The sequence below is a fragment of the Pseudomonas sp. P1_F7 genome (genome assembly GCF_056405655.1).
In genome coordinates, this window is sequence record NZ_JBFUBR010000010.1 from 113,664 (window position 1) to 344,349 (window position 230,686).

General features: G+C 59.9%; 200 protein-coding genes, 1 tRNA gene and 4 pseudogenes (1 of these 205 running past the window's edge). 124 read left to right on the forward strand and 81 right to left on the reverse strand.

Translation table 11 applies throughout. The features are described from left to right. Positions 1–5: 5 nt before the first annotated feature. The gene (locus AC1D1M_RS15945; RefSeq protein ID WP_477776389.1) at positions 6–908 is read left to right on the forward strand and encodes a DMT family transporter; all 903 of its coding nucleotides are present in this window, start codon (positions 6–8) and stop codon (positions 906–908) included. Between the two features lie 20 nt (positions 909–928). Here AC1D1M_RS15945 and AC1D1M_RS15950 read toward each other — a convergent pair whose 3' ends face one another. Next, positions 929–1,438 carry a DUF2165 family protein gene (locus AC1D1M_RS15950; RefSeq protein ID WP_477776390.1) on the reverse strand — a complete coding sequence of 170 codons (510 nt, stop codon included), beginning with the start codon at positions 1,436–1,438 and terminating at the stop codon, positions 929–931. A 181-nt stretch (positions 1,439–1,619) separates the two neighbouring features. Further along, positions 1,620–2,594, reverse strand: coding sequence for a 2-hydroxyacid dehydrogenase (locus AC1D1M_RS15955; RefSeq protein ID WP_477776391.1), 975 nt, complete (start codon positions 2,592–2,594; stop codon positions 1,620–1,622). Positions 2,595–2,788: 194 nt separating this feature from the next. On the opposite strand from AC1D1M_RS15955, the gene AC1D1M_RS15960 reads away from it, so the two are divergent. Further along, on the forward strand, positions 2,789–3,046 hold the full coding sequence (locus AC1D1M_RS15960; RefSeq protein WP_477776392.1) for a hypothetical protein: 258 nt from the start codon (positions 2,789–2,791) through the stop codon (positions 3,044–3,046). 152 nt (positions 3,047–3,198) lie between these two features. On the opposite strand, the gene AC1D1M_RS15965 is transcribed toward AC1D1M_RS15960, so the two are convergent. The 5 genes from AC1D1M_RS15965 to norR all read right to left on the reverse strand — a co-directional run bounded on the left by AC1D1M_RS15965 (position 3,199) and on the right by norR (position 7,613). After that, a complete protein-coding gene (locus tag AC1D1M_RS15965; protein WP_477776393.1) occupies positions 3,199–3,948 on the reverse strand; it encodes a YkgJ family cysteine cluster protein in 750 nt (249 codons plus the stop codon). An 83-nt stretch (positions 3,949–4,031) separates the two neighbouring features. After that, entirely contained in the window at positions 4,032–4,358 is a 327-nt protein-coding gene (locus AC1D1M_RS15970; RefSeq protein ID WP_477776394.1) for a hypothetical protein, read from the reverse strand. A 102-nt stretch (positions 4,359–4,460) separates the two neighbouring features. After that, positions 4,461–4,919: a GNAT family N-acetyltransferase gene (locus AC1D1M_RS15975; RefSeq protein ID WP_477776548.1), complete on the reverse strand. Its 459-nt coding sequence runs from the start codon at positions 4,917–4,919 to the stop codon at positions 4,461–4,463. A gap of 27 nt (positions 4,920–4,946) precedes the next feature. After that, positions 4,947–5,849, reverse strand: coding sequence for a chemotaxis protein CheV (locus AC1D1M_RS15980; RefSeq protein WP_008046758.1), 903 nt, complete (start codon positions 5,847–5,849; stop codon positions 4,947–4,949). Between the two features lie 213 nt (positions 5,850–6,062). Further along, a complete protein-coding gene (gene norR, locus AC1D1M_RS15985; RefSeq protein ID WP_477776395.1) occupies positions 6,063–7,613 on the reverse strand; it encodes a nitric oxide reductase transcriptional regulator NorR in 1,551 nt (516 codons plus the stop codon). Positions 7,614–7,769: 156 nt separating this feature from the next. Here norR and hmpA point away from each other — a divergent pair, with 156 nt between their 5' ends. Then, complete coding sequence (hmpA, locus tag AC1D1M_RS15990) at positions 7,770–8,951, forward strand: NO-inducible flavohemoprotein (RefSeq protein ID WP_477776396.1); 1,182 nt, start codon at positions 7,770–7,772, stop codon at positions 8,949–8,951. A 266-nt stretch (positions 8,952–9,217) separates the two neighbouring features. Continuing rightward, positions 9,218–9,727, forward strand: coding sequence for a disulfide bond formation protein B (locus AC1D1M_RS15995; RefSeq protein ID WP_477776397.1), 510 nt, complete (start codon positions 9,218–9,220; stop codon positions 9,725–9,727). Positions 9,728–10,278: 551 nt separating this feature from the next. Here the strand turns inward: AC1D1M_RS15995 and AC1D1M_RS16000 are convergent. After that, positions 10,279–10,539, reverse strand: a complete 261-nt coding sequence (locus AC1D1M_RS16000; RefSeq protein WP_007970369.1) for a hypothetical protein — start codon at positions 10,537–10,539, stop codon at positions 10,279–10,281. Positions 10,540–10,566: 27 nt separating this feature from the next. Between AC1D1M_RS16000 and cyoA the strand changes: the two genes are divergently transcribed. The 6 genes from cyoA (at position 10,567) to AC1D1M_RS16030 (ending at position 16,021) form a co-directional block, all read left to right on the forward strand. After that, positions 10,567–11,511 (forward strand): ubiquinol oxidase subunit II, encoded by a 945-nt coding sequence (gene cyoA, locus AC1D1M_RS16005; protein WP_477776398.1) that lies wholly within the window; start codon positions 10,567–10,569, stop codon positions 11,509–11,511. Positions 11,512–11,514: 3 nt separating this feature from the next. Then, positions 11,515–13,545 carry a cytochrome o ubiquinol oxidase subunit I gene (gene cyoB / locus AC1D1M_RS16010; protein WP_110660131.1) on the forward strand — a complete coding sequence of 677 codons (2,031 nt, stop codon included), beginning with the start codon at positions 11,515–11,517 and terminating at the stop codon, positions 13,543–13,545. A 3-nt stretch (positions 13,546–13,548) separates the two neighbouring features. Continuing rightward, positions 13,549–14,175, forward strand: a complete 627-nt coding sequence (locus tag AC1D1M_RS16015) for a cytochrome o ubiquinol oxidase subunit III (RefSeq protein WP_056728483.1) — start codon at positions 13,549–13,551, stop codon at positions 14,173–14,175. After that, complete coding sequence (gene cyoD / locus AC1D1M_RS16020) at positions 14,176–14,511, forward strand: cytochrome o ubiquinol oxidase subunit IV (RefSeq protein ID WP_008046747.1); 336 nt, start codon at positions 14,176–14,178, stop codon at positions 14,509–14,511. Between the two features lie 11 nt (positions 14,512–14,522). Then, the gene (gene cyoE / locus AC1D1M_RS16025; RefSeq protein ID WP_007986830.1) at positions 14,523–15,410 is read left to right on the forward strand and encodes a heme o synthase; all 888 of its coding nucleotides are present in this window, start codon (positions 14,523–14,525) and stop codon (positions 15,408–15,410) included. Positions 15,411–15,706: 296 nt separating this feature from the next. Beyond that, on the forward strand, positions 15,707–16,021 hold the full coding sequence (locus tag AC1D1M_RS16030; protein ID WP_007970375.1) for a helix-turn-helix domain-containing protein: 315 nt from the start codon (positions 15,707–15,709) through the stop codon (positions 16,019–16,021). Positions 16,022–16,080: 59 nt separating this feature from the next. Here AC1D1M_RS16030 and AC1D1M_RS16035 read toward each other — a convergent pair whose 3' ends face one another. Continuing rightward, positions 16,081–16,359 carry a DUF3077 domain-containing protein gene (locus tag AC1D1M_RS16035; RefSeq protein WP_477776399.1) on the reverse strand — a complete coding sequence of 93 codons (279 nt, stop codon included), beginning with the start codon at positions 16,357–16,359 and terminating at the stop codon, positions 16,081–16,083. 633 nt (positions 16,360–16,992) lie between these two features. Then, positions 16,993–18,411: an aminotransferase-like domain-containing protein gene (locus AC1D1M_RS16040; protein WP_477776400.1), complete on the reverse strand. Its 1,419-nt coding sequence runs from the start codon at positions 18,409–18,411 to the stop codon at positions 16,993–16,995. A 148-nt stretch (positions 18,412–18,559) separates the two neighbouring features. Between AC1D1M_RS16040 and AC1D1M_RS16045 the strand changes: the two genes are divergently transcribed. The 10 genes from AC1D1M_RS16045 to AC1D1M_RS16090 all read left to right on the forward strand — a co-directional run bounded on the left by AC1D1M_RS16045 (position 18,560) and on the right by AC1D1M_RS16090 (position 27,882). Next, positions 18,560–19,660 carry a hypothetical protein gene (locus AC1D1M_RS16045; protein WP_477776401.1) on the forward strand — a complete coding sequence of 367 codons (1,101 nt, stop codon included), beginning with the start codon at positions 18,560–18,562 and terminating at the stop codon, positions 19,658–19,660. Positions 19,661–19,703: 43 nt separating this feature from the next. After that, positions 19,704–20,984 carry an ATP-grasp domain-containing protein gene (locus AC1D1M_RS16050; protein WP_477776402.1) on the forward strand — a complete coding sequence of 427 codons (1,281 nt, stop codon included), beginning with the start codon at positions 19,704–19,706 and terminating at the stop codon, positions 20,982–20,984. A gap of 48 nt (positions 20,985–21,032) precedes the next feature. Then, on the forward strand, positions 21,033–21,527 hold the full coding sequence (locus tag AC1D1M_RS16055; RefSeq protein WP_102701083.1) for a RidA family protein: 495 nt from the start codon (positions 21,033–21,035) through the stop codon (positions 21,525–21,527). Positions 21,528–21,610: 83 nt separating this feature from the next. Beyond that, the gene (locus AC1D1M_RS16060) at positions 21,611–22,096 is read left to right on the forward strand and encodes a cupin domain-containing protein (protein WP_477776403.1); all 486 of its coding nucleotides are present in this window, start codon (positions 21,611–21,613) and stop codon (positions 22,094–22,096) included. Between the two features lie 242 nt (positions 22,097–22,338). Further along, positions 22,339–22,983: a glutathione transferase gene (gene yfcF / locus AC1D1M_RS16065; RefSeq protein ID WP_477776404.1), complete on the forward strand. Its 645-nt coding sequence runs from the start codon at positions 22,339–22,341 to the stop codon at positions 22,981–22,983. A gap of 32 nt (positions 22,984–23,015) precedes the next feature. Beyond that, the gene (locus AC1D1M_RS16070; protein ID WP_477776405.1) at positions 23,016–24,356 is read left to right on the forward strand and encodes a KamA family radical SAM protein; all 1,341 of its coding nucleotides are present in this window, start codon (positions 23,016–23,018) and stop codon (positions 24,354–24,356) included. Between the two features lie 31 nt (positions 24,357–24,387). Continuing rightward, positions 24,388–25,263, forward strand: coding sequence for a branched-chain amino acid aminotransferase (locus AC1D1M_RS16075; protein ID WP_477776406.1), 876 nt, complete (start codon positions 24,388–24,390; stop codon positions 25,261–25,263). Between the two features lie 18 nt (positions 25,264–25,281). Continuing rightward, positions 25,282–26,040 carry a TauD/TfdA family dioxygenase gene (locus AC1D1M_RS16080; RefSeq protein ID WP_477776407.1) on the forward strand — a complete coding sequence of 253 codons (759 nt, stop codon included), beginning with the start codon at positions 25,282–25,284 and terminating at the stop codon, positions 26,038–26,040. 67 nt (positions 26,041–26,107) lie between these two features. Then, complete coding sequence (locus AC1D1M_RS16085; protein WP_477776408.1) at positions 26,108–27,067, forward strand: diiron oxygenase; 960 nt, start codon at positions 26,108–26,110, stop codon at positions 27,065–27,067. A 14-nt stretch (positions 27,068–27,081) separates the two neighbouring features. Then, entirely contained in the window at positions 27,082–27,882 is an 801-nt protein-coding gene (locus tag AC1D1M_RS16090; protein WP_477776409.1) for an N-acyl homoserine lactonase family protein, read from the forward strand. Positions 27,883–27,901: 19 nt separating this feature from the next. On the opposite strand, the gene AC1D1M_RS16095 is transcribed toward AC1D1M_RS16090, so the two are convergent. From AC1D1M_RS16095 to AC1D1M_RS16110, 4 genes are all read right to left on the reverse strand, one after another. Then, positions 27,902–29,332 carry an aminotransferase-like domain-containing protein gene (locus tag AC1D1M_RS16095; RefSeq protein WP_477776410.1) on the reverse strand — a complete coding sequence of 477 codons (1,431 nt, stop codon included), beginning with the start codon at positions 29,330–29,332 and terminating at the stop codon, positions 27,902–27,904. A 217-nt stretch (positions 29,333–29,549) separates the two neighbouring features. Next, the gene (locus AC1D1M_RS16100) at positions 29,550–30,254 is read right to left on the reverse strand and encodes a hypothetical protein (RefSeq protein WP_477776411.1); all 705 of its coding nucleotides are present in this window, start codon (positions 30,252–30,254) and stop codon (positions 29,550–29,552) included. Positions 30,255–30,540: 286 nt separating this feature from the next. Further along, positions 30,541–32,061 (reverse strand): sensor histidine kinase, encoded by a 1,521-nt coding sequence (locus AC1D1M_RS16105; protein ID WP_477776412.1) that lies wholly within the window; start codon positions 32,059–32,061, stop codon positions 30,541–30,543. Next, positions 32,058–32,777, reverse strand: coding sequence for a response regulator transcription factor (locus AC1D1M_RS16110; RefSeq protein WP_008000098.1), 720 nt, complete (start codon positions 32,775–32,777; stop codon positions 32,058–32,060). Before AC1D1M_RS16110 ends, AC1D1M_RS16105 begins: the two co-directional genes overlap by 4 nt. Positions 32,778–32,928: 151 nt before the next feature. Between AC1D1M_RS16110 and msrB the strand changes: the two genes are divergently transcribed. The 3 genes from msrB to msrA are packed head-to-tail and all read left to right on the forward strand — an operon-like array spanning position 32,929 to position 35,994. Next, complete coding sequence (gene msrB, locus AC1D1M_RS16115; RefSeq protein ID WP_477776413.1) at positions 32,929–33,447, forward strand: peptide-methionine (R)-S-oxide reductase MsrB; 519 nt, start codon at positions 32,929–32,931, stop codon at positions 33,445–33,447. Between the two features lie 33 nt (positions 33,448–33,480). Further along, positions 33,481–35,256, forward strand: a complete 1,776-nt coding sequence (locus tag AC1D1M_RS16120; RefSeq protein ID WP_477776414.1) for a cytochrome c biogenesis protein DipZ — start codon at positions 33,481–33,483, stop codon at positions 35,254–35,256. A 30-nt stretch (positions 35,257–35,286) separates the two neighbouring features. Further along, a complete protein-coding gene (gene msrA, locus AC1D1M_RS16125; RefSeq protein ID WP_477776415.1) occupies positions 35,287–35,994 on the forward strand; it encodes a peptide-methionine (S)-S-oxide reductase MsrA in 708 nt (235 codons plus the stop codon). A gap of 35 nt (positions 35,995–36,029) precedes the next feature. Here the strand turns inward: msrA and AC1D1M_RS16130 are convergent, their stop codons facing one another. Beyond that, the gene (locus AC1D1M_RS16130; protein WP_477776416.1) at positions 36,030–36,935 is read right to left on the reverse strand and encodes a LysR family transcriptional regulator; all 906 of its coding nucleotides are present in this window, start codon (positions 36,933–36,935) and stop codon (positions 36,030–36,032) included. A gap of 102 nt (positions 36,936–37,037) precedes the next feature. Between AC1D1M_RS16130 and AC1D1M_RS16135 the strand changes: the two genes are divergently transcribed. Then, positions 37,038–38,213, forward strand: coding sequence for an acetylornithine/succinylornithine family transaminase (locus AC1D1M_RS16135; protein WP_477776417.1), 1,176 nt, complete (start codon positions 37,038–37,040; stop codon positions 38,211–38,213). Between the two features lie 8 nt (positions 38,214–38,221). Here the strand turns inward: AC1D1M_RS16135 and AC1D1M_RS16140 are convergent, their stop codons facing one another. The 4 genes from AC1D1M_RS16140 to AC1D1M_RS16155 all read right to left on the reverse strand — a co-directional run bounded on the left by AC1D1M_RS16140 (position 38,222) and on the right by AC1D1M_RS16155 (position 41,507). Further along, the gene (locus AC1D1M_RS16140; protein WP_015093589.1) at positions 38,222–38,476 is read right to left on the reverse strand and encodes a Txe/YoeB family addiction module toxin; all 255 of its coding nucleotides are present in this window, start codon (positions 38,474–38,476) and stop codon (positions 38,222–38,224) included. After that, positions 38,473–38,727, reverse strand: a complete 255-nt coding sequence (locus tag AC1D1M_RS16145) for a type II toxin-antitoxin system prevent-host-death family antitoxin (protein WP_056728535.1) — start codon at positions 38,725–38,727, stop codon at positions 38,473–38,475. Before AC1D1M_RS16145 ends, AC1D1M_RS16140 begins: the two co-directional genes overlap by 4 nt. A 206-nt stretch (positions 38,728–38,933) precedes the next feature. After that, positions 38,934–39,425: a P-loop NTPase family protein gene (locus AC1D1M_RS16150; protein WP_477776418.1), complete on the reverse strand. Its 492-nt coding sequence runs from the start codon at positions 39,423–39,425 to the stop codon at positions 38,934–38,936. A 159-nt stretch (positions 39,426–39,584) separates the two neighbouring features. Next, positions 39,585–41,507, reverse strand: a complete 1,923-nt coding sequence (locus AC1D1M_RS16155; protein ID WP_477776419.1) for an alkaline phosphatase D family protein — start codon at positions 41,505–41,507, stop codon at positions 39,585–39,587. 205 nt (positions 41,508–41,712) lie between these two features. On the opposite strand from AC1D1M_RS16155, the gene AC1D1M_RS16160 reads away from it, so the two are divergent. The 9 genes and pseudogenes from AC1D1M_RS16160 to AC1D1M_RS16200 all read left to right on the forward strand — a co-directional run. Then, the gene (locus AC1D1M_RS16160) at positions 41,713–42,693 is read left to right on the forward strand and encodes a quinone oxidoreductase family protein (RefSeq protein ID WP_223448320.1); all 981 of its coding nucleotides are present in this window, start codon (positions 41,713–41,715) and stop codon (positions 42,691–42,693) included. A 13-nt stretch (positions 42,694–42,706) separates the two neighbouring features. Beyond that, positions 42,707–43,555, forward strand: a complete 849-nt coding sequence (locus AC1D1M_RS16165) for a TauD/TfdA dioxygenase family protein (RefSeq protein ID WP_007979208.1) — start codon at positions 42,707–42,709, stop codon at positions 43,553–43,555. Positions 43,556–43,658: 103 nt separating this feature from the next. Next, positions 43,659–44,711: a beta-keto acid cleavage family enzyme gene (locus tag AC1D1M_RS16170; protein ID WP_477776420.1), complete on the forward strand. Its 1,053-nt coding sequence runs from the start codon at positions 43,659–43,661 to the stop codon at positions 44,709–44,711. Positions 44,712–44,803: 92 nt separating this feature from the next. After that, the gene (locus AC1D1M_RS16175; protein ID WP_477776421.1) at positions 44,804–46,135 is read left to right on the forward strand and encodes an MFS transporter; all 1,332 of its coding nucleotides are present in this window, start codon (positions 44,804–44,806) and stop codon (positions 46,133–46,135) included. Continuing rightward, positions 46,132–46,794 carry a DsbA family oxidoreductase gene (locus tag AC1D1M_RS16180; RefSeq protein ID WP_477776422.1) on the forward strand — a complete coding sequence of 221 codons (663 nt, stop codon included), beginning with the start codon at positions 46,132–46,134 and terminating at the stop codon, positions 46,792–46,794. The genes AC1D1M_RS16175 and AC1D1M_RS16180 overlap by 4 nt, the downstream gene beginning before the upstream one ends. Beyond that, complete coding sequence (locus AC1D1M_RS16185) at positions 46,791–47,117, forward strand: Rieske (2Fe-2S) protein (RefSeq protein ID WP_477776423.1); 327 nt, start codon at positions 46,791–46,793, stop codon at positions 47,115–47,117. Before AC1D1M_RS16180 ends, AC1D1M_RS16185 begins: the two co-directional genes overlap by 4 nt. Next, complete coding sequence (locus AC1D1M_RS16190) at positions 47,114–48,124, forward strand: putative sulfate exporter family transporter (protein WP_115948042.1); 1,011 nt, start codon at positions 47,114–47,116, stop codon at positions 48,122–48,124. Before AC1D1M_RS16185 ends, AC1D1M_RS16190 begins: the two co-directional genes overlap by 4 nt. Positions 48,125–48,171: 47 nt before the next feature. Further along, positions 48,172–48,297, forward strand: a pseudogene (locus tag AC1D1M_RS16195) (putative sulfate exporter family transporter); the annotation flags it as partial. 137 nt (positions 48,298–48,434) lie between these two features. After that, positions 48,435–48,557 (forward strand): annotated as a pseudogene (locus tag AC1D1M_RS16200) (putative sulfate exporter family transporter); the annotation flags it as partial. 139 nt (positions 48,558–48,696) lie between these two features. Here the strand turns inward: AC1D1M_RS16200 and AC1D1M_RS16205 are convergent. After that, positions 48,697–49,731, reverse strand: a complete 1,035-nt coding sequence (locus tag AC1D1M_RS16205) for an AraC family transcriptional regulator (protein ID WP_477776424.1) — start codon at positions 49,729–49,731, stop codon at positions 48,697–48,699. Between the two features lie 354 nt (positions 49,732–50,085). On the opposite strand from AC1D1M_RS16205, the gene AC1D1M_RS16210 reads away from it, so the two are divergent. The 8 genes from AC1D1M_RS16210 to AC1D1M_RS16245 all read left to right on the forward strand — a co-directional run bounded on the left by AC1D1M_RS16210 (position 50,086) and on the right by AC1D1M_RS16245 (position 62,049). Next, the gene (locus AC1D1M_RS16210) at positions 50,086–50,652 is read left to right on the forward strand and encodes an RBBP9/YdeN family alpha/beta hydrolase (RefSeq protein WP_477776425.1); all 567 of its coding nucleotides are present in this window, start codon (positions 50,086–50,088) and stop codon (positions 50,650–50,652) included. A gap of 124 nt (positions 50,653–50,776) precedes the next feature. After that, a complete protein-coding gene (locus tag AC1D1M_RS16215) occupies positions 50,777–52,780 on the forward strand; it encodes a DUF1302 domain-containing protein (RefSeq protein WP_477776426.1) in 2,004 nt (667 codons plus the stop codon). A 41-nt stretch (positions 52,781–52,821) separates the two neighbouring features. Beyond that, positions 52,822–54,180: a DUF1329 domain-containing protein gene (locus tag AC1D1M_RS16220; protein ID WP_477776427.1), complete on the forward strand. Its 1,359-nt coding sequence runs from the start codon at positions 52,822–52,824 to the stop codon at positions 54,178–54,180. A 125-nt stretch (positions 54,181–54,305) separates the two neighbouring features. Further along, on the forward strand, positions 54,306–55,397 hold the full coding sequence (locus AC1D1M_RS16225; protein WP_477776428.1) for a WD40/YVTN/BNR-like repeat-containing protein: 1,092 nt from the start codon (positions 54,306–54,308) through the stop codon (positions 55,395–55,397). Between the two features lie 16 nt (positions 55,398–55,413). Then, positions 55,414–57,933 (forward strand): efflux RND transporter permease subunit, encoded by a 2,520-nt coding sequence (locus AC1D1M_RS16230; protein ID WP_477776429.1) that lies wholly within the window; start codon positions 55,414–55,416, stop codon positions 57,931–57,933. A 6-nt stretch (positions 57,934–57,939) separates the two neighbouring features. Continuing rightward, positions 57,940–59,718 carry an acyl-CoA dehydrogenase C-terminal domain-containing protein gene (locus tag AC1D1M_RS16235; protein ID WP_477776430.1) on the forward strand — a complete coding sequence of 593 codons (1,779 nt, stop codon included), beginning with the start codon at positions 57,940–57,942 and terminating at the stop codon, positions 59,716–59,718. A gap of 24 nt (positions 59,719–59,742) precedes the next feature. Continuing rightward, positions 59,743–61,386, forward strand: a complete 1,644-nt coding sequence (locus AC1D1M_RS16240) for a fatty acid--CoA ligase (RefSeq protein ID WP_477776431.1) — start codon at positions 59,743–59,745, stop codon at positions 61,384–61,386. A 318-nt stretch (positions 61,387–61,704) separates the two neighbouring features. After that, complete coding sequence (locus AC1D1M_RS16245) at positions 61,705–62,049, forward strand: potassium channel family protein (protein ID WP_477776432.1); 345 nt, start codon at positions 61,705–61,707, stop codon at positions 62,047–62,049. Between the two features lie 243 nt (positions 62,050–62,292). Here AC1D1M_RS16245 and AC1D1M_RS16250 read toward each other — a convergent pair whose 3' ends face one another. From AC1D1M_RS16250 to AC1D1M_RS16310, 13 genes are all read right to left on the reverse strand, one after another. Further along, complete coding sequence (locus AC1D1M_RS16250; RefSeq protein WP_046040259.1) at positions 62,293–62,514, reverse strand: formate dehydrogenase subunit delta; 222 nt, start codon at positions 62,512–62,514, stop codon at positions 62,293–62,295. Then, positions 62,511–65,393 carry a formate dehydrogenase subunit alpha gene (gene fdhF, locus AC1D1M_RS16255; protein WP_477776433.1) on the reverse strand — a complete coding sequence of 961 codons (2,883 nt, stop codon included), beginning with the start codon at positions 65,391–65,393 and terminating at the stop codon, positions 62,511–62,513. The genes AC1D1M_RS16250 and fdhF overlap by 4 nt, the downstream gene beginning before the upstream one ends. After that, positions 65,390–66,949 (reverse strand): formate dehydrogenase beta subunit, encoded by a 1,560-nt coding sequence (locus AC1D1M_RS16260; protein WP_477776434.1) that lies wholly within the window; start codon positions 66,947–66,949, stop codon positions 65,390–65,392. The genes fdhF and AC1D1M_RS16260 overlap by 4 nt, the downstream gene beginning before the upstream one ends. After that, on the reverse strand, positions 66,949–67,425 hold the full coding sequence (locus AC1D1M_RS16265; RefSeq protein ID WP_046040265.1) for a formate dehydrogenase subunit gamma: 477 nt from the start codon (positions 67,423–67,425) through the stop codon (positions 66,949–66,951). The genes AC1D1M_RS16260 and AC1D1M_RS16265 overlap by 1 nt, the downstream gene beginning before the upstream one ends. A gap of 672 nt (positions 67,426–68,097) precedes the next feature. After that, a complete protein-coding gene (locus AC1D1M_RS16270; protein ID WP_277534841.1) occupies positions 68,098–68,538 on the reverse strand; it encodes a hypothetical protein in 441 nt (146 codons plus the stop codon). A gap of 262 nt (positions 68,539–68,800) precedes the next feature. Continuing rightward, on the reverse strand, positions 68,801–69,115 hold the full coding sequence (locus AC1D1M_RS16275) for a DUF3077 domain-containing protein (protein ID WP_477776435.1): 315 nt from the start codon (positions 69,113–69,115) through the stop codon (positions 68,801–68,803). Positions 69,116–69,460: 345 nt separating this feature from the next. Then, complete coding sequence (locus tag AC1D1M_RS16280; RefSeq protein ID WP_477776436.1) at positions 69,461–69,961, reverse strand: DUF4411 family protein; 501 nt, start codon at positions 69,959–69,961, stop codon at positions 69,461–69,463. Further along, positions 69,958–71,094: an ImmA/IrrE family metallo-endopeptidase gene (locus AC1D1M_RS16285; RefSeq protein ID WP_477776437.1), complete on the reverse strand. Its 1,137-nt coding sequence runs from the start codon at positions 71,092–71,094 to the stop codon at positions 69,958–69,960. Before AC1D1M_RS16285 ends, AC1D1M_RS16280 begins: the two co-directional genes overlap by 4 nt. A gap of 171 nt (positions 71,095–71,265) precedes the next feature. Further along, positions 71,266–71,577 carry a DUF3077 domain-containing protein gene (locus AC1D1M_RS16290; RefSeq protein WP_477776438.1) on the reverse strand — a complete coding sequence of 104 codons (312 nt, stop codon included), beginning with the start codon at positions 71,575–71,577 and terminating at the stop codon, positions 71,266–71,268. A gap of 472 nt (positions 71,578–72,049) precedes the next feature. After that, complete coding sequence (locus tag AC1D1M_RS16295; protein ID WP_477776439.1) at positions 72,050–73,111, reverse strand: DUF4062 domain-containing protein; 1,062 nt, start codon at positions 73,109–73,111, stop codon at positions 72,050–72,052. Between the two features lie 519 nt (positions 73,112–73,630). After that, on the reverse strand, positions 73,631–74,632 hold the full coding sequence (locus tag AC1D1M_RS16300) for a hypothetical protein (protein WP_477776440.1): 1,002 nt from the start codon (positions 74,630–74,632) through the stop codon (positions 73,631–73,633). Between the two features lie 663 nt (positions 74,633–75,295). Beyond that, positions 75,296–75,625, reverse strand: coding sequence for a hypothetical protein (locus AC1D1M_RS16305; protein WP_477776441.1), 330 nt, complete (start codon positions 75,623–75,625; stop codon positions 75,296–75,298). Positions 75,626–75,819: 194 nt separating this feature from the next. Beyond that, positions 75,820–75,904 (reverse strand) — tRNA-Leu (locus tag AC1D1M_RS16310). Between the two features lie 108 nt (positions 75,905–76,012). Between AC1D1M_RS16310 and queA the strand changes: the two genes are divergently transcribed. From queA to AC1D1M_RS16340, 6 genes are all read left to right on the forward strand, one after another. Continuing rightward, positions 76,013–77,077, forward strand: coding sequence for a tRNA preQ1(34) S-adenosylmethionine ribosyltransferase-isomerase QueA (gene queA / locus AC1D1M_RS16315; protein ID WP_477776442.1), 1,065 nt, complete (start codon positions 76,013–76,015; stop codon positions 77,075–77,077). 14 nt (positions 77,078–77,091) lie between these two features. Then, entirely contained in the window at positions 77,092–78,207 is a 1,116-nt protein-coding gene (gene tgt, locus AC1D1M_RS16320) for a tRNA guanosine(34) transglycosylase Tgt (RefSeq protein WP_477776549.1), read from the forward strand. A gap of 43 nt (positions 78,208–78,250) precedes the next feature. Further along, complete coding sequence (yajC, locus tag AC1D1M_RS16325) at positions 78,251–78,586, forward strand: preprotein translocase subunit YajC (protein WP_007982729.1); 336 nt, start codon at positions 78,251–78,253, stop codon at positions 78,584–78,586. Positions 78,587–78,650: 64 nt separating this feature from the next. Beyond that, a complete protein-coding gene (gene secD, locus AC1D1M_RS16330) occupies positions 78,651–80,519 on the forward strand; it encodes a protein translocase subunit SecD (RefSeq protein ID WP_477776443.1) in 1,869 nt (622 codons plus the stop codon). A 9-nt stretch (positions 80,520–80,528) separates the two neighbouring features. After that, a complete protein-coding gene (gene secF / locus AC1D1M_RS16335) occupies positions 80,529–81,443 on the forward strand; it encodes a protein translocase subunit SecF (RefSeq protein ID WP_477776444.1) in 915 nt (304 codons plus the stop codon). Positions 81,444–81,563: 120 nt separating this feature from the next. After that, entirely contained in the window at positions 81,564–82,112 is a 549-nt protein-coding gene (locus tag AC1D1M_RS16340) for a glycine zipper 2TM domain-containing protein (protein WP_150728289.1), read from the forward strand. A 251-nt stretch (positions 82,113–82,363) separates the two neighbouring features. Here the strand turns inward: AC1D1M_RS16340 and suhB are convergent, their stop codons facing one another. Beyond that, positions 82,364–83,182 carry a type III secretion system regulator SuhB gene (gene suhB / locus AC1D1M_RS16345; RefSeq protein WP_007982736.1) on the reverse strand — a complete coding sequence of 273 codons (819 nt, stop codon included), beginning with the start codon at positions 83,180–83,182 and terminating at the stop codon, positions 82,364–82,366. A gap of 146 nt (positions 83,183–83,328) precedes the next feature. Here suhB and trmJ point away from each other — a divergent pair, with 146 nt between their 5' ends. The 21 genes from trmJ (at position 83,329) to AC1D1M_RS16450 (ending at position 102,071) form a co-directional block, all read left to right on the forward strand. Continuing rightward, complete coding sequence (trmJ, locus tag AC1D1M_RS16350) at positions 83,329–84,099, forward strand: tRNA (cytosine(32)/uridine(32)-2'-O)-methyltransferase TrmJ (protein ID WP_477776445.1); 771 nt, start codon at positions 83,329–83,331, stop codon at positions 84,097–84,099. A 2-nt stretch (positions 84,100–84,101) separates the two neighbouring features. Then, complete coding sequence (gene cysE / locus AC1D1M_RS16355; RefSeq protein WP_477776550.1) at positions 84,102–84,878, forward strand: serine O-acetyltransferase; 777 nt, start codon at positions 84,102–84,104, stop codon at positions 84,876–84,878. Positions 84,879–85,075: 197 nt separating this feature from the next. After that, positions 85,076–85,567, forward strand: coding sequence for a Fe-S cluster assembly transcriptional regulator IscR (gene iscR, locus AC1D1M_RS16360; protein ID WP_003227911.1), 492 nt, complete (start codon positions 85,076–85,078; stop codon positions 85,565–85,567). A gap of 50 nt (positions 85,568–85,617) precedes the next feature. Then, entirely contained in the window at positions 85,618–86,832 is a 1,215-nt protein-coding gene (locus AC1D1M_RS16365) for an IscS subfamily cysteine desulfurase (protein WP_477776446.1), read from the forward strand. A 101-nt stretch (positions 86,833–86,933) separates the two neighbouring features. Then, a complete protein-coding gene (gene iscU, locus AC1D1M_RS16370; RefSeq protein ID WP_007982746.1) occupies positions 86,934–87,320 on the forward strand; it encodes a Fe-S cluster assembly scaffold IscU in 387 nt (128 codons plus the stop codon). A gap of 34 nt (positions 87,321–87,354) precedes the next feature. After that, positions 87,355–87,678: an iron-sulfur cluster assembly protein IscA gene (gene iscA, locus AC1D1M_RS16375; protein ID WP_003227904.1), complete on the forward strand. Its 324-nt coding sequence runs from the start codon at positions 87,355–87,357 to the stop codon at positions 87,676–87,678. Positions 87,679–87,686: 8 nt separating this feature from the next. Beyond that, positions 87,687–88,208: a co-chaperone HscB gene (gene hscB / locus AC1D1M_RS16380; protein ID WP_007982749.1), complete on the forward strand. Its 522-nt coding sequence runs from the start codon at positions 87,687–87,689 to the stop codon at positions 88,206–88,208. 51 nt (positions 88,209–88,259) lie between these two features. Beyond that, positions 88,260–90,122, forward strand: a complete 1,863-nt coding sequence (hscA, locus tag AC1D1M_RS16385; protein ID WP_477776447.1) for a Fe-S protein assembly chaperone HscA — start codon at positions 88,260–88,262, stop codon at positions 90,120–90,122. Between the two features lie 2 nt (positions 90,123–90,124). After that, the gene (fdx, locus tag AC1D1M_RS16390) at positions 90,125–90,466 is read left to right on the forward strand and encodes an ISC system 2Fe-2S type ferredoxin (protein WP_007982752.1); all 342 of its coding nucleotides are present in this window, start codon (positions 90,125–90,127) and stop codon (positions 90,464–90,466) included. Positions 90,467–90,480: 14 nt separating this feature from the next. After that, positions 90,481–90,681, forward strand: a complete 201-nt coding sequence (iscX, locus tag AC1D1M_RS16395) for a Fe-S cluster assembly protein IscX (protein ID WP_007973999.1) — start codon at positions 90,481–90,483, stop codon at positions 90,679–90,681. 88 nt (positions 90,682–90,769) lie between these two features. After that, positions 90,770–91,195: a nucleoside-diphosphate kinase gene (gene ndk, locus AC1D1M_RS16400; RefSeq protein WP_007903599.1), complete on the forward strand. Its 426-nt coding sequence runs from the start codon at positions 90,770–90,772 to the stop codon at positions 91,193–91,195. A gap of 28 nt (positions 91,196–91,223) precedes the next feature. Continuing rightward, positions 91,224–92,366, forward strand: a complete 1,143-nt coding sequence (gene rlmN, locus AC1D1M_RS16405; protein WP_477776448.1) for a dual-specificity RNA methyltransferase RlmN — start codon at positions 91,224–91,226, stop codon at positions 92,364–92,366. 16 nt (positions 92,367–92,382) lie between these two features. Continuing rightward, positions 92,383–93,141 carry a type IV pilus biogenesis/stability protein PilW gene (gene pilW, locus AC1D1M_RS16410; RefSeq protein ID WP_477776449.1) on the forward strand — a complete coding sequence of 253 codons (759 nt, stop codon included), beginning with the start codon at positions 92,383–92,385 and terminating at the stop codon, positions 93,139–93,141. Next, positions 93,141–94,148, forward strand: coding sequence for a RodZ domain-containing protein (locus tag AC1D1M_RS16415; RefSeq protein WP_477776450.1), 1,008 nt, complete (start codon positions 93,141–93,143; stop codon positions 94,146–94,148). Before pilW ends, AC1D1M_RS16415 begins: the two co-directional genes overlap by 1 nt. A 3-nt stretch (positions 94,149–94,151) precedes the next feature. After that, the gene (gene ispG / locus AC1D1M_RS16420; RefSeq protein ID WP_007944259.1) at positions 94,152–95,261 is read left to right on the forward strand and encodes a flavodoxin-dependent (E)-4-hydroxy-3-methylbut-2-enyl-diphosphate synthase; all 1,110 of its coding nucleotides are present in this window, start codon (positions 94,152–94,154) and stop codon (positions 95,259–95,261) included. A 38-nt stretch (positions 95,262–95,299) separates the two neighbouring features. Beyond that, a complete protein-coding gene (hisS, locus tag AC1D1M_RS16425) occupies positions 95,300–96,589 on the forward strand; it encodes a histidine--tRNA ligase (RefSeq protein WP_477776451.1) in 1,290 nt (429 codons plus the stop codon). A gap of 41 nt (positions 96,590–96,630) precedes the next feature. After that, entirely contained in the window at positions 96,631–97,272 is a 642-nt protein-coding gene (locus AC1D1M_RS16430) for a tetratricopeptide repeat protein (protein ID WP_477776452.1), read from the forward strand. Next, complete coding sequence (gene bamB / locus AC1D1M_RS16435; protein WP_477776453.1) at positions 97,265–98,416, forward strand: outer membrane protein assembly factor BamB; 1,152 nt, start codon at positions 97,265–97,267, stop codon at positions 98,414–98,416. The genes AC1D1M_RS16430 and bamB overlap by 8 nt, the downstream gene beginning before the upstream one ends. 135 nt (positions 98,417–98,551) lie before the next feature. Continuing rightward, a complete protein-coding gene (gene der / locus AC1D1M_RS16440; protein ID WP_046040936.1) occupies positions 98,552–100,021 on the forward strand; it encodes a ribosome biogenesis GTPase Der in 1,470 nt (489 codons plus the stop codon). 122 nt (positions 100,022–100,143) lie between these two features. Continuing rightward, positions 100,144–101,292 (forward strand): pyridoxal phosphate-dependent aminotransferase, encoded by a 1,149-nt coding sequence (locus AC1D1M_RS16445; RefSeq protein WP_477776454.1) that lies wholly within the window; start codon positions 100,144–100,146, stop codon positions 101,290–101,292. Further along, positions 101,280–102,071 carry an amidohydrolase gene (locus AC1D1M_RS16450; protein WP_477776455.1) on the forward strand — a complete coding sequence of 264 codons (792 nt, stop codon included), beginning with the start codon at positions 101,280–101,282 and terminating at the stop codon, positions 102,069–102,071. Before AC1D1M_RS16445 ends, AC1D1M_RS16450 begins: the two co-directional genes overlap by 13 nt. A 91-nt stretch (positions 102,072–102,162) precedes the next feature. On the opposite strand, the gene leuA is transcribed toward AC1D1M_RS16450, so the two are convergent. From leuA to xseA, 3 genes and pseudogenes are all read right to left on the reverse strand, one after another. Then, positions 102,163–103,842, reverse strand: a complete 1,680-nt coding sequence (leuA, locus tag AC1D1M_RS16455) for a 2-isopropylmalate synthase (RefSeq protein ID WP_477776456.1) — start codon at positions 103,840–103,842, stop codon at positions 102,163–102,165. Positions 103,843–104,251: 409 nt separating this feature from the next. Further along, a pseudogene (locus AC1D1M_RS16460) lies at positions 104,252–105,004 on the reverse strand (peptidoglycan DD-metalloendopeptidase family protein); the annotation flags it as partial. A 3-nt stretch (positions 105,005–105,007) separates the two neighbouring features. Then, complete coding sequence (gene xseA, locus AC1D1M_RS16465) at positions 105,008–106,387, reverse strand: exodeoxyribonuclease VII large subunit (protein ID WP_477776457.1); 1,380 nt, start codon at positions 106,385–106,387, stop codon at positions 105,008–105,010. A gap of 170 nt (positions 106,388–106,557) precedes the next feature. Between xseA and AC1D1M_RS16470 the strand changes: the two genes are divergently transcribed. Then, a complete protein-coding gene (locus AC1D1M_RS16470) occupies positions 106,558–107,325 on the forward strand; it encodes a sulfite exporter TauE/SafE family protein (protein ID WP_477776551.1) in 768 nt (255 codons plus the stop codon). 78 nt (positions 107,326–107,403) lie between these two features. On the opposite strand, the gene AC1D1M_RS16475 is transcribed toward AC1D1M_RS16470, so the two are convergent. From AC1D1M_RS16475 to AC1D1M_RS16485, 3 genes are read right to left on the reverse strand one after another with little or no spacing between them, the layout of a single operon-like run. Next, on the reverse strand, positions 107,404–107,811 hold the full coding sequence (locus AC1D1M_RS16475) for a DNA polymerase III subunit chi (protein ID WP_477776458.1): 408 nt from the start codon (positions 107,809–107,811) through the stop codon (positions 107,404–107,406). Between the two features lie 8 nt (positions 107,812–107,819). Next, positions 107,820–108,248, reverse strand: coding sequence for a DNA polymerase III subunit chi (locus AC1D1M_RS16480; RefSeq protein ID WP_458370717.1), 429 nt, complete (start codon positions 108,246–108,248; stop codon positions 107,820–107,822). A 57-nt stretch (positions 108,249–108,305) separates the two neighbouring features. Continuing rightward, a complete protein-coding gene (locus AC1D1M_RS16485; RefSeq protein WP_477776552.1) occupies positions 108,306–109,796 on the reverse strand; it encodes a leucyl aminopeptidase in 1,491 nt (496 codons plus the stop codon). Positions 109,797–110,204: 408 nt separating this feature from the next. Between AC1D1M_RS16485 and lptF the strand changes: the two genes are divergently transcribed. From lptF to pdxJ, 8 genes are all read left to right on the forward strand, one after another. Next, positions 110,205–111,323, forward strand: coding sequence for an LPS export ABC transporter permease LptF (gene lptF, locus AC1D1M_RS16490; RefSeq protein WP_477776459.1), 1,119 nt, complete (start codon positions 110,205–110,207; stop codon positions 111,321–111,323). Next, a complete protein-coding gene (gene lptG / locus AC1D1M_RS16495; protein ID WP_477776460.1) occupies positions 111,316–112,377 on the forward strand; it encodes an LPS export ABC transporter permease LptG in 1,062 nt (353 codons plus the stop codon). The genes lptF and lptG overlap by 8 nt, the downstream gene beginning before the upstream one ends. 171 nt (positions 112,378–112,548) lie before the next feature. Then, the gene (gene lepA / locus AC1D1M_RS16500; RefSeq protein ID WP_223458623.1) at positions 112,549–114,348 is read left to right on the forward strand and encodes a translation elongation factor 4; all 1,800 of its coding nucleotides are present in this window, start codon (positions 112,549–112,551) and stop codon (positions 114,346–114,348) included. A 5-nt stretch (positions 114,349–114,353) separates the two neighbouring features. Continuing rightward, the gene (lepB, locus tag AC1D1M_RS16505) at positions 114,354–115,208 is read left to right on the forward strand and encodes a signal peptidase I (protein ID WP_477776461.1); all 855 of its coding nucleotides are present in this window, start codon (positions 114,354–114,356) and stop codon (positions 115,206–115,208) included. A gap of 185 nt (positions 115,209–115,393) precedes the next feature. After that, positions 115,394–116,083: a ribonuclease III gene (gene rnc, locus AC1D1M_RS16510; RefSeq protein ID WP_008053221.1), complete on the forward strand. Its 690-nt coding sequence runs from the start codon at positions 115,394–115,396 to the stop codon at positions 116,081–116,083. Next, the gene (era, locus tag AC1D1M_RS16515; protein ID WP_053162286.1) at positions 116,076–116,978 is read left to right on the forward strand and encodes a GTPase Era; all 903 of its coding nucleotides are present in this window, start codon (positions 116,076–116,078) and stop codon (positions 116,976–116,978) included. Before rnc ends, era begins: the two co-directional genes overlap by 8 nt. Before the next feature lie 172 nt (positions 116,979–117,150). Further along, positions 117,151–117,834: a DNA repair protein RecO gene (gene recO / locus AC1D1M_RS16520; protein ID WP_477776462.1), complete on the forward strand. Its 684-nt coding sequence runs from the start codon at positions 117,151–117,153 to the stop codon at positions 117,832–117,834. Positions 117,835–117,884: 50 nt separating this feature from the next. Further along, on the forward strand, positions 117,885–118,631 hold the full coding sequence (gene pdxJ / locus AC1D1M_RS16525; protein WP_477776463.1) for a pyridoxine 5'-phosphate synthase: 747 nt from the start codon (positions 117,885–117,887) through the stop codon (positions 118,629–118,631). Positions 118,632–118,755: 124 nt separating this feature from the next. Here pdxJ and mltF read toward each other — a convergent pair whose 3' ends face one another. Continuing rightward, complete coding sequence (gene mltF / locus AC1D1M_RS16530; protein WP_477776464.1) at positions 118,756–120,216, reverse strand: membrane-bound lytic murein transglycosylase MltF; 1,461 nt, start codon at positions 120,214–120,216, stop codon at positions 118,756–118,758. Positions 120,217–120,501: 285 nt separating this feature from the next. Here mltF and purL point away from each other — a divergent pair, with 285 nt between their 5' ends. Together purL and AC1D1M_RS16540 are read left to right on the forward strand one after the other, a co-directional pair. Then, positions 120,502–124,398 (forward strand): phosphoribosylformylglycinamidine synthase, encoded by a 3,897-nt coding sequence (gene purL / locus AC1D1M_RS16535; RefSeq protein ID WP_477776465.1) that lies wholly within the window; start codon positions 120,502–120,504, stop codon positions 124,396–124,398. Positions 124,399–124,418: 20 nt separating this feature from the next. Further along, positions 124,419–124,730 carry an NGG1p interacting factor NIF3 gene (locus AC1D1M_RS16540; RefSeq protein ID WP_477776466.1) on the forward strand — a complete coding sequence of 104 codons (312 nt, stop codon included), beginning with the start codon at positions 124,419–124,421 and terminating at the stop codon, positions 124,728–124,730. Between the two features lie 186 nt (positions 124,731–124,916). On the opposite strand, the gene nagE is transcribed toward AC1D1M_RS16540, so the two are convergent. The 7 genes from nagE to AC1D1M_RS16575 form a co-directional block, all read right to left on the reverse strand. Beyond that, entirely contained in the window at positions 124,917–126,632 is a 1,716-nt protein-coding gene (nagE, locus tag AC1D1M_RS16545) for an N-acetylglucosamine-specific PTS transporter subunit IIBC (RefSeq protein ID WP_477776467.1), read from the reverse strand. A 41-nt stretch (positions 126,633–126,673) separates the two neighbouring features. Then, positions 126,674–129,190 (reverse strand): phosphoenolpyruvate--protein phosphotransferase, encoded by a 2,517-nt coding sequence (gene ptsP, locus AC1D1M_RS16550; RefSeq protein WP_477776468.1) that lies wholly within the window; start codon positions 129,188–129,190, stop codon positions 126,674–126,676. Positions 129,191–129,328: 138 nt separating this feature from the next. Next, positions 129,329–130,351 (reverse strand): SIS domain-containing protein, encoded by a 1,023-nt coding sequence (locus tag AC1D1M_RS16555; protein ID WP_477776469.1) that lies wholly within the window; start codon positions 130,349–130,351, stop codon positions 129,329–129,331. Beyond that, on the reverse strand, positions 130,332–131,438 hold the full coding sequence (gene nagA / locus AC1D1M_RS16560) for an N-acetylglucosamine-6-phosphate deacetylase (protein WP_477776470.1): 1,107 nt from the start codon (positions 131,436–131,438) through the stop codon (positions 130,332–130,334). The genes AC1D1M_RS16555 and nagA overlap by 20 nt, the downstream gene beginning before the upstream one ends. A 33-nt stretch (positions 131,439–131,471) precedes the next feature. Further along, positions 131,472–132,203, reverse strand: a complete 732-nt coding sequence (locus AC1D1M_RS16565; protein WP_007993280.1) for a GntR family transcriptional regulator — start codon at positions 132,201–132,203, stop codon at positions 131,472–131,474. A gap of 295 nt (positions 132,204–132,498) precedes the next feature. Next, a complete protein-coding gene (locus AC1D1M_RS16570) occupies positions 132,499–133,002 on the reverse strand; it encodes a L,D-transpeptidase family protein (RefSeq protein WP_477776471.1) in 504 nt (167 codons plus the stop codon). Positions 133,003–133,123: 121 nt separating this feature from the next. Beyond that, positions 133,124–133,675, reverse strand: a complete 552-nt coding sequence (locus AC1D1M_RS16575) for an NUDIX hydrolase (RefSeq protein ID WP_008016748.1) — start codon at positions 133,673–133,675, stop codon at positions 133,124–133,126. A 147-nt stretch (positions 133,676–133,822) separates the two neighbouring features. On the opposite strand from AC1D1M_RS16575, the gene AC1D1M_RS16580 reads away from it, so the two are divergent. From AC1D1M_RS16580 to tadA, 11 genes are all read left to right on the forward strand, one after another. Further along, complete coding sequence (locus tag AC1D1M_RS16580) at positions 133,823–134,422, forward strand: CoA pyrophosphatase (protein WP_477776472.1); 600 nt, start codon at positions 133,823–133,825, stop codon at positions 134,420–134,422. A gap of 72 nt (positions 134,423–134,494) precedes the next feature. Further along, positions 134,495–135,019, forward strand: a complete 525-nt coding sequence (locus tag AC1D1M_RS16585; RefSeq protein ID WP_150754487.1) for a gamma carbonic anhydrase family protein — start codon at positions 134,495–134,497, stop codon at positions 135,017–135,019. Further along, positions 135,016–135,231, forward strand: coding sequence for a DUF1289 domain-containing protein (locus AC1D1M_RS16590; RefSeq protein ID WP_477776473.1), 216 nt, complete (start codon positions 135,016–135,018; stop codon positions 135,229–135,231). Before AC1D1M_RS16585 ends, AC1D1M_RS16590 begins: the two co-directional genes overlap by 4 nt. Positions 135,232–135,367: 136 nt before the next feature. Next, the gene (locus tag AC1D1M_RS16595; protein WP_477776474.1) at positions 135,368–135,835 is read left to right on the forward strand and encodes a preQ0 transporter; all 468 of its coding nucleotides are present in this window, start codon (positions 135,368–135,370) and stop codon (positions 135,833–135,835) included. Between the two features lie 84 nt (positions 135,836–135,919). Continuing rightward, positions 135,920–137,101 (forward strand): formate-dependent phosphoribosylglycinamide formyltransferase, encoded by a 1,182-nt coding sequence (purT, locus tag AC1D1M_RS16600; protein WP_477776475.1) that lies wholly within the window; start codon positions 135,920–135,922, stop codon positions 137,099–137,101. A gap of 140 nt (positions 137,102–137,241) precedes the next feature. Then, on the forward strand, positions 137,242–137,790 hold the full coding sequence (locus AC1D1M_RS16605) for a hypothetical protein (protein WP_046040989.1): 549 nt from the start codon (positions 137,242–137,244) through the stop codon (positions 137,788–137,790). Positions 137,791–137,907: 117 nt separating this feature from the next. Beyond that, on the forward strand, positions 137,908–139,377 hold the full coding sequence (gene guaB, locus AC1D1M_RS16610; protein ID WP_008053208.1) for an IMP dehydrogenase: 1,470 nt from the start codon (positions 137,908–137,910) through the stop codon (positions 139,375–139,377). A 99-nt stretch (positions 139,378–139,476) separates the two neighbouring features. Then, positions 139,477–141,054 (forward strand): glutamine-hydrolyzing GMP synthase, encoded by a 1,578-nt coding sequence (guaA, locus tag AC1D1M_RS16615; protein WP_477776476.1) that lies wholly within the window; start codon positions 139,477–139,479, stop codon positions 141,052–141,054. Between the two features lie 200 nt (positions 141,055–141,254). Continuing rightward, positions 141,255–143,957, forward strand: a complete 2,703-nt coding sequence (locus AC1D1M_RS16620; RefSeq protein WP_477776477.1) for an AAA domain-containing protein — start codon at positions 141,255–141,257, stop codon at positions 143,955–143,957. A gap of 166 nt (positions 143,958–144,123) precedes the next feature. Continuing rightward, positions 144,124–145,500: a multicopper oxidase family protein gene (locus AC1D1M_RS16625; RefSeq protein WP_477776478.1), complete on the forward strand. Its 1,377-nt coding sequence runs from the start codon at positions 144,124–144,126 to the stop codon at positions 145,498–145,500. Next, complete coding sequence (tadA, locus tag AC1D1M_RS16630) at positions 145,500–145,997, forward strand: tRNA adenosine(34) deaminase TadA (RefSeq protein ID WP_477776479.1); 498 nt, start codon at positions 145,500–145,502, stop codon at positions 145,995–145,997. The genes AC1D1M_RS16625 and tadA overlap by 1 nt, the downstream gene beginning before the upstream one ends. 129 nt (positions 145,998–146,126) lie before the next feature. Here tadA and cmoB read toward each other — a convergent pair whose 3' ends face one another. From cmoB to AC1D1M_RS16665, 7 genes and pseudogenes are all read right to left on the reverse strand, one after another. Further along, entirely contained in the window at positions 146,127–147,083 is a 957-nt protein-coding gene (gene cmoB / locus AC1D1M_RS16635; protein ID WP_477776480.1) for a tRNA 5-methoxyuridine(34)/uridine 5-oxyacetic acid(34) synthase CmoB, read from the reverse strand. Beyond that, on the reverse strand, positions 147,080–147,859 hold the full coding sequence (gene cmoA / locus AC1D1M_RS16640) for a carboxy-S-adenosyl-L-methionine synthase CmoA (protein WP_191628059.1): 780 nt from the start codon (positions 147,857–147,859) through the stop codon (positions 147,080–147,082). The genes cmoB and cmoA overlap by 4 nt, the downstream gene beginning before the upstream one ends. A 145-nt stretch (positions 147,860–148,004) precedes the next feature. Beyond that, a pseudogene (locus AC1D1M_RS16645) lies at positions 148,005–148,487 on the reverse strand (lysoplasmalogenase); the annotation flags it as partial. A gap of 2 nt (positions 148,488–148,489) precedes the next feature. Then, the gene (locus AC1D1M_RS16650) at positions 148,490–148,882 is read right to left on the reverse strand and encodes a protease inhibitor I42 family protein (protein ID WP_223444108.1); all 393 of its coding nucleotides are present in this window, start codon (positions 148,880–148,882) and stop codon (positions 148,490–148,492) included. A gap of 283 nt (positions 148,883–149,165) precedes the next feature. Then, complete coding sequence (gene lon / locus AC1D1M_RS16655; protein ID WP_477776481.1) at positions 149,166–151,583, reverse strand: endopeptidase La; 2,418 nt, start codon at positions 151,581–151,583, stop codon at positions 149,166–149,168. Positions 151,584–151,809: 226 nt separating this feature from the next. Beyond that, positions 151,810–154,221 (reverse strand): glucose/quinate/shikimate family membrane-bound PQQ-dependent dehydrogenase, encoded by a 2,412-nt coding sequence (locus tag AC1D1M_RS16660; RefSeq protein ID WP_477776482.1) that lies wholly within the window; start codon positions 154,219–154,221, stop codon positions 151,810–151,812. A 92-nt stretch (positions 154,222–154,313) separates the two neighbouring features. Then, on the reverse strand, positions 154,314–155,660 hold the full coding sequence (locus AC1D1M_RS16665; protein ID WP_477776483.1) for a carbohydrate porin: 1,347 nt from the start codon (positions 155,658–155,660) through the stop codon (positions 154,314–154,316). Positions 155,661–155,716: 56 nt separating this feature from the next. Between AC1D1M_RS16665 and AC1D1M_RS16670 the strand changes: the two genes are divergently transcribed. From AC1D1M_RS16670 to AC1D1M_RS16680, 3 genes are read left to right on the forward strand one after another with little or no spacing between them, the layout of a single operon-like run. Then, the gene (locus AC1D1M_RS16670; protein WP_477776484.1) at positions 155,717–155,920 is read left to right on the forward strand and encodes a hypothetical protein; all 204 of its coding nucleotides are present in this window, start codon (positions 155,717–155,719) and stop codon (positions 155,918–155,920) included. Between the two features lie 46 nt (positions 155,921–155,966). Next, entirely contained in the window at positions 155,967–156,197 is a 231-nt protein-coding gene (locus tag AC1D1M_RS16675) for a VF530 family protein (RefSeq protein ID WP_007985772.1), read from the forward strand. Between the two features lie 2 nt (positions 156,198–156,199). Continuing rightward, complete coding sequence (locus AC1D1M_RS16680) at positions 156,200–156,859, forward strand: Pr6Pr family membrane protein (protein WP_477776485.1); 660 nt, start codon at positions 156,200–156,202, stop codon at positions 156,857–156,859. Positions 156,860–156,962: 103 nt separating this feature from the next. Here AC1D1M_RS16680 and AC1D1M_RS16685 read toward each other — a convergent pair whose 3' ends face one another. Further along, complete coding sequence (locus tag AC1D1M_RS16685; RefSeq protein WP_477776486.1) at positions 156,963–157,745, reverse strand: siderophore-interacting protein; 783 nt, start codon at positions 157,743–157,745, stop codon at positions 156,963–156,965. Beyond that, complete coding sequence (locus tag AC1D1M_RS16690) at positions 157,742–158,317, reverse strand: PadR family transcriptional regulator (RefSeq protein ID WP_477776487.1); 576 nt, start codon at positions 158,315–158,317, stop codon at positions 157,742–157,744. The genes AC1D1M_RS16685 and AC1D1M_RS16690 overlap by 4 nt, the downstream gene beginning before the upstream one ends. A gap of 501 nt (positions 158,318–158,818) precedes the next feature. Between AC1D1M_RS16690 and AC1D1M_RS16695 the strand changes: the two genes are divergently transcribed. The 6 genes from AC1D1M_RS16695 (at position 158,819) to AC1D1M_RS16720 (ending at position 165,906) form a co-directional block, all read left to right on the forward strand. Then, entirely contained in the window at positions 158,819–159,307 is a 489-nt protein-coding gene (locus AC1D1M_RS16695) for a CS1 type fimbrial major subunit (protein WP_477776488.1), read from the forward strand. 109 nt (positions 159,308–159,416) lie between these two features. Further along, positions 159,417–161,939, forward strand: coding sequence for a TcfC E-set like domain-containing protein (locus AC1D1M_RS16700; protein ID WP_477776489.1), 2,523 nt, complete (start codon positions 159,417–159,419; stop codon positions 161,937–161,939). Further along, positions 161,939–163,222: a hypothetical protein gene (locus tag AC1D1M_RS16705; protein ID WP_477776490.1), complete on the forward strand. Its 1,284-nt coding sequence runs from the start codon at positions 161,939–161,941 to the stop codon at positions 163,220–163,222. The genes AC1D1M_RS16700 and AC1D1M_RS16705 overlap by 1 nt, the downstream gene beginning before the upstream one ends. Before the next feature lie 59 nt (positions 163,223–163,281). After that, on the forward strand, positions 163,282–164,022 hold the full coding sequence (locus AC1D1M_RS16710) for a molecular chaperone (RefSeq protein ID WP_477776491.1): 741 nt from the start codon (positions 163,282–163,284) through the stop codon (positions 164,020–164,022). A 77-nt stretch (positions 164,023–164,099) separates the two neighbouring features. Then, entirely contained in the window at positions 164,100–164,588 is a 489-nt protein-coding gene (locus tag AC1D1M_RS16715; RefSeq protein ID WP_477776492.1) for a CS1 type fimbrial major subunit, read from the forward strand. Between the two features lie 61 nt (positions 164,589–164,649). After that, the gene (locus AC1D1M_RS16720; protein ID WP_477776493.1) at positions 164,650–165,906 is read left to right on the forward strand and encodes a hypothetical protein; all 1,257 of its coding nucleotides are present in this window, start codon (positions 164,650–164,652) and stop codon (positions 165,904–165,906) included. Between the two features lie 61 nt (positions 165,907–165,967). On the opposite strand, the gene AC1D1M_RS16725 is transcribed toward AC1D1M_RS16720, so the two are convergent. After that, on the reverse strand, positions 165,968–170,623 hold the full coding sequence (locus tag AC1D1M_RS16725) for a dermonecrotic toxin domain-containing protein (protein WP_477776494.1): 4,656 nt from the start codon (positions 170,621–170,623) through the stop codon (positions 165,968–165,970). A 171-nt stretch (positions 170,624–170,794) separates the two neighbouring features. After that, positions 170,795–173,917, reverse strand: a complete 3,123-nt coding sequence (locus tag AC1D1M_RS16730; RefSeq protein ID WP_477776495.1) for a transglycosylase domain-containing protein — start codon at positions 173,915–173,917, stop codon at positions 170,795–170,797. Between the two features lie 634 nt (positions 173,918–174,551). On the opposite strand from AC1D1M_RS16730, the gene AC1D1M_RS16735 reads away from it, so the two are divergent. Then, entirely contained in the window at positions 174,552–175,973 is a 1,422-nt protein-coding gene (locus AC1D1M_RS16735) for an amino acid permease (RefSeq protein WP_477776496.1), read from the forward strand. 89 nt (positions 175,974–176,062) lie between these two features. Here the strand turns inward: AC1D1M_RS16735 and AC1D1M_RS16740 are convergent, their stop codons facing one another. Continuing rightward, positions 176,063–177,223, reverse strand: a complete 1,161-nt coding sequence (locus tag AC1D1M_RS16740) for an OpgC family protein (protein WP_477776497.1) — start codon at positions 177,221–177,223, stop codon at positions 176,063–176,065. A 244-nt stretch (positions 177,224–177,467) separates the two neighbouring features. On the opposite strand from AC1D1M_RS16740, the gene AC1D1M_RS16745 reads away from it, so the two are divergent. Genes AC1D1M_RS16745 through AC1D1M_RS16755 form a run of 3 tightly spaced genes read left to right on the forward strand, consistent with a single transcriptional unit; the run spans position 177,468 to position 180,290 of the window. Beyond that, a complete protein-coding gene (locus AC1D1M_RS16745) occupies positions 177,468–177,842 on the forward strand; it encodes a GtrA family protein (RefSeq protein WP_477776498.1) in 375 nt (124 codons plus the stop codon). After that, positions 177,839–178,780: a glycosyltransferase family 2 protein gene (locus AC1D1M_RS16750; protein ID WP_477776499.1), complete on the forward strand. Its 942-nt coding sequence runs from the start codon at positions 177,839–177,841 to the stop codon at positions 178,778–178,780. The genes AC1D1M_RS16745 and AC1D1M_RS16750 overlap by 4 nt, the downstream gene beginning before the upstream one ends. 1 nt (position 178,781) lies before the next feature. Then, positions 178,782–180,290: a glucosyltransferase domain-containing protein gene (locus AC1D1M_RS16755; RefSeq protein WP_477776500.1), complete on the forward strand. Its 1,509-nt coding sequence runs from the start codon at positions 178,782–178,784 to the stop codon at positions 180,288–180,290. 27 nt (positions 180,291–180,317) lie between these two features. Here AC1D1M_RS16755 and AC1D1M_RS16760 read toward each other — a convergent pair whose 3' ends face one another. Further along, a complete protein-coding gene (locus tag AC1D1M_RS16760) occupies positions 180,318–181,937 on the reverse strand; it encodes an FMN-binding glutamate synthase family protein (RefSeq protein ID WP_477776501.1) in 1,620 nt (539 codons plus the stop codon). Between the two features lie 29 nt (positions 181,938–181,966). After that, complete coding sequence (locus AC1D1M_RS16765) at positions 181,967–182,767, reverse strand: helix-turn-helix transcriptional regulator (RefSeq protein WP_477776502.1); 801 nt, start codon at positions 182,765–182,767, stop codon at positions 181,967–181,969. A gap of 124 nt (positions 182,768–182,891) precedes the next feature. Between AC1D1M_RS16765 and AC1D1M_RS16770 the strand changes: the two genes are divergently transcribed. The 5 genes from AC1D1M_RS16770 to AC1D1M_RS16790 all read left to right on the forward strand — a co-directional run bounded on the left by AC1D1M_RS16770 (position 182,892) and on the right by AC1D1M_RS16790 (position 187,011). Further along, entirely contained in the window at positions 182,892–183,713 is an 822-nt protein-coding gene (locus AC1D1M_RS16770) for a carbon-nitrogen hydrolase family protein (protein WP_477776503.1), read from the forward strand. 233 nt (positions 183,714–183,946) lie between these two features. After that, the gene (locus AC1D1M_RS16775) at positions 183,947–185,272 is read left to right on the forward strand and encodes an APC family permease (protein WP_477776504.1); all 1,326 of its coding nucleotides are present in this window, start codon (positions 183,947–183,949) and stop codon (positions 185,270–185,272) included. A gap of 142 nt (positions 185,273–185,414) precedes the next feature. Beyond that, a complete protein-coding gene (locus AC1D1M_RS16780; protein ID WP_477776505.1) occupies positions 185,415–185,849 on the forward strand; it encodes an NUDIX hydrolase in 435 nt (144 codons plus the stop codon). Between the two features lie 23 nt (positions 185,850–185,872). Then, positions 185,873–186,511 (forward strand): LysE family translocator, encoded by a 639-nt coding sequence (locus AC1D1M_RS16785; RefSeq protein WP_477776506.1) that lies wholly within the window; start codon positions 185,873–185,875, stop codon positions 186,509–186,511. Between the two features lie 2 nt (positions 186,512–186,513). Then, positions 186,514–187,011, forward strand: coding sequence for an N-acetyltransferase family protein (locus AC1D1M_RS16790; protein ID WP_477776507.1), 498 nt, complete (start codon positions 186,514–186,516; stop codon positions 187,009–187,011). Positions 187,012–187,133: 122 nt separating this feature from the next. Here AC1D1M_RS16790 and metR read toward each other — a convergent pair whose 3' ends face one another. The 3 genes from metR to AC1D1M_RS16805 form a co-directional block, all read right to left on the reverse strand. Further along, the gene (gene metR, locus AC1D1M_RS16795) at positions 187,134–188,051 is read right to left on the reverse strand and encodes a transcriptional regulator MetR (protein ID WP_007985733.1); all 918 of its coding nucleotides are present in this window, start codon (positions 188,049–188,051) and stop codon (positions 187,134–187,136) included. 117 nt (positions 188,052–188,168) lie between these two features. Continuing rightward, complete coding sequence (locus AC1D1M_RS16800) at positions 188,169–191,690, reverse strand: dermonecrotic toxin domain-containing protein (RefSeq protein WP_477776553.1); 3,522 nt, start codon at positions 191,688–191,690, stop codon at positions 188,169–188,171. Between the two features lie 37 nt (positions 191,691–191,727). Then, the gene (locus AC1D1M_RS16805; RefSeq protein WP_477776508.1) at positions 191,728–193,401 is read right to left on the reverse strand and encodes a dermonecrotic toxin domain-containing protein; all 1,674 of its coding nucleotides are present in this window, start codon (positions 193,399–193,401) and stop codon (positions 191,728–191,730) included. A 218-nt stretch (positions 193,402–193,619) separates the two neighbouring features. On the opposite strand from AC1D1M_RS16805, the gene AC1D1M_RS16810 reads away from it, so the two are divergent. After that, a complete protein-coding gene (locus AC1D1M_RS16810) occupies positions 193,620–194,654 on the forward strand; it encodes an alpha/beta fold hydrolase (protein ID WP_477776509.1) in 1,035 nt (344 codons plus the stop codon). Between the two features lie 67 nt (positions 194,655–194,721). Here the strand turns inward: AC1D1M_RS16810 and aauR are convergent, their stop codons facing one another. From aauR to AC1D1M_RS16845, 7 genes are all read right to left on the reverse strand, one after another. After that, positions 194,722–196,050: a two-component response regulator AauR gene (aauR, locus tag AC1D1M_RS16815; protein WP_477776510.1), complete on the reverse strand. Its 1,329-nt coding sequence runs from the start codon at positions 196,048–196,050 to the stop codon at positions 194,722–194,724. Further along, on the reverse strand, positions 196,047–197,948 hold the full coding sequence (aauS, locus tag AC1D1M_RS16820; RefSeq protein ID WP_477776511.1) for a two-component sensor histidine kinase AauS: 1,902 nt from the start codon (positions 197,946–197,948) through the stop codon (positions 196,047–196,049). Before aauS ends, aauR begins: the two co-directional genes overlap by 4 nt. A 180-nt stretch (positions 197,949–198,128) precedes the next feature. Beyond that, positions 198,129–198,863 (reverse strand): amino acid ABC transporter ATP-binding protein, encoded by a 735-nt coding sequence (locus AC1D1M_RS16825; protein ID WP_056721096.1) that lies wholly within the window; start codon positions 198,861–198,863, stop codon positions 198,129–198,131. After that, on the reverse strand, positions 198,860–199,531 hold the full coding sequence (locus tag AC1D1M_RS16830; RefSeq protein ID WP_477776554.1) for an amino acid ABC transporter permease: 672 nt from the start codon (positions 199,529–199,531) through the stop codon (positions 198,860–198,862). Before AC1D1M_RS16830 ends, AC1D1M_RS16825 begins: the two co-directional genes overlap by 4 nt. Beyond that, positions 199,531–200,277 (reverse strand): amino acid ABC transporter permease, encoded by a 747-nt coding sequence (locus AC1D1M_RS16835; protein WP_046041041.1) that lies wholly within the window; start codon positions 200,275–200,277, stop codon positions 199,531–199,533. Before AC1D1M_RS16835 ends, AC1D1M_RS16830 begins: the two co-directional genes overlap by 1 nt. Before the next feature lie 194 nt (positions 200,278–200,471). Continuing rightward, positions 200,472–201,386 (reverse strand): glutamate/aspartate ABC transporter substrate-binding protein, encoded by a 915-nt coding sequence (locus AC1D1M_RS16840; protein ID WP_477776512.1) that lies wholly within the window; start codon positions 201,384–201,386, stop codon positions 200,472–200,474. Between the two features lie 277 nt (positions 201,387–201,663). Beyond that, on the reverse strand, positions 201,664–203,292 hold the full coding sequence (locus AC1D1M_RS16845) for a glucan biosynthesis protein D (protein WP_477776513.1): 1,629 nt from the start codon (positions 203,290–203,292) through the stop codon (positions 201,664–201,666). A 416-nt stretch (positions 203,293–203,708) separates the two neighbouring features. On the opposite strand from AC1D1M_RS16845, the gene AC1D1M_RS16850 reads away from it, so the two are divergent. Next, positions 203,709–203,894: a hypothetical protein gene (locus tag AC1D1M_RS16850; RefSeq protein WP_477776514.1), complete on the forward strand. Its 186-nt coding sequence runs from the start codon at positions 203,709–203,711 to the stop codon at positions 203,892–203,894. Between the two features lie 63 nt (positions 203,895–203,957). On the opposite strand, the gene AC1D1M_RS16855 is transcribed toward AC1D1M_RS16850, so the two are convergent. Continuing rightward, positions 203,958–204,470 carry a BRO-N domain-containing protein gene (locus AC1D1M_RS16855; protein ID WP_477776515.1) on the reverse strand — a complete coding sequence of 171 codons (513 nt, stop codon included), beginning with the start codon at positions 204,468–204,470 and terminating at the stop codon, positions 203,958–203,960. 439 nt (positions 204,471–204,909) lie between these two features. On the opposite strand from AC1D1M_RS16855, the gene AC1D1M_RS16860 reads away from it, so the two are divergent. Further along, complete coding sequence (locus AC1D1M_RS16860) at positions 204,910–206,160, forward strand: AAA family ATPase (RefSeq protein ID WP_477776516.1); 1,251 nt, start codon at positions 204,910–204,912, stop codon at positions 206,158–206,160. A gap of 2 nt (positions 206,161–206,162) precedes the next feature. Continuing rightward, a complete protein-coding gene (locus AC1D1M_RS16865) occupies positions 206,163–206,789 on the forward strand; it encodes an RloB family protein (RefSeq protein WP_477776517.1) in 627 nt (208 codons plus the stop codon). Between the two features lie 58 nt (positions 206,790–206,847). Here AC1D1M_RS16865 and AC1D1M_RS16870 read toward each other — a convergent pair whose 3' ends face one another. From AC1D1M_RS16870 to AC1D1M_RS16905, 8 genes are all read right to left on the reverse strand, one after another. Further along, positions 206,848–208,332, reverse strand: coding sequence for an APC family permease (locus tag AC1D1M_RS16870; protein ID WP_477776518.1), 1,485 nt, complete (start codon positions 208,330–208,332; stop codon positions 206,848–206,850). 229 nt (positions 208,333–208,561) lie between these two features. After that, positions 208,562–209,986 (reverse strand): gamma-aminobutyraldehyde dehydrogenase, encoded by a 1,425-nt coding sequence (locus AC1D1M_RS16875; protein ID WP_477776519.1) that lies wholly within the window; start codon positions 209,984–209,986, stop codon positions 208,562–208,564. Between the two features lie 97 nt (positions 209,987–210,083). Further along, on the reverse strand, positions 210,084–210,893 hold the full coding sequence (locus AC1D1M_RS16880) for an ABC transporter permease (RefSeq protein ID WP_477776520.1): 810 nt from the start codon (positions 210,891–210,893) through the stop codon (positions 210,084–210,086). Next, a complete protein-coding gene (locus AC1D1M_RS16885; protein ID WP_477776521.1) occupies positions 210,883–211,830 on the reverse strand; it encodes an ABC transporter permease in 948 nt (315 codons plus the stop codon). The genes AC1D1M_RS16880 and AC1D1M_RS16885 overlap by 11 nt, the downstream gene beginning before the upstream one ends. A 1-nt stretch (position 211,831) precedes the next feature. Further along, entirely contained in the window at positions 211,832–212,869 is a 1,038-nt protein-coding gene (locus AC1D1M_RS16890; protein WP_477776522.1) for an ABC transporter ATP-binding protein, read from the reverse strand. 166 nt (positions 212,870–213,035) lie between these two features. Continuing rightward, positions 213,036–214,187, reverse strand: coding sequence for a putative ABC transporter substrate-binding protein YdcS (gene ydcS / locus AC1D1M_RS16895; protein ID WP_477776523.1), 1,152 nt, complete (start codon positions 214,185–214,187; stop codon positions 213,036–213,038). Positions 214,188–214,271: 84 nt separating this feature from the next. Then, positions 214,272–215,729: a gamma-aminobutyraldehyde dehydrogenase gene (locus AC1D1M_RS16900; protein WP_477776555.1), complete on the reverse strand. Its 1,458-nt coding sequence runs from the start codon at positions 215,727–215,729 to the stop codon at positions 214,272–214,274. Between the two features lie 148 nt (positions 215,730–215,877). Continuing rightward, on the reverse strand, positions 215,878–216,792 hold the full coding sequence (locus tag AC1D1M_RS16905) for a LysR family transcriptional regulator (RefSeq protein WP_007975056.1): 915 nt from the start codon (positions 216,790–216,792) through the stop codon (positions 215,878–215,880). A gap of 194 nt (positions 216,793–216,986) precedes the next feature. On the opposite strand from AC1D1M_RS16905, the gene AC1D1M_RS16910 reads away from it, so the two are divergent. The 12 genes from AC1D1M_RS16910 to AC1D1M_RS16965 form a co-directional block, all read left to right on the forward strand. Beyond that, the gene (locus AC1D1M_RS16910) at positions 216,987–217,679 is read left to right on the forward strand and encodes a tellurite resistance TerB family protein (protein ID WP_477776524.1); all 693 of its coding nucleotides are present in this window, start codon (positions 216,987–216,989) and stop codon (positions 217,677–217,679) included. Positions 217,680–217,984: 305 nt separating this feature from the next. Continuing rightward, entirely contained in the window at positions 217,985–219,607 is a 1,623-nt protein-coding gene (locus AC1D1M_RS16915) for a methyl-accepting chemotaxis protein (RefSeq protein ID WP_477776525.1), read from the forward strand. Continuing rightward, positions 219,607–220,143 carry a chemotaxis protein CheW gene (locus AC1D1M_RS16920; RefSeq protein ID WP_477776526.1) on the forward strand — a complete coding sequence of 179 codons (537 nt, stop codon included), beginning with the start codon at positions 219,607–219,609 and terminating at the stop codon, positions 220,141–220,143. Before AC1D1M_RS16915 ends, AC1D1M_RS16920 begins: the two co-directional genes overlap by 1 nt. After that, entirely contained in the window at positions 220,140–221,411 is a 1,272-nt protein-coding gene (locus tag AC1D1M_RS16925) for a CheR family methyltransferase (RefSeq protein ID WP_477776527.1), read from the forward strand. Before AC1D1M_RS16920 ends, AC1D1M_RS16925 begins: the two co-directional genes overlap by 4 nt. Then, positions 221,408–222,088 carry a chemotaxis protein CheW gene (locus AC1D1M_RS16930; protein ID WP_477776528.1) on the forward strand — a complete coding sequence of 227 codons (681 nt, stop codon included), beginning with the start codon at positions 221,408–221,410 and terminating at the stop codon, positions 222,086–222,088. The genes AC1D1M_RS16925 and AC1D1M_RS16930 overlap by 4 nt, the downstream gene beginning before the upstream one ends. Beyond that, positions 222,085–224,355 carry a response regulator gene (locus AC1D1M_RS16935; protein ID WP_477776529.1) on the forward strand — a complete coding sequence of 757 codons (2,271 nt, stop codon included), beginning with the start codon at positions 222,085–222,087 and terminating at the stop codon, positions 224,353–224,355. Before AC1D1M_RS16930 ends, AC1D1M_RS16935 begins: the two co-directional genes overlap by 4 nt. After that, positions 224,352–225,362 carry a chemotaxis-specific protein-glutamate methyltransferase CheB gene (gene cheB, locus AC1D1M_RS16940; RefSeq protein WP_477776530.1) on the forward strand — a complete coding sequence of 337 codons (1,011 nt, stop codon included), beginning with the start codon at positions 224,352–224,354 and terminating at the stop codon, positions 225,360–225,362. The genes AC1D1M_RS16935 and cheB overlap by 4 nt, the downstream gene beginning before the upstream one ends. A gap of 48 nt (positions 225,363–225,410) precedes the next feature. Continuing rightward, entirely contained in the window at positions 225,411–226,412 is a 1,002-nt protein-coding gene (locus AC1D1M_RS16945) for a diguanylate cyclase domain-containing protein (RefSeq protein ID WP_477776531.1), read from the forward strand. Positions 226,413–226,648: 236 nt separating this feature from the next. After that, a protein-coding gene (gene prfB, locus AC1D1M_RS16950; RefSeq protein WP_223458770.1) for a peptide chain release factor 2 occupies positions 226,649–227,744 on the forward strand; the annotation gives its coding sequence in 2 pieces (ribosomal slippage) (positions 226,649–226,720 and positions 226,722–227,744; 1,095 coding nt in all). A 110-nt stretch (positions 227,745–227,854) separates the two neighbouring features. Next, entirely contained in the window at positions 227,855–229,357 is a 1,503-nt protein-coding gene (gene lysS / locus AC1D1M_RS16955) for a lysine--tRNA ligase (RefSeq protein ID WP_008051377.1), read from the forward strand. Between the two features lie 98 nt (positions 229,358–229,455). Further along, on the forward strand, positions 229,456–230,172 hold the full coding sequence (locus AC1D1M_RS16960; RefSeq protein ID WP_046041074.1) for a TetR/AcrR family transcriptional regulator: 717 nt from the start codon (positions 229,456–229,458) through the stop codon (positions 230,170–230,172). Between the two features lie 158 nt (positions 230,173–230,330). Continuing rightward, positions 230,331–230,686, forward strand: the 5' portion of a protein-coding gene (locus AC1D1M_RS16965) for a hypothetical protein (RefSeq protein WP_477776532.1). The gene runs 199 nt beyond the window's last position; the window shows 356 of its 555 coding nt (coding positions 1–356); it begins with the start codon at positions 230,331–230,333; the stop codon falls past the right edge of the window.

Here is a 230,686-nt window from a genome sequence, read left to right on the forward strand (position 1 = left end):
TTGCCATGAACCTTTCTTTGTATTTGCTGACCGTGCTGATCTGGGGCACCACCTGGATTGCCTTGAAATGGCAACTGGGCGTGGTGGCCATTCCCGTGTCGATTGTCTATCGCTTCGGCCTCGCTGCGCTGGTGCTGTTCGTGATCCTGCTGCTCAGCCGGCGCCTGCAAGTGATGAACCGTCGCGGGCACCTGATTTGCCTCGCTCAGGGCCTGTGCCTGTTCTGTGTCAACTTCATGTGCTTCCTCACTGCGAGCCAGTGGATCCCCAGCGGCCTGGTGGCTGTGGTGTTTTCTACCGCCACCCTGTGGAATGCCCTCAACGCGCGGGTGTTCTTCGGTCGGAGAATCGCCCGCAATGTGCTGATGGGCGGTGCGCTGGGCCTGCTTGGGCTGGGGCTGCTGTTCTGGCCGGAACTGGCCGGGCATACCGCCAGCCCGGAAACTTTGCTGGGCCTCGGTCTGGCTCTGTGTGGCACTTTGTGTTTCTCGGCGGGCAACATGCTTTCGAGCCTGCAACAGAAAGCCGGTCTCAAGCCGTTGACCACCAACGCCTGGGGCATGGCTTACGGCGCGGTAATGCTTTCGGTGTGGTGCCTGGTCAAAGGCATTCCCTTCGATATGGAAATGAGCGCGCGTTACATCGGGTCGTTGCTGTACCTGGTGATTCCGGGGTCGGTGATCGGTTTCACCGCTTACTTGACACTGGTCGGCCGCATGGGGCCTGAGCGGGCTGCGTACTGCACGGTGCTGTTCCCGGTGGTGGCGCTCAACGTGTCAGCGTTCGCCGAGGGTTATCAATGGACGGTGCCGGCACTGTTGGGGCTGGTCTTGGTGATGTCGGGTAACGTACTGGTGTTTCGCAAACCGAAAATGCCGCAGGTGCTGGGCAACGGCAAGCTGGCCTGAGGGGGCGAATGCTGAGTGACTCAGCGCTCGATTTTCATCGCGATGTATATCAAGAGCGGAAAGATGAAATCAATAATATGTCGAGCCCTGTCCTTGTAGTTCCATGTTTTCGACTCATCCATGTTGAACCATTCGGCGCCGATCACTTGAAAGCCAACGTAATAAAGAAAAAGGGCGATCACTAACCCTATTAGTGCAGGTTTTTTAGCTTCGTGAAATTGTTCGCGGCTGGTGTTGATATTTTTGTAAAGGTAATAGGTGCCGAGTAGGCAGCATAGGGTGTAGACCACTTCAAGTGTAATGATCAGCCAGTAAATGCGGTGGTGCAGTATGGTTGAAGTAATAGCCCTGTGGCTGTATTTGTGTTGATCATTGGTGGTGTCCATGCTCAGGATATGAGCAATGTATTCATAATTGGTCGAGTAGTCCGTGAAGTTGTTGTATAGCATCAGCAATCCAAAGAGGCTGATAAATAACATCAGTGTGGCTTTGCTGAGTCGAATGACTTGGCTTGTTGTGAATGGGTTCAAGTTGGTGATCTCCGTTATTGTTCCCGTAGTGCTTGGGTAAGTGCGGAGAGTCTATCGCGTGTCTTTGTTGTTTGGAGGTTGACTGGGTTGCAGTGTGTGTACTCAGAGAGTTGTTTAATAAGTTGAGAGTGGATTTTTTGTATTAAACGGGCAGGCGCTTGTAACACCTGCCCGTTTTGCGTTAACCCTTCCAGACTTGCGGGTTGACCAGGTCCTGCGGTCGCTCGCCCAACAGGGCGCTACGCAAGTTGGCCAGGGCACGGTTGGCCATTGCATCGCGGGTTTCATGGGTGGCCGAGCCGATGTGCGGCAAGGTCACGGCGTTTTTCAGCTGGAACAGTGGCGATTCGGCCAGCGGTTCTTTTTCGTACACGTCCAGCCCGGCACCACGAATGCGATTGTTTTGCAGTGCTTCGATCAGCGCCGGTTCATCCACTACCGGGCCACGGGCGATGTTCACCAGAATGGCGCTCGGCTTCATCAGTGCCAGTTCGCGATGGCTGATGAGGTGTTTGGTCTGCTCGCTGAGCGGCACCACCAGGCAGACGAAATCGGCCTCGGCCAGCAGTTGATCAAGGCTGCGTAACTGCGCGCCGAGCTCCTGTTCCAGCTCGGTCTTGCGACTGTTACCGCTGTAGATGACCGGCATGTTGAACCCCAGGCGACCGCGTCGGGCGATGGCCGCACCGATGTTGCCCATGCCGACAATGCCCAGCGTCTTGCCGTGCACATCGCAACCGAACAGCTGCGCACCGACAGTGGCCTGCCATTGCCCGGCCTTGGTCCAGGCATCCAGTTCAGCAACGCGGCGCGCGCTGCTCATCAACAGGGCAAACGCCAGGTCGGCGGTGCTTTCGGTGAGCACATCTGGCGTGTTGGTCAGCATGATCCCGCGTTCGTTGAAGTAGGCCAGGTCATAGTTGTCGTAGCCCACCGAGACGCTGGAGACCACTTCCAGCCTGGCGGCGTTTTCCAGTTGGGCGCGGCCGAGTTTGCGACCGACGCCGATCAGGCCGTGGGCGTGGGGCAGGGCTTCATTGAATTGGGCGTTGATGTCGCCGTTTTTCGGATTCGGCACGATGACATCGAAATCTTGTTGCAGGCGTTCGACCATTTGCGAGGTGACGCGGCTGAAAGCCAGGACAGTCTTTTTCATGGGAGGCGGGCTCGTCGGGCGATGAAGAATGATGAGCACGCTAACATTCTTCGCGGGATTTGTGCGAGTCGTCAGGCGGTCAATGCAAGCTTGCAGCTTGCGGTGCTCCATCCAGTTATACTGCCGCACTTCTTATACTGTGGCATGCGGCCCACTCACCGGGCCCGACACTTCATGCATCACCCGGAGCTTTCATGACTTCCCCGAAACAACCGCCGGTCGCCGACGCCCAGAGCGACGTGCAGGCAGCACTGCCAGACAGCGTCGACTCCAGCGCTGACAGCGAAACCAAAGCCGAGATCCCTGCATTCAAGTTCCCGTTCAAGCCGGGCGAACTGGCGGCCGCCAAGGGCTCGAACCAGCCGTGGTACAAAAACGGCGCCAAGAACGGCCACACCAAGACGCCGGGCATGGCACCGCCGGGGACTCGTCGGTCGATGGGTAAGCGCTAAATCCGGACTTTGCGATAACAGCGCCGCCGTCATCGCGGGCAAGCCCGCTCCTACAGTAATCATCGTCGTACACAAAATATGTGTTCATTGGTGATCCTTGTGGGAGCGAGCTTGCTCGCGATGGGGCCATTACAGGTGACGAATCCTTCGGATCAAGCCGCCCGCAATGAAATAAACGCATAGTTCGCCGGCGCATCCGCTGCCACTTGCGCACCTGCGGCCAGCACTTGGCTGGCAATATCATCCCCCGACACATGAAACCGCCATTCGCTGGCCCACTCAGGCAGCGTTTGCCCGGTCAGTTCATCGATGATCGTGGCGAACTCCGCCATATCCGGAAGATAAGCGGTAAACCCGTCGCCCTTCAGGGCCGTCGTGCGAATCCCCAGCAACGCACAAATCGCGTCCTTCATCAGAATGTCATTACGATCCGCCTGACGGGAGCGCTGGATCAACTCCGACAATTCCCGGTCGACCAACTCACCACCGACAATCAGGTCCGGTCCTTTTTCCCACGACTCAGGTGGACATTCCTTAACGGCGGTGTTCAGGGGAATGTGCGGATTGATTTCCATCGGATAGATACGGCACACCAACGGCCGGCGTTCGTAGATGCGGCAGAGGTTGTCCTCGTCAAGATTCCGGCAGGGGCCGACATTGTAGGCGGCGAAGGTGATGGCTACGTACACCTCGGATTCGCCGCTGCGCACTGCTGCCGAACGGCGTTCGGCGTGTTCCCGTTGTTGCACCGGCAGACCCAGGCCGTTGCCCAGAAACGCTTCCACCAGGACGATCACCTGACCACCGTCGGCTGCCCACATCCGGGCTTCGCTCAGGGTCAGGGGCACATGGTGGTCGTTGCAGCATTTGCCGCAGCCTACGCAGGAAAACGTCGTATTCATTTAGCGTTCATTCGCATCACAGGGCATGAAACGGCGACAGAATGCCGCCACAAAAGCCGCTATCGAAGCAAATTATGCGCCACTCAGTTCGCCTTGCTGGCCGGGCGGATGGAGTCCCATTCGGTGACGTACGCGGTTTTGCTCTTTTTGTTGTAGAGGCAAAGCTCGGTGCCTTGTGCACCTTTCATGTGCTTTTGCGGGTACTGGCCCTGGAGCAGCAGTGCGGTGTAGCCGACCCGGTCATCGAACTGCGCAGCGTTGCCCACGGGTTTGGCGTCCTTCAGGCCGCTGGCCTTGGTGCATCCGGCGAGTACGGCTTTATCGTAGGTGGCCCAGGCGTCGGGGCTGGAGGCGTGGGCCTGGATGGTAAGGGCGGTGAGGCAGAGGAGGGTGAGGCTGGCAGTCTTCATGGCTTGGGCTTCCTTGGTATCGAGTGGCCAAGGCGTGAGTATGCCTGAAGGTTTTAAGTCGAATATGCGGACCCCATCGCGAGCCTGCTCGCGATGGCGGTATCAGAGCGGAACCGGTTCCCGGCGGACTGCGCGCATCCCGACGCTTTCATACAAGCGCCGCGCCCGAAGGTTGTCTTCACGTACCTTGAGGTCCACGAAGCCTTCACGCCGCTGCTGGAATATCTTGAACGCCTGCAACAACAGTGCACGCCCTAACCCGCGGCCCTGAAACCGCGGATGCACCACCAGGTTCTTGATATAGGCACTGGTCCAGCACTGACACACGCCCACCACGCCTTCGGCATCCAGGGCAATGAAGCACAGGGCCGGGTCATATTCCGGATCGGTTTCCAGCTGCCGTTGCCACATGTCCAGCGCGGCTACACGCCCGCCGCCGTCGAGATAACCGAACTCCATCAACCGGTGCACGGCGGTGGCCAGTTCGGGGTGGTATTCGCTCAGTTGCAGGCCGGCTGGCCAATCGGGGGACGGCACGACGACAGAGAGGTCGCGCCGCATCAGCCAGCAGAATTCTTCGGTCAACACTCAATAACCCTGTTCGGCAACAGCCTTGGCCGCGGTGATCAGGCACTGGGTCAATTCCGGCGAAGAGAATTTGGTCAGCACCGCGTTCGCCCCCGCCAGCCGTGCTTTCTCGGCGTTCATCGCACTGTCCAGCGACGTGTGCAGCAGTACATAAAGATGCGCGAAATCCGGGGTTTCCCGCAGGGTGCGGGTGAAGGCGTAGCCGTCCATTTCCGACATTTCGATGTCCGAGACGATCAGGTTGATCTGCTGCGCGGTGCCTTGCAGGTCCAGCAGGCAGTCGATGGCTTCCTTGGCGCTGCGGGCTGTATGGCATTGCAGGCCAAGGTTACGCAGGGTGTGCACCGATTGCTGCAAGGCGACCTGACTGTCATCGACCACCAGGATGCGCGCGTTGCCGAGCAGTTCGGCGTCTTCCATGCTCAGTTCGGTCGGCGCCATTTCGATTTGTGCCGGGGCGATGCCGTGGATGACTTTTTCGATGTCCAGCACTTGCACCAAGGTGCCATCGACCGACGTCACGCCGGTGATGTAGGCGCGCAAACCACCGGAGCCGAAGGGCGGCGGGCGGATGTCGGTGGTCAGGCAATGGACGATCTTGCTCACGGCCTGCACGTGCAGGCCCTGCTTGGAGCGGCTGACGTCGGTGACGATCAGGCAGCCGCCATTCGGGTCTTCCAGCGGACGCTCGCCAATGGCACGGCTGAGGTCGATCACCGACAGCGAGGCACCACGCAGGGTGGCGATGCCTTTGACGTGGGGGTGCGACTCCGGCAGTTTGGTCAGCGGCGGGCAGGGAATGATTTCGCTGACCTTGAGCAGGTTGATTGCCATCAGCTTGCCGCTGCGCAGGGTAAACAGCAGAAGCGAAAGTGAGTCTGCGCGGGCTTTGGTGGAGGACATAGGAACCTTCTCTGGAAAAAGGTGACGGGCAATCCCGGGATCGCCAATGACTTCGATGCCGGGTTATCGACTTGTTTGGGGCAGGCTTTAGTAATTCAGTGAGTGGTAGAACGCCATCGCGAGCAAGCTCGCTCCCACAGGTGGCCGAGGTGAACACAAATGTTGTGTCCACTGAAATCCACTGTGGGAGCGAGCTTGCTCGCGATGGGGCCATCACTTCATGCCGAGCCTTTTGGCCATCCGCCCCAGGTTCGCCCGATCCAGGCCTAGCTCACGGGCCGCGCTTGCCCAGTTGTTGTCGTGCCGTTCCAGGCAAGCACCGATCAATTGACGCTGATAACGCTCGGTGGCCTCGCGCAAATCGCCGGTCACCGCTTGCGTGACGCTGGCGACGGGTTGTTCGGTAGCGGCTTCAACGCTGACGTTGGGCAAGTCCAGGTCGGCGGCACTCAAGCTGAGAATCCTTGGCCGTTCCTTGCAGTTACCCAAGGCCTTCAAGGCGCTGCGGCCGATCAAATGCTCAAGTTCGCGCACATTGCCGGGCCAGTCGTAGGCCAATAGCGCGGCCTGGGCGTCGCTGTTCAGGCGCAGGCTGTTGAGGCCCATGCGCGAGCGATTTTGCTCCAGGAAGTAACCGCTGAGCAGCAGCACATCGCGCCCGCGATCGCGCAGGGCCGGCACTAGCAGCGGATAAACGCTGAGGCGATGGTAGAAGTCGGCGCGGTAACGGCCGCTGCGTACTTCTTCGGCGAGGTCGCGGTTGGTCGCCGCGATCAGGCGCACGTCGACCTGATGCTCCTTGTCCGAGCCCAGTCGCTGCAGTTGACCGCTCTGCAACACCCGCAGCAATTTGGCCTGCACGGTCAGCGACAACTCACCGACTTCATCGAGAAACAGCGTGCCGCCATTGGCCAGCTCGAACTTGCCGCGGCGGTCGTTCATCGCCCCGGTGAAGGCGCCGCGAACATGGCCGAACAACTCGCTTTCCACCAAGGTGTCAGGCAGCGCGGCGCAGTTGAGGCTGATGATCGGCTTGTCGGCGCGGGGCGAGGCGGCATGGATGGCCTGGGCCACTAACTCCTTGCCGACCCCGGTTTCGCCAGTGATCAGCACGGTCAAATCGCTGCCGCCCACCAGACTGATTTCTTCGACCAAACGCTTGTGGGTCTTGCTCTGGCCGATCATCTCGCGATTCTGCTGGCCGCTGGCCTGGCGGTAGACCTCGGCGCGCTGATGTTCATCTTCGACCCGGTTGTTCAACCGCTCGATGCGTTCGGCGGCGTTGACCGTGGCGGCCGCGAGGCTGGCGAAGGCTTGCAGGGCATCCAGCTCGATGGGCTCGAAGCGCTCCGGGTCGAGGGCATCGAGGGTCAGCAGGCCCCATGGGCGCTCGTCGATGAACAGAGGGCAACCCATGCAGTCGTGGACTTCCAGATGATCATCCAGGCCATCGACCAGGCCGTCATAGGGGTCAGGCAAGTCGCTGTCGGCAGCGAAACGGGTCGGGCCGGGGCTGCTGAGCAGCGCTTCGAAACGCGGGTGTTCGCTGACCTTAAAGCGTCGACCGAGGGTATCGGTACTCAAGCCGTCGACGGCCAGCGGCACCAGCCATTCACCATCAAGGCGCAGCAGGGCGGCGGCGTCGCACGGCAGCAGGGCGCGCATGGCTTCCAGCAGGCGGCGATAACGCTCGCCCTCGGGCAGTTCGCGGGACAGGTCGGAGACCAGGGGTAGCAGGGCGGTGAGCAGGGGTTTTGCAGTCATAGTGACTCCGTGTAGTCGGTATGACTATAAGTCAGGCAGTGTCTAAATGACTATCTTGTTATTAACTTATTGATTTATAACGATTAAATAGTTGGCATGGAAGCTGATAAGCATAGGGTAATCCGTTAGCAATCCAAGAAGACCAGGAGTCACCTTATGCTGAGCGTTCAAGACCGTGCCATCGTCAAATCCACCGTGCCGCTGCTTGAAAGCGGTGGTGAAGCGCTGATCACGCACTTCTACCGCATGATGCTCTCCGAATACCCGGAAGTCCGCCCGCTGTTCAACCAGGCCCACCAGACCAGCGGTGATCAGCCGCGTGCCTTGGCCAACGGCGTATTGATGTATGCGCGCCATATCGACCAGCTCGATCAGTTGGGCGACCTGGTGGCCAAGATCATCAACAAACACGTGGCCTTGCAGATCCTGCCGGAGCACTACCCGATTGTCGGCTCCTGCTTGCTGCGGGCCATCGCCGAAGTGCTGGGCGAAGAGATCGCCACCCCTGAAGTGATCGCGGCCTGGGGCGCGGCTTACGGCCAACTGGCGGACATCCTGATCGGTGCCGAAACCAGCATCTACGACCAGAAAGAGCAGGCCCCCGGTGGCTGGCGCGGGGCGCGGGAATTCATCGTGGCGGGCAAGGTCGAGGAGAGCGCCGAGATCACTTCGTTCTACTTTGAACCCGCGGACAAAGGCCCGATCCTGGTGGCGGAACCTGGCCAGTACATCGGCATGAAACTGATCCTCGACGGTGAAGAAATCCGTCGCAACTACTCGCTGTCGGCGCTGGCGAACAAAGGCCAGTACCGCATCAGCGTCAAGCGTGAAGCCGGTGGCCGCGCTTCCAACTACCTGCATGACCAGTTGCACGTCGGAGCCAGCATCCAGTTGTTTCCGCCATCGGGCGAGTTCACCCTGACCGCCAGCGACAAACCGTTGGTGTTGATCAGCGGCGGCGTCGGCATCACCCCGACCCTGGCGATGCTCGAAGCGGCGCTGGAGACTCAGCGGCCCGTGCATTTCATCCACTGCGCGCGCAACGGCAGCGTCCATGCCTTCCGCGACTGGATCGATGGCCTGGCCGAGCGTCACCCGCAACTCAAGCGCTTCTATTGCTACTCCGAGGACGACGGCGTGAGCCCGGCGGCGCACAAGGTCGGTTTGTTGAGCCAGCAGCAGTTGCATGCATGGCTGCCGGAGCAGCGTGACCTGGATGCTTACTTCCTGGGGCCGAAAGGTTTCATGGCGTCGATCAAGCGCCACCTCAAAGCCCTGGGCGTGCCGGAGAAGCAAAGCCGTTACGAGTTCTTCGGGCCGGCAGCGGCGCTGGAATAAGACCGAGTCGCCTCCATCGCGGGCAAGCCACGCTCCCACAGGTTTTGTGTCGTTCACATCAATCAGGATCGACACAAATCCCTGTGGGAGCGGGCTTGCCCGCGATTGCTTCACCTCGGTCCTGAACTGAAAAAAGCTGAAAAGTTAATCCCTTCTTAACCGCCTTGTCGTCTATTCCCCCGAATCCCCCTGACATGCTCCAGACTCTCAAAGGTCCGGGCCAGCGTGTAGACTGGCGGGCAATCGAAATTTTCAAGGGAAACGCGATGAGCGATGAATCCATGCGGTTGGGGCGTGAACGGCGCTACCTGGTGTTGTTGGGCATCATTTGCCTGGCGTTGATCGGCGGCGCGCTGTACATGCAAATTGTTCTGGGCGAGGCGCCTTGTCCGCTGTGCATCCTGCAACGTTACGCGTTGCTGCTGATCGCGATCTTTGCCTTCATCGGCGCGGCCATGCGCAGCCGTCGCAGCATCACGGTGTTTGAAACCCTGGTGGTGATCTGCGCGCTGGCAGGCGTCGGCGTTGCCGGGCATCACGTCTATACGCAGTTCTATCCGGCGGTCAGTTGCGGCATCGATGTGCTGCAACCGATTGTCGATGATTTGCCGCTGGCGAAGATCTTTCCGTTGGGTTTCCAGGTCGATGGTTTTTGCTCCACGCCATACCCGCCGATCCTCGGCCTGTCGCTGGCGCAGTGGGCGCTGGTCGCCTTCGTGCTGATCGTGGTGCTGGTGCCTTTGCTGACGTCGCGTAACCGCAAAGCGCTGCGCTGAGGTCATCTGCCGCCACGCATTGTCGGACAAAAAAGCCCCGGTCCTCGCAGAGAGGGCCGGGGCTTTTTTTGTCTTGCAGAGCGCATTTCAGAGGCCGGGTAAAAAGACCGTGACGGGTGGCAATCAAGGGTGCGACACATGTGCGACATGTTGTCACAGAGTCGGTGTCGTAGGGCGTTCGAGGAAGCCGGATTGGTGCATGAAAACGTAACGAAATTGGGCTGTTTTGCAGGCTTCTGGTTTTTTCCATTCCGAACGCGAGCAGGCAGTTTTAACAGGGGCTGGCGAATGGCCGGAGCCCCCGTCATATCGGGCCTCGGGCAAGGTGAGGGGCAGTGAGGAGGGACCCGATACTGTCTGAACTGTGGGTGGAAGACCTACTTATTGTGGTGTTTTTGTTGAGAATTAATTTCGATAAGATGCGCCACTTTTGCGAAAACGGTTAATGATTGTTGCCGGTTCAGATAAAAATTATTTCGGGATGAGACATGGTTTATAGGGCGTTACATATCTACAATCGCCCGCACTGAATCCCCGGCACTGCTCAAATCTTAACCAGGCGTGAGCAGAAACAGGGTGTCGAGAGGTCTGGTGGCTTCATGCGATGCCCAGGTGTCGGAGCCTCCAACTACCCGCACCAAATGGAATTGGTCTGTAACAAGGCCTTTGACCACGAATTCGAATAAGAACTCACCGCAGGCCCGGGATTTGTCGTACAGCGTCTGACGCACGACGGGCATGCCCTTATTCAATCCAAGAAAAATGCCAACCCTTGGCAGGGTGAAGTGTTGGCGATCAAAACCCAACTGCATTGCGCAAGCTGCTTTAGAGGTCGTGAGATGAGTAAAAACAGGTACCCCAGACTACTAGGCTTATTGCCGCTGATCGGCACGTTGTTGCTGTCAGGCTGCAACATGACCTTGCTCAATCCCAAGGGCCAGGTTGGTCTGGACGAGCGAAACCTGATCATCACCGCAACGCTGCTGATGCTGTTGGTCGTGGTGCCGGTCATCGTCATGACCTTCCTGTTCGCCTGGAAATACCGCGCGTCCAACACCAACGCCACCTATACCCCGAAATGGAACCACTCCACCAAGATCGAGATCGCGGTGTGGGCTGTTCCAGTGCTGATCATCATTGCCCTGGGTTACGTCACCTACAAGTCGACCCACGCGCTGGATCCGTACAAGCCGCTGGAGTCCGACGTCAAGCCTGTGACCATCGAAGTGGTCGCGCTGGACTGGAAGTGGCTGTTCATCTACCCGGAACAAGGTATCGCCACGGTCAACAAGATCGTTTTCCCGGCGCACACCCCGATCAACTTCAAGATCACTTCTGACGCCGTGATGAACTCGTTCTTCATCCCTGCGCTGGGCGGCCAGATCTACGCGATGGCGGGCATGCAGACCAAGCTGCACTTGATCGCCAACGAGAACGCTGAGATGGACGGTATCTCCGCCAACTACAGCGGCGCGGGTTTCACCGGTATGAAATTCAAAGCGATCGCAACTTCCCAGGAAGATTTCGACGCCTGGGTAAGTGAAGTCAAAAAGGCACCTAAACAGCTTGAACAAGTTGAATACGCAGCCCTTTCCAAGCAGAGCCAGAACAACCCAGTCGAGCTCTACTCCTCGGTGACGCCGAACCTGTTCCAGACCATCGTCGACAAGTACGAAGGCATGAAACCGGGTCCGAAAGTGAAGCACGAGAAAGAAGAGAAAGAAGTGGCCGCTACGCAAGGAATGGACATGAACTCGCATTCAGCTGCCGGGGCAGAGGAGTAAACGATGTTTGGTAAATTAAGTTGGGAAGCGATCCCGTTCCACGAACCGATCGTGATGATAACCATCTCCATGATCGCGCTCGGTGGTCTGGCGCTGTTCGCTGCAATCACCTACTTCAAGAAGTGGACCTACCTGTGGACCGAGTGGCTGACGTCGGTCGACCACAAGAAAATCGGCGTGATGTACATCATCGTCGCCATGGTCATGCTGCTGCGCGGCTTTGCCGACGCCATCATGATGCGTACCCAGCTGGCCATGGCCACCGAGGGTTCGCCTGGCTACCTGCCACCTGAACACTATGACCAGATCTTCACCGCTCACGGTGTGATCATGATCATCTTCATGGCGATGCCATTCTTCACCGGCCTGATGAACCTTGCAGTGCCGCTGCAGATCGGCGCGCGTGACGTTGCCTACCCGTTCCTGAACTCCCTGAGCTTCTGGCTGCTGGTTTCCGGCGTAGTGCTGATCAACCTGTCCCTGGGCGTCGGCGAATTCGCCAAGACCGGCTGGGTTGCTTATCCACCGCTGTCGGGCCTGCAATACAGCCCTGGCGTGGGGATGGACTACTACATCTGGGCGCTACAGCTATCCGGTTTAGGTACGACGCTGACGGGGGTCAACTTCCTGGCCACCGTGCTGAAAATGCGTACCCCTGGCATGAAGCTGATGGACATGCCGATCTTCACCTGGACCTGCACCTGGGCCAACGTCCTGATCGTGGCTTCGTTCCCGATCCTGACCGCTACCCTGGCACTGCTGACGCTTGACCGTTACATGGATTTCCACATTTTCACCAATGAACTTGGTGGCAATCCGATGATGTACGTGAACCTGTTCTGGGCGTGGGGTCACCCTGAGGTGTACATCCTGATCCTGCCAGCGTTCGGTATCTTCTCCGAAGTCATCTCGACCTTCACCGGCAAGAAACTGTTCGGCCACCACTCGATGGTCTACGCATCGGGCGCAATCTCGATCCTGGGCTTCATGGTTTGGCTGCACCACTTCTTCACCATGGGTTCGGGTGCCAGCGTCAACGCCTTCTTCGGTCTGGCGACGATGCTGATTTCCATTCCGACGGGTGTGAAACTGTTCAACTGGCTGTTCACCATCTACCAGGGCCGTCTGCGTTTCACCAGCCAGGTGCTGTGGACCCTGGGCTTCATGGTGACCTTCGCCATCGGCGGCATGACCGGCGTACTGCTGGCCATCCCGGGTGCCGACTTCGTTCTGCACAACAGCCTGTTCGTGATCGCGCACTTCCATAACGTGATCATCGGCGGTGCGGTATTCGGTTACATCGCCGGTTTCGGTTTCTACTTCCCTAAAGCGTTCGGCTTCAAGCTGCACGAAGGCTGGGGCAAGGCTGCGTTCTGGTTCTGGATCTCGGGCTTCTTCGTCGCGTTCATGCCGCTCTACGCTCTGGGCTTCATGGGCATGACCCGTCGCCTGAACGCCACCACCAACCCTGAGTGGGTGCCGTACCTGTACGTCGCCATGTTCGGTGCGGTGATGATCGCCGTGGGTATCGCTTGCCAGCTGATCCAGCTGTACGTCAGCGTGCGTGACCGCAACAAACCAGAAAACATGTGCGAACACGGCGACCCGTGGAATGCACACACCCTGGAATGGTCGACCTCGTCGCCACCTCCGTTCTACAACTTCGCCGTGCTGCCAAAAGCCGACGTAGTCGACCCGTTCACCGAAGCCAAGGAAAACGGCACCGCGTACAAGGCCCCGGCCAAGTACGAGCCGATCCACATGCCAAACAACACCGCGACCGGTGTGGTCATGGGCGCGCTGTTGACCGTGTTCGGTTTCGCGATGATCTGGCACATCTGGTGGCTGGCAATCGCTGGCCTGGCCGGCACCGTGATCTACTTCGTGATCCACGCGGCCCGTGATGATCAAGGCTATATGGTGCCGGTCGACGTGATCGAGCGCATCGAAGCCGAGCAGCACAAGCGTCTGGTTGCGGCAGGGAAAATCCCGGCCACCGCCACCCGTGTTGAAACCTCGTTGGAACAGGCTTAAACCATGTCGAACTTAGTGACCAATGCTGGACACACCCATGTCGATGGACATGGGCATGATGACCATCACCACGACTCGGGCGAGATGACCGTATTCGGTTTCTGGCTCTACCTGATGACCGACTGCATTCTGTTTGCGTCTATCTTCGCAGCGTACGCGGTACTGGTTAACAACGTAGCGGGTGGCCCGTCGGGCCACGACATCTTCGAACTGCCATACGTACTGGGCGAAACCGCTCTGCTGCTGTTCAGTTCGATCACCTACGGCTTCGCCATGCTGGCGTTCTTCCGTGGCAACAAGAAGCAGGTCCTGGGCTGGTTGGCCATGACCTTCCTGTTCGGTGCCGGCTTCATCGGCATGGAGATCAACGAGTTCCACATGCTGATCTCCGAGGGCTACGGCCCTAGCCGTTCCGGCTTCCTGTCCGGGTTCTTCACCCTGGTCGGTACCCACGGTCTGCACGTGACCAGCGGTCTGATCTGGATGGCGATCATGATGTATCAGGTGCAGAAAAACGGCCTGACGGCGACCAACAAGACCCGTCTGAGCTGCCTGAGCCTGTTCTGGCACTTCCTGGACGTCGTGTGGATCTGCGTATTCACCGTTGTTTACCTGATGGGGACTATGTAAATGGCTAACACACACTCCCATGACAGCCACGACGCCGGTCACGGCAGCGTCAAGTCCTACGGCATCGGTTTCATCCTGTCGGTGATCCTGACCCTGATTCCGTTCGGTCTGGTGATGTACCCGACGCTGCCGAAGTCGATCACCCTGATGATCGTCGTCGCGTTCGCAGTCATCCAGGTGCTGGTGCACCTGGTGTACTTCCTCCACCTGGACCGCTCGGCCGCGCAGCGTAACAACGTGATTGCGTTTGTCTTTGCCGCGATCGTGATTGTCCTGCTGGTTGGCTTGTCGCTGTGGATCATGTTCAGCATCCACACGTTCATGATGGCGAAGTGAGGTAGATCCGCATGTCCCTTAAGCACTTTATCCAAATCACCAAACCGGGGATCATTTTCGGTAACGTGCTTTCTGTGGCAGGCGGATTTTTCCTGGCCTCCAAAGGGCATGTCGATCTGGCCATTTTCCTGGCCGCCATGATCGGCACGTCCCTGGTGGTTGCCTCCGGTTGCGTGTTCAACAACTGCATCGACCGCGACATCGACCTGAAGATGGAGCGCACCAAGAACCGCGTGCTGGTCCAGGGCTTGATCTCCCTGAAACTGGCCCTGATCTATGCGACCGTCCTGGGTGTCGCCGGCGTTGCCCTGTTGTACAAAGTGGCCAACCCGTTGGCCGCGTTGTTCGCGGTGATCGGCTTCGTGATCTACGTCGGCTTCTACAGCCTGTACCTCAAGCGCAAGTCGGTTCACGGCACGCTGGTGGGCAGTCTGTCGGGCGCCATGCCGCCGGTGATTGGCTACGTCGCAGTCAGCAACACCTTCGACATGGCCGCGCTGACCCTGCTGGTGATGTTCAGCCTGTGGCAGATGCCGCATTCCTATGCCATCGCGATCTTCCGCTTCAACGATTACCTGGCCGCATCGATTCCGGTGCTGCCAGTGAAGCGCGGCATCCAGGTGGCCAAGAAGCACATCCTGATCTACATCCTGGCCTTCCTCGTGGCGACCTTGATGCTGACCTTCAGCGGCTACGCCGGCATGAGCTACCTCGCCGTCGCCGCGGCCATGGGCATGTACTGGCTGTACATGGCCTGGACCGGCTACAAGGCAGTGGATGACACGGTCTGGGCACGCAAGCTGTTCGTGTTCTCGATCTTCACCATTACCGCGTTGAGCGTGATGATGTCCCTGGACTTCAAAGTGCCGACCGAGTTGCTGCTGACGTACGCGCCTTAAGCGTCGGATGCTGTAAAGAAAAGCCCCGCCTTCGAGAGAAGAGCGGGGCTTTTTGTTGGGGTAATTTTGATGAACCGTGTTGCCGCCATCGCGAGCAGGCTCGCTGCCACATAGGACTAGTGTCTTCGCTGATATCGAGCACGACGCTGAACCCTGTGGGAGCGAGCTTGCTCGCGATGGCAGCGCGGCGGAGTACCTGGTTCATCGAAATTACAGCCCATCTCAAAGAGCACTCTTGGTTTGCTTAGCTATAAGCAATTTGCCTATAGTTGCAAGTCGATACCACGAGGTACCCCATGAAAAAACGCGACCTGTTTGCAGAGTTGATGCAGGGCGTTGATGAGATGGCGGCTCAACGCGAAGGCAAGATTACATTGCGCAATACGGTTGTGGAGGACATCCCTGCACCAGAGGTGGGGGCGCAAGAAATCGTTGCGCTACGGGAAAAGCTACACATGTCCCAGGCCGTTTTCGCCAAGCGAATTCGAACCAGCCCCAGCACCCTGAGAAACTGGGAGCAGGAAAAGTCGAAGCCCAATGCTCAGGCCGCCTTGCTGATCAGGTTGGTTGAGAAGTTTCCGGATATGGTTGATCGACTGGCAGTCGTCTGATCACATCGTCGAATATCTGAAAAGCCCCGCGTTTCAAACGAAGCGCGGGGCTTTTTCATTTATGTGCGGTTGTTACACGGTGCATCGAGCACCTTCACCACGTCATCGATAATTGCCTTGCTCATGTCCTGCAAAAAATGTGAGGCCCAGGCGTGTCGGTCGGAGTCGCGAACCATGGCAGCGTCTGAGGCGAGATGTTTTGCGAGGTGGAGCAGGTCGGAGGCGTGGTAGAGGGCTTCGATCAGCGGGACACCGGCGTTGATGCGGAACAATGGTTCGTTGGCGTGGTAGGAGAAGGGGGTGAGGCCGATGGTTTTGAGGTCTTGGGGATTGGTCATTGGGCTTCACCTCTTGTTGGGCTGGAGGTGGAGGGGTATGACTGGTGTAGCAGACGGATCAATAGCGTTCATGAGTAAAACTCCCGTATCAAGTTGAGAGCTACCACGTTCGTTATCAGGCGAAGGGTGGCAGCTATGCGTGGGCTGATAAACCGGAGATACAGGAAACCGGCAGACCCGAAGGTCTCCCACGCACAGCCGCCATTGCACGAGTGTGTAGACACAAAAAAGCGCCGGCAATCGTGATTGGTGGCGCTTGTGCGCCCGTATCTTACCCGGGTTATCAGGCCCGGTCGCTGAATTGGCAGCGACCGGGCGAAGTTAGCCGGCAAGGATGAGGTCGGCAATCGTAGCGATCTGGTGGCCGGGGATCTCATTGGGCACCGCAATCCCTGTGGGAGCGGGCTTGCTCGCGAAGGCGGTGGGTCAGGCAATATTGATGCTGGATGTGACGGCCTCTTCGCGAGCAAGCCCGCTCCCACATTGGACTAGCGTCATCGCTGATATCGAGCATGACGCGGGCCCCTGTGGGAGCGAGCTTGCTCGCGATGGCGGCGTGTCAGGCAGCATCAATTTTGAATGTGACGGCCTCATCGCGAGCAAGCTCGCTCCCACAGGGTTGGGGGGCGTCGGTTATTTACTTTGTGTATCGAGTAACCGGAAAAACCGCTCCCGCACCTGCAAGCTGTCGCTGTGCGCCACATTGAATCGCAGGAAATGGCTGGCATCCGGCCCTTTGCTCAGCAACGTGCCCGGCGCCAACACCATATTGTTCTCCAGCCCTTGGCGAGCCAGATTCTCGGCGTGCAAGCCCTCCGGCAACCGCGCCCAGATAAACACGCCTTCGCCGGGCAGCGAGGAAAGCGAACACCCAGCCTCCGCAAGCCAACTCGCCACGCGGCTATTGGATTCGTACAACCGATCCACCGTGCGCCGCGCATGCTTGGCGTAGCTGCCGTCGCTGAGCATGGTGCAGGTGATCTGCTCTGCCAGCTCCGACGTCACCCCGCCGCAGGCCATTTTCAGGGCGACCATGCGTGCCGCCAATTGTGGCGAGAGCACGGTGTAGCTGACGCGGCTGTTGGCGGTCAGGGTCTTGGAGAAGCCGGAGACATAACTCACGTTGTCCAGCCCGCTGGCCGCCAGGCGCGGGGTGCGGCGTTGCTGGATGTCGCAATACAGATCGTCTTCGACGATGTGGAAGCCATGGCGGTGGCTCAGTTCCAGCAAGCGGTAAACCTGGGCCGGGGTGAACGAGTGACCGGTGGGGTTATGCAGCGTGCTGTTGGTCATGTACAGCACGGGTTTGTGGGCGATCAGCAGTTGCTCGAAGGCGTCGAGGTCCATGCCGTCGCAATCCCGGGCGATGGTGATGACTTTGGCCCCGTGCAACGCCAGGTTGGCGTGCATGTTGAAGTAGCAGGGGTCGTCGAGCAGCACGGTGTCGCCGGGTTTGACCAGCAGGCGCATCAGCAGGTCGATGGCCTGCATGGTGTTGGCCGTGGTGATGATCTGGTCCACCGGCGCTTCGATGCCGAAGGTTGCCAGTTTGACCCGCAAGGCCTGGCGCAACGGCAAGTAACCGCCGGCCACGCCGTACTCGCCCATGCGCAACGACGTTGCTCGCAGGGTACTGCGCACGGCTTTCTGCAATTCTTCGGCGGGTAGCCACGAGGTCGGCAGAAAACCGCAGCCGGGGCGCAGTGCGCCGTTGTCCAGCAGCAAGGCGCGACGAATCACGCTGAGGGTGTCCTGGGGTTGCAGGTCCGGGCCGGTGCCACTTTTCAGCGCCGCTTCGGAGCGATGCACGTAATGCCCGGAGCCCTGGCGAGACACCACCAGCCCCTTGGCCCGCATGCGGTCCAGGGCATCGACCACCGTGGACTTGCCCACGTTCATCAAGTCGGAGAGTTCGCGAATCGGCGGCAGCTTGGCGCCGTGGGGCAGGCCACCCGTGCTGATGGCCTGGGTCAGTTGATCGACGATCTGCTGCACCAGCGGCACGCCGGGCTGGAATTCAATGGCGGCAATGACTGCACGTTGAACCTGCATTTTACTGGTCTCTCCGGCAGTAAAGTTCGTTGGATTCTATACGAACTTGCTCTGATCAGGACAAGACTCTCTCTCTACCATGCCCTTACAGACTTTTCTGAATGTCGGCCTTTGTTGGCGGGCGTTCACCCGGTTCCTGAGGTGTTGCATGAGTGTCGAAACAACGGTCGCGGTGGCTAAACCGGTCATTAACCTGCGGTTATTCACGATCCGGATCATCACCGCCGTCTCGCTGTTCGCGGTGCTGGGCAAGGCCAACGTCTGGCTCGACACGGCCACCAACAGCATCCTGGCCCTTGGATATCGCGCCTTGTTGCTGCTGTTGCCCCTGACTTTACTGGTGCTTGGCCGCCGTTCCCTGAGTGTCACGCTGCTGTGTGCCGGCCTTGGCCTGGTGCTGCTGGCGCTGACCAGTAATCAAGGCATGGTGATGTTTGCCGCCGCACTGTTTGCCTACGGCATTGCCATTGCCGGTTACCTGATCAAGAGCGAAGCGGCCCAGACCAAGGAAGGCGCGGCCTACAATCGCGTGGCCATGAACATGGGCAGCCTGGTGGCCGGTTTGATCCTGCTGTCGCCACTGCTCACTCCAACCATGTTTTTCCTCGGTGCGGCGGCGTTCGTTTTGCTGTGCCTGCCGATCGCCCTTGGCGCGACCTTCACCTCCGAGCCGGTGGTAGCCCGCCCAGCCAGTCAGGTTGGCAGCAACTGGGGCAACAAACTGCCCTGGGTAATCGCCGGGATCATCATGGGCATCAAGCTGTTCGGGGTGTTCTCGATTCTGCCGCAAGCGATTCTGCTCAAGACCGGCGAGCTGCCGGCCTGGTACGGCTTGATGCTGATCCTCAACAGCGCCGTGGTGGTGTTCGCCCAGGTGCCGGTGATGAAACTGATCGAGCGCACCGGGCGCTTCAAGGTCGTGGCGGTGATCGGGATCATCGTCGGCGGCTTTGCCGTGCTGTCTTCGCCTGCCGCATTCCACGTCGAAACCCTCGCCGGGGCGCTGATCTGGGTGGCGCTGCTGTCGATCGCCGAATGCGCCTTCAGCTACCTCGATTACTTCTCGGTCAAGCAAAACAACATGTTCGTCAAGGAAGTGTCCCTGGGGGTCGGGGCCGGGCTGACCGTGTTGATCATGCGAGTGGTGCCGGCGCCGTACAACGCGCTGGTCCTCGCCGCCATCGGCGCCGGCGGGATCCTGGCCTGGTACTGGCTCAACCGTAAATCCAATGCGTCGTTGCATGACTGAGTCATCGCCGTTGCGGATTTCACTTTGCAGGTCGGGGGCATCAATGAATACGACTTCATGCGTAGTAGTGGTTGGTTACAACGGCAATCGGGTTCACGACATCCAGAAACTGCGCGAGCTGTGCAAGTCGCTCTACAACGCCAGGCTCATCCTGCTGGTCGAGAAAATTCAGCCCCATGATGAACAGGTGGCCGATCACGTCTGCAGCACTTCGCTGGCCGAGAAAGACGTGGCAGCGTCCCTTCAATTGGTGGTCGGGTGCCTGAATGCCGACAGCTGGAAACTGATCGGCGTGCTGCCGTTTTCCGATCGCGGCGTGCTGCTCGGTGCAGCGCTGGCCAGTCACTTCGGCCTGCCGGGCATTACCCCAGGCGAAGCGCGGGCGGGCCTGGACAAGCAGATCTTCCGTCGGCTCGAAGCGGCGGCCAGCACCTCTCCCGGAGAATACCGACCGGTGTTTTCCGCGCGGGTCGAAAGCCTGCCGGAACTGCGCCAACGCGTCGTCGAACTGGGCGGCAAGGGCTTCATCAAACCGGCCTGCGAAGGCGCGAGCCGGGGCTGTCGTGTCATCCATCACCCTTCGGAATGCGATGACGCCTGGCTCGCCCTGAAGCCTTACCGCGAAGGCGGCATCGTCCTTGAAGCGCTGGTGCAGAACGCCCGCGAATACAGCTGGGACTACGTGGCCGGCAGCACTTGGGTGACTGAAAAAACCACCACCGAAGGCGCCTACCGCGCAGAGATCCAGCAAGTCGTACCCGCACCGCTTCCGGCTGAAGTACAGACGCGTTTGATGGCAGCCGGTCGGCATATGTCGAGTTTGGTATCCCAGACCAATGGTGCCTGGCACAACGAAGTGTTCCTGCGCAGCGACAACCTGACCTCCGCCGTGGAAACCAACATGCGTCCCGGCGGCATGCACATCTGGGACCTGGCCAAACGCGCCTTTGTCAATTTCGATCCGTGGGAACGCTGGGTGCGCTGGGCGGTGGAAGGCCAGACCGAACAGCATGAACCCGTGGCCCATGGCTATTGCGGCATTCGCCTGCTCAGGGCGCCGGACGGCGGCATCTTGCGTGCGACGCCTGACATCGAGGCCCTGGCCCGCGCACTGCGTATCGATCTGGTGGAAGGCCAGTACGCCAAGCGTATCGGTGACTCGGTCAGCGCGCTGGTCAAAGACAACTTCTCATTCATCGGCCACATCGTGTTGTTCAACGAACACTACGGGCAACTGAGCAACGACCTGTTGCGTCTGGCCGAGGCGATTGAGTCACGCATTGAGGTGACTTGCCTGGCACCGGCCACCCGCGCCGTGTGTTGAGCCAGCAAGCATCAGGTTTTTGCATTACTGATTAAGAGGGTTCGATCAATGATCCAGCACATGACCTGCGATGAACGCTTCATCGCCCTGGCCAAAGAGTTTGGCTACGACATCTACGGCGAAAACACCGCAGGCGGGCATTACGCGCCGCTGATCCGTCATCACGATGAGCTGTACATCAGCGGCCTGGTGCCGCGTATGAACGGCAAGATTCATTACCCCGGCCGCGTCGGGCTGGACCTGAACATGGCCGATGCGCAAGCGGCTGCCAGCATCAGTGCGATGCGCGGGCTGGCCTTGATCGTCGATGCCATTGGTTCGCTGGACAAGATCAAGTCATTGATCCGGGTAACGGTCTATGTGAAGTCCACGGCGGATTTTGTCGATTTGAGCGAAGTGGCCAACGGCGCCTCGGATGTATTCAGCCATGTGCTGGGCGATGCCGGTAAACATACGCGCACCACAGTCGGTGTTTATCAGTTACCCAAGAATGCCGCGATAGAAGTGGACATGATTGCCGCCTTGCGTCCATCGGTTTTGTAAATTATTCCCCGGCTTTACAGCGCTGAACCGTTAACTTAAGGTTTAGCGCCAAAGTATGGGTAATAAAAAGAAAGGACGTGCAAATGGATAACTTTCAAGGTGCGTTTTTTTCATATAAGGACTTTCGTCAAAGCCTGCACCATCGAACGCCAAGTCCCAAGGTGTGGAAAGGCAGTGAACTTGCGGGTATGCGTCAAACACTTGAAGCCAGCGACGTTGATATTGTCGCGTTGGCTCACGACAAGAGCATTGAGGGCTGTGAAGTGACGCCTGGAATGGCGATCGCCATGCAATGGCTGAACCCCGGTGTGACGCTCAACGGTCATGCCCATTCCTGGTGGCATCTGTTTGTCATCCAGTGCGGCAGCGGCGTGATGACCCTCGGCGATGCCGATGAGGTCAACGTCAGCAGCGGCGACGTGCTGCTGGTGCCGGCGTGGACTAAACACGGCTTCGTCAACACCAGTAAACACGAGCCACTGGCGATGCTGAACATGAGCAACATGCCGCAGATGGCATTGCTTTCCAACTTTGCCGACAGTCATGGCCTGATCACCACCCAGCCGTAATTTCCCAGCGCATCAGCCCAGGGAGCCCACCTTCGTGGGCTCCCTTTTCTGTTTTTCAGACCTGCCCCGGTATCGCCCTTTGCAGCGCTATTGCCGGGGTTTTGGCTGCGTGTCTACCGGTGGAAAACAACTTTCTGTATCGATTGAAACGGGCAAATTCTGTATCTATTCAGCCTTCATTCAACTAACTACGATCACTTCAAATGCACGTTAATCCCTGCAGTTGGTCAAAGGAGTGTTCTATGGAAAACAGGAAGCTAAAACTGTATGTCGGCGCCGATTATGTCAGCGCTTTTGCAATGTCGGCTTTTGTGGCGCTCAAGGAAAAGCAACTTTCATTTGAACTGGTTGCGGTTGATCTAAAAACACGCGAAAACTATCTGGCGACTTATCGCGATCTTTCGCTGACGTGCAAAATTCCAACGTTAGTCCACGAAAATTTTGCCTTGTCGGAATCATCGGCGATTGCCGAATATCTCGATGAACTCACTTCAGGGCATAAAAAACTCTATCCGCAGGACATCCAGCAGCGCGCCCGTGCCCGTCAATTGCAGGCCTGGTTGCGCAGTGACTTGCTGGTGGTGCGCAAGGAGCGCCCGTTTGACCTGGTCTACTTCGGCAAGAAAAACACCGCGCTGTCCGACGATGCCCAAGCCGCCGTCGAGCGCCTGTTCTTCGTCGCCGAGCATTTGCTGGAAGAGGGCGCCGAGCATCTGTTCGGTGACTGGAGCATTGCCGACACCGACCTGGCAATCATGCTCAACCGCCTGGTTGCCAACGGCGATCCGGTGCCGGCACGGCTCGCGGCGTATGTGCGCCGCCAGTGGGATCGCGACAGCGTCCGGGCGTGGATGGACATAGAGCGCAAAGCGCCGGCCATCGCGTAACAACACTCAGGGCAATCACCAGGAGCGCGGCCATGCAAGGACTGTCGGAGCACGAACGCTACAAACCCTATAACTCACGCACCATCCGCGATTCACCTTACTGGCAGAAGCTGACGCCGGCATTGCAGGAGGCCATGACCGTGGTGGCGCGGGTCATGCCGTTTCGCACCAACGAATACGTGCTGGGTACGCTGATCGACTGGAACAACATTCCGGACGATCCGGTGTTCCGCATGACCTTCCCCCACAAGGACATGTTGCTGCCGGAGGAATATGCCTCGCTCAAACACCTGATCGAGCTGGATGACAGCGCGGCGATCAAGCGTCGGATCGAGGCGATCTGGCGCCGCATGAACCCGCATCCGGCCGGGCAGTTGACCCACAACGGTGTCACCCTCAACGGCAAAGTCCTGCCGGGCATCCAGCACAAGTACCGCGAGACCGTGCTGTTTTTCCCCGGTGCCGGTCAGACCTGTCACGCGTACTGCACCTTCTGTTTCCGCTGGGCGCAGTTCATTGGCGAGGAAGAACTCAAGTTCAACGCCCGCGAGTCCCAGGAGCTGGTCAGTTACCTGAGGGTGCACAGCGAAGTGACCGACGTGCTGATTACCGGCGGCGACCCGATGATCATGAACACCCGCTCCCTGGCCGGTTACATCGAGCCGCTGCTGGCGTTGCCGCACCTGAAGAGCATCCGCATCGGCACTAAATCCGTGGCGTACTGGCCGCAGCGTTTTGTCAGCGACAAGGATTCGCCTGAGTTGCTTATGCTATTCCAGCGCATCGTCGCGGCGGGGAAAAACCTGTCGATCATGGGCCACTACAACCACCCGGTGGAGATCCGTCAGGCCATCGCCCGTCAGGCCATCGAGCGCATCCGCTCGACGGGCGCGACGCTGCGCATGCAGGCGCCGCTGATCCGCCATATCAACGAAAACCCCGCCGATTGGGCCGCGCTGTGGACCGAAGGGGTGCGGCTCGGGGCCGTGCCTTATTACATGTTCGTCGAGCGTGACACCGGGCCCAGCCACTACTTCGCGATGCCGCTGGCCCGGGCCTTCGAGATCTTCCAGGCGGCGTACCGCACGGTGTCGGGGCTGGCGCGCACGGTGCGCGGGCCGTCCATGAGCACCTTCTACGGCAAGGTGTTGATCAACGGCATCGAGACCGTCGCCGGGGAAAAGGTCTTCGTTTTGCAGTTCCTCCAGGCACGCAATCCGCAATGGGTGTTGCGCACGTTCTACGCGCGCTTCGATCCGCAGGTGACCTGGTTCGATGACCTGCAACCGGCCTTCGGCGAGCGTGCGTTCTTCTTTCAGACCGAGCTCACCGTCGTGCCGGAATTGATACCCGTGTTGCTGGAAACGGCGTAGGAAAATTCATGAACAATGGGGAGATATGGATATGAGCAGTATCCCGTTTGATCAACGCGAGGGCGTTATCTGGCTCGACGGCGAGTTCGTCGAGTGGTCCCGGGCGCAGTTGCATGTGTTGACCCATGGCCTGCATTACGCGAGCACCGTGTATGAAGGCGAGCGGGTCTACAACGGCAGGATCTTCAAGCTGCGCGAACACAGCGAGCGGCTGTACCGCTCGGCGCAACTGATGGACTTTGCCATCCCCCATGAGCTGGCTGAACTGGAAGCGGCCAGCCATGAACTGCTGCAACGCAACAAGGTCGTCGACGGCTACCTGCGCCCGGTGGCCTGGCGTGGCAGCGAGATGATTTCCACCTCGGCGCGTTTCAACCGTGTGCACGTGGCCATCGCGTGCTGGCAGTGGCCGAGCTATTTCGACCCGGCGGCACGTATGACCGGCATCCGCTTGAAAACCGCGACCTGGCGTCGTCCGCCACCGAGCAGCAGCCCGTTCGAAGCCAAGGCTTCCGGGCATTACCAGATCGCCACGCTGAGCAAGCACGACGCCGAGAACACGGGTTACCACGATGCGCTGATGCTCGACTGGCGCGGCCATGTTGCCGAAGCCACCAGCGCCAATGTGTTCTTCGTCAAAGGCCGGACGCTGCATACGCCGCTGCCGGATTGTTTCCTCAACGGCATCACCCGCCAGACGGTGATCGAGTTGGCCAGGGCGCTGGACTACCAGGTGGTTGAACGCACGATTTTGCCTACAGAGCTTGGCGACTTCGATGAGTGTTTTCTCACCGGCACCGCCGCCGAAATCACCCCGGTGCAGAGCATCGACGGGCAGCGCTATCGACCGGGTGACGCCTGCCGCGACTTCATCACCGCGTACACCTCCACCGTCAACGCCGGATAACCCGCCAGGAATCTCACCATGTCAGACCAAGGGATTGTTGCGTCTCAACCTCGCATTTCGCTGGGCCATCGTCACGAAGAACTGTCGACGTTGGGCTGGACGGTGCTGACCCCGGACGAATTTGCCGAAGATGTCGTAGGCACCTTGTGCGAATTCGGTCCGATCATTCCGCAGTTCAACGGCCAGATGGCCTTTGCCATTACCCGCAAGCCGGGTTACGAAGACTTGCCGTATTCCCAGAGCATGAACGGCATCGGCCCGCACACTGAAGCGCCGGTGTACGGCCCACCACCGCGCTACCTGGCGCTGCATTGCCATAAACAGGCCACGTGCGGTGGCGGGCACACCGGATTGGTGGACGGTTACGAGTTTCTCAAGTCCCTGGAACGCAGTGAACCAGAACTGCGTGAGTGGCTGGATGACACGCCGGTAGAATTTGTCGCCACCGCCAAACCGGGGGAGCCGGGACAGCGGCGGGTCAAGGAGTACATCCTCACGCCTACGGAGGACGGGGATATTTTCCGCTTCAGCTACAACCAGTTTCACTACGGCGACGTGAACCCGTCCAAGGAAGCGTTGCAGCAATCGCTGGTGACCAACAGCACCTCGCCGCTGGCCAGGTTTGCCGTGCTCGGCGAAGCGTACTTCGTCGAGCACAACGTTCCGGTGCTGATTCCCGACGGGTGCCTGCTGATTTGGGACAACTGGCGAATGATCCACGCCCGCAGTCGTTACACTGACCCGGCGCGCAACCTGACCCGCTATTGGCTGGCCTGATTTTTCCGTCGCCCTTCATTCTTTTGGCGTATCCCTTGGCGGGTACGCGTCTTACAGGTATCGCGTCATGCAAACAGCAATCGAGATCGCCCAGGTCGATCATCAACTGATCGTGCGGCTCAACCAGGCCTGGACCAAGCGCGCCACGGTATGTTCGCCGGACAGGGGCCAGGTCGAAGAAGTGTTCGACCCGGCGCGCCCGGATTACCCGGAGTGCATGGTGCCGTTCTTTCATCATCCGAAATTCCAGGCGTTGAGCGACGAGCTCAAAAGCAGCGTGGTGACCTGGGGCTGGATCGGCTACAACCTGCGCACCGTCACCGCCGAGGAACATGTGGTCAATCCGGCGCTGAGCGTCATCGCCAATCAGTACCTGGGCAAGGATGACTGGCATTTTCGCGAGGCCATGCAACAAACCCTGATCGACGAGCACTACCACACGTTGATGCACCTGCGCGCCATCGAACGGACCAAACTCGACCGGGCGCTGGATCAGGATCTGGACTTGCCACCCTCCGTCACTTACCTGCGCCTGAAAGCCCAGTGTGACGCACTGCCCGAGCAATGGCAGCGGGATCTGGCGGCGATTACGTTTGCGGTAGTGGCCGAGATCAGCGTCAACGCCTATCTGGACTTGCTGGCGGACGACCAGACCATCCAGCCGCAGAACCGCCGGGTGGCCGAGCTGCACAACCGTGACGAATACGCTCACAGCAAGGTGCTGGCCGAAGTGGCCAAGGTTATGTACGCAAACATGCAGCCTATCCAGCGGGAATTTTTCGCACGCAACCTGTCGGTGGCGCTGAGTGCTTTTATCGCCCAGGACTACTCCATGTGGGAGGCGATTCTGACGCAGCTCGGGGTCGAGGATGCGGCGCTGATCATTGCCGACACCCGCGAGAGCAACAAGAACGCGACCATCATGCGTGACTACAGTGGCCTGCATAAGCTGGCTCAGGACCTGGGCATCAGCGACCAGGTCGATTTCGACTTCCGTCCGACCCTCAAAACCACCGCAGCGGCCTGAATCTGGAGGTGTCCATGTCCATTCCCGTGTACGAAGTGTTCGCTATCCGTGTCGGCGCAAACGCCCAGCGCACCGCCAAAGAGAACTTTCTCTATGACGCCTGCTGCGGTGATCCGAATGCGCCGATGCCGCTGGATTACTACTTCTGGGTCATCCGCAACGAGCAGCAGGTGATCGTGGTCGATACCTGCTTTCAACCGGCCACAGCGCAGCGGCGCAATCGCCAGATGTATCGCCTGCCGGAAGAATCCCTGCGGCAACTGGACATCGATCCGGCCCGGGTCGAACACCTGATCCTTAGCCATTTGCATTGGGATCATGCCGGCAACCTCGGGCTGTTCCCCAAGGCCACTGTGCATTTGCAGGAAGCGGAACTGCGTTTCTGCACCGGGCCGAAAATGGCCCATCGCACGGTGAACAAAACCTACGAAGTCGAGGACGTGATGTCGGCGCTGCCGCCGCTGTTCGAAGGGCGGATGCGTTTGCATAACGGTACGGTGCAAGTGCTGCCCGGCGTGACCCTGCACCCGGTGGGCGGGCATACGCCGGGCAGTCAGGTCGTGCGGGTGAATACTGAACGCGGCTGGATTGTGCTGGCCTCGGATGCCGCGCATTTGTGGGTCAACATCCGTGAGCGCAGTCCGTTTCCGATTCTCGATGACCTGGCGCAAACCCTCGAAGCCTTCACCGAGATCGATCGCCTGGCCGACAGCGAAGACCACGTCATCCCCGGCCACGACCCGCTGATCGCCGAGCGTTTTCCGCGCTGGAATGACGACCTGCATATCATTTGCTTGCACCAACCGCCCCTGTAACCCTCCGTAGGAGGTGTGGTTAACCCTGTGCTGTCAGGATTTTGCCCAACGTCTGCAGTGCTTCATCAATACGTGGCGAATACGGTGCGCCACAGCCAATGCGCACAAAGTGATCGAAGCGATTGGCATTGGAAAAGATATCCCCAGGTGAAATCTGGATGCCGGCCTTCAACGCTTCGTGAAAAAACGTCATCGATGAATGCCGGCGAGGCAGTTCAACCCATAACAACGTGCCGCCCTGGGGGTTGGTCACGTGGGTGCCGAGGGGGAAGTAGCGGGTAATCGCCTCGCTCATCTGTTGACGTTGTTGGGTCAGGGCTTTCCTCAACCGCCGCAGGTAACGCTCGTAGGACGGTGTTCGCATGAACTCGCTGACCGCCAGTTGTGATAACGCCTCGCACCCCCGCGACTGCGCATGTTTGAGCATCTCCACGCGGTCGTGCCATTTGCCGGCACTGATCCAGCCCAGGCGCATGCCCGGTGCCAGGGTTTTGTTCAGCGAGGCGCAATAGATCACGTTGTCGGTGCTATCCCAATGTTTGAGCGTGGACAGCGGCTGCTCGGTGTCCACCAGGTCGCCGTAGGTGTCGTCTTCGATCAGCACGGTGTCGTGCTCGACGCACAGTTTCACCAGCCGTGCCTTGTTGGCGTCGGGCATGATGCTGCCCAACGGGTTTTGCAGGTTGGGAATGACGATCAGCGCCCTGACCCGTTCGGGACCTTGCAGCAACCGTTGCAGGGCCTGCAGATTGAGCCCTGTGTGGGCCGAGGCCGGGACTTCCAGCACGCGAAGGTTCAGGCTTTCGAGAATTTGCAGCAGACCGTAGAAGGTCGGTGACTCCACGGCCACGGTGTCGCCGGGGCGGGTGACCGCACGCAAGGCCAGGTTGATCGCTTCGGTGGCGCCGTTAGTGATCACGATCCGCTCGGGGGGCAGGTGGGTCTTGCTGGCCAGTGCCCGCCGGGCCAGGATGTTGCGCAAAGCACTGTTGCCGCAAGCGCCGCCCGCGGTGCCGAACAGGCAAGCGTCGTAGCGCAGCGCCTTGATCATGTTGTCTTGCAAGGTCTTGAGCGGATAAAGCTCCGGCGCGCAGTAGGCGCTGGCAAAGTTGACCTTGATCGTCGCGCGCTGGCTGGCCTTGAGTACCGCGCAGACCTGTTCATGAATGCCGACATACGCGTGGGTATCCAGCGCTGGCGCCAGGGCCATAGGGGCGGGCCTGGGCAGGGTGTCGGGCTGGCGAATGTAGTTGCCGGAGCGCGGCCGGGCTTCCAGCACACCGCAGTCTTCCAGTTCCCGGCACACCTGCACGGCGGTCGACAGGCTGACGGCGTGTTTTTCCATCATCAACCGGATCGAGGGCAGGCGTTCACCGGTTTTCAGCGTGCCGCTGCGGATAGCGTCCAGGTAGTGGTTGGCCAACTGGCGATACAAGGGAGTCGTGTTCATGATGACCTCGGCAGTTGCACCACTGAGGTCTGGGCTGGAAAGTGAGTTGACGCTCCCCGCAGGCGGACCCGTGGTGCTCATGGGTGAAGGGAAGTGGTGTTCTGCGTCGATACTGGAAGAGTAATCGCGGTTTTGCCCGAATCACGGGCAATAAAAAGCCCCGCTCAGTTGGCGGGGCTTTTTAGTCAGTCGCTGACGACCTTGTGGCGAGGGGGCCTTACTGTGCGGTGATGGAATAACCATCGAACGCAGTCTGCTGCTGCAGGGCAATAATGATGTTCTTGCGGTTGACCGCTTGCTCGGCGCCGCTGTTGTCCAGGAACGTCTCGCTTTCCAGCTCTGCTTCCTCGCCTTCGCCAACGAAGGTGAAACCGAGGAATTCCAGGGCTTCACGGTCGACGTTCAGGCGCGAGCGCGGGGTGCGCAGCGGCAAGGTGACGTTCATGCCGTCCTTGCTGATGGTGAACACTTCGACTTCTTTCTTGGCCTTGGCGGCTTTGCTCTTGCCGCCGCTCGGGTTGCTGATGGCCTGGTGCGTCTGGTTCAGCACCTTCAGGGCCAGGCCGTAGACGATTTCCTGGAACGCGGGGTCGTCCTTGAAGCTGGACAGGATGCGGCTGATCGGGAATTTGCTGCTCAGGTCTTCGAGGGCGGCGATGTCGGCGGCCTCGGCGTCCTTGAGTTGCTTGAGCTGGCCCATCAGTTCGTAGGCTTTGTCATCGTCGAAGCTGTCGTGGGCCTGACGGATGGCGGCACGCAGTTCGCGGATCTGGTCGCTTTCGCGGGTGGACTGGAAAGCATCCAGCACCATCTCGCTGATGGTCTTGGCCTGGGGCACGTGCTGTGAAAGATTGATGGAGTTTTCGTATTCCGCTTTGGACGACAGGGTGACTACGGATTCAGCGGTATTGGAATCGGACATTGAAATTTCACTACTTCTTTGAACTTGAATAGGGGCGAGAAAGCACGGGGGCTTTTTCAGGCCGACTAATCTATTGGACCGGGGCGGCGTTGTCACGACCCAACAGGCCAACGGGCGATTTCGCAGGAGTCGCGACTGATCGAAAAACTTTGTTTTATTGGCTGACGTCATCGCGAGCAAGCTCGCTCCCACAGGGTTAGTGGGTGTACGCAAGATCTGCGAACAACCAAAACCACTGTGGGAGCGAGCTTGCTCGCGATGGGGCCCTGACATACACCACCGTCTGTCAGGCCTGCCTCGGTGTATTGAGGTTCATCGACCGCACCGCCAACGCGGTTGCCGTTTCCTCATCGATCGGCAGCGAAAAACGAAACGTCGCCCCGCGCCCAGGCACGTCGATCAGCTGAATCTCGCGCCCGTGCAATTGCAGGATGCGATGCACGATCCGCAGCCCCAACCCGCCATCACGCCGTGCGCCGCCGATATTGAACGGACGCAGGAACAAACCTTCGCGCAATTCCGGGGCAATGCCGGGACCAGTATCGCTGACCGTGACTTCGATGAATGAGCCTTGCGGGCGCAGGCCCAGTTCGACCTCGCCCCCCGGCGGGGTATGGCGCAGGGCATTGTCGAACAGGTTGGTCAGCACCCGCTCGATCAAGCCGAGATCAGCACAGGCCGCCGAGGCATTCGGCGCGAACGTGGCCTTGAGTTCGACCTTGCGCGCTTCGGCGGTGAGTTCGAATTTCTGGAAAATGTCCTGGGCCAGGTCGGTCAGGGAGAAGCGTTCCAGCACCGGCTGCACGAAGCCGTGCTCCAGCCGCACCAGCTCCAGCAGTGACTGCGCCAGACCACCGACCTTGCGGCTCTGGTCCAGCGCGATGCCGAGATAGCGACGACGGTCGGCGGGGGACAGGGTGGCGTCCTTGAGCGACAGGGTTTCCAGATAGCCGTGCAGCGAGGCCAGCGGCGTGCGCAAGTCGTGGGAGATGTTCGCCACCAGTTCGCGGCGCTCCTGATCCTGGCGGGTCAACGAACGCCATTGTTCGCCGAGGCGTGCCTGCATCTGCCGGAACGCGGCATCGAGCACGGCGATTTCATCGTGGCTGGCGGCTTTTTCCACCGCGACGGGCAGGGCCGGTGTGACCGGAACGCCATCGATGTCGAACTGGCTGACGGTTTCGGTCAGGCGGCGTAATGGCCGGGTGATCAGGGCAAACGCCGTGAGACCGGCAATCAGGCACAGCAACGCCACCAGGCCGATGGACAACAGCGCTGTGTTGAGCGCCGCGCTGGTCGCACCGCGTTCGGCCAGGCGGTCGTGATCTTCACCGAGCAGCACCACGTAGAGATAACCGGCCGGCTTGCCATCAACCTTCAGCGGTGCAGCGCTGAACACCTTGCGTGCATCGACGCTGCGTGGGTCGTCGCCGAGAATCGGCAGGGCATCGCCCCGCAACAGGCGCTGGATCGGCGCCAGGTCTACCCGTTCGCGACGGATCCGGCCCTCGGGCGCGGCGCTGCCGACAATCTTGCCCTCGGTGTCGAGTAGATACACCTCGACGCTCGGGTTGACCTGCATCAGTTTGCTGAACAGGTCACGCACGGCATTGGGCATCAGGCCCTGGGTGTCCATCAGCACCGTGTCACTGGCGATGTGCTGCGCCAGGTCCCGGGACAAGCCTTGCACCACTTCCTGCTCATGCATCTGGTTGGAGCGCACTTGCAACCACGCCGAGGTGCCGCAGCACACCAGCAGCAGCACGGCGAACACCAGGGACAGGCGTTGCGTCAGGGTCAGCCTCATGGCTGCGGCTCCTCACCGGTGGCGAATTTGTAGCCGCGGCCCCAGACCGTGAGGATGCGCACCGGTTGCGCCGGGTCGGCCTCGATCTTGGCGCGCAGGCGGTTGATATGGGTGTTGACCGTGTGCTCGTAGCCTTCGTGGCTGTAGCCCCACACGGCATTGAGCAGGTCCATGCGCGAAAACACCTTGCCGGGCTGGCGGGCGAAGAAATACAGCAAGTCGAACTCCCGGGGCGTGAGGTCGAGGCGACGGCCGTCGAGGGACACTTCGCGGGTGATCGGGTCGATGGCCAGGCCGTCGGTGAGCAGGCTGCCGGCGTCCATCTTCAGGTTGCGCGCCATGGCATCGACCCGGCGCAGCAACGCTTTGACCCGGGCCACCAGTTCGAGCATGGAAAAGGGCTTGGCCAGATAGTCGTCGGCACCCAGTTCGAGGCCGAGAATCCGGTGCACTTCGCTGGAGCGCGCGCTGGTGATGATGATCGGCGTGTAGCGCGCCATGGCGCGGGCGCGGCGGCAGATTTCCAGGCCGTCGACACCGGGCAGCATCAGGTCGAGAACCAGTGCGTCCCAGTTGCCTTGCTGCAGCAGGCGCATGCCTTCATCGCCATCGGCGCTGTGCACCACCTCGAACTGCTCATCGCGAAGATGCAGGCAGATCAGGTCGGCGATATGCATATCGTCCTCGACCACGAGGACGCGTTTGGTCTGTTCCATACAGCTCAATCCTTCGGCGCAATGGACGCATTGTGCGGGTTTTTCGGGGCCTGAGTTATCACGAATTGTTTAACTTCCCGTGAGGATTTAGCGATCACCCAAAGCCTAGGCTGTGTTCTATGAAACACCCCTGGATTTTTTGGAGGCGAGCATGTTTTCAAGACGGCAATTTCTTGTCGCGAGCGGCGGGCTGGGGATGACGGCCCTGGCAATCGGCCTGTTGCCGAAGTTTTCCACAGGCCCGGCATTGATCAGTGAGGCCAGCGCAGCGGAGGTATTCGAAGTGACCCACAGTGACAGCGAATGGCACGCGATCCTCAGTGACGAGCAGTACGACATCCTGCGTGAAGAGGGCACCGAACGGGCCTACAGCAGCCCGCTGAACAACGAGCACCGCGACGGCACTTTCGCTTGTGCCGGTTGCGACCTGCCGCTGTTTTCCTCTGCGACCAAATTCGACAGCCGCACCGGTTGGCCGAGTTTCTGGGCGCCGCTGGACAAGGCCGTGGCCACCCGCCAGGACCGTGCGTTCGGCATGGTCCGCGAGGAAGTTCACTGCCGGCGCTGTGGCGGGCATTTGGGCCATGTCTTCGACGACGGCCCGAAACCCACCGGCCTGCGTTACTGCATGAACGGCCTGGCGATGAAATTCGTGCCGAAGACGGTGTGATTTCCTTCCACTCACTTTTTGCAGGTAATCGCCATGTGGCTGCTGGTCCTCGCTTATCTCGGTGGTGTGCTGACGATTGTCAGCCCGTGCATTCTGCCGGTGTTGCCGTTTGTCTTCGCCCGCACCGGGCAACCCTTCGTCAAAAGCGGATTGCCGCTGTTGGTGGGGATGGCGCTGACTTTCGCGCTGGTCGCCACGTTGGCGGCGGTGGGCGGTGGCTGGGTGGTGCAACTCAATCAGTACGGGCGCTGGCTGGCGCTGGTGTTCGTCGCGTTGTTCGGTCTGACGCTGTTGCTGCCGCAACTGGCCGAGCGCCTGACCCGGCCGCTGGTGGCGGCGGGCAGTCGTTTGTCGGAGGCGGCGGGCGCCGATGCGCGGCCACATCCCGGTGCTTCGTTCCTGATCGGCGTGGCCACCGGCCTTTTGTGGGCGCCCTGCGCCGGGCCGATCCTGGGTTTGCTGCTGACCGGTGCAGCGCTGCAAGGCGCGAGCATTCAAACCACCTTTTTGCTGCTGGCGTATGCCGCGGGTGCTTCCACCTCCCTCGCGTTGGCCTTGTTGCTGGGCGGCAAAGTCTTCACCGCGATGAAACGCTCCATTGGTGCCGGTGAATGGGTGCGTCGCGGTCTCGGCGCGGCGATGCTCGCCGGTGTAGCGGCAATTGCCCTGGGCCTGGACACGGGGGTTCTGGCGCGGTTTTCCACGGCGTCGACCGGCGGTATCGAGCAAGCGTTGGTGGAAAAACTGGGCGGTAAGCCACCGCGTAGCAGCGAGGCGATGACGGTGCAAAACCCGTCCGCCGAAGGCGCGATACCCGTGGCCGAGAAAACTCCGGGCAGCTTGCCGGTCGAAGGCAACCTGCCGCCACTGGAGGGCGCCGTGCAATGGCTCAACTCGCCACCCCTCGATGCCCAGGCCTTGAAAGGCAAGGTCGTGTTGGTGGATTTCTGGACCTACTCCTGCATCAACTGCCTGCGTTCGCTGCCCTATGTGAAAGCCTGGGCCGAAAAATATCGCGATCAGGGCCTGGTGGTGATCGGTGTGCATGCGCCGGAGTTTGCCTTCGAGCGCGACGTCAGCAACGTCACCAAAGCCATGAAGGATCTGGGCATCACCTACCCGGTGGCCATCGATAACGAATTCAAGATCTGGCGCGCCTTCAACAACGAGTACTGGCCAGCGCATTACTTTGCCGACGCCCAGGGACGTATTCGTTATCACCACTTCGGTGAAGGCGCGTACGCCGAATCGGAGCGAGTCATCCAGCAATTGCTGCGTGAGGCCGGTGCGGCCAAGGTCGCCGATGGACTGATCAGTGCCAAGGCCGACGGCGTGCAAATGGCCCCGGACGACAGCGAAGTGCAGTCGCCGGAAACCTATGTCGGCTATCAGCGTGCGGAACATTTCGTACCGGAAACCGCGCTGGTGCCGGACAAGGTCGCGGCCTACAACCCACCGGCGCAACTGGCTCTCAACGACTGGAGCCTGGGTGGCCAATGGCATGTCGGCCCGGAGCGGGCCACCGCCAGCGCACCGGCCAGTCGCATCGTCTATCGCTTCCACGCCCGTGATTTGCATTTGGTGCTCGGTCCTGGCGCCGATGGCAAGCCGGTGCGCTTCAAGGTGCTGATCGACGGCAAGGCGCCGGGCGATGACCACGGCATGGACGTGGCGCCCGATGGCAGCGGCACCGTGACCGACCAGCGCTTGTATCAACTGGTGCGGCAGAACGGCGGCGTGACCGACCGGACTTTCAGTATCGAGTTTCTTGATCCGGGTGCGTCGGCTTACGCCTTCACCTTCGGCTGATTACTTTCCAACGCTTCAGGAGTTCGCCCCATGAAAACCCTCTTTACCTGGCGCCGTACCCTGTTGGGGCTGGCGGCTGCCGGCATCATCAGCCAATGCTCGGCCTTCTCGTTCGGCGGTGCCGAAGAGGCGGTGATCATCCCACCACCGGCCCTCGACGAAACCACCCAGGCCCATAGTGAAACCGCCGTGTTCGCCGGTGGTTGTTTCTGGGGTGTTCAAGGGGTGTTCCAGCATGTCAAAGGGGTGAAGAACGCCGTCTCCGGCTACGCGGGCGGAGCGGCCAATACCGCGCAATATGAGCGCGTCAGCGGCGGCAATACCGGCCATGCGGAATCGGTCGAAGTCACTTTCGATCCCGCTCAGGTCAGCTACGGCACCTTGCTGCAGATCTACTTTTCAGTGGCGCACAACCCGACCGAACTCAATCGCCAGGGGCCGGACAGCGGCACCCAGTATCGCTCGGCGATCTTTACCAAAAGTGCCGAGCAGCAGCGGGTCGCACAGGCCTACATCACCCAGCTCGACGCCGCCCATGCCTTCGACAAGCCGATCGTCACCAAGCTCGAAACCTTCAACGGTTTCTACCCGGCGGAGGAGGAGCATCAGGATTTCCTGACCGAACATCCGACCTATCCGTACATCGTGATCAACGATTTGCCGAAGGTCGCGCAGTTGAAGCAGCTGTACCCGAATCGTTATCAGGAACAGCCAGTGCTGGTGAAGGCGGGGATGTAAATGGCGATCAGCGACTGCATGGCCTGTTCGGCCGGCTAGTGCTTGCCCCACCTCTGTACGGCGAATTCGACGAAGCGCCGCAGTTTCGGCAAACGGTGGCGATCCTGGGCATAGACAAGGTGCATCGGCCGGCTGGGCGGGCAGTGGTCGGGCATCAGGGCCAGCAGCTTTCCGTCCTTGAGGTCTTGCTCGACCAAGGCGTCGGGCATCATCACGATGCCCATGCCGGTGCGCGCCGCTTGATGCAGCCCCGCCGAACTGTTGATCAGCATCGGCCCGCTGACCCCCACGCTGACTTCGCCATCGGGACCGGCCAGGCGCCATTCCTTTTGCACCGATTGCCAGTCATCCCCGGCCGGATAGGCAAAGGACAGGCAGTCGTGATGGCGCAGGTCTTCAGGCGTTTGCGGTGTGCCTCGCCGTGCGAGATATTCCGGCGAGGCGCACATGGTCAGGGTGTAGTCGATCAGCGGGCGGGCGATCAGGTTGGAGGGTTCCAGCGCGCCGAGGCGAAACGCCACATCGAGGCCGTTTTCCAGCAGATCCGGGCGCCGATTGGTCAGCACCACGTCGAGTTTCACCCGCGGGTTTTGCCGGCTGAACTCACTCAGTGCCGGCGCCAGGCGCTCGGTACCGAAGGTCAAGGGCGCGGTGATGCGCAAGATGCCGCTCGGCTCGTCAAGCGCCTGCTCGGCCAGTCGCTCGGAATCGGCCACCAGCCCCAACACTTCCAGGCAACGCTGGTAATACGCAGCACCGAACTCGGTCAGCCGCTGGCGCCGCGTCGTGCGGTTGAGCAGGCGCACACCCAGCCGTTGCTCCAGGGCCTTGAGGTGGTTGCCGACCATGGTCGTGGACATTTCACACTGCAAGGCGGCGGCGGTCATGCTGCCGGTCTCCACCACTTTGACGTAGACGGTCATTGCCTGGAACAGATCCATTATCAAGCTCTGCTTTTAAATGATTGAAGTTTTACGGTGTTTATCCAGTTCGGGTGGCTAACCATACTGCAAAAACACCGACCCTTGCTGGAGCTTGACGTCATGACCGCCGCCTGCCTGATGAGCACTTACCAACCCTTGGCCTTGAGTTTCAACAAGGGCCTGGGCACTCGCCTGTGGGATCAGGCCGGTCGCGAATACCTGGATGCGGTCGCCGGTGTGGCGGTGACCAATGTCGGCCACTCCCACCCGAAAATCGTTGCCGCCATCGTTGAACAGGCCGGGTTACTTCTGCACACCTCGAACCTCTACAGCATCGACTGGCAACAACGGCTGGCGCAGAAACTGACGCGGCTGGCGGGCATGGACCGGGCGTTTTTCAACAACTCCGGGGCCGAAGCCAACGAAACCGCACTGAAAATCGCCCGGCTGCATGGCTGGCACAAAGGCATCGAGCAGCCGCTGGTGGTGGTCATGGAGAACGCGTTCCATGGACGCACCCTCGGCACGTTGTCTGCCAGCGATGGCCCAGCCGTGCGCCTGGGTTTCAACAAGCTGCCGGGGGACTTCGTCAAAGTGCCGTTCGGCGACCTCGACGCGCTGGACAAGGTGCAACAGGCCCACGGTTCGCGGATCGTGGCGATCCTGATGGAGCCGATCCAAGGCGAAAGCGGCGTGCAACTGGCGCCACCGGGCTATCTCAAGGCCGTGCGCGAACTGTGCAACCGGCGCTCATGGCTGATGATGCTCGATGAAATCCAGACCGGCATCGGCCGCACCGGCCAGTGGTTCGCGTTCCAGCACGAAGGCATCGTCCCGGACGTCATGACCCTGGCCAAAGGCCTGGGCAACGGCGTGCCCATCGGCGCTTGCCTGGCCCGTGGCAAGGCGGCCGAACTCTTCACGCCGGGCAGCCACGGCAGCACCTTCGGCGGTAATCCGCTGGCCTGCCGGGTCGGATGCACCGTGCTGGATATCGTTGAAGAACAAGGGCTGCTGGAAAACGCCCGGCTTCAGGGGGAGCGTTTACTCGACAGATTGCGCACAGAACTGGCGGGCAACCCGAACGTCTCGCAAATCCGCGGCCAGGGCCTGATGATCGGCATCGAACTCAAGCAACCGATCCGCGACCTGAGCCTGATCTCCGCCCGGGATCATGGCTTGCTGATCAACGTCACGCGGGGGAAAACCATTCGCCTGCTACCGCCGCTGACCATTGATGAGCGGGAGGTGGAGATGATTGTCAGAGGGGTGAGCAGCGTGGTGAAAGAGGGCTGAAGTTCTGCTCAGTAATGGTATCTGCACATCACGACGCGTATTTCGCCGTCTTCAACGGCGTAGACCAGACGATGTTCAGCCGTAATCCGGCGTGACCAGAATCCGCTCAAGTTATGCTTGAGCGGTTCGGGTTTTCCCAGACCGTCGAAAGGCTCACGCTGGATAGCTTTGATCAACAGGTTGATACGTTTGAGCCCGGCCTTATCGTTCTGCTGGAACCAGAGATAATCGTCCCAGGCTTCAGGGGTGAACTCGATATTCATTCTTCAATCAGTTGCCTGGTTTTGGTTTTGCCCGCTCGCAGGTTACCGATTGATTTGATCAGGCGTTCAGCGTTGGCTGGGGAGCGCAGCAGATAGGCTGTCTCTTCGAGAGCGTTGTATTCGGCCAATGACATCATCACTACTGGCTCGCCTTTCTGACGGGTTACCAGTAGCGGGGCGCGATCTTCATTCACCCGGTCCATGGTTTGCGCCAGGTGTGCCCGAGCGTTGGTGTAGTTGATGGTTTCCATGTGATTGTCCTCGCTTGATGCAGAGAACGTACAGAAATGAGTACATGTTAGCAAGTCGATACCTACGAGTGGTTGTGACGTGGAAAGTGCATCCACGCTTGTATCGAGTATCGCCGAATGTTCCTCAGGACGTTTCCGTGACTGATGTAATCCCATTCTGAGCTACACGCCATCCATCAGGATTGTCCGACCACAGCTGCAAAAATTTACGAGTGATGAACCAGCGCCGCGATTTCCTCCCGATCCCGCAGACGGATTTTCCCACCGCAAAACTCCTCGAACAGTCGCTGATGCGCCGCAAACCCACTTGACCCCTGCCGCTGACGATAACTGCCCGCCCACTCCAGCAAGTCAATCAGCAACAGGTCCTGCTCATCGCGCCCGGCCTCGCGTTGTCGAATGTTGACCACGCAATCCTCGTCCTCGACGCTCAGCCAGATCAGCGCAGTCGCCCGTGGCAGGAGTTCGCAGGCGATCCAGCCATACACGCCTTCGATCACCCAGCGCTCTTGTTCGGCCGCGATCCGCGCCATGGTCAATGCTTCGGCGCGGGGGCGGGGGATGCTGTGTTCGTCGGACAGCCAGTGAATCCGGTCTAGATCGGTCCAGGGCACACGCAGTTGCTCGGCCAGCCGCTGCGCCAGCCAGCTCTTGCCGGAACCGGAATTACCGATGATCAGGGTTCGGGTGAGGTTCATAAGTGACACCGACCGATTGTGGGAGCGAGCCTGCTCCGGGCGGCGTACCGACGAAGACGGTATGACAGTCACAATTGTAGAGACTGACAGACAGCATTCGCGAGCAGGTCGGATCGCCGCACCGTCGCTCCCACAGTTTTTTGTGGTGTCTTCTCTACCTCAATCATCGCCTTCCGGCGCAATCATCCGGGTCTTCGGGGAGCCGTTCGAGTTGTGCTGATAGATGGTCTGCGGCTGTCCCAGGTCATTGAAATACACCTGGCCGATCCCCGCCGAGTTCCATAGCCGTTCACCGGCTTCGGCGTGTTCCGGGACATGCGGCACGATGCGCATGCGTCGACGCTTGGTCAGCCAGTTCAACGGTGAACGTGGCGAGTACAGCCAGCGATTGAGGCGGTCGAACCACTCGAGCAGGGTGGCCGGGAATTCATTCTTGATGCCGCTGCTGGTGATCTGCCAGATGCGCGGCCCGGCCTTGCGGTGGCGGATCAGCACTTCGTAGACGAAGGAATAGTGCACATCGCCCGACAGCACCACGTAGTTACCCGGGGTGCGCGAGTGGCGGAAAATGTTCAGGATCACCTGTGCCGCACCGCGATGGGCCATCCAGTTTTCCGCGTCTACCAGCAGTGGATAACCGCACCAGCTGAATACCCGCTGCACGGTTTCAATCAGCTTGACGCCGAAGATCGGCGCCGGCGAAACGATGATCGCACTCGGGTGGTCCAGCAGTTCCTGTTGCAGTTCACTCAGGGCTTCCCAGTCGAGCAAACCGGAAGGCTGCTTGAGGTTCATCTCGCTGCGCCAGCGCCGGGTGCGGGTGTCGATCACCACCATGGCCGGGGTGGTTGGCAGCACGTAATGCCAGTGCTGAAACTTCAGCAGGTCACTGATCAAGTCATCCTGAACCGTGCTGTCGAGGTGACGGTCGCGTGCGCTGTCGCTCAACGCGCCGGCCTTATCCAGCACAGCGGCGAAAGCATCCGGATTGTTGCCCCAGCCCTGGCACAACATGTACGCCAGCAACGCGTTGCCGATGATGCGCCGGGAGAACGGATGGCCGTAGGCCGTTTCCTCCCACTGCGCGGAAAGGTTCCAGTCATCGGTGATGTCGTGGTCGTCGAAAATCATCAGCGTCGGCAGATGCGCCAGTGCCCGCGCGACGTTGCCAAGACCTGCCTTGAAGGCATCGATGCGGGTCTGTTCAAGGGTGTAGCGCTTGAGCCTTTCTGGCGTCAGTGTCGGTGCCTGGGGCGCGATCAGGGTCCAGGGCGTTGGCGACCAGACCAGCAAATACATGGCCATGACTTCGGCGAAGGTCACCAGGTGATTGTCGGCACTGCTGCTGGTGAAAATCGGCTTGCGCGCGCCACCGAAAAAACGCTCGCGCAGGGTTTCATTGCTTCGCAGCGACGGCAGCAGATCCGCACGGTGGTAGTAACTGGCCGGATGCTCGTAGAGCCTGGCGCTGTCGCTGACCACGGCGCCTTCGAGGTGTTCCCCGAACAGGCCCAGGCGCTCGATCAAGGCGTGAATCGCCCGCAACATCGGCCCCGCGACATCGTCGGCGTAGACCTGATCGCCCGTCATCATCAGCAGTGCCGGGCGGTCCTTTGCGGCGTGTTCCTGTGCCAGCAACTGGTCGACGCACAGCAAGCCGTCTGTTGCCGGATGATGAGGCTTGCGGCAAGAGCCATGCAGCAACTGGTCGACCCGTGCGCGCAGGACGAAGTTCGGGCAACGGGCAGCGCCATACAGCAGGTGCGGCGCCCAGTCGGCGATGCCTTTTTCAGTGTCATCGATCAAAAGGTCATAGTCGATCGACTCATCGCAGGGCAGGGCGCAATCGAGGTGCACATCGATCAAGTGCACAAAGGCATGAGCACCCACCGCAATCACCGTGCATTGCCCGGCATCGAGACGGATATCGCCGACGCCCTGCAAGCGCAAGGTCAGCGCCAGCGCCCGGGAACCCACCAGCCACAGCACCAGCCGCGTGGGCTCCAGACGCCGCAACAGCGGGCCGGCCAGAACTGGCGGCAGGGCTGGGTGATCGTCGGGCAGTGGCAGCGTGTCGGACATCCGGGTTCAAGACTCTTGGGGGATCGAGGCGGGCGATGATAGCGCAGGTGGTGATGGGGCAGACTAGAACGATCCCGTTTCTGCCTGTCACCAAATGAAAAGCCATTGTCGTCTGATGAGAAGCGTCTCAACAGGCCTCGTCCTACAGTCCAATCAACGCAATTCGATGCAACACGCCCATATTGCAGATTGGAGAATAAGAAAAATGGCTAAAGCCGTACGCTTCTACGAAACCGGTGGTCCCGAAGTCCTGCGTTATGAGGACGTCGAAGTCGGCGAACCCGGTCCGGGTCAGGTTCGGCTTCGTCATGTGGCCGTCGGCCTGAACTATGCCGACACCTATTTCCGCAACGGCACCTATCCGATTCCGATGCCCAACGGCATGGGCGTCGAGGCCTCTGGTGTAGTCCAGGCCGTTGGTGAAGGGGTCACCAATGTCGAGGTCGGTGATCGCGTCACCTACACCGGTTTTCTCAACACCCTCGGCGCCTACAGCACCGAGCGCCTGATCCCGGCTGCGCCGCTGATCAAGCTGCCGGAAACCATCAGCTTCGAGACCGCTGCCGCGATGACCATGCGTGGCCTGACGTCTTCGTACCTGATGCGTCGCATCTACGACTTCAAACCGGGCGACAGCATCCTGTTGCATGCCGCCGCTGGCGGTGTCGGCCTGATCGTTTCGCAGTGGGCCAAACTGCTGGGCCTGAACGTGATCGGCACGGTGTCGACCGAGCAAAAGGCGGAAATCGCCCGGGCTCACGGTTGCGACCATACGATCAATTACAGCCATGAAGACGTCGCCGCTCGCGTTCGCGAATTGACCGACGGTGTGGGCGTCAACGTGGTGTTCGACAGTGTTGGCAAGAACACCTTCATGGGTTCGCTGGATTCGTTGAAACCCCGTGGCCTGATGGTCTGCGTGGGTACCGCATCCGGACCGATCCCGGCATTCGACCCGGTGATGCTGGCGATGAAAGGTTCGCTGTACCTGACCCGTCCGGCCCTGGCCAACTACATCAGCGACCCGGCCGAAAAAGCCGCCCTGGCTGGCGAGTTGTTCGACCACGTCGGCAGCGGCCGGATCAAGATCGAGATCAATCAGCACTACGCCTTGCAGGATGCCGTGCAGGCCCACCGCGACCTTGAATCTCGCAAGACTACCGGCTCGTCGATTTTCGTCATTTAAGGAGCGGCCAGCCATGAAAGTCGAACAATTGACCTGCAGCATTGGCGCCGAACTGATCGGCGTCAACCTGGCCGACGCGGTGCATGACGACGGTCTGTTTGCCGAGATTCGTGCCCAGTTGCTCAAGCACCGCGTGGTGTTCCTGCGTGATCAGGACATCACCCGCGCCGAGCACGTGGCCTTCGCCCGACGCTTCGGCGAGCTGGAAGATCATCCGGTGGCCGGCAGTGATCCGGATCATCCGGGGCTGGTGCGGATCTACAAGAATCCTGACCAGCCGATGGATCGCTACGAAAACGCCTGGCACACCGACGCTACCTGGCGCGAAGCACCGCCAATGGGTTGTGTGTTGCGCTGCGTGGAATGCCCGCCGGTCGGCGGCGACACCATGTGGACCAACATGGTCCAGGCCTATGCGAACTTGCCGGAAGACGTAAAGGTCAAGATCGCCGACCTGCGTGCCCGCCACAGCATCGAAGCGAGCTTCGGTGCCGCCATGCCGATTGAAAAACGCCTGGCGCTCAAGGCGATGTACCCGGACGCCGAACACCCGGTGGTGCGCACCCATCCGGAAACCGGCGAGAAGGTGCTGTTCGTCAACGCCTTCACCACCCACTTCAGCAACTACCACACCCCTGAGCGGGTGCGCTTCGGCCAGGACGCCAACCCCGGCGCCGGCGAGTTGCTGCGTTACCTGATTAGCCAGGCGTACATCCCTGAGTATCAGGTGCGCTGGCGCTGGAAGCCCAACAGCATCGCCATCTGGGACAACCGCAGTACCCAGCACTACGCCGTCATGGATTACCCGCCGTGCCATCGCAAGATGGAGCGCGCCGGGATCATCGGCGACAAGACGTTCTGATCGAACGCCACCTGCATCCGCACTCGCAGCATTCGCACTCGTAAACACGTCTGCCCGGCACGACCCCGGGTGGGCGGGACAATCATAAGAACTGGAGTAGATCATGCAATTCTTCGACGATTCCCTGCACCCGGAAAACATGGAAAAGGTGGTCATCACCGTGGCCCCGTACGGCCCGGAGTGGATGCCTGAGGACTTCCCGGAAGACATCCCGCTGACTATGGACGAGCAAGTCCAGAAAGCGGTCGATTGCTATGAAGCCGGCGCCACCGTGCTGCACCTGCATGTGCGTGAGCTGGACGGCAAGGGGTCCAAGCGTCTGTCGAAGTTCAACGAGTTGATCGCCGGTGTGCGTGAAGCCGTGCCAGACATGATCATCCAGGTCGGCGGCTCGATTTCCTTCGCTCCGGAAAGCGATGGCGAAGCGGCCAAGTGGCTGTCCGATGACACCCGCCACATGCTGGCCGAACTGACGCCGAAACCGGATCAGGTCACGGTGGCGATCAACACCACTCAGATGAACATCATGGAGCTGCTGTATCCGGAATACCTGGAAGGCACCTCCCTGGCCAACCCGATGATCCAGGCGGCCTACAGCGAAATGACCGTACCGGCAGGTCCGGCCTGGGTTGCCGAGCACCTCAAGCGCCTGATGGACAACGGCATCCAGCCGCACTTCCAGCTGACCGGCATGCATGCCATGGAAACCCTCGAGCGCCTGGTGCGCAGGGGTATCTATAAAGGCCCACTGAACCTGACCTGGATCGGCATCGGTGGCGGCTTCGATGGCCCGAACCCGTTCAACTTCTTCAACTTCATTCACCGCGCACCGGACGGCTGCACCCTGACCTCCGAATCGCTGCTCAAGAATGTAATGCCGTTCAACACCATGTCGATGGCCATGGGCATGCACCCGCGCGTGGGCAATGAAGACACTATCATTGACCACAAGGGCGATCGTTTCAGCTCGGTTGCGCAGATCCAGCAAACCGTGCGCATTGCCCATGAACTGGGCCGTGAAATCGCCACCGGCAAAGAAGCCCGCGAGATTTACCGCATCGGCGTGCAGTACGAAACCATCGAAGAAACCCTGTTGGCCAACGGCATGGCCCCCAACCGCAAGGCTGGGCAGAAAGGTGTGCCGCAACGCGGCTGACCGAGGGTCGGGGCGAGAGGCCGTGACCTCTCGTCCGTCTGACCGTTACACGCTTGATAACAAAAATAAAACGAAGCTCTTGAGGAGGCTGCATGGCCTTTCACCCAATAGCCGCTGACGATGACGACTCCAGCGGAGTCGGCGTTGCGCGCCAATATGCCTGGATCGTCTTTGCCTTGACGTTCGGCCTGTTGATTTCCGATTACATGTCGCGTCAGGTGCTGAACGCGGTATTCCCGCTGCTCAAGACTGAGTGGGCGTTGAGCGACGGACAGCTGGGTCTGCTCAGTGGCATCGTTGCCCTGATGGTCGGCCTGCTGACGTTTCCCCTGTCGTTGATGGCCGACCGTTTCGGCCGGGTCAAGAGCCTGGCACTGATGGCTTTCCTGTGGAGCGTGGCGACCCTGGGTTGCGCGTTGGCTCAGGACTACCAGCAGATGTTCATTGCGCGATTCATGGTCGGCGTCGGCGAAGCCGCCTACGGCAGCGTGGGCATAGCGGTCGTGATTTCGGTGTTCCCCAAACACATGCGCGCCACCCTGGCCAGTGCCTTCATGGCTGGCGGCATGTTCGGTTCGGTGTTGGGCATGGCTTTGGGCGGTGCGATTGCCGCCAAGCTGGGCTGGCGCTGGTCGTTTGCCGGCATGTCGCTGTTTGGCCTGTTTCTGGCGGTGCTCTATCCGCTCATCGTCAAGGAAGCGCGCATTGCGCCACAACGTGCCGCGCAGATTGCGAACAAGACGGCTGCCGCGGTCAAGCGTCCGCTGCGCACGCTGTGGTCCAGCCGTTCGGTGGTAGCGACCTACGTCGCCAGCGGCTTGCAGTTGTTTGTCGGCGGTACGGTGATGGTGTGGATTCCCAGCTACCTCAACCGCTACTACGACATGCCCACCGACAAGGCCGGTGGCATGGCGGCGATCATCGTGTTGTGCAGCGGCGCGGGGATGATTCTGTGCGGCATGCTCAGCGATCGGCTGTGTCGGAACTCGCCGGAGCGCAAGGTCAGCCTGGCCATTGGTTTTTGCCTGGGCAGTTGCCTGTTACTGTCGGCAGCGTTCGCATTGTCGGCAGGGCCTGTGCAACTGGCGCTGATCTGTCTGGGCATGGCGATTGCCACCGGCACTACCGGCCCCGCCGGTGCGATGGTTGCCAACCTGACCCATTACTCCGTCCACGGTACGGCGTTCGCCACGCTGACCCTGGCCAATAACCTGCTGGGGCTGGCACCCGGGCCGTTCCTGACTGGCCGTGTGTCCGACCTCATCGGCCTGCATGCCGCTTTCCAATTAGTGCCACTGGTCAGCCTCGCGGCGGCAGCGGTGTTCTTCTATGCCAAGTGTCATTACCACAGAGATATCGCCCGGCTTGAGGGTCAGAGCGTGCCTGAGCCCTTCAGTGCAGCCGGGATAGAGGTGAAGTTGTGAGTCGTCGTTTACGTATTGATGTGTTTTTCGATTTTATCTGCCCCTGGTGCCTGATCGGCAAACGCCAACTGGAGCATGCGCAGGTGCAGTTTCGCAGTCGCCACCCGGATGTGCAGATCACCACGGCGTGGCACGGGGTGCAGTTGCTGCCTCAGATACCGGTACAAGGTGAACCCTTCGCCGATTTCTACCGCAAGCGCCTGGGCAATGCCGATGCTGTGGCCATGCGCCAGGCCCAGGTCCAGCAGGCGGCTTCGGCCGTCGGGCTGGCCATCGAATTGAGCCGCATCGCGACGATGCCCAACACCGCCGACGCCCATCGTTTGCTCGAGCGTGCCAGCACGCTGGGCAATGCTGTCCAGCGTGACGTCTTGCTCGAGCGCCTGTTCGCCGCCTACTTCCAGAAGGGTGAAGACCTCGGCTGCCGTGAGACCTTGCTCGCCATTGCCCGCTCCTGCGGCTTTGATGCAGAGGCCATGGTCGATTGCCTGACGGGGGACGCCACACCGTTTGAAGGCTTGCCCGGGGCGAGCAGTGGCGTGCCGAGCTTTCAGTTCGACCGCCGCATGACGGTCGTGGGCGCGCAACCTGCCGAGGCATTGCTCGGGGCGATGAGCCAGGCACTGAAAGAAAGTGATCGCGAGCGGCAGCCAGCATGACGCGGCGCATTCCCGTGCCGGCCGGCAAACACCCGCAGGCCGGTGGCCGGGCGCTGTTCGAATTCGAAGACAAAAGCCTGGCGTTGTTCAACGTCGACGGGCAGCTGTTTGCCATCGACGACAGCTGCCCGCACCAAGGCGCCTCGTTGTGTGGCGGACGTCTTGAAGGGCGGGTTATTCAATGCTGCGCCCATGGCCTGCGCTTCGATTTGCGCAGTGGCTACATGCTCAATTCCACCCAGGTCAAAGTCACCAACTACCCGGTCGAGAACATCGACGGCCAGGCGTTTATCGTCATCGCATCCGAGGAGGCCGCGCCATGAGCGCCATTGCTCTCACCCGTATCCACAGTCGCACGCGCGAACTGGCACCGGGATTTATCGTCAGTCTGATCGTGGCAGCCGCCGCGTCGTTCTTGTCCGAGCACTACGGTGCGCCGGTCATGCTGTTTGCCTTGCTGCTGGGCATGGCCCTGAATTTTCTCGCCGATGACGGCCCGTGCAAGGCCGGCATCGAGTTCACCGCCCGCACGGTGCTGCGTATTGGCGTGGCGCTGCTGGGCATGCGCATCACCCTGGAGCAAATGGCGGCGCTGGGCTGGAAGCCGATAGCCCTGGTGGTGATCCTGGTGGTGGTGACCATCAGCGTGTCTGTGATCGCCGCCAAGGCCCTGGGTTTCCAGCGCCTGTTCGGCATGCTCACCGGCGGCGCGACGGCCATCTGCGGCGCCTCGGCGGCCCTGGCACTGGCAGCGGCGCTGCCGAACCATCCACAGAAAGAGCGGGCGACACTGTTCACGGTCATTGGCGTGTCGGCGCTGTCGACGCTGGCGATGATTGTCTATCCGATGATCGCCAACTGGCTGGAGTTGTCGCCGCAGGTGGCAGGCGTATTCCTCGGCGCCACGATCCACGACGTGGCCCAAGTGGTCGGTGCCGGCTACAGCATGTCGACCGAGACCGGCGACACGGCCACGGTGGTCAAGCTGATGCGCGTTGCGATGCTGCTGCCAGTGATCGTCACTGCGGCGATGATCACCCGCATGCAAGGCGCCGACCCGACCGGCAAACGGCCGCCGCTGTTGCCGTGGTTCGCCGTCGGCTTTCTGATTCTGGCCTGCATCAACAGCACCGGATGGATAGCGCCTGCGGTGCAAGGATCGGTCAACGAACTGTCGCGCTGGTGCCTGGTGATTTCCATCAGTGCCCTGGGCATGAAGACCCGGCTCAAGGAGCTGGCGGCGGTCGGGATCAAGCCGATTCTGCTGATGGTCGGGGAGACGGTGTTCCTGGTCGTGCTGGTGCTGTTGTTGCTGCGCTGGGGGCTCTAAACGGCAGGTTGATACAAAACCTGTGGGATAGTGTTCCAACTTCGCGCATTCTGGGAATGAAGACCYGGCTCAAGGAGCTGGCGGCGGTCGGGATCAAGCCGATTCTGCTGATGGTCGGGGAGACGGTGTTCCTCGTCGTGCTGGTGCTGCTGTTGCTGCGCTGGGGGCTCTAAACGGCAGGTTGATACAAAACCTGTGGGAGCGAGCTTGCTCGCGATWGCGGTTTCACATTCAACACTCATGGCGGCTGACACACCGCCATCGCGAGCAAGCTCGCTCCCACAGGGATAGTGTTCCAACTTCGCGCATTCTGGGWATGAAGACCYGGCTCAAGGAGCTGGCGGCGGTCGGGATCAAGCCGATTCTGCTGATGGTCGGGGAGACGGTGTTCCTGGTCGTGCTGGTGCTGTTGTTGCTGCGCTGGGGGCTCTGAGCGCGTCACCACTCGTTCGTTTTATGGCAGGGCCGCACGGCGTTGACTCCTCATGCCGTGGGGCTCCAGACCGGTGCTACAAACACCGGTCTTTCGCGGCGACTGTACCAGCAGTCGCCGTTTTTTTTGCACTGTCGATTCAGAGTTCTTTAGGACCCGTGAGGGGTTTGGCAGTGGTTTGTTTTTGTGCCCGCCAACTAGCCGGCGGCATGCCGAACTGGCTGATGAACCAGCGGGTAAACGAACTCGCCATCGAGTAGCCGAGCATGTCGGCAATGCGGCTGAGGGAGTAGTTCGGGTTGTCCAGGTAACGCAGCACCAGGTCGCGGCGCACGTCGTTGATCACGTCGTTGAAGGCGCAGCCGTCGTCCTTGAGGCGGCGTTGCAGGGTGCGCACGTTCATGCCCTGGCTCTGGGCGACCTGTTCGATGGTGGCGCGCCCCATGGGCAGCAGCAGGTAGATGGCCTTGCGTACCTCAAACAGCATCGACGCGCCTTCGTGGTTCTGCAGCGAGTCGAGGTAGCTCTGGGCGTAGCGGGCCATGGCCGGGTCGGCGTTGGGGTTGGTCATGTCGAGGCTGACGTCAGGGCAGACGATGCCGTTGAACTCGCTGCCGAACTCCAGGTTGCAGCCGAACAGCCGGCGATGCAGGTGCAGGTTGTCCGGTGGCTGGTGCATGAAGTTGACGCTGTAGGGGTGCCAGTGCGAGCCGAGCAGGGCCGAGCACAACCGGAACATCACGCCGATGGCCAGCTCCGTGGCCTGGCGGCTGGGCATCGGTGTTTCGGTGACCACCTCTTCGCGAATGATCACCATCTTGCCGGCCTCTTCGATGAAGATCGCCAGCGAGTCATTCATCAGGTGTCGGTAATCCACCACGACCTGCAAGGCATCGCGCAGGGTGCGCTGGTGGCTGAGCAGCAGGCTGACCACGCCGAAGTCCGAGAGCTGGCGCGACTCGGCCATGCTCAGGCCGAAAGTCTGGCAACCGCTGGCGGTGGCCGAATCTTCCAGCAAGCGGACGGCGGCATCGATCTGGATACGGTGTTCAGGGGCTTGCAGTTGGGCCCTGCTCAAGCCGACAGCGGCCAGCACGTCGCGCGGGTTGAAACCCAGGTACTGGGTGACCTCCAGGTAGTTGGTCAAGACGGCGGCGCGAACAAGCTTGGTCATGCAAAGTCTTCCCTGGGCCGATGGCGATTGGCGTGAGCGTGGCGACTATATCCAGCGTATCAACAGTTGAACAGTTGTCATGTCGTTGATGGTTTTCATGCTGTCCGGTCACGAATCTCTGCGTTGGTTGAAGCAATCGTCCCTCATCCGTTGATTACAGTGACCTTGCGCCAACCTGCGGGATTTTTCGACCAGTGGTCGCGGTGTGAAAGTGTCCGACAATTTGTCATCAAAAGAAAAGTGCATGACGTCCAATGTAAAGCGCTTCGGGTGGGCGCTCTTTAATGTCGACTCTACAAAAAGCCCCTGGCGAAAACAGCCAGTCGAGTTATCGAGAAAGCGAAGGTGTTGACCGTGGATAAACTGCAAACTGCCGCCACCATTCTGATCGTTCCGGGTCTGCGCGAGCACGTGGCCGAACATTGGCAAACATTGCTTGCAGCCAGGCTGAGCAACGTGCGCAGTGTCCCGCCGCTGGAGACCGACAAGCTCGACTGCATGGCCCGTGTGCGGGCGATTCAACACGAACTCGAACAAATCGACGGCCCCGTGATTCTGGTGGCCCACAGCGCCGGCGTGCTGATGGTCGCGCACTGGGCTGCGCATTACAGCCGTCCGATCAAGGGCGCTTTGCTGGCTGCGCCACCGGACCTCGATGCGGTCTGGCCGGCAAACTATCCTTCTTCTGAAACCCTGCGTAGCCAGGGCTGGAATCCTCTGCCCCAAGGCCCGCTGCCATTTCGCAGTATCGTGGCCGGCAGCACCAACGATCACCTTGCCAGTCTTCCTGCGGTCACCCGCATGGCAGAAGGCTGGGGTGCCGAATTGCTCAATCTGGGCGATGTCGGCCATCTCAATCCGGCCGCAGGATTTGGCCACTGGCAGCAAGCCGAAGCACTCATCCTGGAGCTGGACCGCTAGTACAAGGAGCTGGACTGGCAGTACGCCAACCGGCATTTGCCCTCATTCCTTAAACGCAAACCCATTGATGTTTGCGCGAGGGCGGCTGCGCTTAAAACAAATACAAAAAGGCGGAGACAACGCAATGCACAACAATAAGAGTCACGGCTTCACCGTAGCGCGCTACACCTTGCTGGCCTCGGCCATTCTGGCCGTCATCGCGCCGGCGGCTCATGGGGTCGAGATCGATCTGGGTAACCCGGACTGGACCGCGCGTCTGGATAACACCGTGAAGTACAACTACGGCGTGCGCACCGAAAGCGCCGACAAACGCATGTTGGCAACGCCGAACAACAACGACGGCGACTACAACTTCCGCAAGGCCGGCACCAACATCACCAATCGTATCGACCTGTTGACCGAAATGGATGTGGTCTACAAGAACGCCATGGGCTTTCGCGTCAGCGCCGCCAGCTGGTACGACAAGGCCTACGACAACACCGGCTCCAATTCCAACCCGTTCGTCAACGGCAACGATGCGCGTTCGGGCCTGATCGCCAACGACCCGCGCCTGGCCGGGGTCACCCATGACAACGTCGGCAACGGCAGCCCGCACCTGAGCAACTATGCCCAGCGCTACTACAGCGGTCCTTCGGGCGAAATCCTCGATGCCTTCGTGTTCTACAGCACCGAAGTGGGCGAGGAGTCGATGTTCAGCGTCAAGGCCGGTCAGCACAACGTGTTCTGGGGCGAGACCATTCTCAACCCGGTGCACTCGGTCAGCTACGGCCAGTCCGGCCTCGACCTGGCCAAGCTGGCCGCGTCGCCGGGCACTGAAGCCAAGGAGCTGTTCGTTCCGCGTAACCAGTTGTCGATGTCGTTTACCGTCAATCCCGAGCTGACCGTGGGTGCCCAGTACTTCCTCGATTGGGACGCCGCGCGTCTGCCGGAAGCCGGTACCTACTACGGTGGTTCCGATCTGATCGGCTATGGTGCGCAATCGTTCCTGCTCGGCAACACCAACGCCGTGGTGCCTGGCAGTCCGCTGGGTTGTGGCCTGGCGCCGTGCAACGCGTTGACCAACGTGCGTCGCGGACATGACCTGACACCGGGCAGCAGCGGCGACTGGGGCGTCATGGCCAAGTGGTCACCGGCCTGGCTGGATGGCACCCTCGGCGTTTACTACCGCGAAACCTCGGAAATCCTGCCGCAAGCCTTTCTGGACGCCAGGGGCATTACCTCGGCCAACCCGAACGGCACCCGTCCGGCGGGGCAAGTGCCTGCGGTGATCAACACCCTCAATTCGCTGGACACCGCCACCTATCAACTGGCCTATGCCGACAACATCAAGATCCTTGGCCTGAGCTTGTCCAAGGACGTGGGTGGAGTGAGCGTGGGTTCGGACCTGAACATCCGTCACAACATGCCGCTGGCCAGTATCCCGGCGATCGTCAGTACCCGCAGCCCGCTGGGCCTGGGTCAAGGGCTTGGTCTGCTGCCGGCACGTACGGACGCCACCGGCGTGGTCTACGACACCCCGAGCCGCGGCGACAGCATGAGCGCCACCGGCGACACCTTGCACTGGACGCTCAACGGTCTGATGACCCTGCCGAAAACGCCGGTGTTCGATCAGGCCACTGTGCTTGCCGAGCTGTACTACAGCAACCTGCTCAAGCTCGATAGCAAGAACGAAGCGCTCTACAAGGGCAAGGGCAGCTATCGCGGCATCGACGCGCCGACCCGTGACAACTGGGGTATCGCGGTCAACTTCACTCCGACCTGGTACCAGGTGTTTCCCGGTGTCGACCTCAACGCGCCGATGTCGGTCAACGTCGGTCTCGCCGGCGTGTCGCCGGTCTCCGGCGGCGGTGCCAAGGACACCGGCAACTATGCCGTGGGCGTCGGTGCCGTTGTGTACAACAAATACTTTGTCGACCTGAAATACGTGGACTCCTTTGGCCAAACCGACAAGTGCAACACCAGCGGTGTGAGTACCGGCCCAACCGGCGGTGACGGCTCAACCCCGAACGCCTTTAGCGGCAACGAAAACTACGCCTGCTTCGCCGGCGGCTACTCGTCCTTCTCCGGAGGTGGTGCCACGACTGAGGACCGTGGCGCCGTGTACCTGACGATGAAAACAACATTCTGATTCACCACTGATTTGCTCAATGCAAGCAGGAGAATAACAAGATGAAATTTGTAAAAACCGTGTTGGCCGCTTCGCTGGCCATGGTCTTCGCCGCTCAGGCACAGGCTGCTGTTTCACCTCAGGAAGCTGCCAAGCTCGGCACCAGCCTGACACAGGTAGGGGCTGAAAAAGCCGGGAACGCTGATGGTTCCATTCCTGCCTACAACGGTGGCTTGACCACTGCGCCGGCCAGCTTCAAAGCCGGCGACAGCATGCGCCCGGATCCGTTTGCCAGTGAAAAGCCGGTACTGGTGATCGACGGCAAGAACGTCGATCAATACAAGGGCCTGCTCACGGCGACCACGGTAGAACTGGCCAAACGTTTCCCGACGTTCCGTGTCGACGTGTTCCCGACGCACCGCACCGTGTCGCTGCCTCAAGCGATTCTGGATAACGGCGTGAAGAACGCCAGCGGCGCCAAGTCCCTGGAAGGTGGCCTGGCCATCGACAACGTGCTGCCGGGCATTCCATTCCCGATTCCGCAGTCGGGCAACGAAGCGATGTGGAACTTCCTGTTGCGCTACCAAGGCGTCAGCATCAGCTCCAAGTACGACTCGTGGAACGTCGACTCCGCCGGTGTGCCAAGCCTGGCGACCACCGGGCAAGCGAACATCTCCTACCCGATCTATGAAAACCTCTCGCAGCCGATCAGCAGCGCCGACGTGTACTACCAGATGAAGCTGGCGTACACCGGCCCTGCGCGCCGCGCCGGTGAGGCGATCATGCTCAAGGACGCCGCCAACCCGTTGCAGCAACCGCGTCGCGCCTGGCAGTACTTGCCGGGGCAGCGTCGAGTGAAACTGGCGCCGAGCCTGGCCTACGACACGCCTAACCCGGGTACCGCCGGCGCGGGCACCTACGATGACGTGTTCGTGTTCAACGGTGCGCTGGATCGCTACGACTGGAAACTGGTCGGCAAGCAAGAAATGATCGTGCCTTACAACACCTACAAGCTGACCTACGTGCAGGATCCTAAATCGCTGACCACCGCCAATCACCTGGCACCCGACTTTGTACGCTGGGAAAAACACCGCGTGTGGGTCGTCGAAGGCAACCTCAAGGCCGGTGCCCGTCACATCTACGCCAAGCGTCGCTTCTACCTCGACGAAGACAGCTGGACCGCTCTGGCCTCGGATCAATATGACGCCCGTGGTCAGCTCTATCGCGGTTCCTTCGCCTTCCTGAGCCAGAGCTATGACAAGCAGGTACCGGACTCCACGCCCTTCATGATCTACGACCTGGTCGGTGGTTCCTACAACATCAACGGCGTTGTCGGCCCGTACGGCGGCATCAAGTACATCGAGCCGCTCTCCAAGGCCCAGTGGTCGTCGGAATCCCTGGCCGGCGCCGGTATTCGCTAAGCCAACCGCAGAAAAGCCCCCGAACGGTCCGCTGCTCACAAGGTAGCGGGACCGAGCGTGCGCCCGGTTTGAACGTCTGGCACACGGATGTGTGCCCCGACGCGGTTTTCCGAAGAGGACGCAGTATGTGTTCGTATAAAAATAATATGTTGCAGCTCGCGTTTGGCGTTGTGCTTTGCCTGTCGCAGGGCATCACCCATGCGGCCGATTACGTCGATGTGCTGGACCTGCCCGCCAGCGTCAGTGCCTTGGCCATCAACAGCCCGTTGTCCGGCATGACCCGCGCCGGTGGGCGCGTGATTACCGTCGGCCAGCGTGGCCATATTCTGTTTTCCGATGATGCCGGCAAGCATTGGCAACAGGCCGCCGTGCCGGCCAGTGCCGACCTCACTGCGGTGAATTTTCCGACCGCCACCCAAGGCTGGGCGGTGGGTAATGACGGCGTGGTGCTGCACAGCAGCGACGCCGGCGCGACCTGGCAAAAGCAGCTCGACGGTCGTCAGATCGGCGCCTTGCTGGTCAAGCATTACACGGCGCTGGCCAGCGCCGAACCGGGCAATGAGCAATGGCCGCTGCTGGTCACCGAGGGCCAGAAGCTAGTCGATCAGGGCGCGGACAAACCGCTGCTCGACGTCTGGTTCGCCAACGACAAAACCGGCTATGTGGTCGGGGTATTCAACCTGATCCTGCGCACCGACGATGGTGGTCTGACCTGGACACCATTCCAGGACCGCACCGACAACCCCCAGGGTTTCCACCTCAACGCCATCGCCTCTACCGGCGACAGTCTGTACATCGCTGGCGAGCAAGGCCTGTTGCTCAAGTGGGATGACCGCGCCCAACGCTTCGCCTCCGTGCCGACGCCTTATCAAGGCAGCTTTTTCGGCGTGCTCGGCAAGCCCGGCGAAGTGCTGGTCTACGGCTTGCGCGGCAATGTGCTGCGCAGCACCGATGGCGGCCAGAGCTGGACTGCGCTGGACACCGGCCTGCACGTCAGCATCACCGCCGGCCTGATCGATGCCCATGGCAACTATCGCTTGTTCACCCAGGGCGGGCAGATGCTGGTCAGCCAAGGGACGGGCGCGCAGTTGCATCTGGTGCGGCAACCGGCACCGACCCCGGTCGCCGGCGCCACCCAGTCCGCCGATGGCGCCTTGGTGCTGGCCGGCAGCCGTGGTGCCCGGACGCTGTCCGCCGATCCAGCCCTAGAACCCTGAGAGCGAGAACCCAGACATGGGCAATATCAAACAAGACGCCATGCCGGTGATCCGCGATCTGCGTGATTTCGACCAGCGCTCCGGCAACCTGCTCGAACGGCTGGTGTTCAACTTCCGCCCGCTGTTCATGCTGCTGATGGCGCTCGCCACCGTGGTGCTGGGCTTCATGGCCGTGACTCGCCTGGAGTTGCGCCCAAGCTTCGAAAAAATGATTCCGCAGAGCCAGCCGTACATCCAGAACTTCCTGGAAAACCGCCAGTCGCTGCGCGGCCTGGGCAACTCGGTGCGCGTCGTGGTCGAGAACACCCAGGGCGATATTTTCGATCCGCAATACCTCGACGTACTCAAGCAGGTCAACGACCAACTGTTCCTCACCGAAGGCGTTGACCGCGCGTGGATGAAGTCGCTGTGGAGCCCGGCGGTGCGCTGGACCGAAGTCACCGAGGACGGTTTCCAGGGTGGCCCGGTGATGCCCGACAGTTATCAGGGCTCGCCCTCCGACATTGAACAGTTGCGCCAGAACATCTCCCGCGCCGGTCTGGTGGGCAGCCTGGTGGCCAGCGACTTCAAGTCGACCATGCTGATCGTGCCGCTGATGGACAAAGCCGCCGCCGGTGGTCAACGCATCAACTACCACGCGTTCTCGCAGATGCTCGAAGAGCAGTTGCGCGACAAGATCGAATACGCCGGCGACAGCGCTGCGCGTAAATCCGGAGTCGAAGGCACCGGTCATTACAAGGTGCGGGTGATCGGCTTCGCCAAACTGATGGGCGACCTGATCGACGGCCTGATCCAGGTGATGATGTTCTTCGGCCTGGCCGTGGTCACTTCGCTGATCATCATCTACGGCTACACCCGTTGCGTGCGCAGCACCCTGCTGGTGGTCGGCTGCTCGCTGATCGCGGTGGTCTGGCAACTGGGTATCGTCGCCTGGCTCGGCTACGCTATCGATCCGTACTCGGTGCTGGTGCCGTTCTTGATCTTCGCCATCGGCGTGTCCCACGCCGCGCAGAAGATGAACGGCATCATGCAGGACATCGCCCGTGGCACCCACAAGCTGATCGCTGCGCGCTACACCTTCCGCCGTCTGTTCATCGCCGGCGTCACCGCGCTGCTGGCCGACGCCGTGGGCTTTGCGGTGCTGATGCTGATCGACATCCCGGTGATCCAGGATCTGGCGATCACCGCCAGTATTGGTGTCGCGGTGCTGATCTTCACCTCGCTGTTGCTGATGCCGGTGGCGCTGTCCTATGTCGGTGTCGGCGCGAAAGCCGCCGAGCGTGCGCTGAAAATCGACAACCGCGCAGAGAAACACAAAGGCTTCGGCAAACTGTGGGACGCGCTCGATCGCTTCACCACGCGTAAGTGGGCCACCGGCGCGGTGGTGGTCGCGGTGTTGATGGGCATCGGCGGTTACATGGTCAGCCTGAACCTGAAGATCGGCGACCTCGACAGCGGGGCGCCGGAGTTGCGCGCCGACTCGCGCTACAACCGCGACAACGCCTACATCACCCAGCATTACGCGCTGTCCAGCGACCTGTTCGCGGTGATGATCAAGACCGCGCCGGAAGGCTGCCTGAACTACAAGACCCTGGTCCTCGCCGACCGCCTGGCCTGGGAGCTGCAACAGTATCCGGGCGTGCAGGCGACCGCATCCTTGGTCAACGCGGTACGCCAGATCACTGCCGGTACTTATGAAGGCAACCCCAAGCTCAACAGCATCCAGCGCAACCAGGACGTGCTCAACTACGCCGCTCAGCAAGCCTCGGTCAACTCCCCGGAGCTGTTCAACACCGACTGTTCGCTGATGCCGGTGATTACTTTCCTCAAGGATCACAAGGCCGAAACCCTGGACGCGGTGGTGGCGATTGCCGACAAGTTCGCCAAGGAAAACAGCACCGAAGATCGCCAGTTCCTGCTCGCCGCCGGTACTGCCGGTATTGAAGCCGCAACCAACATCGTGGTCCGCGAAGCCAACCGCACCATGCTGCTGTATGTGTATGCGGCGGTGACGCTGTTCTGCCTGATCACCTTCCGCAGCTGGCGCGCCACGCTGGTGGCGCTGTTGCCGCTGGTGCTGACTTCGATCCTCTGCGAAGCCTTGATGGTGGCCATGGGCATCGGCGTGAAGGTCGCGACCTTGCCGGTGATCGCCCTCGGCGTGGGCATCGGCGTGGACTACGCCTTGTACCTGCTCAGCGTGCAACTGCACTTCCAGCGCCAGGGCCTGCCGCTGTCCGAGGCCTATCGCAACGCCGTGTCCTTCACAGGCAGAGTGGTCGGGCTGGTTGGCATCACCCTCGCTGCGGGCGTGGTGTGCTGGGTCTGGTCGCCGATCAAGTTCCAGGCCGACATGGGCATCCTGCTGACCTTCATGTTCCTGTGGAACATGCTCGGCGCGCTGATCCTGATTCCGGCCCTGTCCTGGTTCCTGCTGCGCGAACGGGCCCCTCAGCCCGGTTCTGTCGCGGCAACCGAAAACGCTGAATCCACTGAACGTCCCGGCATGCCGCATGCCGTGACCACTTCCGAGTAAGCCAAGATGTCTGATTACAAAGCTCCCCTGCGCGACATGCGCTTCGTACTCAACGAGGTTTTCCAGGTGTCCCGGCTCTGGACGCAATTGCCCGGCCTGGCCGACGTGATCGATGAAGAGACCGCCGCCGCCATCCTCGAAGAGGCCGGCAAGATCAGCGGCGAAGTGATCGCGCCACTGAACCGCGTCAGCGACGAACAGGGCTGCACCTGGAACGACGGCGCGGTCACCGCCCCGGACGGTTTTGCCCAGGCCTATCAAGCCTTCGCCGAAGGCGGTTGGGTGGGTGTCGGCGGTGATCCGCAGTACGGCGGCATGGGCATGCCCAAGGCCATTTCGGCCCAGGTCGAAGAGATGGTCAACTCGGCCAGCCTGTCGTTCGGCCTGTACCCGATGCTGACCGCCGGCGCCTGCCTGTCGATCAAGGCCCACGCCAGCGAAGAACTGAAAGCCACCTATTTGCCGAACATGTACGCCGGCATCTGGACCGGTTCGATGTGCCTGACCGAAGCCCATTCCGGTACCGACCTGGGCCTGATCCGCACCAAGGCCGAACCCCAGGCCGATGGCAGTTACAAGGTCAGCGGCAGCAAGATTTTCATCACCGGTGGCGAGCACGACCTCACCGAAAACATCATCCATCTGGTGCTGGCGCGTCTGCCGGATGCACCGGCCGGGCCGAAAGGCATCTCGCTGTTCCTGGTGCCGAAAGTGCTGGTCAACGCCGACGGATCGCTGGGTGAAAACAACGCGCTGTCCTGCGGCTCCATCGAACACAAGATGGGCATCAAGGCCTCCGCCACTTGCGTGATGAACTTCGACGGCGCCACCGGCTGGATCGTCGACGCACCGAACAAAGGCCTGGCGGCCATGTTCACCATGATGAACTACGAGCGTCTGGGCGTGGGCATCCAGGGCCTGGCCCAAGGCGAGCGTTCGTACCAGAACGCCGTCGCCTACGCCCGTGACCGCCTGCAAAGCCGCGCACCGACCGGCGCGCAGCACAAGGACAAAGCGGCCGACCCGATCATCGTGCACCCGGACGTGCGCCGCATGCTGCTGACCATGAAAGCCTTGAACGAAGGCGGCCGTGCGTTCTCCAGCTACGTGGCCCTGCAACTGGACATCGCCAAGTACAGCGAAGACGCACCGACACGCCAGCGCGCGCAGGATCTGGTATCGCTGCTGACCCCGGTGGCCAAGGCCTTCCTCACCGACATGGGCCTGGAAACCACCATCCACGGCCAGCAGGTCTTCGGCGGCCACGGCTACATCCGTGAGTGGGGCCAGGAGCAACTGGTGCGCGATGTGCGCATCACCCAGATCTACGAAGGCACCAATGGCATCCAGTCGCTGGACCTGGCCGGACGCAAGATCGTCGGCAGCGGCGGGGCGCTCTACCGTTTGTTCGCTTCGGAAATCCGCAACTTCACCGCTAACGCCAGTGCCAACCTCGACGAGTTCACCAAGCCGCTGAATGCCGCGGTGGACACTCTCGACGAGCTGACCGCATGGCTGCTGGACCGGGCACAAAACAACCCGAACGAAATCGGCGCGGCCTCGGTCGAGTACCTGCACGTGTTCGGCTACACCGCGTACGCCTACATGTGGGCACGCATGGCCAAGGCCGTGATGAGCGGCGATGCCGAAGACGATTTCTACACCAGCAAACTGGCCACCGCGCGTTTCTACTTCGCCCGGTTGCTGCCGCGTATCCACTCGTTGAGCGCATCGGCCAAGGCCGGCAGCGACTGCCTCTACGAGCTGCAAGCCGATCAGTTCTGATCGAAAGGACAAGGAACCTTAAACATGATGGCGACAAAAATAATTCCTCCCGCCGACGGCGCTTATGCCTATCCCTTGCTGATCAAGCAACTGCTGCTGTCCGGCGTGCGCTACCAGCCGGGCCGGGAAATCGTCTACGCCGACAAGCTGCGCTACAGCTACCAGACCCTCAACAAGCGTATTCGCCGCCTGGCCAATGCGCTGACGGCGGCCGGGGTCAAGGCCGGTGACACCGTGGCCCTGCTCGATTGGGACAGCCACCGTTACCTGGAATGCTTCTTCGCCGTGCCGATGATCGGCGCGGTGCTGCACACCGTGAACATTCGCCTGTCGCCGGAGCAGGTGCTGTTCACCATGAACCACGCCGAGGATGACCTGGTGCTGGTGCATGATGATTTCCTGCCCCTGGTCGAGCAGATCCACGGTCGTCTGGAAACCGTTAAAGGCTACCTGCAGCTCACCGATGACGAGGCGACCACCACCTCGCTGCCGGTGCTGGGCGAATACGAACACCTGCTGTCCCTGGCCCCGGACCAGTACGACTTCCCCGATTTCGACGAGAACTCGGTCGCCACGCTGTTCTACACCACCGGCACCACCGGCGACCCGAAAGGCGTGTACTTCAGCCACCGGCAACTGGTGCTGCACACCCTGAATGCCGTCGGCACCCTGGGCGTCTATCAGGGCCAACCGCTGCTGCGTTCCGACGATGTGTACATGCCGATCACGCCGATGTTCCATGTGCACGCCTGGGGCGTGCCGTATGTCGCGACCCTGATGGGCATCAAGCAGGTCTATCCCGGCCGCTACGAGCCCAACAGCCTGGTCAAGCTGTACCGCGAAGAGAAGGTGACCTTCTCCCACTGTGTGCCGACCATTTTGCAGATGATCCTCAACTGCGAAGAAGGCAAGGCGACCCGTTTCGACGGCTGGAAAATGCTCCTGGGCGGCAGCGCGCTGACCCTGGGCGTGGCCAGCGAAGCCAACGCCAAAGGCATGGTGGTGCACGCCGGCTACGGCATGTCCGAGACCTGCCCGTTGCTGTGCCTGACCTACCTGCGCGATGAAGACCGCCAACTGTCCGCCGAGGCCCAACTGCCGACGCGCATCAAGACCGGCACGCCGGTACCGATGGTCGACCTGAAGATCATCGACGCCGAGGGCAATGACGTGGCCCATGATGGAGAGTCCCTGGGCGAGATCGTGGTGCGCGCGCCGTGGCTGACCCAGGGCTATCTGAAAGCCCCGGACAAAGGCGCGGAGCTGTGGCACAACGGCTGGCTGCACACCGGCGACATGGCCTCGATCGACCCATTGGGCGGCGTGGAAATCAAGGACCGCATCAAGGACGTGATCAAGACCGGCGGCGAGTGGATCAGCTCTCTGGAGCTGGAAAGCCTGATCAGCGAACACCCGGGCGTGATGTCCGTCGCCGTCGTGGGCATCGTCGATGAACAGTGGGGCGAACGCCCGATGGCCATGGTCGTCTGCGAGCCAGGGCAATACCTCGACCGCAAGATTCTGGAGGTTCATCTGCAAGCCTTCGTCGATGGCGGGCGCATCAACAAATGGGCGATCCCCAAGCAGTTCAAGTTCGTGACCGAAATCCCCAAGACCAGCGTCGGCAAGATCAACAAGAAGCTGATCCGGGAAACTGAAACGAACTGAGGGATAAACCTGTCACCGTCCCCGATGGTCGCAACTTAATTGTAGGAGCGAGCTTGCTCGCGATGGACTCGAGAGCGCCGTGGGCTATCAGGTTTTCAGCGTTATCGTTAACGACCATCGCGAGCAAGCTCGCTCCTACATAAATCCATCGGTGCCAGGCGGTTTCTGGATAGTTTGCGGGGCGTCATCTTTGTCATAGTCCTCGCCAGAGATAACGCCCCGTCGGTCGCAGTTTTCAGCGCTTGTGCCAAGCTGAACGGGGTATTGAACCGCCGCGCATTCAACTGCCGGTCAGTCAAGCCCCAGGAAGCCCATGCCATGAACCTCGCTCGTGCATCAAACGTCCGCAAAGAGTTCTACAAAGCCGTCTGGTTCTATTTCAAAGTGGTGTGGCCGATTTTCTCGATACTGCTTTTAGTGATCATTGCTATCGGCCTCATCATCGCCCAACTGGAAGGCTGGAGCCCTGATGACGGTGTCTACTTCGCCTTCGTGACGGGCCTGACCATCGGCTATGGAGAACTGGTGCCCAAACTGGGTGTCTCGCGAGTGCTGGCGATCCTGCTGGGTTTCAACGGCGTATTGATGACGGCGACATTCGCGGCGATCAGTGTCCGGGCAATTGAAGTGACCGTGACGGCGACGAGGAAGGGGGAGGAATAACACTGTAGGAGCGAGCTTGCTCGCGATGGCGTCAGCTCAGTCAGCTTGATGTTGAATGTGCCGGCCCCATCGCGGGCAAGCCCGCTCCCACAGGTTTATGCGTCGATTACAACACTCGTATACGACACGAACCCTGTGGGAGCGAGCTTGCTCGCGATGGCGGTGTATCAGCCAGCAAAAATGCTGAATGTTAAGCCCTCATCGCGAGCAAGCTCGCTCCCACAGTTTTTTGCAGCCAGCAGGCTAAGCCTCCCAACCCGCCCCAGTCACCGCCGCCTGCACCAGCGGGTGCAAATCCGCCCCCTGGTGCTCCGTCTGCCAGGCCAGCAATTCCTTGCGCATGCTCGGCGCCCAGTACATCTGCATATGATTGCGCACGCTGAGCACCGCCTGTTGCTGGTCCGGCTGGCTGGCAAAGTACTGGGCGATCTGGTTGGCCATCTTGATCAGGTTGTCCGTGCTCATCGACGTACCTCCGCTTTCGCGCCCCGGCCCTGACGACGTTCATCGAGCAAACGTTGCTGTTCCTCGCTGAACTCCTGGAAGCGCTTCTGCCACTCCGAAGGGTGATAAACGCGGCTGACTTCCACGGCGGTGACCTTGTACTCCGGACAGTTGGTGGCCCAGTCGGAGTTGTCGGTAGTGATGACGTTGGCCCCCGATTCCGGGAAGTGGAAGGTGGTGTACACCACGCCCGGGGCGACCCGTTCGGTGATCCGCGCACGCAGTACGGTCTGGCCGGCGCGGCTGCCGATGCCGACCCAGTCACCTTCGTTTATGCCACGGCTCTCGGCGTCGCTCGGGTGGATTTCCAGGCGGTCTTCGTCATGCCAGGCGACGTTATCGGTACGCCGGGTCTGGGCGCCGACGTTGTACTGGCTGAGGATGCGCCCGGTGGTCAGCAGCAGCGGATAGCGACTGTTGACCTTTTCCTCGGTGGGCACGTAGCCAGTGAGCATGAAGCGCCCCTTGCCACGCACGAATTCTTCGATGTGCATGGTCGGTGTGCCGTCCGGTGCCTCGGCGTTGCACGGCCATTGCAGGCTGCCGTGGCGGTCCAGTTCGGCGTAGCTGACGTTGGTGAAAGTCGGCGTCAGGCTGGCGATCTCATCCATGATTTGCGACGGATGTTGGTAATTCATCGGGTAGCCCAAGGCATTGGCCAGGGCCACCGTGCCTTCCCAGTCGGCCTTGCCGCCCAGCGGGTCCATGACCTTGCGCACCCGGGAGATGCGTCGCTCAGCGTTGGTGAAGGTGCCGTCTTTTTCCAGGAACGAGCAGCCGGGCAGGAACACGTGGGCGAACTTGGCGGTTTCGTTGAGGAAAATGTCCTGCACCACTATGCATTCCATGGCCGACAGAGCCGCGGTGACGTGCTGGGTATTGGGGTCGCTCTGGGCGATGTCTTCGCCCTGGCAATACAGGCCCTTGAAGCTGCCGCCCAAGGCTGCCTCGAACATGTTGGGGATACGCAGGCCCGGGTCGGGTTGCAGGGTGACGTTCCAGGCCTGTTCGAACTGCGCTCGTACCACCTCGTTGGAGACGTGCCGGTAGCCGGGCAGCTCATGGGGGAAGGAACCCATGTCGCAGGAGCCCTGGACGTTGTTCTGCCCGCGCAGCGGGTTCACGCCCACGCCTTCGCGGCCGATGTTGCCGGTGGCCATGGCCAGGTTGGCGATGCCCATCACCGAAGTACTGCCCTGACTGTGTTCGGTGACGCCCAAACCGTAGTAGATCGCCGCATTGCCACCGGTGGCATACAGGCGCGCAGCGGCACGGATGTCGGCAGCGGGTACACCGCAGACAGGGCCAAGGACTTCCGGCGAGTTATCCGCACGGCTGACGAACTCGCTCCACTGGGCGAAATCGCCAGGCTCACAACGGGCGTCGATAAAGTCTTGTTTGAGCAGTCCTTCAGTCACGATGACGTGGGCCAGTGCGTTGAGCATGGCGACGTTGGTACCGGGGCGCAGGGCCAGGTGATACTCGGCGCGGGCATGCACCGTATCCACCAGATCGATGCGACGCGGGTCGATGACGATCAGCCGCGCGCCTTCACGCAGGCGGCGTTTGAGTTGGGAGGCGAACACCGGGTGGGCGTCGCTGGGGTTGGCGCCCATCACCAGGATCACGTCGGCCTGCATCACCGAGTCGAAACTCTGGGTGCCGGCGGACTCGCCCAACGTTTGCTTCAGGCCATAGCCGGTGGGCGAGTGGCAGACCCGCGCACAGGTGTCGACGTTGTTGTTGCCGAAGGCGGCACGCACCAGTTTTTGCACCAGGTAGGTTTCTTCGTTGGTGCAGCGGCTGGAGGTGATGCCACCAATGGAATCGCGACCATATTTTTGCTGCAGTCGGCGGAATTCACTGGCGGCGTAGGTCACCGCTTCATCCCAGCTGACTTCCTGCCACGGGTCGCTGATGTTTTTGCGGATCATCGGTTTGGTGATGCGATCCGGGTGGGTGGCATAGCCCCAGGCAAAGCGCCCCTTGACGCAGGAGTGGCCGTGGTTGGCCTGGCCGTTCTTGTCCGGAACCATGCGTACCAGTTGGTCGCCTTTCATCTCGGCGCGGAACGAGCAGCCCACGCCGCAATAGGCGCAAGTGGTGATCACGCTGCGTTCGGGCTGACCCAGTTCGACCACGCTTTTTTCCATCAGGGTCGCGGTGGGGCAGGCTTGCACACAGGCGCCGCAGGACACACATTCCGAATCGAGGAAGTTCTCGCCACCGGCGGCGGCCACCCGGGATTCAAAACCGCGCCCGGTAATGGTCAGGGCAAAGGTGCCCTGGGTTTCTTCACAGGCGCGCACGCAGCGATTGCAGACGATGCACTTGCTCGGGTCGTAATCGAAGTAGGGGTTGGAGGTGTCTTTCACGTCCTCCAGATGGTTCTCGCCTTCATAGCCGTAGCGCACTTCCCGCAGGCCGACCTGACCGGCCACGGTTTGCAGCTCGCAGTTGCCGTTGGCCGAGCAGGTCAGGCAGTCCAGCGGGTGATCGGAGATGTACAGCTCCATGACGTTGCGCCGCAGGGTCGCGAGCTTAGGCGTCTGAGTGTGCACGCTCATGCCTTCGCTGACCGGCGTGGTGCAGGACGCCGGATAACCGCGCATGCCGTCGATCTCCACCAGGCACATGCGGCAGGAGCCGAAGGCTTCCAGGCTGTCGGTGGCACAGAGTTTGGGAATGGTGGTGCCCAGCAACGCAGCGGCGCGCATCACCGAGGTGCCTTCGGGCACGCTGATGCTGCGGCCATCGATGTTCAGGGTGACTTGCACCTGGCTGTCGCGGGCCGGAGTACCAAGGTCGATATCGGTTTTCGGGTCGAAGAGAGTGATCATTGTTCGGCCTCCGAGGCTTGCAGACCGAAGTCAGCGGGGAAGTGCTTGAGGGCGCTGGCCACGGGATAAGACGTCATGCCGCCCAACGCGCACAGCGAACCGTATTGCAGGGTGTCGCACAGGTCCTTGAGGATGATCACCTGCTCATCGCGACTGTTCTGGTCCGGCGCGGCCAGCAGACGGTCGATCACCTCGACGCCACGGGTCGAACCGATGCGACATGGGGTGCATTTGCCACAGGATTCCTCGGCGCAGAACTGCATGGCGAAACGCGCCATGCGGGCCATGTCCAGGGTGTCGTCAGCCACCACCACACCGCCGTGACCGAGCATCGCGCCGATGGCCATAAAGGCTTCGTAATCCAGCGGCGTGTCGAACTGCGAAGGCGGCACCCAGGCGCCAAGCGGGCCGCCCACCTGTGCGGCTTTCAGCGGCCGACCACTGGCGGTACCACCGCCGTAGTCTTCCACCAGTTCGCGTAAGGTCAGGCCAAAGGCCCGTTCCACCAAGCCGCCATGACGAATATTGCCCGCCAGCTGGAAGGGCATGGTGCCCAGGGAACGGCCCATGCCGTAATCGCGGTAGAACTGCGCGCCCTTGGCCAGAATCAGCGGCACCGAGGCCAAAGTCAGTACGTTGTGCACCAGCGTCGGCAGGCCGAACAACCCCTGCAACGCCGGAATCGGCGGCTTGGCACGGACGATCCCACGCTTGCCTTCAAGGGAGTCCAGCAGCGCGGTTTCTTCACCACAGATGTAAGCCCCGGCCCCGACACGGACTTCCATATCGAAGGCCTGGCCGCTGCCGGCGACATTGGCGCCGAGGTAACCGGCTTCTCGGGCGATGTTCAACGCTGCACGCAGCGTGGCCACGGCATCAGGATATTCCGAACGCACATAGATGTAGCCGAAGGTGGCGCCGACGGTAATGCCGGCAATCGCCATGCCTTCGATCAGCAAGAAGGGGTCGCCTTCCATCAACATGCGGTCGGCAAAGGTGCCGGAGTCGCCTTCGTCGGCGTTGCATACGATGTATTTCTTCGCAGCCTGAGTGCCGCGCACCGTGCGCCACTTGATCCCGGCGGGGAACGCCGCGCCGCCACGGCCACGCAGGCCGGAATCGAACACCGCCGTCGCGGTCTGCTCGCCGCCAATGGCGATGGCCTGGGTCAAACCCTCGAAGCCGCCGTGGGCCCGGTAATCCTCCAACGACAGCGGCTGGGTAATGCCGGCGCGGGCGAACAACAGGCGTTGTTGAGTCTTCAGATAAGGCAACTCCTCCACCAGGCCCAAGGCCAGCGGATGAGCGGATGGCTCGCCTTGCAGTGCATCGAGCACCGACGGTACATCGGCCGCCGTCAGCGGGCCGAAACCGATACGACCTTGCGGGCTGTCCACCTCCAGCAACGGTTCCAGCCAATACAGACCACGCGAACTGGTGCGCTGCAACTCCAGCGGCAAATTGCGTTCCCGGGCCTGAGTGATCAGGGCCACTGCCACTTCATCGGCACCCACGGCACGGGCAAGGGAATCACAAGGCAGATAAAGAGTCGGCATCACGCGTCCTCCCGGCAAGCGTCGAGCAGAGCATCCAGACGCTCGGCACTGAGCCGCGCATGCACCCGCCCATCCAGCTCCAGCGCTGGCGAACAGGCACACGCACCAAGGCAATAAACCGGCCGCAAACTGATGCTGCCATCGGCACTGCTGCCGTGATCGTCCAGTTGCAGACGCTCGCGCAACTGCGCGGCCAACTGCTCAGCACCACGACTCTGGCACGACTCGGCCCGGCACAGACGCAAGATATGCCGCGCAGGCGGCGCGGTACGGAAGTCATGGTAAAAACTGATCACCCCACGAACCTCGGCCTGGCTCAGGTTGAGGGCATGGGCAATCTCGGGGACGGCGACATCGGGGATGTAACCGATGCGCTCCTGAATATCATGAAGAATGGGCAACAGCGCACCCGGGGTGCCCTTATGGCGCTCCAGCAGACTGTTGACCACAGGCAGGTGCAACATCTCATCAGGCATTCAGCAATCCTCACAGTCACGGACAAACCAGGTGGTTGTCGGTTGTCCGAAAGTGTCGGCTGCGGCATTCACACCACGTCACGGTATCGTGGCATCTACAGACCGTCGGCCAGGGCACCCTGAGCGGGCATCTTGTTGCGCCCGGCACGGTCTTCGCCGCACCTCAATAGGGGCATAAAAGCCAGATTGCCACGCGGCCCTTGAATCGGCTGCACCAGAGCGACGTGTTTGGTTCTGTCTACGACCTTGTATTGAGTCTAGAAGAATGAGGCATCAGGCGTCGTGCCAGAGGGGCGGTTGCTGGAGTTATGCACAGCGGATTGCCTGTGGAGAAGGTGACGATCAAGCCCGGCGGAAGGACTCGGAGGCTGGAAATCTCAAAACCGAATCCCTAGCATTTACTTCGAACCCGAGCAATCAAAAGCCCCGAAACCCCGGGGCCAATCCCACTAAACACACAAAGCCCCCTGTGGGAGCGAGCTTGCTCGCGATGGCGCCAGCCCAGCCACCACAAAAAGCCAAGCTGAAACCCAACCCACTGTAGGAGCGAGCCTGCTCGCGAAAAACGCAAGGCAATCAACATCTGCCGTTGAATGAGCACCGTCATACTGCAAACAGCCTGAGAGGGATAATCCCCCGCTCCCACGCTATGCATGGAAGCGGGGAAAACCCTTAACCAAGCTCACCACAGAAAATATCGGGATTCCCATCGGCCGGGCTTGTCCGCATCACCAGCGCGTATCCGCCGGACCGCAGCGAGTCATAAGCCATAGGCACGCTCTTCCAGAGTTGGATGCCCGCCTGCTCGTTGAAGTTGTCAGCCACGATGCGATTGAGTGAATAGGCCGGCTTGGGCTCGTGCCTGGCGCAGCTTCCCGAGTAGATATAGGTATACAAGTGCGCCGGAATTGCAGTGCCATTGGGTACACCGCCCACGAACAATGAGAGCGCCGTCTCACTACTGCTCAAGGGGGTCAGAATGGCCTGAGCGATATGCCCGGCATTGTAAGTAGTTGCATTCAAGGGAACGGCAACGATTTGCTTCGGGGCTGCACCAACCACGGAGATCCATCCTGCCGCTACCAGCAACGCCAGCGAAGTTACGACTTTCATCGTAAAACCTCCCGCCTTGTAAGGGCTCGTTGAAGAGATCCCCCACTGAATTTTAGTCAGCTGTACAAATCCTGAGGTTATTCGGATGGTCGGTCCAATAGCCATTGGGTTGTAGCAAACCCACTGTAGGAGCGAGCTCGCTCGCGAAAAACGCAAGACATCCACATATCCCGCTGAATACCCCGGCCACCGCAACCCAGCCCGTTCCCACAAGCGTCATGCCTGACTTCTGAAATCTGAAGCTATTTCAGTGTTTCAATCACTACCCCTCAGCCTTTACCCCCTCCGCTTGCCTGGAGGCCGGTGTGCAAGTCCGATTCCGCGTCAGCACCTTCACCGCATCATCCACCAACGCCTTGCTCAGCGAGGTCAGATAATGCGCGGCCCAGGCGTGACGGTCAGTGTCTCTGGCATAGGCGGCATCTTCAGTGAGTGTCTTGGCCAGGAACAGAAAATCGGAGGCCATGGATAACGCATCGCCGAGAGGAACGCCGCGAGTGACATGAAACAGCGCTTGATCCGCGCAGTAGATGGCCGGTGTTAGGCCGATGGTTTTGAGTTCAGGTTGTTCGGTCATTGGCCACCTCCGAGGATGGAGAGGCAATGGGGGAGGGTGTTACGCGATTGGAAATTTGTGAAAGGAAAAGCCAAATTTCGTACACGTTGACTTGGTCATTTGGCTGCGGCAGCATTGATGTCAATCGCGCCCGATCCTCTGGTGCTGGCTCAGTCCGGCATTACGTTCGGGCCTTCTTGTTTCTGGAGCATGGAAGTTGACTGCCCCAGCTTCTCATACGCCGTTGCGTACATACCTGAATTGGTTGAACTGCTGACCAGCAGGGGAATGAAAATCCATGACCTGTCTCGACGGCCAGGGTCGTAGCATTGATAGTGGGATGAACGACGTCTATTCCCTTTTTCTCTAAGAGTGGGTGCCAAGAATAAGTTTTGCATTAAGTGTGTCAAGCAGGTCGAATGCGCTTATATAAGGAACACTGAACTGCTGGCAAATATTTGGGATTTTGATTTTCTGACTTGTCGGAGGTACCAATACCTCGTGGGTCACGATTGTTTGTCCAGTTGCGCTTGCTTTTGCAATCAACCAAGGGTCGGCACCGTCGAGAAAGCGCATTTTTTCTGTTTGTTTAGGGAGTGGCAGGTCCATGACATACGTAGCAATCTGCGTAAAGGTCGTCTGTGTACTAGCGTCATCGACAGATAGGAAATGGTTTGGCCTTTCTTTCGCCCATCTGGATAGTTCGTCGCCGTAATCAACTAGCTCCTTGTATACAAGAGATACGCTGGATATTTTTCCGGCATTATAAGCGCTGTCTAACCAGTCCCAGAAACCAGGGCAAAAGCCCATTCGGTAATGAGTATTTTTCGCCTGTATGTAGGAGTTCGCATCTAGGAGATAACTCAAAATCCAAGTTCCTTTTTAGAGTAGTCAGATAGCTTGTGCGGCTTCACGCCAATCAGACGTGCTGCATCTCGATAAAGCATTCTTCCACTTAATGCTTCACTTGCCACTGCTGTAGCAAGCGTTTTGCTGACTCGCCCTGTCTGCAGTCTGTTGTATGGCGGCGTGCCATTCTTGCTGCGAGCTTTGTGCTCCGCGATCTTTCTGGCAATAAACGCACCATATTCAGATGGTGTTATGAGGTTGAAAGTCAGGGCGCGCCTGGCTATCACCCAGCTACTAACATGGAAAAATTTTGTTAAGGGGGGGATGTTTTCTTGCCACTCAATGTCCGCCTCCCAAGATGCGAGGAATTCGCGTTCGGGTGTTAATAGCTCTGCCGCTACCGCATTACACAAGATTTCTTCAGATCTATGATTGGCAGGGTCACCGTCAGACACGCCAGAACGACCTATCCATATATGAGACAGCTCATGAGCTAACGTGAACAGTCTTGCCTCAGGGCAGTCGGCTGTATTGATAAAAATGACGGGCGCTAATTTGTCGCTGATTGCAAAGCCACGGAACTCTTCTACAAGCAATGGCCGACTCGTATTGTTGTTAACAATACTGTTACGCATTACAAGGATACCCGCCGTTTCAATTTTGCTTACCAGGTCCTTGAAGTAGTCATCAAAATCGCCGCGGTTTGGTTTGTTGGGTATTCCTAAGGTCGCTCGGATGTCTGCAACGATCGCTGCCACGCTGTCGCTTACCGAAAACCTTCCGACAATTCTATTTTCAGTGACGCCTTGGCTGATCAGGTAGTCGCGATACCATTCTTGTCTTTCCATGGCCCACCTGATGGTATCCATGAGGGCGAGACTGTATCCGTGGTCACGTTTTCCATTGATTGTTCTGAGATCCGGCAGCGGAAGGCTTTCCACTGGTGGCTGAGACAGGTAAAGGTACCCAAACGGGATGTACGTCTGTCGGGCGTAATTCATGGCTTGGTTGAAGGAGGGCTTTTTCTTGCCTTGCTCCCAGGCCAGCACGTTGTCTTCCTGCGTACCAAGACTTTTGGCCAGGGTGCTCGTGCTCAGGGATGCTCGCTCACGCGCCCATCGCAGAACGTCCGGATTAATCAGCGCTTCCATGTGTGATTCCGTTTTGGTGTCATAACCATTCCAGCAAAATGCCTCTACACAGCCAATTCAAACGATAGCCGTATCTGACTACAAGGGAGGGGCGTCGTCACGTGTTTTTGGTCGCCGAGCGCTGTGTAATTGTAAGCCCCGAATTACTCGAGGCTCATCGGTTCTCAGGCGCTATCCTTCGGATTTCGCCGTCGGCTGCTTAGGTGTCGTTGCAGAAATACGATCCCGCGTCAGCACCTTCACCACATCATCTACCACCGCCTTCCCCATCGCCGTCAAATAATGCGCAGCCCAGGCGTGATAGTCCGTATCCCTGGCATAAGCCGCATCCTTGCTCAGCGCCTTGGCCAGAAACAGAAAATCAGAAGCTAGGGCCAACGCATCCCCGAGAGGAACATCACGAGTGACATGAAACAGCGCTTGATCCGCACAGTAGATCGCAGGTGTCAGGCCAATGGTTTTGAGTTCAGGTTGTTCAGTCATTGGCCACCTCCGAGGAGGGAGAGGCAATGGGGGAGGGGGTTACGCGATTGGGAATTGCGTAGAGGGGAGAGCCAAATTTCAAACGGATTGATACTGCGCATTATCCAACTCCTTGATATGGGGAGCTGCCACGTTCGTTACCACACGAATGGGTGACAGCTGTGCGCAGGGTGGTAAACCGGGAATCAAGGAAACCGGCACGCCCGAGGGCGTCCCACGCACAGCCGCCATAACTCACGCCGCAGGCATAAAAAAAGCGCCTGATGACGTGATTGGGGCGCTGTAGCGCCTTGAATAACTCGGGTTACCACACCCGGTCGCTGAATTGGCAGCGACGGAAGGAGGGTAGCGTGCGGACACTTTTCCTGCAACCTTTGACGAGTTGACTCTCAAAGGCACCGACTGCGAAGTGATGTGCTCAATCCCTATTTCTGCAATTTTCTTACCGCTCTCTATTTAGCTCATCAATGTTTTAGTTTGCTTCCGCGACGGGTGGCTCTATTGCGTCATCGGGACTACCTGGTTGTTCGACAACAGACGAAAGACCTGCTTCTAGTTGCACTCGGCGAATGTTTTTAAGGACCTTTTTGCCTGCAGGAGTTAGAGACCAGTAGTCGGTTTTGTCGCTTACAGAATGTTTCTTTTTTGAGGGCTCTACAAGATCCAGTGCAGCTAAGTCGGCCAATATTCCGGCTACGATATTGGAGCCAACTGGGTAATTGGTGAAATAACCAGTTCCCGACAAGCCCAAAGCTATGTTTTGAGCTATTCCAAGTTTTGAATTCTCACCAATCAAGTTTGGACCAATAAACTGAAACACGCTGGCAAGCGTGGTTGTGTGAAGCTTTCCTTTATCCCAGGTAGAGGTTTTTCGTACGCGAATTGAGCGCTTGTTAGATGATAGTATTCGGACCGCCGCATGGACTTCGTCTTCTTGGAGCAGTCGTGTACGATTTAATTTTTCCAGCTCCGTACGAAGCTCGGCGTTTTCGCTACTTAGACGCGTTAATTCTCTCGTGACTTCTGGTCCGGTTGCCGCATCTGCTCGTACCCACCCAGTACGTGGGTAGGCTGTAGTAGCCTTCATCAATGAAATTGAGATTTTGCCGTGCAACTCGTCTTTAGATTGCCAAAATTGAATCAATTTGGATTTTACTTTCTGTTTGAATTCAGTGAGCTTTGTTCTTAGTAGAGGGTCTTGCTCGTGTTGGTTGCTTGGCCAAGGTGCACCGTCTTCAATTACAAAGGCGAGTACCGGTACACCTAGGGATACTGCATAGTCGTATTCTTTTTCAGTGTAACTGGTGCCGGATGAGTCCAAAGATCCATATCGATGCGCTACCAATAAAACATAGTAGTCACTGTCCTGAATTTGACGGGATATTATTGCCCACTGTTCTTCGTCTGCGGCACTGAACATCTCCATCCCAATTGGGATGTGCCCCATGTCAAGCACTGCTTTGATTGCTTGGTCTCTATGGTCTCTGAGATCCTGAAATGTTGAGCTGATAAAAACTTGATATTTTTTTGACAACGGAGGGCACTCCTGTTGGTTACCAAAAGCTCCATCGAATTTATGGTGATTTTGAGCTTGATTTTAAGAAAAAAAGGACGGATCTATTATTCAGAAAATAAATCTATCCCTTTTGGTGAAAACAAATTCATCCCCATTTTTTCGGATCAAAAATCCACAGCTGAAGTTACTGCATCATTGTACGAGGGCGTTGATCTATTTTTTAATAGCCTAGCCTAAAGCAATGCTCGACGCTAGCAACATCTATTCATTGATTAAACAATATCTAGAGCATGGCAAATAACGGTTTTTCACCAATTTTTACACCTATGCTACGAATAGTCCTCGGTTTCAAAGATAGAACTATGACTGTTTTTGCGCGCATCATGCAGGTGTCGATCGTCCACCATTGGCCGATTGTTGCCTGTAGTTAAGGGCGGTAATCAGTCCTAAGCAGTCGTTTGCCAACGTCTGCTTAGGGTTGATTTCTGATTTCTGCGGCTCGCTTCACCTGCTCTGTGCCGCCGAATCTATTGCAACTTAGGCCTCTTCGAACGCTTCGGCAATTCCGTCAACTTCAGCAATAATTTCCTCCCAAGGCCATCTCACAGTAGCGTAGCGGCGATAGAGCAACAGTTGACGATCCACTACGCTTATGAGTTCGTTCTGTGAGTCATAGGCCAACACAAGGCCGCGACCATCACTATCAACTTGCAGTTCTGGGAATTTCATCAAAATTGACTTTAAATTTGGTAATTGGATCCGACTCTGGCGAGCATGGGCCACAGCGTGAATACTTTTCGCACTGTAGCCATCTGTAAGAGATTTATCATCCGCAGTCATGATGGCTGCTATGGCATGAGCGTAAATGCCTGTTGCGTTTTTTCTTGTTCGTATACCTTCACTCACGCGTCGGGCAAAAGTCTGATACAGCTGATTAAGTTGGTCCGCGACATGCATTGCTGCATCTTGAATCTTGCCAGTATTATCTAAGAGTATTTCTGTACCTTCATCTGCCGCTTCGGTAATGCCCAGTTCGTCGTCTATATACCGGAGTGCGAGTTTTTGAAGTAAACCTACGCTGCCATACGAGATCTCAGCTAAAAGAGTACTAATCTCACTTTTCATTCTGAGGCGGAGAGCTCTACAGCCTTTATTTAACACTTGGCATAGCTCAGCTTCTGACCAGCTTACAGAAAGCTCTTCCATGCGGTCCGACAGGTCGGAATTCAACGTAATCAACATGTTGGAGCTAATCCAAACACCCACTACAACCACGAATGTGTGATAGTCCCAAAGCGTTTTTAGATCGAACGCAAATTTCCGTTGCTCGGATTCAGGCAGGTAGTGGAAGTCCTCAATTACCAGGGTTTTTCCTGACTCTCGAATGAGCGCTGCAACAAATTCTAGGTCAGACGCATCTTTCCCTACCGGTTTGTCTTTCGTCGATTGCTCATTTGCATATGTCGCCTCACCTGCTCCCTGTACTTTGGCTAAAAGCTTAAACCGGCTTCGCCAGACGCTGATAGTTTTCCGCCCCACTTGGTGGCAGAGGTCTGCTCAACTTCAAGTCTAATATCAAGTCTTGCCAGTGCGTCCCGGTAAATATCTATGATCGTGTACTGAAAACGGCATTGAACTACAATAGTATCTTTCTATACTCGTTGCCGTAACCAGGATTTTCCCGACTTAGAGGCGCCCCGAATGGCAACATGGGTTTGCTTTCTTTCGAGCAGCTTTTTTAAAGCTTGGTCGAGATTCCCTCGATCTACGTACGAATGCTCCCGCAATGCGGGCTGGATACCAAACACTTCATGAACGTTCATAGCAGCTCCCATGTGATGCGGGCATCCTATCGCCTCCACTAGCCTAGTGGCAATTAGCCGCATTGTTCAACCGGCTCGTCTGTGAGAGTCGACAGCTGGTAAAAGGGGTAAATGCCACCAGCTTAGATCTGGAAGGCCAGCTACCACCGGGAATGTATGCCCGATACTTTATCGGTCGATCTGGCAATCGGTGGGCTTGGACCGACGATTCATTGGAGCGGATTTAGGGCAAAGCCGGGTCCGGGTTTGGCCATAGCAGGCCCATGAGGGATGTGGGAAAAGGGGGCGGGAAAAGGAGGCAGATTTATTATTGGATAAGGCGGGGGAGCAATGTCGGTCCGTTTATCGGGTGCTAACTTTTTAGGTCGCCCGCCATCATTTATTGGATGTCTTTCAGATAATCCTTGAGCGTGATGAGTGGAGCATCAAGCTGGTCCATTGTCTGAATATTGGCAAATTCACCCGCCAACCTCCGCAACTCCCGCCCCAACGGCTTATCCACGCCACCAATGGCTTCCAACGCCAACCCCACACACTCATCCACCTTCACCTGAATCGCCTCAACATCCCCCCGCCGCACCAGCAATTCAAACACATCCCGCTGGTAGTCGCTCATCACCAGATCGTCACGCAAAATCGGGCTTGAATCTTCCGATTCATAAGCCAGCTTGAGGGAGAAGAGGGCGACGGTTTCCAGTTGCAATTCCATGGGGGGAATCCTTGTGAAATGTTCCGCGGGGTGAAGGGTAGAAGAGAAGCAGGATCAAAAGATCGCAGCCTTCGGCAGCTCCTACAGGTCAGCGCGTTGTCAGTAGAGTGTTAGCGCGTTATCAGCGGGGTGTCGGTGGGTGCTTTTTTGCGGACGAAAAAAAAGGCCTTGCAAAGCAAGACCTTTCTTAATTTTGGTGCCCCGAGGGAGACTCGAACTCCCACTCCTTTCGAAAACGGATTTTGAATCCGCCGCGTCTACCAATTCCGCCATCAGGGCTCAATGGCGGCGAAGTATAGAGATGAGATAACCGCTGGTCAATCAGGTACATGGAGAATTTTTGATATTTCCGCTAGACTTCCCGGCCCTGCTAGACGACACCCCATCATGCGCGTTGCTGACTTTACCTTCGAGCTCCCTGATTCGCTGATCGCCCGCCATCCGTTGGCCGAGCGGCGCAATAGTCGCCTGTTGACCCTGGATGGGGTCAGCGGCGCCCTGGCACACCGTCAATTCACTGATTTGCTGGAGCATTTGCGCCCCGGCGACTTGATGGTGTTCAACAATACCCGGGTGATTCCGGCGCGGCTGTTTGGCCAGAAGGCTTCCGGCGGCAAGCTGGAAATCCTGGTGGAGCGGGTGCTCGACAGTCATCGCGTGCTGGCCCATGTGCGTTCCAGCAAGTCGCCGAAGCCTGGGTCGAAGATCCTCATCGACGGCGGTGGCGAGGCCGAGATGCTGGCGCGGCACGATGCGTTGTTCGAGCTGGGGTTCACTGAGGAGGTGTTGCCGCTGCTCGACCGCGTCGGGCACATGCCGCTGCCTCCTTATATAGACCGCCCGGATGAAGGCGCCGACCGCGAGCGTTACCAGACCGTCTACGCCGAGCGTTTGGGCGCGGTGGCGGCGCCGACGGCGGGGCTGCATTTCGATCAGGTGCTGATGGAGGCGATTGCCGCCAAGGGCGTCGAGACTGCGTTCGTGACCTTGCACGTCGGCGCTGGCACGTTCCAGCCGGTGCGCGTGGAGAAGCTCGAAGATCACCACATGCACAGCGAATGGCTGGAAGTCGGCCAGGACGTGGTCGATGCCGTTGCCGCCTGCCGCGCGCGCGGTGGTCGTGTGGTGGCGGTGGGGACTACAAGTGTGCGTTCCCTGGAAAGCGCCGCCCGCGATGGCGTGCTCAAGCCGTTCAGTGGCGACACCGACATTTTCATCTTCCCGGGCCGGCCGTTTCATGTGGTCGATGCCCTGGTCACCAACTTCCATTTGCCCGAATCCACGCTGTTGATGCTGGTTTCGGCGTTCGCCGGTTATCCCGAAACCATGGCCGCCTACAAGGCCGCCGTGGAGAACGGTTACCGCTTTTTCAGCTACGGTGATGCGATGTTCATCACGCGTAATCCTGCGCCGACTGCCCCTAAAGAATCGGGCCCAGAGGAAACAGTATGAGTCGCACCTGTCGTATGTCTTTCGAGCTGCTGGCCACTGATGGCAAGGCTCGTCGTGGTCGTTTGACCTTCCCGCGCGGTACCGTCGAGACCCCGGCCTTCATGCCGGTGGGCACCTACGGCACGGTCAAGGGCATGCTGCCACGGGATATCGAGGCGACTGGCGCTGAAATCATTCTGGGCAACACCTTCCACCTGTGGCTGCGCCCAGGCACGGAAGTGATCAAGAAGCACGGCGACCTGCATGATTTCATGCAGTGGAAAGGCCCGATCCTGACCGACTCCGGCGGTTTCCAGGTGTTCAGCCTGGGCGCCATGCGCAAGATCAAGGAGGAGGGCGTGACCTTCGCTTCCCCGGTCGACGGCGCCAAGGTGTTCATGGGCCCGGAAGAGTCGATGCAGGTCCAGCGTGACCTGGGCTCCGACATCGTGATGATTTTCGACGAATGCACACCGTATCCGGCTGATGAAGACGTCGCCCGTGTTTCCATGGAATTGTCCCTGCGTTGGGCCAAGCGTTCGAAAGAAGCCCATGGCGAGAACACGGCGGCGCTGTTCGGCATCGTTCAGGGCGGCATGCACCAGGACCTGCGCATGCGCTCCCTGGAAGGCCTCGACAAGATCGGCTTCGACGGTCTGGCCATCGGCGGCCTGTCGGTGGGCGAGCCCAAGCACGAAATGATCAAGGTGCTGGATTACCTGCCGGGCATGATGCCGGCTGACAAACCTCGTTACCTTATGGGCGTTGGCAAACCGGAAGACTTGGTTGAGGGTGTGCGCCGCGGTGTGGACATGTTCGATTGCGTGATGCCAACCCGTAATGCCCGCAACGGGCATCTGTTTATTGATACCGGCGTGCTGAAGATCCGTAACGCGTTCCATCGCCATGATGATTCGCCGCTCGATCCGACCTGCGATTGCTATACCTGCCAGAACTTCTCCCGCGCTTACCTGCATCACCTGGACAAGTGCGGCGAAATGCTGGGGAGCATGCTCAATACCATCCATAACTTGCGTCATTATCAAGTGCTTATGGCTGGTTTGCGCGAGGCTATTCAACAGGGTACATTGGCCGCCTTTGTCGATGCCTTCTACGCCAAACGCGGGCTTCCCGTGCCGCCTTTGGACTGAGTTTTCTGACCCCAAGATTCAACATTTGCAACTGGAGTGCTAAATGAGCTTTTTTATCTCTAATGCCATGGCTGACGCCGCTGCACCTGCTGCGGGCCCAATGGGTGGCGGCTTTGAGTGGATTTTCCTGGTCGGTTTCCTGGTCATCTTCTACCTGATGATCTGGCGTCCACAGGCCAAGCGCGCCAAAGAGCAGAAAAACCTGCTGAGCAGCCTGCAAAAGGGCGACGAAGTTGTGACCACCGGCGGCATCGCCGGCAAGATCACTAAAGTGGCCGACGATTTCGTCGTTCTGGAAGTTTCCGACACCGTCGAAATGAAATTCCAGAAAGGCGCCATCGCCGCCACGCTGCCAAAAGGCACGCTCAAAGCGATCTAAGTTTCAACTTCATCTTCAATCGACGGGGCGCGCAAGGCGCCCCGCGTCATAAACGGGCGGCGTGATGCTGAACAAATATCCTCTGTGGAAATACATTCTGATCCTGGCGGTGCTGGCGATTGGTCTGATTTATTCCGCTCCCAATCTTTATCCTGATGACCCGGCCATTCAGGTCAGCGGTGCAAGCACTGCGCTGCAAGTCAATCAGGCTGATCTGGATCGTGTGAGCGCTGCGCTCAAGGAATCCGGGATCAACGTCAAGGCTGCCACGCTGGCTGCCGGCGGCAAGGGCGGGCTGATCCGCCTGACCAAGGCTGAAGACCAGCTGCCAGCCAAGGACGTCGTGCGCAAGGCATTGGGTGATGACTACGTCGTTGCACTGAACCTGGCGCAAACCACCCCGCAATGGTTGCGCAACCTCGCTGCGCACCCGATGAAGCTGGGTCTGGACTTGTCCGGTGGTGTGCACTTCCTGCTGGAAGTGGACATGGATAAAGCCCTCGATGCACGCATGAAAGTCTACGAAGGCGACGTCAAGAGCCTGCTGCGTAAAGAGAAGCTGCGCTATCGCAGCCTGCCGCAACTGGGCGGTGCCATCCAGCTGGGCTTCGCTGATGAAGACAGCCGTGAACAGGCCCGTTCGATCATCCGCAAGAATTTCAACGATTTCGACATTGTTCCGGCCGACCTCAATGGCCAACCGGTACTGCGTCTGGCGATGACCCCGGCCAAGCTGGCGGAAATCCGTGAATACTCCATCAAGCAGAACTTGACCACGGTACGTAACCGCGTCAACGAGCTGGGTGTTGCCGAACCGATCGTCCAGCGTCAGGGCGCCAACCGCATCGTGGTTGAGCTGCCGGGCGTGCAGGACACCGCTGAAGCCAAGCGTATCCTCGGCAAGACGGCCAACCTTGAGTTCCGTCTGGCCGCTGAGCCTGGCGCTTCGAAAGCCACTTCCGAGGAATTCGAGTTCCGCGAAGGCAAGCGTCCTCCGGCGCTGATCGAGCGTGGCCTGATCATCACTGGTGACCAGGTAACCGACGCCAAGGCTGGCTTCGGCGAGCACGGTACGCCGGAAGTGAACATCCGTCTGGACGGTCACGGCGGCGAGCTGATGAACCGTGCGACCCGTTCGAACGTGGGTCGCAGCATGGCGGTGATCTTCATCGAGCAGCGTCCGGTTACCACCTACACCAAGCAAATGGTCAACGGCGTCGAGAAAGACGTGCCGGTTCAGACCTTCAAGGAAGAGAAGAAAATCATCAGCCTGGCGACCATCCAGTCGCCGCTGGGTGCGCAGTTCCGCATTACCGGCCTGAACGGCCAGGGCGAATCGTCCGAACTGGCGCTGCTGCTGCGTGCCGGTGGTCTGGCTGCACCGATGTACTTCGCTGAAGAACGCACCATCGGCCCAAGCCTGGGTGCCGACAACATCACCAAGGGTATCGATGCATCGCTGTGGGGCATGCTGTTCGTCTCGCTGTTCATCATGGCCATCTACCGCTTCTTCGGCCTGATCGCCACCGTCGCTCTGGCGGTGAACATGGTGATGCTGCTGGCCCTGATGTCGCTGCTGGGTGCAACGCTGACCCTGCCGGGTATCGCCGGTATCGTGTTGACCATGGGTATGGCGGTCGACGCCAACGTGCTGATCTTCTCGCGGATCCGTGAAGAGATCGCCGCCGGCATGACCGTGCAGCGCGCAATCAACGAAGGCTTCGGTCGGGCATTCACCGCGATTCTCGACGCCAACCTGACCACCTTGCTGGTCGGCGGCATCCTCTTTGCCATGGGCACCGGCCCGGTCAAGGGCTTCGCAGTGACCATGTCCCTCGGGATCTTTACCTCGATGTTCACGGCCATCATGGTGACCCGCGCGATGGTCAACCTGATCTTCGGCGGTCGTGACTTCAAGAAGTTGTGGATTTAAGGGGCTGCCATGTTACGTACAATCAACTTCATGGGCGTTCGCAACTTTGCGTTCGGCGTCACATTGTTCCTTACCGCGCTGGCAATGTTCAGTGTCTTCCATAAGGGCATGAACTGGGGTCTGGACTTCACCGGCGGTACGCTCATCGAGCTGACCTACGAGCGTCCGGCAGATGTCACCAAGGTGCGTGAGCAGCTGGTGACCGCGGGTTATCACGAAGCCATCGTGCAGAACTTCGGTGCAACCACCGATCTGCTGGTGCGCATGCCTGGCGAAGACCCGCAACTGGGTCACCAGGTAGCCGAAGCCTTGCAGAAGGTCGGCGGCGAGAACCCGGCGACGGTCAAGCGCGTCGAGTTCGTCGGCCCGCAGGTGGGTGAAGAGCTGCGCGACCAGGGCGGCCTCGGCATGCTGATGGCGCTGGGCGGCATCCTGATCTACCTGGCTTTCCGCTTTCAGTGGAAGTTTGCGGTCGGTGCGATCGTGTCCTTGATCCACGACGTGATCGTGACCATCGGTATCCTCTCGTTCTTCCAGATCACCTTCGACCTGACGGTGCTGGCGGCGGTACTGGCGATCATCGGTTACTCGCTCAACGACACCATCGTGGTATTCGACCGGGTTCGTGAGAACTTCCGTGTACTGCGCAAGGCCAGCCTGATCGAGAACATCAACATCTCGACCACGCAAACCCTGCTGCGGACCATGGCGACTTCGATCTCCACCTTGCTGGCGATCGCGGCCCTGCTGTTCTTCGGTGGCGACAACCTGTTCGGCTTCTCCATCGCCTTGTTCATCGGTGTTCTGGCGGGTACTTACTCGTCGATCTACATCGCGAACGTGGTGCTGATCTGGCTGAACCTGAGCACCGAGGATCTGATTCCTCCGGCCAATACCGAGAAGGAAGTCGACGACCGTCCTTGAAGGAAAAATCCTTAAGCGATGTAGTCCAAAAAGGCGCGAGTTGAACTCGCGCCTTTTTTTGTGCTCCAAGGCAGGGAGAAGCGCGGACATGTTCCGCATGTGATGGTCCAGGAGGTTCATGTGAACAAGTCGATGCTGGTTGGTGCTGTACTGGGTGCTGTCGGTGTGACTGCCGGGGGTGCTGTGGCCACCTACAGCCTGGTTAAAAGCGGCCCGGAGTACGCACAAGTACTCGCCGTTGAGCCGGTCAAGACACAAATCAAGACTCCACGTGAAGTGTGCAAGGATGTAGCGGTCACCCGGCAGGCGCCGGTGAAAGATCAACATCAGATCGCCGGTACGGTGGTCGGTGCATTGGCAGGTGGTTTGCTGGGTAACCAGATCGGTGGCGGCACCGGCAAGAAGATCGCCACGGTCGCGGGCGCTGTCGGTGGTGGTTATGCCGGTAACAAGGTGCAGGAGGGCATGCAAGAGCGTGACACCTACACCACGACCCAGACCCGCTGTAACACGGTTAACGACATCAGTGACAAGGTTGTAGGTTACGACGTGCGGTATTCGCTGGATGGCAAGGAAGGCAAAGTGCGCATGGATCGTGATCCGGGCAACCAGATTCCGGTGGATAAGGAAGGCAAGTTGATCCTGTCTGAGAATCAGGCGGCTCAGTGATCCGCTGATGCCGGATTAAAAAAGAAGCACCCTGCGGGGTGCTTTTTTTGTGCCCGCGATTTATGCATCACCGCCAACCCTCTGTGGGAGCGAGCTTGCTCGCGATGACGGTGTCACATTCAGCATATGAGGTGACTGATACCCCGCTATCGCGAGCAAGCTCGCTCCCACAGGGGGTTGTAGTGTTTTGAAGGGCGATTTTCAGGCATAAAAAAAGCACCCCGAAGGGTGCTTTCTCTGTCGCTGGAAGCTTAGCGCTTCAGCGAGGCTGGCAGGTGCGGCTGGATGGCCGTCAAAACTGCCTTGAAGCATTTGGTGTTACCAGCAACGACGTGGCCTTTCTCAAGGAAGTCGTGACCGCCGGTGAAGTCGCTCACCAAGCCGCCGGCTTCCTGGATCAGCAGGGCGCCTGCAGCCATGTCCCACTCGGACAGGCCCGACTCCCAGAAAGCGTCGAAACGGCCGGCAGCCACGTAGGCCAGGTCCAGGCTCGCCGAACCTGCGCGGCGGATGCCGGCAGTCTGGCCAACCAGGGCGCGGAACATGCCCAGGTAGTTGTCGAGGTTGTCCATCTGGTCGTCACGGAACGGGAAGCCGGTACCCAGCAGGGCGCCGTCGAGGCTAGTGCGACCGCTGACACGCAGGCGACGACCGTTCAGTTGAGCGCCGCGACCACGGCTGGCGGTGAATTCTTCCTGGCGAACCGGGTCCAGAACAACAGCGTGCTCCAGGCGACCGCGGTATTTGCAGGCGATGCTGACAGCGAAATGAGGAATGCCGCGCAGGAAGTTGGTGGTGCCGTCCAGTGGATCGATGATCCACAGGTACTCTTCGCCTTCGATGCCGGTGCCGGCGTGCATGCCGGTCTCTTCACCCATGATCGAGTGATTCGGGTAGGCCTTGCGCAGGGCGTCGATGATTTTCTGTTCGGCGGCACGATCCACCTCGGATACGTAATCCTTGGCGTCTTTTTCGTCGACCTTGATGGTGTCCAGGCGCTCGATGGAGCGGAAGATCAATTCACTGGCGCTGCGGGCGGCGCGCAGCGCGATATTCAGCATGGGCTGCATGGATGTGTCACCTAAGGTTGTTAAAGAAAGCCGGGCATTCTATCAGAAAGTTTCTACAGGAGAAGGACGACGTTCGCTTTCATGGCTTAACGGTAGCTAGCGCTGTAAGATTCTGCTCCCGATTATTGTGTTCGAGAGCGCCTCCCTTGCTGCAAAACATTCGTGTCGTCCTGGTCAATACCAGCCATCCGGGCAATATCGGCGGGGCTGCGCGTGCCATGAAGAATATGGGGCTGTCGCGGCTGGTGCTGGTCGAACCTCGTGTGTTCCCGCATCACGAGGCCGATGCCCGTGCCTCCGGTGCCGGGGACATCCTTGAAAACGCGCAAGTCGTCGCCACCTTGGAAGATGCCTTGGTCGGCTGCAACCTGGTGCTTGGCACCAGTGCTCGCGACCGGCGCATCCCTTGGCCGCTGCTCGATCCCCGCGAATGCGGTACGAAGGTGGTCGAGGAAGCCGGGCAGGGGGCCCAAATCGCCCTGGTGTTCGGTCGTGAAGACTCGGGCCTGACCAACGAAGAGCTGCAGCGATGTCATTATCACGTGCACATCCCATCAGACCCTGAGTTCAGTTCGCTGAACCTTGGGGCGGCGGTGCAGGTGTTGGGTTATGAAGTGCGTATGTCCTGGCTGGCGGCCCAAGGTCAGCCGAGCAAGGTCGAGAAGGAAGAAGTGGCTTCGGTCAAAAGCGCTGAGCTGGCGACCATGGACGAACTGGAACGATTCTATGAGCACCTGGAGCAGACCTTGGTGGCCATCGAGTTCCTCGATCCGGAAAAACCACGGCACTTGATGGCGCGCCTGCGCCGGTTGTACGGACGCAGCTCGGTCAGCCGGGCGGAAATGAATATTTTGCGTGGCATCCTCACGGAAACCCAGAAAGCGGCCCGTGGTGAGCTCCTTAAACGGAAGGATTAATGATGTTCGAGCGTTTGCGTGAAGATATCCAGAGCGTATTCCACCGAGACCCGGCGGCGCGTAACGCTTTTGAAGTCCTGACTTGCTACCCGGGTATGCACGCCATCTGGATTCACCGTTTGTCGGCGACCCTGTGGCGCGCGGACCTGAAATGGCTGGCGCGGCTGGTGTCGAACTTCGGTCGCTGGTTGACCGGGATCGAGATTCATCCTGGGGCCAAGGTGGGGCGTCGCTTCTTCATTGACCATGGCATGGGCATCGTCATCGGTGAAACTGCCGAGATTGGCGACGACGTGACTATTTATCAGGGCGTGACCCTTGGCGGCACCAGTTGGAATAAAGGCAAGCGTCACCCGACGCTGGGCGATGGCGTAGTGGTCGGGGCGGGCGCGAAGGTGCTCGGCCCGTTCACTGTCGGTGCCGGGGCCAAGGTGGGTTCCAATGCGGTGGTGACCAAAGAAGTGCCGCCGGGCGCCACTGTGGTGGGTATTCCGGGGCGGATCATCGTTAAATCCGATGTCGAGCAGGATGCCAAGCGCAAGGCCATGGCCGAGAAGATTGGCTTCGATGCCTACGGCCTCAGCGAAGACATGCCTGACCCGGTGGCGCGTGCCATTGGTCAGCTGCTTGATCACCTGCAGGCGGTCGATGGGCGTCTGGAGGGGATGTGCGGGGCGTTGAAGGATCTGGGCAGTAATTACTGTGCGAAAGATCTGCCTGAGCTGCGTGAAGAAGACTTCGCCTGTGTGAAGGACAAGGATCAGAGCCAGGCCAGTTGATACCTTTGTAGGAGCTGCCGCAGGCTGCGATCCTTTGATTTTGCTCTTTTGGGGGCGAAGATCAAAAGATCGCAGCCTGCGGCATGATGCGCCCGCTCTTTTGCGGGTAAACCTGACTAAAGTACTAGGTCTAATAGTTGACTTAAATACTCGGGAATTGCATACTCGCCTCATTCCGAACTCCGTGGTAATTGTCCATGCGACTGACTACAAAAGGCCGATACGCCGTGACTGCCATGCTCGACCTGGCATTGCACGCGCAGCACGGGCCCGTGTCCCTGGCCGATATCTCCGAGCGCCAAGGCATCTCCCTGTCCTACCTCGAACAGCTTTTCGCCAAGCTGCGCCGCAGCAACCTGGTGTCCAGCGTGCGCGGTCCGGGCGGTGGCTACCAATTGTCCCGCGACATGCAGGGCATCCAGGTCGCCCAGGTGATCGATGCGGTGAACGAATCGGTCGATGCAACCAAATGCCAAGGGCAGGGTGATTGCCATTCCGGCGACACTTGCCTGACTCACCACTTGTGGTGCGATCTGAGTCTGCAGATTCACGAATTTCTGAGCGGTATCAGCTTGGCTGATCTTGTGACTCGCCGTGAGGTGCAAGAAGTAGCCCAGCGTCAGGATCAGCGCCGTTGCAACAGCAAGGCGCCACGCCTGGACAAGATTGAAGCGTCCGCCGTCGAATGACAGCCGAAGAGCTAGCGGCACGCCAGCCAGCCTGATTTAGGAGATAGTCCATGAAATTGCCGATTTACCTTGATTACTCTGCGACCACCCCGGTTGATCCGCGTGTTGCGCAAAAGATGAGTGAATGCCTGCTGGTCGACGGAAACTTCGGTAACCCGGCGTCCCGTTCCCACGTGTTCGGCTGGAAAGCCGAAGAGTCCGTCGAAAACGCCCGTCGTCAGGTCGCTGACCTGGTCAACGCCGATCCGCGTGAAATCGTCTGGACCTCCGGTGCGACCGAATCCGACAACCTGGCAATCAAGGGTGCGGCGCATTTCTATGCCACCAAAGGCAAGCACCTGATCACCACCAAGATTGAGCACAAGGCTGTCCTCGACACCATGCGCCAACTGGAGCGTGAAGGTTTCGAAGTGACCTACATCGAGCCTCGTACCGATGGCCTGGTGACCCCTGAGATGATCGAAGCCGAACTGCGCGACGACACCATCCTGGTTTCGGTCATGCACGTAAACAACGAAATCGGCACCATCAACGACATCGCAGCGATCGGCGAACTGCTCCGTTCCAAGGGCATCCTGTTCCACGTCGACGCCGCTCAGTCCACCGGCAAGGTCGAGATCGACCTGCAGAAGCTGAAAGTCGACATGATGTCGTTCTCCGCCCACAAGACCTACGGTCCTAAAGGCATCGGCGCCCTGTACGTAAGCCGCAAGCCGCGCGTACGTATCGAAGCGACCATGCACGGTGGCGGTCACGAGCGCGGCATGCGTTCGGGCACCCTGGCGACCCACCAGATCGTCGGCATGGGTGAAGCTTTCCGCGTAGCCAAGGAAGACATGGCTGCCGAAAACGCACGCATCAAGGCGTTGAGCGAGCGTTTCTACAAGCAGGTAGAACACCTGGAGGAGCTGTACGTCAACGGCAGCATGGCCGCCCGCGTTCCGCACAACCTGAACCTGAGCTTCAACTACGTTGAAGGCGAGTCGCTGATCATGGCGCTCAAGGATCTGGCGGTATCGTCCGGTTCGGCCTGCACCTCGGCATCGCTTGAGCCTTCGTACGTACTGCGCGCCCTGGGCCGCAACGACGAACTGGCACACAGTTCGATCCGTTTCACCTTCGGCCGATTCACTACCGAAGAAGAAATCGACTACGCCGCGCAGAAAGTCTGCGAGGCCGTTACCAAGCTGCGCGCTTTGTCGCCGCTGTGGGACATGTACAAAGACGGCGTCGATATCTCGAAGATCGAGTGGGCGGCACACTAACGATAGAAGCCGCCGGATACAGGACCTGTAGCAGCGCGGCGATAAACGCAGCGTAACTGCAGGGCCTCAAGAGCGGCCCTGATGAGTGAGGATTGAGAATCATGTCTTACAGCGAAAAGGTCATCGACCACTACGAAAACCCGCGCAACGTCGGCAAGATGGACGCGGAAGATCCTGATGTCGGCACCGGCATGGTCGGCGCTCCGGCGTGCGGCGACGTGATGCGCCTGCAGATCAAGGTCAACGACGCCGGCATCATCGAAGATGCCAAGTTCAAAACCTACGGCTGCGGTTCGGCTATCGCTTCCAGCTCCCTCGCCACCGAGTGGATGAAGGGCAAGACCCTGGACGAAGCGGAAACCATCAAGAACACTCAGCTGGCTGAAGAGCTGGCCCTGCCGCCAGTGAAAATTCACTGCTCGGTACTTGCTGAAGACGCCATCAAGGCGGCTGTTCGCGATTACAAGCAGAAGAAAGGCTTGATCTGATTTTCGAGTTTTGGCGACGAGTAAGGAGTCACCGATGGCTATCAGCATGACAGAAGCGGCTGCTCGACACGTGCGGCGCTCCCTCGATGGGCGCGGCAAAGGTGAAGGGATTCGTCTGGGTGTTCGCACCACGGGCTGTTCCGGCCTTGCCTACGTGCTGGAGTTTGTCGACGAGGTGGTTGCAGAGGACCAAGTGTTCGAAAGTCACGGCGAAAAAGTGATCATCGACCCGAAGAGCCTGGCCTACCTGGACGGCACCGAGCTCGATTTCGTCAAGGAAGGGTTGAACGAAGGCTTCAAGTTCAACAACCCCAACGTGCGCGGTGAATGTGGCTGCGGCGAAAGCTTCAACATCTGAGGCTTGTCGTGGGTACTCCTTGTCATTTCGCTTTATTCGAGCTGCAACCGAGTTTTAACCTGGACCTCGATCAGCTGGCTACGCGCTATCGCGAGCTGGCGCGCGGCGTTCATCCGGACCGCTTTGCCGACGCTTCCGAACGCGAACAACGGTTGGCCCTGGAGCAATCGGCGAGCCTCAACGAGGCCTACCAGACGCTCAAGAGTCCGCCCAAGCGCGCGCGCTACCTGCTCGCCTTGAATGGTGGCGAGCTGCCGCTGGAGGTCACGGTGCATGATCCGGAGTTCCTGCTGCAACAGATGGAGTTGCGCGAAGAGCTCGAAGACCTGCAGGACAGCGCCGACCTCAATGGCGTTGCCGTCTTCAAGCGTCGCCTGAAGGCAGCCCAGGATGAACTGAACCAAAGCTTCGCAGCTTGCTGGAATGATGCTGCGCAACGTGAGCGGGCCGAACGCCTGATGCGGCGCATGCAGTTCCTCGACAAGCTCACTTACGAAGTGCGCCAGTTAGAAGAGCGCCTCGACGATTAACCCAGTGCCGCTCCGGTCGCACGCCTGATATACAGATAAGTCCTGATAACGATGGCCCTACTGCAGATCGCCGAACCCGGCCAAAGTCCTCAACCGCACCAGCGTCGTCTGGCTGTGGGGATCGACTTGGGCACTACCAATTCGCTGGTCGCTGCGTTGCGCAGTGGTCTTTCCGAGCCTCTGGCCGATGCAGAAGGGCGGGTTATCCTGCCGTCTGCCGTGCGCTACCACGCCGATCGCGTCGAGGTGGGCGAATCCGCCAAACTGGCTGCCGCTACCGATCCCTTGAACACCGTGCTGTCGGTCAAGCGCTTGATGGGTCGTGGTCTGTCCGACGTCAAGCAATTAGGCGAGCAACTGCCGTACCGCTTTGTCGATGGCGAGTCGCACATGCCGTTCATCGAGACGATCCAGGGCCCGAAAAGCCCGGTCGAAGTCTCTGCCGATATCCTCAAGGTCCTGCGTCAACGCGCTGAAGCGACCCTGGGCGGTGAGCTGGTGGGCGCGGTGATCACCGTTCCGGCCTATTTCGACGACGCTCAGCGTCAAGCCACCAAGGATGCGGCCAAGCTGGCTGGCCTCAACGTGCTGCGTTTGCTCAATGAGCCGACCGCGGCGGCGGTGGCTTACGGTCTGGACCAGCACGCCGAAGGCCTGGTCGCCATTTATGACCTGGGCGGCGGTACCTTCGATATTTCGATTCTGCGCCTGACCGGCGGTGTCTTCGAAGTTCTGGCTACCGGCGGCGACAGCGCCCTGGGCGGTGATGACTTCGACCACGCGATCGCTGGCTGGATCATCGAGAGCGCTGGTCTGTCCGCCGACCTTGATCCGGGTGTGCAACGCAACTTGCTGCAAACCGCCTGTGCCGCGAAAGAAACCCTGACCGATGCTGCGGCTGTTGAAGTTGCCTATGGCGACTGGAAAGCCGAACTGACCCGCGAAGCCTTCAATGCGCTGATCGAGCCGATGGTTGCGCGCAGCCTGAAAGCCTGCCGTCGTGCGGTGCGTGATTCCGGTATCGAGCTGGAAGACGTGCATGCCGTGGTCATGGTTGGTGGTTCGACTCGCGTTCCTCGCGTTCGTGACGCCGTCGCGGAAGCCTTCGGTCGCCAGCCGCTGACTGAAATCGACCCGGATCAAGTGGTAGCCATCGGTGCTGCGATCCAGGCCGATACCCTGGCCGGCAACAAGCGCGACGGTGGCGAATTGCTGCTGCTCGACGTGATTCCGCTGTCCCTGGGGCTGGAAACCATGGGTGGCCTGATGGAGAAGGTGATTCCGCGTAACACCACCATCCCCGTCGCTCGCGCCCAGGACTTCACTACTTATAAAGACGGCCAGTCGGCCATGGCCATCCACGTATTGCAGGGCGAGCGTGAGCTGATCAGCGACTGCCGCTCCCTGGCACGCTTCGAGCTGCGCGGGATTCCGGCGATGGTTGCGGGCGCGGCGAAGATTCGCGTGACCTTCCAGGTCGATGCCGATGGTTTGCTCAGCGTATCGGCCCGCGAACTGGGTTCGGGCGTCGAAGCCAGTATCCAGGTCAAACCGTCCTACGGCCTGACCGACGGCGAAATCGCCAGGATGCTCAAGGATTCGTTCCAGCACGCCAATGACGACAAGGTTGCCCGCGTACTGCGCGAGCAGCAGGTCGACGCCCAGCGCCTGATCGAAGCGGTGCAGGCCGCTCTGGAGGCTGATGGCGAGCGTTTGCTCGACGCCGAAGAGCGTCTGGTCATTGATCTGCAGGTGCAGGAACTGACCGAACTGATGAAAGGTACCGATGGTTACGCCATCGAGCAGCAGACCAAGCGTCTGTCGCAAGTGACCGACGCCTTTGCTGCCCGCCGCCTGGACTCGACGGTGAAAGCCGCGCTGGCGGGGCGCAACCTGAATGAGATTGAGGAATAACGATGCCGCAGGTCATTTTTCTGCCACACGAGAAGTTCTGCCCCGAAGGCATGGTTGTAGAGGCTGAGACCGGTACGTCCATCCTCGAGCTGGCCCATGAGCACCATATCGAGATGGAAAGTGCCTGTGGCGGTGTGTGCGCCTGCACCACCTGCCACTGCATCATCCGCGAGGGTTTCGACTCGCTGGAAGAGGCTGACGAGCTGGAAGAGGACTATCTTGACAAGGCATGGGGGCTGGAAGCTCAATCGCGCCTGGGCTGTCAGGCCAAGGTCGGTACCGAAGACTTGACCGTCGAAATTCCGAAGTACTCGCTCAACCACGCAGCCGAAGCAGCGCACTGATTCAAGGAATTGTCATGAAACTCAAGTGGACTGATGTGCTGGAGATCGCGATCCAGCTGGCTGAAAGCAAGCCCGACGTGGACCCTATGTCGGTCAACTTCGTCGATCTGCGTAAATGGGTGATGGAATTGCCCGATTTCGACGATATGCCTGAGCATTGTGGCGAGAAGATCCTGGAGGCCATTCAGGCCCACTGGATCGAAGAACGCGACTGAGCCACGCTGCAGGTTAGGCAATACCCAAGAACCCGCGTATAATTCGCGGGTTTAATTTTTCGTAAATTACCGTTTCTGGAGTTACACCATGGCTGTTCAACGTACTTTCTCCATCATCAAGCCTGACGCTGTTGCAAAAAACGTTATCGGCGAGATCACCACTCGTTTCGAAAAAGCTGGCCTGCGCGTTGTAGCTTCGAAACTGAAGCAACTGTCCAAGGCTGAAGCTGAAGGCTTCTACGCTGAGCACAGCGCTCGTGGTTTCTTCAACGACCTGGTTGCTTTCATGATCTCCGGTCCGGTTGTCGTTCAGGTTCTGGAAGGCGAAAACGCTATCGCTCTGAACCGTGAGCTGATGGGCGCTACCAACCCTAAAGAAGCTGCTGCCGGCACCATCCGCGCTGACTTCGCTGATTCCATCGACGCCAACGCTGTGCACGGTTCGGACTCCGAAGCCGCTGCCGCTCGCGAAATCTCGTACTTCTTCGCAGCTACTGAAGTAACCACTCGCTAAGCATTGGCTTAAGAGTGAAGGTGAATCCATGACTACATCGACTGTAAAAACTAACCTGCTGGGTCTGACTCAGCTGGAAATGGAAAAATTCTTCGACTCAATCGGGGAGAAGCGTTTCCGTGCCGGTCAGGTAATGAAATGGATTCACCACTTTGGCGTCGATGATTTCGATGCCATGACGAACGTCAGCAAGGCCTTGCGCGAAAAGCTCAAGGCTGTTGCTGAGGTCCGTGGTCCGGAAGTGGTCAGCGAGGACATCTCCAGCGATGGCACCCGTAAGTGGGTGGTGCGCGTGGCGTCCGGTAGCTGCGTCGAGACCGTGTACATTCCCCAGGGCAAACGCGGCACCTTGTGCGTTTCGTCCCAGGCAGGCTGTGCCCTGGATTGCAGTTTCTGCTCCACCGGCAAGCAAGGCTTCAACAGCAACCTCACCGCCGCCGAAGTCATCGGTCAGGTGTGGATTGCCAACAAATCCTTTGGCAGCGTCCCGGCAACCGTCGACCGTGCCATCACCAACGTGGTGATGATGGGCATGGGTGAGCCGCTGCTGAACTTCGACAACGTCGTCGCGGCCATGCATTTGATGATGGACGACCTGGGCTACGGCATTTCCAAGCGCCGTGTGACCCTGTCGACCTCCGGCGTGGTGCCGATGATCGATGAGCTCTCCAAGCACATCGACGTCTCCCTGGCGTTGTCCCTGCACGCACCGAATGACGCATTGCGTAACCAATTGGTGCCGATCAACAAGAAGTATCCGCTTAAGATGCTGCTCGAGTCGTGCCAGCGCTACATGTCGAACCTCGGCGAAAAGCGCGTGCTGACCATCGAGTACACCTTGCTCAAAGATATCAACGACAAGGTTGAGCACGCAGTGGAAATGATCGAGCTGCTCAAGAACATCCCTTGCAAGATCAACTTGATCCCGTTCAACCCGTTCCCGCACTCCGGGTATGAGCGTCCGAGCAATAACGCGATTCGTCGTTTCCAGGATCAGCTTCATCATGCCGGGTTCAACGTCACCGTCCGCACCACCCGTGGTGAAGACATCGACGCGGCCTGTGGTCAATTGGTTGGGCAGGTGCTGGATCGCACCCGTCGCAGCGAACGTTATATCGCCGTGCGTGAACTCAACGCCGAAAACGATGTAGCGCAAGACGCCGCGAAATAACCGAGAGAGGATCTCTATGTCCCTGCGCTTTGCGCTGCTTTTGCTGTTGGCCAGCCTGTGTGCTGGCTGTGTGCTTTCGGGCGACTACAACCCGATGAAGACCAGCAAGGGCCGTGATGAAGCGCGGGAGGCGTACGTTCAGTTGGGTATCGGGTATTTGCAGCAGGGGATGACCGAGCGCGCCAAGGTCCCGTTGAAAAAAGCATTGGAACTGGATGGCTCCGACCCTGATGCCAACGCGGCGCTGGGGCTGGTGTTCCAGGCCGAAATGGAGCCGGAACTGGCCGATGAGCATTTCCGCAAGGCGCTGTCTTCCCGTCCCGCCGATGCACGATTCCTCAATAACTACGGCAGTTTTCTGTTCGAGCAGAAACGTTACAAGGAGGCCTACGAGCGCTTTGAACAAGCCGCAGCCGATACCCTGTATCCTGAGCGTTCGCGGGTGTTCGAGAACCTGGGCATGACCGCTGCGATGCTCGGTCAGCGCGATCTGGCCCGGCAGCAACTGGAAAAAGCCCTGCGCCTGAACCGCCAACAACCTCGCGCATTGCTGGAAATGGCTGAGTTGTCTTACGAAGACAGGCATTATGTGCCCGCGCGTGACTATTACGACCGTTTTAGCCAGCTCACTGAACAAAATGCACGTAGTCTATTGCTCGGCGTTCGGCTGGCAAAAGTGTTTGACGACCGCGACAAGGCCGCCAGTGCAGGCCTGCAACTTAAAAGACTCTATCCCGGTACACCGGAATATCAGCAATACCTGTCGGAGCAATGATGAAAGCGGCGCATCCCGAAGTTGTAGCAGCGAATCGCGTTAACCCCGGTGAGACTTTGCGCCAGGCCCGCGAAAGCAATGGCTGGTCGCTGGCCGAAGTGGCCCTCAAGCTCAACCTCACTGCTACTTCCCTGAGCAATCTGGAAGCCGGCGCTTTCGACAAGCTGCCTGGGCATACTTTTGCCCGCGGTTATATTCGTGCCTATGCCAAATTGCTCGGCATGGACCAGGCCGTTCTGGTCCGGCAGTTCGATCAATCCACCGGCACCGACTCCCAGGGCAGCAACGTCCACAGCCTGGGCCGTATTGAAGAGCCGGTCCGGGTTTCCCACACCATTTTGCGTATTGTCAGCCTGCTATTGCTGATCGCTGTGATCGGTGGCGGTTTTGTCTGGTGGCAGGACCAGACCTCGATGCGCACCAAGGACCTGATCGGCCTGGCTCCGGAGCACGTTGAAGTCGAAGGCGCCGACGGTACGACACAGATTCATCCGCTGGACGAGCCGGAAGACCAGGCTGTCGTGGAAGGTCAGACCGAGGGTGGAACCGCCCTCGCGCTGCCACAGGCCGACGCTCCGGCTGAAGCACCAGAGCAGGCTCAGGCGACTGCGCCAGCCGCCCCTGCAGCGCCGACCACACCAGCCGCGCCCGCTCACACCACGCCGGCAACTCCGGTTCCGGCAGCTCCTGCCGTCCCGGCCCCTGTGGTGACTGCACCGGTAGCCCCTGTCGCTCCTGCTCCAGCGGTAGCCGCGCCAGTGGCCGGTCAAGGCCAGGTTCAGGTGCAGTTCACCGCCGATTGCTGGACACAAGTGACCGACGGTAGCGGCAAGGTGCTGTTCAGTGGTCTCAAACGCAAAGGCGACAGCCTGGCAGTCAATGGCAAACCACCGTTTGCCGTGCGTCTGGGCTTTGCCCGCGGCGCTCAGGTCAGCTACAACGGCCAGCCGGTTGATGTCGCTCCGTTCACCAGTGGCGAGACTGCTCGCCTGAAGTTGGGTCAATAAGTCATGCACGGCGAATCTCCAATCAAACGTCGCGAATCCCGCAAGATCTGGGTCGGTAATGTGCCTGTTGGCGGCGATGCACCTATCGCTGTGCAGAGCATGACCAACAGCGACACCAACGATGTCGCGGCCACTGTCGCGCAAATCAATCGTCTGGAAGCGGCCGGCGTCGATATCGTGCGGATCTCCGTACCGGACATGGACGCCGCCGAAGCCTTCGGCAAGATCAAGCAGCTTGTCAAAGTACCCTTGGTTGCCGACATCCACTTCGACTACAGGATCGCGTTGCGCGTAGCCGAACTGGGTGTTGATTGCCTGCGGATCAACCCGGGCAACATCGGTCGCGAAGACCGCGTGCGCGCGGTGGTCGATGCCGCCCGTGACCGCGGGATCCCGATCCGTATCGGCGTGAACGCCGGTTCCCTGGAAAAAGACCTGCAAAAGAAATACGGCGAGCCGACCCCGGCTGCTCTGGTCGAGTCGGCCTTGCGTCACGTCGAGCACCTTGAACGCCTGAACTTCCAGGACTTCAAGGTCAGCGTGAAGGCCTCCGACGTGTTCATGGCCGTCGAAGCCTACCGCTTGCTGGCCAAGGAAATCGTCCAGCCGCTGCACCTGGGCATCACCGAAGCCGGTGGTTTGCGTTCCGGCACGGTGAAATCCGCCGTTGGCCTCGGTATGCTGCTCGCCGAAGGAATTGGCGATACTATCCGCATCTCGTTGGCGGCCGACCCGGTCGAGGAAGTGAAAGTCGGCTACGACATTCTCAAATCCCTGCACCTGCGTTCCCGTGGCATCAACTTCATCGCCTGCCCGAGCTGCTCGCGGCAGAACTTCGATGTGGTCAAGACCATGAACGAACTGGAAGGGCGCCTCGAAGATTTGCTGGTGCCGCTGGATGTCGCGGTTATCGGTTGCGTGGTCAACGGCCCGGGCGAAGCCAAGGAAGCCCATATCGGCTTGACCGGCGGCACACCGAACCTGATTTACATCGACGGCAAGCCGTCGCAGAAACTGACGAATGACAATCTGGTGGATGAGCTTGAACGCTTGATCCGCCAGAAAGCGGCCGAAAAGGTCGAAGCTGACGCCGCCGTTATTGCGCGCGGCTAAGCCTGGCTAAAAAGAGCCGAACGAATTAAGGAATTTAAGTGAGCAAGTCTCTGCAAGCCATTCGTGGCATGAACGACATCCTGCCCGAACAGACTCCCCTGTGGCGTCATTTCGAAGGCACCGTCTCGCGCCTGCTGGATAACTACGGTTACAAGCAGATCCGTATGCCGATCGTCGAGTTCACCGAACTGTTCAAGCGTTCCATCGGTGAAGTGACCGACATCGTCGAAAAAGAGATGTACACCTTCGACGACCGCAACGGCGACTCCCTGACCCTGCGCCCTGAAGGCACGGCGGCCTGTGTGCGCGCAGTGCTGGAACACGGCATCACCGGCGGTGGCCAGGTTCAGAAACTCTGGTACATCGGCCCGATGTTCCGTCACGAGCGTCCGCAGAAAGGCCGTTATCGCCAGTTCCACCAGATCGGTGTCGAAGTGTTCAACCTCGACGGTCCGGACATCGACGCCGAGCTGATCGTGCTGACCTGGCGCCTGTGGGGCGAACTGGGCATCCGCGATGCGGTCAAGCTCGAATTGAACAGCCTGGGCACCAGCGAATCCCGTGGTCGTTATCGTGAAGCGCTGGTCGAGTTCTTGTCGCAACACCTGGACAAGCTGGACGAAGACAGCCAGCGCCGCCTGAAGACCAACCCGTTGCGGGTCCTGGACACCAAGAACGCCGAGACACAGGCGATTCTGGTCGATGCGCCGAAAATGGCCGACTACCTCGACGAAGAATCCCGCGTGCACTTCGAGGGGCTCAAGGCTCGCCTGGACGCCGCCGGCATTCCTTACGTGATCAACCCGAAGCTGGTTCGCGGGCTGGATTACTACAGCAAGACCGTTTTCGAATGGGTTACCGACAAGCTCGGCGCCCAGGGCACCGTGTGTGCCGGTGGCCGTTACGACGGCCTGGTGGAGCAGATGGGCGGCAAGCCTACCGCCGGCGTTGGCTTTGCCATGGGCATCGAACGCCTGGTCCTGATGCTGGAAACCCTGGAGCAGATCCCGCAAGAGATCTCCCGTCAAGTCGACGTCTACCTCTGCGCCTTCGGTGAAGCCGCCGAACTCGCCGGCCTGACCCTGGCTGAGCGCGTTCGTGATCAGTTGCCCAACCTGCGCCTGCAAGTGAATGCCGGCGCCGGCAGTTTCAAAAGCCAGTTCAAGAAGGCCGACAAGAGCGGCGCACTGTATGCGCTGATCCTCGGTGACGACGAAATGGCCCAGCAAGTGGTAGGTTTCAAACCCCTGCGTGGCCAGGGCGAACAACAAAGCATTGCCTGGGATGCGCTTGCTGCACACCTGGCCACCTGCGTCGTGCAGGGTTGAAGCTGTCTAAACAGCCGAATTAGCGATTAAGGAGTATTGGGGTGTCGAGTACCGAAGACGAACATGTGGCGGAATTGAAGGAATGGTGGTCACGCAACGGTAAGCCCCTGGTCACTGGCGGCCTGTTGGCGCTGGTCATCGTGTTCGGCTGGCAGGCGTTCCACAAGTATCAGAGCAATCAGTCGCAAGGCGCCTCGATGCTCTATCAGCAATTGCTCGAAACCACGCTGACGCCCGACGGCAAGCCTGATGCGGCCCGTGTTTCGGACCTGGCCGGCAAGCTCAACAGCGAGTTCGGCGGCAGCGCCTACGCGCAGTACGGCAGCCTGTTCGTGGCCAAAGTGGCGGTCGACAGCGGCAAGCTGGACGACGCAGCCAGCGAGCTCAAAGCCATCGTCGACAAACCGGCCAACCCGGCGCTGGGCGAAATCGCCCGTCAGCGTCTGGCCCAGGTACTCGGCGCGCAGAACAAGGCCGATGAAGCACTGAAGCTGCTCGAAGGCGATGCCGACAAGGCATTCCTGGCCACTCGCGAAGAGCTCAAGGGCGACCTGCTGGTGCAGCTGGGTCGTACCGATGAGGCGAGCGCGGCGTATCAAAAAGCCAAGGCGGCACTGTCGGATGAAGCGGCGGTCGGTGGCCTGCAAATCAAGCTGGACGACCTGGCCAAAGGGGATGCGTGACGTGATTCGTTGGAAACATGCAGCATTGCTGGCTCTGGCCTTGTTGGCCGCGGGTTGCAGCAGCAACAGCAAAAAAGAACTGCCTCCGGCCGAACTGGTCGACTTCAAGGAAGAAGTGGTTCTGCACAAACAGTGGAGTCGTTCGATCGGTGACGGTCAGGGCGAAACCTACAACATGCTGGTTCCGGCCATCGATGGCGATACCATCTATGCCGCCGACGTCACTGGCGTGTTGATGGCGATGGACCGCAACACCGGCGACGTCAAATGGAAGAAAGATCTCGAACTGCCTGTCTCCGGCGCCGTTGGCGTAGGTTACGGTCTGGTCACCATCGGTACGCTCAAGGGTGAAATCGTTGCCCTGGACGCGATCAACGGTGAAGAGAAATGGCGCGCTCGCGTGTCCAGCGAAGTACTGGCACCGCCAGCCAACAACGGTGACGTTGTGGTGGTTCAGACCCAGGACGATCGTCTGATCGGCCTGGATGCCTCCACCGGTAACCGTCGCTGGATCTATGACAGTACGCCTGCGGTACTGACCCTGCGTGGCACCAGTGCGCCGATCGTGACCAACCGCCTCGCGGTGGCTGGCCTGTCGACCGGTAAAGTGGTTGCCGTGAACATCTCCAACGGCGTACCGGTGTGGGAACAGCGCGTAGCGATCCCGCAAGGTCGTTCGGAGCTGGAGCGCGTGGTCGATATCGACGGTGGCTTGCTGCTGTCGGGCGAGACGCTGTATGTCGCCAGCTATCAGGGGCGCGTTGCCGCTCTGGACCTGCAAAGCGGCCGTCAGCTCTGGCAGCGTGATGCTTCCAGCTACGCCGGTGTCGCCCAGGGTTTCGGTACCGTTTATGTGAGCCTGTCTTCGGGCACCGTTGAAGGCGTCGACGAGCGTTCCACCACAGCCTTGTGGAGCAACGACTCGCTGGCCCGTCGTCAACTGTCGGCTCCGGAAGTGTTCTCCAGCTACGTTGCAGTCGGTGACCTGGAAGGTTACCTGCACCTGCTGAGTCAGGTGGACGGTCGTTTCGTCGGCCGCGAGCGCATCGACAGCGACGGCCTGCGTGCCCGTCCGCTGGTGATGGGTGACACGATTTATGTGTATGGCAACAGCGGCAAACTGGAAGCCCTGACCATCAAGTAACGACTATGCTTGGGGTTAAACCCCCAGGCAGCCCCGGTTTACGGGGTTTGCAGCGTTTTAACACGCTGCCCCGAGCACCAGCCGCTGCCTCGCAGCGGCTTTTGTATTTTCTGAAATAACGAAGTGGAGAGCCGCATGGTTCCCGTAATCGCCCTGGTGGGCCGACCGAACGTCGGCAAGTCCACCTTGTTCAACCGCCTGACCAGGACTCGTGACGCCATCGTCGGCGACTTGTCCGGTCTGACCCGTGATCGCCAGTACGGTGAGGCCAAGTGGCAAGGGCGTTCCTACATTCTGATCGACACCGGCGGTATCTCCGGTGACGAGCATGGTATGGACGAAAAGATGGCCGAGCAGTCGCTGCTGGCCATCGAAGAAGCAGATGTCGTTCTGTTCCTGGTAGATGCCAAGGCCGGTTTCACCGCCGCTGACCAGATGATCGCCGAGCATTTGCGCAAACGTAACAAGCGTTCCTACGTGGTTGCCAACAAGGTCGACAACATCGACCCTGAAATGGCCCGCGCCGAATTCGCTCCGTTGGGCATGGGTCATGCGATTCCGATCGCCGGTGCTCACGGTCGTGGCATCACCCAGATGCTGGAAATCGCACTGAGTGACTTCCCGAAAGACGACGACGAGCTGGAAGAAGGCGAGGAAGAAGACGTCGCCGAAGGCGAGGAAGCCAAGCGCATTCCTGGCCCAAGCGAAAAAGACGGGATCAAGATCGCGATCATCGGCCGTCCGAACGTCGGCAAGTCGACCCTGGTCAACCGCATGCTCGGGGAAGACCGGGTAATCGTCTACGACCAACCCGGTACCACCCGCGACAGTATCTACATCCCGTTCGAGCGTAACGACGAGAAGTACACGCTGATCGACACCGCCGGTGTGCGCAAGCGCGGCAAGATCCACGAAGAAGTCGAAAAGTTCTCCGTGGTCAAAACCCTGCAAGCGATCAAAGACGCCAACGTGGTGATCTTCGTGATGGACGCCCGCGAAGGCGTGGTGGACCACGACCTCAACCTGCTGGGCTTTGCCCTTGAGGCCGGTCGTGCATTGGTCATCGCGATCAACAAGTGGGACGGCATGACGCCGAGCGAGCGCGATTTCGTCAAGATCGAGTTGCAGCGTCGTCTGTTCTTCGTCGAGTTTGCCGATATTCACTTTATCTCGGCACTGCACGGCACTGGCGTGGGCAACCTCTACGCGTCGGTACAGAACTCGTTCAAGTCCGCGGTTACCCGCTGGCCGACGAGCCGCCTGACCCAGATCCTCGAAGACGCGGTCAGCGAGCACCAGCCGCCGATGGTCAACAGCCGCCGGATCAAGCTGCGTTATGCCCACCTCGGTGGCGCGAACCCGCCGATCATCGTGATCCACGGCAACCAGATCGAGAAGGTGCCGAAGTCCTACGTGCGTTACCTGGAAAACACGTACCGCCGTGTGCTGAAGCTGGTCGGTACGCCGATCCGCATCGAGTTCAAGGGTGGCGAGAACCCGTACGAAGGCAACAAGAACACGCTCACCGACCGTCAGGTCAACAAGAAGCGTCGCTTGATGTCGCACCACAAGAAGGCCGACAAGAAGCGTCGCGACAAGCGCTGATTCAGGTTTTTCCTGTGGGAAGAAGAGGGCGCCAATGGCGCCCTTTTTCATGCCTGCCGTTTGGGCTATTCTCGGACTCCCCCGCGCCGCCGTAGAGCCGGGTGTAGAGTAGGGAACCACCGATGATCACCAGCAAGCTGCCGAATGTCGGCATCACTATCTTCACTCAGATGTCTCAGCTCGCGGCACAGACCGGCGCGCTCAATCTGTCCCAGGGTTTTCCCGATTTCGATGCCCCGCAGGCCCTGTGCGATGCGGTCGGTCGGCATATCGCCAGCGGCCATAACCAATATTCGCCAATGACCGGGCTGCCGGTGTTGCGTCAGCAGATCGCGGTGAAGATCGCCCGCAGTTATGGCGCGCAGGTGGATGTGGATACTGAAGTGACGGTCACCCCCGGCGCGACCGAGGCGATTTTCTGTGCCATTCAGGCGGTTATCCACAGCGGTGACGAAGTCATTGTGTTTGACCCGGCATACGACAGCTACGAGCCTTCGGTGGAGTTGGCCGGCGGTCGTTGCGTGCATGTGCAACTGGGCCTGAACGACTTCAGTATCGACTTCGAGAAGCTTGCTCTGGCACTCAGCCCGCGTACGCGGATGATCATCCTCAACACCCCGCACAACCCTAGTGGTGCGTTGATCAGCCGTGCCGAACTCGACCAGTTGGCAGCGTTGATCCGTGATCGCGATATCTATGTGATCAGCGACGAAGTCTACGAGCACCTGGTGTATGACGGCGTGCCCCACGTCAGCGTGCTGGCCCATGAGGAGCTGTATCAGCGTGCCTTCGTGGTCAGCTCGTTCGGCAAGACCTACCACGTCACAGGCTGGAAAACCGGCTATGTGGTTGCACCACCGGCCCTGACGGCGGAATTGCGTAAGGTGCACCAGTACGTGAATTTTTGTGGGGTGACGCCGCTGCAATATGCCTTGGCCGATTACATGGCCGAGCATCCTGAACACGTCGAAGAGCTGCCGGGCTTCTATCAGGCCAAGCGCGATCTGTTCTGCGATCTGCTGGCGCCGTCGCGTTTCAGTTTCACCCGGGTGACCGGCACCTATTTCCAGTTGGTCGATTACTCGCAGATCCGCCCGGACCTCAATGACGTCGAGATGGCCCTGTGGATGACTCGCGAGCATGGCGTCGCCAGTATCCCGATCTCGGTGTTCTACCAGACGCCACCGGTCGGCCAGCGGCTGGTGCGGCTGTGCTTTGCCAAGCGTGAGGAGACCCTGCGTGAAGCAGCGGAAAAACTATGCGTGATCTGAGTGCATTGCCGAAACTGACCGTTGCGCTGATCCAGACGTCCCTGGCCTGGCACGACCGCCAGGCCAACCTCGAGCATTTCGAACCGTTGCTGGAACAGGCTCGCGGCGCCGACCTGATCATCCTGCCGGAGATGTTCACCACCGGTTTTTCCATGGAGTCCGAGACCCTTGCGGAAGCGGAAAACGGACCCACCAGCAAATGGCTGCGGGCTCAGGCGGCGAAACTTGATGCGGTGATTACCGGCAGCGTGATCGTCCAGGCCGCCGACGGCAGTCATCGCAATCGTTTGTTGTGGGCAAGCCCGGATGGCGAGGTGCTGCATTACGACAAGCGCCACCTGTTCCGCATGGCCGGTGAGCACAACCACTACACCCCCGGCGAGCGTCAGGTGCAGTTCGAGCTCAAGGGCTGGCGAGTGCGACCGCTGATTTGCTACGACCTGCGCTTCCCGGTGTGGAGCCGTGACGCCCAGGACACTGACCTGCTGCTGTACACCGCCAACTGGCCAGGTGCGCGGCGCCAGCACTGGAACCGCCTGCTACCGGCGCGGGCGATCGAGAACCTGTGCTATGTGGCGGCGGTGAACCGCATTGGTACCGATGGCAAAGGTTTTGCGTATACCGGTGACAGCCAGGTGCTGGATTTCCAGGGTGAGACGTTGCTCAGTGCGGGGGAGGCTGACGGGGTGTTCAAGGTGACGCTGGATGCGGCGGAACTGGCGGCGTATCGGCAGCGGTTTCCGGCGAATCTGGATGCGGATACCTTCGAGTTCACCTGATATTTCGGTGAGTCCAAAAAGATCTTAAAACCGCACAAACAAAAAAGGCCCCGAGGTTCACACCCCGGGGCCTTTTGCATTTCAGCGATGGTTACGCCGCTTTCGCTTCCGGCTGGCTCAACGAACGGTTCAGTGCGCTGAACAGGGCCTTGAAGCTGGCGGTGGTGATGTTTTCGTCGATGCCGACACCATGCACCGCACGCTCACCATTCACACGCAGTTCGATGTAGGCCGCTGCCTTGGCATTGGTGCCCGCGCCAATGGCGTGCTCATTGTAGTCCATGATTTCCACCGGTACCGGCAAGCCGGCCACCAGCGCTTCCAGGGCGCCGTTGCCCTTGCCGCGCCAGTGCAGGTTGGTTTCGCCCTGGCCCTGGCTGGCCACTTCCACTTCGACGGCGCTGTGACCGTTTTCTTCCTGCAGGCGATGGCTGACCAGCGCGTACGGGGTGTTGGCCTGCAAGTACTCGCTGTGCAGCAGTGCGTGGATCTGCTGGGCGGTCATTTCCAGGCCGAGGCGATCGGTTTCACGCTGCACGACCTGGCTGAACTCGATCTGCATGCGACGCGGCAGGCTGATGCCGTATTCCTGTTCCAGGAGGTAGGCGATGCCACCCTTGCCCGACTGGCTGTTGACGCGGATGACCGCCTCGTAGCTGCGGCCGATGTCGGCCGGGTCGATTGGCAGGTATGGCACTTCCCACAATTCGTCCGGTTTCTGCTGGGCAAAGCCCTTGCGGATCGCATCCTGGTGCGAGCCGGAGAACGCGGTATGCACCAGGTCGCCAACGTACGGGTGACGCGGGTGCACCTGGATCTGGTTGCACTCTTCGACGACTTTGCGCACGCCGTCGATGTCGGAGAAGTCCAGCTCAGGGTTCACGCCCTGGGTGTAGAGGTTCAGGGCCACGGTCACCAGATCGACGTTACCGGTACGTTCGCCGTTGCCGAACAGGCAGCCTTCGACGCGGTCGGCGCCGGCCATCAGGCCCAGTTCGGTGGCGGCAACGCCAGTGCCACGGTCGTTGTGGGTGTGCAGGCTGATGATCACGCTGTCACGACGGTTGATGTGACGGCCGAACCATTCGATCTGGTCGGCATAGATGTTCGGGGTCGCGCATTCCACCGTGGCCGGCAGGTTGAGGATCATCTTGTGCTCGGGCGTCGGGTTCCAGACTTCGATCACCGCGTCGCAGACTTCCTTGGCGAACTCCATTTCGGTGGCGCTGAAGGTTTCCGGCGAGTATTCGAAGGTCCACTCGGTGTCCGGCTGCATGGCCGCGTATTTGACGAACAGCTTGGCGGCGTTCACGGCGATGGCCTTGACCCCGTCCTTGTCCTGGTTGAAGACAATGCGGCGGAAGGAAGGGGAGGTCGCGTTGTACAGGTGAACGATGGCTTTCTTCGCGCCGCGCAGGGATTCGAAGGTGCGCTCGATCAGGTCTTCACGGCCCTGGGTCAGCACCTGGATGGTGGTGTCGTCCGGGATGTGGTTGCCTTCGATCAGGGTGCGCACGAAGTCGAAGTCGGTTTGCGAGGCGGCCGGGAACGACGCTTCGATTTCCTTCACGCCGACCTGCACCAGGGTTTTCCAGAAGCGCAGCTTCTTGACGGCGTCCATCGGCTCGATCAGCGACTGGTTACCGTCGCGCAGGTCGGAACTGCACCAGATCGGCGCGGCGGTGATGGTTTTCGATGGCCAGGTGCGGTCCGGGATGTCGATGGTCGGGAACGCGCGGTATTTCGAAGACGGGTCTTTGAGCATGCTCATCAGGAAATCCTTATTGTGTGGGCCGAAAAAAGGCGGCCTGCCGGTGGATCAAAAGTTCTTGGAGTAACGCTTGGGACGAGGCACCACGATTCAGCCCGGCAGTCGTGCACTGACGAGGCACAGGCTGCGGTGCTGGCGGAGCTGAATGAGGGTGTGAGAGGTTTTCATGCCTTCAACCCTAACCGCGGGGGTGAAGGTTGGCAAGCAGTCGAAAAAAAATTGAGAGGAATACTCGTGAGCGGGTGTTTATCGAGATTTTATTGCTGTGATTGGCAGTGATTGTTTTGTTGTTTGCGCGAGGTTTGAGCGGTGCGCAATTGGTGTGGGGCGAGGCTGGACGACTTTCGGTGCCAATGAAATTGCCATCGCGAGCAAGCTCGCTCCCACAGGTTCAGCGCAATCCCTGTGGCATGTGCGGTCCGGTCGCGCGGCCGGTCGCACCGACTTTGCCGACCACGTCACCACGGGCCAGTGGCTGCCCCACCTTCACGTCGATTTTCGACATGTGGCAGAACATGCTGATAAAGCCTTGGCCATGGTCGACGAACACCGTGTTGCCATTGAAGAAGTAGTTGCCGATCAGGATCACCTTGCCGGCAGCCGGGGTCTTGATCGGTGTGCCGGCCGGCACGGCGAAGTCCAGGCCTGAGTGGGGGTTGCGCTCTTCACCGTTGAAAAAGCGTCGCACGCCGAACTTGCTCGACAGCGGCCCGTTCACCGGTTTGTCCAGCAGCAAGTTGCTCGGTGTGTTGGGGCTGAACGTGCGGTAGGCAGTAATCTGCTCGGCCAGTTCACGCTCGATGCGCTTGAGATTCTCCGGGTCCGGATTGACCTGTTGGGTGTTCTTCAGGTTGATGCGCTGTTCCGGGTATTGCTTGTCGCCAACCGTAAAACTCAGATCACGACCGCCGCTGCTGACCGATTGAGCCCCGGGCTGGACCGTCAGCGGCACGCCGACGATGGCCAGCCAGTTGTTCTGCTCCTTCACCACCAGTACGGGTTTGCCTTGATAAGTGGCTTTTGGTGCCTGGGCAGATGTGCCCAGGTCCACCACCGCAACACCGCCCGGCACCGGTTTGTTCAACAGACGGGTGATGTAGCTGTCGGCGTGGGCGTTGAAGGTCAGGAGCAGCAACAGCAACGGAGCAAAAAAACGCGGCATGGATCAATCCAGTAAAGAAAGGGTGACAGGCGTCAGGTGATTGTCTTCGACTCGCACTTGTAGTTCGCCTTCGCCCAGTTTGGCCTTCAGGCGCTGGCCAGTATGGGTTTGCGCAGCGTTGCGGATCGCGTTGCCGCGCTCGTCCAGCAAGATGCTGTAACCACGGCCGAGGGTCGCCAACGGGCTGACCACATGCAGTGTCTGCATCTGGCTGTGCAACTGCATGCGACGGTTCTTCAGCCCTTCGCGGATGGCGCGCGGCAGGCGTTCGGCCAGGCTGTCGAGGCGCTGGCGCAGCATTGCCAGTTGCCGGCCCGGATGTTGTGCGGCCAAACGGGTTTCCGTGCGGATCAGGCGTTCGCGACGGGTGTTGAGGCTGCGCTCGAACGCGCGGCGCATGCGCATGTCCAGGTCATCCAGGCGTTGCGCTTGCTGACGCAGGCGCTCGCCGGGATGACGCAGGCGCCGGGAAATGCCTTCCAGGCGCAGGCGGTCGCGCATCAGGCGATCTCGCATGCGCATCACCAGCCGTCGGTGCAGGCTTTCGACCCGACGCACCAGATCGCTGGAGTCCGGAGCAAGCAATTCGGCGGCCGCGGAAGGGGTGGGCGCACGCACGTCGGCCACGAAGTCGCTGATCGACACGTCGGTTTCATGGCCGACCGCGCTGACAATCGGCGTCACGCAAGCGTCTACTGCGCGGGCCACGGCTTCTTCGTTGAAGCACCAGAGGTCTTCCAGCGAACCGCCGCCCCGGGCCAGGATCAGGGCGTCGAAACCGCGGGCATCCGCCAGTTTCAGGGCGCGGACAATCTGCGCTGTGGCTTCGCGGCCCTGTACGGCGGTAGGGATCAGGGTCAATTGCACCTGCGGTGCGCGACGGCGGAACACGCTGATGATGTCGCGGATCACCGCCCCGGTGGGCGAACTGATGATGCCGATGCGCTGCGGATGCGCAGGCAGCGGGACCTTGCGTTCGGCACTGAACAGGCCTTCGGCGCTGAGCTTTTCCTTGAGCGCATCGAAGGCCAGGCGCAAGGCGCCGTCGCCGGCCGGCTCCACGGTGTCGAGGATCAGCTGATAATCACCGCGCCCCTCGAACAGCGAGACCTTGCCGCGCACCTTGACCGCCAGGCCGTCTTTCAAGGCCTGGCGAACCCGTGCCGCGTTCTGCCGGAACAGCGCGCAACGCACCTGGGCGCCGCTGTCCTTGAGGGTGAAATACACATGGCCGGACGCCGGGCGGGCGAGGTTGGAGATTTCGCCTTCGACCCAGATGTTGCTGAACACGTCTTCGAGCAACACCCGCGCGCGGCCGTTGAGCTGGCTGACGGTCAGGACTTCGCGGTCCAGGCCGAGTCTTGCAAAGGGATCTTTAATCATGGGGCGCAGTTTAAAGGCATTCGGTGACCAATCTCCATGATCCTGCACAATTCCCTTGCTCGCGATGGGGCCAGCAAATTCAGCATTGATGTGCCAGACAGATCGCCATCGCGAGCAAGCTCGCTCCCACAGGGGTAAAGTCGTGGCGCAAGTTTATGGAAGACAGGGAAATGGATGTGATTGAGTTATTAAACCAATGGCCCTTCGGCCCACTGGGCTGGCTGGTAATCGGTGCAGGCATCGCCCTGGCCTACATCGTGTTCGGCATCGCCGGTTTTGGCACTGCGCTGGTGGCTGGGCCGATTCTGATTCTGTTCATGCCGCTGTCGAAAATTGTGCCGTTGCTGGTGTTGCTGGATTTCGTCGCGGCATTTGGCAATTTGCTGCCTTCACGGCGCGATGTCGCCAAACCGGAGCTGCTTCGATTGCTGCCGTGCATGGCAGTGGGTTGCACGCTGGGCGTGATTTTCCTGCTGAACCTCAAGTCCGATCTGTTGCTGTTGTTGATGGGGGTGTTTATCAGCGCCTATGCGATTTACAGCCTGTGGATCAAAACCCGGCCGACGCAGTTGTCCGCGGTGTGGGCGCTGCCAATGGGCACAGTGGGAGGAATGTTTGGCGCTTTGTTTGGCAGCGGCGGCTTTCTCTATGCGATCTATTTGAACAGCCGGTTGCCCAAGGAGGCGGCACGGGCCACCCAGAGTGCGTTGATCAGTTGCAGTACAGTGGTGCGTTTGAGCCTGTTTGCAATCGCCGGTGTGTATGCCGATTTGCCATTGCTGGTGCTGGCGATTTGTCTGTTGCCGGCCATGGCGCTGGGGCTGTGGACGGGACGGCGGTTGACCATGCGCTTGTCTCGCGAGGCGTTCGTGCGCCTGGTGACGTGGTTGGTGCTGGTTAGCGGGATTGCGTTGATTGGGCGCTATCTCAGCACCTGAAGATTCAACCTGTGGCGGGGAGCTTTTTGTGAGAGCGAGCAAGCTCGCTCCCACAGAAGAGCCCCTACCGCAAGCTGTTCAGTCGTTGTACTGGCTCAACAACCGCTCCAGTCGTGCACTGAGGCGGCGTTTGATTTCGGTTTCAATGTGCGGGGCGAAATCGTCGATCACGTCTTGCATGATCAACTGCGCGGCGGCGCGCAATTCGTTGTCCAGGTGCAGCAAGTCATCCGGGTTCTTGCTGGCGGCAGGCGTTGGTGCCGCCGCGGTGACAGGTTCGACGATTGGGGTTTGAGTTGTCGGTTCGACAGGCGGCGAAGGCTCGCTCACAGCGTCGAACAACATCGGAATCTGTTCCTGATCACCGTCCTCGACCGTGTCGGTCAGCAGGGGCGGTTGCAGGTTGTCATCGCCGAGCAATTGGCGGATCGACTCAAGGTCGTCCAGCAGGTGCGCGGACTGTTGCAGCGGTTTTGGAGTGTCCATTGGAAGGCTCAGAGTCGCTGTAAACGGTGATCTTGCAGAGGATAGCCCTGTTCGCGGTAGAAACGGAAACTCTCCCGCGCGGCCGCTCTGATCGTCGGATCTTCCACCACCACTTCCGCCACCCGGGCGAACCTGTTGGCGAAGGCCGGGACTTTCAGGTCGAGATTGACCAGCAAATCCTGATGTTGACCGCAGTCATCGCCCAACCCCAGGACAATCAGGCCGTCAGGTTCGCTGTCGGCAGGGCCGTGGGGCACGAAGCTTTCGCCCTTGAACGCCCACAGCCGCGCATCGAGATCGTCACGCTGGGCCGCGTCGCTGCAATGCAGGTAGATGCGGTGGCCCATGCGCCAGGCTTTCTCGGTGAGCTTGCAGGCAAAGTCCAGGCGTGCCGAAGGATCGGCGCTGGGCAGGATATAGAAGTCGACTTTGGTCATTGCGGTTCCAGAGCGGCAAGCGGCGTCACCGGGAAGTGACGCCGCCTTTCAACGGTTTCAGGCTTTGGCGCGGTCCAGCAGGTATTGGGTCAGCAGGGGAACCGGACGGCCAGTGGCGCCCTTGTCCTTGCCGCCGCTGGTCCAGGCGGTGCCGGCGATGTCCAGGTGCGCCCAGTTCAGGTTCTTGGTGAAGCGCGACAGGAAGCAGGCCGCGGTGATGGTGCCGGCTTTCGGGCCGCCAATGTTGGCGATGTCGGCGAACGGGCTGTCCAGCTGTTCCTGGTACTCATCGAACAGCGGCAGTTGCCAGGCGCGGTCGTCGGCAGCCTTGCCGGCGCTCAGCAGTTGGCCGATCAGTTCGTCGTTGTTGCCCAGCAGGCCTGACGTGTGGGAACCCAGGGCGACTACGCAGGCGCCGGTCAGGGTTGCGATGTCGATCACCGCTTGCGGCTTGAAGCGCTCGGAGTAGGTCAGGGCGTCGCACAGCACCAGACGGCCTTCGGCGTCGGTGTTGAGGATTTCCACGGTCTGGCCGCTCATGGTGGTGACGATGTCGCCCGGGCGCGAAGCGTTGCCGCTCGGCATGTTTTCGGCGCAGGCCAGGATGCACACCAGGTTGATCGGCAGCTTCAGTTCCAGCACGGCACGCAGGGTACCGAACACGCTGGCGGCGCCGCCCATGTCGTACTTCATTTCATCCATGCCGGCGCCCGGCTTGAGGCTGATACCGCCAGTGTCGAAGGTGATGCCTTTGCCGACCAGCGCGTACGGCTTCTCGGATTTCTTGCCGCCGTTGTATTGCATGACGATCAGGCGCGGAGGCTGGGCGCTGCCCTGGCCCACGGCGTAGAACGAGCCCATGCCCAGTGCCTTGATCTTCTTCTCGTCGAGGACTTCGACTTTCAGGTCCTTGAACTCTTTACCCAAGTCTTTTGCCTGTTCACCGAGGAAGGTCGGGTGGCAGATGTTTGGCGGCAGGTTGCCCAGGTTGCGGGTGAAGGCCATGCCGTTGGCGATGGCAGTGGCGTGGGTCACGGCGCGTTGCACTTCAGCCTGAGCCGCCTTGATGGTCAGCAGGGTGATTTTCTTCAGGGCGCGGGGGTCGGCTTTCTGGCTCTTGAACTGATCGAAGCTGTACTCGCCGTCCACCAGGGTTTCGGCCAGCAGGCGGGTCTTGCCATAGCTGTCGCGGCCTTTGACGACCACTTCATCCAGGGCCAGCACTGCATCGCTGCCGCCCAGGCCTTTGAGGGTATTGAGGATGCCGGCGATGATTTTGCGGAACGGGCGGTCACCCAGCTCGTCGTCCTTGCCAACGCCCACCAGCAGCACACGCTCGGCCTTGAGGTTCGGCAGGCTGTGCAGCAACAGGCTCTGGCCAACCTTGCCAGCCAGATCGCCGCGCTTGAGCACTGCGCTGATTGCGCCGCCGCTCAATTCGTCGAGCTGTCTGGCAACTGCACCGAGCTTGCGGCCTTCGCCGACGGAGACCACGAGAGTAGCGGTCTTCAACGTTTCGGGGTTGACGCTTTTTACAACCAGTTCCATGTCCGGGTCCCTGAATTGATGGTTATCACGCATGCGCCCGACACCTTATGTGCGTCGATTGCTTATAAACAGAAAGGCGCCAGGATCGACCGGCGACAAAGGCCGCAGTTTGAACCTCGCTACCGGCGGCTGACAACCCTCGGTTGTACGATTGTAGGAGCAGCCGGTCGACGCTCGATTGCTCGCGAAGAACCTGAGGCCGCCTCGGGGTTTCAGGCTTATCGCGTAATCGTTGACGACCATCGCGAGCAAGCTCGCTTCTACACCTACCCCCAATGCATTGCGCAGTGACAGGCGCACCCAATCACAGGATAATGCGCCATCTTTTTTCGGCGGCTCTGCCTTGCGGGCTGTCCGATACGTTTGCTTGTTTGGCCGCCTTAGCCTGACAACCCTGGAGTGTCTGGTTTGATCGTCTTCCGTTATCTCTCCCGCGAAGTCCTGTTGACCTTGAGCGCCGTCAGCGCCGTGCTGCTGGTCATCATCATGAGCGGTCGTTTCATCAAATACCTCGCCCAGGCGGCCTCGGGCCTGCTGGATCCGGGGTCGCTGTTCCTGATCATGGGCTTTCGTCTGCCGGGCTTCCTCCAGCTGATCCTGCCTCTGGGGCTGTTTCTCGGGATCCTGTTGTCCTACGGGCGGCTGTACCTCGAAAGTGAAATGACCGTGCTGTCGGCCACCGGCATGAGTCAGCAACGGCTGGTTTGCATGACAATGTTTCCGGCTACCCTGGTTGCACTCATCGTGGCGTGGCTGAGCCTGAGCCTGGCGCCACAAGGGGCCAACCAGTTTCAGTTGCTGCTGAACAAGCAGGATGCCCTGACCGAATTCGATACCCTGGAGCCAGGGCGTTTCCAGGCCCTGCGAGACGGTACCCGGGTCACCTATACCGAACGTATGACGGATGACCGCGTCAATCTGGGCGGTGTGTTCATCTCGCAAAAGAACATCAGTTCCAACAACAAGGATCGCGGAATTTCTGTCCTGGTGGCGGAAAAGGGGCGTCAGGAAATTCGCCCGGACGGCAACCGCTACCTGATCCTTGATAACGGCTATCGCTATGACGGTAGTCCGGGACAGGCCGATTACCGTGCGATCAAATACGACGAGTACGGCGTGTTGCTGCCAAAACCGGACGTCAGCGACGAAGTCACCGACCGTGATGCGATGCCGACCAGTAAGTTGGTCGGCAGTGAAGACATTCGCCTGCGCGCCGAATTGCAATGGCGTATGTCACTGCCGTTGCTGGTGTTCATCGTGACCTTGATGGCGGTGCCGTTGTCGCGGGTCAACCCGCGCCAGGGCCGGTTCCTCAAATTACTGCCGGCGATTCTTCTTTATATGGCCTACCTGACCATTCTGATTGCCGCCCGCGGTGCCCTCGACAAGGGCAAGATCCCCGCGGCGCTGGGCTTGTGGTGGGTGCACGGGATTTTCCTGGCCATTGGCCTGGGCTTGCTCTATTGGGAACCCTTGCGATTGAAGAGGGCGAGTCGCCGCAGTGCGCTGGAGGTGGCCCGTGGTTAAGCTGGATCGCTACATTGGTAGCAGCGTGTTGATGGCGATTCTGGCGGTACTCGGGATCATTCTTGGTCTGGCGACACTGTTTGCCTTCATCGACGAGATGAGTGAAGTCAGCGATACCTACACCCTGGTCGATGTGCTGAGTTATGTGTTGTTGACCGCTCCGCGCCGGATGTACGAAATGCTGCCGATGGCCGCGCTGATCGGTTGTCTGATCGGTCTGGGCAGTCTGGCCAGCAACAGTGAGCTGACGATCATGCGCGCCGCCGGTGTGTCGACCGGCCGGATCGTCTGGGCGGTCATGAAACCGATGCTGGTATTGATGCTGGCCGGCGTGCTGATCGGCGAGTACGTCGCTCCGCCCACTGAAACCGCCGCGCAGGCCAATCGCTCGCTGGCCCAGGGCAGCGGCGATGCACAAAGCGCCAAGCACGGTTTGTGGCACCGCCAGGGCGATGAGTTCATTCACGTCAACTCGGTGCAACCCAACGGCATCCTGTACGGCGTGACCCGCTATCGTTTCGACAGCGAACGGCACATGCTGTCGGCGAGCTTCGCCAAGCGTGCCGAGTTCGACACGGATCACTGGCAGTTGACGGACGTCACGACCACGGTGTTCCACGAGCGCAGCACTGAAGTGGTGTCGACCCCCGTCGAGCGTTGGGGCGTGGCCTTGAGTCCGCAATTGCTGAGCACAGTGGTTATGGTGCCAGAGTCATTGTCGATCAGCGGTCTGTGGAGTTATATCCACTACCTGGCGGACCAGGGGTTGAACAATAGCCGCTATTGGCTGGCATTTTGGGTCAAGGTGTTGCAGCCGCTGGTGACTGCCGCCCTGGTGTTGATGGCGATTTCCTTCATCTTTGGTCCGCTGCGTTCGGTGACCCTGGGGCAGCGAGTGTTCACCGGCGTGCTGGTGGGCTTCACCTTCCGCATCGTTCAGGATCTGCTGGGCCCTTCGAGCCAGGTGTTTGGCTTCCCGCCGTTGCTTTCGGTGCTGCTGCCGGCGGGTGTTTGTGCCGTGGCGGGGCTCTGGCTGTTGCGTCGAGCTGGTTGATGGCGGGCATTTTCCGACCGCTTTGATGATCAAAAACGCCCTTGTCGCAAGACCGGGGCGTTTTTGTAGGTGCCGTCTGACCTGCAAACGTGACGCTTGCGCCGTGGATCAGGTACAATTCCCGGCTATTTTTCGGCGGGCTATGCCTGCAGCCTTTTTGAGTGTTGATCCGTGAGTGATTTGAGTCATATCCGCAATTTCTCCATCATCGCCCACATTGACCATGGCAAGTCGACGCTGGCCGATCGCTTCATTCAGATGTGTGGCGGCTTGGCCGAGCGCGAAATGGAAGCCCAGGTCCTGGATTCCATGGACCTCGAGCGTGAACGCGGGATCACCATCAAGGCGCACAGCGTCACCCTGTATTACAAGGCTCGCGACGGTATCAACTACCAGCTGAACTTCATTGATACCCCCGGCCACGTTGACTTCACCTATGAGGTGAGCCGTTCGCTGGCCGCCTGTGAAGGCGCGCTGCTGGTGGTCGATGCCGGTCAAGGTGTTGAAGCGCAGTCGGTTGCCAACTGCTACACGGCGATCGAGCAGGGCCTGGAAGTAATGCCGGTGCTGAACAAGATCGACCTGCCACAGGCCGATCCGGACCGCGTCAAGGAAGAAATCGAAAAAATCATCGGCATCGATGCCACCGACGCGGTCACTTGCTCTGCCAAGACCGGCCTGGGCGTCGACGAAGTGCTCGAGCGCCTGGTCGCCACCATTCCTGCACCGACCGGCAACTACGAAGATCCGCTGCAAGCGTTGATCATCGACTCCTGGTTCGACAACTACCTGGGTGTTGTTTCCCTGGTACGCGTGCGCCACGGTCGTGTGAAGAAGGGCGACAAGATCCTGGTCAAGTCCACCGGCAAGATCCACCTGGTAGACAGCGTCGGTGTATTCAACCCGAAGCACACCCCTACCGCTGACCTCAAGGCCGGTGAAGTGGGCTTCATCATCGCCAGCATCAAGGACATTCACGGTGCGCCAGTGGGCGACACCCTGACCTTGAGCTCGACGCCGGACGTTGATGTACTGCCAGGCTTCAAACGTATTCAGCCGCAGGTTTACGCCGGTCTGTTCCCGGTCAGCTCCGACGACTTCGAAGATTTCCGCGAAGCCCTGCAAAAGCTCACGCTCAATGACTCGTCCCTGCAGTACACCCCGGAAAGTTCCGACGCCCTGGGCTTCGGTTTCCGTTGCGGGTTCCTCGGCATGCTGCACATGGAAATCATCCAGGAGCGCCTGGAGCGCGAGTACAACCTGGACCTGATCACCACGGCGCCGACGGTAATTTTCGAGCTGCTGCTCAAGACCGGCGAGACGATCTACGTCGATAACCCGTCGAAGCTCCCGGACCTGTCCTCGATCGAAGACATGCGTGAGCCGATCGTGCGCGCCAATATTCTTGTGCCGCAAGAGCACCTGGGCAACGTCATTACCCTGTGCATCGAAAAACGTGGTGTGCAGGTTGACATGCTGTTCCTCGGCTCCCAGGTACAAGTGACCTACGACCTGCCGATGAACGAAGTGGTGCTGGACTTCTTCGACCGTCTGAAGTCCACCAGTCGCGGCTATGCTTCGCTGGACTACCATTTCGATCGTTATCAATCGGCTAGTCTGGTGAAACTGGACGTGCTGATCAACGGTGACAAGGTCGATGCCCTGGCGCTGATCGTGCACCGTGACAACTCGCACTACAAAGGTCGTCAGCTGACCGAGAAAATGAAAGAACTGATTCCACGGCAGATGTTCGACGTGGCAATCCAGGCCGCCATTGGCGGGCAGATTGTTGCGCGGACAACCGTCAAGGCGCTCAGAAAGAACGTATTGGCCAAATGCTACGGTGGTGACGTCAGCCGTAAGAAGAAGCTGCTGGAAAAGCAAAAGGCCGGTAAGAAACGCATGAAGCAGGTCGGCAACGTGGAAATTCCACAGGAAGCCTTCCTTGCAGTGCTCAGGTTGGATAGTTAGGTCCTATGTCGCTAAATTTCCCGCTGTTGCTGGTCATTGCCGTGTTCGTCTGCGGCCTGTTGGCGTTGCTCGATCTGTTGATCCTGGCCCCGCGCCGGCGTGCCGCCATCGCTTCCTATCAGGGCAGCGTCAGCCAGCCTGACATGGTCGTGGTCGAGAAACTGAATAAAGAGCCGCTGCTGGTTGAATACGGCAAATCGTTCTTCCCGGTGTTGTTCATCGTGCTGGTGCTGCGTTCGTTCCTGGTGGAACCGTTCCAGATTCCTTCCGGTTCGATGAAGCCAACCCTGGATGTCGGCGACTTCATTCTGGTGAGCAAGTTTTCCTACGGGATCCGCTTGCCGGTGATCGACAAGAAAATCATCGAAGTCGGTGATCCGCAGCGCGGCGATGTCATGGTGTTCCGTTACCCGAGCGATCCGAACGTCAACTACATCAAGCGTGTGGTTGGTTTGCCGGGCGACACGGTTCGTTACACCGCCGACAAGCGTCTGTTCGTCAACGGTCAATCGATTGCCGAACAACTGGTCGGCTCCGAGCCGGGCACGCTGGGCAGCGCTGAGCTTTACAAGGAAAAACTCGGTGCGGTCGAGCACATGATCCGCAAGGAAATGAGCCGCTACCGCGCAATGCCGGACCATTCGTGGACCGTGCCGGCCGGGCACTACTTCATGATGGGCGACAACCGCGACAACTCGAACGACAGTCGCTACTGGGATGACCCGAGCATTCCCAAGGATCTGCTGGGCATGGTTCCCGACAAGAATATCGTCGGCAAGGCCTTCGCGGTCTGGATGAGCTGGCCGGAACCCAAACTCAGCCACCTGCCGAATTTCTCGCGGGTTGGCCTGATCAAGTAATCAAACACGGCGCTGTTGAACACAGCGCCGAATGCATTTTTGGAACCGACACATTCGGGGACTGAAAGCATGAAGCCAATGATATTCAGGACGTAATTTTTGAACACAGCGTTAATTGTCCCAAGCCTGCGCCGCCTCACGGCGATGGCGGTGGAATCCAGCCACGAACTCAGCGTGGGTAAACCGTGAGCGTCTCCTTAAGTCGTCTAGAGCGTCAGCTCGGCTACACCTTCAAGGATCAGGAACTGATGGTCCTGGCCCTGACTCACCGCAGTTTTGCCGGGCGTAACAACGAACGCCTGGAATTCCTCGGTGACGCCATCCTCAACTTCGTCGCTGGCGAGGCGCTGTTCGAGCGTTTCCCGCTGGCCCGCGAAGGCCAGTTGTCGCGTTTGCGCGCGCGCCTGGTCAAAGGTGAGACCCTGGCCGTACTGGCCCGTGGTTTCGATCTGGGCGAATACCTGCGCCTGGGTTCGGGCGAGCTGAAAAGCGGCGGTTTCCGTCGCGAGTCGATTCTGGCCGATGCCCTCGAAGCGCTGATCGGTGCGATCTACCTCGATGCCGGCATGGAAATGGCGCGCGAGCGTGTGCTCGCCTGGCTGGCCGGAGAGTTCGAAGGCCTGACGCTGGTCGACACCAACAAAGATCCAAAGACCCGCCTGCAAGAGTTCCTGCAGTCCCGTGGTTGTGAGCTGCCGCGTTACGAAGTGGTGGATATCCAGGGTGAGCCGCATTGCCGGACGTTCTTCGTCGAATGCGAAATCATCTTACTGAATGAAAAAAGCCGAGGTCAGGGTGTGAGCCGTCGTATTGCCGAACAGGTAGCGGCCGCCGCAGCACTGATTGCCCTGGGTGTGGAGAATGGCAATGACTGATACAAACGCAACTCGCTGTGGCTATGTTGCCATCGTCGGCCGTCCGAACGTGGGCAAGTCCACGCTGCTGAACCACATCCTGGGTCAGAAACTGGCGATCACCTCGCGCAAACCGCAAACCACCCGTCACAACATGCTCGGTATCAAGACCGAGGGCGATGTGCAGGCGATCTACGTCGACACCCCCGGTATGCACAAGGGTGGCGAGAAGGCCCTGAACCGCTACATGAACAAGACCGCTTCGGCGGCGTTGAAAGACGTCGACGTGGTGATCTTCGTGGTCGACCGCACCAAGTGGACCGAGGAGGACCAGATGGTTCTCGAGCGCGTCCAGTACGTGACCGGCCCGCTGATCGTGGCGTTGAACAAGACCGATCGCATCGAAGACAAGGCCGAGCTGATGCCGCACCTGAGCTGGTTGCAGGAGCAGTTGCCGAATGCGCAGATCATCCCGATTTCCGCTCAGCACGGGCATAACCTAGATGCGCTGGAGCGGGTGATTGCCGATCACCTGCCGGAAAACGATCACTTCTTCCCGGAAGACCAGATCACCGACCGCAGCAGCCGCTTCCTCGCCGCCGAGCTGGTGCGTGAGAAAATCATGCGCCAGATGGGCGCCGAGCTGCCGTACCAGATCACCGTCGAAATCGAAGAGTTCAAGCAGCAGGGCAAGACCCTGCACATCCATGCCTTGATCCTCGTCGAGCGTGATGGCCAGAAGAAAATCATCATTGGCGACAAGGGCGAGCGCATCAAGCGTATCGGCACCGAAGCGCGCAAGGACATGGAGCTGCTGTTCGACTCCAAGATCATGCTCAACCTGTGGGTCAAGGTTAAGGGTGGCTGGTCCGATGACGAGCGTGCGTTGCGTTCGTTGGGTTACGGCGACTTGTAATACGTTTTCCGGATCAACAATGATCCCCTGTGGGAGCGAGCTTGCTCGCGATAGCGGTCTGTCAGTCAACATTGATGTTGAATGTCAGGCCCTCATCGCGAGCAAGCTCGCTCCCACAATGGTTTTGGGTTGTATGTAAAACGGCATTCCTTCATTGAGCACTGCAATTTTTATGTCCCAACCCATCGCCCAACCCGCCTACGTCCTGCACTCCCGCGCCTACCGTGAAAACAGTGCACTGGTGGATTTCCTGACGCCGCAAGGCCGGCTGCGGGCGGTGTTGCGCAGTGCGCGGGGCAAGGCCGGGACGCTGGCGCGGCCATTCGTGCCATTGGAAGTCGAGTTCCGGGGCAGGGGAGAGTTGAAGAACGTCGGGCGCATGGAAAGTGCCGGTGTGTCCACCTGGCTCAACGGCGAGGCGCTGTTCAGCGGTCTTTACCTCAATGAACTGCTGATTCGTCTGTTGCCCGCCGAAGATCCGCACCCCTCGGTGTTCGATCATTACGCCGCCACTTTGCTGGCCCTGGCCGAAGGTCGCCCACTGGAGCCCTTGCTACGCTCCTTCGAGTGGCGCTTGCTCGATGACCTCGGCTACGGTTTTTCCCTGACGACTGATATTCATGATCAGTCCATCGCACCGGACGGCCTCTACCGTTTGCAAGTGGATGCGGGGCTGGAGCGGGTCTATCTGCTGCAGCCGGGCCTGTTCAATGGCGCCGAGCTGTTGGCCATGGCCGAAGCCGACTGGTCCGCCCCCGGCGCTCTGTCTGCCGCCAAGCGCTTGATGCGCCAGGCGTTGGCCGTTCACTTGGGCGGTCGTCCCCTGGTCAGTCGCGAGCTGTTTCGCAAGCCGTAGTCTCCCCGTATGCTGTGCACCGAACTTTCTCTTCTTCTGGAGCGTTTTCCGTGACCACCAGCACCCGTATTCTTCTTGGCGTGAACATCGACCACGTTGCCACCCTGCGTCAGGCCCGGGGCACCCGTTACCCGGACCCGGTCAAGGCAGCACTGGACGCGGAAGAGGCGGGCGCTGACGGCATCACTGTGCACCTGCGCGAAGACCGTCGGCACATTCAGGAGCGCGACGTTCTGGTGCTCAAGGACGTTCTGCAAACCCGCATGAACTTCGAAATGGGCGTCACCGAAGAAATGATGCAGTTCGCCGAACGCATCCGCCCGGCGCACATTTGCCTGGTGCCGGAGACTCGTCAGGAACTGACCACTGAAGGTGGCCTGGACGTGGCGGGTCAGGAAGCGCGGATCAAGGCCGCGGTCGAGCGCCTGTCGAAGATCGGCTCCGAAGTGTCGCTGTTCATCGATGCCGACGAGCGTCAGATCGAAGCTTCGCGTCGTGTTGGAGCCCCGGCCATCGAACTGCACACCGGGCGTTATGCCGATGCCGAGACACCGACCGACGTCGCCGAAGAACTCAAGCGTGTGGCTGATGGCGTTGCTTTTGGCCTGGCCCAGGGCCTGATCGTCAATGCCGGCCATGGCTTGCACTATCACAACGTTGAAGCAGTGGCGGCGATCAAGGGCATCAACGAGCTGAACATCGGCCATGCGCTGGTGGCCCATGCGCTGTTCGTTGGCTTCAAGTCGGCTGTTTCGGAGATGAAGGCGCTGATTCTGGCGGTGGCTGCCAAGGCCTGAAGAACGACACGAAACCCTGTGGGAGCGAGCTTGCTCGCGATAGCGGTCTGACAGCCACCATTTATGTGGCTGAAAGGGCCTCATCGCGAGCAAGCTCGCTCCCACATTTGTTTTATGGTGGCTGTTAGAGCGGTGCAGGCTCTTGAGCAGGCTTGCTCTTGTCGATCCCCGGCACAAGCAGTTTGCCCTCGGCGACCTGATCGCCCTCAAGCTGCGGCTGCGTGACCCAGGTCAGGATGTCGTAGTAGCGACGGATGTTCGCCACGAAATGCACCGGTTCGCCGCCACGGGCGTAGCCGTAACGGGTTTTGCTGTACCACTTCTTTTCCGACAGGCGCGGCAGGATTTTCTTCACATCCAGCCATTTGTCCGGGTTCAACCCTTCCTTGGCCGCCAGTTTGCGTGCGTCATCCAGGTGGCCGCTGCCGACATTGTAGGCTGCAAGGGCAAACCAGGTTCGGTCCGGTTCCTGAATCGAATCGTCGAGCTGGTCTTTCATGTAGGCCAGGTACTTGGCGCCGCCCATGATGCTCTGTTTGGGGTCCAGGCGATTGGACACGCCCATGGCCTGCGCGGTGTTCTGGGTCAGCATCATCAGGCCGCGCACACCGGTCTTGGACGTGACCGCCGGTTGCCACAACGACTCCTGGTACCCGATGGCCGCCAGCAGGCGCCAGTCGACTTTCTCTTTCTTGGCGTAGGACTTGAAGTGCTGTTCGTACTTGGGCAGGCGTTGCTGCAAGTGTTGGGCAAACGTGGTGGCGCCCATGTAGCCGAGAACGTCGACATGCCCGTAATAGCGGTCCTTGAGGCGTTGCAGGGTGCCGTTTTTCTTGACCTTGTCGAGGTACTCGTTGATTTCGTTGAGCAGGCTGTTGTCGTCGCCCGGCGCGACGGCCCAGCTCTGGTTGCTGGCATCACCGAGGTCGAAGGCAACCCGGATGTTGGTGAAGTACACCTGGTTCATCGCCACTTCGTTGGAGTCGACCAGGGTCAGGTCGATCTGACCTTCGTCGACCATGCGCAGGAGATCGACGACCTCGACTGCGTCAGACTCTTCGTATTCGATGCCGGGAAAATTCTGTTTCAGCTGCGCCAGTTGTTCGGCATGGGTGCTGCCCTTGAGCACCATGATCTTCTTGCCCACCAGATCCTTCGCATCGGTTGGCCGTGACTGGCCGTTGCGGTAGATGATCTGCGGGGTGACTTCCAGGTAGGAGTGGGAGAAGCGCACCTGCTTCTTGCGCTCCTCGCTACTGACCAGGCCAGCCGCCGCCAGCACCGGGCCATTGGGCTTGCCGACCTGGTTGAACAGGTCATCGAGGTTGTCGGCGGTCTCGATCTTGAGCTCGACCCCCAGATCGTCGGCGAAGCGCTTCACCAGCTCGTATTCGAAGCCGGTTTCACCGTTGCGATCCTGAAAGTAGGTGGCGGGGCTGTTTCGGGTAACCACCCGCAGCACACCATCCTCCTTTACGCGCTCGAGCGTGTTGGGTTTATCAACACAGCCACCGAGCATCAGGAAGAGTCCGGTTGCGATCAGCCATTTGGCGTACCGCGGACGCAAAGCCGTTGGAAAAAACATTTGCGCAGTATACGCAAAGGACCACGGGCGCCATATCTCGACAGCGAGGGGCTTGTCTGCTAGAGATCACGAAACCGGCAGAAACCCCGCAGGAATGGGCCTTGTCTGCATTTTGTTAAGGTAAAAATAAGCTGTCGTCAGACGTCTCATTAACCTGACTTTCGAGGCAGAAACACAGATCGACGTCCGGGTGCAACCGTGCGTAGCGTTTCGGGTGATGTCGCGGCCTGTTTAGGCTAGAATGCACGGCCTCAAAGCACACCCCTTCCCGAGGCTGTCCCGAAGATGTTGATCCTGCGCGGCGCTCCTGCCCTTTCTGCCTTTCGCCACAGCAAACTCCTTGAGCAACTGAGCCAGAAGGTTCCGGCTGTCAGTGGCCTGTATGCTGAATTCGCTCACTTCGCCGAAGTTACCGGCGTCCTGACCGGCGACGAACAGCAGGTGCTTGCGCGCCTTCTGAAGTACGGTCCAAGCGTTCCGGTACAAGAACCGACCGGTCGTCTGTTTCTGGTGCTGCCGCGTTTCGGCACCATCTCGCCGTGGTCGAGCAAGGCCAGTGACATCGCTCGCAACTGTGGCCTGGCGAAAATCCAGCGCCTGGAGCGCGGCATCGCGTTCTACGTGGCCGGCCAGTTCAGCGACGCTGAAGCCCAATTGATCGCTGACGGTCTGCACGACCGCATGACCCAGATCGTCCTGGGCAACCTCGAACAGGCCGCCGGCCTGTTCAGCCACGCCGAACCGAAACCGCTGACCGCCATCGACGTGTTGGGCGGCGGCCGCGCCGCGCTGGAAAAAGCCAACACCGAGCTGGGCCTGGCCCTGGCCGAAGACGAGATCGACTATCTGGTCAACGCCTTCGTCGGCTTGAAGCGCAACCCGCACGACATCGAACTGATGATGTTCGCCCAGGCGAACTCCGAGCACTGCCGTCACAAGATCTTCAACGCCAGTTGGGACATCGACGGCCAGAGCCAGGAAAAAAGCCTGTTCGGCATGATCAAGAACACCTATCAGATGCACAGCGAAGGTGTCCTGTCGGCTTATAAGGACAACGCTTCGGTAATCGTCGGTTCCGTGGCCGGTCGCTTCTTCCCGGACCCTGAAACCCGCCAGTACGGCGCGGTGCAGGAGCCGGTGCACATCCTGATGAAGGTTGAAACCCACAACCACCCGACCGCGATTGCCCCGTTCCCGGGCGCGTCCACCGGTTCCGGTGGTGAGATCCGCGACGAAGGCGCTACCGGTCGCGGTGCCAAGCCGAAAGCCGGCCTGACCGGTTTCACCGTGTCCAACCTGCAGATCCCGGGCTTCGAACAGCCGTGGGAAGTGCCATACGGCAAGCCTGAGCGCATCGTTACCGCGCTGGACATCATGATCGAAGGCCCGCTGGGCGGTGCTGCGTTCAACAACGAATTCGGTCGTCCGGCCCTGACCGGCTACTTCCGTACCTTCGAACAATCGATCACCACCCCGCACGGTGACGAAGTTCGTGGTTACCACAAGCCGATCATGCTGGCTGGCGGTATGGGCAACATCCGTGAAGAACACGTCAAGAAAGGCGAGATCCTGGTCGGCTCCAAGCTGATCGTGCTCGGCGGCCCGGCGATGCTGATCGGCCTGGGCGGCGGCGCGGCTTCCTCCATGGCCACCGGCACCAGCTCGGCGGACCTGGACTTCGCTTCGGTACAGCGCGAAAACCCGGAAATGGAACGTCGCTGCCAGGAAGTCATCGACCGTTGCTGGCAGCTGGGCGACAAGAACCCGATCAGCTTCATCCACGACGTGGGTGCGGGCGGTCTGTCCAACGCCTTCCCGGAACTGGTCAATGACGGCGACCGCGGTGGCCGTTTCGAACTGCGCAACATTCCAAACGATGAGCCGGGCATGGCCCCGCACGAAATCTGGTCCAACGAATCCCAGGAACGTTACGTTCTGGCAGTCGGCCCGGCGGATTTCGAACGCTTCAAGGCGATCTGCGAACGTGAGCGTTGCCCGTTTGCCGTCGTCGGCGAAGCCACTGCCGAACCGCAGCTGACCGTGACCGACAGCCACTTCGGCAACAGCCCGGTGGACATGCCACTGGAAGTGTTGCTGGGCAAGGCCCCGCGCATGCACCGTTCGGTGGTTCGTGAAGCCGAACTGGGCGATGACTTCGATCCGTCGACCCTGAACATTGCCGACTGCGTCGAGCGCGTTCTGCATCACCCGGCCGTGGCGAGCAAGAGCTTCCTGATCACTATCGGCGACCGCACCATCACTGGCCTCGTGGCCCGTGACCAGATGGTCGGCCCGTGGCAGGTTCCGGTGGCCGACGTTGCCGTCACCGCCACCAGCTTCGACGTCTACACCGGTGAAGCCATGGCCATGGGTGAGCGTACTCCGCTGGCACTGCTGGACGCTCCGGCGTCGGGCCGCATGGCCATCGGCGAAACCCTGACCAACATCGCCGCTTCGCGCATCGGCAAGATCTCCGACATCAAGCTGTCGGCGAACTGGATGTCCGCTGCCGGTCACCCGGGTGAAGACGCACGCCTGTATGACACCGTGAAAGCGGTCGGCATGGAACTGTGCCCTGAGCTGGGCATCACCATTCCGGTGGGCAAGGACTCGATGTCCATGGCCACGCGCTGGAACGATGAAGGCGTGGACAAGTCCGTCACGTCGCCAATGTCCCTGATCGTGACCGGTTTCGCGCCAGTGACTGACATCCGTCAGACCCTGACTCCGCAACTGCGCATGGACAAGGGCACCACCGACCTGATCCTGATCGACCTGGGCCGCGGCCAGAACCGCATGGGCGCCTCGATCCTGGCACAGGTTCACGGTAAGCTCGGCACGCAGGCTCCGGACGTCGATGACGCCGAAGACCTGAAAGCCTTCTTCGCGGTGATCCAGGGCCTCAATGCCGACGGTCACCTGCTGGCTTACCACGACCGTTCCGACGGTGGTCTGTTGACCAGCGTGGTGGAAATGGCCTTCGCCGGTCACTGTGGTCTGAGCCTGAACCTCGACGGTCTGGCAGAAACTGCCGCCGACATTGCCGCGATCCTGTTCAACGAAGAACTGGGCGCGGTTATCCAGGTTCGCCAGGACTCCACCGCCGACATCCTCGCGCAGTTCAGCGCTGCCGGTCTGGGCGACTGTGTGTCGGTGATCGGTCAGCCGATCAACAACAGCGAGATCAGCATCACCTTCAACGGTGACACCGTGTTCGAAGGCCAGCGTCGTCTGCTGCAACGCCAGTGGGCCGAGACCAGCTACCAGATCCAGCGTCTGCGCGACAACGCCGACTGCGCCGAGCAAGAGTTCGACGTGCTGCTGGAAGAAGACAACCCGGGCCTGAGCGTCAAGCTGAGCTACGACATCAACCAGGACATCGCCGCGCCTTACATCAAGAAAGGCATTCGCCCACAGGTTGCCGTACTGCGTGAGCAGGGCGTCAACGGTCAGGTGGAAATGGCGGCTGCGTTCGACCGCGCCGGTTTCAACGCGATCGACGTGCACATGAGCGACATTCTGGCCGGCCGTGTCGACCTGAACGAGTTCAAGGGCATGGTCGCTTGCGGCGGCTTCTCTTACGGCGACGTATTGGGTGCCGGTGAAGGCTGGGCGAAATCCGCGCTGTTCAACAGCCGTGCCCGCGATGCGTTCCAGGGTTTCTTCGAACGCAACGACAGCTTCACCCTCGGCGTGTGCAACGGTTGCCAGATGATGTCCAACCTGCACGAGCTGATCCCGGGCAGCGAGTTCTGGCCGCACTTCGTGCGCAACCGTTCCGAGCAGTTTGAAGCCCGTGTTGCCATGGTGCAGATCCAGGAGTCGAACTCGATCTTCCTGCAAGGCATGGCCGGTTCGCGTATGCCGATCGCCATCGCCCACGGCGAAGGCCATGCCGAGTTCTCCAGCGAAGAAGCACTGCTGGAAGCCGACCTGTCCGGTTGCGTGGCGATGCGTTTCGTCGACAACCACGGCAAGGTCACCGAAAGCTACCCGGCCAACCCGAACGGCTCGCCGCGCGGGATCACCGGTTTGACCAGCCGCGACGGTCGCGTAACGATCATGATGCCGCACCCGGAGCGTGTGTTCCGCGCCGTGCAGAACTCGTGGCGTTCGGATGACTGGAACGAAGATGCACCGCTGATGCGCATGTTCCGTAATGCTCGGGTCTGGGTAAACTAAAAGCGGGTGAACTAAGCGCCGTGTACAAGCTCAGCTTTTTCGTTCCAACCAGTCACGTCGAAGACGTGAAGAGTGCCGTATTCGCCGCCGGTGGCGGTCGAATCGGCGCTTACGACCACTGCGCATGGCAGGTGTTGGGCCTGGGCCAGTTTCGTCCACTGGACGGCAGTCAGCCGTTCATTGGCGAGGCAGGGCAGGTCGAACAGGTCGAGGAATGGAAGGTTGAGCTGGTGGTGGCGGATGAGTTGATTCGCTCGGTGGTGACGGCTCTGAAACAGAGCCATCCCTACGAGACACCGGCTTATGAGGTGTGGCGGCTGGAGGATTTCTGATCTTCCTGGCTGCAGAAATGAGAAACCCGCTGAAAGAGATTTCAGCGGGTTTTTTATTGCCCCAACTATTGTGGTGTCAGTGATGGCCTCATCGCGAGCAAGCTCGCTCCCACATTTGATCGGCGTACACCGGACCACTGTGGGAGCGAGCTTGCTCGCGATGGCGGCCTATCAGGCACCGAGGATCTAAACCTTGGCACTCACCTCACTACGATTGACCAACGCTTCCAGCGCATCACTCAAGCTCGGTGCCTTGTCGCCAATCAGCAGATGCCAGATGCCACCGTCCAGCTGACTCACACCCTGGCAACCCAACGCTTTCAAATCACATTCCGACAACGCCTTGCCATCGGCCAGTTGCAGGCGGATGCGGGTCATGGCGATGCAATCGAGTTGCAGCACATTGTCGCCACCCCCCAGCGCATTGAGCCATTGCTGCGCCTCGGGTGTCGCCACGGCAGCCGGTTGCGGCGCGTCGATTTCTGCGGCGGGCGACGACACGATGGCGCGACCCAGCGCCGGCATCGCCAGGCGGATTTCATCGGCAATCGCATCGGCCATTGGCCCCACCACCACCTGCAAACTCCCGCCCTTGCCGGGACGCACCACGGCCATGGCGCCGAGCGCTTTCAGATCGGTATCCGAGGCCTTGTTGCGATCCACCATGTCCAGGCGCAAGCGCGTGGTGCAGGCGCCGACGGTGATCAGGTTTTCGGCACCGCCCAAGGCCTTGATGTAAGCCCCGGCGCGTTCATCGTCGGCCACTGCCACCTGCGGGGCGGCAGCGCTGGTTTCGCGGCCCGGTGTCTTCAGGTCGAAGCGGCGGATACAGAAATCAAACACCACGTAATAGATCACGGCATACGCCAGGCCCACCGGGAACACCAGCCAGCCGTTGGTGGACTTGCCCCAGCCAAGAATCATGTCGATGAAGCCGCCGGAGAAGGTGAACCCCAGGTGGATGTTCAGCAGATTGGTGATGGCCAACGACAGGCCGGTCAGCAGCGCGTGCAACAAGAAGAGCAGTGGCGCAAGGAACATGAAGGCGAACTCGACGGGTTCGGTGACGCCAGTGAGGAACGAGGTCAGCGCCATCGACAGGAAGATCCCGCCCATGACTTTGCGTCGTTCCGGCAAGGCGTTGCGGTACATTGCCAGGCACGCGGCGGGCAGGCCGAAGAGCATCATCGGGAACATGCCGGTGGTGAATTGGCCGCCCTTGGGGTCGCCGGCGAAGTAGCGTGAGATATCGCCGGTCACGAGGGCGCCCGTAGCCGGGTCGGTGAAGTTGCCGAAGACGAACCATGCCATGTTGTTGATGATGTGGTGCAGGCCAGTGACGATCAACAGACGGTTGAACACGCCGAAGATGAAAGCGCCGATGCTGCCGCTGTCGAGCATCAACACGCCGAAACTGTTGATGCCATTCTGAATCGGTGGCCAGATCAGACCGAACACCACGCCCAGACCCACGGCGGCGAACCCGGTGACAATCGGCACGAAACGCCGGCCACCGAAGAACGCCAGGTACTCCGGCAGCTTGATGTCCTTGAAACGGTTGTACAGCGCGCCGGCCATCAGGCCGCTGACGATCCCGGCGAGCATGCCCATGTTGATGCTCGGGTCGAGCACCTTGAGGGTGGAGATCATCACCAGGTAGCCGATCACCCCGGCCAGACCCGCCGTACCGTTGTTGTCCTTGGCGAAACCGACCGCGATGCCGATGGCGAAGATCATCGCCAGGTTGGCGAAGATCACCTGGCCGGCGTCGTGGATGATCGCGATGTTCAGCAGGTCGGTATCGCCCAGGCGCAGCAGCAGGCCGGCAATCGGCAGGATCGCGATCGGCAGCATCAGTGCGCGGCCGAGTCGTTGCAGGCCTTCAATGAAAAGTTGGTACATGGCGGATCTCCCTGGACTCTTCTTTGTTCTTGTTGGAGTGTTCAGCTCAGAGGCCAATGCTGGTGACAGGCGTGACGCACCGCGCTGGCGCTGCTCAGCTTGAGCAGGCCCTGGCTGATGCGCCGGCATTCGCTGGCGTCGAGATGACGCACGCGGTCTTTGATTTCACCGACCTGCACCGGGCTCACCGACAACTCACTGACCCCCAGGCCGATCAACACCGGCGTGGCCAACGGATCGGACGCCAGTGCGCCGCACACACCGACCCAACGGTTGTGCTGCGCCGCACCGGCGCAGGTCTGGGCGATCAGCCGCAGCAGTGCCGGGTGCAGCGCATCGACGCGCGCGGCAAGCCCGGCGTGGTCGCGGTCCATGGCCAGGGTGTATTGCGACAGGTCGTTGGTGCCGATGGACAGGAAGTCCGCGTGTTCGGCCAGTTGCTCGGCCAACAGCGCGGCGGCCGGCACTTCAATCATCACCCCCAGCTCCGGGCGTTGCGCCAGGCCGAGTTCAGCGCACACGGCGTCGAGGCGCTGGCGGATGTGCAGCAGTTCATCGACTTCCGTGATCATCGGCAGCAGGATCCGGCAGCGTGACAACGGGCGCAGGTGCAGCAGCGCACGCAGTTGCTGGTCGAGCAGTTCAGGACGAACCTGGGCCAGGCGAATGCCGCGCAGGCCGAGCACCGGATTGGCCTCGGCGGGCAGTGGCAGGTAGTCCAGTTGTTTGTCACCACCGACGTCGATGGTGCGGATGATCACCGACTTGTCGCCCATGGCATCGAGCACCGCTTGATAGGCGTGGTGTTGTTCCTGTTCGTCCGGCGCGGTGTGGCGGTCGACGAAGAGAAACTCGGTGCGCAGCAAGCCGACGCCGTCGGCGCCATTGGCCAATGCGTCTGCCGCTTCCATGCTGGACGCCACGTTGGCGGCGACTTCGATGCGCAGGCCGTCGGTGGTCAGCGCGGGTGTGTGGGCCTGGGCCTGTTGTTCGGCCCGGCGTTGTTGCTGTTGCTGTTGCAGTTGGCGCACGTCGGCCAGGCGCTGTGTGCTGGGTGTCAGTTCGAGGCGGCCACCGTCGGCGTCCAGCACCACCGGTTGCCCCTGTTGCTGATCGAGTAGCATCGAGCCCAGTGCGACCATGCACGGCAGGCCTTTGCCCCGGGCCAGAATCGCCACGTGGGAGGTCGCGCCACCTTCGGCCATGCACAACCCGGCGACGCCTTGCTGGCTCAGTTGCAGTAAATCGGAGGGAGTCAGTTCATGCGCCGCGACGATGGCGCCGGCCGGCACGTCGTAATGCCAGGTGTCGCCGAGCAACGCGCGCAGCACCCGTTGCTTGAGGTCGCGCAGGTCGTTGGCGCGTTCGGCCAGCAACGTGCTGCCGGTCTGCTGGAGGACTTCGCATTGCGCGTCGATGGCCTGGCTCCAGGCGTGGGTCGCGGCCGTGCCCTGGGCGACGGACTGACTGGCGGCGTCCAGCAGGGCCGGGTCTTCGAGCAGTGCCAGGTGTGCGGCGAAAATCGCCTCTTCAGCGGTGTCCTTGTGTTTTTTCGCCAGGGCCAGCGTGTGCTCGATTTCGCTGCGCACCTGGCTCCGTGCCGCGTCCAGTACTTGCCGTTGTTGCTGCGGATCATGATGGCCGGCATCCACCGGCAGGCTGATCGCATTCAGGCGAAACAGCGGCCCGCCGACCAGGCCGGGCGCCGCGCAGACGCCGTGCAATACACCGGCTTCGACGGGGCGATTGCGTTGGGCAATCGTGGCTGGCGCGGCTGCGTGGCTATCTTCGGCCAGGGCTGTGGATAACGCGGTCAGCAAGGCTTGCAGCGCGGCTTCGGCATCCGGGCCCTGGCAACTGACCTGGACTTCTGCCTGTTCGCCGATGGCCAGCCCCATCAGGCCGATCAGGCTGTCGCAGGTGGCCGACTTACCGGCGAAATGCAGCTGCGATTTGCTTTTGAAACCTTGCGCGGTCTGACGGATCAGCGCGGCCGGCCGCGCGTGCAGACCGCCACGGTGAGCGATGCGCACGAGACCGACAATCTCTGCGCCGGCAAACTCGGCATCGACCTGTGCGCTCGACGTCTGTCGACGAATGATGTGCAGCAGCGGCTCGCCGACCTTTACCGACTTGAGGGTGATGGGGCGTGCCTGAAAGTCATGGCTGTTGGTGAGGATCAGCAGGCTGACCAGGCTCTTGCACTGTTGCGCGACCTTGTCCAGGTCGTAGCGCAGCAGCGGTTGGCCGTTGGCGACACGCGCGCCTTCCTTGACCAGCATCGAGAAGCCCTGGCCCTGCAACTCGACCGTGTCGAGACCCAGGTGCAGGAGCAGTTCCGCGCCGTTGTCGGCACGCAGGGTTACCGCGTGACCGGTGCGGGCGACATGCACCACCACGCCGGCGCAGGGGGCGTGGAGCGTGTCGTTGAGCGGATCGATGGCGATACCGTCACCCATGGCGCCGCTGGCGAACACCGGGTCCGGGACTTTGGCGAGCGTGAGCACGGGGCCGCTGAGCGGGGCGCTTAAAGTCAGCTCTTTATTGTTGTTATGCATGGCTCGGTCTCATAAAAAATGCAGTTCGGATCAACGCACCACCCCGTAGGAGCTGCCGAAGGCTGCGATCTTTTGATCCTGTCTTTAAAAAGATCGCAGCCTCGTTTCACTCGACAGCTCCTACAGGTGTATTTGCCGTCAGTGCGTGCGCGTCACTTTGCTCAAGTGTCGCGGCTGGTCCGGGTCCATGCCGCGGGCCACGGCCAGGCCGGCGGCCATCACGTAGAAACTCTGGATCGCCAGAATCGGGTCGAGGGCCGGGTGCTCGGCGCGGGTCAGCGTAAGGTCGCGTTCAAGCACGTCATCCGGCGCGGCCAGCAGGACACGGGCGCCGCGCTGGCGCATGTCGGCGGCCAGGCTCAGCAAACCGGCCTGTTCGGCACCCCGTGGGGCAAACACCAGCAGCGGGTAGTTGTCGCCAATCAAGGCCATCGGGCCGTGACGGACTTCGGCGCTGCTGAAGGCTTCGGCCTGGATCGCCGAGGTCTCCTTGAACTTGAGCGCGGCTTCCTGGGCGATGGCGAAACCGGCGCCACGGCCGATCACCATCAACCGCTGACAATCGCGCAAGGCGTCGATGGCCGGGCTCCAGTCCTGCTGCGCGGCATTGCGTAAACCGTCCGGCAAGGCCAAACCGGCCTCGAGCAGTTCGGCGTCTACCTTCCAGTGCCCGATCAACCGCGCGCTGGCGCTCAGGGTGGCGATAAAACTCTTGGTTGCGGCGACGCTGCTTTCGGTGCCTGCCAGCAATGGCAGACTGAATTCGCAGGCCGCTTCCAGTGGCGAGTCTGCGGCGTTGACCATCGAGATGCTCAAGGCACCGCGCTTGCGCAGCAGGCGCAGGCTGTTGACCAGGTCCGGGCTTTGTCCCGATTGCGAAAAGGCGAATACCACCTGGCCGCTGACCTTCAACGGTGCCTGTTGCATGGTCACCACCGACATCGGCAGTGAAGCCACCGGGATGCCCAGCAGTTGCATGGTCAGATAGGCGAAGTAACTGGCGGCGTGGTCGGAACTGCCGCGCGCCACGGTCATGGCCACTTGCGGCGGCTGACGGCGCAGGCGCCCGGCGATCTCTATCATCTGCGGGTCGAGTTTTTGCAACTGGGCCTGCACGGCCTCGAACGAGGACAGCGCCTCTTCAAGCATTTTTGAAGTCAATGTCTTCTCCTTCGACCATGACAGCGGTCAGTTTCAGTGAGCGATCCAGCCGCACGCAGTCGGCCCAGGCACCCGGTTGCAGGCGCCCGCGTTCGGTGATGCCGAGGTAGTCGGCGGGAAATTGCGACAGGCGCTGCGAGGCTTCGGCGATGGGTAGGCCGATCTTCACCAGGTTGCGCAGGGCCTGATCCATGGTCAGGGTGCTGCCGGCCAGGGTGCCGTCGGGCAGGCGCACGCCGCCCAGGCATTTGGTTACGGTGTGGCTGCCAAGCTTGTACTCGCCATCGGGCATGCCGGCGGCGGCGGTCGAGTCGGTGACGCAGTACAGGCACGGGATCGAGCGCAAGGCCACGCGGATGGCGCCGGGGTGCACGTGCAGCAAGTCCGGAATCAGTTCGGCGTATTTGGCGTGGGCCAACGCGGCGCCGACGATCCCCGGTTCGCGGTGATGCAGCGGGCTCATGGCGTTGTAGAGGTGGGTGAAACTGCTGGCGCCGGCTTCCAGCGCGGCGACGCCTTCCTCGTAACTGCCCAGGGTGTGGCCGATCTGCATGCGAACGCCGCGGCTGCTGAGGTCGCGGATCAAGGCATCGTGGCCGGCGATTTCCGGGGCAATGGTGATCACCCGGATTGGGGCGAGCGCCAGGTACGCTTCGACTTCAGCCGTCAGCGCGGTGTGGGCGAAGTTGGGTTGCGCGCCGAGTTTGCCGGGGTTGATGTAGGGGCCTTCGAGGTGCACACCGAGCACCCGCGCGCTGCCCTTTGGTCGTTGCTCGCAGAATTCGCCGACGGCTTTGAGCACGCGCAAGATCTCGTCGCTCGGTGCGGTCATGGTGGTGGCCAGCAGCGAGGTGGTGCCGAAGCGCACGTGGGTGCTGGTGATGGTTTCGAAGGCCGGTGTGCCTTCCATGATGTCTTTGCCGCCGCCGCCGTGAACGTGCAGGTCGATGAAACCCGGCAGCAGGTACGGCAGGTCGTTGTCCGCGGGATCGCAGGGCTGGCCTTCGATCGACACGACTTTGCCGTGTTCGTGGACCAGTCGGCCGCGAACCCAGCCGTGGGCGGTGAGGATGTTGTCTTCGGACATGTCGGGATCTCGGTTTTTTAGCGACGCAGCTCTTTATCTACGAAGCTCTGCGACAAAGTCGTAGTAGTCGTTACGGCAATAGGTGTCGGTGACTTCGATGGGCGTGTTGTCTTCGAGGTAGCCGACCCGGGTCATCAGCAACATGGCGGTACCGGGGGCGATGCCGACCAGCGCGGCGAACTCGTCCGAGGCGTTGATCGCCTGGATGTGTTGCAGGGCGCGGACTACCGGTTTGCCGATGCCGTCGAGGAATTCGTAGAGGGAGTCGCCGACCATTTGCGGTTTGGGAATGATCGAGGCGGGCAGGGTGCTCATCTCGATAGCCATCACTGTGTCGTCGGCCTTGCGCAGGCGTTTGAGCCGCGCGACTTTGTCGTTGGGCGACAGGCCAAGGCGGATCAGCTCTTCGTGGGTGGGCAGGGTGATTTCCCGCTCCAGCCATTGCGAGCCGGGCACGAAACCCTTGAGGCGGAGCATTTCACTGAAGCCGGACAGGCGCGACAACGGTTGTTCGAGGCGCGGCGTGATGAAGGTGCCGGAGCCCTGGTTGCGGCGGATCAGGCCTTGTTCGAACAACACTTCCAGCGCCTTGCGCGCAGTGACGCGGGAGATGCCCAGCGTCTCGCTCAGATTGCGCTCCGAGGGCATGGCCTGTTCGGCTTTCCACTGGCCGGCATGGATCGCCGCTTCCAGATTGCGCGCCAGTTGCAGGTACAACGGCGTGGGTTGGGTGTCGTCGGGGCGCAGGGCCTGGAGATCGTTCATGGCGGGTGTCCGGGGCGGATGTTGGAATGTTTTTGCCCGTGAATGGGCGAAAATTAATACCACTTGAATACCATGTCAACGCCAGAGCTTTGCTGTATGCGTAGGGAGGCTTGCCTTTTCGGCTGGTTAGAATGGGGGTTGGTTTGAAGTGGTATTAGAGGAGGGGGTATTGAAGGCAAAGATCGCAGCCTGCGGCAGCTCCTACAGATGAGATTGGTATCAACCCTGTAGGAGCTGCCGCAGGCTGCGATCTTTAGAATTTATTTTTTGCAGGCGACCAATGGTCGTAGGGGAATTACGGGCGGATTTCGATCATCGTGCCGTCCGGCACCAGGTTCCAGACTTCGCGCATGTCCATGTTGCGCATGGCGATGCAGCCGTCGGTCCAGTCCAGGGTGTGGAACAGGTTTTCCGGAGTGTCTTCGCTGTCCGGGGTGCCGTGGATCATGATCATGCCGCCGGGCTCGACGCCTTCACGACGGGCGCGGGCCGAGTCGCTGATGTTCGGGTAGGAAATGTGCATCGCCAGGTTGAAGCGGTCGCTGACCTTGCGCCAGTCGACCCAGTAGAAGCCTTCCGGGGTGCGCTTGTCGCCTTCCATCAGCTTGGGCCCCTTGGGACGCTTGCCCAGGGAAATGCGATAGGTCTTGAGCGGCTTGCCGTCATTGATCAATTGCAATTGATGGGAAGACTTGAGAATCAGGATCTTCTCGATGACCTTGCCGTCCAGGGTTTCCACGGCAGAAGCCTGGGACACCGTGACAAACGACAAACAGAACAGGGCAAGCAACCAGCGCATTGAAACGATTCCCCAGGAGGTGTCGCGACTATTTATGTATAGAAGTTTTTGCAGGAGCTGCCGCAGGCTCGTGCCGCGTTCGGGCGATCTTTCGGCGCCTTTGAGTGATGCCGAGATGACATCAGATAATGGCAGGCTGAGCAAGCGGCGGGATCGATTCAGACCGAACGGGATAGACCTCGGTCCGCCGGTCAGCGAAGAAGCATTCTAAGGTACGACCCACCGTGCGGAAAGCCAGCTCATCCCATGGAATGTCCGCTTCGTCGAATAGTTGCACTTCCAGGCTCTCGGGGCCGGCAGAAAAGTCCAGGTCCGCCAGTTCGGCACGGAAGAACACATGCACCTGGCTGATGTGTGGCACGTCGATCAGGGTATAGATGCTCAGGTTGCGCACCCGGGCGCAGGCTTCCTCGGCGGTTTCGCGAATGGCGGCCTGTTCGATGGTCTCGCCGTTCTCCATGAACCCGGCGGGCAGGGTCCAGTAACCGCGACGTGGCTCGATGGCCCGCCGGCACAACAACACCTTGGTGCCCCAGGTCGCCACGCAGCCGGCGACGATGTTGGGGTTCTGGTAGTGAATGGCCTGACAGCTGTCGCAGACAAAACGCAGGCGCGAATCGCCTTCGGGAATGCGCTGGGTCACCGGGTTACCGCACTGGCTGCAAAATTTCATGCTGGGGTTCCTGAATGCTGCGCCTATCTTGGCGTGCGGCAGTGTCTGTCGGCAAGTTGTCGTTTCGCGACATGGGGCGGTTGCGGGGGTTGGGCGACCGCAGCGATTGGTGCATGATGCCGGGTAGGGCACAGATCGAGAACACTCATGCTGGACGAGCTACTGCATCGGGTTAGTAACCACACACCACGCACATTGGAGACCGACCGTCGTTTTCCCGAGGCCGCGGTGCTGGTGCCCATCACCCGCAGTGACGAGCCTGAGCTGGTGTTAACCCTACGTGCCAGCGGCCTGTCGACCCATGGCGGCGAAGTCGCCTTTCCCGGCGGACGCCGTGACCCCGAAGACCCCGATCTGATTTTCACCGCCCTGCGTGAAGCCGAAGAAGAGATCGGCCTGCCGCCGGGGCTGGTCGAGGTGATCGGCCCGCTCAGCCCGCTGATCAGCCTGCATGGCATCCAGGTCACGCCCTATGTCGGGGTGATCCCGGATTTTGTCGAATACCGGGCCAACGATGCCGAGATCGCCGCGGTGTTCAGCGTGCCTCTGGAGTTCTTCCGCAAAGACCCCCGCGAACATACCCATCGCATCGACTATCAGGGCCACAGCTGGTATGTGCCGAGCTATCGCTATGGCGAATACAAGATCTGGGGGCTGACGGCGATCATGATCGTCGAGTTGATCAACCTGCTGTATGACGCCAAAATCAGCCTGCATCAGCCTCCCAAAAGCTTTATCAATATCTGACGCCATCGTTCGAATGGCCTGAATCCTGATTTCGCTGACAAAAAGCCTGCCTGAGCCTTGAGGAATACAACAATGAAATACCGCCTGGGCGACGCCCGCGTCGAAACCCATCCACAGAGCTGGGTCGCACCCAATGCCGTGCTGGTGGGCAAGGTCAAGCTGGAAGAGGGCGCCAACGTCTGGTTCAACGCCGTGCTGCGCGGCGACAACGAATTGATCCTGATCGGCAAGAACAGCAACGTCCAGGACGGCACCGTGATGCACACCGACATGGGCTACCCGCTGACCATCGGCACCGGTGTGACCATCGGCCACAACGCCATGCTCCACGGCTGCACCGTCGGCGACTACAGCCTGATCGGGATCAACGCGGTGATTCTCAATGGCGCGAAGATCGGCAAGAACTGCATCATCGGCGCCAACTCACTGATCGGCGAGGGCAAGGAAATTCCGGACGGATCGCTGGTCATGGGCTCGCCCGGCAAAGTGGTGCGCGAATTGACCGAGCCGCAAATCAAGATGCTGGAAGCCAGCGCTGCTCACTACGTGCACAACTCGCAGCGCTATGCCCGCGACCTGGCCGAGCAGGAAGAATGACTGCCACCGAACGCCCGGTCGCATCGCCCTGCGTGAATATTTGTGCGCTGGATGACGATGACATCTGCACTGGTTGCCAACGCACAGTGGAAGAAATCACCCGCTGGAGCCGCATGACCAACGACGAGCGGCGCAAGGTGCTGGGGTTGTGTCATGAGCGGGCCAAGGCCAGTGGGTTGGTGTGGATGATCGGCAAAACGCCTGGTCATTAATAGAAGATCAAAAGATCGCAGCCTTTGGCAGCTCCTACAGGGATCGGTGTAGGAGCTGCCGAAGGCTGCGATCTTTTTGACTTTGTGGTCAGCTGAAGTACCCTGTGCACAAAATTGACAGGTACTTGTACACGCCATGCTCTTCCTGATCGCCTACATCAGCAGCGTCGTGCTGATCAACTACGCCTTTTCCGCCGCGCCGCACCTGGACATCATCTGGTCGGCCTGGGGCGGGCTGGTGTTTATCCTGCGCGACATGGTGCAAGCCCGGTTCGTGCATGGCGCCCTCGCGGCGATGCTGGTGGCGCTGGTGTTGTCCTATGTCACCTCCGATCCGTCCATTGCCCTGGCCAGCGCCACGGCGTTCGCGGTTTCCGAGTGCATCGACTGGCTGGTGTTCAGCATCACCAGGCGCCCGCTGCATGATCGCCTGTGGATAAGTTCGGCCCTGAGCATTCCCCTCGATACCTTTATCTTTTTCGGCATGATCGACGCCCTGACACCGGGGGTGATCCTCACCGCCCTGGGCTCGAAATTCGCCGGGGTCACCGCCGTGTGGCTGATCATGGCCTGGCGCCTGCGCAAACAGGCTGTCGTCGGCTGAAGTTCATGTAAAATGCCGCGCTTTCTCCCCATGGGAAGCGCGCATGGCGCGTCCCTCGATGATCCGCTCCTTGAGGACCTTCAGATGACCCGTATCGGAACTCCATTGTCGCCGACCGCGACCCGCGTATTGATGTGTGGCTGTGGCGAGTTGGGCAAGGAAGTGGTGATCGAGCTGCAACGCCTGGGCGTTGAAGTGATTGCCGTGGACCGCTACGCCAATGCGCCGGCCATGCAGGTGGCGCACCGCAGCCACGTGATCAACATGCTCGACGGTGCTGCCTTGCGCGCCGTGRTCGAAGCCGAGAAGCCGCATTTCATCGTCCCGGAAATCGAAGCCATCGCCACCGCGACCCTGGTGGAACTGGAAGCCGAAGGCTTCACCGTGATCCCGACCGCCCGCGCCGCGCAGCTGACCATGAACCGCGAAGGCATCCGTCGCCTGGCCGCTGAAGAGCTGGACCTGCCAACCTCGCCGTACCACTTCGCCGACACCTTCGAGGACTACAGCAAAGCCGTTGAAGACCTCGGTTTCCCGTGTGTGGTCAAGCCGGTCATGAGTTCCTCGGGCAAGGGCCAGAGCCTGCTGCGCAGCGTTGATGATGTGCAGAAAGCCTGGGACTACGCCCAGGAAGGTGGCCGTGCCGGTAAAGGTCGGGTGATCATCGAAGGCTTCATCGATTTCGACTACGAAATCACCCTGCTGACCGTGCGCCACGTCGGCGGCACTACCTTCTGCGCGCCGGTCGGCCACCGTCAGGAGAAAGGCGACTACCAGGAATCCTGGCAGCCGCAAGCCATGAGCCCGGTTGCCTTGGCTGAGTCCGAGCGTGTCGCCAAAGCCGTGACCGAAGCCCTGGGTGGTCGTGGTCTGTTTGGCGTCGAACTGTTCATCAAAGGTGATCAGGTGTGGTTCAGCGAAGTCTCGCCGCGCCCGCACGACACCGGCCTGGTGACCCTGATCTCCCAGGACCTGTCGCAGTTCGCCTTGCATGCACGGGCCATTCTCGGCCTGCCGATCCCGTTGATCCGTCAGTTCGGGCCATCGGCCTCGGCGGTGATCCTGGTGGAAGGGCAGTCGACCCAGACCGCTTTCGCCAACCTGGGTGCCGCGCTGAGCGAGCCGGATACCGCGCTGCGTCTGTTCGGCAAGCCTGAGGTCAACGGCCAGCGCCGCATGGGCGTGGCCCTGGCGCGCGACGAGTCGATCGAAGCCGCCCGCGCCAAGGCGACCCGTGCTTCGCAAGCGGTCGTTGTCGAGCTGTAATTACCTCTCTGTCAGGTCGCATCCCCTGTGGGAGCGGGCAAGCCCGCTCCCACAGGGATACAGGCCAGCCCGACTTTGCGGGTCGACCTATAATTTGTGAATGCTCAAGTTCCTTTATTAAAGCTTCAGGCCTGTACCTCATGAATTCCCAAAGCATCATCGTCCCGAAAATCTCCACCCTGCCGGTGCACGAACCCCGGGCCCGGGCCGTCGTGCGCTGGCTGGTGCGCAAGAACATCATCGAGGAAGAACTGACCACCTGTGGCCGCACCGGCAATCGCATGGCCCACGCCATCGCCGACGGTGCCCGCGCAGTGGTCCTGCACCCCGAAGCCCTGCCGTTCGGCGAGCCGATCAATGGCCTGGAGATCATCACCAAGCGCTGCATCTATACACCGGCCAAGGGATTCCTTGAAGAGGCGGGCTGCGCCGAGTGCCGCAAGGAAGTCGGTGAGGCCCTGTTCGAAAGCCTGGAAGACTGGATGCCGGGGCGTACCGACAACTTCACCTGCCCCGAATGCGGGCATGAAGACGATATCAACGGCTTCCTGTTCCTGCAGGAATGCGGCTTTTCCAACCTCGGTTTCATCTTCAACAACTGGGCCGAAGCCGGGTTCAAGCAGAGCTTTATCGATGAATTCGCCGATTGGCTCGATCAGCCGGTCAGTTGGGTGAAAGTCGAGTTGTAGGCGGCGCCAATCTCCGTATGTCAGTAATGCCAATAATAGACAGAGTTTTACATTGAACCCGAGGGGGTGTCTGACTATAATGGCGCGCTTCCATTTTCCCGCTCGGGAGCCCCCGCGATGCTGCGTATCAGCCAAGAAGCTCTGACATTCGACGACATTCTCCTAGTGCCCGGTTATTCCGAGGTGCTTCCTAACGAAGTCAGTCTCAAGACCCGCCTTACCCGTGGCATCGAGCTGAATATTCCACTGGTTTCCGCTGCCATGGACACCGTCACTGAAGCCCGTCTGGCAATCGCCATGGCTCAGGAAGGTGGTATCGGTATCATCCACAAGAACATGACCATCGAGCAGCAAGCTGCCGAAGTCCGCAAGGTCAAGCGTTACGAAGCCGGTGTGGTCAAGGATCCGATCACCATCGTCGCCGACGCCACCGTGCGCGAGTTGTTCGAACTGACCCGCATGCACAACATCTCCGGTGTTCCGGTGCTGCACAATGGCGACCTGGTCGGCATTGTCACCTCCCGTGACGTGCGTTTCGAGAACCGTCTGGAAGCCACTGTCCGTGAAGTGATGACGCCTAAAGAGCGTCTGGTCACGGTCAAGGAAGGCGCCGACAAGAACGATGTGCGTGAACTGCTGCACAAGCACCGTATCGAACGCGTGCTGATCGTCGACGACAAATTTGCTCTCAAGGGCATGATGACCGTCAACGACATCGAAAAAGCCAAGGCTTACCCGCTGGCCAGCAAGGACGATCAAGGTCGTCTGCGCGTCGGCGCTGCAGTCGGCACCGGTAAAGACACCGGTGACCGCGTTGCCGCCCTGGTCGCCGCCGGCGTTGACGTGGTGGTGGTCGACACTGCCCACGGTCACTCCAAAGGTGTGATCGACCGCGTTCGCTGGGTCAAGCAGAACTTCCCTGAAGTGCAGGTCATCGGCGGCAACATCGCCACCGGCGCTGCCGCCAAGGCCCTGGCCGAAGCTGGCGCTGACGCAGTCAAGGTCGGTATCGGCCCGGGCTCGATCTGCACCACCCGTATCGTCGCCGGTGTCGGCGTGCCGCAAATCAGTGCCATCGCCAACGTCGCAGCTGCCCTTGAAGGCACTGGTGTACCGTTGATCGCCGACGGCGGTATCCGTTTCTCCGGTGACCTGTCCAAGGCCATCGTAGCCGGTGCCTCCTGCGTGATGATGGGCTCGATGTTCGCCGGTACCGAAGAAGCACCGGGCGAGATCGAACTGTTCCAGGGCCGTTCGTACAAGGCTTACCGTGGCATGGGTTCGCTGGGCGCCATGTCCCAGGCTCAAGGTTCCTCCGACCGTTACTTCCAGGACTCCTCGGCAGGCGCCGAGAAGCTGGTTCCGGAAGGCATCGAAGGGCGTGTTCCGTACAAGGGCACCCTGAGCGCCATCATCCATCAGCTGATGGGCGGCCTGCGCTCCTCGATGGGCTACACCGGCAGTGCCGACATCGAAGAGATGCGCACCAAGCCTGAATTCGTGCGGATCACCGGCGCCGGCATGGCCGAATCCCACGTTCACGACGTGCAGATCACCAAGGAAGCGCCAAACTACCGCGTAGGTTGAGCCTTCAAGCAACAAGCTAAGCAACCGGGGCTGTTTTATTCAGCCCCGAGTTGTTTCTGAATCACGACTGTTTCTGAATGACTTAGACGAGACTGAATCATGGCCCTCGATATTCACGCTCACCGCATCCTGATCCTCGACTTCGGTTCCCAGTACACCCAACTGATCGCCCGCCGCGTGCGTGAAATCGGCGTGTACTGCGAACTGCACCCGTTCGACATGGACGAAGATGCGATCCGCGAATTCGCTCCTAAAGGCGTCATCCTCGCCGGCGGCCCAGAGTCGGTTCACGAAGCCAACAGCCCTCGCTGCCCGCAAGCGGTTTTCGATCTGGGCGTGCCGGTCTTCGGTATCTGCTACGGCATGCAGACCATGGCCGAGCAACTGGGTGGCAAGGTTGAAGGTTCCGAGCTGCGTGAGTTCGGTTACGCCCGCGTTGATGTGGTCGGCAAGAGCCGCCTGCTCGACGGCATCGAAGACCACATCGACGCCGATGGCCTGTTCGGCCTCGACGTGTGGATGAGCCACGGTGACAAGGTCACCCGCATGCCGGAAGACTTCCACATCCTGGCCAGCACCCCGAGCTGCCCGATCGCCGGCATGTTCAGCGACGAGCGCCGTTACTACGGCGTGCAGTTCCACCCGGAAGTGACCCACACCAAGCAGGGCGGTCGCATCCTGTCGCGCTTCATCCTCGACATCTGCGAGTGCGAAGCACTGTGGACCCCGTCGAAAATCGCTGAAGACGCCATCGCCCAGGTTCGCGCCCAGGTCGGCACCGACAACGTCCTGCTCGGCCTGTCCGGCGGCGTTGACTCGTCCGTGGTTGCCGCACTGCTGCACAAGGCCATCGGCGACCAGCTGACCTGCGTATTCGTCGACAACGGCCTGCTGCGCCTGCACGAAGGCGAGCAAGTGATGGCCATGTTCGCCGAGAACATGGGCGTCAAGGTGATCCGCGCCAACGCTGAAGATCAGTTCCTGAACAACCTGGCCGGCGAGTCCGACCCGGAGAAGAAGCGCAAGATCATCGGCCGCACCTTCATCGACGTATTCGATGCCCAGTCCAACAAACTGGACAACATCAAGTACCTCGCCCAAGGCACTATCTACCCGGACGTGATCGAGTCGGCTGGCGCGAAAAGCGGCAAGGCCCACGTGATCAAGTCGCACCACAACGTGGGCGGCCTGCCGGAAGAAATGAACCTCAAGCTGGTCGAGCCACTGCGCGAACTGTTCAAGGACGAAGTCCGTCGTCTGGGCCTGGAACTGGGCCTGCCGTACGACATGGTCTACCGTCACCCGTTCCCGGGCCCGGGCCTGGGCGTGCGCATCCTCGGTGAAGTGAAGAAGGAATACGCCGACCTGCTGCGTCGCGCCGACCACATCTTCATCGAAGAACTGCGCAAGGCCGACTGGTACCATAAGGTCAGCCAGGCATTCGTGGTATTCCAGCCAGTGAAATCGGTTGGCGTGGTGGGCGATGGCCGTCGTTACGCCTGGGTCGTGGCCCTGCGTGCCGTGGAAACCATCGACTTCATGACCGCGCGTTGGGCACACCTGCCTTACGAACTGCTGGAAACCGTCAGCGGCCGCATCATCAATGAAATCGAAGGCATCTCCCGCGTCACCTACGACGTGTCGAGCAAGCCGCCCGCGACCATTGAGTGGGAGTGAGTTGAACAACAAGGGCGCCGTAAGGCGCCCTTGTTGCATCTGCAGGAAACGTTTACATCTGTTTACCCTGCGTACTGACTGGAAGCTGGCGCTCGGACGAAAAGTGATGTCAAAATAGTGTCAATTTCACCGGGTCGCTGGATTCGGATTTCGACAACAGGGATGTGGACAGGCTTTGAGCGAGCCTGCGTAAGGGATATATGGTTTCTATTTACGTCAGCGGTAAAGACAACGCCGAGCAGATCAGTGACTGGACGATAAAGAGTGACGGACGCGGTGAGTTCTTGCTGACTTGCCGCGATCTGTCGGGCAAGCGCGTTCCTTATTCGCTCGGTGACTGCGAAATCGTTCCGACCCGAGAGGTGAAAGACCAGCTTCTGCGCAAAAAGGGGAGCTCAGTAACAAGCCCCATCGAGAAAGCTGTGATCTACGGCGAGAAATATGCCGTCGTTCAGTATTCGGGAAGTACGGCACGTTACTTGTTCAAGATGGACACTATCGAGCTTGTCACCCCGACAAAGATGAAGGACGAGCCGACGTACAACTATTTCCTTTCCGTTGCCAATAATCGGGTCGAACAGTCCGTGAAACCTGCGGACAAAATGATCGCCGAAAATGTGCTGCGCCAGCTAAGTGCAATAACTTCATGCGCGGATACCGCAGTACACGCCTACTGCACCGGGCAGAACGCACAGCAGGAACAAACTGGCCACTTCATCTTTCCTTTCGGTATCAATGAAAGTCAGCTTCAGGCCGTCGAGCAGGCCTTCACTTCACAGATCAGTCTGATTGAAGGGCCGCCCGGCACCGGCAAGACCCAGACCATTTTGAACATCGTCGCCAACATCCTGTTGCGTGGAAAAAACGTGGCAGTGGTTTCCAACAATAATTCGGCCGTCGCGAATGTCTGTGAAAAACTGGGCAAGTCCGGGTTGGACTATCTTGTTGCCAGCTTGGGCAGCACAGAAAACCGTGAGGCATTCTTCGCCAATCCGCGTCCTCGACCTTCGCTGGAGCCCGAAGCCGCTCCTTCGATGGAGCGCATTCAGGTCGTCTTGCAACAGCTCAAAGGTTTTTTGAGTGCCCGGAACGCGGTGGCGCAGTTGCAGATTGAAATCGATGAGCTTGAGGTGGAGCGGCGTTATCTGCAGCAATGGCAGCAGGACAACAGCGTGCAGATCCCCGCCCTGGACAAGTACAGGCTCTCCCCGCAAAAGTCTGCAGACCTGATGGCTTACCTGGCACATATGGCCGGCGGCCGCGTCAGGGTCAAGGACAGAATCGAGATGCTGTTCAATTTCCGAATTCTGCGCATGAAGCCATTCGATAATTGGGAAAAGCGCAAATCGACTTTCTATGCCCTGCAGCTTCACTACTATGACAAGGTATTGCAGGAAAAACAGGTGGCATTGACCAGCCATCAGCAAGCGTTGCGACTTGGCAATTACCAAGAGCTGCTGGAGGAGCTGACGAGCGCTTCGATGAAGTACCTCAAGCAACACCTGCATCAGCATGTGCCGAACCCTGAACCCTTCGATGCCAAGACTTACAAGCGTAAGTTGGATGGGTTCCTGAAGCGCTATCCGATCATTTCCAGTAGCACGCACTCAATCATTAACTCCCTCGAAAACGGCGCGATGCTCGACTACTTGATCATCGACGAGGCCTCGCAACAAGACATCGTTCCGGGAATATTGGCGCTCGGTTGTGCAAAAAACCTGATCATCGTGGGCGATAGAAAACAGCTGGCGCACATTCCGGCAAAACTGGGTATGGCGGCACCCAAGGACCACTACGATTGCGAGAAGCACAGCCTGCTCGATTCGTGCGTCAGTGTGTTCAATGGTTCGATCCCGACGACGTTGCTCAAAGAGCACTATCGCTGCCACCCGCGAATCATTCAGTTCTGCAATCAGCAGTTCTACGACAACCAACTGGTTCCGATGACCAAAGACAGCGGTGAAAAGCCGTTGTCGCTGCTGGTCACTGCCAAGGGCAATCACACGCGAAAGACTACCAACCTTCGCGAGCTGGATTCGTTGCTGGCGACGCTTGAAGGAGAGGGTGAAAGTGCCTGGGAGGGCGAGGACGGCCGAGGCTTCATCGCGCCTTTCAGGGCTCAAGCGACGCTTTCGGGCACGCTTTTGCCGGCTGACTTCATCAATGACACCGTGCACAAATTCCAGGGCCGCGAGTGCGACGAGATCGTCTTTTCAACAGTGTTGGACAAAAAGAGCATTACCCCGAAATTCCTGACTTTCGTGGATGATCCACGCATGGTCAATGTGGCGGTATCACGAGCCAAGCATCGCTTCACCCTGGTCACGGGAGACGACGTCTTCACAAAGAACAACGGGCACATCGCTGCGCTGGTGCGCTACATCGAATACTACGCCGAGGAAGGGCAGCTTCTTCGTGCGCCGGTGATCTCTGCCTTCGACTTGCTCTACAAGGAATACGACCAGTCGCTCGATCGGCTCAATGCCCGGTTGCGCCGCAGTGACTCCGAGTATAAGTCCGAACGGATCGTGGCACAGATTCTGCGAGAGGCGCTGGATCAGGAGGCGTGCCGAGCGCTCAAATTCCACGCGCAGGTCCCACTGAACCAGTTGGCCTCGACCGCTAACCCGAGCCTGACGCCTCGGGAGCGATCATTCATGAGCAACGGCGCCACTTGCGACTTCGTGGTCTATTTCAAAGTGGGGAAAACTCCTCTGGGCGTGATAGAGGTCGATGGAGGCAGTCATGACGCGCCGGACCAGGCCGAACGCGATGCCTTGAAAGACAGCATCCTGCGCAAGTGCGGTATCTCCTTGCTGCGCTTACGGACTGTTGAAAGCGGCATTGAGGAACGGGTCGCTGCATTTGTGATGCAGTGGGCAACCGGGGTTTCGACGGCGTAGTTTGAACCTCAAGGGCGCCGTGAGGCGCCTTTGTTGTATCTGACAACCGTTCGGTCGACGACGCGACCGCGACAATACTTCACTTAATCTTTCACATTTGCAGGTGTATCGTATTCGCCTTTTGCGGGCCCCGCGCCTGTCGCTGATTCGTGAGGTAGTTGAGTTCATGTCGTTTACCCGTCGCCAAATCCTCGGTGGCCTGGCCGGTCTTGTTGTCGTTGGTGTCGGTGCGGGGGGCGCATCGCGCTACTGGCTGGGCAAGATGGCCGACGCCGAGGCGGGCCACGATTACGAGCTGATCGCAGCGCCGCTGGACGTCGAACTGGTGGCCGGGCACAAGACCCAGGCTTGGGCCTTCGGCCCGTCGGCGCCTGGCACCGAATTGCGCGCGCGCCAGGGTGAATGGCTGCGGGTGCGGTTCATCAATCATCTGCCGGTCGCCACCACCATCCACTGGCATGGCATCCGCCTGCCGCTGGAAATGGACGGTGTGCCCTACGTGTCACAGCTGCCGGTGTTGCCGGGTGAATACTTCGACTACAAGTTCCGCGTGCCGGATGCCGGCAGCTACTGGTATCACCCGCATGTGAACAGCAGCGAGGAGCTCGGTCGTGGCCTGGTCGGCCCGTTGATCATTGAGGAACGCGAGCCGACCGGTTTCAAGTATGAAAAGACCTTGAGCCTCAAGAGCTGGCATGTCGATGACGTCGGCAATTTCGTCGAGTTCAGCATTCCCCGGGAAGCGGCCCGTGGCGGTACGGCGGGGCGTCTGGCGACCATCAATGGCGTGCCGCAGGCAGTGATCGAGCTGCCGGCCGGGCAGATCACCCGTGTACGCCTGCTTAACCTCGATAACACCCTGACTTATCGCCTGAACATTCCCGGCGTCGAAGCGCAGATCTATGCGCTGGACGGCAACCCGGTCGAGCCACGACCGCTCGGCAAGGAGTACTGGCTCGGTCCGGGCATGCGCATTTGCCTGGCAATCAAGGCCCCGCCGGCCGGTGAGGAGTTGTCGCTGCGCAACGGTCCGGTGCGCCTGGGCACCTTCCGTTCGGTGGCCAATACCGATGCGCCGACCGAGTGGCCGCCGGCGCTGCCGGCCAATCCGATCGCCGAGCCGGACCTGGCCAATGCCGAGAAACTCAACTTCAATTTCGAATGGGTCGGCTCGGTGTCGGTCAACGTCGACAACGGCAAGCCGCCGAGCCTGTGGCAGATCAACGGCAAGGCTTGGGACATCACCGACAAGACCTGCGCCGACCGCCCGATTGCCAAGCTCGAAAAGGGCAAGAGCTACATTTTCGAATTGAAGAACATGACTCAGTACCAGCACCCGATTCACCTGCACGGCATGAGCTTCAAGGTCATCGCCTCGAATCGGCACAAGATCATTCCGTACTTCACCGACACCTACCTGCTGGGCAAGAACGAACGTGCACAAGTGGCGCTGGTGGCGGATAACCCTGGCGTGTGGATGTTCCACTGCCATGTGATCGACCACATGGAAACCGGCCTGATGGCCGCTATCGAGGTGGCGTGATGCGTCAGATTCGTCCCGCCGCCATCATCGACCGCAGCCGTGATCGCGAATTCATGCGCGAAGCGCTGGCCCTGGCCGCCCAAGGTGCCGCCCTCGGCGAAGTGCCTGTGGGCGCGGTGCTGGTGCAGGATGGGGAAATCATCGGGCGCGGCTTCAATTGCCCGATCAGTAGCAGTGACCCGAGCGCCCACGCCGAGATGGTCGCGATCCGCGCCGCCGCCCAGGCCGTGAGCAATTACCGCCTGCCGGGCAGCACGCTGTATGTGACGCTGGAGCCGTGCAGCATGTGCGCAGGCCTGATCGTGCATTCGCGGATTGCGCGGGTGGTGTACGGCGCGCTGGAGCCTAAAGCCGGGATTGTGCAGAGCCAGGGGCAGTTCTTTACCCAGGGCTTTTTGAATCATCGGGTGCTGTATGAAGGCGGGGTGTTGGCGGAGGAGTGCGGGGCGGTGTTGAGCGAGTTCTTCAAGGCCCGGCGCGCAAAACCTGCAGACTGAGCACGGACCCTGTGGGAGCGAGCTTGTTCGCAATAGCGGACTAACATTCAACATCTCTGTTGACTGACAGGGCCTCATCGCGAGCAAGCTCGCTCCCACAGGTTTATTCGGTGTTTGGGAGACTGGGGCCTACTTACGGGCCACAATCACCGCCCGCATCGGCGCCGGCAGCCCTTCAACGGTCTTGCTGTGATCCTCGGGATCGAGGAAGTCACTGAGCGACTGATACTTCATCCACTCCGTGCCGCGCTGTTCCTCGACCGTGGTGGTGCTCACATCCACGCACTTCACATCGGTGAACCCGGCACGCCGCAGCCACAACTCCAGCGCCGGCACCGACGGCAGGAACCACACGTTGCGCATCTGCGCGTAACGGTCTTCCGGCACCAGCACCTGGTGCTTGTCGCCTTCGACCACCAGGGTTTCCAGCACCAGCTCACCGCCCTTGACCAGGCAATCCTTCAGCGCCAGCAAATGCTCGATGGGCGAGCGGCGGTGGTAGAACACGCCCATGGAAAACACCGTGTCGAAACCCTCGAGGTTCGGCGGCAGGTCTTCGAACGGGAAGGGCAGGTGCCAGGCGTTCGGCTCGGACAGGTAACGTTGTACCGCCTGGAACTGGCAGAAAAACAACCAGTTCGGGTCGACACCGATCACGCTATCCGCACCGGCGCCGAGCATGCGCCACATGTAATAGCCGTTACCGCAGCCGACATCGAGGATACGCTTGCCTTTCAGGTCCAGGTGCGGGGCGACCCGCGACCATTTCCAGTCCGAGCGCCATTCGGTGTCGACGTGCACGCCGAACAGATCGAACGGCCCCTTGCGCCATGGCGACAGGCCCATCAGCGCGGTGCGCATTTGCGCGCGGGTTGCGTCGTCACAGTCGGTGTCGAGCTTCAAGCCATTGAGCAAATCGACTTCACTCGGCTGAATCTTTGGCAGGGCGTCCAGCGCGCTTTGCCAGCGCTCCAGGTCGCCATGGCCCTTTTCCATTTTCTTGTCGAGTTGCGCTTGCAGGGTGTTGGCCCAATCGGCCAGCGGTGTGCCGGCCAGACGGCGGGCGAGGGGGGACAGATCAATCATGGCAAGGCAATCAACGAGGCAAAGTTAAGACACTGGAACCACGGCACGACTTTCGAGAACCCGGCGGCCAGCAGGCGTTCGCGGTGTTCTTCGAGGCTGTCGGGCTTCATGACGTTTTCGATGGCGCTGCGCTTCTGGGCGATTTCCAGTTCGCTGTAGCCGTTGGCGCGTTTGAAGGCGATGTGCAGGTCGGTGAGCAACGCGTGTTCCTGCTCGTCTTCGAAGCGCAGTTTTTCCGAGAGGATCAGGGCACCGCCGGGCAACAACGACTGACGGATGCGCGACAGCAACGCCGTGCGCTGGTCGGGTGCGATGAATTGCAGGGTGAAATTCAGCGCGACCACCGAGGCCGGCTGGAACTCCAGCGCCAGGATGTCGCCTTCGATCACCTCGACCGGCAGCAACTCCTGGAACATCGAATCCTGCCCGTTGAGGTACTCGCGGCAGCGTTCGACCATCGCCGCCGAGTTATCCACAGCGATCACCCGGCAACCGTCGGTGCGCACGTGCCGGCGCAGGGCCTGGGTCACGGCACCCAGCGACGAGCCGAGGTCGTAGAGCACGCTGTTGGGCTGGGCGAACTGCGCGGCGAGCACGCCGAGGTTTTCGACGATGGTCGGATAGCCTGGCACCGAGCGCTTGATCATGTCCGGGAACACCCGCACCACGTCCTCGTTAAAGGCGAAGTCAGGCACCTGGGCCAAAGGCTGGGCGAAAAGGCGATCGGGTTCTTTGCTCACGGCGGTTCCAGCGGTGTAGGTGGAAAAGGCCGGCATTTTAGCCAAGTTGGCGCGGGGATGCGCGGGTTGTCTGATAAAGCGGCGGGGCAGGTCCGGATTCTGCGTTGTCAGTAATACTGCTATCGCGAGCAAGCTCGCTCCCACAGGTACAGCGCTATCCCTGTGGGAGCGAGCTTGCTCGCGATGCCAGCAACGCCGAGCGTTTGGGCACGTCGGTCCCGAGTCGGGCCAGCGCGCGCCAGAGCATGGCGCTGATGGCCAGACCGTAGACGATCACAGGAACCAGCAATGGCCCCAGTCCATGACTGATCAGGATGCCCAGCAGCACGGCACCAACACCGAGGGCGATAATCAGCGGCAACAGCGCCGGGCGCCGGCAATCGCTCAAGTAGGCTTTCAGATAGGCCAGGTGGGCGACCAGGAATGCCCCAAGGCCGAACACAAACAAGTCCCCCGGCCACGCCAGCAACACATCGCCAAGCAGGGAGAAGATCAAACCCAGGCTGATCCAGCGCCGATATTCGCCGGGCGGTGCATCTTGCAGCCAGCCGAGCAGGGCCAGCACCGGCAATGGTTTGACCAGCAGGCAAAGCAAGGATGCATGCACGCTCAGGCCATAGAGAAACGTCACTGCGCCCATCAGCGCCAGAATCAGCCAGCCCACGGTCAGTTGACCGAGATCGCGCAGTCGAACGAATCCACCGGCAACACTTCCGGTGCCCACGGCTGTTGCGAGGTCAGGCGCAAACGCCCGGTGCCGGTCGCAAAAGCCTGAAAGCGCCAGGTCGAGACCCCGGCCGCGCCGACGATGCCGGCATCTTCCGGATTTCGATAAACCTCTGGCCCCAGGGCGTGCAACACGCCGCCGGCTGAATCCTGGATCGCCCAGCGATAGCCCGTGGTCGGATTGCTCGGCAGGGTCAGGATCAGGTTTTGCCCGTTGCTGAGTTGCACCGGACATTCGCTTTGTTTTTCCACGGTCACGTTGTGCGCAGGTTGCGTGGCGCATCCGGCCAGCAAGGCGAGGGCGAGGGGGACAAGCAGGCGAATGGGGGACATAGGCTTCGGGGGCTCCGGCGTTCACGACGAACGGCGAGCATAACCGAGATGAGACAAAGTGTGACAGTCAGGCAGAATAGCGGTAGCTGGGCTGACGCCATCGCGAGCAAGCTCGCTCCCACAGGGTTTTTGCAGTGAACACAAAATTTGTGAACACCATCGATCATTGTGGGGAGCAAGGCCTACACAGGGTTTGGCAGTGAACACAGACTTTGTGTACACCGCCAACCACTGTGGGAGCGAGCTTGCTCGCGATAGCGGTAGTGCAGTCGCTACAGGAACATCAGAACAACACCTTCGCCACATCTGCAAACTTCTTGGCAAAGTGCACGGTAATGCCTTCCTTCAGATACTCCGGCAGCTCCTCGAAATTGCCCTGGTTCGCTTCCGGCAATATCAGCTCGAAAATCTTCTGCCGCCGCGCCGCAATCACTTTTTCCCGCACCCCGCCAATTGGCAGTACATGCCCGGTCAACGTCAGCTCACCGGTCATGGCCACGCCTTTCTTCGGTGGCTGGTTGCGCGCCAGCGATAGCAGGGCGCTGGCCATGGTCACGCCGGCGCTCGGGCCATCTTTCGGCGTCGCGCCTTCCGGTACGTGCAGGTGCACGAAGGCTTCGTCGAAGAACTTCGGATCGCCGCCATAGGACTTCAGGTGCGAGCTGACGTAGCTGTAGGCGATTTCCGCCGACTCTTTCATCACGTCACCCAACTGCCCGGTGAGCTTGAACCCACGGTTGAGGGTGTGGATGCGTGTGGCTTCGATCGGCAGGGTCGCGCCGCCCATGCTGGTCCAGGCCAGCCCGGTGATCACGCCTACACCCGACAGCACCTGCTCGTTGCGGAACACCGGTTTGCCGAGCGAGGCCTCGAGGTCTTTCGGACCGAGTTTGATCACGGCTTCCGGCTCGTCGAGCAGTTTCATCACCGCTTTGCGCACCAGTTTGCCGAGGTTTTTTTCCAACTGACGCACGCCGGCTTCACGGGCATAACCGTCTACCAATGCCTTGAGCGCGCTGTCGCTGATGCTCAGGCTACCCTTGGACACGCCGGCTTTCTCAAGCTGCTTGGGCCACAGGTGACGCTTGGCGATGGCGACTTTTTCTTCGGTGATGTAGCCCGACAGGCGAATCACTTCCATGCGATCCAGCAGCGGGCCGGGGATCGAATCGAGGGTGTTGGCGGTACACACGAACAGCACTTTCGACAGGTCCAGGCGCAGGTCCAGATAGTGGTCGAGGAATTCGACGTTCTGTTCCGGGTCGAGGGTTTCCAGCAGCGCCGAGGCCGGGTCGCCCTGGTAGCTCTGGCCCATCTTGTCGATCTCGTCGAGCATGATCACCGGGTTCATCACTTCGACGTCTTTCAACGCCTGCACCAGTTTGCCCGGCTGCGCGCCGATGTAGGTGCGGCGGTGGCCCTTGATCTCGGCTTCGTCGCGCATGCCGCCAAGGCTGAAGCGATAGAACGGCCGGCCCAGGGATTCAGCGATGGATTTGCCGACGCTGGTCTTGCCCACGCCCGGCGGACCGACCAGCAACACGATGGAGCCGCTGATCTCGCCTTTGTAGGCCCCGACCGCGAGGAATTCGAGGATGCGGTCCTTGATGTCGTCGAGACCGGCGTGATGTTTGTCCAGCACCTTGCGCGCGTGCTTGAGGTCGAGTTTGTCCTCGCCGTAGACACCCCACGGCACCGAGGTCGCCCAGTCGAGGTAATTGCGGGTGACCGCATATTCGGGCGAGCCGGTTTCCAGCACCGACAGCTTGTTCATTTCCTCTTCGATGCGTTTCTGCGCTTGCGGCGACAGCACTTTGCCGGTCAGCCGCTGTTCGAACTGTTCGAGGTCGGCGCTGCGGTCGTCCTTCGTAAGACCAAGCTCCTGCTGGATGACCTTGAGTTGCTCCTTGAGGAAGAATTCGCGCTGATGTTCACCGATCTTGCGGTTAACTTCGGCGGAAATCTCTTTTTGCAGTCGCGCGACTTCGACTTCCTTGCGCAGCATTGGCAGGACTTTTTCCATGCGCTTGAGCATGGGTACGCAGTCGAGCACTTCCTGCAGCTCGCTACCCGTCGCCGATGTGAGCGCCGCGGCGAAGTCGGTCAGCGGCGACGGATCGTTGGGGCTGAAGCGGTTGAGGTAGTTCTTCAGCTCTTCGCTGTACAGCGGGTTGAGCGGCAGCAGTTCCTTGATCGCATTGATCAGCGCCATGCCGTAAGCCTTGACCTCGTCGGTCGGCTCGGTGGGCTGGTGCGGGTATTCGACTTCCACCAGGTACGGCGGGCGATGGTGCTTGAGCCAGGTCTTGAGGCGTACGCGGGTCAGGCCCTGGGCGACGAACTGCAGCTTGCCGTTTTCGCGGCTGGCGTGGTGCACCTTGACCAGGGTGCCGTAGAGCGGCAGGGCCGAGGTGTCGAAGTGGCGCGGGTCTTCCTGGGGCGTGTCCATGTAGAACAGGGCGAGGGAGTGGTGTTCGGACTTGGCCACCAGGTCGAGCGTCTCGGCCCACGGCTCTTCGTTGACGATGACCGGCAGGACCTGGGCCGGGAAGAACGGTCGGTTGTGAATCGGGATGACGTAGACCTTGTCCGGCAGGTTCTGGCCAGGCAGGGCCAGGCCTTTGCCGGGTTTGTGTTGTGGGGCGTTTTCCGGATCGGCGTATTCACTCGGGTCTTCGGGGAAGTCCTGCTGGTCGCTCATGGGGGCACCTGCGCAATGGGTATGGGTCTTAGATGGGGCAGGTTGGCGGTGGTTTCAACGTTCATTTTCTGCAACGCGGTGTTTCGAAGGCGTGTTCAGCGCAGAGACAGGTTAGCTGGATTGTGGCGCGATGCTCTGCGCTTTTGCTTTTGTAGGAGGATGGTGGTGATAATAACAAAGGCGATTCCTTCGCAGGAGTCGCCTTTGTTTTGACTGCCGCTAAAACTTACTCGGACAGTTTGTACGCAATCACATAGTCACCCATTTTGGTGCCCAGTGAGCCGTGGCCACCGACGACCAACAGCACGTACTGCTTGCCGTCCTTGCCGGTGTAGGTCATCGGCGTAGCCTGACCGCCAGCCGGCAGGCGCGATTTCCAAAGCTCGTTGCCGGTGTTGACGTCATAGGCGCGCAGGTATTGATCCAGCGTGCCGCTGAGGAAGCCGACGCCGCCGGCGGTGACCATCGAGCCGCCCATGCTTGGTACGCCGAGTGGCAGGCCGATAGGCAATGGCGAGCTGTCGCGGCTGGTGCCGTTCTTGCGTTTCCACACGACTTTGCTTGTGGTCAGGTCGATGCCGGCGACGTAGCCCCAGGCCGGAGCCTGGCACGGTACGCCGAACGGCGACATGAACGGGTGCATGATCACCGCGTAAGGTGCGCCCGTGTTCGGTTGCACGCCCGCTGTTTCGCTCTCGCGCTTGCTGCCGGCTGCGACTTCGGCGCGAGGCACCATTTTCGAGACGAAGGCCATGTAGTTCGGGCTGGTGAACAGCATCTGGCGAACCGGGTCGACTGAAACTCCGCCCCAGTTGAAGACGCCGACGTTACCCGGATAGATCAGGCTGCCCTGTTCCGACGGCGGGGTGTACTGACCTTCGTAACGCAGCTCCTTGAACTGGATGCGGCACAGCATCTGGTCAAACGGGCTGGCGCCCCACATGGCTTTTTCGGTCAGTTCCGGGGCCAGCAGGTTCAGGTCCGAACGGGCCTGGGTCGGCGCGGTGTGGTCACCTTTCACGGCGCCTTGCGGAACCGGGATTTCCTTGATCGGGATGATCGGCGTGCCGTCACGACGGTCGAGTACGTACAGGCTGCCTTGCTTGGTCGGTTGGATCACAGCCGGCTTGATGCCGTCGGCGGTTTTCATGTCCAGCAGGGTTGGCTGGCTGCCGACGTCCATGTCCCACAAGTCGTGGTGAGTGAACTGGTAGTTCCAGCGCACCTTGCCGGTGGCCAGATCCAGCGCGACCAGGCCGGCACTGAATTTCTCGGCGCCCGGAGTGCGGTCTGCGCCCCACTGGTCAGGGGTCTGGTTGCCCAGTGGCAGGTAGACCATGCCGAGTTTTTCGTCGACGCTGGCCAGCGACCACATGTTGGCCGAGTTGCGGCTGTAGTGTTCGCCCTCTGGCAGCGGTTCGGTCGCGTCGGGATTGTTGCTGTCCCAGTTCCACACCAGATGACCGTCGTGTACGTCAAAGGCACGGATCACGCCGGATGGCTCGTTGGTCGACTCGTTGTCGGTGACGTGGCCGCCCATGATCACCAGGTCACGGGTGATCGCTGCCGGCGAGGTGGAGTAGTAGCCACCGGGGGTGAACGGTCCGATGCCTTGAGTCAGGTCAACCACACCATTTTTACCGAAACCTTCGCAGACCTTGCCGGTGTCGGCGTTGAGTGCGATCAGGCGCGCATCGGCGGTTGGCAGGTACAGACGACGCGGGCAGGCCTGGGCGACGGCTTTGCCGGCCTCGGAAATCACTGCAGAGGCAGCGTTTTCAGACTTGGCGTAGGCCGCTTCGTCGTAGTACGACACGCCACGGCAGGTCATGTGGGCGAAGCCCTTGAAGCCCACCGGGCTCTTGATCTGCGGGTCGAAACGCCACAGTTCCTTGCCGGTGTCCGGGTCCAGCGCCAGCACCTTGCTATGGGCGGTGCAGGCATAGAGCATGCCGTTGGCCTTGAGCGGGGTGTTTTCGTTGGTCAGTTCCACCGGGTCATCGGCGGTCGGCAGGTCGCCGGTCTGGATACGCCAGGCTTCTTGCAGCTTGCCGACGTTGGCCGGGGTGATCTGCTTGAGTGGCGAATAGCGGTCACCGAATTCGCTGCGGCCATAGGCCTGCCAGTCTCCGTCAGGCATTTGTGGCGCAGTGCTGGTCATGTCAGCCGAGTCACGACCCAACTCGCCGAGGGTCTCCCCCGGATGGGTGAACTGGCTGGCCACGGCGGTGGCGCCGGCCAGGACCACGGCCACGCTCAAGGCGCCAGTGCCCATAGGGGCAGGGCCGTTGATCAGCAATGGACGACGGAACCACGGCAGCAGCATCACCACACCGAGGGCGAACCACAGCGCCAGGCGCGGCACCAGTTGCCACCAGTCGAGGCCAACTTCCCACAGCGCCCAAACAGTGCTGGCGAACAGCACCAGTGCGTACAGGCCCAGCGCCGCGCGGCGGGCGGCGATCAGCAGGACGCCGCTCAGCGCGATGCCGATACCGGCCAGCAGGTAATACAGCGAGCCGCCGAGCATGCTCAGCTTGATCCCCCCGGCCAGCATGGCCAGGCCCATTAGCAGAAGCAGTATGCCGAGCAGGGTCGGCCATAGACGGCTTCGACCCAAGGCACTATCTGTGCTCATCGTGTGATTCTCCGTGACGTTTCAAGTAGTCCCGCGCCAGTTCACTGTAGATGATGATCCGGCGCGGGCATGGTTCAGATAAATCGGTACAGCTATGCAGTCCCTTGTGGGAGCGAGCTTGCTCGCGATTGCGGTTGAACATTCAGCATTGATGTCGACTGATACACCACGTGCACGCCGTAATAGAGTTCGGCGCTGTATTCGGTGTCCTGGGGCGGCAGGAAGGACGGATTGTCGAAGTCGAAGACGGCGTTGGCCTGGTTGGTCGCCTCGGCATTCTTGCGAAAGGCCGGGTTGACGTGGACGCGGGCCATGGCGAAACCGATGTCGTCCCTGGCGCGCGCGTCGAACGGGCCTTTGTAGACGAGGCCGGCCTGGACGTAGTTGTCGATGGCGTTGGTCTTCTTGTCGTGCATCGTGCCGTTGGCGAACAGGCTCAGGCCGCGGGAGTGGTCGCTGGCCAGGCTGGTGACTTGCTGCTGAAGGCCCAGCCACACGCCGTGCTTGCTCGAGGCGCTGCGGTAGGCTTCGCCGCTCAGGGCGGCAGGCTGGCCATTGCTGTCCTTGTAGACGTCGGTGGCGCTGGCGCTGCTGTAGTAGTAACCGGCGCGGTATTCACCCGGCAGGCCGTTGAGCTTCGGTGTCCACACCAGCTCCACCGGCAGGACCGCGCCCTGGGTGCCGCTGCCGCTGAGCTTGAAGCCGTTGTCGCGATCAAGGTTCGACGGGTTCTGTTCGTACGCGCCGACCTGTGCATAAAGCTCTGGCGTCAGGTGATATTTGACCCGCATCGCCCACTGGCTGACCGGCCAGTTGTACCAGATGTCGCCCGCCCAGTTGCCGACCTGGGAACCGCAGAACGCCAGGTTCTGGAAGTCGCAGGGGAAGCTGTTGAAATCTTCGCCTTCGCCGAAACGGCCGACCTTGATGTCGAGTTTTTCATCGAAGAATTTCTGCTGATACCACATCTGCGTCAGGCGCCAGGTCTGGCCGCGGCCCCAGACTTCCTGGGCCGACGTGAAGCCGCCGACACGCGGGTCGTTGATGCGGTCGTTGCTGATGTTGTTGCCGCTGCGTTCGGTGATGGTCAACTGGAACTCGGCGTCGTCCCAGCCGAGGATCTTCTGCAAGTCCAGATGGGTGCCCAGGCCGAACTGATCGCTATAGCGGGCCGTGCGGTCGTGGTCATAGCCGCCGTGCAGATTGCTGCCCATTTCACCGGTGTAATCGACTTTGAAGTCGTAGCCTTTTTCCGCGAGTTCTGTGCGAGTGCCATTCCAGTCACCGAGCATCCACGGTGAATCGCTATCGAAGGCAGGTGCCGCCTGAACGCAGGAGGCAAGGCCCAGCGCGGTGAGGCCACCGATCAGGGGCAGGATGTTTCGCTGGGCAGCAGTTGCAAAGACAGCGCTGTCTCGCAAGGGTTTAAAGTCGGGCATAGAGACGGAGTTCTTGATCTTTTTCTGGGGGATAAACGGAAAGCAGCAGGCGTGAAGTGAAAGCAGAAGCGTTTCAGCAGGCAGCGGGGCGCAAGGATAATGATCTGTTACAAATAGAGAAAGTGCTTTTGCTGACATGCATCGTTTCGGATTTGGTAACAGTGACAAAAGATCGCAGCCTGCGGCGGCTCCTGCAGGATACGGATTCCAATGTAGGAGCTGCCGAAGGCTGCGATCTTTTCCGTTTCACCTACATTTAACGTAAGGTGCGCGGCTTCCAATTCCCTCTCTGCTCGAAGGCCCGGCATGACCGAACACAACACCGATCCATTGCATGGCGTGACGCTGGAACAGATCCTCAATGCGCTGGTTGAACACTACGAGTGGTCGGGGCTGGCCGAGCGCATCGATATTCGCTGTTTCAAGAGCGACCCGAGCATCAAGTCGAGCCTGACATTCCTGCGTAAAACCCCGTGGGCGCGGGAGAAGGTCGAACGCCTGTATGTGAAGTTGATGCGCACCAAACGACCGCTTTGAACATGGTCAATCCGTCTGGGTTACGCCGTCATTTTGTGGCCGTGGCTGCCATGCTTGGCTGGACGGGATTGAGCATCCAGATGTACCTGATTCTCCATTCACGCTGGACGCTGGGCGCCAGCCTGATCGGCGGGCTGATGAGCTTTTTCAGCTATTTCACCGTACTGAGCAACACCCTGGTGGCGACCGTGCTGACCTGTGAATGGACATCCCGCGAGTCCGCCGCGCGCCGCTGGTTCCTGCAGCCCTGGGTCAGCAGTGCGATTGCCGTGAGCATCGCCGTGGTGAGCCTGGCCTACAACCTGCTGCTGCGTCACTTGTGGCATCCCGAGGGCTGGCAATGGCTGGCCGATGAGCTGTTGCACGACATCGTGCCGCTGCTGTTTCTGGGGTATTGGTGGCGTTGTGTGCCCAAGGGCACATTGCGCGTTTGGCATATCGCGCTGTGGGTGATTTACCCACTGCTGTATTTCGCCTATTCACTGTTGCGCGGGCATCTGCTGGCGGTTTATCCGTACCCGTTCATTGATGTCGAGAAGCTGGGTTATCCACAGGTGTTTATCAATGCCGGCGGGTTGTTGGCGGGGTTTGTGGTGATTGCGTTGCTGGTGATCGGGCTGGATCGGTGGCTTGGGTCTCGTACCAAGAGTCAGCGTTTGTAGTGTCTGAGGCGCCGCCATCGCGAGCAAGCTCGCTCCCACATTGGAACTGCGTTCACCCGCCCTTTGTGGGAGCGAGCTTGCTCGCGATGGGGCCTGACGCTCGTCACTCCTCGTCGCTGTCCCCCAGTTTCCAGTACCCAACCGCCTTGACGAACTGTTCGTCCAGCCCGTGCTCATCGAGCAACACCCGACGAATCTGCCGCGACGCTTTGCTCTCGGTCGCCACCCACGCGTACAGGCTGCCAGTTGGCACCTGAACCTGGCGCACGGTGGTCAACAGGTGGTCCTTGCCGCCTTCGCGCAGCACCCAGATCACATTGACTTCGGCTGCACTGTGCAGCACTTGCTGCTCCTTGCCGTTTTCCACTTCCACGATCACCAACGCACGGCGGTTCGCCGCCAGGCCTTCGAGGCGCCGGGCGATGGCGGGCAGGGCGGTTTCGTCGCCGATCAGCAAGTAGCTGTCGAAGATGTCCGGCACGATCATCGAACCCCGCGGCCCACCAATGTGCAGGAACTGTCCCGGTTGGGCTTGCGCCGCCCAGGTCGAGGCCGGGCCGTCGCCGTGCAGCACGAAGTCGATGTCCAGCTCCAGGGTATCGAGGTCATAGCGGCGCGGGGTGTAGTCGCGCATTTCAGGCAGCGGACCATTGTCCTTGCCGGCGCCCAGCACCAGGGTTTCCAGGGCAGCAGCCTGCTCGGCGTTCTGCGGGAACAACAGTTTGACGTGATCGTCCGTGCCCAGGCTGACGAAACCTGCCAGTTCAGGGCCGCCCAAGGTAATCCGGCGCATGCGCGGGGTCAGGTCGACCACCCGCAACACTTCCAGGCGACGGCGTTTGATTTCGTGCATGACACGGTGAATGGTGGTGATCACTTCAGTCATTCGGCGTTCTCCTGAACGGGTTGAACGGCGGGGCCGTCGACGATGGCTTTGGCGGTGTTGTTGAGCAGGTCACGGACCCGCAGGATTTCGTCCGGGCTCCAGCGCCCATGGTGCATTTGCAGGGCGTGGCGCAGGTTATGCACCGCTTCGTGGATTTCCGCCGGGCGATCATGGCCGCGCAGCGAACGTTTGCTGACGTCGATGCGCATCCGCACGCCATCCAGTGCAACGGCTTGCTCTTTCAGGAATAGACGTCCGGCATCGGTGATGGTGTAGCGTTTTTTTCCGCCTTCGGCGTCGCCGAGGATCAGTTCGCTTTCTTCCAGGAACGTCAGGGTCGGGTAGATCACGCCGGGGCTGGGGCAGTAGGCGCCCTCGAACATGCCTTCGATCTGGCGGATCAGGTCGTAACCATGGCACGGCTGTTCGGCGATCAATGCCGGCAGCAGCAATTTCAGATCGCCGGGGGCAAACACCCGGGGCCCGCGGCCGCCGCGTTCGCGGACGGGGCGTTTCTCGAAGCTGTCACGGCTGTCGCCGTGTTCGCGGTGGGGGGAATGATGGTCTCTCATTTTTTGCTTTCTCTCGTCGTGTTTAGATACAACGTAAGATATATCTTAACGAAAAGGCAAAACCGCCCGACCAGCGGACGTCCCCAGCGTCACCCTGAGAAACCCGTCAAGATCGAAAAAAAGTGGGTATTAATGCAGGTGAAGAACTTGAAATTAGTGTTAACTCTCTAATGTTATGTTTTCGCCTATTGATTGCGGGACCTGTGGTATCGGTCTTACAGAAGTAACTTCGTTAGTGGTTGCTTATCATTGCTTATAAGGTGCGGTTTGTAGTCTGTCTCTTACAGTTAGACGTTGATTTTTATGTTATTTCAGATTTTTTCTTTCAAGGGCAGTAGCACTTTGGCTACGCACTTGCAGGAACTTGCCTGCTTACTTTCAAGACAAATTTCTCGATCATCTCTCGGCGTTGAAAGTTCAGCTGGGCAAATAGCTGCTCGTGACGGTTTTGTTCATCATGAACTTTCAGCGCTTATCCTTTTTAATGACAGGTACTGAAAGATGTTCAAGAAAATTGCGTTTGCTGCTCCCCTGGCTGTTCTGGCACTGACCTCTTCGATGGCATTTGCTGCAGAAGAAGTGCGCAGTTCCATCAATATCAGCGCCACCATTCCAAGCCAGGTATTCCACGCCCAGCCAGTGAACCCTGACTTCGGTAAAGATGAACAAATGAGCTACAACCTGGTCGATGGCACCCTGAGTTCACTGCGGGCGGCTTACGATATCCGGCACACCAACGGCTCGGTCGGCGCTTATGTGGAAGGGGGGGCGCAGCCCCTGTTCAACGGTGCCAACAACATTGCACTGACCTACACCTTCAACGGCGTGACCTTGACCGGAGCTTCTCAAGAAGTGGTAGGCGATGCCGAATCCAACGGCGGTATGCGCGCTGATCTGGTGATTGCCGCGGCCAAACCATTGGCCACTCAAACGGGTCTTTACACGGCCAATCCGGTCGTGATCTTCGATGCCATTCCTCGTATTCCGTAACACGGTCATGAACTAAGGCTGTTCTTTATTCGTTAGCGCTTACCGGTCGATGGGTAATCATTACCCATCGACCGGATTTTAACGCACTTATCTTTAGAGTATTTCGTTCATGTTCCCGATGACTCCCATCGCGGCGGCACTTGCACTTTTTTTCTGCGCAACGGCCTTGGCCGCGGCAGCGGATATTGGTCATACACCACGAGGTTTATTGGCGCAGGCCAAAGGTTTGCCTAGTGAGTTTGAAGAGCATTTCTTTGATGTGCCATTGGCGGTGCGAGTGGAACTTGATCAGCAGTTTCTAGGTGAGGCGATGGTGGTGTTAACCCGCGACGATCGCATCACCCTTGTTGACTTCACTGATGTCAGCGACAGTACGAACAAAGCCAGCGAACGCGACACTTGGTCGAATTATCTGAGACAAGGTGTAGCACTGGGCGGTTGTCAGACGAAATGCCCTGAGCAATTGCTTGCCGTGCACTACAGCCTTGGAAACTCTCTGGTCTCGATTCTCACGCAAAACGCCGAACGTGACGATCAGGCGCAGCTTTACTATGCGCAGCCTGAAGGCGGCAGCACCGGGCTGATCGTACGCAACCAGTTGAACCTCAACGGTGGCCAGAATCAGGACCTGGGTGGGCGTTATGGCCTTGAGGCCAGTAGTAGCCTGGGCAATTGGACTCAGGCGATCAATATGCAATTGTCTCGATTGGGCGGCGTAGACAATACGCTCTTTCACTCGGTGAATGAGCTTTACACTCAGCGCGAACTGGAGGGCAGTTTTCTGCGCCTGGGGCTTTTCACACCCTCGTCCGAAGGGTTGACCCGACAGCCGCGCACCTTTGGCACCAGCCCTGACACGGCATTCGGTGTCATGTACGGCAGCTCGGACAGCCTGGCGATCAATAACCCGAAGCCGGCGGTCTATCCGATTTATGTCACCGCCAATCGCCAGGGCTCGGTAGAAATCTACCGTGACGGTTTATTGATCAATACCCAGGCGATGCCCGCCGGGCTACAGACCCTTGATACCCGACCGCTACCGGGCGGGATCTATGAAGTGGAGGTACGTCTGATCGAAGACGGTCAGATCACCTCCAGTACCCAGGAACTGGTCTACAAGCCCAGCAATTGGCGCAATCACGACGAGCGCTGGCGCTACAACCTGTTCGCCGGCCGTGAATCCAAAGTGCTAAGCAACTGGGATGAGCAGGACGACGGTGACGTGACCGCCGGTGCGGCGTTCAACTACCTGTTGCATCCACGGGTCATCCTTGGACTGAGCGGGCGGCAGGTGGGTGACGCCTTGCAATACGGCACCTCGGTCGACTGGGCGGTCGTCAACAATGCCAGCCTCTATGCCAGTGTCTACCAGACCGAGAACTACGGCACCGGCCTCGACGTGCAGGGGCTCTATTCCTATGGCAGCGGCAGCATCGTCGCCAGCCACAACCGCAGCTGGCTCGACACAACTCGGCTCTACGACACGTTGCCGGACGGTACACGAGTGCGACAGCGCAATGTGTTTGTCGGTCAGACCAGTAACTCTTCGCTGTCGGTCAATCATCGGTTGACCAGCAAAAGCTCGGTCAATGCCCGGGTGTCCCACAGCGAAGGCAACACCGAAGGTACAGGTGTTGATCTTGGCTGGACCCAGCGTACTCAACTGTTTGGCAGCGATGCTAACTGGCGGTTGTCTCTGTTCGACCGACCCGGCAGTTTCAGTTCGGGTGACGACAGAAATCGGGGCATCGACCTGAGCGTCAACATCGCTCTTGGCGGCCCGGGTGAGCAGATCTCCGGCAGTATCGGTACCCGTACGGCTCGGGATGGCGGCCGGGATAACAACGCGTCGATCAGCTATCGCAAAGACCTTCAGGATCACCTGCTGCAAAGTGTCTCGGCCACGGCCATTACCGATACCTACGGCGTCGGTTTGAATGCCATGGCAACGATGCAATCGGACCTGATCAACGGCGACGGTTTTATACAGCGCTCGTCTTTCAACAACGACCTCACCGGCGGTCTTAACCTGGACAGCACCGTGGCCGTCGGCGCGAGCAAGATGGTCATGACCAGCCAGTACCACCGTGATGGCGCCGGCATGATCATCGATGTGGAGTCGGACATCGATGGCATCGCCCTGCGCGCCGACGACTTGAGTGGCGGTAGTGCAGTGCTGCGTCCGGGGCGTAACTTCGTACCCATCACCGCTTACAAAAGCAGTTCGGTGAGCTTCGATTTCGAAGGCAATCATGTGCCTGCCGCAAACATACAGCCGGCCCGTTCCAGCTATCACCTGAACAAGGGCGGCGTGGAGTACCGCAAGATCACCGTCAGCAAAACCGTCACCGTGCTCGGCCGCCTGGTCGACCCCCAGGGTAAGCCGCTCAAGGGGCATCACATCATTAACCATGCCAGTCGTGGCGTGAGTGAAGTGGACGGGTTCTTCTCCATGGAAATGAACGCCGGTTCGCCGACCCTGGAAGTGCGTTATGGCAACCAATTGTTGTGCCAGTTCCGACTTGATCCGGGCAGTGCGCGCAATGAGAACGATGTGTTGATGATCGGGGATTTGCGTTGTACGCCGGATACGTTGGCGGATGTGGCTTATAAAACTGAGGCGGCGGGGTGATGTGCGTGAAGTATAAAACGAGTGTGAGGCGCCTGATAAAAAAAGCACTCAATGCTGTGGTGCCGGTCCTGATGTTGTCTGGATTATTGGTGGCGGTGGGTGAAGCGGCGGTTATGGAGATAGAGGCGAAATTCAGTCCGGATCCCTCAAATCCGCTTGTTAATAAATTTATCAATACAACGAAATTCACCGGGTTTTGTGAAATTGCCGTTCAGAGTTGTAAGAATTTAGGGATATCCAGTTTTACGACACCCATTACATTCACCGCAATCAAACCGATACTGGCCCATGAAACGAATCCCCGCGAAGCAGCAATGTTCAGCGTCCCAGCGCAGTGGCGAACAGTGACCGTTACTAAGGTGGGGGGCGAAGGATTCAATGAAACGGCGGAAGTTAAAGTGCGTATACCCGGTATCTCGATTCGCTATCGTCTTAGCCATAACGTAAGTGAGCTAGTAGGGGCGCCAGATGGATCACACAATCTTTTATGGCAAGGAAGGTCGTGGACGCAGCCTCCTTCGCCATGTCGGTGGGCTATATACGCTAGTACAAGCGAGAGAGAGCATGTAAGTTTCTGGCTCACTCCGGCCGGGAGCGTGTGTCATAAAATACCTAACTACACTATTCCGGGGTTTGACTATAAAACGTTCGACTTTGCTTACGAGCTTGAAACCCCTGAGCCTCTAAAAATGTCGCAGGGCACCTATGTGGGCAGTATTCAGTACACCGTCGGGCCTGGTAAGGATTTTGATATGGGGGATGTCATGTTGCCTAGTGAGGACTCTCTCGTTATCAACTTTACCCTTACAGTGCAGCATCTGCTTAAGGTTGAAGTCCCTCCCGGCGGTAATAAGGTTGAATTGGTACCTCAAGGCGGCTGGCAGGCATGGCTGAATCAGGGGCGTAGGCCCACGCGGCTGTTCCGTGACCAGACATTTAATATCTCTTCGTCGAGCCGCTTCAAGATGCAGTTGGAGTGCCAATACTCCGATAGCAATACCTGCGCTGTGCGCGATCCTGAATCCGATCATATTGTGCCGCTCAATATCAGCGTGAGTTTGCCCAACGGCCTGACAGACGTCGGCGGACAACCGGTCAAGCTTCGTCCATTACGGCTCGATGGCAGTGGTACCGAGCTGTTTCAAGCTGGTTTCTATGTCGATCGCAAACCGGGAACTTTGCACTTCGAGATCGCCAGGGATCAGGTCGAACAAATGTTGAGCGATGGCGCTGCAAAGCAGTATTCGGGCAATGTCACGGTGATCTGGGATTCGGAAGTTTAAGCGGCGTTCGGGCCATAACAGCCCGGTTCGGTTGTGTTTAATAATTGAGGTTTAACGTTATGAAACGCCTGTTGGCATTATTCGGTTTTTATCTGCTTTCTCAGGCGGCTCAAGCCGGGCCGCAGATCAATGTCGGGGTGGTGTATGACTACCTCGATGGCGATAAAGGCACCTATCTGAAACGGGTCTTCAACGGTGGCGACAGCACCGCCTTCGTCAAGGTCAATATCCTCGAGATCGTCTATGACGCCGATGGGAAGGCACGGGAAATCCCGCTGACCTCTCAGGCCGACGCTAGCGCCCGCGACGGTCTGATGGCCAGTCCGGCCAGGTTGATCGTGCCGGCCAATGGCATGCAGGGTACGCGACTTCTCTACATGGGGGAGCGTGAAAAAGAGCGCTACTTCCGGGTGCGCTTCGTTCCGGTAGTACCGGAGAAAGAAGATGAGTTCGCGGTGTCCACCGAAGAACGCGAAGATTACAAAAAAGGCCTGTCGGCCGGGGTTAACGTGCTGGCCGGCTACGGCACGGTGTTTTTCGTGCGGCCCAAGGCGACACGCTTCGACAGCGTGATCGATAACGGCACGGATAACTATCAGATCCGCAACAACGGCAACACGGTGGTGGTGGTCGATGAGTTCAAGGACTGTTCGCTGAAGAACGAACAGGAATGCCAACCGACCACTAAACATCACATCCTGGCGGGTCGCACTTTCAAGTTCGATAAGCAGAGCGGTCGTGAATACCGTTTCACCTTGGTTGAAGGTTCCAAAATCACGAAGCTGGACGTAAAGGGTTAATCCTGAATTTGGGAGGGAAGCTGTGTCTCGGCTTTCAACCTTTTTAGTCGCGTGCAGTGCAAGAATAGGTGATCAACATGTTTAAAACTTCAATGACCGTCATTTCGATGATGTTGCTGACGTTGGCCAGCGCATGTGCGTTTGCCATCGTGGAGCGAGAAACCTTTGAAGTCTCAGTCACCATCCCGACCGCGGAATTCTATGTGTTGCCGGTTGATCCGGACTGGATTGGACGGGAACAGAAACTGAGCTGGGATTTGACCGCGCAGGCACTAAGCCCGCTGCGTAAACAATTCGATGTCAAAAATAGCAATGGCGAGATCACTGCACGATTAAGTGAGGAGCCTTATTTGAGCAATGGCAGAGACGTTGACAACATTGCCTTGGACGTTCAGTTCAACCGAATAAAACTCACGGTACATGATGCACCCGTCATTTCGGAAACGGACGGCAAAACCGGTAAACGCGTGGAACTGGTGATTGCGGCAGTCAAGCCGGATGACGGTTACAAGCCCGGCGAGTACTACGGCAGTGTGCACCTGATCTTTGAGGCGAGTGCTCCTTGATCCTGTTCTAGAAGCAACTGACGAGCGTTTTCGTCACGTTTAAATTTCAGGTTGGTTAACAATGAAATTATCCTTTTCTCTAAAAGTAATGACTGCGCTTTCCTTGGCGGGAGGTTTTTTAACAGGGTTGTATGCTCCATTCGCCAATGCGGTAGTTCAGGAAATTCGGGCGGAGTTTGTGCCTGATCCGACAAATCCAATGTTTAACAAGTTTGTCAATAAAACCCCGGAAACGGGTGTATGCCCCACTTGGATGCCCGCTCGTTGCAAGAGTCTGGGTATCTTCAGCCTGCGGGTACCCGGCCTGCGATTCAATTCTTCGCAACCTATTGCTGCCGATCATGTCGATCCCAGACAAGGTGCAACCTTCAGTGTGCCGTCCAGTTGGCGGAATTTGGAGGTCTTCCACAGTCGTACAGGGGAGAGTGAGACTGTTCAGATACGAATCGCAGGAATTGGTGGTAGCTGGACTATGGCGAGACCTCCGGGGGTCAGTGCATGGGCCCGACCCGGTGTCGGTTGGTTTAGTCAATGGAAAAATGCTCCGGCCCCGTGTACCGGTGTAAACGCGGGGGTTGCCGGTGTCGCATGGTCGCCCTTTTTCTGGCTGATACCCGAAGGCGCGGGGGCTTGTGGCAGAACACCTTCTGTCGACATTCCCTGGTTCAACTACAGTCAGGTCGAGTATGTCTACGAACTGAGGACGCCCAACCCCCTGAGGATGTCTTCAGGAGAATACAAAGGCTCCCTGACTTACACCACAGGTCCGGGAATGGACTTCGACATGGGCGATGTGCTGATCCCTAACGACAATGCCATTACTCTCAATTTCACCCTGGATGTCATGCATGCGCTAAAAGTCGACGTCCCGCCGGGAGGTAATCGCATTGAGTTGGTGCCTCAGGGCGGTTGGCAAGCCTGGTTGAATCAGGGGCGCAAGCCGGTGCGGTTGTTCCGGGACCAGACATTCAATATCTCGGCTTCATCGCGGTTCAAAATGCAACTCGAGTGTCAGTTCATCGCCGGTAACACCTGCGCTTTGCGCGACACGGGCTCTGCCGATCTTGTGCCATTAAATACCAGTGTGACACTGCCACACGGCTTGCTGGATGGAGCGGGACAACCCGTTGATCGTCGCCCCCTTCGACTTGATGGCAGTGGCACTGAATTGTTTCAACCTGGTTTATACGTCGATCGAAAGCCGGGAGTCCTGCACTTTGAAGTGGCACAGGAACACGTCGAACAGATGTTGCGTGTAGGGGTTGCCAAAACCTACACAGGAAATGTCACAGTGATCTGGGACTCGGAAGTGATCTGATAGCACGCCCCTGAAGGCTCATTTTACGAGTTCTTCAGGGGCGGTATCAGTTATTGATCGTTTAAATGTTGGCTCTTGTCATGGCCTCTCGAGTCAAACGTCTTGATAGTTCTTTTTCCTCGTCTCCCAAGTCGATGAGCAGTCGATTGTAAGTGTCTTCACTTATTGGAATTCCGGAAAACACTACGTCTTCCTGAATCGAAAAACCGTTCATGAGTTCTAAAAGCTTGTTTCGCAAGTCCATGCGTTGGATTTTCGTCAATTGCGTCGAATTGACCCACTCGAGCTGGGTGCTTAGTAAAGTATCGAGCCGCTCTGATTTACTCAGATAGAGCTGTTTGTTTTCTTCAAACTGCGAAGTGTATGTTTCACGAAGAAAGCGTTCCCAGAAGTCCAACTCAAGCATTCTGTTAACCAGGCCGTCATCCTTTTCCATGGATAGCACCGTGTCGTACGCGTTATCGATCATGTCATCGGTGACGCCGGACACCGGCCGGTAAAGCATGGATTCGGATTGCCAAGGCAGGCCCAAACGTTCAGCCAAGCCCGTCTGATAAGCCAGGTAGACTTCCACTTCGTCAGGGTTGCCTTCACGGCTGTTCATATCGGCCCGGGCGATATCGTTTACCAGTTCCAGTCGCGCGGAGCCTTTGGCCAGCATCACTAATTTATTTTCAAGTATCTCTGGGTTAGTGGAGTAGGAATGCGCCTCAAAGGCGAGTACCTCAATCCCCATATTGTTGAACAATTGCGCACCCGCATCGGCACATCTCACTGGATCCTTCGCCATTGTGAATAGCTTTTCCCTCAGCGGGGTGTCGATGTAGACGGCATCAAGCATGCGCCACAGGCGATCCAGTAGTTGTGTCCGAGCTTCGCCTCCAGCACGATAATCAGCAAAGCCCTCTGCCCCGTTAACGATAGACAGAAAAGGCCCGGAGTTGGGTTCGTGTTTCAGTTCCTCCCAATGATTGATGCGTTCAGGACTCACGTCGGGAGCACCGGTCCAGATCGATATAGCCGGCGGCATCTCGATAACAGGCGACGCACCTATCTCATTGGGAAGGCCCAACCATCGACGTATCTGATTAACCCTGAGGCGGTCCGAAGCCGATAAGTTCTCGATATCGAGACGTGTTAGACCTACCACCCAAGCACTTGGCGATTGATGAATCACTTCAGGTATTAGATTGATTGGATTGCCCCGCATGTCCAAAACAAAATCCTGAGGTCTGCGTCTGGTAAAAGTGCCAATGGGCCAAGTAGTAATGCCGGTGTTCCTCAATCCGACAGTCTTTAGTCGCGGCATGCGCCCAATATCCGGCAGCATGGTTAGTGGATTGTTGTCCAGCTCAAGAGTTTCCAGATAAGTCAGATTCCTCAGTTTCTCGACAGCGGGCGGGTCCAAGGTAATAGTGTTTGAACTCAATCGCAGACATTCCAAGCGATGCATGGCACCGATGCTATCTGGCAGGCGAGTCAGTTCGCAGTGGTTGGCATTGAGTTCTCGCAGGTTTGGAAAGTCCTTTAGCATCCCGTATAACTCGCTGGAAAACCTTGTATTGTCGAGCTTGAGCACGGTGACTTTGTCGAGATATTTTTTTAATTTTGGACGTTTGGACCACCAGGTTTCCAGATCCAGCGGCATTAACTCTCTAGAGAGATCGAGAGAGTAGGAGTACGGATCGGTGCGGCTACCGAGCTCTGTATTTTTCCGCTCGTAACAGTCAATGAGCCGTTCGACGATGTGCCTTCCACCACCGCCAAGGAACCCGCGGTTGTCCGAAACCGAACTATAAGGTTGCTGGTGCTCCCAATGATTGAGTATCCCCCGTAACTCTGCGAGATCCTTTTCTTGCTCGTCCATCGCCCTGAGCGGCTCACCTCTAGTGCTCAAGGCCTGAGCAAATACTTCAACCTCAGCCTCGCTGAAGTGCGGATGAAGATCCTGAATTCGTTCGTGCAGTGTTTTTCCTTCCTTGCTGAGGCCGCCTCCACGAACCAAAAGCATCGTTTCATGCTCGACAATCGGTCGGATGGGGGGCGTGGCGAGGACGGTCCTGCGTTCGCTTGGCGGTGCTGACTTTACAATGACCCACTGCCTGAAAAACTTGGCATCGCCCGGTTTGTATCCCAACGCTCTTTTACCTTCGTTGCCCATGGCATGCAGCAGGGCTTCAAAAAAGACATCAGCGTCGTGGATAGACTGATTCGAGGCATCGCGCACCTGATATTTCCCCGAGTTGTCTCGAATCAATACCCGAACCTGCGTTGCGTCCTCGGGCCCGGCACTGCAGCGAAGTTCGCCATCGAGTGTTCCCTGACGGATTTCTATGCGCAGGTCGCCAAACATATCTGTATGGAGTCGCAACGCTCCCAACGCCAAGCGTTCGGTGTCGATATTGCTCAATGCGTCGAGGTACAGACCTTGGGCTGCACGGACCGATTGCATTTCGAACTGGAGCTCTCGTGCCTGGGTTTTGAGACGCAAGGGGAGTCGAAGCTTTCGCTCAATATGTTGAAGCTCCGAGGGTGTTGCGCCCGCCATGATGTTTTCCACAACTTGGGCAGGCAGCTCGGGGAAGTCGCTGAACAGTAAGGTGATCTCGGGTGATAACGCGGCAGGCGGATTCACCGGTGCCCCCAGACGTTGCAGGGTATCGGTCAGCAACGGCGGCGGCGGAGCATTCTCCACATGCATCCTGCGCAGCGCGGCTTCTTCCGTACCGCTGATCAGGCGAATCCGTTCCAGTTGTGTATCGCTGAAGGTGTCGGTGGTGTGACCGAGACGTCGCATCAGTGTCGTGCCTTCCCACTCGCGCGGGCTCTCCGTTTCGCTGACCCAGGCGCCATGGTTGTTGTGTCGCAGAGTCGGTGCATAGGCATCGAACCGCTGCGGATGACGAATGCGCTGTTGCCCGGTAACCGGGTCTTCCAGCACTTCGAAGTGTTGATTGTTCAGACGTAAAATTCGCCGGCCATGATGCAGGTGAATACCCTGTCCATCAGGCCGTGCATCCGCCGGCAAAACCACGTTGGCTCGTTGATAAGGGCTGAGGTCAGGGTTCCACAGCCGTGTCTCACCATTTGCCAACTGCACCGGTTTCAGACTTTCGAAAAACGGCGAGAGCTTCGCCTGTACGACGTTGCCCACGGCGCCCCCCGCCGCGAAAACACCCAGCTGGATGATGCTTTCCAGCACGCCGATGGCCTGCTCACCGGCCTCCGCCAGATGGCCTTCAGCCAGATCGACTATGCCTTCGACCACTGCATCGGTCAGCTGATACGCGGTGTACGCCAGCATCAGTTCACCCATGCCGGGTACCAGCGGCGTGACCACCAGCAGGGCGGCGTTGAGTATGTCCGAGAGCATTTTTTCCAGGTTGTCCCACCAGGCCCAGCGGACCATGCGGTCGGCGTACTCGGTGGAAATCGCGATGTCCCGTGCGTCGTTGAGCACCTTGTTGATTTTTTGCCGGTGGAAGTAGCCCCACAGATCGCCGTTGAAAACGGTTTCCCGATCGATACTGATGCTCGACAGGCTGAATTGCAGGTTGGGGTTATCCACCGGCGTTTCACGCCAGCTCGGCAGGTTGGAACCGGGCGCAACCGGTTGCCATTTGACCTTGCTCAGTCGGTCGTTCAGCCCGGCAAAGAAATGTCCGCGCTGCTGATGGGGCACGAACTGGCTGAAAAATTGTTGGTAGCTCCTGGGGGCACTGGCATCGCGCAACTGGCGCGTCAGTTCAGCCATGAATTCGAGCGACGACGGGTATTGTTTGAGCGGGTGTTGCGGGTCATGGGGAACATACGCGATCACGGGAACCGGGCTGGCCGCAGTGTTTGCTTCAGGGGTGATCAGAACGATGCCGGTCAGGCGAATGTCCATCATCGTCAGGTTGTAGCAGTCGACGGAGCGGCCGTTCCAGCGCAGGTTCTTGCGGTCATCGAGCAGGCCCTGCACCACATCAAAGGCGTCCTGCTCGATGTCGTTTTTCATCAGCGCCATGTGCGCCGCGATGTTGAGCGTGGCCTTGTGGCTGAGGGTGACTTTGTGGCGCAGGACGTTACTGGCCACCCGGTTGTGCGGCAGCAGGAATTCGTTCAGGTGCTGTTGGTAGCGGGCGCCGATGTCCAGTTCGCGGCACAGTGATTTGAACTGCTCGATGCTCAGTTTGTGCTTGAGCTGCACGACGCCGAAATGCCCGCGGGCGTTGGGGCGGGTGATGAACTCGGAGTCCTGGGTGAACGCCTCGTCACGGGAAAAGTTGTGCAGGGCGGCATCCAGCAGCGAGACGGTACGGCTGGTGGTTCCACCGGAAAAGTCATGCACCCACCATGACGTTTTTGCCGGTGCATACAGCCGCAACCAGGTCTCTTCGACGTCCTCTTCAACGCCGAAACGTTCCTTCAGTGCCTGTTGCAACAAGGGTTTGGCGAAGGCGTAAACATCCTGCAGTTCGCTCAGGGCCCGGTCGACATCGTTTTGCGCGGTCCAGCCGAGTTTGATGCCCTGTTTCAAACGCTCTTGCAGCGCTTTTGCAGCGTTCGCCTGCCAGTCGGGAATGCTCACGCGGTCAGTCTTCAGCGCAGTGATACGAGACACTGAAGCCTCTGACAGCCAGGAAGGAATGGCCTTCCTGACCAGGTTGAAATGTATGCTTTGATCCGCCAGGTCGTTGGCGAGCGAGTCTGAAATTCGATGTGGGTGGGGCATTGCCTGATCGTCCGTTGATCATGGGTGGAGCGATCAGACTAGGCAGGCACCGTGCGCAAAAAAAGCGCAAAAACAGGTTCGGAACGACGTCGATTGCGCCCCGAACCCGGGAAAATCCAGGAGTGAAAAATATATAGTTACCGCCACGCGGGCGTCTCTGTTGATCGGTACCTAGCGGCGGACGGTTGCCTCGGTTACCGCGGTTGGTTGGCACATCGTGTGGGTGCCCGGTTGCAGGTACGGCGTCAGAATCGGTGCCATGCCTTTGAGCACCTGCACCGGCAACGCCGAGGTGAAAGTGAAGCTCTCCGCCGAGCGGCCCGGCACGAACGCCGTCAGGGTGCCGAAGTGGGTATCGCCGATGTAGAACACGAACGTGGCCGTACGGTTGAGCGATTTTGAACTCAGAATCCGCCCGCCGGAGCCGATGGCTTCGATACGGTTGTCGCCAGTGCCGGTCTTGCCGCCCATGGCCAGCGGAGTACCGTCGGGCAGCTTGAAGCTGCCGGCAACACGTTTGGCCGTACCGGCATCCACCACTTGTGAAAGGGCTTCGCGCATGGCCGTCGCCACCTCGGACGGCATCACCCGTTTGCCGACGTCGGGGTCATTGATCAGTTGGGTTTCATAGGGCGTGTTCGCCGCGAAATGCAGGCTGTCGATGCGCAGGGTCGGCATGCGCACGCCATCGTTGAGGATGGTGCCGATCAATTCGGCCAGGGCGGCGGGGCGGTCGCCGGAGCTGCCGATGGCGGTGGCCAGCGACGGCACCAGGTGGTCGAACGGATAGCCGACTTTCTGCCAGCGCTGGTGTATGTCGAGGAACGCTTCGATTTCCAGCATGGTGCGGATGCGACTGTCGCGTGCACCTTTGTGTCTGCTTTTGAACAGCCAGCTGTAGACCTCCTGGCGTTCGAACTGGCTGGCTTTGACGATTTCACCCCACTTGGCGTCGGGGTGATTGAGCAGGTAGCCCATCAGCCACAGGTCCAGCGGGTGAACCTTGGCGATGAAGCCCTGGTCCGGCAGGTCGTAGGAGCCGGGACCGTAGGCCTCGTAGAGCCGCACGAGACGCTCGTCAGTGAGTTTTTCCGTGAGCTTGGCACCTGTGAGGTGCGAGCGCACGAAGGCGTTGAAGCTTTCCTGACTGGCCTGTGGCAGCAGGTAGCGGTGCACGGCGGCCATGCGGATCGGGGTCGGGCGCATGCTGTCGAGGAAGGTCTCGAGCCGGTCTTGGGTGTCCTTGTTTTTGTACTTCTTCCAGAACTTGAGCAGGAACGAACTACCTTCACGGTCGGCGAATTCGGCCAGGTATTCCTGACGCCGCGGGTCGCGGTCATCCTTGAGCAGTTCGGCACTGCTGTTCGGACCGGAGTAGGTGGTGTAGCGCACCAGGTCACGCATCAGGCGAATGAACGGCAGGTTGATCGACTCGCGCAGGGCGTCGCGCAGGGTCGGTATCCGGCCGTTGTCTTCCTTGCGGAAGTTGTGGAACACATGCAGGCCGCCCCCGGTGAAAAACGCTTCGCCGGGGCTGGCGGAGTATTTGCGGTCCAGGGCTGCGCCGAGCATTTTTTGCAGGTCGCGGTCCTTGTTTTCGATCAGGTAATCGACCGCCCAGCGGCTCAGGCGGTCCTGATCCGGCACGTCGACTTTCTTCAGTTCCGGAACGGCCATGCCGGCGTATTTGTCGTGCAGCTCGGAGATGATTTGCAGGTAGGTGGTCAGCACGCGCATTTTTGCGGTGGAGCCCAGTTCCAGTTTACTGCCTTCGTTGATGTCGAACGGCTGGTCGGTGCTGTCGGTCTGCACGCGCACCCGCGAGCCGTCCGGGGTCAGTTCGAACAAGGTAAAGCTGTAGCGCACCTGGGTGGTGCTGGTGGTGGTCAGAAGACGTTCGCCGATCAGGCCGATCTGCGTGGCAAAGGCAGGGTCGGCGAGTTTTTTCAGGTATTCGGTGGCCTCGGTTTGCAACTCGCCTTGCAGGGTGCTGGTGGCGGACAGGTCGAGGCGGTCGAGGTCATACAGCGGGCGATTGAGCATGCCGGCCAGGCGGCTGCGCGCGACACTGATGCCCTTGTTGGTTTCGATCGGTTGAATGGTCGGCTGGGTGGCCCAGTCGCGGTAGGTCACTTTGCTAGCCAGGGCGGCGGCGGCGAGCTGAGCATTGATCACGCTGTTTTGCGCCAGCAGGCGAATATGGCTGTCGGTGAGGTCGGCCAGTTCATCGTGACCCTTGGTCAGGTAATGCGACGGACGGCGCTGGGCAATCATCAACGACAGCATTTCACGCAGGGCCAAGCCTTTGTCCGCCATGGTTTTTGGATCGGTCGCAGTGCTGGTCAGGACTTCGTTGGCCTGGTTGAAGTCGGAGCCATACCACACGCGCAAGCCCTCAGCCATGCCATGCACTTCGCCGTGGCCCGGTACGGCCGATAGCGGCACGCTATTGAGGTAGTCGCGAACCACGTTCTGCCGGGCTTCGAGGGTTTGTGGCCCGGCCTGGTAGGCGCGTACGGTGGCGGAAATCATCTGGCGAATCTTTTCCGCGCCACTGACCGTCAAACCATCGGGGGAATGCCGGTACTTCTCCAGTTGCGTGGCCAGGGTACTGCCACCGGCCGATTGACCGGGCACGTGCAACATCTTGGCCACCTGTGACCACGCCGCCATGCCGAACCGCGGCCAGTCCACCGCCGGGTTGGCCAGTGGTTGCTTGGGATCCAGCAGGAAGCGGTTCTCGATGAACAGCAGGCTGTTGACCACCACCGGCGGGATCGAGGCAAAGGTTGAATACAGCTGCTGCGGATAGTTGTAATGGTACAGCGGTGCTGCGCGGCAATCGGTGATCGACAGCCCGGCCTGGATTTTCTCGGTATAAGGCACGAACAGGCCCTTGTCGCTGTATTTCAACAGCGCCGGAGAAAAGCGGGTTTGCGCCTCAACGACGAAATCGCGTTTGATCAGGCGCGGCAGGAATTCATCCAGCGAGCTGTAGCCCAGGCGTCGATCGAACGGACCGTCCCCCGGATAGCGAATTGCATCGCTGGGGCCGGGTTTGAGTTCATAGTTCAGGGACGCGGCGTATTTGCTGACTTCCCGGGCCTGGAACTTCGAGGTACGCATTTCCCTCGCGGCGGCAAGCCCCACGACAACCGCAATTATCAACAGCAATAGCCAGAACGCTCCCCATCCGTGCCTGGAACGACGGGGTTTTTCAGGTATAGGCGCTTCATCCTCACGTTCATTCGGAACCACGGTTTTACTCGAATCGGTTTGCCACAAAGCGCCCATAGTCGACTGATCCATTCACGCAGATTGATCGGACTTCACTGAAGCTTAGACGGTGGTTGGCGAAGGTGAAAAAAATGTGAAGGGCAAAATGATGCACGGGCGCTCCGATAATCAGGCTGATTGAAACACTTGTGGCGAGGGGGCTTGCCTCCTGTGGTCGAGAGTCCCGTATTTGCAGTGTGTCTGACGCAACGGTGGGGCAGTCAAACGAGCACTTCGGCAATCCGACATCTCCTTCGCCCCAGCTGGCAGGGTGGGGGAGCGTGGAAGTTGCCTGTAATGGCCGTAATAGAGCCATTTCGAAAGTAAGTACGGCTTTCATAAGGGCATGACGATGCACCAATGCTGTGCAATACTCCGCGCCCTTTAAATGGCGAAAATTCCTACAGAATCTAGGTGATGCCCCTCCATAAATCGGGTTTTTGCCGGGGTTTATGTCTGAATTTAGTGGTTTATAGAGTGAATATCCCTGTCGTCAGCTTTTTATACTGCACGACCCGCTGATCTTGCAGGTTTTGTCCTGCAGGACGGTTCTGCTTACAAAGCAGGCCCGGTTACGCGAAGCCATTGGCCTATCGGTCGGAGGCTTCAATGCCCGGTGGTCATATCCAATAACAAGACGAGGTTGTCCCCAATGCCCGTAGGCAATCACCAGCCCCAAGGCGAGACCGCTCAGGGCGGTCCGCTTAAACGTGAACTCGGCGAGCGGCATATTCGCCTGATGGCACTCGGTGCCTGTATCGGCGTCGGCCTGTTCCTGGGCTCGGCCAAGGCCATCGAAATGGCCGGCCCGGCCATCATGCTGTCCTACATCATCGGCGGTCTGGCGATCCTGGTGATCATGCGCGCCCTCGGCGAGATGGCCGTGCACAACCCGGTTGCCGGCTCGTTCAGCCGTTACGCCCAAGACTACCTCGGCCCGCTGGCGGGCTTCCTGACCGGCTGGAACTACTGGTTCCTGTGGTTGGTGACCTGCGTCGCGGAAATCACTGCAGTGGCGGTGTACATGGGCATCTGGTTCCCCGATGTGCCTCGCTGGATCTGGGCGCTCGCGGCGTTGATCAGCATGGGCTCGATCAACCTGATCGCGGTCAAGGCCTTCGGCGAATTCGAGTTCTGGTTCGCCCTGATCAAGATCGTCACCATTATTGCGATGGTGTTCGGCGGCATTGGCATCATCGCCTTCGGTTTCGGCAACGACGGCRTGGCCCTGGGGATTTCCAACCTGTGGACCCACGGCGGCTTCATGCCCAACGGCGTGCAAGGCGTGTTGATGTCCCTGCAAATGGTGATGTTCGCCTACCTCGGCGTGGAGATGATCGGCCTGACCGCCGGTGAAGCGAAGAACCCGCAAAAGACCATCCCCAACGCCATCGGCTCGGTGTTCTGGCGGATTCTGCTGTTCTACGTCGGTGCGTTGTTCGTGATCCTGTCGATCTACCCGTGGAACGAAATCGGCACCCAGGGCAGCCCGTTCGTGATGACCTTCGAGCGTCTGGGCATCAAGACCGCGGCGGGCATCATCAACTTCGTGGTGATCACCGCAGCGCTGTCATCCTGTAATGGCGGCATCTTCAGCACCGGGCGCATGCTCTACAGCCTGGCGCAGAACGGCCAGGCCCCGGCCGGCTTTGCCAAGACCTCGAACAACGGCGTACCGCGTCGTGCATTGCTGCTTTCGATTGGTGCGTTGCTGCTGGGCGTACTGCTCAACTATCTGGTGCCGGAAAAGGTGTTTGTCTGGGTGACGGCGATTGCCACCTTCGGCGCGATCTGGACCTGGGTGATGATTCTGCTGGCCCAGTTGAAATTCCGCAAAGGCCTGAGCGCCGGCGAAGCGGCCGGCCTGAAATATCGCATGTGGCTGTACCCGATCAGCTCGTACCTGGCGCTGGCGTTCCTGGTGCTGGTGGTCGGCTTGATGGCGTACTTCCCGGACACCCGCGTGGCGCTGTATGTGGGGCCTGCGTTTCTGGTGCTGCTGACGGTGCTGTTCTACGTGTTCAAGCTGCAACCGACCAATGTTTCGCAAGGTGCGGTGCGTTCGGCTTCGTAAGTTGTAACGCCTGAAAGACAAAAGCCCCGGTCGAAAGGATCGGGGCTTTTTGGTTTTAAAGAGCAAAAGATCGCAGCCTGCGGCAGCTCCTACAGGGGAATGCGGTCTGATTCTGTAGGAGCTGCCGCAGGCTGCGATCTTTTGATTGTCTGGTTCAACCGCTTGTTGAACTCAAGCCAGGTCGCCAGCAGCGCCATCAACCCGGCCCCCACCAGCGCCGTGAAGATCTGCATGGCAAAAGCATCGTCGGTCAGCGCATTGACCATATCCGCCAATGGCGCCAGCAGCACGCCCAGGCAGAAAATCTCCAGCGAGAAACGGCCCATGCGGCAACTTTGCTGCGCAAGCCAGTTTTGCGTCCATCCGCTGTCGGGAATCAGTTTCGCCGTGACGTAGGCCAATGCGAGGAAATGCAGCAGGCGCACGGGGGACAGGTCGGTCTTGCTGATGGGGTACAGGAGGTTCTTCAGGCTCGCCGGCACCACGGCATCGTGCAAGTCCGGCCAACGCCACAGGACGGTCAACACACCTGCGACCACGACATACAGCGCCGCACCGACAAACAACTGCTGGCGAACCAATGGACGGGTCTCGGGCAAGCGCGGGCGCTGGCTGTGAATCGCAGCGGCACCGCCGAGTACGAACAGCAGCTGCCAGGCAACCGGGTTGAAATACCACACGCCATCCTTGATGGCCGCCAGGTTCCAGCCAGCCAGTGGCACCATCAGGTACAGCGCCAATGACATCGCGACCACCACCCAGGCCTTGCGCACCAGAATCGGCAGCACCAGGGGCAAGCCCGCCAACAGCACGATGTACAGCGGCAACGGGTCCATCAGGTTTGGCTTGAAGCGCAAAAGCAGTTCATCGATCAAGGCCTGCTGAGGGTTGCTGATGAAGTGATGCATGCCCATTTCCTCCACCAGATCCCGTGTTTCCACGTGGCTGTTGGCGAAAAACACAATGCCCATCAGCATCGCCAGCAGGAAGATATGCACCACGTAGAGCACCCACGCTCGGCGCAGGATTTTCACGCAAGCGATCAGAAAGCCTTCGCGCGCCAGGACTTTGCCGTACGCCAGCACGGCCGCGTAACCGGCCAGAAAAACGAAAACCTCGGCCGCATCGCTGAAACCGAAGTTACGCAGGGTAATTTGCCCCAAGGGGTTGTGGGGCACGTGATCCCAAAAGATGAAGATCAGCGCCAGACCACGAAAAAAGTCGATCCGGTGATCGCGTGCTAACGTCATGACAGCAGACTCGTAACAGCGGGTGAAAATGGGATTGGCCGCGGGCGCAAAGGCCACGTGCCCAATCGGCGGCGCGCAGGGTGGACTGATTCGCGGGCAATTGCAAAACCGGGATATTACCGAATGTCTCGGGCGTTGCCCCAAGGCTCAACCGCTGGTCAGAAAGGTCCGTCAACCTGCGATTTCTGACAGTAGACAGGCTCAAATACTAATGAGTGCAACGTTCTAAAAACGGGAGTCTCACATGAGACTGTTGTGGAAAGGGCTGTCCAGTTACACAGTGATCGGGGTCGCCAACACCCTGATTCACTGGCAGATCTTTTTCCTGCTGAGCGTGGCGGTCGGTCTCAGTCAGGCGATCAGCAACCTGGCGGCCTTCTGCGTGGCTGCGTCGTTTTCCTTCTACATGAACGCGCAATTTACCTTCGCCGCTAGTGCCACGGTCGCGGGTTACCTGCTGTTTCTTTTGGGCATGGGGGCATTGAGCCTGGGGGTTGGCCATCTGGGCGACGTCTGGCGATTGCACGGTTTGTTCACGGTGGTCCTGTTTTCGGCGTTGAGCCTGGTGTTCGGTTTCCTGTATTCCAAATACGTGGTGTTTCGTGAGCGTGATCGATGAAAATCTCGCTCATTGTCCCGGTGTTCAACGAAGAGCAGTCAATCAACCTGTTTTATCAGGCGGTGCGACGGGAGTTGAAGCTCAGCGGCACCGAAATCGAGATCGTCTTCATTAACGACGGCAGCTCCGACCGCACGGCCGAGCAGGCTACGGCACTGGCGCAGGCGGATGATCAGGTCATGCTGATCAATTTCTCGCGCAATTTCGGTAAGGAACCGGCACTGTTTGCCGGGCTGGAGCACGCCAGCGGCGATGCCGTGATTCCCATGGATGTCGATCTGCAGGACCCGATCAGTGTCATCCCGTTATTGATCGAACAATGGCTAAAGGGTGCCGACGTGGTCCTCGCAAAACGCCGTAATCGGGACGTCGACGGCTACCTCAGGCGCCACAGCGCGTCGATTTTCTACCATGTGCTCAATCGCATCGCCTACACCCGCATCGAAGAAAACGTCGGGGACTTCCGGCTGATGGATCGCAAGGTGGTCGACGTCATCCGTTCCCTGCCCGAGCATCAGTTGTTCATGAAAGGCGTGCTGTCGTGGGCCGGGTTCAACACCGTGGTGGTGGAGTTCGAGCGGGCAGGAAGGGTGGCGGGGAACAGCAAGTTCAATGTCTGGAAGCTGTGGAACCTGGCCCTGGAAGGCGTGACCTCGTTCAGCACCGTGCCGCTGCGTTTGTGGACTTACGTCGGTGGCGGCATTTCGATTTTCGCGGTGCTCTATGCGGTGTACATGGTGCTGGACAAGATTTTCTTCGGCAACAGCGTTCCCGGTTATCCGTCGCTGATGACCGCGATCCTGTTTCTCGGTGGCGTGCAACTGATCGGTATCGGCATCCTCGGCGAGTACATCGGTCGCATCTATATCGAGGCCAAGCACCGGCCGCGTTATGTGATCAAGGACATCGTCGGCGGTAAAGACCGGGGCAGGCGCTAGCATGGGCCGATTCGGCGACTTCTTCGTTCGCGAACTCAGCTGGCATCAGGTCTGGCGGTTTTTTCTGTGCGCAACCTTTGTGTATGTCCTGCCGTTGATCCTCGCGGATTTTCCCTATATCGATGACAACTGGCGCTCGCTGTCGGCAGGCATGGCCTGGGCCGAACAGGGCCGACTGTTCGCCCAGCTGTTCTACAACGTGCTGACCTTCAGCCATGCCGCGCCGAACATCTTTCCCTTGCCCTTGTTGATCGCCACGCTGGCTATGGCGTCGGCGCTGACCAGTCTGACGTTCCATTACTTTCGCCAGCCCACCGTCGCTTGCTGCCTGGTGCTGTTGCCGCTCTGGTACACCCCGTTCTTCCTGCAAAACCTGTCCTATCAATACGACGGTCCCGCCACGGCCTTGAGCCTGGTGGCGGTGATCTACGCGATCACCTTTCGCCACCCTTGGCGCGGCGTGCAGTGGCTGGTGCCGTCGTTCCTGATTGCCTTGGCGCTGGGGCTGTATCAAGTCAGCCTGAATGTGTTCCTGGGCCTGTGTTGCCTGGAATTGCTCAGGGCCGCCAACGATAAAACCGCCCCGGTGCCATGGGGCGACCTGCTGGGCTGGAAAGCCGCCCAGCTCATCCTCGGCGGGTTGATCTACAGCGTCAGTGCTTACCCGTTCATGGACTCGAATCGCACATTGCTGCTCAATTGGGCGACGAATCCTTTATTGCAGATCCAGATCAACATCGCCCGGGTCCTGGAAAAAGTCGTGCTGCTGTTCAATAGTGGATGGCTCTGGGTATTCGGCGGGTTGTTGCTGTTGGCGATAGCCGGGGCGGTGCGGCTGGGACTGAACGTAGCGGCGCGTCAGGACCGCGGACCGAAGAAGCTGTTGATCGGCCTGATGTGTTTGCTGACATTGCCGGTGGTGACGCTGCTGGTGTCCGGTGTCGCGTTGTTTTTCCGCGACTTCAACGAGGGCGCCCGCACCTTGATGGGCTTCGCCGTGCTGCTGGTGTTGCTGTGCTATTTGAGTCATCTGGCGCTGGCGTCGATCCATGAACGACTGCCACTGTTGTTGATCATTCCGCTGCTGGCGATGTTGTCGCTGTCGTTCGCCTATGGCCGGGTGCTGACGGTGCAGAAAACCTTTGCGTCCACGGCGCTGGCCGGTCTTGCGTACGACATCGCCAGCCATCAGTCGCTGCGCGAGGCCAGGCGGATCTACATCTCGGTGAGTTACTCCGACTACTGGTTAACGGCGGCGGCAGGCTCATTCAAGCAGATGCCGGTGCTGCACTACCTGCTCAATACCGACTTTTACATGCTGGCCGAGAATCTGCCAAAAGCGGGTATCACCAACGTGGTGGCGGAGCGGGAGCGGCGCAACGCGACGCGGGTTGGCTATCAGGGCTATCCGCCGCTGGTGGACAGCCAGTACTACCGGATTTACCTGATCGGTGATTACGGTTTTATCGTAATGAAGGAGCCGGCCCCGACCAAATCGCTACGTTGGTGATGTGCGATTTCGACCGGGGTGGCGAGGTCATGCCGCCGCTATGTCATGGGGTTCGAAACTGTCGGCCCGGGCCATCTGCCACATCCGCGAGTAGAACTCGCCGTTCACTTCACCGGTCAGCAACTCCCCCGGCTTGAGGAACACGTGCAATTGCGAGAACAGCTTGATCTCGGTCGCCGACATGCGTCGCACCAGATGCTTGGCGGACAACTGCGACGGATGTTCGAGGCCGGCGGCGGCGAGCATTTCCGCCAGAGCCTTGAGGGTGTTGCGGTGGAAGTTGAATACGCGCTGGGCCTTGTCCGGCACCACCAGCGCGCGCTGGCGCAGGGTGTCCTGGGTGGCGACGCCGGTCGGGCATTTGTTGGTGTGGCAACTCTGCGACTGGATGCAACCGATGGCGAACATGAAGCCGCGCGCCGAGTTGGCCCAGTCGGCGCCGATGGCCAGCACGCTGGCGATGTCGAAGGCGCTGACGATCTTGCCGCTGGCGCCGAGTTTGATCTTGTCCCGCAGGTTCAGGCCCACCAGGGTGTTGTGCACGAACAGCAGGCCCTCGCGCATCGGCACGCCGATGTGGTCGGTGAACTCCACCGGCGCCGCACCGGTACCGCCTTCCTTGCCATCGACCACGATGAAGTCCGGGAGGATGCCCGTCTCCAGCATGGCCTTGGCGATGCCCATGAACTCCCACGGATGGCCGAGACAGAACTTGAAGCCCACCGGTTTGCCGCCGGACAACTCACGCAATTGTGCGATGAAATGCATCATTTCGATCGGTGTGGAAAACGCAGTGTGGCGCGACGGTGACACGCAGTCCTCGCCCATCTGGATGCCGCGGGTTTCGGCGATTTCCCGGGTGACCTTGTGCTTGGGCAGGATGCCGCCGTGGCCGGGCTTGGCGCCCTGGCTCATCTTGATTTCGATCATTCGCACCTGCGGCGTCCGGGCTTGCGCCGCGAAGCGTTCCGGGTCGAAGCGACCGTCGCTGGTGCGGCAGCCGAAGTAACCGCTGCCCAGTTCCCAGGTCAGGTCGCCGCCGTTTTCCCGGTGATAGGGGCTGATGCTGCCTTCGCCGGTGTCATGGGCGAAATTGCCGAGCTTGGCGCCCTGGTTCAGCGCGCGGATGGCGTTGGCGCTGAGCGAGCCGAAACTCATGGCCGAGATATTGAACACCGACGCCGAATACGGCTGGGTGCACTGGGGGCCGCCGACGGTGACCCGGAAACTGCTCGGGTCGCTCAAGGGCGCCGGGCGCATGGAGTGGCCGATGAATTCGAAACCCGACTGATACACGTCAATCAGCGTGCCGAAGGGCTTGTCGGCGGTTTCATTCTTGGCTCGGGAATAGACCAGCGAGCGTTGGGCCCGGGAGAAGGGCAGGGCGTCGCTGTCGGATTCGAGCAGGTACTGGCGGATTTCCGGGCGGATGCCTTCGACCAGGTAGCGGATATTGCCGAGGATCGGGTAATTGCGACGCACCGCGTGGGGGCTTTGCAGCAGATCGAACAGGCCGATCAGGCTGAGGACTGCGGTGACGGCGGTTATCGGCCAGAGCCAGTCATATTCAAGAAAAGGCAGGCTGGCGAGGGTGAAAATCACGCAGACGGCAAAGAAGGCGTAGCGGCTCAGGAGTGACAGGCTCATACGGTTTCCTTGGGTTCGGACTCGAGTTTTCAGGCATTTTGTGCCTGGAGAAAAATCGAAAACAGCTCGGACTGGGATTTGATCCCCAGCTTGCTGTACATGTGTTTCTTGTGGACTTTCACGGTTTCGACCGAGATTTCCAGCTTGCGGGCGATTTCTTTACTGGAGCAACCGCTGAGCATCAAGCGCCCGACATCCAGCTCCCGGGCCGTCAACTGCGCGCCTTTGAGCTGCTGCACCGAGGCCTCCAGCTGTACCCGCCAGTCAGCTTGCGGCGGTGCGGGGGCCAGGGCCACTATTTCGTTGATTTCATAGGGTAGACGCTGGCGCAGCAAACCGAGCACCCACGGCTGGATCAACGACAGCAAGGCGATCTGCTGGCCGCTGAAGCGCTGCGTGCTGCCCAGGGACAGGCACAGCGTGCGGTCGCCTTCGAGCTGACAATTGAACTGGATTTCGTCGGCCACCACATTCAGACGAAAGTAGCGCTGGTAATACTCGGTCAGCTCGAAGTGCTCCGGGGCCACTTCGGACAGGCGATACAGCCCGGTGCGCGATTGCTCGCGGCAGGCGATGTAGAACGGGTCGAGCAGGTACAGGCCGCGCAGGTAATCCTGGAACAACTGGTCGGGGCTGCCGTCTTCGCCGGGACATTCGGCGAACACCTGCGGGCGCTGGTCGGCGCTGAAAAGCAGGGCCACCCAGCTGTCGAAGGACACGTACTGGTCCAGCAGGCGTACAAGCTGGGTCCAGAAATTGGGCTTGTCCAGGGCGTCGATCAGTTGCCCCACCGAGCGGTGCCAGGCGATGTCGTCCAACGAGAGTGTCATGCATCTACCCCTATCGTGTTACCCCAGCGGCGTGATTCCCCGCCCGGTTGCTTGCTGCGCATACTGGCGCACAGACACCGACCGGGCAATCTTTCTGCCGCCCGGCCCATAACAAGGAATACCCATGAAGGTCGAACTCGCCCAATTGGCAGGCCGTGACAACGACACGGCTTACAACCTCGGACGCACCCTGGCGGCGATTGCCGGGTGCGCAGCCGACACGCAGCTGATCCTGTTCCCTGAAGGCCACTTGATGGGCTTCCCTTCGGCGGAGTCCGTGGCCGAGGTAGCCGAGGCGCTGGACGGCCCGTCCGTCAGCGCGGTAATCGCCGCCGCCCGCGAGCGCAATATCGCCGTGGCCATCGGCATGGCCGAGAACGACAACGGCCGTTTCTACAACACCACGCTGCTGATCACCCCTGAAGGCATCGCGCTGAAATACCGCAAGACCCACTTGTGGGCCTCGGATCGCGGTGTCTACGAGGCGGGTGATCGCTACGCCACCTGCCTGTGGAACGGCGTGCGCGTGGGCCTGCTGATTTGCTACGACATCGAATTCCCCGAAAGCGCCCGCGCCCTGGCGCAACTGGGTGCCGAACTGTTGATCGTCACCAACGGCAACATGGACCCGTACGGCCCGACCCACCGCACCGCGATCATGGCCCGTGCCCAGGAAAACCAGGCGTTTGCGCTGATGGTCAACCGGGTGGAAGAGGGTGACGGTGGTTTGCTGTTTGCCGGCGGCAGCGCATTGGTCGATCCGTTGGGCACCTTGTTGTTCGAAGCCGGACGCGAGGAAGGGCAGTTTGCGGTCGAGCTGGACCTGAACCAGCTGACGGCGGCGCGCCAGGATTATCGCTATCTGGATGATCAGCGGCTGAGGTTGCCGGGGGAGGTGGTCGAGCAGGCGGGTGGGCTGCGGGAGCTGCTGATTCCTGCGCGCTGATCCGGATTCCGTGTTGGCTGGACTGACGCCATCGCGAGCAAGCTCGCTCCCACAGGGGGGCTCCAGTGGATTCAGATTTTGTAATCGACACAAATCCTGTGGGAGCGAGCTTGCTCGCGATGAGGCCCTCCCAGACGACACACCTGCCTGACCCAAGAACAACAACGCAACACCCGTAATTTGCGCCGAACTCGGCTCTGCCATAAATCCAATAAAATTCGGAGTAGTCGCTCATGGCTCGTTTGCAACGTACCCTGTCACTGGGGTCGGTGGTGCTGTTTGGCATCGCCTACATGACGCCGATCATTGTGCTCGGCACCTTTGGCATCCTCGCCCAATCCACCGCCGGCATGGTGCCGGCCGCGTACCTCGCGGCGCTGGTGGCGATGTTTTTCACCGCCATGAGCTACGGGCGCATGGCCTCGGCGTTCCCGGTGGCCGGCTCGGCCTACAGCTATGTGCGCAAGGCCATCAGCCCGAAACTCGGGTTCATCGCCGGTTGGGCGGTGCTGCTCGATTACCTGTTCCTGCCGATGGCGATCTGGCTGATCGGTGCGGCCTACCTCAACTCCGCATTCCCGGCCGTGCCGCAGTGGATCTGGGTGCTGGCGTTCATCGGCATCACCAGCGCGATCAACATCGTCGGCCTGAAACTGGCCAACGGCATCAATGCCTTGCTGATGCTGGTGCAGTTCCTGGTGCTGATCGCCTTCGTCGCGTTGTGCGTGCACTACGTCGGCGGTGATGCGAGTACGCCGTTGTGGTCGATCAAGCCGTTCTTCAATGGCGACATGCAGATGCCGTTGATCATGAGCGGCGCGGCCATCGCCTGCTACTCGTTCCTCGGCTTCGACGCGGTCAGCACCCTGACCGAAGAAACCCGCGACCCACGCCGCACCATTCCCCGGGCGATCATGCTGATCACCCTGATCGGCGGGCTGATTTTCGTCGGTGTGTCGTACTTCGTGCAGATCGCCCATCCGTCGTTCCTGTTCGACAGCGTCGACTCGGCGGCCTACGAAATTGCCCGCAACATCGGTGGCGACCTGTTCGTGTCGATCTTCCTGATCGGCCTGATCGTCGGCCAGTTCGCATCGGGCCTGTCGGCCCAGGCCAGCGGTTCGCGGCTGCTGTACGCCATGGGCCGCGACGGCGTGCTGCCAAAAGCGTTTTTCGGCACCTTGCACGAACGCTTCGGCACGCCGATCAACAGCATCCTGCTGTGCGCGGTGGTGGCGTTGCTGGCACTGAAACTGGACGTCACCACCTCGACCTCGTTCATCAACTTCGGCGCGTTCCTGGCGTTTAGCCTGGTCAACCTGTCGGTGATCTTCCATTACTGGATCGGTGGCGAGAAAAAAGGCCCACGCGAATTCGTGCTGTTCCTGCTGTTCCCGTTCATCGGCCTGGCAGCGGATTTGTGGCTGATGGTCAGCCTCGATCATTTGGCGGTTTATCTGGGGTTGAGCTGGCTGGCGATTGGAGTGGTGTACCTGGCCGTGCTGACCGGCGGTTTCCGTCGGCAGCCGCCGGAGATGGATTTCCAGGAAGCTGCATAAAGGAAACTGTAGGAGCGAGCTTGCTCGCGATAAACCTGAGGGCGCCGATGGGCATCTGGTTTTACGCGTTTTCGCGAGCAAGCTCGCTCCTACAGGGCGGACATGTGATCCTTGCCGCTTTTGAGTCAAGGGCCTTCTGTTTATGTCGACGTTTTCCATGCCAGCCACCGGGACCATCCGCATCGCCGCTGCCTTATTGATCGGTCCCGACGGCCGCACGTTGCTGGTGCGCAAGCGCGGTACCACGGCGTTCATGCAGCCGGGTGGCAAGATCGAGCCCCACGAGTTGCCGGTTCACGCCCTGGCCCGGGAGCTGGAAGAAGAGCTGGGTCTGGACATCGACCCGGCGCAGGCTGTTTACCTCGGTCATTTCTCGGCACCGGCCGCCAACGAACCGGGTTTTGTCGTACACGCCGAGATTTTTCAGCTGCACATCGATGTCGACGTGACGCCTGCGGCGGAAATCGAAGAAGTGATCTGGATCAACCCGGCCACCGACGGCGATGTCAGCCTGGCGCCATTGACACGGGACCTGATCCTGCCGTTTTATCGGGCATCGCTGACCGCGATCGCCTGATCATTACGCAAAGGACCTCGCCCATGATCCCGCTTCAAGACCTGTTGATTTTTGCTGCTGCCGCGTTGCTGATGGTACTGACGCCGGGGCCGAACATGATCTACCTGATCTCCCGTTCGATCTGCCAGGGGCGCAAGGCCGGGGTGATCTCGTTGCTTGGGGTGGTCGCCGGATTCTTCGTGCACCTGTTTGCCGCGGCTGCCGGTTTGACCGCGGTGTTCCTGGCGGTGCCGATGGCCTATGAGGTGTTGAAGTGGGCCGGTGCGCTGTACCTGTTGTGGCTGGCCTGGCAGGCGGTCAAACCCGGTGCGCGCTCGCCGTTCGAGGCGCAGCAGTTGCCCCCGGATTCGTCGCGCAAGCTGATCACCATGGGCTTTCTGACCAGCGCCCTGAACCCGAAAATCGCGGTGTTCTATCTATCGGTGTTTCCGCAGTTCATCACGCCGGAGCATGGCTCGGTGTTCAGCCAGAGCATCATCCTCGGCCTGACCCAGATCAGCGTCAGTTTCTGCGTCAACCTGCTGATCGCCATGTTTGCCGCGGGCATCGCCTCGTGGTTCGTCAGTAATCCGACCTGGCTGGCGATGCAGCGCTATTTCATGGGTTTCGTGTTGTCGGCGCTGGCGCTGCGGCTGATGCTTGAGCAAAAACGGATGGTTTGAGGATGTGGATCGAACGACTGGATGCCAGCCATGCCCTGGACTACCGGGCGCTGATGCTCGAAGCCTACGACCTGCACCCACAGGCCTTCACTTCGAGCGTGCGCGAGCGGGCGGCGATGCCGCTGGACTGGTGGGAGTCGCGCCTGACGGGCAAGCTGGACGTGGTGCTCGGGGCGTTCGAAGAAGGCCGGTTGGCCGGCATTGTCGGCCTTGCATTCGAGCCTCGGGAAAAGGCCCGGCACAAGGTGACGCTGTTTGGCATGTACGTCTCACCGACGGTCCGTCAGCGCGGGCTCGGTTATCAACTGGTTCAGGCGGCATTGGCCGAGGCGCAGAACCATGCGGGTTTGCGCCTGATCCAGTTGACCGTCACCGCCGGCAACGATGCCGCGTTCAACCTCTACCAGCGCTGCGATTTCGTCCAGTTCGGCCTGGAACCGATGGCCGTGCGGGTGGGGGAGGACTACTTCGACAAGATCCACATGTGGCGCGAGCTCTGAAGATCACCAAGATCCCCTGTGGGAGCGAGCTTGCTCGCGATAGCGGACTGACATTCAACACCTGTATTGACTGGCACGCCGCCATCGCGAGCAAGCTCGCTCCCACAGGGACGTGTGTTGCTCTAACGAACTGCACTAACCCCATCCAATGTCGAAAACGACGTGTCCTTGGCTGTCAGCAAGAAGTCGCGCATGTACGGCGCATCGAGCATGTCGGCCCTGATCGCCGCATACAGTGTGGCGAACAAACCTTTCTCACCCAGCCGCTTGGCTTTCACATAGCCCCGTGAGCTGTATTCATGCAGTGCCCAATGGGGCATGCCGCACACGCCACGACCGCTGGCCACCAGTTGCATCATCATCACCGTCAGTTCCGAGGTGCGGACCTGGGCCGGTTCGATGTCGGCGGGTTCGAGGAAGCGGGTGAAGATGTCCAGCCGGTCCCGTTCCACCGGGTAGGTGATCAAGGTTTCCGGGAGCAGGTCTTCCGGGACGATATAGGCCTTGCTGGCCAGGCGGTGCTGGTTGGCCACCGCCAGCATCGCTTCATAAGTGAACAGCGGTACATAGGTGATCCCGGCCAGGTCCACCGGATCGGAGGTCACCACCAGGTCCAGGTCGCCACGGGCCAGGGCCGGCAGCGGGGCGAAGGAAAACCCGGAGGCCAGGTCCAGCTCGACTTCCGGCCAGGCGTCGCGGAACTGGTCGATGGTCGGCATCAGCCACTGGAAACAACTGTGGCACTCGATGGCCATGTGCAGACGACCGGCGGTGCCCCCGGCCAGGCGACTGATGTCGCGTTCGGCGGCGCGCAGCAGCGGCAGGGTGGCGTCGGCCAGTTGTAGCAGGCGCAAACCGGCGCTGGTGAAGCGCACCGGTTTGGTCTTGCGCACGAACAGCGGCATGCCCATGCGCTCCTCCAGCTCCTTGAACTGATGGGACAGGGCCGACTGGGTCAGGTGCAGGCGATCGGCCGCATCCACCAGGCTGTCGGCTTCGCGCAAGGCGTGCAGGGTCTTGAGGTGACGGATTTCAAGCACCGGGGGCTCCATGAGGAAAACTTGTCGATAAATCGAAAAGGTTGAGTTTGTCTCATGTTGATGCCGCTGTCGACTACAAGCACGGCGGAGCACATCGCGTGCTCCGCCGTTGCTGCTTTACAGGGTGGAGAAGTGTTTGTTGCCCAGCGGTTTACCAATGTCGCCGCGCCAGATCGCCTCGACCGTACCGCCGCTGGCGGCAACGTCCCTCTGCCATTGCAGGCCCAGGTTGCGTTGTTCCGGCAGTTTCAGATGGCCTTTGACGAAGTCACTGAATTGCGGCTGGGCCGAGGTGTAGTGGAAATGTGCGTACCACAGGGTTTGCACCGGTTCGCTGCGCAGGTCGCGCACCTCGTACTCCTGGAGGAAATCCCGTCGACCGTCTGCGCGTCTGCCCAGGTCGCGCAAGCCACCTTCCTTGCGGATGTCCACCACTTGCTGTTCAAGCAGATAGTCCAGATAACCTTCGGTCGGGGTTTTGCTGTTCATGCTTTGCTCGATGCGCAGGGTGCGCCCCGTGAGCAACATCTCATTCGCCCGATTGCGCAATTGCAGCGTCACGGTCTCAGCAGGGGACAACCGTTCGATGGCCTGGGCGCGCAGGGTCAACTCCGCAGCTTCGCTGCTCATCATGTGCTCCAGGTCGACGGGCAGCATGTTTTGCTGCGCATAGCCTTTGACTTTGTTGGTATAGGCGTCCGCGGCCCCCAGCCTTTTTCCGGCCTCTGTCAGCAGCGGCCTGACATCGGTCGGCAGCATCGGTTGCGCGGAGACGGCTGGTTCACTGAGGTGATATTTACCGGTGGAGCGGGGCAGCCAGGTTTCCTTGTAGCCATTGACGTCAATGATGAAGTGCTGTTGCCGAGTCACGACATCGGTACTGGGCTCGCCAATCAGCAATCGGTTGTCTTCAGTCTCGAACAGTTGTTTTCCGGTGCTTTTTGTCGGAGGTGGGGTTGCAGATCGATTACTGATGGCATTGCGGGCGAATGTTTCCATCTGGTCGAGGTTATCCAGAAACAAAGTGACTTGCTCCAAATCCAGGTGTTGCGGATAGCCCAGCGTCCAGGCGCCGAGCTGGCGACGGAATTGGGTGTAGATGTCCAGGCAATCTTCGAAAACCCTGGTGCGCTGGACGACGCTGGAGCGTACTTGCGGCAGATGATGTTGGGTCAGCAGGGCACGTCCAACCTTCTCGCGGGACTTTTTCAACTGCACATGGAAGTAAGTCCACGACAGATCGTCGACAGCGTCGTAGTGGGTGATGGTTTCCAGCACATGCGCCGCCTTCAGGTACCGGTAATTGGCATCGCTGTATACGTTGTTCAGCTGTTCGATGGTCCTGGCCACGTTCTCTTTATGCCTGGGGCGGGTGATGCGACTGTGCCATCGGTTGGCTTCTTCGGCGGCTTGATGCTGCTGGTCAAACTCAGTGATAAAGGCTTTTCGCACTTCCTTGCGCTCGGCCATCAGTTTCAAGTGTGCGACGGTATCGGTGACCGGCGTCGTGTCCGAGCGGGTGATCAGTTGTTCGATTCGGTCGAGGTATTCCAGCAGTCGCTCCCTGACCAGGCCGATCCTGCGGTCCAGTCGGTCGACGACAATCCAGGCGCAGCGGCTTTGAATGTCAATGATCTGGGCGCGATTGTTGCCATGACTCAACACCACCAGCTCTTCAAGGGTCAGGTACAAAGCCTGTGTGGTTTCGATGTCGTCCAGGCAGGCAAGATCGACAGCGGGGCGATGTGCCGGGCGCTGCGCGGGTGAAAGATCGTAGTAGCCCTGCACCAGGCTGCTGTTCTTACGGGTCTGGGCATCGAGGCGCCGGGTATGGGCATCGGCGGTGTTTTTCAGGGTTAACTGCCGACGCAAGGCCCGATCCGTCCACCAGCGTGGCAGCCAGCGGCGAATGGCGACCGGCCAGAGTGGGTCCAATCCATCGGCCATGTGCCCAAGCACCGCGCCACCCCCCACGCCGCCGCCTTCAATCACGGTGCCGTACACTGCGTAGTGGGTGTTCCACTGGCCGGACTCATCCAGGGCAACCGGCTGTTTGTAGGTCCGGCTGCTGGTGCCGCTCAAGCGCCAGCGGGGTGGTTTGCCTTCCAGTTCGATGCGATAAATTCGCCCTTGGCTGAGCATGAATTCGCCGTCGGCGTGACGATACACGTTGCGATAAATGCCTTCGGTGCCCGGTTGCAAGCCCGCGAGGGAAAGCGGTTTTTCATATTCATAACCCTTGAAGCGTTCCAGGGCACGCCGTGCCTGGTGTCGCGTCGATACCTGCAAGGCCCGCGGGCTTTTACCCAGCGCCCGCCACTGACGACTGCGCGTGGCGGCGCGGGCGGCAGCGGGCGCGGCACTGGCACCGGGGAGAATGTCCATGGCCGCGTCGATCAGCGACAACAGCACCGCCTCCACCTCGGCCAGGCCATGGCCGACATCACCGCGCAGGAAGGCCGCCACCGCCAGGTTGGCGCTGTTCCAGGCGTCGTACAGGGCGATGGCCGTACCGACGAAGGGCAGCATGCCCACGGCCATTTTCAGGTAGTTGAACATGGCGCCGGACTTCAAGGCGACGTTCTCCAGGTACAACGCATCGTTGGAGCGCGATGTCGCCCGATGTGCTTCGAGCAAACGGCCCATATGCGCGTTCAGCAGATGCGCCGCCAGGGAGGTGCTGGATGGCCAAGGCGTACCGACGCCGATCAGGCCCTCGAAGTTTCTCACTCGCGCCTCGTTGATTCGACTGACGTGATGGGCGAACTCTCCGGTCAAGGCCCGGCCGGCGAGATAGGTGACCATGGAGCTGCGCAGGCAATCGTTGAACAGACGCAGACGAGCCTGTTCAAGGCTGTCGAACTGGCGCAGAAGGACACCGTCGGGGTTGTCTGGCAGATAAAGCAAAGTCAGGCCGCTGATCTGCTCCACGATAAAGGTGACGCCGGACAGCGTGGTCGGCCCCTGGCCAGGGGTGTCCTTGCCGCCCACCGTCAGGTGTGCCGGCAGCAGTTCGATGCGCTTGCCATTGGCGCTGAAGGCTTCACGGCTGTTGGCATCGATGGCGATGTCCAAGACTTGTTGGCCATCGGCATTGATGTCTTTGGTGAGCACGGCGAATTCGCCTTGCAAACGCAGCATCAGGCGCCAGGGTTCACTCAGACATTCGTGCCGGTATTCGTTGCTGAACGTCGATGCCGTCGAGGGACCGAGAAAGGTCTCGCTGATCAGCGTTTCATATTTCCCGGCCACATCCAGCTCGGTGACCAGCTTGCGCAGCCAGGACATAGTGATGCCGCTTTTCACTTTCTGCCGTTGTACGGCGTCGGCACCGCTGACCTCGACCTGCATCAGCGACAGTCGCCACCACATTTCCTGATCGATGTTGCTCAGCGCCAGGTCGCCGAGGGACAGCTTGCTGCGCTGCTCGCTGGCGACCAGTACATTTTTCTGGGGGGTGCCTGGCGCGGCGCCTTCGATGACGACTTTGCGCCAGGTCGTGGAATCGGGAATGTCGAGCAGCACCTGCATGGATTGGGTAAGGTCGAAGTCCTGGCGCAGCCGGGCGTCGACAGCTTTCTTGGTGAAGGTTTCCCGAGGCGGCAGCTCGCGTTCCAGCCACTCGTGGGAACGTTTCATCGCGGCGATATAGGACTTGAACAGCGCCTTGAGTCGGTCACGCTGCACGGCGGAGAGATCGCCATGCCACGCCGGCAATTGTGCAGCCAGCGCACTGCTGCGGTTTTGTTCGAGGATGTGCGCGTACGCCAACTCTCGGGCGGCGGACCGGGGAACGGTCAGGCAGGCAAGGGTCTGTTCGCGCAGCTTTTTCCAGTTCGGCCGCGCGTTGGATGGCATGAGACGGCACAGGATTGGCCGCCATTATCCGGACCGCCTGCTGTTCACAGCTGTGAAGCTGGGTCTGCAAGGCGTACTCGAACGGCGGGCCGTTCAGCGGCAAGACGTGCAGGGCCAGGGTGTTGTCGTTGGCCGGGCGTTTGAACAAGGTCTGCTCCAGCGCCTGTCGAGAGCTGAAGCGCTGCAAACCACCGAAGCGCCCGGGCCAGTAGAGCAACAGGCTGTCGGTCGAGGACGGCAGCAATGCCGAGGGTTTGGCAAACAACAGGACACCGGCCAGTTCCTCGGTTTGCGTGCGGTGGGTATCGCCCTCAGTGTTCGTTTCTGACAGTTCCAGTCGTGCAACCACTACATCGGCCGCCGGGGCTTGATCGGTGGCATCCAGCACACGGGTGAGCCACTGATGTTCTTCACTGTTGATCTGGTTCAGGCTCAATTGCAGTTCGGCTTCGGCGCGCAATCCGGTCTTGCGTGCCTGGTGCAGGGCGGCGTAATGCGGACCTGGCTGGTGACGCAACTCCAGCAACTTGACGGTATCGCCTGTGTCCAGCAGCGCCGTTGCTGCAGTTGTGCTGGCCTGCTCGGCAGCAGCGAGGGCGTCGATTTGTTGTTGCAGGCGTTGCAGGCGCGGATCGTCGGCATCACCGGTAAAATCATCGCCGAGCAACGCTTCCAGTGCCGCCCGTTGTTGTACCAGTGCACGGTGACGGACACCCAAAGGGATATCGGGGCTTAGCTGGCCGAACAGGGCAGCGGAGTCATTTGCCTCCACCAACGGCAGGTCCGGTGGCGCTGACAGTGCCGCAGCATTACCGGACCGATCGACGGTGGCCACGGACAAGCGGGACGACAGGGCTTCGGCGCTGGTGAGCAGCACCGTCTTGTCGAGGACGGTGTATTCGACCTTGACCGTGTCCGTCGACAGGCGGGGCTGATCGAACCGCTGCGGTTGATGTTCGATCAACCAGCGTTCCAGTTCATTACGGGATTTGAATGTCATCCAGGCGGATGAATGCGAAGGCAGATACAACAGCTGAGCGACCGGCTGATCGGTATCCCGGGTGATGACCAACGCGCCGGACAGCTCGACAGACAGACCTTTTCCATCCTTGAGATTCAGTTGTTCGACATACACCGAGTGCTCGTCAGGTGTTGTTGCTTGCTCTGGCGGGTCGATCATCGCCATCAGCGTTTTGACCTGCCCGGCATCCAGGATGCCCTGGGCAAACGCCCATTGGCTCGACGTCTCGAAATGCTGGCGATACAAGTGGATAGCCTGTGCCCGGCGCGATCGATCGGTGCCGAGCGCACGTGCGCTCCACCAATCGCTATCGAGGGCAGATTGCGGGCTCTGCGCCATGAGGGCGAGCCATTGTTCGCGGCACTCATCCCAGCGCGCCACGGCGCTCAGGCTCAGGCCTTGATCCGGATTGGCGGGCAAAGGGAAGGTAAGGCCGAAATCGGCCGCAAGGGGGGTGGTTTCGTCAACCATGACGATGAGTCTCCAGAAGGCCGGGCCGTGCCGGCGGTAGGGGCATTAGGAGGCAGTCGTCAAACGGTCGGGTGGTACATAGTTATGGCGAGGCCAAATCTGACGCCTGATGACCGCTCGGCACTCTTCATCAAACTGTCATGGAACTGTGGCAGCGCACTTGAACAAACTTCATCAGACTCGCGCTCTACTGGGATTCTGCGTTTTGGTGTTTTTTCATGGGTGCTTCATTCTTTTCACGAATCGTATTTTTGGCCGCGCTGTTGTTCGGCCTGCCGTCCCTGGCGGCTTCGCGTTGTGACGTCAATGTTCCGACCGAACGGGTGGATCTGGCCCAGGTAAGCCTGGCGTACCAGAGCATTGGCCGTGCGTCGGATCCGGCATTGCTGCTGGTGATGGGCCTGGGCGGGCAATTGATTCACTGGCCGGACGAGGTGGTGGTCGCGCTGTGCCAGCAGGGGTTCCGGGTGATCCGCTATGACAATCGCGATGTCGGCCTGTCGACCTGGCGGCAAGCACCGGCCGAAGCCAACCTGACCTTCGAAGTGCTGCGCTACAAACTCGGATTGCCGGTGTCGTCGCCGTACTCGCTGACCGACATGGCCGACGATGGCCTGGGCTTGATGGACGCCTTGCACATCGATCAATTCCACGTGTTGGGCGCCAGCATGGGCGGGATGATCGCTCAGCACATGGCGGCCATGGCACCGCAACGGGTCGAGAGTCTGACCCTGATCATGACCACTTCCGGAGCCGAAGGCTTGCCGGCGCCGAGTGCGGCACTGGTGCAGTTGTTGGCCCGGCGCGGCGCACCGAACCGCGAAGTGGCCCTGGAGCAACAGGCCGACCTGTTGGCGGCGCTGGGCAGCCCGATGGTCACCGATGATCGTCAGGCGCTGCTGCATCAGGCGGCGCAGTCCTATGACCGGGCGTTCAATCCCGAGGGCGTGAAACGCCAGATCATGGCCATTCTCGCCGAGCCGAGCCGGGTGACGCTGCTCAATCAGTTGCGGGTGCCGGCGCTGGTGGTGCATGGCACGGCCGATCCGCTGCTGCCGGTGATGCACGGCGTGCATCTGGCGGCGCATCTACGAGGCAGCCAATTGATCCTGATTCCCGGCCTGGCCCATCGCTTCCAGGAGGCGTTCAAGGCGCCGTTGCTGGCGGCGGTGTTGCCGTACTTGCGCGAGCACCGTGAAGACACTTCGCACTGGGCGCAGATCGAGCCTGTGGCCGATCGCAACCTTCTCTAACCCCTCAATCCCCTGTAGGAGCAGCCTCCGGCAGCTCCTACAGAGGTAGTGGGCGATCAGGTTTTGCTCAATGGCTTAGCCCGTATTTTTTCACTTTGTCGAACAGCGTGGTCTTGGCCATGCCCAGTTCCTGGCTGGCCTGGGTCAGGTTGCCGCCGCTGCGTTGCAAGGCATCGCTGAGCAGGTTGCGCTCAAAGGCTTCCACCGCTTCGGCAAAGGCCAGGCCCTGAGCGCTGCCGCCTGCGCCAGGTTTCTTGAACGCCGGCAGGCCCAGGGCAAAGCGCTCGGCAACGTTGCGCAGTTCACGCACGTTGCCCGGCCAGTCGTGGCTCATCAGGTTCGAAACGGTCTGGTTGTCCAGCTCTGGCGCCGTGCGGTCGAAGCGCAGGGACGACTGCTGCAGGAAGTGTTCGAACAGTTGCAGGATGTCCTCGCGGCGTTCGCGCAATGGCGGCAGTTCCAGGGTCACCACGTTGAGGCGGTAGTACAGGTCGCTGCGGAATTCGCCGGCCTTGCTCGACTCGACGAGGTCGGATTTGGTCGCCGCGATCACCCGGCAATCCACCGCTACGCTCTGGTTCGAGCCGAGGCGTTCGAGGGTGCGTTCCTGCAACACCCGCAGCAGTTTGATCTGCAAGGGCAGAGGCATGCTTTCCACTTCGTCGAGGAACAGCGTGCCGCCGTCGGCGTGTTCGATCTTGCCGATCCGCCGTTTGCCCGCGCCGGTAAAGGCGTTGGCCTCGTGGCCGAAAATTTCGCTTTCGAAGAGGTTCTCCGGCAGGCCGCCGCAGTTCAAGGCGACGAACTGCTTGGTGTGCCGCCGGCTGAAATCGTGCAGGCAGCGCGCGACCAACTCCTTGCCGGTGCCGGTCTCGCCTTCGATCAGCACGTTGGCCGAGGTGTCGGCGACGTTGGCAATCAGTTCCCGCAGGTTCTGCATGGCCGGCGAGCGTCCGATGATCCGCCCTTCGAGGGAGTCACGCTCGGCCAATTGCCGACGCAGCGACGAGACTTCTCGTGCCAGGCTGCGTTGCTCCAGGGCGCGACGAGCCACGTCCACCAGGCGCTCCGGAGAGAACGGCTTTTCCATGAAGTCGTAGGCGCCTTTCTGCATCGCGCCGACGGCCATGGAAATGTCGCCGTGCCCGGTGATCAGCACCACCGGCAGGCTGCGGTCGCGGGCCTTGAGCCGGGTCAGCAATTCCAGGCCATCGATGCCCGGCAGGCGAATGTCGCTGACGACGATGCCGGCAAAATTTTCGCCGACCTGCTCCAGCGCTTCTTCGGCGCTGCCCACGCCAATGCAGGGAATGTCTTCCAGGGTCAGCGCCTGTTGGCAGCCGAGCAGCACATGGGGGTCGTCTTCGACGATCAATACACTAAGTTCGTTGTTCATATTGGCTCGGCGGGAGTGGGGCTTACCAACGGTAAACTGAGGACGAATGTAGTACCACCGCTGGCCGGGTGCTCGACACCCAGATGACCGCCGGTGGCGGCGGCCAGGCTGGCGGAAAGGGTCAGGCCAAGGCCCAGGCCCTGTTCACCGGGTTTGGTGGTGAAGAAGGGTTCGAACAGGTGCTTGCGCGCTTCGGCGTCGATGCCGTGGCCGTTGTCTCGCACGCGCAGGCGGTATTTGCCATCGAACTCTTCGCCCTCGAGCCACAGCTCGGGTTGCGGTTGCGCTTGCATGGCGTCGAGGGCGTTGCCGATCAGGTTGACCAGAATCTGCTCCAGGCGGGTCTGGTCGATCTGCACCTGCACAGCTTCGAAATGGCGGTGCAATTGCAGAGGGGTGTTTTCCACCCGTGCACCGTGCAATTGCAGGGCCGCGTCCACCGCTTTGCCGAGGCAGGCCTGGCCCTTATCGTCCCCGCGCCGGGCGAACGAGCGCAGGCTGGCGGTGATCCGGCCCATGCGGTCGATCAGTTCGTTGATGGTCTTGAGGTTGGTGCTGGCCACATCGAGCTGGCCGCGTTCGAGGAAGCGCACGGTATTGCCGGACAAGGTGCGCAGCGCCGCCAGCGGCTGGTTCAGTTCGTGGGCGATGCTGGTGGACATCTGGCCGATGGCCGCGAGTTTTCCGGCCTGTACCAGTTCATCCTGGGCGCGGCGCAAAGTCTCTTCGGCGAGCCGGCGCTCGCGGATCTGCCCTTTGAGCCGTTCGTTGCTGGCGCGCAGGTCGGTGGTGCGTTCGGTAATCCGACGCTCCAGCTGGTTGTTGGCTTCCTGCAAGGCTTCCCGGGCCGCGAGGCGGGTGGCGATCACCTTGCGCCGCTCGTTCCAGGCGATCAACAGAAAGGCACAGAGGGCAAACGCCACGGCCACCAGGATCCCCTGGTTGATCGCTTCGCGGCGCAAATCCTGGAGCGGCGTGAGCAGGGTGAAATTCCACGGCGTATCGCTCAATGGCCGAGTTTGCGCCAGGTAGCTGATGTTTTCGTCGTCGGACACCAGTTCGCTGTTGGCCGGGAACGTGAGTTTTTCCACGCCTTCGGACAGGGTTTCCCGGGCCAGCGGCTGCAGTTCGTTGAGCGGGAACCAGTAGTACTGCAGGCTGCGGGCGAGTTTTTCCTTGGTTTCTTCACTCAGCGGCACCACCGATTTCAAACGCCGAGCCGGATCGCTGGACAGAATGATGATGCCGTTCTCGTCGCTGACGAAGGCTTCCAGGCGTGCCCGTTGCCAGCGTTCTTCCATGGCTTCCAGGCGTACCTTGACCACCGCGACGCCAATGATCTTGCCGTGTTCTTCCAGGCCATGGGCCAGGTAGTAACCGGGTTCGCCGTTGGTACTGCCGATGCCGTAGAAGCGTCCTGGCTGACCGCGCACGGCGTTCTGGAAATAGGCACGGAAGGACAGGTCTTCACCCAGGTAACTGTCGACATCACGCCAGTTGCTGGTGGCCATGACGCGGCCGGTGGTGTCCATCACGTAGATGGCCCGACTGCGGCTGCGCCGGTTCAGGCCTTCGAGGTAATCGTTGACCGTTTGCCGGTGTTCCGGGGTCGGGTCGGCCAGCAACTGCGAAACGCTGGTTTCGAGCTCCAGCAGGCTGGGCAGGTAGGTGTATTTGCTGATTTCGCTTTCGACGGCACGGGCGTGCAGTTCCAGCTGTCGCTGGCCGTTCTCGCCAAGGCTGCGAATGCCATAGTGCTCACTGATCCAGAAGCCGATATAGCCCAGGCCGATCATCATGGCGATGATCAGCGGTGGCAGGAACAAATGACGAACCAGACGGGGTTTCACGGCGAGTGATGGCATTGCTGCGCGATAAAGATTGGGGTCGCATTTCATCACAGATGCCTTGGGTCAACCACCACACAAATCTGCAAGCCCCCGCCGCCCCCTGTGGGAGCGAGCTTGCTCGCGATGACTTCATCACAGTCAACATTGATGTTGAATGTCAGTCCGCTATCGCGAGCAAGCTCGCTCCCACAGGGGGTCGGTGCGGCTTCTGGCTATTGCCCAGTGCTTTTAGTGCTGCAGAATCTTGTTGAGGAAGTGCTGCGTACGCTCGGCGCGGGCGTTGATGTCGCCGAAGAACTCCTCTTTCTTGCAGTCTTCGATGATCTTGCCGGCATCCATGAAGATCACCCGGTCCGCCACTTTGCGGGCGAAGCCCATTTCGTGGGTCACGCACATCATGGTCATGCCTTCGTGGGCCAATTGCACCATCACGTCGAGCACTTCGTTGACCATTTCCGGGTCGAGCGCCGAGGTCGGTTCGTCGAACAGCATGACGATCGGGTCCATCGCCAGCGCACGGGCAATCGCCACGCGCTGTTGCTGGCCACCGGACAGCTGGCCAGGGTGCTTGTGGGCATGGGCCGAGAGACCGACGCGCTCGAGCAGTTGCAGGCCTTTCTTGGTGGCTTCTTCCTTGCTGCGGCCCAGCACCTTGATCTGCGCAATGGTCAGGTTTTCGGTGATGGTCAGGTGCGGGAACAGCTCGAAGTGCTGGAACACCATGCCCACGCGGGAACGCAGTTTCGGCAGGTTGGTCTTCGGGTCGGCGATGGAGGTGCCATCGACCACGATGTCGCCTTTCTGGAACGGTTCCAGGGCGTTGACGCACTTGATCAGGGTCGATTTGCCGGAACCGGATGGCCCGCACACCACGATCACTTCGCCTTTTTTGACCTCGGTGCTGCAATCAGTCAGTACCTGGAAGTCCCCATACCACTTGTTGATGCTTTTGATAGAGATCATACGGCGAACCTTTTTTGCAGACGCTTGACCAGCCGCGAGGCGGCAAAGCTGATGATGAAGTACACGAGACCGGCGAAAACCAGGAACTCATTGGAGCGGCCAATGATGTCGCCACTGGCGCGCGAAGCATTGAGGAAGTCCACCAGGCCGACGGCGTAGACCAGCGAGGTGTCCTGAAACAGGATGATGCTCTGTTGCAGCAACAGCGGAGTCATCTTGCGGAACGCTTGCGGCAGGATGATCAGGCGCATCATCTGCCCGTAACTCATGCCCAGTGCCTGGGCAGCGCCCATCTGGCCCTTGGGAATCGACTGCACACCGGCACGGACGATTTCGCAGAAGTACGCCGCTTCGAACATCATGAAGGCCACGATGCACGAGGCGAATGCGCCGATTGGCGTGTCTTCGCCGGTGATCCAGCGCAATACGAACGGCACCGCCAGGTAGAACCAGGTAATCACCAGCAGCAACGGGATCGAACGGAAATAGTTGACGTAGGCACCGGCAATGTTCGACAGCAGTTTGCTGTGGGACAGGCGCATCAGCGCCAGGATGGTGCCGAGGATGATCCCGCCGACCACGCCCATGGCCATCAGCTTGAGGGTCATGATCATGCCGTTCCACAGGCCCGGCAGGGACGGGATGATGCCCGAGAAGTCGAATTCCATCATTTACCCCCTACGGAAATCAGGCCCGGTACGGCGACTTTCTTCTCGACCAGGCGCATCAGCAACATCAGGCTCATGTTCAGGGTGAAGTAGATCAGCGTTGCCAGGGTGAAGGCTTCGAACAGGTTGGCGGAGAACTCGGCGGTCTGTTTGGTCTGCGCGAGCAATTCCATCAATCCGATCAGCGAGGCCACGGAGGTGTTCTTGAAGACGTTCAAAAATTCCGAGGTGAGCGGCGGAATGATGATCCGGTAGGCCTGGGGCAGCAGCACGTTCCAGTAGATCTGCGGCAGCTTGAAACCCATGGCGCGGGCCGCGGATTCCTGGCCTTTTGGCAGGGCCTGGATACCGGTGCGCACCTGTTCGCAAACCCGGGCGGTGGTGAACAGGCCCAGGCACACGACGACGCTGAGGAAGGCCGAGGTGGTCGGGTTCAGATCCTGCTTGTACCACTCTTGCAGATCCGCCGGCAGCAGGTCGGGTACCAGGAAGTACCAGATGAACAGCTGAACCAGCAGCGGCACGTTACGGAAGAGTTCGACGTAGCAGGTGGCGATGCCCGATACGATGCGATTTGGCACGGTACGCATGACGCCCAGGACCGAGCCCAGTGTCAGGGCGATGATCCAGGCCGCGATGGCGATGCCGATGGTCCAGCCCAAACCGGTCACGTACCAGTCGAAATAGGTCTCGCTGCCCACGCCGGTGGACTTGAAGAACACGCCCCAGTCCCAGTTGTAATTCATTAGGGTCTCCCCTCGGATTCGATCGATGTACAAGTACCCGCTTGGGGGAAGCTCCGTTCCCGCCCGATCTTTACGATCAGGCACACGCTACCGGCTCGACAGCCACCGGTTCGAGTGTTTCCAGAAATGCCAGCAGGGAGTGACAACCTCCTGAAAGGGCATGCGCCCTGTCAGGAGATAAGGTTAGTCAGAAATCAGGATTTCTTGTCGTCAGCCGCTTTATCAGTCGGTTTGGCGATCAGGGCCTTGAGCTCGTCGCTCATCGGGAAGTTCAGGTTCAGGCCTTTTGGCGGGATCGGCTGCATGAACCATTTTTCGTAGATCTTGTTGATCTCGCCCGATGCGTAGGTGGCCTTGATGGCGTCATCCACAGCCTTTTTGAACGGCTCGTCGCCTTTGCGCACCATGCAGCCGTAGATTTCGTAGGACTGTGGAGTACCGGTCACGGCCCAGTCACTGGCCTTCTTGGCCTTGGCTGCTTCACCTGCCAGCAGGGCGTCGTCCATCATGAAAGCCACGGCACGGCCGGTTTCCAGCATCTGGAAGGATTCGCCGTGGTCTTTGGCCGAGATAACGTTCATGCCCATCTGCTTGTCGGCATTCATCGCCTTGAGGATGCGCTCGGACGTGGTGCCGGCGGTGGTCACGACGTTCTTGCCGGCCAGGTCAGGGAAGTCTTTGTACTTGGAGTCTGCCTTGGACAGCAGGCGAGTACCGATTTCGAAGATGCCAACGGAGAAGTCAACTTGCTGCTGACGCTCGACGTTGTTGGTGGTGGAACCGCACTCGAGGTCCACGGTGCCGTTCTGCACCAGCGGGATACGGGTTTGCGAAGTCACCAGGTTGTACTTGACCTGGAGGTTCGGCATGTCGAGGTCTTTTTTCAGCGCTTCGACGACTTTCAGCTGGATGTCGTGGGAGTAGCCGACCGGTTTGCCGGAAGCGTCCGCGATGTAGGAGAACGGAATGGAGGCGTCACGATGCCCGAGGGTGATGACGCCGGACTCTTTGATCTTCTTCAGGGTGCCGGTGAGTTCGGCGGCGAAAACTGGCGTGCTGATCAGAGCGGCAGCAATGGCTGCGCCCAGGATATGGGGAACGATGCGCATCAAATTTTCCTCGACATTGTTTTTTTTATGGAGCCAGTTCATCGGCCCTTTTGTGCTGCAAAACACCTGAGCGCTACGATGAGTGGGCGCAAAGGACATTCGTCGAAGAAGTGTAGAGCATGACTCGTGCCAGACCAGTGCGAATAGGTCATATTATTGATTTATAAGGAAATTAAATATTTATGGTGCGAATATTTAGGCTGAATGATCCGGTTAACCGAACCGACCCGCAAGTCGCGTTCGGAAAACCGAATGGTAGCTGGGTGCTACCCGGGTGTCAGGTGTATTTGCGCTTGTCGGGAGCTGGCGGGAAGTACTGATACAACCAGGTTTCACTCAGCGTGCGGTCATTGGTGCGGATGAACAGACGCAGCTCCACAGGCTCCACGCTGTCATTGGTCGGGTACCAGTCAAACAGGATGCGGTAGCCCTTGATGTCATCCAGCTTGAGAACGCTGAAGTCCTTGACCTCGCCGTTCGAGCAAGTGACCACCGGCTCGATGCCCGCGCCTTCAGGCAGGCGGTCCAGGCCGCCGCCGGTGAAGTCCACGGCGAAACGACGGGCCCAGACTGGCGGGTAATGCTCGCCTGGCGCCCAGCCTTCGGTGAAGCCGCCCATCCCGGAACGGGTGGCATTTACCCGCGCCAGTGGGGTGCCGAGCGGTGGCAGTGCGCTCCAGTAGAGCTTGTAGCCGTAGTTCAGCGAATCGCCGGCGGCCACCGGTTTCTTCGGGGTCCAGAAGGCGACGATGTTGTCCATGGTTTCGCCGGTGGTCGGGATTTCCAACAGATCAACCGAGCCTTCGCCCCATGGGGTGGTCGGTTCGACCCAAAGGCTCGGGCGGCGGCTGTACCAGTCGACGGTGTCCTGATAGCTGGCGAACTCGTGGTCGGTCTGCACCAGGCCGAAGCCTTTCGGGTCCTTGTCGGCGAAGGCATTGAATTGCAGGGTCGCCGGGTTATTCAGCGGGCGGCAGATCCACTCGCCATTGCCGCGCCACATGGCCAGGCGATCGGAGTCGTGGATTTGCGGGTGAATGGTGTCGCACATCCGACGTTCGTGGGTGCCGCAACTGAACATGCTGGTCATCGGTGCGATGCCCAGTTGGTCGATGGCGGTGCGTGCGTTGACGTGGGCATCGATCTCCATCACCACGCGCTCGGCCTGGCAGTCGATGTCGAAGCGGTAGGCACCGGTGGCGCTCGGCGAGTCGAGCAGGGCGTAGACCACGAAGCGGGTGCTGTCCTTGTCCGGCGTCTCGAACCAGAACTTGGTGAAGTCGGGGAATTCTTCACGCTTTTTGGCGTAGGTATCGATGGCCAGCCCGCGGGCCGACAAGCCGTACTGGCCGGTGGCGTCCACCGCACGGAAGTAACTGGCGCCGAGGAAGGACACGACGTCGTGTTTGTCCAGTTCCGGGGCCTTGAACAACTTGAAGCCGGAGAAACCCAGGTCGCCCTTGAGCTGGGTCGTGTCGACCGTGGTGTTTTCATAGTTGAACAGCGATGGGCGGAAGTGCACCTCGCGGGCCATGTGGGTTTTCGGATCGACGCTGTACATGCGCACCGGCTGCTTGAACCCCATGCCGACGTGGAAGAACTGCACGTCCAGCTGGCCCTTGAGCTCTTTCCACAACGAATGATTGCCGTCGTAGCGGATCGCATTGAAGTTCTGCGGCGTCATGGTCGCCAGGGTCGGCGGCAACTGTTGCTTGGTGTCCTGGTAGCGATTGCTGGCGAGCTGTTTGGCCTGGAGTTTCAGCGCCTCGAAATCGAACGCGGTGGCCTCGCCATCAGCGGTGCCGCCGCTGGCAGCCCAGGTCTGGGCGGCCAACAGCCCCGTGGCGGACAAGCCGGTGTAGGCCGCGATGGCCATGGAGGCTTTGAGCAAGTTCCTGCGGTGCATAAATACAACCTGTCGTGAACAATCCCGCGCCGTTCCTGGCGCGTGCTGGATCAAAAATATCGGTTCGGACATGCCTTCGGCCAAACGCAACGGACTTTTAAACAGATGCCCGATAGCTTAAACCGTTCGATTGCAGAGCAAAATTGATTGATGGCATTGCGCCGGCCCGGCAATGAAACAAGACATGTCGGGAAACAATTCCGACAGGGGTTTCTGATTTACAGGGCATTTCTGCTTTTTTCGACTAATTACTCTAAAAACCGCTTTTCAGCGCCCGGAATATTTCTATTCTGTGCACATGACCGGTCTATGCCCGAAAGACCGGTGCGGTCCAGTCGGCACGATGCGGCTGCTGAAAAGGGGGAGGGCGATGCGGTTTCTTGCAGTTTTCTTTGACGTTTAGAAGGACATCGTCCATGTCGAAAGTACAGAACATCACCGAATTGTTGGGAATCTTTCCGTGCCTGGCCACCGGGCGACGCAGGCGCCGGCTCAATAACGAGGAAATGAAACTGGTGGAACGTTATCGGGAACTGTCGGAGAGCGACCGGATAGCGATGAGGTATCTGGTGGACGCGATGAGGAGTATTTCGAGGTTTTAATGAGGCAAACCAAAGGGACGGACTGTGAAGTCTGTCCCTTTTTTATCAGCTCGATTTATCCCTTCAACGGCAAGTGCCCGCGATTGGGAAGGGGCGCTGTACCTGCATCAGCTCAGGCATGTCTCGCCATTTGATCCAGGCGTGATATTGGTAATGCAGCAAGGGCACCGAAACTCCGGCCCAATTCAAGGAGCTCAGGCTTGGCAGGTTTTCCACAGGCTCTGATTTCGCATCACGTAGCGAGGGTATGACTTCGTTGCTCAACCACTGGCGCAGGTTGCGGTTTTCCGGGACGAAGTGGTGAACCAGCAACGCGTACATGCCAGATTCGCTGACCATCAGGGTTTCGACCGTTTTGCCGTCCTTGCGCAGCCAGACGCTGCGACGTTGGTCGGGGTCGAGTTTCAGGGTGAGCCGTTCATTCAGGGGTTTGCCCATCATGCGCCCAAGGTCCTGAACGCAGAACGAGGCTTGGTTGTCTTGCATAAAGGCATGGAGGAAGCGGTTGTGGCGGGTGAAAACGGTGGGGATGAAGCAGGAATGAGTTTCAGACGGATTTGATGTGTGCTTGTGCATTTCTCGACTCCATGTTGAAGAAAGGAGCCGCCACTAATCCTTCGAAAGATTTGGGTGGCGGACCGTGGGGCGTTCGAAGTCGGAACATTCTCGATCAACATGGAAGCCGAGAGGCCCGCGCCACACGGCCCGCCATAACGCGAAACTGAAAGGCAAAAAAATGCCCCAGCTCATATGGGGGCGCGGATGCGCCATGTTGATATGTTCCGGCTTCGACTCCGGGCCGCTGATTTGGCAGCGACGGGATGAAGCCTATCGATCAGGCGCTCGCGGCGCCAAGTCTACTCTGGCGACGCGTGTTGTAGGAATCGAGCGTTTTTCAGGAAGGCTGCGCCTGTAGGAATTTTCTGTTTTTGCATTGACTGCAGAGAAGCAGCACCTGAAGCGCGTTTTTTCCTTTATGTATTCGAATCCAGCAAACGAACTGCAGGTTTTCTCCATGCTGATCGAATTCTCGGTTACCAATTACCGCTCTTTCCGGGACAGGCAAACCTTGTCCATGGCGGCGGCTCCGCGCCTGAGCAAAATGCGTAACACAATCAAACCGCCCTGCGCAGAAAAGCTCCCCGATCTGTTGAAGGTGGCTGCGATTTACGGCCCAAACGCTTCCGGCAAGTCTTCATTGGTCCGCGCGATGGGGATCGTCGGGCGTTTGCTCGCAACGGAATCCAATCCCAGTGACGAATTGCTATCAGTTTCGCCTTTTCGTTTTGATCGCGCGTTGAAGGCTGCGCCCAGCGTATTTGAATACAACTTCATTCAAGGAGGGCTGCGCTATCGGTTTGTGCTGGGGTTAACTGGGCAGCGGATTGTCAAAGAGCAGTTGCTCTCTTATCCGAGAGGGAAAGAAACGCTCCTGTATGACCGCCAATTCGAAGCCGAAGGGGAGCGTTATGTTTTCGGGAAAACGCTGGAGGGCGGGAAAGAAGTGCACGGCGCATGGCGGCGTCTGACCAGCCCAAAAATGCTTTTTCTCGCGCAGGCCGTGAAGAACAGCAATGAAGAAATGACTCAGTTGCGAATGCCGTTCAGCTGGTTCCAAACCGGACTTCTCGTGGTCGAGCAGAACAGCATGATGGAGCTGTCGACGGCGTCGATCCGATTTCTTCAGATGGTATCGAGCCAAACGAACGATCTTCGGGACTTTCTCAAGGCATTGGACATTCCGGTCTCTATCATTGAGCTCAATTCAGACGAGTTCGATGCCGTTCAGAACAATAAAGAACCTACCCTGAAGGAGATCTGCGCGGCGGTTCAAAAGAACAAAGTGACCCTCACACACTCCAGTCATTTAGGTGCTGCGGAGTTTGATTTTTCAGAAGAATCGTGCGGTACAAAGAACCTGATTGGTTTTTGGTTGCCCTGGTTCATGATGAATCAGGCAGGGGGTAGCGGGGTGCTTTGTGTCGATGAGCTCAACAGCAGTCTTCATCCAGACATCGTCGCTGACTTGATCGGCAAGCATCTGGACAGTGGCCTCGATACCCAGCTGATTTTTACAACGCACGACACCCATTTAATGAATGAAAAGATCCTGCGGCGGGATCAGTTCTGGATTACCGAACGTGATGTCAACGGCGCCACATGTTTGTTTTCCATTCACGATTTTGAGGGGCGAGAGAGTGAGGATGTCGAGAAACGCTACTTTGAAGGCCGCTATCGCGGATTACCGCTGATAAGGCAGGGATAAGCATGGCGAACTCAGGTAAGTCATTTGATCGCAAGACTTCACTGTACAAGCCTCAGCCAAAAGTGTTGGTGCTGTGCGAGGACAGCAAGTCAGGAAAGCGATATCTGGAAGAGGCTGCATTTTATTTTCGGGCCAAGGCTCAGGTGGAAATTGCTCACTGCGGTGTCACGCATCCGAGTGGCATTGTTGAGCGAGCAATCATCCGGCAGAAACGCTTCGACAAAGTTTTTTGTGTTTTGGATCGCGATACACACCTTTGCTTCCAGCGGGCATTGAATGTTGCGCAGCCCCATCCAAAGATCAAAGTCATTGCATCGTATCCCTGCTTTGAGTTTTGGCTTCTGCTGCACTTCGGTTTTAACCGAAAGCCCTTCAGAGCTGTCGGCAAACGCTCCCCGGGCGATTTGGTTAGCAAGAGTCTGCGAGAAAAACCCAGCATGGAGAAATACGAGAAGGGCAAAGACATCAGTTACTTTGCCCAACTGCTGGGAGAACGCTTCCAAACAGCACGAACCCTGGCACCGAAGATCCTCGAAGACGTCGCCATCAGCGGCGAACCGAATCCCAGTACCGAAATCCATTTACTGATTGATGAATTCGAAAACCTCTCTAAACCCCAGCCAATCTAGCGCCGTGAATCCTGCCCTCATCGCGACGGGCAGGGTGTTTGTTCGAAGGCCAAATACTTTACCGGCTGACTTTCCAGGCATCGCCCGCCGGGGCGGTGCCGTGGTCATACGGCTTGGCGATCCACATGTAGAGCAAGCCCAGGCCAATCACGATGGCAGTGCTCAGGACCATCGCGTAGTTGATGTACCACGCGGCATCCGGGGTGCGTGGCCAGGCCATGTTGATGATGGCGCCGACACCATAGACCAGCGCGCCGATGTTCACCGCCCAACCCCAGGCGCCGAGGGTGAATTTGCCGCTCGGTTTCCAGCCCTTCAGGCGGGCGTACAGGGCCGCGAGCACGATCATCTGGAACGCCAGGTAGATGCCGATTGCCGCAAAGCTGACGATGGTGGCGACGGCGTCTTGCAGGAAGAAGCCGAGGATGATGATCAGCGCCGGCAGGACACCGGACACGAACAGTGCGGCAACTGGAACCTGAGTCGTAGGGGAAATCTTCTTCAGCAGTCGGCTGCCGATGACCATTTCATCACGGGCGTAGGAATACAGCAGACGACTGGCCGCCGCTTGTAGGCTAATCACGCAGGAGATGAAGGAAATCATCACCACGCCCATCACCACTTTCGAACCGACCGGGCCGAAGGCGTTGTTGAGGATGGTGGTGACCGGGTCCTTGTCGGTGCCGTTGATCACCGCTTGCATGTCTGGCACGGCCAGGATCAGCGCCAGGCACGCGAACATCGCCGCGATGCCGCCGATGTAGATGGTCATGCGCATGGCCACCGGGATTTTCTTGCTCGGGTTCGGGGTTTCTTCGGCCACGTCGCCGCAAGCCTCGAAGCCGTAGTACAGGAACATCCCCGCCAGCGAAGCGGTGAGGAAGGCCGGCAGGTACGAGCCGTCGACGCTGATATCGAAGGTGTTGAACAACACGCTGATCGGCTGATGACGCTCGAAAATCAGCAGGTAAACGCCGACGATCACCGCGCCCACCAGCTCGCAGAGGAAGCCGAACATGGCGATCCGCGCCAGCACTTTTGTGCCGCTGAGGTTGACCAGGGTGGCGAACAGCGTCAGGAACAGGGCGATGATGATGTTGGTGTTGTTGCTCGGTTCAAAGCCCATCATGGCGGCGAGGTACGGACCGGCACCCACGGCAACCGCCGCGATAGTCACGCACAGGGCGATGGAGTAGATCCAGCCGACCATCCACGCCCAACGCTTGCCCACCAGGCGACGAGCCCACGGGTACACGCCGCCGGAAATCGGGAACTGCGAAACCACTTCACCGAAGATCAGGCATACCAGCAACTGGCCGCAACCGACCAGCAAGTAGGCCCAGAACATCGGTGGCCCGCCCGCGGCCAGGCACAGGCCGAACAGGGTATACACCCCGACCACCGGGGACAGGTAAGTGAAGCCCAGGGCGAAGTTTTCCCACAGGCTCATGCTGCGATTGAAGTTGGAGGTGTAGCCCAGCTTGCGTAGTTGCTCGGCATCGCTGTCGGCAAGGGCTGCAGAGAGATCGGGTGATGCACTCATGTGTGATTGCTCCGGAAAATCGGCAGATTTCGGATGTCCGAAACCGTGACGGGGCCTTGAAGGCACCGCCAGGATCGGTGGTTATTGTTTTTTTGAGTTGCGGTGAATCCTTGGTGTAAATCGCTGACATCATCCGTGTGTCTGCTGAAAAGATCGCAGTCTGCGGCAGCTCCTACAGGGTGTACGGCGCTCTTTGTAGGAGCTGCCGCAGGCTGCGATCTTTTCGCGGTTAATGCTTGAACATCACATGCCGCACAACGGTGTAGTCCTCGAGCCCGTACATGGACATGTCCTTGCCATAGCCGGACAATTTCTGACCGCCGTGAGGCATTTCGCTGACCAGCATGAAGTGCGTGTTGACCCAGGTGCAGCCGTACTGCAAGCGGGCCGACAGGCGATGGGCGCGGCCGACGTCGGCGGTCCACACGGAAGAGGCGAGGCCGTACTCCGAATCGTTGGCCCAGCCCAGCACCTGTGCTTCATCGGTGAATTTGGTCACCGACACCACTGGCCCGAACACTTCGCGACGTACGATTTCGTCATCCTGTTGTGCATCGGCCAACACGGTTGGTTCGAAGAAGAAACCATCGCCCTCAACCGCCTTGCCGCCAGTGATCAAACGAATGTGTGGCTGGGCGATGGCGCGCTCGACGAAACCGGTCACGCGGTCGCGGTGCTGCGCGGTGATCAGCGGGCCGAGCTCGGTCGATGGATCATCCTGCAAGCCGTACTTGATGCTGCTGACCGCAGCGCCGAGTTTCTCGACGAACTTGTCGTAGATGCCTGCCTGGGCATAGATGCGGCAGGCCGCGGTGCAGTCCTGGCCGGCGTTGTAGAAACCGAAGGTGCGGATGCCTTCGACGGCGGCGTCGATGTCAGCGTCGTCGAAGATGATCACCGGGGCCTTGCCGCCCAGCTCCATGTGCATGCGTTTGACGCTATCGGCGGTGCTGGAAATGATGTTCGAGCCGGTGGCAATCGACCCAGTCAGCGACACCATGCGCACTTTCGGGTGAGTGACCAGCGGGCTGCCGACGGTAGGACCACGACCGAACACCAGGTTGAGCACACCGGCCGGGAAGATGTCCGACGCCAGTTCGGCCAGACGCAGGGCGGTCAGCGGGGTTTGTTCCGACGGCTTGAGCACCACCGTATTACCGGCAGCGAGGGCCGGGGCGATTTTCCAGGCGACCATCATCAGCGGGTAGTTCCACGGCGCGATGGAAGCGATCACGCCCACCGGGTCGCGGCGGATCATCGAGGTGTGGCCCGGCAGGTACTCGCCACCGGCCGAACCGCTCATGCAGCGGCTGGCGCCGGCGAAGAAGCGGAACACGTCCGCAATCGCCGGAATCTCGTCGTTCAGCGCAGCGCTGTAAGGCTTGCCGCAGTTGTCCGACTCCAGTTTGGCCAGCTCTTCGCCGTGGGCTTCGATGGCATCGGCGAGTTTGAGCAGCAGCAGCGAACGCGCTTTCGGCGGGGTGTGCGACCAACTTTCGAATGCGGCGTCGGCGGCGCGCACGGCGGCATCGACCTGGGCCTCGCTGGCTTCGTTGATCTCCACCAGCACACGCCCCAGCGCCGGGTTGAACACCGGTTGGGCGGGGCCTTCGCCGTCGAGCAGTTGGCCGTTGATCAAGAGTTTGGTTTGCATGGCATTGTCCTCTTCGAAGCAATTATTTTTCTCTGTGGAAACCGGACCCTGTAGGAGCAGCCTTCGGCAGCTCCTACAGGGGTAATGAGGTTGTCAGTTACTTGCCACCACTGCCCGCAACGCTCTCACCGCCACGGGTCAGGTAATAGGCGCCGAGGATCGGCAGCATGGTCACCAGCATCACCAGCATCGCCACGACGTTGGTTACCGGCACGTCCCGTGGGCGGCTGAGTTGGTTGAGCAGCCACAATGGCAAGGTGCGTTCATGGCCGGCGGTGAAGGTGGTGACGATGATTTCGTCGAACGACAGGGCAAACGCCAACATGCCGCCGGCCAGCAGCGCCGAGCCGAGGTTCGGCAGGATGATGTAGCGGAAGGTCTGCCAGCCGTCGGCACCGAGGTCCATCGAGGCTTCGATCAGGCTGTGGGAGGTACGACGCAAGCGGGCGATGACGTTGTTGTAGACGATCACCACACAGAAGGTCGCGTGGCCGACGATGATGGTGAACATCCCCGGTTCGATGCCCAGTGTCTTGAAGGTCGCCAGCAACGCGATCCCGGTAATGATCCCTGGCAAGGCAATCGGCAGGATCAGCATCAGCGAGATGCCTTGCTTGCCGAAGAAGTCCCGGCGGTACAACGCGGCAGATGCCAGCGTGCCGAGGACCATGGCGATCAGGGTGGCAATCGAGGCGATCTGCAACGACAGTTTGATGGCTTCGAGCACGTCCGGCCGTGAGAACGCCACGCTGAGCCACTTCAGGGTGAAGCCCTTGGGCGGAAAGCTGAACGCCGCGTCTTCGGTGTTGAAGGCGTACAGGAAGATGATCAGGATCGGGAAGTGCAGGAACACTAACCCGCCCCATGCGGCAATGCGCAGGCCGAGAGAGGCTTTGTCAGAGTGCATCGAAGGCCCCCAGTCGTTTGACGATGGACAGGTAGATGGCGATCAGCACGATCGGCACCAGGGTGAAGGCGGCAGCCATTGGCATGTTGCCGATGGCGCCTTGCTGGGCGTACACCATGCTGCCGACGAAGTAGCCCGGCGGGCCGACCAGTTGCGGCACGATGAAGTCGCCCAGGGTCAGCGAGAAGGTGAAGATGGAACCTGCGGCAATGCCCGGGATCGACAGCGGCAGGATCACTTGCGTGAAGGTCTGGCGTGGCTTGGCGCCGAGGTCGGCGGAGGCTTGCAGCAGCGATGGCGGCAGGCGTTCCAGCGAGGCCTGGATCGGCAGGATCATGAACGGCAGCCAGATGTAGACGAACACCATGAAGCGCCCCAGGTGCGAGGTCGACAAGGTGCTGCCGCCAACGCCCGGAATGCCCAGCACAAATTGCAGAACCGGTTCCAGCCCCAGGTGCTGCACGAACCACTGCGCCACGCCGCCCTTGGCCAGCAGCAGCGTCCAGGCGTACGCCTTGACGATGTAGCTGGCCCACATCGGCATCATCACGGCGATGTAGAAAAACGCCTTGGTCTTGCCCGTGGTGTAGCGCGCCATGTAGTAGGCAATCGGGAACGCGACGACGGCGCTGGCCATCGACACAACGACCGCCATGCCCAGGGTGCGCAGGATGATGTCGAAGTTCGACGGCTGGAACAGCGCGGTGAAGTTGGCCAGGGTCAGGTCGGGTGTGACCGCCATGGTGAAGTCATCGAAGGTGTAGAAACCTTGCCACAGCAGCACCAGCAACGAGCCCAGGTAGATCGCGCCGAACCACAGCAGCGGTGGCACCAGCAGCATCGAAAGGTACAGGTTTGGCCGGCGATACAACAGGTTGGAGAACCGGCGTAACGGCGAGCCGCCTGATGAGGTTTGAGAAATAGCCAGGGTGCTCATCTCACACCCCGCCTGCAACGGTGTCGTGCAACGCAATCATCGCTTCACGCGCCCAGCGTGCACTGATGCGCTGGCCGGTCTGGTGTTGTGCGCTGGTGTCCAGCCACTGATTGTTGGCCTTGCTGATGTTCAGGGTCTGGCCGTTTTCCAGTTTCAGCTCATAACGAGTCGCACTGCCTTGGTACTGGATGTCATGCAGCAAACCGCTGACTTCGATTTCGTGGCTGGCCAGCGGGCCTTCGGCGAATCGCACGTGTTCCGGGCGAATCGAGAACGGCTGCGGATTGCCACTGAGCTGCCTGGCCAGGTCGCCGCGAATCACGTTGGAGGTGCCGACGAATTCCGCGACGAAGGTGGTGGCCGGTTTCATGTACAGGTTGCGCGGGCTATCGACTTGTTCGATGCGGCCCTTGTTGAACACCGCCACGCGGTCGGACATCGACAGCGCTTCGGTCTGGTCGTGGGTGACGAAGATGAAGGTGATGCCGAGCTGGCGTTGCAGCTTCTTCAGCTCGCCCTGCATTTGCTCGCGTAGTTTCAGGTCGAGGGCGCCGAGGGGTTCGTCGAGCAGCAGCACCCGTGGACGGTTGACCAAGGCGCGGGCCAGGGCCACACGCTGGCGCTGACCGCCGGAGAGTTGCACCGGCTTGCGCTCGCCGTAGCCGCCAAGGGCGACCATATCCAGGGATTCCTCGGCGCGCTTGAGGCGCTCGACCTTGCCGATGCCTTTGACTTTCAAGCCGTAGGCAACGTTGTCTCGCACGTTCATGTGCGGGAACAGCGCGTAATCCTGGAACACGGTGTTCACGTCGCGCTGGTACGGCGGCAGGCCGGCGGCCTCTTCGCCATGAATCCGGATGGAGCCTGCGCTCGGTTGTTCAAAACCGGCGATCAGGCGCAAACAGGTGGTCTTGCCTGAGCCGGACGGCCCCAGCATGGAGAAGAACTCGCCGTCCTGGATGTCGATGGAAACCCGGTCTACGGCTTTCACTTCGCCGAATTGACGGGAGACGTTGGTGAACTGGACTGCAAGCGTCATGGTGCGGTGCTCCAAAAAGGCGCGCTTTCTTTCAACGGAATCGAGTGTGCTGTGAAAAGATCGCAGCCTGCGACAGCTCCTACAGGATTTGTAGAAGACGCCGCATCTTCGGTGCTCGCGGTCGTAGGAGCTGCCGAAGGCTGCGATCTTTTGATCTCAAGACGGCTTAACGGCCGCCCATGATCGCGATGTAGTCCTGGGTCCAGCGGCTGTACGGCACGAATTTGCCGCCTTCAGCCTGCGGGGTTTTCCAGAAGGCGATCTTGTCGAACTGGTCGAAGCCGTTGGTCTTGCAGCCTTCGGCGCCGAGCAGTTCGCTCTCCTTGCACGCCGCCGGAACCGCTGGCAAGGAGCCGAACCACGCTGCGACGTCACCCTGGACTTTCGGTTGCAGCGACCAGTCCATCCACTTGTAGGCGCAGTTCGGGTGTTTGGCCTCGGCGTGCATCATGGTGGTGTCGGCCCACCCGGTAGCGCCTTCTTTCGGGATGGTCGAAGCGATTGGCTGCTTCTCGTTCATCAGGCCGTTGACCTGATACGGCCACGCACCGGAGGCGACCACGCCTTCGTTCTTGAAGTCGCTCATTTGCACAGTGGTGTCGTGCCAGTAGCGGTGGATCAACGGCTGCTGGGCGCGCAGCAGGTCGAGTACGGCCTTGTATTGGGCTTCAGTCAGTTCGTAGGGGTTCTGGATACCCAGTTCCGGCTTGGCGGTCTTCAGGTACAGCGCCGCGTCGGCGATGTAGATCGGGCCGTCATAGGCCTGCACGCGGCCCTTGTTCGGCTTGCCGTCCGGCAGGTTTTCCGCATTGAACAGCACGCCCCAGCTGGTGGGCGCGGTCTTGAACACGTTGGTGTTGTACATCAACACGTTCGGGCCCCACTGATAGGGGGCGCCGTAGGTCTGCTTGTTGACCACGTACCACGGTCCATCCTTGAGGCGCGGGTCGAGGTTTTTCCAGTTCGGGATCAACGCGGTGTTGATCGGCTGCACACGCTTGCCGACGATCAGGCGCAGGGAGGCATCGCCCGACGCCGTCACCAGGTCATAACCACCCTTGGCCATCAGGCTGACCATTTCATCGGAGGTGGCCGCCGTCTTGACGTTGACCTTGCAGCCGGTTTCCTTCTCGAAACCGGTCACCCAGTCGTAGGCCTTGTCGCTCTCGCCACGTTCGATGTAGCCAGGCCAGGCCACAATATCCAGTTGGCCCTCGCCCGCCCCGACAGCTTTGAGCGGCTCGGCAGCCTGAACACTGGCGCTGGCCAGCAGCGCGGTGGTGATTGCACTGAGCAGTGCGGTCTTGTGCGCGAACATGGGAATTCCCTCTTCTTTAATTATGGTCGGGGCAGTGTTTTGAACGTGGTGAAGCATGCCGTTGGTGGCTTGTTATTAGCGTAGTCAGAGATGCTCGCCATGGCGGGCCATGATGTGCCGCACCACGCTGTAGTCCTGAAGCGAATCGCTGGACAGGTCTTTGCCGTAGCCCGAACGTTTCAGGCCGCCATGGGGCATTTCGCTGACCAGCATGAAGTGGCTGTTGATCCAGGTGCAGCCGTACTGCAAGCGCGCCGCGACCTGCATGGCCTTGTCGAGGTTCTGGGTCCAGACCGACGAGGCCAGGCCGTATTCCGAATCGTTGGCCCAGTCCACCGCTTGTTCCAGTTCATCGAAGCGGGTCACGGTGACCACCGGCCCGAACACTTCGCGCTGGACGATCTCGTCACTTTGCTTGCAGCCGGCGAGCAGGGTCGGCTGGTAATAGAAGCCGGCGCCGGAATGCACGGCTGCACCGGTGACCCGCTCGATGTGCGGCTGGCCGAGGGCGCGTTCGACAAAACTGGCCACGCGGTCGCGCTGGCGGGTGCTGATCAGCGGGCCGATTTCGTTGTCGGCGTCGCGTTTGCCGGCGAAGCGCAGGCTGCTGACGGCCGCGCCGAGTTCGGCCACCAAACGGTCATGAATCCCGGCCTGGGCATAAATGCGGCAGGCAGCGGTGCAATCCTGGCCGGCGTTGTAATAGCCGTAGGTGCGCACGCCTTCGACCACGGCCTGAATGTCGGCATCGTTGCAGACGATCACCGGAGCCTTGCCGCCGAGTTCGAGGTGGGTGCGTTTGAGGGTTTTGGCGGCGGCTTGAAGAATTTTCTGGCCAGTGACGATATCGCCGGTCAGCGACACCATACGCACTTTAGGGTGATTCACCAGGTGGCTGCCGACGCCTTCGCCACCACCGCAAACGATGTTGATCACACCCCGTGGGAGGATCTCGGCCAGCGCTGGCGCCAGGGCAAGGATTGACAGCGGTGTGTGTTCCGACGGCTTGAACACCAGGGTGTTGCCGGCGGCGAGGGCCGGGGCGATTTTCCACGCGGCCATCATGATCGGGTAGTTCCAAGGCGCGATGGAGGCGACCACGCCAATCGGATCGCGGCGCACCATGCTGGTGTAGCCCGGCAGGTATTCGCCACTGAGCTGGCCGGTCTGGCAGCGCACGGCACCGGCGAAGAAGCGGAACACGTCGACTGTGGCATTCAGGTCATCCTGACGGGCCAGGTGCAACGGCTTGCCGCAGTTCATGGATTCGAGGCGGGCCAGCAGGTCGGCGTTTTTTTCGATGGCGTTGGCGATGTCCAGCAACAGGTTCGAACGTTGCTGTGGCGTGGTCCGCGACCAACCGGCAAAGGCACGGTGGGCGGCGAGGATCGCGGCTTCGACTTGCTCGGTGCTGGCTTCGGCGATCTGTGTGATGACTTCGCCAGTGGCCGGGTTGAGAATCGGCTCGACGCAGCCTTGACCGGCGACTAATTCACCATCGATCAACAATGCGGTGAACAACGGGGTTTGCGCGCCGGCCATTTTTCGGATTCTCGTTTTTTGTGTGGCTTCTTGTGTCGACATGGCAGCGCTCCCTGTGACTGGGGGCCCGGCCGTCTTTATTAGATGCAACAAGACTAGTTGGCGGACCCGAGGACAACAAATACTAAATACTGAAGGCGGCGTTCGATTAAATAGATGGCTTGCGCCCGCCGTGGGGTTGTTCGCGGGCGACCGTGAGGAATGGGTCCACCAGCGCCGGCCGCGCCGTGCCGCGACGCCACGCCAGGCCTACATCAAGGGTCTGGCTGAGGTCGGCAATCGGCCGGGCTTCAATGATGTCGCCCTCCAGTGACCACGGGCGATAGGTCATGTCGGGCTGGATCGACACGCCCAATCCGGCGGCCACCAGGCTTCGCACCGCTTCCGTCGAGGCCGTGCGCAGGGTGATGCGCGGTTGCAGGGAGGCGGCGGACCACATGCGCTGGGCGTTGCGGTCCATTTCATCGACGTTCAGTTGAATCAATGGTTCGCGGGCCACGTCGGCGAGGTTGATGCTGTCGTGTTCCAGCAACGGGTGCTGGGCCGGCAGCCATAGCCGGTGGGGTGAGTGGGTCAGCACTTCGGTCTGCAGGGCGTGGCGGTCTTCGAGGTTGGAGAGGATCAGCACGCCGACATCGATCTCGCCGCTGACCAGCAAATGCTCGATGTACGGGCGTTCGTCCTCCATCACCCGAATTTCCACATTGGGATAGGCACGCTGGAAACGGGTGAGCAAATCCGCCAGGTAATAGCCGGCGACCAGGCTGGTCACGCCGACGATCAACTGCCCGGCGACCTGATCGGTGCTCTGTTGCAGGCTGCGCTTGGCGTTATCCACCGTGGCCAGGATCAAGTGCGCCTGACGCAGGAATTGATGGCCCTGGTGGGTCAGGGTCATGCCCTTGGCGTGGCGGCTGAACAGGCTGACGCCAATTTCCTCCTCCAGTTGCTGGATCGCCAGGGTCAGGGTCGACTGGGAAATGAACGCGGTTTGCGCGGCGGCCGAGATCGAGCCGGTCTCGGCCACGGCGATGAAGTGACGGATCTGACGCAAGGTCATCATGGGGAGCATACCCGGCGGGCTGTTTTTATCGATTTACGGGAGTGTATATCTTTTTTTTCGATGGGCAGGCGCAATGGCAATGCGCGCGTTGAGGGAACGCAACATCTGGAAGCACTCTCGCGCACGGGGTGTGGGCACTTTCGATCTAGGCTGCTGGCCTTGATTTCAGGTTAAACGTCTTGTGGAGGTGGCAAATGAACACCCGTGGATTGCTTGATCAACTACTCAAATCCGGTCAGGAATTGTTGCAGAACAAGGCCGGTAGCACACAGCAAAAGGGCGCGAACGGCGGCACCGGTGCCCTCGGCAGTTTGCTCTCCGGTGCGAGCGGCGGGGCATTGGCGGCAGGCGCCATGGGCTTACTGCTCGGCAGCAAAAAGGCCCGTAAAGTCGGGGGCAAGGTCGCGGTTTACGGCGGTCTCGCCGCGTTGGGCGTGCTGGCCTATAAAGCCTACGGCAACTGGCAGGCGCAGCAGGGCGGTGCAGCCGGTACGGAGCCGCAAACCCTGGACCGCTTACCGGCCGCGCAAGTCGAGTTGCACAGTCAGGCGATTCTCAAGGCGCTGGTGGCTGCGGCCAAGGCTGACGGTCATGTCGATGAGCGTGAGCGTGCCTTGATCGAAGGCGAATTCACCCGGCTCGACAGCGATCAGGAACTGCAACACTGGCTGCACGCCGAGCTCAACAAGCCGCTGGACCCGAGCGATGTCGCCCGCGCCGCCCGCTCCCCGGAAATCGCCGCCGAGATGTATATCGCCAGCGTGATGATGGTGGACGAGGAAAACTTCATGGAGAAGGCCTACCTCGATGAGCTGGCGCGGCAGCTCAAGCTCGAGCCGGGGTTGAAGGCTGAGCTTGAGAAGCAGGTTCGCCAGGCCTCCCTGTAAACCTTCAGACTGCATTCGCGAGCAGGCTCGCTCCCACATCAGGTCTTCAGTGATCACAGATTCTGCGTACGCCAGAGATTCAATGTGGGAGCGAGCCTGCTCGCGATGGCGTTTTCAGCCACACCAGCGCCCCTTTCTACCCAATCACCCCTGGCCCCCATCCCCTTCATTAGCGGACAGTCCCCACCCAGAGCCCATCCCGCCTTTTTTCAGCGGGATGAGAAGTGGCGCGCAACCGTCTTATAAATGAAACACCGCCCTCAGCTATACTCCCCGCATTTCGAATCGGGCCCCGAGGATTGACTGTGAAGAACTGGACGTTACGCCAACGAATTTTGGCGAGCTTTGCGGTAATTGTCGCCATCATGTTGCTGATGGTGGTCGTCTCATATTCCCGGCTGTTGACGATCGAAAACAGCGAGGCCAGCGTGCGTGAGGACGCCCTGCCAGGGTTGTATTACAGTTCGATGATTCGTGGCGCGTGGTCCGACAGTTATGTACGCATTCAGGCCATGCTCGGCCTGGATGAAGGGCAGGGCTTCACTGCCGAGGATGCCGCGAACTTCAAGGGCTTCGCTGAGCGGTTGAAAGAGCAGATGGACCTCTACCGTGCAACGATGGGCGATGAAGAAGACAGGGTCGATTTCGCAGCGTTCGAAAAACTTCATGAGGACTACCACCGGATTCTGGCCGCGGTGATCGAGTTGCATAAACGCAACCAGAACGCCGAGGCGGTCAACATGTTCCACAGTGAACTGACTCCGACCTGGACAGCGGGTCGAATGAAGGTCAATGACATCCTGCGTCATAACAAGACCGTGGCGGACACAGAAATCGCGGCCATTGATGATGCGGTGCTCACCGCCAAAGTCATCATGGGCATTTCCCTGGCGATCGCGGTGCTGGCCGCCGCCCTCTGTGGCCTGTTGTTGATGCGCGCCATCATGGCACCGATGAACCGCATCGTGAAAATCCTTGAAATCATGCGCACCGGTGACCTCAGCAACCGTCTGAACCTGGAGCGCAAGGACGAATTCGGCGCGGTAGAGACCGGCTTCAACGACATGATGACCGAGCTCACTTCCCTGGTGTCCCAGGCCCAGCGTTCGTCGGTGCAGGTGACCACGTCGGTGACCGAGATCGCCGCGACGTCCAAGCAGCAACAAGCCACCGCCACGGAAACCGCCGCGACCACCACGGAAATCGGCGCGACCTCCCGTGAGATCGCCGCCACTTCCCGAGATCTGGTGCGCACCATGACCGAGGTCTCCACCGCCGCCGATCAGGCTTCCGTGGCCGCCGGCTCCGGGCAGCAGGGCCTGGCGCGCATGGAGGAAACCATGCACTCGGTGATGGGCGCGGCCGATCTGGTCAACGCCAAGCTGGCGATCCTCAACGAGAAGGCCGGCAACATCAATCAGGTGGTGGTGACCATCGTCAAGGTCGCCGACCAGACCAACCTGTTGTCGCTCAACGCTGCCATCGAGGCCGAGAAGGCCGGGGAATACGGACGCGGGTTTGCCGTGGTCGCCACCGAAGTGCGGCGTCTGGCGGACCAGACCGCTGTCGCCACCTACGACATCGAACAGATGGTGCGTGAGATTCAGTCGGCAGTGTCGGCCGGGGTCATGGGCATGGACAAGTTCTCCGAAGAAGTGCGTCGCGGCATGTCCGAGGTGCAGCAGGTCGGCGAGCAGTTGTCGCAGATCATCCATCAGGTCCAGGCACTGGCGCCGCGGGTGTTGATGGTCAACGAAGGCATGCAGGCCCAGGCAACCGGTGCCGAGCAGATCAACCACGCGCTGGTGCAATTGGGCGATGCCAGCAGCCAGACCGTCGAGTCCTTGCGCCAGGCCAGTTTCGCCATCGATGAGCTGAGCCAGGTGGCCGTCGGGCTGCGCAGCGGCGTTTCGCGATTCAAAGTCTGATGAGCGAAATCACGGCCAAACGCTCTGCCGTGAAGCAGGCGCTGCATGCCTTGTTTCTGGTGTTTCGCATCGGCAACGAGCGCTATGCCTTGAAGGCTATCGAAGTGGCTGAAGTGCTGCCGCGCCTGCCCTTGAAGCCTATTCCCCATGCCCCCGCCTGGGTCGCCGGGGTGTTCGCCTATCGGGGCGCTGTGGTGCCGGTGATCGACTTGAGCGCCCTGACGTTTGGTATGCCTGCACAGGCCCGTACCAGTACGCGACTGGTGCTGGTCACCTATCGCCCGGATGAAACCACCGAGACACAGCTGCTCGGGCTGATTCTGGAACAGGCGACTGACACCTTGCGCTGCGATCCGGCGGATTTTCAGCCCTACGGCCTGGACAATCGCCAGACGCCTTACCTCGGGCCGGTGCGCAAGGACGAGCAGGGCTTGCTGCAATGGGTACGGGTCGGCGATCTGCTGGACGATCAGGTGCGCGCCTTGTTGTTTCCTTCGCCGCCAATGGATCCGGCGCTGCTGCAGGAGCGGGCATGAACAGCGACCAGCGTTTTTTCGATTTCCTCAAGGAAACTATCGGACTCGACGTGACCTCGGTAGGGCCTGCGATCATCGAGCGAGCGGTGCGCCAGCGCAGCATCGTTTCGCAAGCAGTGTCGGCCGATGAATATTGGCGCACCCTGCAGGGCTCGCGGGACGAGCAGCAGGCGTTGATCGAAGCGGTGATCGTTCCGGAAACCTGGTTCTTCCGCTATCCGGAATCCTTCGCCACCCTGGCGAAACTGGCGAGCAAACGTCTGGCCGAGATCAACAACCTGCGTGCGCTACGGATTCTCAGCCTGCCGTGTTCCACCGGCGAAGAACCGTACTCGATCGCCATGGCGTTGCTCGATGCCGGGCTCAAGCCGCACCAGTTCAAGGTCGACGGCATGGACGTCAGCCCGTTGTCAGTGGAAAAAGCCCGGCGGGCGTTGTACGGCAAGAATTCCTTCCGGGGTGACGACATTGCGTTTCGCGACCGCCATTTCATTGCCGAGGGCGAGAGCTATCGCCTCGATCAGCGGGTGCTCGAGCAAGTGCGCCTGCAGGTCGGCAATCTGCTGGATCCGGCCTTGCTGGCCGGTGAACCGCCCTTCGATTTCGTGTTTTGCCGCAACCTGCTGATCTATTTCGACCAGCCGACCCAGAAGCAAGTCTTCGAAGTGCTCAAGTGCCTGACCCACGTTGAGGGCGTGCTGTTTATCGGTCCGGCCGAAGGCAGTCTGCTGGGGCGTTTGGGGATGCGCTCGATCGGTATCGCGCAGTCCTTCGCGTTCAGTCGACAAGAGACTCCAGCCCCTGAACCCTTGCCGGCATTCGTTCCAGCGCCTTTGCCAGTGCCGCAACCGCTGCGCAATCCACCGCCTGCGCCAGTGCGCAGCCGTCCGTTTGCCCGGGTTGCGCCGCCGCAGGCTGCGCCTGCAGCCTCAGGTGCCGACACTGCTGTGCTGCTGGCCAATATCGCCGCGCTGGCCGATGAAGGCAAAAGTGCCGAGGCGCGAGCGGCGTGTGAAAGCTACTTGCGCAGCCATGAGCCGGTGGCTCAAGTCTTTTATTGGCTGGGACTGCTCAGCGATGTGGCCGGCAATACCCTTGAAGCCCAGGGGTTTTACCGCAAGGCGTTGTACCTCGAACCGCAACATCCTGAGGCGTTGATGCACCTGGCCGGATTGCTGCAGGCCCAGGGTGACGCGCCGGGAGCCAGACGATTGCAGGAACGTGCCGCCCGCAGCGAGCGCGCCGCCGACAGTGAGCGTAAACGATGATCGCTTCCGACACCTTTAGCGTCACCCGGGATGCCCAGGCCATCGACGATTGCTGGAACCGCATTGGTATCCACGGCGACAAGTCCTGCCCGCTGCTCAGCGAGCATATTCATTGCCGCAATTGTGCGGTGTATTCGGCGGCCGCCACACGCTTGCTGGATCGCTATGCGTTGCAGCAGGAGGATCGCGGGCCAGGGTCCGTCGCGGTCGAGAGCGAGGTGAAAACCCGCTCGTTGCTGATGTTCCGTCTGGGTGAAGAGTGGCTGGGTCTCGCGACCCGTAGTCTGGTCGAGGTGGCGCCGCTGCAAGCGATTCACTCCTTGCCGCATCAACGTTCCCGCGCGTTGCTCGGCGTGGCGAATGTACGCGGTGCGCTGGTCGCCTGCCTGTCGCTGGTGGAGTTGCTCGGGCTTGACGGCACCGGCAACGCTGTGTCCGGCACGCGGGTCATGCCGCGCATGCTGATCATCGCCGCCGATGGCGGGCCGGTGGTGGTGCCGGTGGACGAAGTCGACGGGATTCACGCCATCGACGAGCGCATCCTCGATGCCGCGTCGCGCTCGGGTACTCAGGCCAGCGCCAAATACACCCGTGGCGTGTTGCAATTCAAAGGTCGCAGCCTGCGTTGGCTGGATGAAGAGCAGCTGCTGTCCGCCGTGACCCGGAGCCTCACATGACCCCCGAGCAAATGCGCGACACCTCTTTGCTGGAACTGTTCAGCCTGGAGGCTGAAGCCCAGACCCAGGTCTTGAGTGCCGGCCTGCTGGCACTTGAACGCGACCCGACCCAGGCCGATCAACTTGAATCGTGCATGCGTGCGGCGCACTCGCTCAAGGGGGCGGCGCGTATCGTTGGCGTCGATGCCGGGGTCAGTGTTGCCCATGTGATGGAAGATTGCCTGGTCAGTGCCCAGGAAGGGCGCCTGTTGCTGCGCCCTGAGCACATCGATGCGTTGCTGCAAGGCACCGATTTGCTGACGCGCATCGCCACACCGAGCAACAACCCGGAGGTCGCGGACATCGAGGCCTACGTGGTGTTGATGGCGCGGTTGCTGGACCCGGCGGCCCCGCCCGCTGTACCGGTGATGGCCGAGCTTGAGCTCGAAGCCCCCGCGCCCAAGGTCGAGCCACCGGCGCCTGCCGTCGAACCGCCATCGACGCCAGCTCCGCGCAAGGCCAAACGCACCACCGAAAACGGTGAACGTGTGCTGCGTGTCACGGCCGAGCGCCTGAACAGCCTGCTCGATCTGTCGAGCAAATCCCTGGTGGAAACCCTGCGGCTCAAACCGCACCTGGCGACCATGCAGCGACTCAAGCGCATGCAGAGCAACAGCCTGCGCGCACTGGAGAGTCTCAATGTGCATCTCAAGGATCACGCCTTGAGCCTGGAGGCCCAGGAAACCCTTGAAGATGCGCGGCGATTGCTTGCGCAATCCCATCAACTGCTCATGGAAAAGAACGCCGAACTCGATGAGTTCGCCTGGCATGCCAGCCAGCGGGCGCAGGTGTTGTACGACACGGCGCTGGCCTGTCGCATGCGGCCGTTTGCCGATGTGCTGACCGGGCAGGTGCGGATGGTCCGGGATCTAGGGCGCGACCTGGGCAAACAGGTGCGCCTGGAGATTGAAGGCGAGAAGACTCAGGTTGATCGCGACGTGCTGGAAAAGCTCGAAGCGCCGCTGACTCATCTGTTGCGCAACGCGGTCGACCACGGCATCGAAACCCCGGAGCAGCGCCTGCTGGCAGGCAAGCCGGCGGAAGGTTTGATTCGCCTGCGCGCTTCGCATCAGGCCGGTTTGCTGGTGCTTGAATTGAGCGATGACGGAAACGGCGTGGACCTGGAAAAGGTCCGTCGCAGTATCGTTGAACGAAGTTTGTCGCCCGCGCAAACCGCCGCTCAGTTGAGCGAAGAAGAGCTGCTGACGTTCTTGTTCCTGCCCGGTTTCAGTCTGCGCGACACGGTCACCGAGGTGTCCGGTCGCGGCGTCGGCCTGGATGCGGTGCAGCACATGGTCCGGCAGTTGCGTGGCGCGGTGGTGCTGGAGCAAACGGCGGGCGAGGGCAGTCGTTTCCATCTCGAAGTGCCGCTGACCCTGTCGGTGGTGCGCAGCCTGGTCGTGGAAGTCGGCGACGAAGCCTATGCCTTCCCGCTGGCGCACATCGAGCGCATGTGTGATCTGGAACCGGCGGATATCGTGCAGGTCGAAGGTCGCCAGCATTTCTGGCACGAAGGCCAGCATGTCGGCCTGGTGGCGGCCAGTCAGTTGCTGCAACGCCCGGCCAGCCAGAATGGCGGGCAAACCCTGAAAGTCGTGGTGATTCGCGAGCGCGATGCGATCTACGGTGTGGCAGTGGAACGGTTTATCGGTGAGCGGACATTGGTGGTGTTGCCGCTGGATGAGCGTCTGGGCAAGGTGCAGGACATTTCCGCCGGGGCCCTGCTCGACGACGGTTCGGTGGTGCTGATCGTTGATGTCGAAGACATGCTGCGTTCGGTGGAAAAGTTGCTCAACACGGGTCGTCTGGAGCGCATTGCCCGTCGCAGCGATCAGGTGGTCGAGGCGGCCCGCAAACGAATTCTGGTGGTGGATGATTCCCTGACCGTGCGAGAGTTGCAGCGCAAGCTGTTGCTCAATCGCGGATACGACGTGGCGGTTGCGGTGGACGGCATGGACGGCTGGAACGCGCTGCGTTCGGAGGATTTCGATCTGCTGATCACCGACATTGATATGCCGCGCATGGATGGCATCGAACTGGTCACGCTGCTGCGTCGGGATAATCGCCTGCAATCGCTGCCGGTGATGGTGGTGTCCTACAAGGATCGTGAAGAGGATCGGCGCCGTGGACTGGATGCCGGGGCCGACTATTATCTAGCCAAGGCCAGTTTCCATGACGACGCCTTGCTCGATGCAGTGGTCGAGCTCATTGGAGGAGCGCGGGCATGAGGATCGCAATCGTCAACGACATGCCCATGGCGGTGGAGGCCCTGCGCCGCGCCCTGGCATTCGAGCCGACACACGAGGTGGTCTGGGTCGCCGGCAATGGCGCCGAAGCGGTGCGCCAGTGCGCGCTGGACACGCCGGACCTGATTCTGATGGACCTGATCATGCCGGTGATGGATGGCGTCGAGGCCACGCGGCGGATCATGGCCGAGACCCCGTGTGCCATCGTCATCGTCACTGTGGATCACCAGCAGAACGTGCACCGGGTGTTCGAGGCCATGGGCCACGGTGCGCTGGACGTGGTCGACACCCCGGCCGTCGGTGCCGGCAATGCCCAGGAAGCGGCCGCGCCGTTGTTGCGCAAGATCATCAACATCGGCTGGCTGATCGGCGACAAGGGCAACCGTCCGCGCCCGACGCCGGCACCGTTGCGCAGTTCGGGCTCACGCAAGAGCCTGATCGCCATTGGCTCATCGGCCGGTGGACCGGCAGCGCTGGAAGTCTTGCTCAAGGGACTGCCGCACAATTTTTCTCCGGCCATCGTGCTGGTACAGCACGTTGACCAGGTGTTTGCCGCCGGCATGGCTGAATGGCTCGCCAGCGCCAGCGGCCTCAACGTGCGGTTGGCCGAGGAAGGCGAGCCGCCGCAAAGCGGCACGGTGTTGTTGGCCGGCACCAATCACCATATTCGCTTGCTGAAAAACGGCACGCTGGCCTACACCGCCGAACCGGTCAACGAGATCTACCGGCCCTCCATCGATGTGTTCTTCGAAAGCGTGGCCAGTTACTGGAACGGTGACGCCATAGGGGTTTTGCTCACCGGCATGGGGCGTGATGGCGCCCAAGGGCTTAAACTCATGCGCCAACAGGGCTACCTGACCATCGCACAAGACCAACGCAGCAGTGCAGTGTACGGCATGCCGAAGGCGGCCGCGGCCATCGACGCTGCTGTAGAGATTCGCCCGCTGGACAAGATAGCGCCACGTTTGCTGGAGATTTTCGCCAAATGAGCACCTTTTTCCTCATTCCTGGCTCAAGTAGTACTCAGGTGACCGCACATGACTGAATTACAGCTCGACGACTTCAAGACCGACGAAAACGCCGCCATGGTGTTGCTGGTGGACGATCAGGCCATGATCGGCGAAGCCGTGCGCCGCGGCCTGGCGAACGAAGAGAATATCGATTTCCACTTCTGCGCCGACCCGCACCAGGCCATCGCCCACGCGGTGCGCATCAAGCCGACAGTGATCCTGCAGGATCTGGTGATGCCCGGCCTTGATGGCCTGAGTCTGGTGCGCGAATACCGCAATCACCCGGCGACCAAGGACATTCCGATCATCGTCCTGTCGACCAAGGAAGACCCGTTGATCAAGAGCGCGGCCTTTGCGGCCGGGGCCAACGATTATCTGGTCAAGCTGCCGGACAACATCGAACTGGTCGCGCGCATCCGCTATCACTCGCGCTCCTACATGACCCTGCTGCAACGGGACGCGGCGTACCGCGCGTTGCGGGTCAGCCAGCAGCAACTGCTCGACACCAATCTGGTGCTGCAACGCCTGATGAACTCCGATGGCCTGACCGGGCTGTCGAACCGTCGGCACTTCGATGAATACATGGAGCTGGAGTGGCGCCGTTCGCTGCGTGAGCAGAGCCAGTTGTCGTTGCTGATGATCGATGTCGACTACTTCAAGGCCTACAACGACAGCTTCGGCCACCTGGAAGGCGATGAAGCCCTGCGCAAGGTCGCCGCGGCGATCAAGGATGCCAGCGCCCGGCCTTCGGACCTGCCGGCCCGCTACGGCGGTGAAGAGTTCGCGCTGGTGCTGCCCAACACCTCACCGGGCGGTGCGCGGCTGGTGGCCGAGAAGCTGCGCCAGACCGTGGCAGCCCTGAAGATCCCGCACAACTCGCCGAGCGAAGGATCAAGCCTGACCATCAGCATCGGCCTGTCGACTATCACGCCGAAAGCGGGCAGCAACTGCCGCGACCTGATCCTGGCGGCGGACAAGGGGCTGTATTCGGCGAAGAACAATGGGCGTAATCAGGTGGGGGTTGAGTGAGCCGTTTCCCCTTGTAGGAGCGAGCTTGCTCGCGATGGTCGTGAACGATAACGCGTAGAGCCAGATGCCCAGCGTTGCTTTTGGCTTTTTCGCGAGCAAGCTCGCTCCTACAGGGTTCTGCGTGGTTGCAAAGATCGCCGGTAAACCTGCCTTTTCGGCCAAGCGGACTGCCGTTGCCGGCCGTTTCCCGGTATACTCGCCGGCTTTCAAAAGTTCGCCAACGAGTGCTGCCCGTCATGGAAATCAACCCGATCCTGAACACCATCAAGGACCTGTCCGAGCGCTCCGAAACTATTCGGGGGTATCTTTGACTACGATCAAAAGCATGAGCGTCTGACCGAAGTCAATCGCGAGCTTGAAGATCCGAGTGTCTGGAACAAACCTGAATACGCCCAGGAACTGGGCCGCGAGCGCGCTGCGCTGGCGCAGATCGTCGATACCCTGGACGAATTGAACACGGGTCTGGCCGATTGCCGCGACCTGCTGGACATGGCCGTTGAAGAGAACGACGAAGGCGCAGTGGGTGATGTCGTCGCCGAGCTGGCCCGTCTTGAGGAAAGCCTCGCCAAGCTGGAATTCCGGCGCATGTTCAGCCATGAAATGGACCCGAACAACGCCTACCTGGACATCCAGGCCGGTTCCGGCGGCACCGAAGCCCAGGACTGGGCCAACATACTGCTGCGCATGTACCTGCGCTGGGCCGACAAACGCGGTTTCGACGCGACCATCATGGAGCTGTCGGCCGGTGAAGTCGCCGGGATCAAGGGCGCCACCGTGCACATCAAGGGCGAATACGCCTTTGGCTGGCTGCGTACCGAGATCGGCGTGCACCGTCTGGTGCGCAAGAGCCCGTTCGACTCCGGCAACCGTCGCCACACCTCGTTCTCCGCGGTGTTCGTCTCGCCAGAGATCGATGACAAGGTGGAAATCGAAATCAACCCGGCAGACTTGCGGATCGATACCTATCGCTCCTCGGGTGCCGGTGGTCAGCACGTAAACACCACCGACTCGGCCGTACGTATCACCCACGTACCGACCAACACCGTGGTCAGCTGCCAGAACGAGCGTTCCCAGCACGCCAACAAAGACACCGCCATGAAAATGCTGCGGGCCAAGTTGTACGAGCAGGAAATACAGAAGCGCAACGCGGCGTCCCAGGCGCTGGAAGACACCAAGTCGGACATTGGCTGGGGTCACCAGATTCGCTCGTACGTGCTCGATGCCTCGCGGATCAAGGATCTGCGCACCAACATCGAACGCAGTGACTGTGACAAGGTGCTCGATGGCGACATCGACGAATACCTGGAAGCGAGCCTGAAGTCCGGGCTGTAAGCAATGCAATACAGGATCGGCTGACTCAGCGCGATCCTTGTAGGAGCGGGCTTGCCCGCGATCCCCAGCCGCAGGCTGGGGACAACGAACCTGATGGAATTTTTAAAGACATGAGCGACCTAGAACTCGACCCGCAAGCCCTGCAACAGGAAGAAAACTCCCTGATCGCCCTGCGCAAGGAAAAGCTTGCTGCCGAGCGCGCCAAGGGCAATGCCTTCCCGAACGACTTCCGCCGCGAAAACTACTGCGAACAACTGCAGAAACAGTACGCGGACAAGACCAAGGAAGAGCTGGCAGAGGCTGCGATCCCGGTCAAGGTTGCCGGTCGTATCATGCTCAACCGTGGCTCGTTCATGGTGATCCAGGACATGACCGGTCGTATCCAGGTCTACGTCAACCGCAAGACCCTGTCTGAAGAAACCCTGGCCGCGGTGAAAACCTGGGACATGGGCGACATCATTGCAGCCGAAGGCACCCTGGCCCGTTCCGGTAAGGGTGACCTGTACGTTGAAATGACCAACGTGCGCCTGCTGACCAAATCCCTGCGTCCGCTGCCGGACAAGCACCACGGCCTGACCGACACCGAACAGCGCTACCGTCAGCGCTACGTTGACCTGATCGTCAACGAAGACGTGCGCCAGACTTTCCGCGTGCGTTCGCAAGTCATCGCGCACATCCGCAGCTTCCTGATGAAGCGTGACTTCCTGGAAGTGGAAACGCCGATGCTGCAGACCATTCCTGGCGGCGCGGCAGCCAAGCCGTTCGAAACCCACCACAATGCGCTGGACATGGGCATGTTCCTGCGTATCGCGCCGGAGCTGTACCTCAAGCGCCTTGTCGTTGGCGGGTTTGAAAAAGTGTTCGAGATCAACCGCAACTTCCGTAACGAAGGCGTTTCGACTCGTCACAACCCTGAATTCACCATGTTGGAGTTCTACCAGGCTTACGCCGACTACGAAGACAACATGGACCTGACCGAAGAACTGTTCCGTGAACTGGCTCAGCTGGTTCTGGGCAGCACCGACGTGCCGTACGGCGACAAGGTGTTCCACTTCGGCGAACCGTTCGTGCGTCTGTCGGTGTTCGACTCGATCCTCAAGTACAACCCTGAGCTGACCGCTGACGACCTGAACGACATCGACAAGGCCCGCGCCATCGCCAAGAAGGCCGGCGCCAAGGTGCTGGGCTTCGAAGGCCTGGGCAAATTGCAGGTAATGATTTTCGAAGAGCTGGTCGAGCACAAGCTGGAACAGCCGCACTTCATTACCCAGTACCCGTTCGAAGTGTCGCCGCTGGCCCGTCGTAACGACGACAACCCGAACGTCACCGACCGTTTCGAGCTGTTCATCGGTGGTCGTGAAATCGCCAACGCCTACTCCGAGTTGAACGACGCGGAAGACCAGGCCGAGCGCTTCATGGCCCAGGTGGCCGACAAGGACGCCGGTGACGACGAAGCCATGCACTACGACGCCGATTTCGTTCGTGCACTGGAGTACGGCATGCCGCCAACGGCCGGTGAAGGCATCGGTATCGACCGTCTGGTGATGCTGCTGACCAACTCACCGTCGATCCGCGACGTGATCCTGTTCCCGCACATGCGGCCGCAAGCGTAAGTGTTTCAATTAAAAAGCCGCCTTTGAGGCGGCTTTTTATTGCCTGTCTGGTACAAACGTATCAACTTGTTACTTTCATCTGAGAGGAAATACCTGTCGTGATTCGTGCAATGGCTCAAGAAGGTGCAGCGGGTATCGCCACTGCGGTCGCTGAAAGCGTTCAGTACCAGGGCCGCAAGGCCAGCCGACAGGGCAGCGAACAGCGACGACAGGAAATCCTGGATGCCGCCATGCGCATTGTCGTGCGTGACGGTGTACGGGCCGTACGACACCGTGCGGTGGCCGCCGAGGCGCAAGTGCCGTTGTCGGCGACCACTTACTATTTCAAGGATATCGATGACTTGCTCACCGATACCTTCGCCCAATACGTGGAACGCAGTGCGGCGTACATGGGCAAGCTGTGGGTGAACAACGAAGGTTTGTTGCGCGAAATGATCGACAGTGGCGATGGCAGCCCGCAGGCGCGCTCGAAACTGGCGGACGATATTGCACGACTGATGACCGATTACGTTCATCGGCAACTGGTCAATCGCCGTGAACATTTGATGGCCGAGCAGGCTTTCCGTCAGGAAGCGTTGCTTAATCCGCGCCTGGCCGAACTGGTGCGCTCGCATCAGCAAATCCTGTTGCAGGGCTCTTGCCAGCTGTTCCAGGTGCTGGGCTCGCGCGAGCCGCATCAGGATGCCAAGGTGTTGACGGCGATTATCGGCCGGATGGAATATCAGGGGCTGCTCAACGTAGACGAGCCTGCCGCCGAAGAGGAAATGCTCGGCATCCTGACGCGCTACATGCACCTGGTGCTGGCGTCGGTGTAAGCCTGGCTGGTGCTTCACCCTGTGGGAGCGAGCTTGCTCGCGATTGCGGTCTGACATTCAACATCTGTGTTGCCAGACACGCCGCCATCGCGAGCAAGCTCGCTCCCACAGGGGAAGGTGTCCACTTCAGGGCGACGTATGTTCATAGGGAGTGTTGGATGAAAGCCTGGCGTGTCGTTGTGATCGCCTTGTCGTTCCTGCTGCTCAGTGGCTGTCTGGTGACCTTCAAGGAACCGCTGCCCACAAGCGAACCCGCGCCCAAAGGATTGCTCGGCAAATGGACCAGCACCAATGCCTGGGGCGAGCCGCTCAACCTCGAACTGACCCGCATCGCCGACAACCGCTATCAGGCCGTCAGCTACTACCGGGCCAGGCCCAAGGAACGTGAAGCCTACCCGTTCACCCTGTCGCACCATGGCAATCGCTGGTACCTGTCGGCGAAGGTGCCGGCGCAGTTCGGCGGGCATTTCACCATTGGCGGGTTTGAACTGACCGACAAGCATGAGCTGGTGGT

Excerpts from the sequence above, each read along its gene's own strand:
- AC1D1M_RS16690 (WP_477776487.1), bottom strand. The coding sequence starts at position 158,317 with ATGAGAGACCATCATTCCCCCCACCGCGAACACGGCGACAGCCGTGAC.
- AC1D1M_RS16715 (WP_477776492.1), top strand. The coding sequence starts at position 164,100 with ATGTTTAAAACTTCAATGACCGTCATTTCGATGATGTTGCTGACGTTG.
- cyoA (WP_477776398.1), top strand. The coding sequence starts at position 10,567 with ATGAGTAAAAACAGGTACCCCAGACTACTAGGCTTATTGCCGCTGATC.
- AC1D1M_RS16755 (WP_477776500.1), top strand. The coding sequence starts at position 178,782 with ATGGGCCGATTCGGCGACTTCTTCGTTCGCGAACTCAGCTGGCATCAG.
- AC1D1M_RS16225 (WP_477776428.1), top strand. The coding sequence starts at position 54,306 with ATGTGTTCGTATAAAAATAATATGTTGCAGCTCGCGTTTGGCGTTGTG.
- secF (WP_477776444.1), top strand. The coding sequence starts at position 80,529 with ATGTTACGTACAATCAACTTCATGGGCGTTCGCAACTTTGCGTTCGGC.
- lepB (WP_477776461.1), top strand. The coding sequence starts at position 114,354 with ATGTCGCTAAATTTCCCGCTGTTGCTGGTCATTGCCGTGTTCGTCTGC.
- yajC (WP_007982729.1), top strand. The coding sequence starts at position 78,251 with ATGAGCTTTTTTATCTCTAATGCCATGGCTGACGCCGCTGCACCTGCT.
- AC1D1M_RS16835 (WP_046041041.1), bottom strand. The coding sequence starts at position 200,277 with ATGAATTACAACTGGGACTGGGGCGTGTTCTTCAAGTCCACCGGCGTG.
- AC1D1M_RS16935 (WP_477776529.1), top strand. The coding sequence starts at position 222,085 with ATGACCCCCGAGCAAATGCGCGACACCTCTTTGCTGGAACTGTTCAGC.
- msrB (WP_477776413.1), top strand. The coding sequence starts at position 32,929 with ATGTTTTCAAGACGGCAATTTCTTGTCGCGAGCGGCGGGCTGGGGATG.
- AC1D1M_RS16190 (WP_115948042.1), top strand. The coding sequence starts at position 47,114 with ATGAGCGCCATTGCTCTCACCCGTATCCACAGTCGCACGCGCGAACTG.
- AC1D1M_RS16785 (WP_477776506.1), top strand. The coding sequence starts at position 185,873 with ATGATCCCGCTTCAAGACCTGTTGATTTTTGCTGCTGCCGCGTTGCTG.
- AC1D1M_RS16415 (WP_477776450.1), top strand. The coding sequence starts at position 93,141 with ATGAAAGCGGCGCATCCCGAAGTTGTAGCAGCGAATCGCGTTAACCCC.
- norR (WP_477776395.1), bottom strand. The coding sequence starts at position 7,613 with ATGACTGCAAAACCCCTGCTCACCGCCCTGCTACCCCTGGTCTCCGAC.
- AC1D1M_RS15995 (WP_477776397.1), top strand. The coding sequence starts at position 9,218 with ATGAGCGATGAATCCATGCGGTTGGGGCGTGAACGGCGCTACCTGGTG.
- ispG (WP_007944259.1), top strand. The coding sequence starts at position 94,152 with ATGCACGGCGAATCTCCAATCAAACGTCGCGAATCCCGCAAGATCTGG.
- AC1D1M_RS16620 (WP_477776477.1), top strand. The coding sequence starts at position 141,255 with ATGGTTTCTATTTACGTCAGCGGTAAAGACAACGCCGAGCAGATCAGT.
- AC1D1M_RS16900 (WP_477776555.1), bottom strand. The coding sequence starts at position 215,729 with ATGGCCGGCGCGCAAACCCCGTTGTTCACCGCATTGTTGATCGATGGT.
- AC1D1M_RS16760 (WP_477776501.1), bottom strand. The coding sequence starts at position 181,937 with ATGAGCCTGTCACTCCTGAGCCGCTACGCCTTCTTTGCCGTCTGCGTG.
- AC1D1M_RS16095 (WP_477776410.1), bottom strand. The coding sequence starts at position 29,332 with ATGAACACGACTCCCTTGTATCGCCAGTTGGCCAACCACTACCTGGAC.
- AC1D1M_RS16625 (WP_477776478.1), top strand. The coding sequence starts at position 144,124 with ATGTCGTTTACCCGTCGCCAAATCCTCGGTGGCCTGGCCGGTCTTGTT.
- AC1D1M_RS16865 (WP_477776517.1), top strand. The coding sequence starts at position 206,163 with ATGGCGAACTCAGGTAAGTCATTTGATCGCAAGACTTCACTGTACAAG.
- AC1D1M_RS16015 (WP_056728483.1), top strand. The coding sequence starts at position 13,549 with ATGTCGAACTTAGTGACCAATGCTGGACACACCCATGTCGATGGACAT.
- AC1D1M_RS16885 (WP_477776521.1), bottom strand. The coding sequence starts at position 211,830 with ATGAGCACCCTGGCTATTTCTCAAACCTCATCAGGCGGCTCGCCGTTA.
- AC1D1M_RS16260 (WP_477776434.1), bottom strand. The coding sequence starts at position 66,949 with ATGCCGACTCTTTATCTGCCTTGTGATTCCCTTGCCCGTGCCGTGGGT.
- AC1D1M_RS16050 (WP_477776402.1), top strand. The coding sequence starts at position 19,704 with ATGAATACGACTTCATGCGTAGTAGTGGTTGGTTACAACGGCAATCGG.
- AC1D1M_RS16590 (WP_477776473.1), top strand. The coding sequence starts at position 135,016 with ATGACTGCCACCGAACGCCCGGTCGCATCGCCCTGCGTGAATATTTGT.
- AC1D1M_RS16485 (WP_477776552.1), bottom strand. The coding sequence starts at position 109,796 with ATGGAACTGGTTGTAAAAAGCGTCAACCCCGAAACGTTGAAGACCGCT.
- recO (WP_477776462.1), top strand. The coding sequence starts at position 117,151 with ATGTCCCAACCCATCGCCCAACCCGCCTACGTCCTGCACTCCCGCGCC.
- nagA (WP_477776470.1), bottom strand. The coding sequence starts at position 131,438 with ATGTCCGAAGACAACATCCTCACCGCCCACGGCTGGGTTCGCGGCCGA.
- msrA (WP_477776415.1), top strand. The coding sequence starts at position 35,287 with ATGAAAACCCTCTTTACCTGGCGCCGTACCCTGTTGGGGCTGGCGGCT.
- AC1D1M_RS16075 (WP_477776406.1), top strand. The coding sequence starts at position 24,388 with ATGAGCAGTATCCCGTTTGATCAACGCGAGGGCGTTATCTGGCTCGAC.
- AC1D1M_RS16595 (WP_477776474.1), top strand. The coding sequence starts at position 135,368 with ATGCTCTTCCTGATCGCCTACATCAGCAGCGTCGTGCTGATCAACTAC.
- iscX (WP_007973999.1), top strand. The coding sequence starts at position 90,481 with ATGAAACTCAAGTGGACTGATGTGCTGGAGATCGCGATCCAGCTGGCT.
- cyoD (WP_008046747.1), top strand. The coding sequence starts at position 14,176 with ATGGCTAACACACACTCCCATGACAGCCACGACGCCGGTCACGGCAGC.
- AC1D1M_RS16730 (WP_477776495.1), bottom strand. The coding sequence starts at position 173,917 with ATGGGCGCTTTGTGGCAAACCGATTCGAGTAAAACCGTGGTTCCGAAT.
- AC1D1M_RS16230 (WP_477776429.1), top strand. The coding sequence starts at position 55,414 with ATGGGCAATATCAAACAAGACGCCATGCCGGTGATCCGCGATCTGCGT.
- AC1D1M_RS16585 (WP_150754487.1), top strand. The coding sequence starts at position 134,495 with ATGAAATACCGCCTGGGCGACGCCCGCGTCGAAACCCATCCACAGAGC.
- AC1D1M_RS16880 (WP_477776520.1), bottom strand. The coding sequence starts at position 210,893 with ATGCACTCTGACAAAGCCTCTCTCGGCCTGCGCATTGCCGCATGGGGC.
- AC1D1M_RS16680 (WP_477776485.1), top strand. The coding sequence starts at position 156,200 with ATGGTCAATCCGTCTGGGTTACGCCGTCATTTTGTGGCCGTGGCTGCC.
- cmoA (WP_191628059.1), bottom strand. The coding sequence starts at position 147,859 with ATGCCGGCCTTTTCCACCTACACCGCTGGAACCGCCGTGAGCAAAGAA.
- AC1D1M_RS16475 (WP_477776458.1), bottom strand. The coding sequence starts at position 107,811 with ATGGACACTCCAAAACCGCTGCAACAGTCCGCGCACCTGCTGGACGAC.
- AC1D1M_RS16060 (WP_477776403.1), top strand. The coding sequence starts at position 21,611 with ATGGATAACTTTCAAGGTGCGTTTTTTTCATATAAGGACTTTCGTCAA.
- AC1D1M_RS16450 (WP_477776455.1), top strand. The coding sequence starts at position 101,280 with ATGCGTGATCTGAGTGCATTGCCGAAACTGACCGTTGCGCTGATCCAG.
- AC1D1M_RS16780 (WP_477776505.1), top strand. The coding sequence starts at position 185,415 with ATGTCGACGTTTTCCATGCCAGCCACCGGGACCATCCGCATCGCCGCT.
- AC1D1M_RS16275 (WP_477776435.1), bottom strand. The coding sequence starts at position 69,115 with ATGACCGAACAACCTGAACTCAAAACCATCGGCCTAACACCGGCCATC.
- AC1D1M_RS16240 (WP_477776431.1), top strand. The coding sequence starts at position 59,743 with ATGATGGCGACAAAAATAATTCCTCCCGCCGACGGCGCTTATGCCTAT.
- ndk (WP_007903599.1), top strand. The coding sequence starts at position 90,770 with ATGGCTGTTCAACGTACTTTCTCCATCATCAAGCCTGACGCTGTTGCA.
- AC1D1M_RS16660 (WP_477776482.1), bottom strand. The coding sequence starts at position 154,221 with ATGAGCACAGATAGTGCCTTGGGTCGAAGCCGTCTATGGCCGACCCTG.
- cheB (WP_477776530.1), top strand. The coding sequence starts at position 224,352 with ATGAGGATCGCAATCGTCAACGACATGCCCATGGCGGTGGAGGCCCTG.
- AC1D1M_RS16365 (WP_477776446.1), top strand. The coding sequence starts at position 85,618 with ATGAAATTGCCGATTTACCTTGATTACTCTGCGACCACCCCGGTTGAT.
- AC1D1M_RS16480 (WP_458370717.1), bottom strand. The coding sequence starts at position 108,248 with ATGACCAAAGTCGACTTCTATATCCTGCCCAGCGCCGATCCTTCGGCA.
- AC1D1M_RS16765 (WP_477776502.1), bottom strand. The coding sequence starts at position 182,767 with ATGACACTCTCGTTGGACGACATCGCCTGGCACCGCTCGGTGGGGCAA.
- AC1D1M_RS16250 (WP_046040259.1), bottom strand. The coding sequence starts at position 62,514 with ATGAGCACGGACAACCTGATCAAGATGGCCAACCAGATCGCCCAGTAC.
- AC1D1M_RS16165 (WP_007979208.1), top strand. The coding sequence starts at position 42,707 with ATGAAAGTCGAACAATTGACCTGCAGCATTGGCGCCGAACTGATCGGC.
- AC1D1M_RS16080 (WP_477776407.1), top strand. The coding sequence starts at position 25,282 with ATGTCAGACCAAGGGATTGTTGCGTCTCAACCTCGCATTTCGCTGGGC.
- AC1D1M_RS16770 (WP_477776503.1), top strand. The coding sequence starts at position 182,892 with ATGAAGGTCGAACTCGCCCAATTGGCAGGCCGTGACAACGACACGGCT.
- AC1D1M_RS16160 (WP_223448320.1), top strand. The coding sequence starts at position 41,713 with ATGGCTAAAGCCGTACGCTTCTACGAAACCGGTGGTCCCGAAGTCCTG.
- AC1D1M_RS16445 (WP_477776454.1), top strand. The coding sequence starts at position 100,144 with ATGATCACCAGCAAGCTGCCGAATGTCGGCATCACTATCTTCACTCAG.
- tgt (WP_477776549.1), top strand. The coding sequence starts at position 77,092 with ATGTCTTTCGAGCTGCTGGCCACTGATGGCAAGGCTCGTCGTGGTCGT.
- AC1D1M_RS16695 (WP_477776488.1), top strand. The coding sequence starts at position 158,819 with ATGTTCAAGAAAATTGCGTTTGCTGCTCCCCTGGCTGTTCTGGCACTG.
- pilW (WP_477776449.1), top strand. The coding sequence starts at position 92,383 with ATGTCCCTGCGCTTTGCGCTGCTTTTGCTGTTGGCCAGCCTGTGTGCT.
- AC1D1M_RS16150 (WP_477776418.1), bottom strand. The coding sequence starts at position 39,425 with ATGAACCTCACCCGAACCCTGATCATCGGTAATTCCGGTTCCGGCAAG.
- AC1D1M_RS16710 (WP_477776491.1), top strand. The coding sequence starts at position 163,282 with ATGAAACGCCTGTTGGCATTATTCGGTTTTTATCTGCTTTCTCAGGCG.
- AC1D1M_RS16850 (WP_477776514.1), top strand. The coding sequence starts at position 203,709 with ATGTCGAAAGTACAGAACATCACCGAATTGTTGGGAATCTTTCCGTGC.
- secD (WP_477776443.1), top strand. The coding sequence starts at position 78,651 with ATGCTGAACAAATATCCTCTGTGGAAATACATTCTGATCCTGGCGGTG.
- AC1D1M_RS16245 (WP_477776432.1), top strand. The coding sequence starts at position 61,705 with ATGAACCTCGCTCGTGCATCAAACGTCCGCAAAGAGTTCTACAAAGCC.
- AC1D1M_RS16720 (WP_477776493.1), top strand. The coding sequence starts at position 164,650 with ATGAAATTATCCTTTTCTCTAAAAGTAATGACTGCGCTTTCCTTGGCG.
- AC1D1M_RS16235 (WP_477776430.1), top strand. The coding sequence starts at position 57,940 with ATGTCTGATTACAAAGCTCCCCTGCGCGACATGCGCTTCGTACTCAAC.
- AC1D1M_RS16825 (WP_056721096.1), bottom strand. The coding sequence starts at position 198,863 with ATGATCTCTATCAAAAGCATCAACAAGTGGTATGGGGACTTCCAGGTA.
- AC1D1M_RS16270 (WP_277534841.1), bottom strand. The coding sequence starts at position 68,538 with ATGAAAGTCGTAACTTCGCTGGCGTTGCTGGTAGCGGCAGGATGGATC.
- AC1D1M_RS16665 (WP_477776483.1), bottom strand. The coding sequence starts at position 155,660 with ATGCCCGACTTTAAACCCTTGCGAGACAGCGCTGTCTTTGCAACTGCT.
- AC1D1M_RS16565 (WP_007993280.1), bottom strand. The coding sequence starts at position 132,203 with ATGAACGATCTCCAGGCCCTGCGCCCCGACGACACCCAACCCACGCCG.
- AC1D1M_RS16055 (WP_102701083.1), top strand. The coding sequence starts at position 21,033 with ATGATCCAGCACATGACCTGCGATGAACGCTTCATCGCCCTGGCCAAA.
- nagE (WP_477776467.1), bottom strand. The coding sequence starts at position 126,632 with ATGTACCAACTTTTCATTGAAGGCCTGCAACGACTCGGCCGCGCACTG.
- AC1D1M_RS15955 (WP_477776391.1), bottom strand. The coding sequence starts at position 2,594 with ATGAAAAAGACTGTCCTGGCTTTCAGCCGCGTCACCTCGCAAATGGTC.
- tadA (WP_477776479.1), top strand. The coding sequence starts at position 145,500 with ATGCGTCAGATTCGTCCCGCCGCCATCATCGACCGCAGCCGTGATCGC.
- AC1D1M_RS15960 (WP_477776392.1), top strand. The coding sequence starts at position 2,789 with ATGACTTCCCCGAAACAACCGCCGGTCGCCGACGCCCAGAGCGACGTG.
- AC1D1M_RS16800 (WP_477776553.1), bottom strand. The coding sequence starts at position 191,690 with ATGAAACGTTCCCACGAGTGGCTGGAACGCGAGCTGCCGCCTCGGGAA.
- AC1D1M_RS16705 (WP_477776490.1), top strand. The coding sequence starts at position 161,939 with ATGTGCGTGAAGTATAAAACGAGTGTGAGGCGCCTGATAAAAAAAGCA.
- AC1D1M_RS16870 (WP_477776518.1), bottom strand. The coding sequence starts at position 208,332 with ATGAGTGCATCACCCGATCTCTCTGCAGCCCTTGCCGACAGCGATGCC.
- cyoB (WP_110660131.1), top strand. The coding sequence starts at position 11,515 with ATGTTTGGTAAATTAAGTTGGGAAGCGATCCCGTTCCACGAACCGATC.
- era (WP_053162286.1), top strand. The coding sequence starts at position 116,076 with ATGACTGATACAAACGCAACTCGCTGTGGCTATGTTGCCATCGTCGGC.
- mltF (WP_477776464.1), bottom strand. The coding sequence starts at position 120,216 with ATGTTTTTTCCAACGGCTTTGCGTCCGCGGTACGCCAAATGGCTGATC.
- AC1D1M_RS16290 (WP_477776438.1), bottom strand. The coding sequence starts at position 71,577 with ATGACTGAACAACCTGAACTCAAAACCATTGGCCTGACACCTGCGATC.
- AC1D1M_RS16860 (WP_477776516.1), top strand. The coding sequence starts at position 204,910 with ATGCTGATCGAATTCTCGGTTACCAATTACCGCTCTTTCCGGGACAGG.
- fdhF (WP_477776433.1), bottom strand. The coding sequence starts at position 65,393 with ATGATCACTCTCTTCGACCCGAAAACCGATATCGACCTTGGTACTCCG.
- AC1D1M_RS16175 (WP_477776421.1), top strand. The coding sequence starts at position 44,804 with ATGGCCTTTCACCCAATAGCCGCTGACGATGACGACTCCAGCGGAGTC.
- AC1D1M_RS16135 (WP_477776417.1), top strand. The coding sequence starts at position 37,038 with ATGACCGCCGCCTGCCTGATGAGCACTTACCAACCCTTGGCCTTGAGT.
- AC1D1M_RS16185 (WP_477776423.1), top strand. The coding sequence starts at position 46,791 with ATGACGCGGCGCATTCCCGTGCCGGCCGGCAAACACCCGCAGGCCGGT.
- AC1D1M_RS16910 (WP_477776524.1), top strand. The coding sequence starts at position 216,987 with ATGAACACCCGTGGATTGCTTGATCAACTACTCAAATCCGGTCAGGAA.
- AC1D1M_RS15970 (WP_477776394.1), bottom strand. The coding sequence starts at position 4,358 with ATGAAGACTGCCAGCCTCACCCTCCTCTGCCTCACCGCCCTTACCATC.
- yfcF (WP_477776404.1), top strand. The coding sequence starts at position 22,339 with ATGGAAAACAGGAAGCTAAAACTGTATGTCGGCGCCGATTATGTCAGC.
- AC1D1M_RS16040 (WP_477776400.1), bottom strand. The coding sequence starts at position 18,411 with ATGCAGGTTCAACGTGCAGTCATTGCCGCCATTGAATTCCAGCCCGGC.
- AC1D1M_RS16925 (WP_477776527.1), top strand. The coding sequence starts at position 220,140 with ATGAACAGCGACCAGCGTTTTTTCGATTTCCTCAAGGAAACTATCGGA.
- AC1D1M_RS16805 (WP_477776508.1), bottom strand. The coding sequence starts at position 193,401 with ATGGTTGACGAAACCACCCCCCTTGCGGCCGATTTCGGCCTTACCTTC.
- ydcS (WP_477776523.1), bottom strand. The coding sequence starts at position 214,187 with ATGTTCGCGCACAAGACCGCACTGCTCAGTGCAATCACCACCGCGCTG.
- AC1D1M_RS16810 (WP_477776509.1), top strand. The coding sequence starts at position 193,620 with ATGGGTGCTTCATTCTTTTCACGAATCGTATTTTTGGCCGCGCTGTTG.
- AC1D1M_RS16750 (WP_477776499.1), top strand. The coding sequence starts at position 177,839 with ATGAAAATCTCGCTCATTGTCCCGGTGTTCAACGAAGAGCAGTCAATC.
- AC1D1M_RS16305 (WP_477776441.1), bottom strand. The coding sequence starts at position 75,625 with ATGGAATTGCAACTGGAAACCGTCGCCCTCTTCTCCCTCAAGCTGGCT.
- AC1D1M_RS16930 (WP_477776528.1), top strand. The coding sequence starts at position 221,408 with ATGATCGCTTCCGACACCTTTAGCGTCACCCGGGATGCCCAGGCCATC.
- AC1D1M_RS16130 (WP_477776416.1), bottom strand. The coding sequence starts at position 36,935 with ATGGATCTGTTCCAGGCAATGACCGTCTACGTCAAAGTGGTGGAGACC.
- bamB (WP_477776453.1), top strand. The coding sequence starts at position 97,265 with ATGCGTGACGTGATTCGTTGGAAACATGCAGCATTGCTGGCTCTGGCC.
- AC1D1M_RS16030 (WP_007970375.1), top strand. The coding sequence starts at position 15,707 with ATGAAAAAACGCGACCTGTTTGCAGAGTTGATGCAGGGCGTTGATGAG.
- AC1D1M_RS16265 (WP_046040265.1), bottom strand. The coding sequence starts at position 67,425 with ATGCCTGATGAGATGTTGCACCTGCCTGTGGTCAACAGTCTGCTGGAG.
- AC1D1M_RS16205 (WP_477776424.1), bottom strand. The coding sequence starts at position 49,731 with ATGACCAAGCTTGTTCGCGCCGCCGTCTTGACCAACTACCTGGAGGTC.
- AC1D1M_RS16605 (WP_046040989.1), top strand. The coding sequence starts at position 137,242 with ATGAATTCCCAAAGCATCATCGTCCCGAAAATCTCCACCCTGCCGGTG.
- iscU (WP_007982746.1), top strand. The coding sequence starts at position 86,934 with ATGTCTTACAGCGAAAAGGTCATCGACCACTACGAAAACCCGCGCAAC.
- AC1D1M_RS16650 (WP_223444108.1), bottom strand. The coding sequence starts at position 148,882 with ATGTCCCCCATTCGCCTGCTTGTCCCCCTCGCCCTCGCCTTGCTGGCC.
- AC1D1M_RS16070 (WP_477776405.1), top strand. The coding sequence starts at position 23,016 with ATGCAAGGACTGTCGGAGCACGAACGCTACAAACCCTATAACTCACGC.
- cmoB (WP_477776480.1), bottom strand. The coding sequence starts at position 147,083 with ATGATTGATCTGTCCCCCCTCGCCCGCCGTCTGGCCGGCACACCGCTG.
- AC1D1M_RS16945 (WP_477776531.1), top strand. The coding sequence starts at position 225,411 with ATGACTGAATTACAGCTCGACGACTTCAAGACCGACGAAAACGCCGCC.
- AC1D1M_RS16725 (WP_477776494.1), bottom strand. The coding sequence starts at position 170,623 with ATGCCCCACCCACATCGAATTTCAGACTCGCTCGCCAACGACCTGGCG.
- AC1D1M_RS16120 (WP_477776414.1), top strand. The coding sequence starts at position 33,481 with ATGTGGCTGCTGGTCCTCGCTTATCTCGGTGGTGTGCTGACGATTGTC.
- ptsP (WP_477776468.1), bottom strand. The coding sequence starts at position 129,190 with ATGCATAACAACAATAAAGAGCTGACTTTAAGCGCCCCGCTCAGCGGC.
- AC1D1M_RS16100 (WP_477776411.1), bottom strand. The coding sequence starts at position 30,254 with ATGTCCGATTCCAATACCGCTGAATCCGTAGTCACCCTGTCGTCCAAA.
- der (WP_046040936.1), top strand. The coding sequence starts at position 98,552 with ATGGTTCCCGTAATCGCCCTGGTGGGCCGACCGAACGTCGGCAAGTCC.
- aauS (WP_477776511.1), bottom strand. The coding sequence starts at position 197,948 with ATGAAATGCGACCCCAATCTTTATCGCGCAGCAATGCCATCACTCGCC.
- AC1D1M_RS16090 (WP_477776409.1), top strand. The coding sequence starts at position 27,082 with ATGTCCATTCCCGTGTACGAAGTGTTCGCTATCCGTGTCGGCGCAAAC.
- cysE (WP_477776550.1), top strand. The coding sequence starts at position 84,102 with ATGTTCGAGCGTTTGCGTGAAGATATCCAGAGCGTATTCCACCGAGAC.
- iscR (WP_003227911.1), top strand. The coding sequence starts at position 85,076 with ATGCGACTGACTACAAAAGGCCGATACGCCGTGACTGCCATGCTCGAC.
- AC1D1M_RS16145 (WP_056728535.1), bottom strand. The coding sequence starts at position 38,727 with ATGGAAACCATCAACTACACCAACGCTCGGGCACACCTGGCGCAAACC.
- AC1D1M_RS16215 (WP_477776426.1), top strand. The coding sequence starts at position 50,777 with ATGCACAACAATAAGAGTCACGGCTTCACCGTAGCGCGCTACACCTTG.
- AC1D1M_RS16140 (WP_015093589.1), bottom strand. The coding sequence starts at position 38,476 with ATGAATATCGAGTTCACCCCTGAAGCCTGGGACGATTATCTCTGGTTC.
- queA (WP_477776442.1), top strand. The coding sequence starts at position 76,013 with ATGCGCGTTGCTGACTTTACCTTCGAGCTCCCTGATTCGCTGATCGCC.
- AC1D1M_RS16685 (WP_477776486.1), bottom strand. The coding sequence starts at position 157,745 with ATGACTGAAGTGATCACCACCATTCACCGTGTCATGCACGAAATCAAA.
- AC1D1M_RS16830 (WP_477776554.1), bottom strand. The coding sequence starts at position 199,531 with ATGGAATTCGACTTCTCGGGCATCATCCCGTCCCTGCCGGGCCTGTGG.
- guaA (WP_477776476.1), top strand. The coding sequence starts at position 139,477 with ATGGCCCTCGATATTCACGCTCACCGCATCCTGATCCTCGACTTCGGT.
- AC1D1M_RS16085 (WP_477776408.1), top strand. The coding sequence starts at position 26,108 with ATGCAAACAGCAATCGAGATCGCCCAGGTCGATCATCAACTGATCGTG.
- lon (WP_477776481.1), bottom strand. The coding sequence starts at position 151,583 with ATGAGCGACCAGCAGGACTTCCCCGAAGACCCGAGTGAATACGCCGAT.
- rlmN (WP_477776448.1), top strand. The coding sequence starts at position 91,224 with ATGACTACATCGACTGTAAAAACTAACCTGCTGGGTCTGACTCAGCTG.
- AC1D1M_RS16580 (WP_477776472.1), top strand. The coding sequence starts at position 133,823 with ATGCTGGACGAGCTACTGCATCGGGTTAGTAACCACACACCACGCACA.
- suhB (WP_007982736.1), bottom strand. The coding sequence starts at position 83,182 with ATGCAGCCCATGCTGAATATCGCGCTGCGCGCCGCCCGCAGCGCCAGT.
- AC1D1M_RS15980 (WP_008046758.1), bottom strand. The coding sequence starts at position 5,849 with ATGTCCTCCACCAAAGCCCGCGCAGACTCACTTTCGCTTCTGCTGTTT.
- AC1D1M_RS16920 (WP_477776526.1), top strand. The coding sequence starts at position 219,607 with ATGAGCGAAATCACGGCCAAACGCTCTGCCGTGAAGCAGGCGCTGCAT.
- hmpA (WP_477776396.1), top strand. The coding sequence starts at position 7,770 with ATGCTGAGCGTTCAAGACCGTGCCATCGTCAAATCCACCGTGCCGCTG.
- AC1D1M_RS16110 (WP_008000098.1), bottom strand. The coding sequence starts at position 32,777 with ATGGAACAGACCAAACGCGTCCTCGTGGTCGAGGACGATATGCATATC.
- AC1D1M_RS16790 (WP_477776507.1), top strand. The coding sequence starts at position 186,514 with ATGTGGATCGAACGACTGGATGCCAGCCATGCCCTGGACTACCGGGCG.
- AC1D1M_RS16890 (WP_477776522.1), bottom strand. The coding sequence starts at position 212,869 with ATGACGCTTGCAGTCCAGTTCACCAACGTCTCCCGTCAATTCGGCGAA.
- xseA (WP_477776457.1), bottom strand. The coding sequence starts at position 106,387 with ATGATTAAAGATCCCTTTGCAAGACTCGGCCTGGACCGCGAAGTCCTG.
- hscA (WP_477776447.1), top strand. The coding sequence starts at position 88,260 with ATGGCCCTACTGCAGATCGCCGAACCCGGCCAAAGTCCTCAACCGCAC.
- AC1D1M_RS16000 (WP_007970369.1), bottom strand. The coding sequence starts at position 10,539 with ATGCAGTTGGGTTTTGATCGCCAACACTTCACCCTGCCAAGGGTTGGC.
- purL (WP_477776465.1), top strand. The coding sequence starts at position 120,502 with ATGTTGATCCTGCGCGGCGCTCCTGCCCTTTCTGCCTTTCGCCACAGC.
- guaB (WP_008053208.1), top strand. The coding sequence starts at position 137,908 with ATGCTGCGTATCAGCCAAGAAGCTCTGACATTCGACGACATTCTCCTA.
- aauR (WP_477776510.1), bottom strand. The coding sequence starts at position 196,050 with ATGAACAACGAACTTAGTGTATTGATCGTCGAAGACGACCCCCATGTG.
- AC1D1M_RS16840 (WP_477776512.1), bottom strand. The coding sequence starts at position 201,386 with ATGCGCATCGTTCCCCATATCCTGGGCGCAGCCATTGCTGCCGCTCTG.
- lysS (WP_008051377.1), top strand. The coding sequence starts at position 227,855 with ATGAGCGACCTAGAACTCGACCCGCAAGCCCTGCAACAGGAAGAAAAC.
- AC1D1M_RS16220 (WP_477776427.1), top strand. The coding sequence starts at position 52,822 with ATGAAATTTGTAAAAACCGTGTTGGCCGCTTCGCTGGCCATGGTCTTC.
- AC1D1M_RS16155 (WP_477776419.1), bottom strand. The coding sequence starts at position 41,507 with ATGTCCGACACGCTGCCACTGCCCGACGATCACCCAGCCCTGCCGCCA.
- AC1D1M_RS15965 (WP_477776393.1), bottom strand. The coding sequence starts at position 3,948 with ATGAATACGACGTTTTCCTGCGTAGGCTGCGGCAAATGCTGCAACGAC.
- AC1D1M_RS16570 (WP_477776471.1), bottom strand. The coding sequence starts at position 133,002 with ATGCGCTGGTTGCTTGCCCTGTTCTGTTTGTCGTTTGTCACGGTGTCC.
- AC1D1M_RS15945 (WP_477776389.1), top strand. The coding sequence starts at position 6 with ATGAACCTTTCTTTGTATTTGCTGACCGTGCTGATCTGGGGCACCACC.
- AC1D1M_RS16285 (WP_477776437.1), bottom strand. The coding sequence starts at position 71,094 with ATGGAAGCGCTGATTAATCCGGACGTTCTGCGATGGGCGCGTGAGCGA.
- AC1D1M_RS16745 (WP_477776498.1), top strand. The coding sequence starts at position 177,468 with ATGAGACTGTTGTGGAAAGGGCTGTCCAGTTACACAGTGATCGGGGTC.
- AC1D1M_RS16575 (WP_008016748.1), bottom strand. The coding sequence starts at position 133,675 with ATGAAATTTTGCAGCCAGTGCGGTAACCCGGTGACCCAGCGCATTCCC.
- AC1D1M_RS15975 (WP_477776548.1), bottom strand. The coding sequence starts at position 4,919 with ATGCGGCGCGACCTCTCTGTCGTCGTGCCGTCCCCCGATTGGCCAGCC.
- iscA (WP_003227904.1), top strand. The coding sequence starts at position 87,355 with ATGGCTATCAGCATGACAGAAGCGGCTGCTCGACACGTGCGGCGCTCC.
- AC1D1M_RS16845 (WP_477776513.1), bottom strand. The coding sequence starts at position 203,292 with ATGCACCGCAGGAACTTGCTCAAAGCCTCCATGGCCATCGCGGCCTAC.
- AC1D1M_RS16170 (WP_477776420.1), top strand. The coding sequence starts at position 43,659 with ATGCAATTCTTCGACGATTCCCTGCACCCGGAAAACATGGAAAAGGTG.
- AC1D1M_RS16045 (WP_477776401.1), top strand. The coding sequence starts at position 18,560 with ATGAGTGTCGAAACAACGGTCGCGGTGGCTAAACCGGTCATTAACCTG.
- AC1D1M_RS16855 (WP_477776515.1), bottom strand. The coding sequence starts at position 204,470 with ATGCACAAGCACACATCAAATCCGTCTGAAACTCATTCCTGCTTCATC.
- cyoE (WP_007986830.1), top strand. The coding sequence starts at position 14,523 with ATGTCCCTTAAGCACTTTATCCAAATCACCAAACCGGGGATCATTTTC.
- AC1D1M_RS16470 (WP_477776551.1), top strand. The coding sequence starts at position 106,558 with ATGGATGTGATTGAGTTATTAAACCAATGGCCCTTCGGCCCACTGGGC.
- AC1D1M_RS16035 (WP_477776399.1), bottom strand. The coding sequence starts at position 16,359 with ATGACCAATCCCCAAGACCTCAAAACCATCGGCCTCACCCCCTTCTCC.
- leuA (WP_477776456.1), bottom strand. The coding sequence starts at position 103,842 with ATGAGCATGCTCAAAGACCCGTCTTCGAAATACCGCGCGTTCCCGACC.
- fdx (WP_007982752.1), top strand. The coding sequence starts at position 90,125 with ATGCCGCAGGTCATTTTTCTGCCACACGAGAAGTTCTGCCCCGAAGGC.
- AC1D1M_RS16700 (WP_477776489.1), top strand. The coding sequence starts at position 159,417 with ATGTTCCCGATGACTCCCATCGCGGCGGCACTTGCACTTTTTTTCTGC.
- AC1D1M_RS16775 (WP_477776504.1), top strand. The coding sequence starts at position 183,947 with ATGGCTCGTTTGCAACGTACCCTGTCACTGGGGTCGGTGGTGCTGTTT.
- AC1D1M_RS16905 (WP_007975056.1), bottom strand. The coding sequence starts at position 216,792 with ATGATGACCTTGCGTCAGATCCGTCACTTCATCGCCGTGGCCGAGACC.
- AC1D1M_RS16740 (WP_477776497.1), bottom strand. The coding sequence starts at position 177,223 with ATGACGTTAGCACGCGATCACCGGATCGACTTTTTTCGTGGTCTGGCG.
- AC1D1M_RS16875 (WP_477776519.1), bottom strand. The coding sequence starts at position 209,986 with ATGCAAACCAAACTCTTGATCAACGGCCAACTGCTCGACGGCGAAGGC.
- AC1D1M_RS16105 (WP_477776412.1), bottom strand. The coding sequence starts at position 32,061 with ATGAGGCTGACCCTGACGCAACGCCTGTCCCTGGTGTTCGCCGTGCTG.
- AC1D1M_RS16675 (WP_007985772.1), top strand. The coding sequence starts at position 155,967 with ATGACCGAACACAACACCGATCCATTGCATGGCGTGACGCTGGAACAG.